This is a genomic window from Metabacillus indicus LMG 22858 (assembly GCF_000708755.2).
Classification (GTDB): domain Bacteria; phylum Bacillota; class Bacilli; order Bacillales; family Bacillaceae; genus Bacillus_P; species Bacillus_P indicus.
Genome location: NZ_JGVU02000002.1, coordinates 459,537 through 690,222 on the forward strand (window position 1 = coordinate 459,537; position 230,686 = coordinate 690,222).

Annotated in this window: 218 protein-coding genes, 2 pseudogenes, 2 riboswitches and 1 other annotated feature (2 of these 223 only partly in view); of the genes and pseudogenes, 37 read left to right on the forward strand and 183 right to left on the reverse strand. The window is 42.8% G+C overall.

Annotated elements, in window-relative coordinates; genetic code table 11:
• On the forward strand, positions 1–1,286 hold the 3' portion of the coding sequence (cydC, locus tag AZ46_RS05495; protein ID WP_029281069.1) for a thiol reductant ABC exporter subunit CydC. Its footprint begins 427 nt before the window's first position; only the last 1,286 of its 1,713 coding nucleotides appear in the window; its start codon lies beyond the left edge, outside the window; it ends in the stop codon at positions 1,284–1,286.
• Between the two features lie 42 nt (positions 1,287–1,328).
• Here the strand turns inward: cydC and AZ46_RS05500 are convergent, their stop codons facing one another.
• On the reverse strand, positions 1,329–2,318 hold the full coding sequence (locus tag AZ46_RS05500; protein ID WP_029281067.1) for a hypothetical protein: 990 nt from the start codon (positions 2,316–2,318) through the stop codon (positions 1,329–1,331).
• 208 nt (positions 2,319–2,526) lie between these two features.
• Here AZ46_RS05500 and AZ46_RS05505 point away from each other — a divergent pair, with 208 nt between their 5' ends.
• Positions 2,527–3,348 (forward strand): glycerophosphodiester phosphodiesterase, encoded by an 822-nt coding sequence (locus AZ46_RS05505; RefSeq protein WP_029281065.1) that lies wholly within the window; start codon positions 2,527–2,529, stop codon positions 3,346–3,348.
• A gap of 669 nt (positions 3,349–4,017) precedes the next feature.
• On the opposite strand, the gene AZ46_RS05510 is transcribed toward AZ46_RS05505, so the two are convergent.
• The 20 genes and pseudogenes from AZ46_RS05510 to AZ46_RS05605 all read right to left on the reverse strand — a co-directional run bounded on the left by AZ46_RS05510 (position 4,018) and on the right by AZ46_RS05605 (position 23,215).
• Positions 4,018–4,971: an LAGLIDADG family homing endonuclease gene (locus AZ46_RS05510; RefSeq protein ID WP_029281063.1), complete on the reverse strand. Its 954-nt coding sequence runs from the start codon at positions 4,969–4,971 to the stop codon at positions 4,018–4,020.
• A 356-nt stretch (positions 4,972–5,327) separates the two neighbouring features.
• Positions 5,328–5,960 carry a type 1 glutamine amidotransferase family protein gene (locus AZ46_RS05515; RefSeq protein ID WP_029281061.1) on the reverse strand — a complete coding sequence of 211 codons (633 nt, stop codon included), beginning with the start codon at positions 5,958–5,960 and terminating at the stop codon, positions 5,328–5,330.
• Positions 5,961–6,034: 74 nt separating this feature from the next.
• Positions 6,035–6,998, reverse strand: a pseudogene (locus AZ46_RS05520) (helix-turn-helix transcriptional regulator).
• Between the two features lie 130 nt (positions 6,999–7,128).
• Positions 7,129–7,917 carry a nucleotidyltransferase domain-containing protein gene (locus AZ46_RS05525; RefSeq protein WP_029281059.1) on the reverse strand — a complete coding sequence of 263 codons (789 nt, stop codon included), beginning with the start codon at positions 7,915–7,917 and terminating at the stop codon, positions 7,129–7,131.
• A 93-nt stretch (positions 7,918–8,010) separates the two neighbouring features.
• The gene (locus AZ46_RS05530; RefSeq protein ID WP_029281057.1) at positions 8,011–8,535 is read right to left on the reverse strand and encodes an SRPBCC domain-containing protein; all 525 of its coding nucleotides are present in this window, start codon (positions 8,533–8,535) and stop codon (positions 8,011–8,013) included.
• Between the two features lie 123 nt (positions 8,536–8,658).
• Entirely contained in the window at positions 8,659–9,936 is a 1,278-nt protein-coding gene (locus AZ46_RS05535; RefSeq protein WP_206539102.1) for an MFS transporter, read from the reverse strand.
• Between the two features lie 205 nt (positions 9,937–10,141).
• The gene (locus tag AZ46_RS05540; RefSeq protein WP_029281054.1) at positions 10,142–10,546 is read right to left on the reverse strand and encodes a bifunctional adenosylcobinamide kinase/adenosylcobinamide-phosphate guanylyltransferase; all 405 of its coding nucleotides are present in this window, start codon (positions 10,544–10,546) and stop codon (positions 10,142–10,144) included.
• A complete protein-coding gene (locus AZ46_RS05545) occupies positions 10,498–11,115 on the reverse strand; it encodes a histidine phosphatase family protein (protein WP_051865245.1) in 618 nt (205 codons plus the stop codon). Before AZ46_RS05545 ends, AZ46_RS05540 begins: the two co-directional genes overlap by 49 nt.
• On the reverse strand, positions 11,067–11,825 hold the full coding sequence (gene cobS, locus AZ46_RS05550) for an adenosylcobinamide-GDP ribazoletransferase (RefSeq protein ID WP_029281050.1): 759 nt from the start codon (positions 11,823–11,825) through the stop codon (positions 11,067–11,069). Before cobS ends, AZ46_RS05545 begins: the two co-directional genes overlap by 49 nt.
• On the reverse strand, positions 11,822–12,379 hold the full coding sequence (locus AZ46_RS05555; protein ID WP_051865246.1) for a bifunctional adenosylcobinamide kinase/adenosylcobinamide-phosphate guanylyltransferase: 558 nt from the start codon (positions 12,377–12,379) through the stop codon (positions 11,822–11,824). The genes cobS and AZ46_RS05555 overlap by 4 nt, the downstream gene beginning before the upstream one ends.
• Positions 12,373–13,437, reverse strand: a complete 1,065-nt coding sequence (locus AZ46_RS05560) for a threonine-phosphate decarboxylase (RefSeq protein WP_029281046.1) — start codon at positions 13,435–13,437, stop codon at positions 12,373–12,375. The genes AZ46_RS05555 and AZ46_RS05560 overlap by 7 nt, the downstream gene beginning before the upstream one ends.
• A gap of 1 nt (position 13,438) precedes the next feature.
• Positions 13,439–14,401: an adenosylcobinamide-phosphate synthase CbiB gene (cbiB, locus tag AZ46_RS05565; protein WP_029281044.1), complete on the reverse strand. Its 963-nt coding sequence runs from the start codon at positions 14,399–14,401 to the stop codon at positions 13,439–13,441.
• Positions 14,385–15,695, reverse strand: coding sequence for an ABC transporter ATP-binding protein (locus tag AZ46_RS05570; protein WP_051827101.1), 1,311 nt, complete (start codon positions 15,693–15,695; stop codon positions 14,385–14,387). Before AZ46_RS05570 ends, cbiB begins: the two co-directional genes overlap by 17 nt.
• Before the next feature lie 16 nt (positions 15,696–15,711).
• A complete protein-coding gene (locus tag AZ46_RS05575) occupies positions 15,712–16,722 on the reverse strand; it encodes a FecCD family ABC transporter permease (protein WP_081870185.1) in 1,011 nt (336 codons plus the stop codon).
• Positions 16,723–16,735: 13 nt separating this feature from the next.
• Positions 16,736–17,710: an ABC transporter substrate-binding protein gene (locus tag AZ46_RS05580; RefSeq protein WP_029281039.1), complete on the reverse strand. Its 975-nt coding sequence runs from the start codon at positions 17,708–17,710 to the stop codon at positions 16,736–16,738.
• A 26-nt stretch (positions 17,711–17,736) separates the two neighbouring features.
• Positions 17,737–18,786, reverse strand: a complete 1,050-nt coding sequence (gene cobT, locus AZ46_RS05585; protein ID WP_029281037.1) for a nicotinate-nucleotide--dimethylbenzimidazole phosphoribosyltransferase — start codon at positions 18,784–18,786, stop codon at positions 17,737–17,739.
• A gap of 5 nt (positions 18,787–18,791) precedes the next feature.
• Positions 18,792–20,309, reverse strand: coding sequence for a cobyric acid synthase (locus AZ46_RS05590; RefSeq protein WP_029281035.1), 1,518 nt, complete (start codon positions 20,307–20,309; stop codon positions 18,792–18,794).
• On the reverse strand, positions 20,293–20,841 hold the full coding sequence (locus tag AZ46_RS05595) for a cob(I)yrinic acid a,c-diamide adenosyltransferase (RefSeq protein WP_029281033.1): 549 nt from the start codon (positions 20,839–20,841) through the stop codon (positions 20,293–20,295). The genes AZ46_RS05590 and AZ46_RS05595 overlap by 17 nt, the downstream gene beginning before the upstream one ends.
• A gap of 122 nt (positions 20,842–20,963) precedes the next feature.
• Positions 20,964–21,147: riboswitch (cobalamin riboswitch) on the reverse strand.
• A 45-nt stretch (positions 21,148–21,192) separates the two neighbouring features.
• Positions 21,193–21,879, reverse strand: a complete 687-nt coding sequence (locus AZ46_RS05600; RefSeq protein WP_029281029.1) for a Dph6-related ATP pyrophosphatase — start codon at positions 21,877–21,879, stop codon at positions 21,193–21,195.
• 85 nt (positions 21,880–21,964) lie between these two features.
• Positions 21,965–23,215 (reverse strand): M20 family metallo-hydrolase, encoded by a 1,251-nt coding sequence (locus AZ46_RS05605; protein WP_029281027.1) that lies wholly within the window; start codon positions 23,213–23,215, stop codon positions 21,965–21,967.
• A gap of 200 nt (positions 23,216–23,415) precedes the next feature.
• Here AZ46_RS05605 and AZ46_RS05610 point away from each other — a divergent pair, with 200 nt between their 5' ends.
• Together AZ46_RS05610 and AZ46_RS05615 are read left to right on the forward strand one after the other, a co-directional pair.
• Positions 23,416–23,688, forward strand: a complete 273-nt coding sequence (locus AZ46_RS05610; RefSeq protein WP_029281025.1) for a hypothetical protein — start codon at positions 23,416–23,418, stop codon at positions 23,686–23,688.
• A gap of 110 nt (positions 23,689–23,798) precedes the next feature.
• Positions 23,799–24,248, forward strand: coding sequence for a cupredoxin domain-containing protein (locus AZ46_RS05615; protein ID WP_029281023.1), 450 nt, complete (start codon positions 23,799–23,801; stop codon positions 24,246–24,248).
• 541 nt (positions 24,249–24,789) lie between these two features.
• Here AZ46_RS05615 and AZ46_RS05620 read toward each other — a convergent pair.
• A complete protein-coding gene (locus AZ46_RS05620; RefSeq protein ID WP_152554720.1) occupies positions 24,790–25,743 on the reverse strand; it encodes a VCBS repeat-containing protein in 954 nt (317 codons plus the stop codon).
• 97 nt (positions 25,744–25,840) lie between these two features.
• Between AZ46_RS05620 and AZ46_RS05625 the strand changes: the two genes are divergently transcribed.
• Complete coding sequence (locus AZ46_RS05625; RefSeq protein ID WP_029281019.1) at positions 25,841–26,962, forward strand: NAD(P)/FAD-dependent oxidoreductase; 1,122 nt, start codon at positions 25,841–25,843, stop codon at positions 26,960–26,962.
• Positions 26,963–27,024: 62 nt separating this feature from the next.
• On the opposite strand, the gene AZ46_RS05630 is transcribed toward AZ46_RS05625, so the two are convergent.
• The 8 genes from AZ46_RS05630 to AZ46_RS05665 all read right to left on the reverse strand — a co-directional run bounded on the left by AZ46_RS05630 (position 27,025) and on the right by AZ46_RS05665 (position 33,902).
• Positions 27,025–27,810: a phosphatidate cytidylyltransferase gene (locus AZ46_RS05630; RefSeq protein ID WP_029281018.1), complete on the reverse strand. Its 786-nt coding sequence runs from the start codon at positions 27,808–27,810 to the stop codon at positions 27,025–27,027.
• A 161-nt stretch (positions 27,811–27,971) separates the two neighbouring features.
• Positions 27,972–29,171, reverse strand: a complete 1,200-nt coding sequence (locus AZ46_RS05635) for a hypothetical protein (RefSeq protein WP_029281016.1) — start codon at positions 29,169–29,171, stop codon at positions 27,972–27,974.
• Positions 29,172–30,311 (reverse strand): HesA/MoeB/ThiF family protein, encoded by a 1,140-nt coding sequence (locus AZ46_RS05640; RefSeq protein ID WP_029281014.1) that lies wholly within the window; start codon positions 30,309–30,311, stop codon positions 29,172–29,174.
• Between the two features lie 466 nt (positions 30,312–30,777).
• Positions 30,778–31,053: a DUF1292 domain-containing protein gene (locus AZ46_RS05645; RefSeq protein WP_029281012.1), complete on the reverse strand. Its 276-nt coding sequence runs from the start codon at positions 31,051–31,053 to the stop codon at positions 30,778–30,780.
• A gap of 73 nt (positions 31,054–31,126) precedes the next feature.
• On the reverse strand, positions 31,127–32,380 hold the full coding sequence (locus AZ46_RS05650) for an MFS transporter (RefSeq protein WP_029565705.1): 1,254 nt from the start codon (positions 32,378–32,380) through the stop codon (positions 31,127–31,129).
• 122 nt (positions 32,381–32,502) lie between these two features.
• Entirely contained in the window at positions 32,503–32,877 is a 375-nt protein-coding gene (locus tag AZ46_RS05655; protein ID WP_029281009.1) for a nucleotide excision repair endonuclease, read from the reverse strand.
• 78 nt (positions 32,878–32,955) lie between these two features.
• Complete coding sequence (locus AZ46_RS05660) at positions 32,956–33,273, reverse strand: hypothetical protein (RefSeq protein ID WP_029281007.1); 318 nt, start codon at positions 33,271–33,273, stop codon at positions 32,956–32,958.
• A 47-nt stretch (positions 33,274–33,320) separates the two neighbouring features.
• Positions 33,321–33,902, reverse strand: a complete 582-nt coding sequence (locus AZ46_RS05665; protein WP_152554721.1) for a cysteine dioxygenase — start codon at positions 33,900–33,902, stop codon at positions 33,321–33,323.
• A 105-nt stretch (positions 33,903–34,007) separates the two neighbouring features.
• On the opposite strand from AZ46_RS05665, the gene AZ46_RS05670 reads away from it, so the two are divergent.
• A complete protein-coding gene (locus AZ46_RS05670) occupies positions 34,008–34,310 on the forward strand; it encodes a hypothetical protein (RefSeq protein WP_029281004.1) in 303 nt (100 codons plus the stop codon).
• Between the two features lie 14 nt (positions 34,311–34,324).
• On the opposite strand, the gene AZ46_RS21860 is transcribed toward AZ46_RS05670, so the two are convergent.
• The 18 genes from AZ46_RS21860 to speD all read right to left on the reverse strand — a co-directional run bounded on the left by AZ46_RS21860 (position 34,325) and on the right by speD (position 50,367).
• Complete coding sequence (locus tag AZ46_RS21860; protein ID WP_161781197.1) at positions 34,325–34,486, reverse strand: hypothetical protein; 162 nt, start codon at positions 34,484–34,486, stop codon at positions 34,325–34,327.
• 118 nt (positions 34,487–34,604) lie between these two features.
• Entirely contained in the window at positions 34,605–35,672 is a 1,068-nt protein-coding gene (locus AZ46_RS05675; RefSeq protein ID WP_051865254.1) for a hypothetical protein, read from the reverse strand.
• A gap of 96 nt (positions 35,673–35,768) precedes the next feature.
• A complete protein-coding gene (locus tag AZ46_RS05680; protein WP_029281002.1) occupies positions 35,769–37,148 on the reverse strand; it encodes a sensor histidine kinase in 1,380 nt (459 codons plus the stop codon).
• A complete protein-coding gene (locus tag AZ46_RS05685; RefSeq protein WP_029281001.1) occupies positions 37,145–37,825 on the reverse strand; it encodes a response regulator transcription factor in 681 nt (226 codons plus the stop codon). The genes AZ46_RS05680 and AZ46_RS05685 overlap by 4 nt, the downstream gene beginning before the upstream one ends.
• A 150-nt stretch (positions 37,826–37,975) precedes the next feature.
• Positions 37,976–38,662 (reverse strand): ABC transporter ATP-binding protein, encoded by a 687-nt coding sequence (locus AZ46_RS05690; protein ID WP_029281000.1) that lies wholly within the window; start codon positions 38,660–38,662, stop codon positions 37,976–37,978.
• 1 nt (position 38,663) lies between these two features.
• Entirely contained in the window at positions 38,664–39,698 is a 1,035-nt protein-coding gene (locus AZ46_RS05695; RefSeq protein ID WP_029280999.1) for an ABC transporter permease, read from the reverse strand.
• Positions 39,699–39,845: 147 nt separating this feature from the next.
• Entirely contained in the window at positions 39,846–40,445 is a 600-nt protein-coding gene (locus AZ46_RS05700) for a hypothetical protein (RefSeq protein ID WP_029280998.1), read from the reverse strand.
• Between the two features lie 95 nt (positions 40,446–40,540).
• Complete coding sequence (locus AZ46_RS05705) at positions 40,541–40,909, reverse strand: helix-turn-helix transcriptional regulator (protein ID WP_029280996.1); 369 nt, start codon at positions 40,907–40,909, stop codon at positions 40,541–40,543.
• Positions 40,910–41,246: 337 nt separating this feature from the next.
• Positions 41,247–41,393: a hypothetical protein gene (locus AZ46_RS22145; protein ID WP_168713762.1), complete on the reverse strand. Its 147-nt coding sequence runs from the start codon at positions 41,391–41,393 to the stop codon at positions 41,247–41,249.
• Between the two features lie 177 nt (positions 41,394–41,570).
• Positions 41,571–42,110, reverse strand: a complete 540-nt coding sequence (locus tag AZ46_RS05710) for a helical membrane plugin domain-containing protein (protein WP_029280994.1) — start codon at positions 42,108–42,110, stop codon at positions 41,571–41,573.
• Complete coding sequence (fdhF, locus tag AZ46_RS05715; protein ID WP_029280992.1) at positions 42,094–45,060, reverse strand: formate dehydrogenase subunit alpha; 2,967 nt, start codon at positions 45,058–45,060, stop codon at positions 42,094–42,096. Before fdhF ends, AZ46_RS05710 begins: the two co-directional genes overlap by 17 nt.
• Before the next feature lie 125 nt (positions 45,061–45,185).
• Entirely contained in the window at positions 45,186–45,419 is a 234-nt protein-coding gene (moaD, locus tag AZ46_RS05720) for a molybdopterin converting factor subunit 1 (protein ID WP_029280990.1), read from the reverse strand.
• Entirely contained in the window at positions 45,416–45,886 is a 471-nt protein-coding gene (locus AZ46_RS05725) for a molybdenum cofactor biosynthesis protein MoaE (RefSeq protein WP_029280988.1), read from the reverse strand. The genes moaD and AZ46_RS05725 overlap by 4 nt, the downstream gene beginning before the upstream one ends.
• On the reverse strand, positions 45,867–46,397 hold the full coding sequence (mobB, locus tag AZ46_RS05730) for a molybdopterin-guanine dinucleotide biosynthesis protein B (protein ID WP_029280986.1): 531 nt from the start codon (positions 46,395–46,397) through the stop codon (positions 45,867–45,869). The genes AZ46_RS05725 and mobB overlap by 20 nt, the downstream gene beginning before the upstream one ends.
• Positions 46,367–47,644 carry a molybdopterin molybdotransferase MoeA gene (locus AZ46_RS05735; protein ID WP_035319245.1) on the reverse strand — a complete coding sequence of 426 codons (1,278 nt, stop codon included), beginning with the start codon at positions 47,642–47,644 and terminating at the stop codon, positions 46,367–46,369. Before AZ46_RS05735 ends, mobB begins: the two co-directional genes overlap by 31 nt.
• Positions 47,645–47,649: 5 nt before the next feature.
• Positions 47,650–48,651: a GTP 3',8-cyclase MoaA gene (gene moaA, locus AZ46_RS05740; protein ID WP_029280982.1), complete on the reverse strand. Its 1,002-nt coding sequence runs from the start codon at positions 48,649–48,651 to the stop codon at positions 47,650–47,652.
• A 15-nt stretch (positions 48,652–48,666) separates the two neighbouring features.
• The gene (fdhD, locus tag AZ46_RS05745; RefSeq protein WP_029280980.1) at positions 48,667–49,455 is read right to left on the reverse strand and encodes a formate dehydrogenase accessory sulfurtransferase FdhD; all 789 of its coding nucleotides are present in this window, start codon (positions 49,453–49,455) and stop codon (positions 48,667–48,669) included.
• A 102-nt stretch (positions 49,456–49,557) separates the two neighbouring features.
• Positions 49,558–50,367 carry an adenosylmethionine decarboxylase gene (gene speD / locus AZ46_RS05750; protein WP_029280978.1) on the reverse strand — a complete coding sequence of 270 codons (810 nt, stop codon included), beginning with the start codon at positions 50,365–50,367 and terminating at the stop codon, positions 49,558–49,560.
• A 184-nt stretch (positions 50,368–50,551) separates the two neighbouring features.
• On the opposite strand from speD, the gene AZ46_RS05755 reads away from it, so the two are divergent.
• The 3 genes from AZ46_RS05755 (at position 50,552) to AZ46_RS05765 (ending at position 51,765) form a co-directional block, all read left to right on the forward strand.
• On the forward strand, positions 50,552–50,836 hold the full coding sequence (locus AZ46_RS05755) for a phospholipase (RefSeq protein ID WP_081870144.1): 285 nt from the start codon (positions 50,552–50,554) through the stop codon (positions 50,834–50,836).
• Positions 50,837–50,904: 68 nt separating this feature from the next.
• Positions 50,905–51,468, forward strand: a complete 564-nt coding sequence (locus tag AZ46_RS05760; RefSeq protein WP_029280975.1) for a DUF6944 family repetitive protein — start codon at positions 50,905–50,907, stop codon at positions 51,466–51,468.
• Positions 51,469–51,579: 111 nt separating this feature from the next.
• A complete protein-coding gene (locus tag AZ46_RS05765) occupies positions 51,580–51,765 on the forward strand; it encodes a hypothetical protein (RefSeq protein ID WP_029280974.1) in 186 nt (61 codons plus the stop codon).
• 245 nt (positions 51,766–52,010) lie between these two features.
• Here AZ46_RS05765 and AZ46_RS05770 read toward each other — a convergent pair whose 3' ends face one another.
• Positions 52,011–53,930, reverse strand: coding sequence for an endonuclease MutS2 (locus AZ46_RS05770; protein WP_029280973.1), 1,920 nt, complete (start codon positions 53,928–53,930; stop codon positions 52,011–52,013).
• Positions 53,931–54,409: 479 nt separating this feature from the next.
• Between AZ46_RS05770 and pxpB the strand changes: the two genes are divergently transcribed.
• From pxpB to AZ46_RS05790, 4 genes are read left to right on the forward strand one after another with little or no spacing between them, the layout of a single operon-like run.
• Entirely contained in the window at positions 54,410–55,114 is a 705-nt protein-coding gene (gene pxpB, locus AZ46_RS05775) for a 5-oxoprolinase subunit PxpB (RefSeq protein WP_029280972.1), read from the forward strand.
• Entirely contained in the window at positions 55,111–56,115 is a 1,005-nt protein-coding gene (locus AZ46_RS05780; protein WP_029280971.1) for a 5-oxoprolinase subunit C family protein, read from the forward strand. Before pxpB ends, AZ46_RS05780 begins: the two co-directional genes overlap by 4 nt.
• A 4-nt stretch (positions 56,116–56,119) precedes the next feature.
• Positions 56,120–56,890 (forward strand): LamB/YcsF family protein, encoded by a 771-nt coding sequence (locus AZ46_RS05785; protein ID WP_029280970.1) that lies wholly within the window; start codon positions 56,120–56,122, stop codon positions 56,888–56,890.
• 18 nt (positions 56,891–56,908) lie between these two features.
• Positions 56,909–58,096: an NRAMP family divalent metal transporter gene (locus AZ46_RS05790; RefSeq protein ID WP_029280969.1), complete on the forward strand. Its 1,188-nt coding sequence runs from the start codon at positions 56,909–56,911 to the stop codon at positions 58,094–58,096.
• Positions 58,097–58,133: 37 nt separating this feature from the next.
• Here the strand turns inward: AZ46_RS05790 and AZ46_RS05795 are convergent, their stop codons facing one another.
• The 6 genes and pseudogenes from AZ46_RS05795 to AZ46_RS22315 all read right to left on the reverse strand — a co-directional run bounded on the left by AZ46_RS05795 (position 58,134) and on the right by AZ46_RS22315 (position 65,883).
• Positions 58,134–59,207 carry a glycosyltransferase gene (locus AZ46_RS05795; protein ID WP_029280968.1) on the reverse strand — a complete coding sequence of 358 codons (1,074 nt, stop codon included), beginning with the start codon at positions 59,205–59,207 and terminating at the stop codon, positions 58,134–58,136.
• A gap of 118 nt (positions 59,208–59,325) precedes the next feature.
• Positions 59,326–60,840: an NTTRR-F1 domain gene (locus AZ46_RS20945; RefSeq protein WP_051865259.1), complete on the reverse strand. Its 1,515-nt coding sequence runs from the start codon at positions 60,838–60,840 to the stop codon at positions 59,326–59,328.
• Positions 60,841–60,975: 135 nt separating this feature from the next.
• Entirely contained in the window at positions 60,976–61,563 is a 588-nt protein-coding gene (locus AZ46_RS22310; protein ID WP_051865261.1) for a BclA C-terminal domain-containing protein, read from the reverse strand.
• Between the two features lie 334 nt (positions 61,564–61,897).
• Positions 61,898–62,302 (reverse strand): annotated as a pseudogene (locus AZ46_RS22570) (NTTRR-F1 domain); the annotation flags it as partial.
• 145 nt (positions 62,303–62,447) lie between these two features.
• Entirely contained in the window at positions 62,448–63,656 is a 1,209-nt protein-coding gene (locus AZ46_RS05810; protein WP_029280966.1) for a hypothetical protein, read from the reverse strand.
• Between the two features lie 1,240 nt (positions 63,657–64,896).
• Positions 64,897–65,883 carry an NTTRR-F1 domain gene (locus tag AZ46_RS22315; protein WP_051865266.1) on the reverse strand — a complete coding sequence of 329 codons (987 nt, stop codon included), beginning with the start codon at positions 65,881–65,883 and terminating at the stop codon, positions 64,897–64,899.
• A 145-nt stretch (positions 65,884–66,028) separates the two neighbouring features.
• On the opposite strand from AZ46_RS22315, the gene AZ46_RS05825 reads away from it, so the two are divergent.
• Entirely contained in the window at positions 66,029–67,282 is a 1,254-nt protein-coding gene (locus tag AZ46_RS05825; protein WP_051865268.1) for a glycosyltransferase, read from the forward strand.
• Between the two features lie 52 nt (positions 67,283–67,334).
• Here AZ46_RS05825 and AZ46_RS05830 read toward each other — a convergent pair whose 3' ends face one another.
• From AZ46_RS05830 to AZ46_RS05840, 3 genes are read right to left on the reverse strand one after another with little or no spacing between them, the layout of a single operon-like run.
• On the reverse strand, positions 67,335–68,027 hold the full coding sequence (locus AZ46_RS05830; protein ID WP_029280964.1) for an acyltransferase: 693 nt from the start codon (positions 68,025–68,027) through the stop codon (positions 67,335–67,337).
• A gap of 12 nt (positions 68,028–68,039) precedes the next feature.
• On the reverse strand, positions 68,040–69,062 hold the full coding sequence (locus tag AZ46_RS05835; RefSeq protein ID WP_051865274.1) for a glycosyltransferase family protein: 1,023 nt from the start codon (positions 69,060–69,062) through the stop codon (positions 68,040–68,042).
• A gap of 13 nt (positions 69,063–69,075) precedes the next feature.
• Positions 69,076–70,059: a glycosyltransferase family protein gene (locus AZ46_RS05840; RefSeq protein ID WP_029280962.1), complete on the reverse strand. Its 984-nt coding sequence runs from the start codon at positions 70,057–70,059 to the stop codon at positions 69,076–69,078.
• A gap of 134 nt (positions 70,060–70,193) precedes the next feature.
• Between AZ46_RS05840 and AZ46_RS05845 the strand changes: the two genes are divergently transcribed.
• The gene (locus tag AZ46_RS05845; protein ID WP_029280961.1) at positions 70,194–71,189 is read left to right on the forward strand and encodes a DUF4855 domain-containing protein; all 996 of its coding nucleotides are present in this window, start codon (positions 70,194–70,196) and stop codon (positions 71,187–71,189) included.
• A 68-nt stretch (positions 71,190–71,257) separates the two neighbouring features.
• On the opposite strand, the gene AZ46_RS05850 is transcribed toward AZ46_RS05845, so the two are convergent.
• The 4 genes from AZ46_RS05850 to AZ46_RS05865 are packed head-to-tail and all read right to left on the reverse strand — an operon-like array spanning position 71,258 to position 75,370.
• Positions 71,258–72,241, reverse strand: a complete 984-nt coding sequence (locus AZ46_RS05850; protein WP_029280960.1) for a glycosyltransferase family 4 protein — start codon at positions 72,239–72,241, stop codon at positions 71,258–71,260.
• Between the two features lie 3 nt (positions 72,242–72,244).
• The gene (locus tag AZ46_RS05855) at positions 72,245–73,183 is read right to left on the reverse strand and encodes an NAD-dependent epimerase/dehydratase family protein (protein ID WP_029280959.1); all 939 of its coding nucleotides are present in this window, start codon (positions 73,181–73,183) and stop codon (positions 72,245–72,247) included.
• A 1-nt stretch (position 73,184) separates the two neighbouring features.
• On the reverse strand, positions 73,185–74,261 hold the full coding sequence (locus AZ46_RS05860; RefSeq protein ID WP_029280958.1) for a Gfo/Idh/MocA family protein: 1,077 nt from the start codon (positions 74,259–74,261) through the stop codon (positions 73,185–73,187).
• Positions 74,258–75,370 carry a DegT/DnrJ/EryC1/StrS family aminotransferase gene (locus tag AZ46_RS05865; RefSeq protein ID WP_029280957.1) on the reverse strand — a complete coding sequence of 371 codons (1,113 nt, stop codon included), beginning with the start codon at positions 75,368–75,370 and terminating at the stop codon, positions 74,258–74,260. The genes AZ46_RS05860 and AZ46_RS05865 overlap by 4 nt, the downstream gene beginning before the upstream one ends.
• Positions 75,371–75,603: 233 nt before the next feature.
• On the opposite strand from AZ46_RS05865, the gene AZ46_RS05870 reads away from it, so the two are divergent.
• Positions 75,604–76,890 carry a nucleotide sugar dehydrogenase gene (locus tag AZ46_RS05870; protein WP_235728204.1) on the forward strand — a complete coding sequence of 429 codons (1,287 nt, stop codon included), beginning with the start codon at positions 75,604–75,606 and terminating at the stop codon, positions 76,888–76,890.
• 45 nt (positions 76,891–76,935) lie between these two features.
• On the opposite strand, the gene AZ46_RS05875 is transcribed toward AZ46_RS05870, so the two are convergent.
• From AZ46_RS05875 to AZ46_RS05985, 24 genes are all read right to left on the reverse strand, one after another.
• Positions 76,936–77,649: a LutC/YkgG family protein gene (locus AZ46_RS05875; RefSeq protein WP_029280955.1), complete on the reverse strand. Its 714-nt coding sequence runs from the start codon at positions 77,647–77,649 to the stop codon at positions 76,936–76,938.
• Positions 77,630–79,069 (reverse strand): LutB/LldF family L-lactate oxidation iron-sulfur protein, encoded by a 1,440-nt coding sequence (locus tag AZ46_RS05880; protein WP_029280954.1) that lies wholly within the window; start codon positions 79,067–79,069, stop codon positions 77,630–77,632. The genes AZ46_RS05875 and AZ46_RS05880 overlap by 20 nt, the downstream gene beginning before the upstream one ends.
• Position 79,070: 1 nt before the next feature.
• Positions 79,071–79,793 carry a (Fe-S)-binding protein gene (locus tag AZ46_RS05885; protein WP_029280953.1) on the reverse strand — a complete coding sequence of 241 codons (723 nt, stop codon included), beginning with the start codon at positions 79,791–79,793 and terminating at the stop codon, positions 79,071–79,073.
• A 110-nt stretch (positions 79,794–79,903) separates the two neighbouring features.
• On the reverse strand, positions 79,904–81,682 hold the full coding sequence (locus tag AZ46_RS05890) for an L-lactate permease (RefSeq protein ID WP_029280952.1): 1,779 nt from the start codon (positions 81,680–81,682) through the stop codon (positions 79,904–79,906).
• A 231-nt stretch (positions 81,683–81,913) separates the two neighbouring features.
• Complete coding sequence (locus AZ46_RS21700; protein ID WP_029280951.1) at positions 81,914–82,681, reverse strand: IclR family transcriptional regulator; 768 nt, start codon at positions 82,679–82,681, stop codon at positions 81,914–81,916.
• 45 nt (positions 82,682–82,726) lie between these two features.
• Positions 82,727–83,503, reverse strand: coding sequence for a fumarylacetoacetate hydrolase family protein (locus AZ46_RS21705; RefSeq protein ID WP_029280950.1), 777 nt, complete (start codon positions 83,501–83,503; stop codon positions 82,727–82,729).
• A gap of 54 nt (positions 83,504–83,557) precedes the next feature.
• Complete coding sequence (locus tag AZ46_RS05905; protein ID WP_029280949.1) at positions 83,558–85,738, reverse strand: malate synthase G; 2,181 nt, start codon at positions 85,736–85,738, stop codon at positions 83,558–83,560.
• A 144-nt stretch (positions 85,739–85,882) separates the two neighbouring features.
• Entirely contained in the window at positions 85,883–87,346 is a 1,464-nt protein-coding gene (locus AZ46_RS05910; RefSeq protein WP_029280948.1) for an FAD-binding oxidoreductase, read from the reverse strand.
• A gap of 3 nt (positions 87,347–87,349) precedes the next feature.
• A complete protein-coding gene (locus tag AZ46_RS05915) occupies positions 87,350–88,708 on the reverse strand; it encodes a (Fe-S)-binding protein (protein ID WP_029280947.1) in 1,359 nt (452 codons plus the stop codon).
• 1 nt (position 88,709) lies between these two features.
• Complete coding sequence (locus tag AZ46_RS05920) at positions 88,710–90,011, reverse strand: FAD-binding oxidoreductase (protein WP_029280946.1); 1,302 nt, start codon at positions 90,009–90,011, stop codon at positions 88,710–88,712.
• A 70-nt stretch (positions 90,012–90,081) separates the two neighbouring features.
• Positions 90,082–90,780, reverse strand: coding sequence for a FadR/GntR family transcriptional regulator (locus AZ46_RS05925; RefSeq protein WP_029280945.1), 699 nt, complete (start codon positions 90,778–90,780; stop codon positions 90,082–90,084).
• 124 nt (positions 90,781–90,904) lie between these two features.
• Positions 90,905–91,924: a zinc-binding alcohol dehydrogenase family protein gene (locus tag AZ46_RS05930; protein ID WP_029280944.1), complete on the reverse strand. Its 1,020-nt coding sequence runs from the start codon at positions 91,922–91,924 to the stop codon at positions 90,905–90,907.
• A 112-nt stretch (positions 91,925–92,036) separates the two neighbouring features.
• On the reverse strand, positions 92,037–92,438 hold the full coding sequence (locus AZ46_RS21710) for a hypothetical protein (RefSeq protein WP_152554722.1): 402 nt from the start codon (positions 92,436–92,438) through the stop codon (positions 92,037–92,039).
• Between the two features lie 257 nt (positions 92,439–92,695).
• Entirely contained in the window at positions 92,696–93,781 is a 1,086-nt protein-coding gene (locus AZ46_RS05935; RefSeq protein ID WP_029280943.1) for a Gfo/Idh/MocA family protein, read from the reverse strand.
• Positions 93,768–94,685 carry a sugar phosphate isomerase/epimerase family protein gene (locus tag AZ46_RS05940; RefSeq protein ID WP_235728205.1) on the reverse strand — a complete coding sequence of 306 codons (918 nt, stop codon included), beginning with the start codon at positions 94,683–94,685 and terminating at the stop codon, positions 93,768–93,770. The genes AZ46_RS05935 and AZ46_RS05940 overlap by 14 nt, the downstream gene beginning before the upstream one ends.
• A 27-nt stretch (positions 94,686–94,712) precedes the next feature.
• Positions 94,713–95,540 carry a carbohydrate ABC transporter permease gene (locus AZ46_RS05945; RefSeq protein WP_029280941.1) on the reverse strand — a complete coding sequence of 276 codons (828 nt, stop codon included), beginning with the start codon at positions 95,538–95,540 and terminating at the stop codon, positions 94,713–94,715.
• 12 nt (positions 95,541–95,552) lie between these two features.
• Positions 95,553–96,497 carry a carbohydrate ABC transporter permease gene (locus tag AZ46_RS05950; RefSeq protein ID WP_029280940.1) on the reverse strand — a complete coding sequence of 315 codons (945 nt, stop codon included), beginning with the start codon at positions 96,495–96,497 and terminating at the stop codon, positions 95,553–95,555.
• Positions 96,498–96,553: 56 nt separating this feature from the next.
• A complete protein-coding gene (locus AZ46_RS05955) occupies positions 96,554–97,837 on the reverse strand; it encodes an ABC transporter substrate-binding protein (protein WP_029280939.1) in 1,284 nt (427 codons plus the stop codon).
• Positions 97,838–98,036: 199 nt separating this feature from the next.
• Positions 98,037–99,179 carry a GntR family transcriptional regulator gene (locus AZ46_RS05960; protein WP_051865276.1) on the reverse strand — a complete coding sequence of 381 codons (1,143 nt, stop codon included), beginning with the start codon at positions 99,177–99,179 and terminating at the stop codon, positions 98,037–98,039.
• A gap of 76 nt (positions 99,180–99,255) precedes the next feature.
• Entirely contained in the window at positions 99,256–100,410 is a 1,155-nt protein-coding gene (locus tag AZ46_RS05965; protein ID WP_035319255.1) for a Gfo/Idh/MocA family protein, read from the reverse strand.
• Positions 100,411–100,558: 148 nt separating this feature from the next.
• Positions 100,559–101,551, reverse strand: coding sequence for an L-glyceraldehyde 3-phosphate reductase (mgrA, locus tag AZ46_RS05970; protein ID WP_029280936.1), 993 nt, complete (start codon positions 101,549–101,551; stop codon positions 100,559–100,561).
• 130 nt (positions 101,552–101,681) lie between these two features.
• Positions 101,682–102,929 carry a YeeE/YedE family protein gene (locus tag AZ46_RS05975; RefSeq protein ID WP_029280935.1) on the reverse strand — a complete coding sequence of 416 codons (1,248 nt, stop codon included), beginning with the start codon at positions 102,927–102,929 and terminating at the stop codon, positions 101,682–101,684.
• Between the two features lie 167 nt (positions 102,930–103,096).
• Entirely contained in the window at positions 103,097–103,765 is a 669-nt protein-coding gene (locus AZ46_RS05980; RefSeq protein WP_029280934.1) for a GNAT family N-acetyltransferase, read from the reverse strand.
• Positions 103,766–103,777: 12 nt separating this feature from the next.
• On the reverse strand, positions 103,778–104,662 hold the full coding sequence (locus AZ46_RS05985) for a carbon-nitrogen hydrolase family protein (RefSeq protein ID WP_029280933.1): 885 nt from the start codon (positions 104,660–104,662) through the stop codon (positions 103,778–103,780).
• A gap of 160 nt (positions 104,663–104,822) precedes the next feature.
• Between AZ46_RS05985 and AZ46_RS05990 the strand changes: the two genes are divergently transcribed.
• Entirely contained in the window at positions 104,823–105,335 is a 513-nt protein-coding gene (locus AZ46_RS05990) for an ion channel (protein WP_051827124.1), read from the forward strand.
• Between the two features lie 21 nt (positions 105,336–105,356).
• On the opposite strand, the gene AZ46_RS05995 is transcribed toward AZ46_RS05990, so the two are convergent.
• The 6 genes from AZ46_RS05995 to AZ46_RS06020 form a co-directional block, all read right to left on the reverse strand.
• Positions 105,357–106,466, reverse strand: a complete 1,110-nt coding sequence (locus AZ46_RS05995; protein WP_029280931.1) for a sensor histidine kinase — start codon at positions 106,464–106,466, stop codon at positions 105,357–105,359.
• A 239-nt stretch (positions 106,467–106,705) separates the two neighbouring features.
• Positions 106,706–107,191: a CBO0543 family protein gene (locus AZ46_RS06000; RefSeq protein ID WP_029280930.1), complete on the reverse strand. Its 486-nt coding sequence runs from the start codon at positions 107,189–107,191 to the stop codon at positions 106,706–106,708.
• A gap of 87 nt (positions 107,192–107,278) precedes the next feature.
• A complete protein-coding gene (locus AZ46_RS06005) occupies positions 107,279–107,983 on the reverse strand; it encodes a Type 1 glutamine amidotransferase-like domain-containing protein (RefSeq protein ID WP_029280929.1) in 705 nt (234 codons plus the stop codon).
• 17 nt (positions 107,984–108,000) lie between these two features.
• Complete coding sequence (locus AZ46_RS21435; RefSeq protein ID WP_081870145.1) at positions 108,001–108,366, reverse strand: hypothetical protein; 366 nt, start codon at positions 108,364–108,366, stop codon at positions 108,001–108,003.
• A gap of 54 nt (positions 108,367–108,420) precedes the next feature.
• Positions 108,421–108,858 carry a DUF3307 domain-containing protein gene (locus tag AZ46_RS06015; RefSeq protein WP_029280927.1) on the reverse strand — a complete coding sequence of 146 codons (438 nt, stop codon included), beginning with the start codon at positions 108,856–108,858 and terminating at the stop codon, positions 108,421–108,423.
• Complete coding sequence (locus tag AZ46_RS06020; RefSeq protein ID WP_029280926.1) at positions 108,855–109,613, reverse strand: hypothetical protein; 759 nt, start codon at positions 109,611–109,613, stop codon at positions 108,855–108,857. Before AZ46_RS06020 ends, AZ46_RS06015 begins: the two co-directional genes overlap by 4 nt.
• A 253-nt stretch (positions 109,614–109,866) precedes the next feature.
• Between AZ46_RS06020 and AZ46_RS06025 the strand changes: the two genes are divergently transcribed.
• The 6 genes from AZ46_RS06025 to AZ46_RS06050 are packed head-to-tail and all read left to right on the forward strand — an operon-like array spanning position 109,867 to position 114,369.
• Positions 109,867–110,070 (forward strand): hypothetical protein, encoded by a 204-nt coding sequence (locus tag AZ46_RS06025; protein ID WP_029280925.1) that lies wholly within the window; start codon positions 109,867–109,869, stop codon positions 110,068–110,070.
• A 55-nt stretch (positions 110,071–110,125) separates the two neighbouring features.
• On the forward strand, positions 110,126–110,905 hold the full coding sequence (locus tag AZ46_RS06030; protein ID WP_029280924.1) for a hypothetical protein: 780 nt from the start codon (positions 110,126–110,128) through the stop codon (positions 110,903–110,905).
• Positions 110,902–111,165, forward strand: coding sequence for a PqqD family protein (locus tag AZ46_RS06035; protein ID WP_029280923.1), 264 nt, complete (start codon positions 110,902–110,904; stop codon positions 111,163–111,165). Before AZ46_RS06030 ends, AZ46_RS06035 begins: the two co-directional genes overlap by 4 nt.
• Positions 111,152–111,595, forward strand: coding sequence for a S24/S26 family peptidase (locus tag AZ46_RS06040; RefSeq protein ID WP_051865283.1), 444 nt, complete (start codon positions 111,152–111,154; stop codon positions 111,593–111,595). The genes AZ46_RS06035 and AZ46_RS06040 overlap by 14 nt, the downstream gene beginning before the upstream one ends.
• Entirely contained in the window at positions 111,579–113,378 is a 1,800-nt protein-coding gene (locus AZ46_RS06045; protein ID WP_051865288.1) for an ABC transporter ATP-binding protein, read from the forward strand. The genes AZ46_RS06040 and AZ46_RS06045 overlap by 17 nt, the downstream gene beginning before the upstream one ends.
• A gap of 13 nt (positions 113,379–113,391) precedes the next feature.
• Positions 113,392–114,369, forward strand: a complete 978-nt coding sequence (locus AZ46_RS06050) for a nucleotidyltransferase family protein (protein WP_051827130.1) — start codon at positions 113,392–113,394, stop codon at positions 114,367–114,369.
• Between the two features lie 16 nt (positions 114,370–114,385).
• Here the strand turns inward: AZ46_RS06050 and AZ46_RS06055 are convergent, their stop codons facing one another.
• From AZ46_RS06055 to AZ46_RS06185, 29 genes are all read right to left on the reverse strand, one after another.
• Complete coding sequence (locus tag AZ46_RS06055) at positions 114,386–116,725, reverse strand: right-handed parallel beta-helix repeat-containing protein (protein WP_139015477.1); 2,340 nt, start codon at positions 116,723–116,725, stop codon at positions 114,386–114,388.
• 125 nt (positions 116,726–116,850) lie between these two features.
• A complete protein-coding gene (locus AZ46_RS06060) occupies positions 116,851–118,650 on the reverse strand; it encodes an ABC transporter ATP-binding protein (protein WP_029280918.1) in 1,800 nt (599 codons plus the stop codon).
• An 18-nt stretch (positions 118,651–118,668) separates the two neighbouring features.
• Positions 118,669–119,850: a nucleotidyltransferase domain-containing protein gene (locus AZ46_RS06065; RefSeq protein WP_029280917.1), complete on the reverse strand. Its 1,182-nt coding sequence runs from the start codon at positions 119,848–119,850 to the stop codon at positions 118,669–118,671.
• A 4-nt stretch (positions 119,851–119,854) separates the two neighbouring features.
• Positions 119,855–120,274 carry a lasso peptide biosynthesis B2 protein gene (locus AZ46_RS06070; RefSeq protein WP_051827190.1) on the reverse strand — a complete coding sequence of 140 codons (420 nt, stop codon included), beginning with the start codon at positions 120,272–120,274 and terminating at the stop codon, positions 119,855–119,857.
• A gap of 55 nt (positions 120,275–120,329) precedes the next feature.
• A complete protein-coding gene (locus AZ46_RS06075) occupies positions 120,330–120,626 on the reverse strand; it encodes a lasso peptide biosynthesis PqqD family chaperone (RefSeq protein WP_029280915.1) in 297 nt (98 codons plus the stop codon).
• Positions 120,595–121,554, reverse strand: a complete 960-nt coding sequence (locus AZ46_RS06080; RefSeq protein WP_029280914.1) for a phosphoenolpyruvate carboxykinase (ATP) — start codon at positions 121,552–121,554, stop codon at positions 120,595–120,597. The genes AZ46_RS06075 and AZ46_RS06080 overlap by 32 nt, the downstream gene beginning before the upstream one ends.
• A gap of 85 nt (positions 121,555–121,639) precedes the next feature.
• Positions 121,640–121,780 (reverse strand): paeninodin family lasso peptide, encoded by a 141-nt coding sequence (locus AZ46_RS21715; RefSeq protein WP_139015478.1) that lies wholly within the window; start codon positions 121,778–121,780, stop codon positions 121,640–121,642.
• A gap of 15 nt (positions 121,781–121,795) precedes the next feature.
• Positions 121,796–123,724 (reverse strand): asparagine synthase-related protein, encoded by a 1,929-nt coding sequence (locus AZ46_RS06085; RefSeq protein WP_029280913.1) that lies wholly within the window; start codon positions 123,722–123,724, stop codon positions 121,796–121,798.
• Positions 123,725–123,912: 188 nt separating this feature from the next.
• The gene (gene galE, locus AZ46_RS06090; RefSeq protein ID WP_029280912.1) at positions 123,913–124,947 is read right to left on the reverse strand and encodes a UDP-glucose 4-epimerase GalE; all 1,035 of its coding nucleotides are present in this window, start codon (positions 124,945–124,947) and stop codon (positions 123,913–123,915) included.
• Between the two features lie 74 nt (positions 124,948–125,021).
• Positions 125,022–126,179, reverse strand: coding sequence for an aminotransferase class I/II-fold pyridoxal phosphate-dependent enzyme (locus AZ46_RS06095; RefSeq protein WP_029565757.1), 1,158 nt, complete (start codon positions 126,177–126,179; stop codon positions 125,022–125,024).
• Positions 126,133–126,834, reverse strand: coding sequence for an acetyltransferase (locus AZ46_RS06100; RefSeq protein ID WP_051827132.1), 702 nt, complete (start codon positions 126,832–126,834; stop codon positions 126,133–126,135). The genes AZ46_RS06095 and AZ46_RS06100 overlap by 47 nt, the downstream gene beginning before the upstream one ends.
• Positions 126,827–127,423: a sugar transferase gene (locus AZ46_RS06105; protein ID WP_029280909.1), complete on the reverse strand. Its 597-nt coding sequence runs from the start codon at positions 127,421–127,423 to the stop codon at positions 126,827–126,829. The genes AZ46_RS06100 and AZ46_RS06105 overlap by 8 nt, the downstream gene beginning before the upstream one ends.
• A gap of 13 nt (positions 127,424–127,436) precedes the next feature.
• A complete protein-coding gene (locus AZ46_RS06110; RefSeq protein ID WP_029565758.1) occupies positions 127,437–128,990 on the reverse strand; it encodes an oligosaccharide flippase family protein in 1,554 nt (517 codons plus the stop codon).
• A gap of 31 nt (positions 128,991–129,021) precedes the next feature.
• Positions 129,022–130,224, reverse strand: coding sequence for a glycosyltransferase (locus tag AZ46_RS06115; RefSeq protein WP_029280907.1), 1,203 nt, complete (start codon positions 130,222–130,224; stop codon positions 129,022–129,024).
• Between the two features lie 5 nt (positions 130,225–130,229).
• A complete protein-coding gene (locus AZ46_RS06120) occupies positions 130,230–131,429 on the reverse strand; it encodes a glycosyltransferase (protein ID WP_029280906.1) in 1,200 nt (399 codons plus the stop codon).
• Positions 131,430–131,437: 8 nt separating this feature from the next.
• Complete coding sequence (locus AZ46_RS06125; RefSeq protein ID WP_029280905.1) at positions 131,438–132,601, reverse strand: polysaccharide pyruvyl transferase family protein; 1,164 nt, start codon at positions 132,599–132,601, stop codon at positions 131,438–131,440.
• A 2-nt stretch (positions 132,602–132,603) separates the two neighbouring features.
• The gene (locus tag AZ46_RS06130) at positions 132,604–133,638 is read right to left on the reverse strand and encodes a glycosyltransferase (protein ID WP_029280904.1); all 1,035 of its coding nucleotides are present in this window, start codon (positions 133,636–133,638) and stop codon (positions 132,604–132,606) included.
• 18 nt (positions 133,639–133,656) lie between these two features.
• Complete coding sequence (locus AZ46_RS06135; protein ID WP_029280903.1) at positions 133,657–134,850, reverse strand: glycosyltransferase; 1,194 nt, start codon at positions 134,848–134,850, stop codon at positions 133,657–133,659.
• Between the two features lie 10 nt (positions 134,851–134,860).
• Positions 134,861–135,484, reverse strand: a complete 624-nt coding sequence (locus AZ46_RS06140; RefSeq protein ID WP_029280902.1) for an acyltransferase — start codon at positions 135,482–135,484, stop codon at positions 134,861–134,863.
• A 12-nt stretch (positions 135,485–135,496) separates the two neighbouring features.
• On the reverse strand, positions 135,497–136,273 hold the full coding sequence (locus tag AZ46_RS06145; RefSeq protein WP_324606981.1) for a glycosyltransferase family 32 protein: 777 nt from the start codon (positions 136,271–136,273) through the stop codon (positions 135,497–135,499).
• 15 nt (positions 136,274–136,288) lie between these two features.
• Positions 136,289–137,356: an EpsG family protein gene (locus AZ46_RS06150; protein ID WP_029280900.1), complete on the reverse strand. Its 1,068-nt coding sequence runs from the start codon at positions 137,354–137,356 to the stop codon at positions 136,289–136,291.
• 13 nt (positions 137,357–137,369) lie between these two features.
• Positions 137,370–138,281: a glycosyltransferase family 2 protein gene (locus AZ46_RS06155; RefSeq protein WP_029280899.1), complete on the reverse strand. Its 912-nt coding sequence runs from the start codon at positions 138,279–138,281 to the stop codon at positions 137,370–137,372.
• Position 138,282: 1 nt separating this feature from the next.
• Positions 138,283–139,404: a glycosyltransferase family 1 protein gene (locus tag AZ46_RS06160; protein ID WP_029280898.1), complete on the reverse strand. Its 1,122-nt coding sequence runs from the start codon at positions 139,402–139,404 to the stop codon at positions 138,283–138,285.
• A gap of 10 nt (positions 139,405–139,414) precedes the next feature.
• The gene (locus tag AZ46_RS06165) at positions 139,415–140,482 is read right to left on the reverse strand and encodes a glycosyltransferase family 2 protein (RefSeq protein ID WP_029280897.1); all 1,068 of its coding nucleotides are present in this window, start codon (positions 140,480–140,482) and stop codon (positions 139,415–139,417) included.
• The gene (locus AZ46_RS06170) at positions 140,445–141,611 is read right to left on the reverse strand and encodes a glycosyltransferase family 4 protein (protein ID WP_029280896.1); all 1,167 of its coding nucleotides are present in this window, start codon (positions 141,609–141,611) and stop codon (positions 140,445–140,447) included. Before AZ46_RS06170 ends, AZ46_RS06165 begins: the two co-directional genes overlap by 38 nt.
• Positions 141,612–141,671: 60 nt before the next feature.
• Positions 141,672–143,498 carry a nucleoside-diphosphate sugar epimerase/dehydratase gene (locus tag AZ46_RS06175; protein ID WP_029280895.1) on the reverse strand — a complete coding sequence of 609 codons (1,827 nt, stop codon included), beginning with the start codon at positions 143,496–143,498 and terminating at the stop codon, positions 141,672–141,674.
• A complete protein-coding gene (locus AZ46_RS22150; RefSeq protein WP_168713763.1) occupies positions 143,495–143,668 on the reverse strand; it encodes a hypothetical protein in 174 nt (57 codons plus the stop codon). The genes AZ46_RS06175 and AZ46_RS22150 overlap by 4 nt, the downstream gene beginning before the upstream one ends.
• A 219-nt stretch (positions 143,669–143,887) precedes the next feature.
• Positions 143,888–144,556: a CpsD/CapB family tyrosine-protein kinase gene (locus tag AZ46_RS06180; protein ID WP_081870146.1), complete on the reverse strand. Its 669-nt coding sequence runs from the start codon at positions 144,554–144,556 to the stop codon at positions 143,888–143,890.
• Positions 144,528–145,268 carry a YveK family protein gene (locus tag AZ46_RS06185; RefSeq protein ID WP_051827136.1) on the reverse strand — a complete coding sequence of 247 codons (741 nt, stop codon included), beginning with the start codon at positions 145,266–145,268 and terminating at the stop codon, positions 144,528–144,530. The genes AZ46_RS06180 and AZ46_RS06185 overlap by 29 nt, the downstream gene beginning before the upstream one ends.
• A gap of 385 nt (positions 145,269–145,653) precedes the next feature.
• On the opposite strand from AZ46_RS06185, the gene AZ46_RS06190 reads away from it, so the two are divergent.
• A complete protein-coding gene (locus AZ46_RS06190; RefSeq protein ID WP_029280892.1) occupies positions 145,654–146,022 on the forward strand; it encodes a helix-turn-helix domain-containing protein in 369 nt (122 codons plus the stop codon).
• 39 nt (positions 146,023–146,061) lie between these two features.
• Here the strand turns inward: AZ46_RS06190 and AZ46_RS06195 are convergent, their stop codons facing one another.
• The 8 genes from AZ46_RS06195 to AZ46_RS06230 all read right to left on the reverse strand — a co-directional run bounded on the left by AZ46_RS06195 (position 146,062) and on the right by AZ46_RS06230 (position 154,090).
• The gene (locus AZ46_RS06195) at positions 146,062–146,460 is read right to left on the reverse strand and encodes a MaoC/PaaZ C-terminal domain-containing protein (protein WP_029280891.1); all 399 of its coding nucleotides are present in this window, start codon (positions 146,458–146,460) and stop codon (positions 146,062–146,064) included.
• Positions 146,461–146,464: 4 nt separating this feature from the next.
• Entirely contained in the window at positions 146,465–146,905 is a 441-nt protein-coding gene (locus AZ46_RS06200; protein WP_029280890.1) for an FAS1-like dehydratase domain-containing protein, read from the reverse strand.
• Between the two features lie 13 nt (positions 146,906–146,918).
• Complete coding sequence (locus AZ46_RS06205) at positions 146,919–148,094, reverse strand: acyl-CoA dehydrogenase family protein (protein WP_029280889.1); 1,176 nt, start codon at positions 148,092–148,094, stop codon at positions 146,919–146,921.
• Between the two features lie 99 nt (positions 148,095–148,193).
• Complete coding sequence (locus tag AZ46_RS06210; protein ID WP_029280888.1) at positions 148,194–148,589, reverse strand: acyl-CoA thioesterase; 396 nt, start codon at positions 148,587–148,589, stop codon at positions 148,194–148,196.
• Entirely contained in the window at positions 148,570–149,772 is a 1,203-nt protein-coding gene (locus tag AZ46_RS06215; protein ID WP_051865289.1) for an iron-containing alcohol dehydrogenase, read from the reverse strand. Before AZ46_RS06215 ends, AZ46_RS06210 begins: the two co-directional genes overlap by 20 nt.
• Complete coding sequence (locus tag AZ46_RS06220; protein ID WP_029280886.1) at positions 149,769–150,260, reverse strand: GNAT family N-acetyltransferase; 492 nt, start codon at positions 150,258–150,260, stop codon at positions 149,769–149,771. The genes AZ46_RS06215 and AZ46_RS06220 overlap by 4 nt, the downstream gene beginning before the upstream one ends.
• A 51-nt stretch (positions 150,261–150,311) precedes the next feature.
• A complete protein-coding gene (locus AZ46_RS06225) occupies positions 150,312–152,525 on the reverse strand; it encodes an AAA domain-containing protein (RefSeq protein WP_035319134.1) in 2,214 nt (737 codons plus the stop codon).
• A gap of 203 nt (positions 152,526–152,728) precedes the next feature.
• The gene (locus AZ46_RS06230; protein ID WP_029280884.1) at positions 152,729–154,090 is read right to left on the reverse strand and encodes an aspartate kinase; all 1,362 of its coding nucleotides are present in this window, start codon (positions 154,088–154,090) and stop codon (positions 152,729–152,731) included.
• 212 nt (positions 154,091–154,302) lie between these two features.
• On the opposite strand from AZ46_RS06230, the gene AZ46_RS06235 reads away from it, so the two are divergent.
• On the forward strand, positions 154,303–155,529 hold the full coding sequence (locus AZ46_RS06235; RefSeq protein WP_029280883.1) for an MFS transporter: 1,227 nt from the start codon (positions 154,303–154,305) through the stop codon (positions 155,527–155,529).
• Between the two features lie 129 nt (positions 155,530–155,658).
• Positions 155,659–156,912 carry a 3D domain-containing protein gene (locus AZ46_RS22495; protein WP_029280882.1) on the forward strand — a complete coding sequence of 418 codons (1,254 nt, stop codon included), beginning with the start codon at positions 155,659–155,661 and terminating at the stop codon, positions 156,910–156,912.
• A 68-nt stretch (positions 156,913–156,980) separates the two neighbouring features.
• Here the strand turns inward: AZ46_RS22495 and AZ46_RS06245 are convergent, their stop codons facing one another.
• The gene (locus AZ46_RS06245) at positions 156,981–157,586 is read right to left on the reverse strand and encodes a TetR/AcrR family transcriptional regulator (RefSeq protein ID WP_051865293.1); all 606 of its coding nucleotides are present in this window, start codon (positions 157,584–157,586) and stop codon (positions 156,981–156,983) included.
• 164 nt (positions 157,587–157,750) lie between these two features.
• Between AZ46_RS06245 and AZ46_RS06250 the strand changes: the two genes are divergently transcribed.
• Together AZ46_RS06250 and AZ46_RS06255 are read left to right on the forward strand one after the other, a co-directional pair.
• Positions 157,751–158,401 (forward strand): peroxiredoxin-like family protein, encoded by a 651-nt coding sequence (locus tag AZ46_RS06250; protein ID WP_029280880.1) that lies wholly within the window; start codon positions 157,751–157,753, stop codon positions 158,399–158,401.
• A gap of 163 nt (positions 158,402–158,564) precedes the next feature.
• Positions 158,565–160,058 (forward strand): peptide MFS transporter, encoded by a 1,494-nt coding sequence (locus tag AZ46_RS06255; protein ID WP_029280879.1) that lies wholly within the window; start codon positions 158,565–158,567, stop codon positions 160,056–160,058.
• Between the two features lie 44 nt (positions 160,059–160,102).
• On the opposite strand, the gene metE is transcribed toward AZ46_RS06255, so the two are convergent.
• Entirely contained in the window at positions 160,103–162,367 is a 2,265-nt protein-coding gene (gene metE / locus AZ46_RS06260) for a 5-methyltetrahydropteroyltriglutamate--homocysteine S-methyltransferase (RefSeq protein WP_029280878.1), read from the reverse strand.
• A gap of 148 nt (positions 162,368–162,515) precedes the next feature.
• Positions 162,516–162,705, reverse strand: a riboswitch (cobalamin riboswitch).
• 70 nt (positions 162,706–162,775) lie between these two features.
• Complete coding sequence (locus tag AZ46_RS06265) at positions 162,776–163,555, reverse strand: GNAT family N-acetyltransferase (protein ID WP_029280877.1); 780 nt, start codon at positions 163,553–163,555, stop codon at positions 162,776–162,778.
• Positions 163,556–163,695: 140 nt separating this feature from the next.
• Here AZ46_RS06265 and AZ46_RS06270 point away from each other — a divergent pair, with 140 nt between their 5' ends.
• On the forward strand, positions 163,696–164,922 hold the full coding sequence (locus AZ46_RS06270; protein WP_161781199.1) for a sensor histidine kinase: 1,227 nt from the start codon (positions 163,696–163,698) through the stop codon (positions 164,920–164,922).
• A 63-nt stretch (positions 164,923–164,985) separates the two neighbouring features.
• On the opposite strand, the gene AZ46_RS06275 is transcribed toward AZ46_RS06270, so the two are convergent.
• The 8 genes from AZ46_RS06275 to AZ46_RS06310 form a co-directional block, all read right to left on the reverse strand.
• Positions 164,986–165,852, reverse strand: a complete 867-nt coding sequence (locus AZ46_RS06275; RefSeq protein ID WP_029280875.1) for a Cof-type HAD-IIB family hydrolase — start codon at positions 165,850–165,852, stop codon at positions 164,986–164,988.
• Positions 165,849–166,619 carry a DeoR/GlpR family DNA-binding transcription regulator gene (locus AZ46_RS06280; RefSeq protein WP_029280874.1) on the reverse strand — a complete coding sequence of 257 codons (771 nt, stop codon included), beginning with the start codon at positions 166,617–166,619 and terminating at the stop codon, positions 165,849–165,851. Before AZ46_RS06280 ends, AZ46_RS06275 begins: the two co-directional genes overlap by 4 nt.
• Before the next feature lie 215 nt (positions 166,620–166,834).
• Positions 166,835–168,619, reverse strand: a complete 1,785-nt coding sequence (locus AZ46_RS06285; protein ID WP_029280873.1) for an IucA/IucC family protein — start codon at positions 168,617–168,619, stop codon at positions 166,835–166,837.
• Positions 168,620–168,632: 13 nt separating this feature from the next.
• Complete coding sequence (locus AZ46_RS06290; protein WP_081870188.1) at positions 168,633–169,892, reverse strand: lysine N(6)-hydroxylase/L-ornithine N(5)-oxygenase family protein; 1,260 nt, start codon at positions 169,890–169,892, stop codon at positions 168,633–168,635.
• A 37-nt stretch (positions 169,893–169,929) separates the two neighbouring features.
• Positions 169,930–170,481, reverse strand: a complete 552-nt coding sequence (locus tag AZ46_RS06295) for a GNAT family N-acetyltransferase (RefSeq protein WP_029280871.1) — start codon at positions 170,479–170,481, stop codon at positions 169,930–169,932.
• Entirely contained in the window at positions 170,478–172,262 is a 1,785-nt protein-coding gene (locus tag AZ46_RS06300; protein ID WP_029280870.1) for an IucA/IucC family protein, read from the reverse strand. The genes AZ46_RS06295 and AZ46_RS06300 overlap by 4 nt, the downstream gene beginning before the upstream one ends.
• Positions 172,259–173,755 carry a pyridoxal phosphate-dependent decarboxylase family protein gene (locus tag AZ46_RS06305; RefSeq protein ID WP_029280869.1) on the reverse strand — a complete coding sequence of 499 codons (1,497 nt, stop codon included), beginning with the start codon at positions 173,753–173,755 and terminating at the stop codon, positions 172,259–172,261. Before AZ46_RS06305 ends, AZ46_RS06300 begins: the two co-directional genes overlap by 4 nt.
• Before the next feature lie 11 nt (positions 173,756–173,766).
• The gene (locus AZ46_RS06310) at positions 173,767–175,119 is read right to left on the reverse strand and encodes an aspartate aminotransferase family protein (RefSeq protein WP_029280868.1); all 1,353 of its coding nucleotides are present in this window, start codon (positions 175,117–175,119) and stop codon (positions 173,767–173,769) included.
• Positions 175,120–175,578: 459 nt separating this feature from the next.
• On the opposite strand from AZ46_RS06310, the gene AZ46_RS06320 reads away from it, so the two are divergent.
• The gene (locus tag AZ46_RS06320; protein WP_029280866.1) at positions 175,579–177,228 is read left to right on the forward strand and encodes an alkaline phosphatase; all 1,650 of its coding nucleotides are present in this window, start codon (positions 175,579–175,581) and stop codon (positions 177,226–177,228) included.
• Positions 177,229–177,269: 41 nt separating this feature from the next.
• Here the strand turns inward: AZ46_RS06320 and thiE are convergent, their stop codons facing one another.
• The 15 genes from thiE to AZ46_RS06395 form a co-directional block, all read right to left on the reverse strand.
• Entirely contained in the window at positions 177,270–177,911 is a 642-nt protein-coding gene (thiE, locus tag AZ46_RS06325) for a thiamine phosphate synthase (protein ID WP_029280865.1), read from the reverse strand.
• Complete coding sequence (gene thiD, locus AZ46_RS06330) at positions 177,892–178,719, reverse strand: bifunctional hydroxymethylpyrimidine kinase/phosphomethylpyrimidine kinase (RefSeq protein ID WP_029280864.1); 828 nt, start codon at positions 178,717–178,719, stop codon at positions 177,892–177,894. The genes thiE and thiD overlap by 20 nt, the downstream gene beginning before the upstream one ends.
• Positions 178,716–179,525 carry a hydroxyethylthiazole kinase gene (gene thiM / locus AZ46_RS06335; protein WP_029280863.1) on the reverse strand — a complete coding sequence of 270 codons (810 nt, stop codon included), beginning with the start codon at positions 179,523–179,525 and terminating at the stop codon, positions 178,716–178,718. Before thiM ends, thiD begins: the two co-directional genes overlap by 4 nt.
• Positions 179,526–179,727: 202 nt before the next feature.
• The gene (locus AZ46_RS06340; RefSeq protein ID WP_029280862.1) at positions 179,728–180,846 is read right to left on the reverse strand and encodes a GerAB/ArcD/ProY family transporter; all 1,119 of its coding nucleotides are present in this window, start codon (positions 180,844–180,846) and stop codon (positions 179,728–179,730) included.
• Between the two features lie 26 nt (positions 180,847–180,872).
• Positions 180,873–182,042, reverse strand: a complete 1,170-nt coding sequence (locus tag AZ46_RS06345; protein ID WP_029280861.1) for a Ger(x)C family spore germination protein — start codon at positions 182,040–182,042, stop codon at positions 180,873–180,875.
• Between the two features lie 10 nt (positions 182,043–182,052).
• Positions 182,053–183,531: a spore germination protein gene (locus AZ46_RS06350; protein ID WP_029280860.1), complete on the reverse strand. Its 1,479-nt coding sequence runs from the start codon at positions 183,529–183,531 to the stop codon at positions 182,053–182,055.
• A gap of 106 nt (positions 183,532–183,637) precedes the next feature.
• Complete coding sequence (locus AZ46_RS06355) at positions 183,638–184,990, reverse strand: sodium-dependent transporter (RefSeq protein WP_029280859.1); 1,353 nt, start codon at positions 184,988–184,990, stop codon at positions 183,638–183,640.
• A gap of 60 nt (positions 184,991–185,050) precedes the next feature.
• Positions 185,051–185,269, reverse strand: a binding site (T-box leader).
• 75 nt (positions 185,270–185,344) lie between these two features.
• Positions 185,345–185,611 (reverse strand): hypothetical protein, encoded by a 267-nt coding sequence (locus AZ46_RS06360; RefSeq protein WP_029280858.1) that lies wholly within the window; start codon positions 185,609–185,611, stop codon positions 185,345–185,347.
• 201 nt (positions 185,612–185,812) lie between these two features.
• A complete protein-coding gene (locus AZ46_RS06365) occupies positions 185,813–186,478 on the reverse strand; it encodes a carboxylesterase family protein (protein ID WP_029280857.1) in 666 nt (221 codons plus the stop codon).
• Positions 186,479–186,610: 132 nt separating this feature from the next.
• On the reverse strand, positions 186,611–187,441 hold the full coding sequence (yidC, locus tag AZ46_RS06370) for a membrane protein insertase YidC (protein WP_029280856.1): 831 nt from the start codon (positions 187,439–187,441) through the stop codon (positions 186,611–186,613).
• Positions 187,384–187,746 (reverse strand): hypothetical protein, encoded by a 363-nt coding sequence (locus AZ46_RS06375; protein ID WP_152554724.1) that lies wholly within the window; start codon positions 187,744–187,746, stop codon positions 187,384–187,386. Before AZ46_RS06375 ends, yidC begins: the two co-directional genes overlap by 58 nt.
• A 133-nt stretch (positions 187,747–187,879) precedes the next feature.
• Positions 187,880–188,338 carry a DinB family protein gene (locus AZ46_RS06380; protein WP_029280854.1) on the reverse strand — a complete coding sequence of 153 codons (459 nt, stop codon included), beginning with the start codon at positions 188,336–188,338 and terminating at the stop codon, positions 187,880–187,882.
• Between the two features lie 22 nt (positions 188,339–188,360).
• Positions 188,361–189,647: a helix-turn-helix domain-containing protein gene (locus AZ46_RS06385; protein ID WP_029280853.1), complete on the reverse strand. Its 1,287-nt coding sequence runs from the start codon at positions 189,645–189,647 to the stop codon at positions 188,361–188,363.
• A 141-nt stretch (positions 189,648–189,788) separates the two neighbouring features.
• On the reverse strand, positions 189,789–190,562 hold the full coding sequence (locus tag AZ46_RS06390; protein WP_029280852.1) for an SDR family NAD(P)-dependent oxidoreductase: 774 nt from the start codon (positions 190,560–190,562) through the stop codon (positions 189,789–189,791).
• 159 nt (positions 190,563–190,721) lie between these two features.
• Entirely contained in the window at positions 190,722–191,288 is a 567-nt protein-coding gene (locus tag AZ46_RS06395) for a YtxH domain-containing protein (protein ID WP_051865301.1), read from the reverse strand.
• Positions 191,289–191,459: 171 nt separating this feature from the next.
• Here AZ46_RS06395 and pepF point away from each other — a divergent pair, with 171 nt between their 5' ends.
• Positions 191,460–193,277 (forward strand): oligoendopeptidase F, encoded by a 1,818-nt coding sequence (gene pepF / locus AZ46_RS06400; RefSeq protein WP_029280850.1) that lies wholly within the window; start codon positions 191,460–191,462, stop codon positions 193,275–193,277.
• A gap of 41 nt (positions 193,278–193,318) precedes the next feature.
• Here pepF and recQ read toward each other — a convergent pair whose 3' ends face one another.
• The 5 genes from recQ to AZ46_RS06425 all read right to left on the reverse strand — a co-directional run bounded on the left by recQ (position 193,319) and on the right by AZ46_RS06425 (position 198,102).
• Positions 193,319–195,427: a DNA helicase RecQ gene (gene recQ / locus AZ46_RS06405; protein WP_029280849.1), complete on the reverse strand. Its 2,109-nt coding sequence runs from the start codon at positions 195,425–195,427 to the stop codon at positions 193,319–193,321.
• A gap of 119 nt (positions 195,428–195,546) precedes the next feature.
• Positions 195,547–195,744, reverse strand: a complete 198-nt coding sequence (locus tag AZ46_RS06410) for a cold-inducible protein YdjO-related protein (RefSeq protein WP_029280848.1) — start codon at positions 195,742–195,744, stop codon at positions 195,547–195,549.
• Between the two features lie 246 nt (positions 195,745–195,990).
• Positions 195,991–196,200, reverse strand: coding sequence for a cold-inducible protein YdjO-related protein (locus AZ46_RS06415; protein WP_029280847.1), 210 nt, complete (start codon positions 196,198–196,200; stop codon positions 195,991–195,993).
• A 125-nt stretch (positions 196,201–196,325) separates the two neighbouring features.
• Positions 196,326–197,435 carry an ATP-binding protein gene (locus tag AZ46_RS06420; protein WP_051865306.1) on the reverse strand — a complete coding sequence of 370 codons (1,110 nt, stop codon included), beginning with the start codon at positions 197,433–197,435 and terminating at the stop codon, positions 196,326–196,328.
• Positions 197,410–198,102 (reverse strand): cobalamin B12-binding domain-containing protein, encoded by a 693-nt coding sequence (locus AZ46_RS06425; protein ID WP_029280845.1) that lies wholly within the window; start codon positions 198,100–198,102, stop codon positions 197,410–197,412. The genes AZ46_RS06420 and AZ46_RS06425 overlap by 26 nt, the downstream gene beginning before the upstream one ends.
• A 224-nt stretch (positions 198,103–198,326) precedes the next feature.
• Here AZ46_RS06425 and AZ46_RS06430 point away from each other — a divergent pair, with 224 nt between their 5' ends.
• Positions 198,327–199,517 (forward strand): alanyl-tRNA editing protein, encoded by a 1,191-nt coding sequence (locus AZ46_RS06430; protein ID WP_029280844.1) that lies wholly within the window; start codon positions 198,327–198,329, stop codon positions 199,515–199,517.
• Here the strand turns inward: AZ46_RS06430 and AZ46_RS06435 are convergent.
• The 9 genes from AZ46_RS06435 to AZ46_RS06480 form a co-directional block, all read right to left on the reverse strand.
• Positions 199,514–200,251 carry an SDR family NAD(P)-dependent oxidoreductase gene (locus AZ46_RS06435; RefSeq protein ID WP_029280843.1) on the reverse strand — a complete coding sequence of 246 codons (738 nt, stop codon included), beginning with the start codon at positions 200,249–200,251 and terminating at the stop codon, positions 199,514–199,516. The genes AZ46_RS06430 and AZ46_RS06435 overlap by 4 nt on opposite strands.
• Before the next feature lie 163 nt (positions 200,252–200,414).
• Complete coding sequence (locus AZ46_RS06440) at positions 200,415–201,422, reverse strand: class I SAM-dependent methyltransferase (RefSeq protein WP_029280842.1); 1,008 nt, start codon at positions 201,420–201,422, stop codon at positions 200,415–200,417.
• Positions 201,422–202,747: an FAD-dependent oxidoreductase gene (locus tag AZ46_RS06445; protein WP_029280841.1), complete on the reverse strand. Its 1,326-nt coding sequence runs from the start codon at positions 202,745–202,747 to the stop codon at positions 201,422–201,424. The genes AZ46_RS06440 and AZ46_RS06445 overlap by 1 nt, the downstream gene beginning before the upstream one ends.
• A gap of 916 nt (positions 202,748–203,663) precedes the next feature.
• Positions 203,664–204,524 (reverse strand): GNAT family N-acetyltransferase, encoded by an 861-nt coding sequence (locus AZ46_RS06455; RefSeq protein WP_029280838.1) that lies wholly within the window; start codon positions 204,522–204,524, stop codon positions 203,664–203,666.
• Positions 204,525–204,621: 97 nt separating this feature from the next.
• Positions 204,622–206,061 (reverse strand): phospholipase D family protein, encoded by a 1,440-nt coding sequence (locus tag AZ46_RS06460; protein ID WP_029280837.1) that lies wholly within the window; start codon positions 206,059–206,061, stop codon positions 204,622–204,624.
• 112 nt (positions 206,062–206,173) lie between these two features.
• Positions 206,174–206,665, reverse strand: a complete 492-nt coding sequence (locus AZ46_RS06465; RefSeq protein ID WP_029280836.1) for a YhcN/YlaJ family sporulation lipoprotein — start codon at positions 206,663–206,665, stop codon at positions 206,174–206,176.
• A 121-nt stretch (positions 206,666–206,786) separates the two neighbouring features.
• The gene (locus AZ46_RS06470) at positions 206,787–207,578 is read right to left on the reverse strand and encodes an STAS domain-containing protein (protein WP_152554725.1); all 792 of its coding nucleotides are present in this window, start codon (positions 207,576–207,578) and stop codon (positions 206,787–206,789) included.
• Between the two features lie 150 nt (positions 207,579–207,728).
• Complete coding sequence (locus AZ46_RS06475) at positions 207,729–208,514, reverse strand: glucose-1-dehydrogenase (protein WP_029280834.1); 786 nt, start codon at positions 208,512–208,514, stop codon at positions 207,729–207,731.
• Positions 208,515–208,529: 15 nt separating this feature from the next.
• Complete coding sequence (locus tag AZ46_RS06480) at positions 208,530–209,381, reverse strand: GRP family sugar transporter (RefSeq protein WP_029280833.1); 852 nt, start codon at positions 209,379–209,381, stop codon at positions 208,530–208,532.
• Positions 209,382–209,562: 181 nt separating this feature from the next.
• Between AZ46_RS06480 and AZ46_RS06485 the strand changes: the two genes are divergently transcribed.
• Both AZ46_RS06485 and AZ46_RS06490 read left to right on the forward strand, forming a co-directional pair.
• Entirely contained in the window at positions 209,563–209,769 is a 207-nt protein-coding gene (locus AZ46_RS06485; RefSeq protein ID WP_029280832.1) for a hypothetical protein, read from the forward strand.
• A gap of 205 nt (positions 209,770–209,974) precedes the next feature.
• Positions 209,975–211,462 (forward strand): aldehyde dehydrogenase family protein, encoded by a 1,488-nt coding sequence (locus AZ46_RS06490; protein WP_029280831.1) that lies wholly within the window; start codon positions 209,975–209,977, stop codon positions 211,460–211,462.
• A gap of 118 nt (positions 211,463–211,580) precedes the next feature.
• Here the strand turns inward: AZ46_RS06490 and AZ46_RS06495 are convergent, their stop codons facing one another.
• Entirely contained in the window at positions 211,581–211,784 is a 204-nt protein-coding gene (locus tag AZ46_RS06495; protein ID WP_029280830.1) for a DUF6501 family protein, read from the reverse strand.
• A 118-nt stretch (positions 211,785–211,902) separates the two neighbouring features.
• On the opposite strand from AZ46_RS06495, the gene AZ46_RS06500 reads away from it, so the two are divergent.
• Positions 211,903–213,777, forward strand: a complete 1,875-nt coding sequence (locus AZ46_RS06500) for a terpene cyclase/mutase family protein (RefSeq protein WP_029280829.1) — start codon at positions 211,903–211,905, stop codon at positions 213,775–213,777.
• A gap of 83 nt (positions 213,778–213,860) precedes the next feature.
• Here AZ46_RS06500 and AZ46_RS06505 read toward each other — a convergent pair whose 3' ends face one another.
• From AZ46_RS06505 to AZ46_RS06530, 6 genes are all read right to left on the reverse strand, one after another.
• On the reverse strand, positions 213,861–214,160 hold the full coding sequence (locus AZ46_RS06505; RefSeq protein ID WP_029280827.1) for an RNA polymerase alpha subunit C-terminal domain-containing protein: 300 nt from the start codon (positions 214,158–214,160) through the stop codon (positions 213,861–213,863).
• 44 nt (positions 214,161–214,204) lie between these two features.
• The gene (locus tag AZ46_RS06510) at positions 214,205–215,356 is read right to left on the reverse strand and encodes a GNAT family N-acetyltransferase (RefSeq protein ID WP_029280826.1); all 1,152 of its coding nucleotides are present in this window, start codon (positions 215,354–215,356) and stop codon (positions 214,205–214,207) included.
• 17 nt (positions 215,357–215,373) lie between these two features.
• Positions 215,374–216,144: an SDR family oxidoreductase gene (locus AZ46_RS06515; protein WP_029280825.1), complete on the reverse strand. Its 771-nt coding sequence runs from the start codon at positions 216,142–216,144 to the stop codon at positions 215,374–215,376.
• A gap of 14 nt (positions 216,145–216,158) precedes the next feature.
• A complete protein-coding gene (locus AZ46_RS06520) occupies positions 216,159–217,946 on the reverse strand; it encodes a S9 family peptidase (RefSeq protein ID WP_029280824.1) in 1,788 nt (595 codons plus the stop codon).
• A gap of 130 nt (positions 217,947–218,076) precedes the next feature.
• Positions 218,077–218,832 carry an STAS domain-containing protein gene (locus AZ46_RS06525; RefSeq protein WP_051865310.1) on the reverse strand — a complete coding sequence of 252 codons (756 nt, stop codon included), beginning with the start codon at positions 218,830–218,832 and terminating at the stop codon, positions 218,077–218,079.
• A gap of 76 nt (positions 218,833–218,908) precedes the next feature.
• Positions 218,909–219,952, reverse strand: coding sequence for an acyl-CoA--6-aminopenicillanic acid acyl-transferase (locus AZ46_RS06530; protein WP_029280822.1), 1,044 nt, complete (start codon positions 219,950–219,952; stop codon positions 218,909–218,911).
• A 134-nt stretch (positions 219,953–220,086) separates the two neighbouring features.
• Between AZ46_RS06530 and AZ46_RS06535 the strand changes: the two genes are divergently transcribed.
• Positions 220,087–221,223: an NADH-dependent flavin oxidoreductase gene (locus tag AZ46_RS06535; RefSeq protein ID WP_029280820.1), complete on the forward strand. Its 1,137-nt coding sequence runs from the start codon at positions 220,087–220,089 to the stop codon at positions 221,221–221,223.
• A 90-nt stretch (positions 221,224–221,313) separates the two neighbouring features.
• Here AZ46_RS06535 and odhB read toward each other — a convergent pair whose 3' ends face one another.
• From odhB to AZ46_RS06560, 5 genes are all read right to left on the reverse strand, one after another.
• A complete protein-coding gene (gene odhB / locus AZ46_RS06540) occupies positions 221,314–222,579 on the reverse strand; it encodes a 2-oxoglutarate dehydrogenase complex dihydrolipoyllysine-residue succinyltransferase (protein ID WP_029280819.1) in 1,266 nt (421 codons plus the stop codon).
• A gap of 2 nt (positions 222,580–222,581) precedes the next feature.
• Positions 222,582–225,422, reverse strand: a complete 2,841-nt coding sequence (sucA, locus tag AZ46_RS06545; protein ID WP_029280817.1) for a 2-oxoglutarate dehydrogenase E1 component — start codon at positions 225,420–225,422, stop codon at positions 222,582–222,584.
• 108 nt (positions 225,423–225,530) lie between these two features.
• Positions 225,531–225,737 (reverse strand): hypothetical protein, encoded by a 207-nt coding sequence (locus AZ46_RS06550; protein WP_029280816.1) that lies wholly within the window; start codon positions 225,735–225,737, stop codon positions 225,531–225,533.
• A 139-nt stretch (positions 225,738–225,876) separates the two neighbouring features.
• A complete protein-coding gene (locus AZ46_RS06555) occupies positions 225,877–227,802 on the reverse strand; it encodes a vWA domain-containing protein (protein ID WP_029280815.1) in 1,926 nt (641 codons plus the stop codon).
• A gap of 12 nt (positions 227,803–227,814) precedes the next feature.
• Positions 227,815–228,705: an ATP-binding protein gene (locus AZ46_RS06560; RefSeq protein ID WP_029280813.1), complete on the reverse strand. Its 891-nt coding sequence runs from the start codon at positions 228,703–228,705 to the stop codon at positions 227,815–227,817.
• 170 nt (positions 228,706–228,875) lie between these two features.
• On the opposite strand from AZ46_RS06560, the gene AZ46_RS06565 reads away from it, so the two are divergent.
• Positions 228,876–229,475: a hypothetical protein gene (locus tag AZ46_RS06565; protein ID WP_029280812.1), complete on the forward strand. Its 600-nt coding sequence runs from the start codon at positions 228,876–228,878 to the stop codon at positions 229,473–229,475.
• A gap of 33 nt (positions 229,476–229,508) precedes the next feature.
• Here the strand turns inward: AZ46_RS06565 and AZ46_RS06570 are convergent, their stop codons facing one another.
• Entirely contained in the window at positions 229,509–230,507 is a 999-nt protein-coding gene (locus tag AZ46_RS06570) for an LLM class flavin-dependent oxidoreductase (protein ID WP_029280810.1), read from the reverse strand.
• Between the two features lie 121 nt (positions 230,508–230,628).
• Positions 230,629–230,686: the end of an LLM class flavin-dependent oxidoreductase gene (locus tag AZ46_RS06575; protein WP_029280809.1), read on the reverse strand. The gene runs 950 nt beyond the window's last position; the window shows 58 of its 1,008 coding nt (coding positions 951–1,008); the start codon falls outside the window, past its right edge; its stop codon occupies positions 230,629–230,631.

The window sequence follows — 230,686 nt, forward strand, 5'->3', positions numbered from 1 at the left end:
TCTTTTTAAGCACAATTGCTTTTGTATCGTTTTACTCCGTCCCGATTGCGATGATGCTTTTAGCGGGTATGGTGCTGACAGGAATGGCGATCCCGGCATACTTTGCTTATCGTCAAAAAAAATGGGATGACTCTGTCCGGGACATGAGAAGCCTGTTCTCATCAGAAGCGGCTGAATTTTACTATGGGTACAGAGATTTGAAGATCTATGGCCAGACGGCAGAAAAAGAGGAAAAGCTCCGCAGGCTTTCTGATTTGCTTGCAGATAAACAGGCGCAATTAGATAACAGGGTGAATCAGACACAATCGATTAACACTGCGATTACGGTCATTATAAACTGCGGAATTTTAGCACTCGGGGCTTACCAGGCAGCAGCGGGAGAGCTGAACGGTCTGTATCTTGCTATGCTTGTGATGATTTCACTCAATGTATTTGAGTTTGCTGTTCCGATGGCTGCCTTTCCAGTTTATTACGAGGAGAGCAGGCGCGCTTCTAAAAGATTGTACTCATTCCCGGAAGAGCCGGTCTTACAGGAAGAAAAGAAGCAGGATGACATCACACAGGATGGGTTCTCTATTCACGTAAAGAATGTTCATTATTCTTACGGCGCAGCGGGTTCCGGTCTAAAAGGTGTTACTGTCGCGTTTCCGCAAGGTTCAAAAACGGCCGTTGTCGGACCATCCGGTTCCGGAAAATCGACGCTGCTGATGCTGTTAATGAAAATGTACGAACCGGAATCTGGAGAAATTACTTTGAATGAAAAGCCGCTTGCTGACATCATCAGTGAGAGCCTCTGGGAAGGATGCAATATTGTTCTGCAGGACAATCACTTTTTTTACGGAACCATCCGTGAAAATCTGCTGATCGCTGTCAAAGAAGAAGCAGAGGACGCAGATCTGCTTCACGCATTGAAGGAGGCAGGCCTTGAGAACAAGCGGCTTGATGATCTTGTTCTTGAAAAAGGCGATAACCTGTCAGGCGGTGAAAAACAGAAGCTTGCCATCGCAAGAATCCTGCTGAAGAAAGCGGGTCTGTGGCTGCTTGATGAACCAACAGCTTCAATGGATCTACTGTCAGAGCAGAGTATTCATAACACATTGTTTGAGCATGCCCGGCATCAAACACTCATTCTCGTCAGTCACCGTCTGACAGGCCTTGAGAAGATGGACCAGATCATCGTTATGGATCAGGGGCGCATTCTTGAAAAGGGACCTTATGAAGAACTCATGAGGAGAAAAGGTTATTTTTACGGTTTGAAGCAAATTGAACAAGAAGTACTCGTATAAAAGATAAAATCCCTCTCGGTTATGAGAGGGATTTTTTGCGTCCTACTGTCCTTTCGACAGCAGGCTGTCTACATGGAACCTCTCTGGCGGCGTTTCAAAACCGACAGAGGTCTGTAAATCAAGTATTTCAAAAGTAACTTCAAAGATTGACGCAGCATCATTTAGCGGGATAGTAAACGTTTCAGCACCACTAGAGGCAATAAACAGCTTCTCATCTGATGCCAGTTTAACTCCATCCTGGAAATAAGTGATTTGTGCTTTGAAGGCAACCTGTGATTGATCGGAAGCAGCAAAGGTGATTTTATCTTTTTGAATCGTTTTTAATTCAGGCCCTGTAAGAATTCTGTCACGGTCAGCCTTTATGCCTGTTTCTTTTTCAAGATAAGCAATCAGCTTTTTGTTCTCAAGCACATTAGGAAGCTCCTTGTTTTCATGCTGTGTCATTTGATAGAAGGGCTCATTGCTTGATAGAACATCGCTTTTGCTCGTTTTTCTTCCTGAACCGTACAACAGCACATAGTCATCAGCCATAATTTCCTGCGGATACCACATATGATTTCCATCTGAATAATTCCAAAAAGCATCCCACCGTACAGGGGCATCTTCAAGACCTCTGAGTTTGCTCCACTCAGAGAAAGGAAAGTGATGGCTTTTTATATAGTGATAGGCAAAATGATGCCCGTATTCATGTGAGAGAGTATCTCTGTAGGAGGAGGCATCGGTTTGTTTGTCGCCATGATAGAGAGTAATCGTGTCTGTTAACGCGCTAAATCTTCCTTTTGCCGCTGAACCGTTTAAAGAACCACCTTGAATTCGCACTTCCTGGAGGAGAGAAATTTCTTTTCCGTGTTTATTTTGAATCAATTCTTTATATAGTTCTTTCAAATTTTCTTCATCCCATTTTTCGCTGTAGCTTACAAACATAATACCCTCCGGAGATTGATAGCTTGCATGATAGTCTGAATCATAAACAAGCGGGTCAAGGCTTAACAGAATAGGGAGGGATAAGAGCAAAAGCACATACTTCATCATTGTGTTCACTCCTCTCTGACATGAGTGTATCACGTTCATTGCGGCCAGGGGATTTCCAATACTTGTATGTAAAGAAAACCATGATAAATTTCCCAGAAATCTTTATCTGTTTGATAAGAATCTGACACAGCATGTTTATACGGCATACATAATCATCCAGTAAAGTAAAAGTTGTGAATATGAGACATAAGAAGAAGGAGACGATGGAATGATGAAAAAATGGGCAGCCGGAGCGGGAATGGCTATCATGTTGCTTGGAGGGCCGCTGCTGCAGCCGACAGCAGCAGATGCTTCAGCAGTAAAAGTTGAAAATGTTGCACACAGGGGTGCGTCTGGCTATGCTCCTGAAAACACGATTGCAGCTTTTGACAAAGCGGTAGAAATGAAAGCCGACTATATTGAGATTGACGTGCAGCAGTCTAAAGACGGTGAACTTGTCATTATTCACGACACTACAGTAGACCGGACGACAGACGGAAGCGGTAAAGTGAAGGATCTTACATACGATGAGCTCAGCAGGCTTGATGCAGGCAGCTGGAGGGGCGAAGAATTTACCGGAGAAAAAATCCCCACGTTTGATGAAATTCTTGAACGCTACAGAGGCAAAACCGGCATCTTAATTGAGCTCAAAGCACCTGAGCTTTATCCGGGAATGGAAGAAAAAGTAGCTGAAGAGCTTCAGGAACGCAACATGGACAAGCCCCAAAATGAAAAGATCATTGTTCAGTCGTTTAACTTTGACTCGATGAAAAAGATGGATGCCTTGCTGCCTAAAGTACCAATCGGCGTGCTGACATCATCCATACTTCATACAACTGATACGGCACTGAATGAATTCAGTACATATGCAGACTACTTTAACCCAAACTACGGCATCGTTTCGAAGGATTTAGTAGCAAATGTGCATGAAAAAGGCATGAAAATCCAGTCCTGGACCGTTCGTACACAGGAAACAGCCGATTTTCTGCTAGAGATGGGTGTAGACGGAATCATTACGGATTATCCTGACTATGTTGATCCAAGAAAGTAAGAAGATTAGCCGGCTCTCTAAAGAAAAGAGGCCGGTTTTTTGCTTTAGCAGAAAAAACAGCTGGAAAGGTGTGCAGATTATAAAAACTAATAAAACAGTGTTCTAAATAATCAGTTTAAATTAACTCTAGCCAAGAGAGATGAAAACCATTAGTTTAAAGGCGTCAGCAAGTTGTAAAAAGCACCAGAAGAAAAAATTCAATCATAAAAACGTTATGTAAACTGAGCTGGAATTAAAGAAGAGATACTTGGAATTAGCTCATTAAATAACGTGCATAATCAAGAGCTTAAATCCAACGAAAAAATAACATCAGCTGAAAATATGCGTAAAACATATTTAAATTGCTTTAATAGAAATATTGCAGTGATCTCCAGAAAGAATCATAAGAATCTATAGAGAATGCGTGCAGCAGATACAGTTTGTCAAAAACGTTATTTTTTCTTTTTGTCTCATTCACTTAAGTTTACTTGTTATTTGAGACTGGAAATAACACTTTATATGTAGCTGTCTATAATTTATATTATGTCTACTGTAAAAAAAGTAAGTGAAGTATTAGTCTTTAGACTCAAACCCTCCTGCCCCATGGGATAATCTTAATCCATGCTAGTTTAATTTTAAATGTAAAAAGAGCTGCCTCTAATTTAGATGGTAGCTCTGATCTTTTATGCTTTATAGTTGATCTTTGAAATTCTTGTCTTTTTTTATCCATCTAGTATAAGTTGCTTTGCTTATCCCGCAGAAATTGCAAGCTTCATCAAGTGAGTTTAGTCTTCTGTATGCTTCAATAAATTTTTGTTTTCTGTCTTGTACGGCTTTTTTGTTCACTTTTAATGGAGCATCGGTTAATTCAGCAGCATCAAGATTTTTGTCTGGGAAAAGATCAAACTTACGTTTAAGGTGAATGTCACTGCAATTGTAAATGTACTCATAAAATAGTTTGATCGTTTTTCTTCCACTTATATAAAGTCTTACATGTTTATCTTTTTGAACTAAGTAAGGATCAAATCCCACTTTGTTAAAAACTTCTTTTAATTTCTCCATAAAAGTAAGTGAACCCCCTACAAAACTAACCATATACCCTCTGGAATAGATGTTGCCGTCACCATCGAAATAACCTCTAATAAAATGCGCCATGTACTCTTCAGGAACGTCAGGAAAATCAATGGTTAATGACTTCTTTGAAGTTACTCCGTGAAGTTCAATTAAATCTTTTTTCAAGATTTTGCTGTTCAGGTTAAGAAGAAAAACTCCAGTTTTTTCATTTTTATATAGAGGTTGAACTGTCTTAAATTCATTTTTTATTCTTTCAAGTATTTCGGTTTCTTTTTGTGCGATGATAACGCTTTGTGTTCCCTTTGCAATCGTACCATCAGCCAGTATGAATCCGAGGATATAGGCCATATTAGGTGTCCACATTTTAAAATAATCTTCATTTAAACTGTACTTCCTCTTCCAGCTCCCCCTCGGACGCATTTCAACGTCATGTTTTGAAAGAATATTGCGTATGCTGCCTGCTGTAACACCTGCCAGTTCGGCGATTTCCGAGGTGCTCTTGCCATCTTTGTAAAGCCTGATCACTTCTTCGCTTTCAAGCAAACATTTCCTGTTTTTAGATGCTGACACGACATAACAGCCTCCAGTACAAATGGTTTTCGGTTCATTCTTATTATACCGAACATTTGTTCTTTGTGTCTATTTTTAGCATTTTTCTATGTAAACGACAGTTTTTTTATTATGGAAGTCGAACAAAACAGACGTGATTTGGATGCTGTCAAAAAATAATCAAATGAACCGCGATCAGCTTGAGTTAAGCAATTGGAGCAAATACGCCATTGTTGGACTCCCTTGTTTGAAATAATGCTCATTAAGATAAGAAATAGCATCAGGAAAATGCGGATTTACACCGATAAGGAAATTCCAAATTAAAAAGCCCAACTTCTCTACAATTCAAAACAGAGAAATTGAGCTTTTCATTACCTTCATTTATTTATCGAATTCATTAACTGGAAAAAGTATTCAGATTGATGAGTCTTATTTAGGTTATACCAAGACTGCAATGCATCTGGTGTTAATACATCTAATTTTGTCAGTACCTTCATTGCAAATTCCAGAGGAGCTATTCCTGATGCCGTAACTAAATTCTCATCAGATACCGCAGATCCCAATTCATAGAACTTTTCACCTTTATAGTTAGGACAAATCATTTTAGTATATTCCAAGTTATTACTTGTATGCTTTCTGGCATCTAAGTATCCCATGTTCGCAAGGCCCTCAACTGCACCGCAAATTGCAGCAACAATCGTTCCAAGCTTTAAAGCTACTCCAACTCTTTCCAAGATTGGCTGATGTATATCTTCACTCCAAGTAGTTCCTCCAGGCAAGATTAAAAGGTCATTACCCTCGAGTGTACATTCATCAAGGGAGATATCTGGTTTTATGCTCATTCCTCCCATTGTAGTAATCATTTCTTTATTAGCCCCTACTGTCATTATTTTTAAAGGTGCTGCATCTTTTTTGAAATATCTTCCTGAGTTTAATTCAGCGATTAAATAGCCATATTCCCAGTCCGACATGGTATTAAATACATAGAGAAAAGCTCTTTTTGTTTGCATTGAATAACACTCCAATCACAGTTGATAGTGCCAGTATAAAATAACTTCCCTGACAGGTAGCGTCAGGGAAGTTATTAAACTTGATGAAATTCGATTAATTCCGTCAGAACTTCAATCAGTCTTTCCTTAAGACTCCTTGGCTCTATAACTTGAATTGATTTATTGTACGGTAAAAGTAAATAAGGTACATATGTATGGAGCACATCTTTTTCAAGAAGAAAGACGGCTTGATTGGAAGTCCGTTCTTGTAAATAATGCTCTAAAAACCAATGCTGGCAAATATCAGCCAATACACTTTTTTTCCCTCTAATAACCAAGGAAATGATTTCTTCCTTACCTTCTATCGTTGGAAGAAGGCCTTTTGTGAAAACGTCCCGTGCTGAAAAATTTTCTGGCTGGTTAAATTTATTTTCGGACAGCATTAGACTTTCCATTCGATCTACTCTAAAACTGCGTAGATCATTTCTAAGATGACAGAATCCAATCACATACCATTTAGTATTCCAATAAATCATTTTGTACGGATCGATCAATCGATCATTTAATTGCTTTTCGCCACTTTTACAATAAAGAAATGTTACTGAGTACCCGTCAGCTATGGCCTGCTGCAGCTCCTTCAAAAAAGGTTCCATAGAGTGTGAACTTAATCGATTTATTACTTCTAGACTAGTTACATGCTGGTTTATCTTTGTTTCCTGCTCTTGATTTGAGTATTTCCTTAGTTTTGAAATGGCCCTATGTAGTGCCTCACCACCATAATATCCGGCTTCGTCTGCAAAAACACTAGCGTGAAAGAGTGATGTTTGTTCCTCAGAATCAAAAAAAAAGAGGAGCCTCAATAAAGTTGTTTAATAAAGTGTACCCACCGTTATGTCCTGGTTCTGAAATGACAGGTACGCCACTTGTTGAAATGGTATCCATATAACGATACACAGTCCTTATATTCATCTCTAACTTTTCTGAAATTTCTTTTGCAGTCACTTTTTTACCTGAGCGAAGCATCCATAGAATGGCTAACATATTGTCAGTTTTAGGCATGTGATTCCACCTCTATATGAAATTTTTTTCAATTATCGGTTCTTTTTAACAAAACGAACATTTGTTCTTACATTCTGTTTTTAGCACTTTTCTATCTAAACACAAGAAAAAAGCCCCTTCCAGGAGCTCTTTATCTCTTATCCCAAACCTCTTTCAGCATATCCCTGAAAAGTTCATTCAATTGGGGAGTTGGATCCTTCTTTACTGTTCTCCATTGCTCTGCAGCATGCTTCAGCCGGTTTATTTCTGCATCAAGGAACGAATTGATCACATCTATTCTAGGTTCTTTATCAAGTTCGTCTCCTTTTATTTTTCTTGCAAGCAGGATGAGTATCTCCTGCTTAAGCGGACCTTCAGGCAGCAATTCAAGTAGAGTCTGGAATTTTATCGGCGGAAATTCATTCTTTTCTTCAATCCATTTGGCTGCAAGCACCGGGCGAAGCACATAAAAGTATTTTTTGATTTTAACGGTGCTTCCCTGCAAATAATCCCTGTAGTTCCCGCTTGCCATATTCAAATAATGATACATCGCAGACTGCGGGGTAAAAACGCTGTCCTGTATCTCAGCCATCCGCTCAAGGGCTGTATAGGCACGATAGTAGATAATCGGCGACTTCATCCATTCCATGAGCGGCGGATTGGATTTTCTGAATAGCTTCAGCGCTTTTGTCAGATCCCAGCCAGACACATCAAGAAGATCATTGATAGGTCTTTCAATCACGTCACGGTTTGAACCGACTCCGACCGGATCAATGCTTAAATAATGCTCGGGCTTGTGTATGTAGAGAAAACGTACGTCATAATCACTGTCCTTTGAAGGGAATCCCCATGCTCTGCTGCCTGATTCACAGGCATAGAGGACTTTAACATCATTTGTTTCCTCTATATCAAGTAAAACCTCAAGAATTTGTTCTCTCATTGCTGTTTCTCCTTATGTGTTTGTTAATAGTATACACCTTAAAAGGAAAGAGATGGAAACAAAAAAAGCCGCAGCAGCAGCTTTTTACACTGTTTATTTTAAAGTTGCAAGCAATTCATCGAGGCACTCAAATTGAGACGACATCCCTTCAACAACGCCCATTTCAGCAACTTTCTTAAGCTCTTCCTCTGTAGCGAATTCTGACACAGCAATTAATTTTGTGAGATCGCCGTGATCTTCAAAAAGCATTGTGATGACCATTTCCGGCATTTGCTCTGAAACGGCGCCTGTTTCATCTGAAAATGCATCCACATAGACAATCTTCTCAGGGACCGAGATTTCTTTGTAGGTTGCAATTCCCCATGATTCCATACCGTAAAAGTCACCCTGCTCTTTGTCTTCGCAGCGCATGCAGTAATGCCAGACGCCTCCAGGTTCAAATTCAAACCGTTTGTTTGCAGTTCTCCACCCTTTAGGCCCCCACCAGGCTGCAAGCAGATCAGGTTCGGCGTATGCTCTGAAAACAAGTTCTCTTGGAGCATGAAACATTCTTTCAATAATCAGTTCTTTTCCCTCGACTCTTGAGACAACTGAAGCCGCACTCTTATTTACTGACATGGAAATTCCTCCTTTTTGTTGCATACCTTACTCACATTCGAGCTGCATAAACGAATTCCTGCACAAATATTTATGCGCAAAATAAAAAACCCTCCATGATCAGAGAGTTTTTGAAAAAATGAATCAGCTTTCTTTTACTTGAACGGACGGCTTTGCAATCACGTGCTCTTCTTTTAATTTGAACAGCGGCATGATCAGCATCGTGCCAAGCAGGAACAAAACGCCGGATACGGTATAAACGCCTGAAAGACTCAGCGGAGTTTTAAGGAGACCCGACAGCGACATGCCTGCAACCATCATCCCCATGAAGAGCGGGTTGAGCACTCCGTTCACGCGTCCTACAAATGCTTCGTCTGTATTTTTTAGAATCAGCGTATTTATGCCGATGTGGATGCACGGGAAGAAAAATCCGTTAAGCAGCTGAAGGCCAATTGTCAGCGGAAAGCTTGTGGACCAGCCGATGCTGATGGTGAAAATCATGCTTGAGAAAATACCTAAAGCAAGCAGCTTTTGAGGTGAAATTTTCTTTGAAAAGGCAATTACAATTCCCCCGCCGGCAAGCATCCCGATTCCATTGGCCATAATGAGCCACTGCAGATAGTCTTTCGTCAGACCGAGATTTTCAATTGTGATAAAAATCATCAGCGGTGAAATCAAGCCGACAGCAAGACCGCAAACCGCAAAAACTCCGCCCATTGTCGTCAGAACTTTTTTGCCGATGACATAACGGAATCCGTCTGCAAGTTCCTTTTTAAAGCTTGTTTCGTCCTCCGTTTTGACCTTTTCGAGATCGCGGGGCAAAAACGTCAGGACAGCAGCTGACAACAAAAACATGACGCCCATGACAATAATCGATGTGTAAATGCCGTATGACTGGTACACAATGGTGCCTATGACAGGGCCGATTACCATGAAAACAGCCATCAATGACTGGAAAATAGCCATCGCAGACTGCAGCTGGTCTTCAGGAACGTGCTGCTTCAGCAGTCTCATCGCTGAAGGCATCGAAAACTGTGACAGGATGGCGGAAACGAGCGTTGCAAAGAAAATGGCATGCCATGATCCGTATACAAGAGTCAATAAAACAACAAAGATAGATACAGCGGACAGCACGTCACACCAGACCATCGTCAGTTTCGGTTTCCATCTGTCGGCAAACGTACCGCCAATAATGGAGAAAATAAAAATTGGTGCAAACTCGGCAATGGAAATAAGCGACACATAGACAGGATCGTTATTTGTAAGCTCTGTTACATACAACAAAATAGCAAAATTTCGAATCCAGATTCCAAGCTGCAGCAGGAAATTTGAGCCCATGATTGCAAGAACGATCCGGTTTTTAAATAAATTTCCTGAAGGGGTGCCTTTTGCCGGCATTGCTTCAGTCAAACTGTTTTCCATACTTATCATGCCTTTCAAGCTTAATGTAAGTCTTTCACATGATTTCCGTTTCTGCAGAAGCTAAGACAAGTGACGTCGTACTTATTCGCTCTTTAGTCTTAATCTCCCTTCAGATTTTATAAAGAATAATCACAATGAAGATTATATACGAAACTCATAACGTTTAGATACTAAATTTTTCAAAATAAAAAAAGGGACAAAGCCCTTATTTTACCTTTTTTACAAGTCCATGCCACACGCTGTGAACATCGGTGCATATCGCAGCGGCATCCTGCTGGATCCATCCGTTCACGTCTCTCAGGCGTCTTTCATTTTCTGAGACCGGCACAATCCCTTTACCGATTTCAAGCATAATGATGATGGTTTCTTGTTTCCGTTGGAGCAGTTCATTTAATAGTCCGCTGTATTGTGTTCTTACTGCCTTTAAATCTGTCAAATCCTCTGTCCCAATCCATTGTTCAAACCCTTCAAGAACAAGAGGACCATCATCGGCCTCTTTCCAATCAAGAAAAGAATCCCCGCTGTAAGCTGTAATCCACGCTGCATGGGGCCATTTGCTTTTCACATAAGCTCTTTTCCCGCTGCAGGCTCCTCCGATAATGAGATGCACGTCCATCCCTCCTCCCTTTCTTCCGCCCTTAATGCGACAGCTTTTCCAAATGGTGCTGAGATGTGCCAGAATTCAGGCGTGTTCAGAAAAGACGAGACAATCTGTCTGATCACTCCTCCGTGTGTGACGATTGCTGCTGCATCCGGTTTTCCTGCAAGAAATTCTTTTAGAAAAGACGACACCCGATCCTGAAATGAAACGCCTGTTTCTCCGCCTGGAGGGCCGGTGCTTTCCCAGTTGTCGAGCCATGAGGAATACAAGCTGCAGTGTTTCAAGTCTTCATACGTCCTCCCTTCCCATTCCCCGAAATTAAGTTCTCTTAGGCGGGCATCATATGTAACCGGCTGATGGGGAAAAAGAAAGGCTGCTGTCTCCCGGCACCTGAGGAGGTCGCTTGAATACACGTTTACAGTGCTGTATTTATGAAGAAATGTTTTTAATTGACTATACTCCTCCAGAGAACCGCTGCTCACCGGGAGATCGCTGTGTCCTAAATACCTTCTCTCTGCATTCCACTGCGTCAAACCATGCCGAATAAGAAAAAGCTGAACAGTACGCCCAGATTCCAAATCTCTGCCCCCTCAATAGAGGCACCGGCCGTGTCTCCGTTTATTCCTTGAAACTGCTTTTCTGACCACCGGCCGAAAAGAAAACAAAAAAGAAGCTGCAGCAGAAACATCATGCAGACGATCCAATTGAAAGCCATAAATGGCAGGAGCCAGCATGCGGCAATGATCAGTTCTTTCATGGAGAGATGCTGTTTCCAAAAAGAAGCCATTCCGCCAGTCTGAAAAGCTATAAACCCATACAGATGCATTAATACCTGAAATCGTGACAGCATGGGAATGACAATCAAATAGATTCCTGAATGGTCAATGGCAAGCAAATTGTGTACAAACGCCATTTTCCAGCCTAATAAAAAAATCACGGCCAGAACGGCAAAACTGCCTGCACGTGAATCTTTTAAAATCTCTCTCTTCTTCTTCACATCTCCATTTGATCCCGCTGCATCTGCAACATCCATGACGCCATCAAGATGAAGGCCGCCTGATAAATAAACCCAGACACTGATCAGCAGAAGCGACAGCATGGAAGCCGGCAGGATATCGTTCAGCAGCTGGAAAAGCACAAACATGCTGGCTCCTATGACAAGCCCTGAAACGGGAAAGAAACGCAAAGCCCATTTTAGTGTTTTTTCATCCATGCCGTACTCGATCCTGAGGGGAATTCTTGTCAGAAACTGCAGAGCAAGAATTCCCCCATAAAAAACTTGTTTCATTGATTATTTCCTCCCCAGACCCCTTCAGGGTAATGACCATCTTTCTTCCAGACAACAGGCAGGCCGCATACGGCTTCATAAACATTATCCGCTGCATGGACGGCTAGTTTATGAACCGACTCAAGACATTGAATATAGTGGTCTGCAACTCTGTTTTTTAAAGGGATTCCTTCGTTTACATCATTTGATACTAAAAACAGATGAAGGTTTTTTCTTTTAGAGATGCTCAGCAGGTTTTTGAAACGGGCTGCTGTCTCCTGGGCAGACAATTGCTCTGAGAACATGACATTGCTTGTCCAGACCGTCAGACAGTCTATTAAAACAACTGCAGAATCGGGAATTCTTCCGGCTGCCACGTCTATGTGCAGCGGCTCTTCGATTGTTATCCACCTGTTTCCTCTGTCCTGTTGATGAATGGAAATACGTTCTGGCATTTCGCTTTTCCTTGCAGTGGCTATATAAAAAGGCTTCCTGTCCCCTGCGGCGTCCGCTGCCATTTGTTCTGCCAGTCTGCTTTTTCCTGAGCGCGCACCTCCTGAAATAAATGTCAGCACGACGCATTTCTCCATTTTCTTAACGCTTTAAGCAAAACCATGTTCTCCTCTCTCGTCCGGACAGCCAGCCTTATAGCGCTGCCTTCAATCAGCGGGAAATTAACGGTGTGCCGCACAAGTATTCCTTCTCCTGCTAGAAAAAGCAGAAGCTGTTCGTGATTCTGAAGGAGCGGATCACGCAGCAAATAGAAATTGACAGTTGTATCAGACACTTGGAACTTCATTTTCAGGAGTTCATTTCTTACGTACTGCCATTCTTCCGCGAGCCATTCTTTAGCTGCAATCAGGAAGTCCTTTGTATCCGGCAGCGCATGTATGACCGAAAGAGCCATAGCATTGACGCTCCAGGGGACTGAAAGGGACTCGAGCTTTCGTATGATTTGCTCGTGAGCAAGCACATAACCGAGCCTGATGCCAGGAACGGCAAAGATTTTGGTCAGTGACCTCAAGAGGATGAGGTTTGGAAATGCTCCCAGTAAATGAGCAAGGCTGGAGCCCGAAAAATGAACAAAAGCTTCATCAACGACTATATATTGACCCGCTTGTTTTGCTGTTTCAAGCAATCTGACAATCTTATCTTCAGGAAGCATTTCTCCTGTGGGATTATTAGGACGGCATAGAAATAATAAGTCGGTATCCTGTATGAAAGCTTCAGATTCTATTAGATCCTCATAGCTGAAGTGTTTTATGTGAAGCTGATGGATCCGGCATGCCCGCTCATACTCGCTGAAGGCCGGCTGAAAGATGCCGGCCCTCTTCCCTTTAAACATATGGGCAACTAAGAAAATAGCTTCTGCCCCGCCGTTTGCAAGCCAAATATTTTCCGTCTTTACGTCTTCAATAGAAGCAAGAATTCCCCGTTCCTCTATATAAGCAGGGTCAGGATATACTGAGCTTTTTTTAAGAAGGCTTTTCTGCATGGATTGCAGGACGGTGTCAGGGATGCCAAGCGGATTTAGATTGGCGCTGAAATCAAGCAAATCGCTGCCTTCGTCAATTCCTTTCATTGTCAGCAGATTCTGAATGGCAGTTGAATTCCCCCCATGCTGAGGCCACATATTATATCCTCCTTAACATGAACAAGCACAGATAGATTGCAAGAAACACAACCCATGCGCCGTTCATTATTTGTATTGATTGTTTGATGTGGACGGGCAAAAGACTTGTCTGCGCATCACCGAGCTTTGCACGATGTGAAACCGCTCCTGAATACGTATTCCTTCCTCCAAGCTGAATGCCCAGCAGTCCTGCAGTCATCGCCTCCGGCCAGCCACTGTTTGGACTTGGATGCTTTTTGGCATCCCTCCATGTGATATGCCAGCCGTTTCGTCTTTTCATTCCCCTGATAAAAAAACTGCCTGCCCACATGCAAAAGGCGCATAGTCTTGCTGGCAGAAGATTCATAAGATCATCAAGTCTTGCGGAACCAAACCCAAAATCACGGTATCTCTCATTTTTGTAGCCAACCATTGAATCGAGGGTATTAACCGCTCTGTAGGCAAGGGCAAGCGGTGCTCCGCCAACAATAGCGAATACAAGAGGACTTATGATCGCATCAACTGTGTTTTCGGCTACTGTTTCCGCCGCTCCTCTTGTGATTTCACCTGAAGGCAAATCGGCAGTATCTCTTCCCACGATTTCGCTCAGTTTTTTCCGAGCTTTTGAAAGATTGCCTTCTGCAAGAGGCTTATAAACCTCCAGTGCAGCTGTCTTCAGTCCTTTAATCGCCATAGTTGTAGAAATCAAATAAACCTCTGCACATAAGCCTGCTGCGCAGTGGATGGAATAAAGCCACTTCAGGAGAAACATGGCTGTGATAAATACCGCTGCAGGCAGACAAATGGCAAGCAACATTCCTTTTCCTTTTTTCCAGTAACCTTTGTTCAGGATCCTCTCTGCTTTGCGGATGATCTTTCCAAAAAGAACGACCGGATGAGGCAGCCATTTAGGATCTCCGATGATCAAATCCAGCAGCACGCTCCCTGCCACCAGTAATAGAGTATGTTCAGCAAATGGCTGCAAAGGAATTCTCCAGTCTTTTCAGAGCCTTCATGATCAGCGCATCAGCAGCCTCCATGACGGAAGGGTCATCCGGTTTGCTGCTGCTATAAGCTCCTGCCGCAAGCTCAGGCTCTGCATTCGGAAACAGTCTTGTCATCCCGGCATTCATCTTAAGGGTGAGATTTATTAGTCCGCTGTCGCTGACTGGAGCATCTGTTAAAAGGGCTGCACTCAGGATGCTGTCCGAATAGGAAAGGATGATGAAAAACGTGTTCATCGACTCATTTTTAATAAAATGATCAGGGATCCTGTTATGATTGCAGATGAAAATGTTGTTTCCAAGTGACCACAGGATAAGCTGTGCGGCTGTTTCTTTCTGTCCGCTGTTTACTTCCAGGCGGCTGGACCAGTGCAGGCCGCTGCCTTTTGGTCCTGTTGTCAGCATTCGAAATGGCTGTTCCATCGTGATGATTGGCGGAGTTCCCTGGTCAATATGCAGCGCCGAAAGCAAATCACTCCGTTTTCCTTGCAGGTAATCCGGCGATAAGGTAATATGCGGCTTTGGAGCAGCAGGATGGGACGAAAAGTGAAGAGAAAGGTCATAAACATCAGAGAATGTTTGCTCATTTTCTTTTTTCAGTCCGTCGTAGCATCCTGCAAGCACCCCCCGATTAAGCAAGGCAATTTGATCCGCATAAAGCGAGGCAAGATTCAAGTCGTGAAGGATGGCCAAAATGGTCAGGCTCATTTCCTTCTGCAGTGTTTTCAGCAGTTCAAGAAGCTCCTTTGTGTGTTTTATATCCAGATGATTTGTCGGCTCATCGAGCAGCAGAAGCTCAGGCTCCTGGGCGAGAGCTTTTGCGAGAAGCACCCGCTGTTTTTCTCCGCCGCTTAACGCATGAAAGGGTCTATTTCTGTACGGCCAGACAGCCGTCTGTCTCATCGCTTTTTCCGCCGCTTTCCTGTCTGCATCAGAATGTTCTTTAAAAAACATCCCTTTTTGATGTGGGTATCTTCCGAGCATCACGATTTCCTCTGCAGTGAAATCGAGCCCAGATTGATTTTCCTGCGTCATGACGGCCGTTTTTCTTGCAAGTTCCTTTTGCGAGTAGGAGGAAAGCTTTTTTCCATCTAAAAAGATGGCGCCATTTCTTACAGGCAGCGCTCCCATGATCAAGCGGATCACCGTCGTCTTTCCGCTGCCGTTTGGTCCTGCCAGCGCTAAGAAATCACCTTTCTTAATGGTGAAGGAAAGATCATGGATGACTGTTTTTTTAGCATCATAGCCCCCTGAAAGGTTTTTCACTTGCAGCATAGAGCCTCCTCCTTTCTCATCCGTGCTTTTGTCTCCGGTTCTTCACCAGCAAAAAGGTAAAGATGGGTGAGCCGATCAGGGCTGTGATCACACCGATCGGCAGCTCCTTCGGTGAAATGATGGATCTTGCAAGCAAATCCGCAAGCACCAGATATCCGCCGCCAATCAGCATAGACAGCGGGAGAACGTGCCGGTGGTTTGGCCCTGCAAGCAGTCTGACGAGATGAGGAATCACAAGACCGACAAAGCTGATGGCCCCGGAAACAGCAACGGCGCTCCCTGTAAGGATCGACGCGGCTATTAAAATAATCGTTTTTTTCGTTTTTACATTCATCCCGGCAAACTGCGCAGACTGCTCGCCAAGTGCCAGATTGTTCAGTTCCCTGTAATGATAGAGGATGATCAGTGCACCTATTATAAAAAAGGGGAAAATCAGCTGAACATGCCCCCATCCTCTCATTGAGACACTTCCCATGATCCAATAGAGAATTTGACTGATGTCCTCACGCGGAACAAGCGCGATTAGCAGCGAGATAAAGGCACTGATAAAGGAAGAAACAATAATGCCTGCAAGGATAATGGTTTCATTCGTCAGCTTTCCGCTTGCCAGCTGGGTGAGAGCAAAAACAATGAGCAGCGTGATCATTCCGAAAAGGACAGCTATGACCGGGAGCGTAAAATGGCCTAAAACCGTCAGCTGAATTTGGAAAAAGATAATGATGACTGCCCCGAGCGAAGCTCCTGACGAAACACCGATTGTATAAGGATCTGCAAGCGGGTTCTGCAGCAGCCCCTGGAAAGCCGCTCCCGCCAACGAAAGAGAGGCTCCAACAAAAAAGGCAAGAAGCACTCTTGAAAACCTGATTTCCCAGATAATCATTTCTGTGCTCTGCTCCCCGTTATAAAGAGGTACATGAAAGATCTTGCCGGCAAGAATGTTTAAAATATCAGGGACGGTCACTTGAACCGCCCCAGCCAAAACTCCTAAAAGGATGCTGCATGCTGCAAAGCAGACAGCGCCTATCATCAAGAGCCAATTTCTATTTCTTGAAGATGTCTGGATAGATAAGTCTGCCAAGCTCTTCAGCTCCATCCGCAAGACGAGGTCCCGGACGGGTGACCAGGTCACTGTTTACATCAAACACTTGTTTCGACTGAACGGCTTTAATGGAGTTCCACCCGCTTCTTGAAAGAACTTGCTCTGCTGGGTTTTCAACATAGTAGCCATACGTTGTGATGATGGTATCCGGATTGCTGCTGACGATCTTCTCTTCATCCATTTTGACCCAGCCTTCTTCAGAAGCCGCTACGTTCTCTGCGCCGATCATCTCAAGCATTTCGTTCATAAAGGTTCCTTTGCCTGTCGTGTAGATCTCAGGCTGAGGCGACACTTCAATCCAGACGCGTTTCGGATCTTTTACCTCTTTGGCTTTTTCTTTTATGGAAGCAACTTTCTTGTCCATATCATTTATGATGCTGTCTGCCTTATCCAGCGTGTCTGTTGCTTTTCCGATAGTTCTGATAGCCGTGTAAACTTGATCAAATGAAGTCTGTGAACCAACGATGAAAACCTTTATGCCCGCAGCTTCATACTGCTTGATGATTTCGCCGTGATTTTGTGCATGGTAATCCTGCAAAAATGCGATATCAGGCTGAAGGGCAATGATTTTTTCAGCATTCATGTCCTGGGCACCGACTTTTTCTTTTTGTGCAGCTGCTTCCGGATAATTGTCATAGTCGGATACTCCGACAATTTCATCCCCGAGTCCAAGAGCGAAAAGGATTTCCGTCGTGCTCGGAAGCAGGGACACGATTTTCTCCGGCTTTTCCTCTAAGGTTATTTCATTTCCTGCATCATCTGTGACCGTTACTGGAAAAGAAGCTTCACTTTTTTCAGCCTGCTCTTTCTTTGTGCCGGCAGGCTGTGTTTGGTCTCCTTGTGCACAGCCGGAAAGGATGCCTGCAAGAAGCATCAGGATCAGGGTTATTCGAGTAAAATATGTAGGTAATTTCATAGGTTTTTCCGCCTTTATTCAATTTTTTAAATATGTTCTTTTGAAACACCTGCAGAATCAAACGTGGCCATGTTCTTAACCATGTCTGATGCTGCCTGGACAAAAGGGAAAACAAGGGCAGCCCCGGTCCCTTCTCCAAGCCGCAGTCCCATTGAAACAAGCGGTTTTTTGCCCAGCCTGTCCAAAATTAAAAGGTGCCCAGGTTCAACCGACAGGTGTCCTGCAATCATATAATCCTTAGCATGTTCCGTTAAATGTGCTGCCAATAGAGCTGCAGTCGTGCAAATGAAGCCATCGAGCAGAACAGGAATCCTGCTGTAAGCTGCAAAGAGCATGGCTCCTGCCATTGCGCCGATTTCAAATCCGCCAACCTTTGAAAGAACATCCAGCGGGTCATTTGGATTCGGCCTGTGAAGCTCGAGCGCCCTGCGGATGATCTCTGATTTAAACGAAATTTGTTTCGAATCAATGCCTGTTCCTCTTCCAGTCAGATCTTCCGGTTTGATTCCGGTCAGGGCAGCTGAAATGGCGCTGCTCGAAGTTGTGTTGCCGATGCCCATTTCACCGGGAATCAGCAGCTTTGCGCCCCTTTCAATGGTTTCTTCCGCGAGCCTCATTCCCATTTGAATGCTCCTAAGTGCATCTTTTCGCGACATGGCAGGCTCAGCTGCGAAATTTTTTGTGCCGTATCCGATTTTCTCGGTTCTTACACCGGGTATGTCTGCTTTAACGCCTGCGTCCACGATTTCAAGGAGTCCGTTTACGCGCTTTGTGAACACATTAATTGCAGCTCCGCCTGCTAAAAAATTTCTGACCATTTGACCTGTCACTTCCTGCGGATAAGCAGAGATGCCTTCTTCAGCAATCCCATGGTCCGCTGCAAAGACAATCACGCCAGGAGGTGAAACATCGGGTTTTACTTCTCCTGTCATTTCTGCTAACTGTACGGCTAATCGTTCAATTTCACCGAGACTTTGTAAAGGTTTGGTCAGTGTGTTTATGTATGCTTCTGCCTCCTGTCCCTTTGCTTTGTCTAACGGTTTTATCGCATCAATAATCTGATAAACATCAATCATTTTTTTCACCTCCTTTTCATGATTTCATAGATTCTATCTAAATCCAATGCAGCTCTTACATGATCTGCAAGCCTGTCAAATTCTCTTTCTTTCAATTCGCGAAAGAAGAGCGAGCGCTCAATCGGCTGCAGCCCTTTTTTGCTCCGGAGCCTGTTCAAAAAGCGCCATCTGAATGCGTCGTTGTGAAACACATCGTGCAAATAAGTTCCCATTGCGTGACCTTTTGTGTACCCTTCACCGGTCCCTTTCTGGATTGAAAATGGTGAAGGAGCATCAGACAGCAAAGTTTGTCCCATGTGAATCTCGTAACCTGAAAGAGTAAGGTCTTCATATCCTGAGACGGCACAAGGTCCTTCCGTCCGAATGGTTTTCTTATCCGCATACAGGACAGTTGACACAGGGAAAATGGCAAGCCCGTCCTGTTCTATAATGCCGGATTCGACGCCTACTGGATCAGACAGTTTTTCTCCCATCATTTGATACCCGCCGCATATCCCGATGATATGGGTTCCATTTTTATAAGCAGACAGCACTTTGTCAAAAAGTCCGGTCTCTTTTAAAAAATGAAGGTCTTCAGCTGTGTTTTTACTGCCTGGCAGGACAATAAGATCAGGCCGGCCAAATGCAGAGGCTTTTCTGACAAAGCGGATATTCACATCAGGCTCCAGTCTAAGAGGATCGATATCTGTAAAATTAGACAGTCTTGGGTAGGCAAGAACTGCAACATCCAAATCTCCCTCAAGATTTGTGCCTTGGGAGTACTGATTGAGGACGAGAGAGTCTTCGCCATCAATTTCAAGGTCCGGTATAAACGGGAGAACACCAACAACGGGTATTCCTGTGTACTCCTCAAACCATTGGAGCCCCGGTTTAAGCAGGTCAAGATCTCCCCTGAATTTATTAATAACAACTCCGGCAACCCGTTTGCGGTCTTTTTCCGCAAGAAGCTGGAGCGTTCCGACAAGACTTGCAAATACCCCTCCTCTATCGATGTCTCCAACTAGTAAAACAGGGGCATCCGCAATCTCTGCAACGCGCATGTTGACAAGCTCACGGTCATTTAAATTGACTTCAGCAGGAGACCCCGCCCCTTCAATCACGACCGCGTCATACTTGCTTATCAGGTTGTGCAAAGAATTTTTTATCGCATTAAGACCAAGGTTGAAAAAATCCTGCCTGTATGCTCCGGCGTTCATGACTGCAAAGGGTCTGCCGTGAAAAACCACCTGGGATTCCATTTCACCTGAGGGTTTAATTAAGATCGGATTCATGTCAGTGTCAGCTTCTATTCCTGCTGCTTCTGCCTGAATACCCTGTGCTCTTCCGATCTCTTTGCCGTCTTTTGTTATGTATGAATTTAATGCCATGTTCTGTGATTTAAAGGGAGCCGTTTTATACCCGTCCTGACTTAAAATCCTGCACAGTGCGGTTGTCAGAATGCTTTTGCCTGCATCCGAATGAGTCCCCTGAATCATGAGTCGAAGCGCCTTTTTTTCCCCATTTTCATTAATATTCAATTCCATAAATGGCGTCGACACCTTCATCGTAATAATGCTTTTCAACGTCGATCACAGAGACGAGATCAGCTATTTCCCTGATTTCCTTTTTGGCGTTTCTGCCTGTCAGGACAAGGTGGACATGAGGGGGACGGTTTTGAATGGTCCAAATGACGTCTTCAAGAGGCAGAACATCGTCCACAGGAAAAGTCTGAATGGCAAGGGCATTATTGATTTCGTCAAGAATGACAACATCAGAGTCCCCGCTCAGAATGGATTCTTTTGCTTTTATCCAAGCCAGTTTTAAAGCTTCCCGGTGAATCTCGGGTGTTTTAGTCCAGGTAAACCCGGCCCCGAGCTGCTGAATACTGACTCCGGGCAGAGCATTCAGTATCGTTCTCTCGCCGTAAGTCCGCTCAGGTGATTTAATAAATTGCAGGATGGACACGTTCATTTGTCTTCCGGCAGCCCGCACGGCAAGACCAATTGCTGCTGTCGTTTTTCCTTTTCCATTGCCTGTATAGACCAGCACTCTTCCTTTTTCATTTTTTATCGCCATACATCCATCTCCCATCTTTTTTGCCAATATAAAAAGGCCCTGACTGAAGACAGTCAAGGCCTAAATAAGCATAGTGAACTAACGCATACAGGGGTCCTGACTCGTTCTTCCCACCGAAAAACAAGCAAAAATCAATTAAAGCAGGTCTCCTGGCTTTGCGCTTCATCTTGTTACTTGAGCCTTCCCGACATTAGAGTCAGTGGCGATTCAGTTCAATCTGCGCTTACAGTAGCGGGGGCTGCGCCGGATTTCCACCGGCTTCCCTATTATCCTGAGTATTCAGGCACTTTAAAAGAATCATATTTTTTGTTCATTGTAATCTATAAAACTGGAAAAGTCATCAAGATTTTTTCATGTTGTTGTTTTTTCTCTTAATTCGGCTTTCTCAATCTCCAGTCTTTTTGTCGTTTCCAGTTGAAGAACGTTACCGAATGCAATCTGGATTTCCTTTTTGAACAGCGGCCCGTCATAGACGAATGTATGGTATTCACCTGCCTCGCCCATAGGGCATATCTCTGTTTCTAAGGCGCGGTCAATAAATCGCTGATTAACCTCCATTCCGAGCCAGGATGGATCAAGCTTGTCATCTCTAACTCTGATTACAGCGGCTTTATATCCGCTTTCCGCAAATTGCTGAAGGGCATATATGGCGTTCTCTTTTTCCATCCATAAAGGGTAAAGCGGTTCAAGGCCCGCTGCTTCAGAGGCTTTTTCGCCCCACTCCCGGTGCTCCTCCAAGTAAAGGTCGCCGAAAGCAATACTTGTCAGGCCGTATTGTTCCTTCAACTCTTTCAGCGCACCGATAAAGTGATCCGTATAGCTATCATAGGTGCATGATATAAAATGCACCGGTATTTCAAGCGCAAGACTTTGCTGTTTGATCGCATCTATTTTCTCTCCGTGCCCGAATGTTCTTCCTGTTTCAGCCGGAACCGTCGTTATAAGGCATGCGATTTCATGCCCCTCGGCTGCAAGTTTATGAAGGGCCATGCATCCGTCTTTCCCTCCGCTCCAGGATACAGCTGTTTTCTTTTTCATTCACGTCCACCATCCCATCAAGAGTATAGCCTTGATTATGATGGGTTCAGAATGTTTAGTCAAAAAGAAAAATAGACAGCTTTGTCTATTTCACTGCCAATTTTAAGGCTGTCCTGTACAGCAGCTCTGTTCCAAGCGATATATCTCCCATCGTTGAAAACTCCTTTGGATTATGGCTGATGCCGTCTTTGCAGCGGACAAAAATCATCCCGTAATCACATTCATAAGACATCGCGAGTGCATCATGAAAAGGTCCGCTCATCAGTTCAGGCGCATCCAGACCAATCTCCTTGCTCGCTGCCCTCATAGTATTCATAATGTCCTCCGAGCAATAGCGCGGTTCACTGTTTGTGTCTTCAGAAACCGTATATGTCAGTCCGTGATCCTCGCAGATCAAATGCAGCCGTTTTCTCAACTGATTTTCTATGATATTTCTTCTTTCCATTTGAATATCCCTGAGATCTACCGTAAACATCACTTTTTCAGGTATGATGTTCCGTGAATCAGGAAAAACCTTCAGGCTCCCGACGGTCCCCACTGTGGGTGCAGATGGATCTTCTGAAGCGAGATCATTCAGGGCAACTATGACCTTTGCCGCTCCAACTAAAGCATCCTGTCTCATGTGCATTGGCACAGAACCGGCGTGGCCTGCAAAGCCTTCAAGCTCAACTGTCAGCCATAGCGGTCCCGAAATGCCTGTTACAATCCCGACTGGTGCATCCTTCGCTTCCAGAACCGGTCCCTGTTCAATGTGCAGCTCAAGGTAGGCTGAAATGCTTCCAGGAGAGTACTCTGACTCCTTAAATCGCTCGGGATCACATCCGAACGAAAGCAGCGCATCCCGCCGTGTTATGCCATCTTTATCCTTCCGGTCAAGTTCTCCCTCTTCCAGTTTGCCGAGAATCCCTCTTACACCAAATAATCCTTTATTAAATCGCGCTCCCTCTTCATCACAAAAAGCAGCAACTTCAATTGGCATATCCGGTTTCACTGAATTCTCCTGCAGCGTCTGAACTGCTTCGATTGCCCCTAGAACACCGATGACTCCATCAAATCTTCCGCCATAAGGCTGCGAATCAATATGGGACCCGAGCATAAGGACAGGTGCTTCAGCTCTTTTCCCCTCAAGCCTGCCAATCAGATTTCCAAAGTGATCAATCCGTGCGGCAAGGCCTGCTTCCTCCATCCAGCCTTTGACTGTTTCCATTGCCTGTTTATCTTCTTTTGACAATGCGAGCCTTGAAACTCCGGTTTCGCCAATTCTTCCTATTTCAGCGAGTTTATGAATTCTTTCTTCTAATCGGGTTTTATTGATGGTCAGTGTCTGTTCAGGCATGTATGACCCTCCTTTAAAAGTAATAGAATATTCTGTCTTTATACTATAGGAAAACGGAGCTCTTTTCATTTTTCTAAATGTAAAAGGATTCAACCTAAGTTCTTACACTTTGTCCATTTCTGCCGTTCTATTGTGCTTTTCCGGTGAAACCGATAAACTATAAGAGATAACGAATATCGGCCACTGGAGGTCTTCTTTTCATGAAAGCAAGGTATGAACTTGATAAAATGCAAATTACATTAAGCAATGTGACTCTGAGGCATTTTGCGGACAGTTATGTTCTGCTGAAAGCAGCAGATGAAAATAAGAATGAAGTCACGATAAAGCTCTCTCACGATCAGGCTGATTTCCTTGAAGCTGAATTCAGAGAACTGAACCGCAGGAGAAGAACATACTCTGAAGTTTATCGGGAGATTGATGAGGAAGAAGATTCTTATAACTTGTTTTCACCGGAATTTTTAACTGAAGAATAACAAAAAGGATGTCTGGGGCCGGACATCCTTTTTTTGCGCTTAAAAACAGCAGACAAGTTTCCCCCGGACGGGCATATAGTATGGTAATCAACTGCTCTGGGAGGGAAAATATGAGATTTGTAGTTATAAGAAAAAAATGGATTGTGATTGCTGCTGTTCTTTTTGCGGTTATTGGCTCCGGAAGCTGGTTTTATCTGAATCAGGATGCAGCTGAGGTCATTTCCGCCCAGCATGCAGATGAGAAGGCAGAAATCCATATGGTGACCGGAGAATTCACATCTAAAACGGATGACGGGCGAAAAATTGAGGCGTACCGTTTTGATCCCGGCTCAATTACAATTCAAAAAGGTGAAGCCGTTACGTTGACCATCCACGGAGTAAATGGCGCGGAGCATCCCTTCAGGATTGAAGGAACAGACATAAAAGGTGTGGTCAAAAAAGGTGAAAAAGCGGTCATACCTTTAAAATTTGATGAAGAAGGAACCTACCGCCTAATTTGCGATACGCATTCCAGCCATGGCCAGGGTGCGCCGATGATTGCTTATATTGTTGTGGATTAATACTTTAAAAGAGAGCTGATAAAAATTCAGCTCTCTTTTTTTTAGCTAAACGGCCGAGTCAGCTAAGTGCTGCGGTCATGCATGGCTGGTTTAGCAGCACAAATTACCTTGCAGGACGTAACGTTAGTGCTGTAAAGCTGGTTTAACAACACAAACTCCGGTGCAGGAAGTCACGTAAGTGTTGTAAACATCATTTAACAACAGAAACTCGGGTACAGAAGGTCATGTAAGTGGTGCAAGGCTTGTTTTACAACAGAAACTCTAGTACAGGAAGTCACGATAGTGCTGCAAACCGGGTTTAACAACACAAACTCCGGGCAGGAAGTCACGTAAGTGTTGCAAACATCGTTTAACAACAGAAACTCGGGTACAGAAAGTCACGTAAGTGCTGCAAACTAGGTTTAACAACAGAAATTCAGGTGGATGAAGTCAATATAGTGCTGCAAACCGCGTTTAACAACATAAACTTGGGTTCGGGAAGTCACGATAGTGCTGCAATATTTATCTAACTGTCGTATCTTTACAGCCTGTTCCGCTTTTCTTATGTTTCTTCCCCAAACACAGCAATACTCTGCCGGTCTGTTTTAAAAGATGTGCCATCCCATTTCAGAACATTCATCATGTACCCCAGACCATCAGCGCTGTATCTGCCTGCAATGTTCTGATAGGTGTCCAGTTCGAAAATGCCGTCGCGTTCAAAGTCAACCGGGTACAGTCCCGAAAGCGGCGCGACCCACCCTTCAACAGGCTCTTTCAGTGTCCCGTCGCTGTTATAGATTTCACTCAAATACTCTTTTCCTTTATACTGAAGATCAAGCAGGTATTTTTTCGGGGGATTTGCGCTTGTCACCCTTGCTTTAAATTGATCAAGGTAAGTAACGGTATAGGTGTTTGATTTGTTGAATGATTCATCATCAAATATCAGTTTATATTGTCCTTTTTCATAGGTGTATATATAAGCATAAATGAGGCCTCCGCTTCCTCCGGTATTAATGATGACGAGGATATCGTCTTTTTTATCTCCCGCAAAATCTCCTAAAAATACGGTCGGGTCATATCCTGCATTTTCTTTGAGCGGGATTTTCTCAACCTGCCCAGTTGCTCCGTTTCTAATCTGAAGAGTGATGTTCTGCAGAAATGGGCTGTCAGGAGTCTGTGATGCCGTCAAAAAAACGGTATCCTGTATGCCGTCTCCTGTGACATCCCCGACTGCCTCTGCAGCTACAAATCTTGCTTCTTCTTTGTAAAAGTCCATGAAATAGCGACTTTTTCCTTGAAAGTGTCCTGCTGGAAACCAGCCTTGTGCTCCATGTTTCAATATGAGCACATAATCATCGTTTTGGAATCTGTAGGCTGCTGCCACCTCCAGAGCATGATCGCCATCAAAATCAGCAGCGAGCACCGCCTTGCGCATCGCAGGTTCTGTTATTTCAAGCATATAAGCACCTGCAGGCAAAAATGGTGAAATAATCGCAGTATAGTCAGCTTGATACATGCTGCACCCCGCTTTCATCAGATTTGATACTTTATCCTATGCTCTTTTATAATGAGATAGGTGCATAAGTGGAATTGAAGCAAAGGATGAGATACATATGAAGAAAATTGCTGTGATCGGGGCCGGCATTTTGGGTGCTTCCGCAGCTTATCATTTATCAAAACTTGGAGCGCAGGTGACAGTGATTGACCGCAAAGATGCAGGTCAGGCGACAGATGCAGCGGCCGGCATTGTCTGCCCCTGGGTTTCACAAAGACGAAATAAAGCCTGGTATCAGCTTGTCAAAATGGGCGCCCGCTATTATCCCGAGATGATTAGTGCGCTCAAACAGGACGGTGAAACCAGAACTGGCTATAAGCGGGTGGGCGCTCTCATTCTTCAGCAGGACCCGGAGAAAATTGAAAAAATGATCGTGCGTACGGAAAAAAGAAAGCAGGATGCTCCAGAAATTGGAGACATTATCCCGCTGACGAAAGAAGAAACAAAAGAAATGTTCCCTCTCCTGTCAGATGAGTATTTATCTGTTCTTGTAGAAGGAGCCGCACGGGTAGATGGCAGAGCTCTGAGGGATGCGTTGATCCGTGCTGCCCGGAAAAATGGTGCAGAGCTGATTGAAGGCGAGGCGGCCCTTATTTTTCAGCGTGGCCGGGTTTCAGGTGCCAGTGTGAATGGAAAAGAAATTGAAGCGGATGAAGTCATTGTCTGTGCGGGTGCCTGGGCAAATGAGCTGCTTCAGCCTCTTGGCATCCATTTTCAGGTTACCTATCAGAAAGCACAGATTGCTCATTTTAAAATGGAAACCGAGCAGACTTCAGACTGGCCCGTTCTTATGCCCCCTGCCAATCATTATCTTCTGGCATTTGATGATGGAAGGATTGTGGCAGGCGCCACACATGAGGACGATGTGAACGGCTATGATACGCGAGTGACAGCGGGAGGAATGCTTGATGTTTTTTCAAAAGCCCTTAATGTCGCTCCAGGACTTGAAGAAGGCACATTTCTCGAAGCAAGAACCGGCTTCAGGCCGTTTACCCCCGGGTTCTTGCCTGTTATCGGGCGGATTCCTGAATGGTCCGGTCTCATTGCCGCAAATGGTTTAGGGGCATCAGGACTGACGATGGGTCCATACCTCGGGCTTGAGCTTGCAAGACTTGCTCTTGGTTTAGAACCTGAAATCGATTTAGCGGATTATCCAATTACGGGTGCATTGGAAGAGTGAAAAAAAATCCCCCAAAAAGTCATAATCGACTGCTTGGGGGATTCATTTTTTTATCGCTTTTTTTAGATCAGACCTACCAGCTTCAAACCGATGAAAACAAAGATCCAGCTGTCAAGACGATCAAGAATGCCGCCATGACCCGGAAGAAGCTTTCCGGAATCCTTCACTTTAAAGTGGCGCTTCAAAGCAGATTCGACAAGATCTCCTACCTGACCGGCAATGGAAACGATGAAAATCAGCAGAAGCGTTTCTCCGTAAGAAGCAAATGGATGGAAACTTGCCTGCATAACAAGACCAATGATAAGAGCAATGATAATTCCTCCGACAGACCCTTCGATGGTTTTATTCGGGCTCACGTTTGGCGCAAGTTTACGTTTGCCAAATTTTCTTCCGACAAAATAGGCGCCTGAATCCGTTGCCCAGATCGAAATCAGTACTGCAAGCGTCCAAATCAAGCCTTCATCAATTCTTGCCTCAGCTAAAAACACAAATCCAAATCCGATGTAGAGAACACCTATCAGGAGCGTGCCTGCTTTTTCAATGGAATATTCAATGTTAAAGATGGTTGAGGTTAAGAAAAACAAGACCAGTGCCAGCAGCACTTTAATCTGAATGATTTCAAATGTCACATTCAGAAACGGCAGCAGCGGCAGGAACAAAAGGACAATCCCGATAATCCCCACAAAATACTTCGTGCCGTACTTTCTGATTTTGATAATGGTCGTTAATTCATGAAAGGCGATAATGGCCAAAATCAGTGCCAAATAAGTAAACCAGAATGCCCCTACATAAAAGGGAATCATGAACAGAATTAAGATAATGATGCCTGTAATCACACGTTCTTTCATTCTTTGCTACACTTCCTTATCTTTTTTTCCATTAATTGATTGTACTATAAAGAAAGGAAAAACGAAAAACAATTCTTTGAAAAGGTCATATTAATTCGCTTTTCATTAATAATCATGCAGTCTGACCAATGAAAAAAACATGCAAGTGGATCTTTGCATGTTTAAGTCGCTTCATTTGAGCTTATAGGTAGAGTACCCGTTTTGCTTCCTTTATATTTACTTGCTGCACCGATGCTCCAAATTACAGCATTAACAGATAAGATTGCCAGGGTGATGATGCCGTCCCAAAATAGCCAGCTGTTTAACGAATAGACGGAAAGCTGCACCATTGTCTGCTTCAGAAGCACGTAAAGCCCCGGAAGACTGTACAAGAACAATAATCCTGCTGCTATGATGCCGCCTATAAGGTAACATGATGCAAAGCTTTTAACATAGGACATTTCTTTTACGGATAATTCTTCTTTCAGGCTTTCTCCACGATCTTTTTTCCTCATATACCCCGTCATTATTTCTTTTGCATAACCGTGGAGGCTTGGCATGTTCAGCTTGTTCATAATCAGGAAATAGATATCTGTCCGCAAAAAAATCAAAAGCTGCCAGGCAAATCTCATCACAAGAAGCAGCGTAATCATTTTCAGTAGCTTCAAGGCAAATCCTGCAGCTGCCATCTGACCGGCTAACGATAAAAAGAGAAGAAAGGAATCAACAGCCATTCCTGCAGCATAGGGCAAATACCTTTTCTGCTTGGAAACGGACCAGAGCCCCGTCATATCTGCTTCGACCACAAGCCAGTAAAATCTCAGGCTCAAATTAAATTTAACTGGTATGCCGAGTCTTAAAGCAGCTAAATAATGGCCCAGTTCATGAAGAATGGTCAGAGGCCAGGATATGAAAAATAATAACAATAGACTGAGCCCTGTTGCTTCTGCTGCCCAAAAATCTTTGTAGACAGGACGCAATTCGGGAATACCTGCAATCATACCTATACTGAGAAGAAAAAACAGGACATAACATACTTGACTGATCGGGTGAAAGATGACGGAGGCTGCAGCAAAAAGAGATTTGCTGACAGGTTTTTCATCTGGCGGTATTAAAAACACTTTCCCGTCAATCGAATAGATCAACTCAAGCTCATGAAGAGTTTCGACAAAATCTAAAACATCCGCATCCATTTGTTCGTTTCTCAGCTGTTCAGAGATTTCGTTCAGCGTTTTGACACCGTCCAGCATATGGATGATGTGCACAGCTTCATAAGGGACCCGGATAAATGTACCGCTGACTGGGTCTCCTACTGTAAATTCTTCTCCGTCTGCCTGAACAGAAAGTTTAGCCGTTACTTTAGAATCTAATGTTATATTCATTCAGACCCTGCTTTCTTTAGATAATTCCAGAATCATATTCAGGTCTGCAGGCTCATCTGAGTTCATATGGCCATTGCACGTCGGACAGCCCGATGCTTTCTTCCATAGAGTTTCAGATAATCGCTCAAATGAAAGACTGCTGATTTCAAGAGACGAAGATTGATGGTCGGCCCTTTCATATCCCGCAATTAATTTAGCCAGTTCATTTGTTACGAGACCTGTGATCATCGCGATATTAGGAGCAAATGCTGTGTTTCTCTTCTGAAAAGAAGCCCCATACACAGCTTTTAGCTGGTGGATAAATTCTGGCGCCTCCCGTAAACTGTTCAGCAAGTAGCAATCAAAGCACCCGTTACCTTCACCAGGAACATATTTTTGGAGAATAATACTCGTGTGTCCAATGCCTCCAAGAATGTAAGGCTTGCCTAATTTGACACAGGCAAAATTCACCCATCTTGTAGATAATATGCTTGGCTGATCGATCCCGTTTATGACAATATCCGATTCCCTTATGACTGGCAGCAAACTCTTTGCATCTTCAATTTTCACATTATGTACTTCAATATCAATTTCACTGTTAATCTTTTTTAAGCGATCACTTGAAGCCTCTGTTTTAAGTTTTCCAATGTCGTCTTCACAGTATAGAAACTGGCGGTTAAGGTTGCTGAGTTCAACCGAATCATAATCAAGCCCAATAATTCTGCCTGTTCCCATTCCTGCAAGGGCAGCTGCTGTTAAACTGAAGCCTCCGAGTCCAAGCAGGGCAACCGTTGTATGTTTAAATGTCTCCTGGTATGTGAATCTGCTTTTCTTTAGAGTTGAAAAATTGGAAAAGTAGTTAAGATTTGAACGATATCTTTCCCGTTCATTTTCATTTAGAGACGTGTATTTGACTGCAGAAGCATCTTCAACAAGTCCATATTCATCAAGGTCATTCAAAATTTCAAGCAAATCCGCATGATCTATGTTCATTTCATTTGCAAGCTCCACCGTATTTCGTGTTCCGTCCATCAGGTTCAGCAGATCCCGGACACTTCCATCAAGATCTTCAAGTTCAAGATTGCCATCCTCTTTGCCGATCTGGACTTTGCCGTCAAATACGATGATCGGGGTATATATTGTTTTTAAGACAGGGTTCATCTGCTTTTTCAGCTCCTTCATACTAAAAAAGGCTTTAGGGACTCTGATGCTTGTCCTAAAGCCTTTTATTCATTACGCGTGATGGTTTACAAGAGCAACCAGCTTTTCAACCTTTTTGATTTTAATTTTCTTCATCCTGACAGCCTCCCCTGTTTTTATTTAATCCATATTTATGTAAATATTGAATTATAATGTAATAGTAAAAAATAGTGGAAATTATGTCAATATTTGAATTATTTCATTTATTATGACTTTTTACCTGTTTGGAAAGCTTAAGAGAAAAGAAGAATAGAAAAAATTTTAATAATTACCATTTTCTTCTTGCGGGATGAATAGATCATGTCTAAATTAATTTATGTCAGTATAGTTGTTTTCTCATAAAAAATGATTCTTTTTTCCTGCGCCATTCCGACCTTTTTTGCATAAAAAAACCGCCTGCATTCAAGCAGACGGCTCCGGGTATGTATTAGTTTGACTCTTCTTCTTCCATCATCTGGTCAAATGCAGACGAAACTTTGTCGAATTCTTCGTCTGTTTCAATCGCAGAAAAATCGCCTTCTTCATCAACCTTCAAAAAGTAAATATCGATATCTTCATCTGTGTCTTCCTGAATTTCTTCAACAAACCCTACTGCCACGTACTCTGATCCTTCAACAGTCAGCACGCCAAGCACCTCTACCTCGTGCTCCTGATTGTTCTCGTCGCTAATTGTAAAGATTTCTCCAATTTCAATCGGTTCCATGTTTTTGAACCCCTTTCAAGCATTCTTCTTGCATTCATTTTATTATACCATTTGTTTCTTGCAGAAATACAGCTCAGACAGCCGCTCTTTTTTGAACCACAGTTGTTTTTTCTTCCTTAAACACGATGTAAAAGTAAATGGCGCCTGCTAGATAAATGATGCCGGTCAGGCTGAAAACATTGGCATATCCCCAATAGGAGCCATATTCAGCGACAACATAAGCAGACACAGGACCCATCGCCGCCCAGCCGAATGAAAAAGCCATCTGGCTTAAGGAATTTGCTATTCCTTTTTGATGATCCGGCACTTTTCTCATCATGAGGGAGGTTTGTATCGGATTGCCTGCGTTCATCAACGCCTGGCGGAATAGAAATCCGATGACGGCAAGATAAATGTTTGTTGTAAATCCAGTAATCAGCAAAAATGGCAGGGACAGCAGCTGCAGCAGGACAACCGCCTTTACTTCTCCCATTCTGCTGACAATCGCAGGTCCAATCAGCATTGCGACCGCGGTTGCGCCTTGACCGAGCGAGAGGATAATTCCAATGGCAGAAAAGGAAATGTCAAACCGGTCTGCAAAATACAGATTTAAATACGGGATGACAAGACCTGATCCAAGCCCGATGATGGCCTGTGCGCCAACAAAGAGGATGACCAGCTTCCAATTCTGATTGCCGTCCGCTGTTTCTTTTAGCTTTTTAGGTTTCTGCCGTTTTCTTTCTTCTTTCATCAGAAGAACAGGAAAAAGTCCTGCCAGGTAAACACCGCTTCCAATCAGCAGTGTCAGCCTCAAACTGTCTGTTGATTGCAATCCTGCAAACGTAAAGAGGTCAGTCAAAACTCCGCCGGCAAGATTGCCGATGACGCTTGCCGCCATCATCACCGCAAAGTGAAAACTGAAAAGCTTGCTTCTTTCCTTTTCAGTTGAATTTTCGGCAAGCCATGGAATCATGGACACCTGAATAAAAGACATGAAAATACCGCTGCCAAATGCGAATACAAGCAAAAGGAGCTCCCATTCTATTACTGACCTGCCTATCATCAGAACAGCAGAAAGAGCCGCTCCGACAGCCATCATATTTTTCCTTCCCTTTCGGTCACTTAAAAAACCTGCAGGAACAAGAAAAAACGTCTGAGCAAGAGCAGTCAGGGCAATGACGTTTCCATTGGTCTGTTCACTGTACCCAAGATCTTTCAAGTACAGGTTATAAAGGGTCATAAAAATACCCATTCCAATCTGAATGAGAATATTAGCCATAAAGGCCAATTTGACGTTGCTGCTGTAAGAGCCATAATCTGTTTTAAAACCCCGGAAATAAGTGATCATCAAGATATTTCGCCTCACTAAATAGTTCATCTTCTATTATCATAAGACAATCTCCTGAAATCGCCTATCTTTATTTTCTTAAAAATAAAAAAACATCCAGCCCAGCCGGATGTCTGTTTTTCTTATTTATAAAAAACCTTCTCAACATTATATTTCGCCTGAAGCTCATTGATCAGATACGTTTCGTAAATTTCGCGTTCCATCGGGCTTTCAACGATGCAAACGGCAATTTCGTGCACTTCATCGCGGTGATTTTTGATTGGAGAAACCTGATCCTCAAAATGCTTTTTAATGCGCTGTCTAAGCTTGCGAGCTTTTCCTACAAACAAAAGCTCATCGTTAATATTAAAGAACATAAAAATTCCGCCTTTATCGCGGGGAATTTTATTGTAATCTGTAAAGCCGTATTCGCTGCTGAGAGGAGCTTCTACAGGCTGTCCTTTTACAGGGTTTCTTGTCAGTACAACGTCTGATCTTGGTATATCGATTTTTATCATTAATTACACTTCCTATATTCTTGTTTTTAAAACAACTTATGTATTATCTCATATTGGCGCATAGGATTGCTACCGTTTTTAATAAATGATTTTGCGGCCGTCAATCAGGTAAAAATGCTTGTCTTTTTCAGCAAACTGCACATTTTCTCCTTTTTCAACCCTTTCAAAAACAGATGACGAAACGGCAAACACCTTCCCGGTCGATAACCTTACTCTATACACGGCCTTTTTTTGAACATTGATTCCTGTTTCTGCTATGGAATCTTCCCGGATTTTTTCCATGATCTCTCCGTTGAGCGTGTTAACCGTCAATTCTTTTTCTATAAAGCCTGTCCACGCCAGATACAGGCAAAATCCAGTCAGAAACAGAACAGCTGTATGGAAGAAAACTCGCATGTATAATCACCTCTTTATAGTTATACCCAAAAAGAAACGCTGCAGACTCAGTCCGCAGCGCTCTTAAGCTTTATTTCTTTCACTTGCTGCCGGAGGTCATCCGGCCACCATGCACCGCAGTCATCCGAAACCACACAGGCAGCGCACTTCTCTAAATCGTACACTTTCATGCCCGTGATAGGCGGTGCGTAAAGGTGAAGAGTTATCAGGCCGGTATTGCCGGCTTCAGCCATTTTGTGGACGCCGAATTTGGGTGCAAAAAAGGTCTTTCCTTCTCTTTTCAGTTCCGTGAAGAGTTCAGAAGGAAGTGCTTCGCCTTTTACCTTATACACCGTATTTCTGGACACACCGTTTATAACCTGTATCCATCCGAATGAATACCCGTGGTCATGAGGTGCACACTCAAGGTCAGACCAGTTCATGACAAGCAGTTCAAGGTGTTCATTTTTATAAAGAAGTTTTCTGTAATATGGTTTGCTCCTGTCCTCTTTTATGAGAGGCATCAGCTCCTCTTTTTGAATGTTTAATCCAATCAGCGCTTTATAAAGCTCTTCCTTTGAAGCTGTTTTTACGCCATCCAGGATAAAGGTGATTCTTTCTGAAAGATTCAGGTGGCATCCCTCCCGCATTTTTAAGCCTTACTCCATTCCTATGCTCAGAAAACTTATCCTTATGAGGCTTCTGCATGTGATATGATGAAGGATGCAGAATATTTAACAGTTAGGAGCATGAACGTGAATTCGAAAGAAACGCAAGAACAAATCATCCGCAACTATCAGCGGGATGAGCAAATGATGGTCCTTGTCTTTGCCCAGTGGTGCGTAAATAATGACCTGAACCCTAAAGAGCTGTATGCGCGTGCCTACCCTGCCCAACTTGAAAATGCCGAATTAAAACAAGCAATCGAGCTCACTGTCCCGAAAGAGGAAGCAGGAGAAATAGCGGATCATACCCTGCTTGGCGTCCTGTCCCTATTCGGAAATGATGATTTGGCCTTTGTCGTAACAGATGAAATCTCAAAAAGAAAAAAAGGCTAAAAAAAAGATCCCGATTATTTCATCAGGGATCTGAACGTTGCATCTGCTTGTTTCTTCACTTCAGTCTGCAGTTTCTTCCATTGAAGAAAGACTCTGAATTCATCCTTTGTTTTTTCTGAACGCGAGGCGGTTATAACGAGCTCCCTCACTTCTTCATCTTCATGATGTTTGCCCATATTCTGTCCCTCCTGAAGCATGTTTCTAAATGATTCGTTTTAAAGAACGGTTTTATGGGCATATTTTTTAATCGAATGCTAAAAACCTGGAGCTGACAAAAGGCTCCAGGTTTTTTGGTTATTCAGTGATTTCAGAAACAAGGATGCTGCAGACCCTCTGGAACTGTCCCTCTTCGGCACAGCCCTTCCCCCGCTCAAGCTCATCAAGCATACTTTTAGCTTTAGAAAGATACGTTATTCCATCTTTCATTTTCTCTTTATAGGCTTGAGTCGTTCGGTCAATTTCAGCAGAAAAGGCCTCATCCGTTCCTGGTGCAATGCACAAATCATACATATCGACAATTTCATCCGACTCTTTTTCCGGTTCATATTCATGCGGGGCCGTACTGTCAAAAATCGCAAGGCCAAGCTCCCGCAAAATGACCATATCAAGACTGTTCGGATCAAAACCGCAGTGATAAATTTCCACATCGAACCCTTTGTCTGCTCCTGCAGCGGCAATTTTTTTCAGCATTGTTGATTTACCTGACCCTGCTCTGCCTTTAATAAAATAGCGTTTTTTAATGTCTGCTGTAAGATTTGGGATAAAATCTGCAGCTCCATCCGGGGTGGCTGCTCCCAAAAATCGATGTTTGACCACAGCGGTTTTACCAGCAGTCTGTTCTCCGTAAAAAGTTTGTATCAAACGCTGTGCCAATTGATCTGCTTCTGAAAAGTCCATTTGTGAAATGTAAATATCCTCTATATCATCATGAGCTTTTAGCGAGGCAGAAAAAGCGGCATAAGCCTTTTCATATTCAGCAGCCACTCTTGCTGTAAGGACCCCTTTGCGATCTGCAGGCAGCAATTGGTTGTTTTCAGTCTCCATAACAATCACCTGGATGGCATCTGCAGAAACAAATTTTCTGATTTCTGACACGTCGCAATCTAAAAGAGCAATACCCTTATCTGTCAAAAGCAGCCCTTCCAGCCAATCCGGATGAAATGGACAGTGGAGGATATCAAGTGATTCCCCGTTCGCTCTCAGAGTTTCGCTGACAGACTGAATACATAAAGACCTGGCTCCTCTTGACCCGCCTTCTAATAAGAACACCTGGTTTATGCCCTCCAGTACGGATTCGTACAGACTGTAGTAGCCCTTCGCTGTATTGCCGCAGGGGAAGTAATGATGCGGTTTTCTGCTCATCCAATCATCCTCTCACCTTTTCTGTTAACATATGTAACAGATTGGGATGGGTGAACGCCTAAAAACAAAAGTGGAAGCGCCTGCGCTTAACGAAAACTAACTTAAAGGTAATTCTACAATAAAGGCAGTTCCTTCATTTTCCTTACTATTCACATGAATCAGTCCGCCATGCAGTTCAACAATAGCAGCAACAATTGATAGTCCTAGTCCTGTTCCCTCAACTGAACGCGTCCGGGCGGTATCTGCTCGATAAAAACGATCAAAAATTTTTTCTTTCTCTTCATCATTCAATCCGATCCCCGTATCTTCAAAAGTGACCAAAACAGATTTTTCTTTCTCTTCAATCGATATCTCAATACTGCCATGGGTTTTATTGTATTTGACGGCATTGGTTAACAGATTATCCCAAACCGTATAAAGTAAAGAAGGGTCCCCGACAATTTCAACATTTGGCAATGTAAAACCGAGGCTAATCCCTTTTTCACCCATTAGCCACTTATAGCTTCTCACCAGTTCCTTCATTTGCTCGCCAACATTAAAGGATTTTCTTTTCATGATATCCTGATCGCGATCTAACGAAGCAAGAAGTAATAATTGTTTCGTAAGTGTAGAGAGCCTTTTAATTTCCCCATTGATGATAGAAATGTAATTGCTTTTTTCTTTTGGACTTATTGATTCACTTTCCAATAGGTTTGTATACCCTTTTATATTGGATAGAGGTGACTGTATATCATGAGAAATATTCGAAATGAACTCTTTCCTCATATCATCCATTTGTTCCAGTTTACTTGCCATTTGCAAAAAACTTCGTGAAAGCTCTCCTAACTCATCATCACGAGTAATATCAATGTCAACATTAAAATTCCCATCAGCCAGTGACTTTGTGGCTGTTGTAAGTTTTGAGATTGGATTCACTAAATATTTTGCAGTAAAAAGAACCATAACGATACTCATAACAATCATCAATGCAAGCAGCCACGCAAATAAAATGTGCATTTCGTTAAAAAGGAGCTTAATATCCGGTCTAAGGAAAAGAGCATACTTTTCCTTATTATGTGTTAACGGTACACCAATCGTATTCTTCAATTCGTTTGCAAAAAAACCTGTGACGAATGTTCCCTGTGGAAAATTTAGAATACCGTGAAAAATATCACCGTTTAACACTTGTTCTTTAGCGGAATTAGACAGAGTATTTTCCCTAAATGGTGCACCGAAATAAGATTCCTTTCCAGAAATGTCAACCAAGAAAATTTGATACCCGGTCGAAGAGATATTATTCAAATAATCCTTAAGATTTATATCAGGATGGTTCTCGGCAAATTCAGCAATATTTAACGCGATTTTTGTGTTTTTTTGATCATTGTAAGGTTTTAATTTTTGCTGATAATACGTATTGGAGATTAAAAAAGCAACTATCCCGCTAAAAATCATAATGCCAATAGTAATGACAACAAACTTCACATAGAGAGATTTCATCTGCGATTTGCCTCCAGCGAATATCCAACTCCACGCACTGTCTTAATTTGAACATCATCCGTCAATTTAGAAAAACGTTCTCTTAACCTTTTTACATGAACATCAACAGTTCGTTCATCCCCTTCATAATCCAACCCCCAAATATGTTCTATTAGTTGATGACGAGAAAATACTTGCATGGGATTTAAAGCCAGAAAATACAGCAGTTCGAATTCCTTTAAGGGTAAAAGAATTGTTCGATTCCCAATTTGAACCTCATAGTTTTTTTTATTTATCGCTGTATTACCTAAGTAAATTATAGATTCTTCTGAGTGTTTGTCGTATCGTCGCAATAAAGCTTCTATTCTAAAGTGTAATTCTTTTGGCTCAAATGGCTTGACCAGATAATCATCCGTCCCGGATCTAAATCCTTCTTCTTTATCCTCAATTTGATTCTTTGCTGTTAAGAGGATTACTGGTATATCATATTCCCTTCGAATCTCCCTTGTTAATGCATACCCATCCATAAAAGGCATCATCACATCCACTACTGCTAAATCACATGCTTCTCTATTAAGAACTCCTAATGCTTCAGTACCGTCTTTTGCCTGAAATACTTTATATCCAGCTTCGGTTAAGTGAATATTTACTAGCTGTAAAATATTGATATCGTCATCTGCAATCAGAATAGTTGTCATTCTCTATTCTCCTATTTTATTTTGATTAAATATTATTGCTTCATTTAAAAGGACATTTAGTAAATAATAACAAATAAACAGCCCAGCAGAAATATGCAGGCTGTTCCTTTGCATTTTACTTGCATTAAAGATTCTCTAGCTTTCAGAATGTTAATTTCCGCTCTGCAAAACCATTCCATCACTCATTTTGATGACATGGTCAACATATGAAAGCAATTCTTCGTCATGGGTAACCATCAATACAGTAATGTTTAATGATTTAGTTAAATCTTGAATTAACGACATAATGTCTTGAGATCTTTTTGAATCTAAACTTGCAGTCGGTTCATCTGCAAAGAGAATATTAGGTTTATGGATCATCGCACGAGCGATTGCCACTCGTTGTTTTTCCCCGCCCGATAATGAAGATGGATAAGCCTTTTTCCGATGATCCATTTCAACTAGTTTTAGGATTTTATTAACTTCTCTTTTTTGTTCATATTTCTTTAATTTAGATTCAGAGACCTCAAGCATCAGCATTAGCTGTTCTTCAACTGTAAGAAAAGGAACAAGATGTGCAAACTGAAAGACAAAACCAAATTTGCTTGCCCGTATTTTTCGAACCTGTTCAGAACTCATAGAAGTCATATTCTTACCATCAAATACAACGTGCCCATTTGATGGAGGCTGCAGTCCTGCAGCGATTGTAAGGAGAGTACTTTTACCAGAGCCTGAGGCACCCACTAATGCTGTTACCTCTCCTTCTTTAAGAGAAAGGTTAATTCCTTTTAGGATTTCTTCCTCTATCTCACCAGTAGTAAATGTTTTTCTTACTTCATCAAGTGTAAAGATTGTCATATTAAGCCTCTCCTTGCTGTATTGCCTGCAATGGTTCGATCTTTTTGATTTGAATACCTGATAGTGTAGCTCCAATAAATCCTATCATCAGGAAAATGACAGATAATTGTGCTGTTGTTTCAAAAGTTAAATGGAATGGCATTCCTTCAGGCGCAGCCATACTGAAAACTTGACTAAGAGTTATAGACATAATAAGTGCAATTGATGTAATAAAAAACATTTGTGTCCACATCATTTTAAATAGTCTGCTTGTTTTTATACCAATTGCTTTTAAAATACCGTATAAACCGATTTTCTGAACGTTCATCATGTAGAAAAAGATAGCAAACAGCATTCCGCTAATGACAACTAAAAACCAGACAATCATATTTAAAGACATCTGTTCTGCATTATAACTTGGAATTGTCTGGAGGAAATCTTTGTTTGAAAATGATTGTAAACCAGTGAATTCTTGTGAAGAATCTCCTCCCGGTATGAAAATCAATTGCATCTCCGTCATTCGATACATTTCTTGATAATTCTTCATCTGTATATATGCAACAGGGGTATGACTATATTTCTTTTGATCAACAAAACCCTTTACGATAAATTCACCGCTAAATTGATTATTAGTCAAGGTATCTCCAACCTTTATACCTTTATTCTTCAATGAGCTATCTACTATAATTTCCCCATCTTTAACATCTTCAAATAACTTTGAATCAGTGGATGCAACAAAGGCGACACTTTGTTGTTTATCATCTTTGTCATTTAGAAAACCCATTTGAATAGAAAAGGCCACAGCATCTTTTTGTTTGTTTAGTATTTCTTTTTGTATATCACTGTCTATTCTAGATAGGTTATAAGTTTCCTCAGCGTCTTTATTCATATAAAATTGCCCTTTTGGTAAATCTTTAATGAGGGCAGCATTGTCTTGCGATAGTCCATTTGCCAAACCAGATATGATAAATGTTAATAAACTTACGAGAAAAACAATTGAACCTAAAATCAAAAATCTCACTTTATTTTTCTTGATTTCTTTCCATGCAATATTCATCTTTCATTTCCTCCCATCTCTTCTTGACATCCATAGTTTATTATTCGAATATGAACGGAAGATGAACAGTAAATTACATTTGAAATGAATATTAATGAATAATGAAAAGAAAAAACCTGCATGGCTGCAGGTTTTAACAAAGTGTATCTATTCCGTTTTTTCTAATGCTTCTGCCAGCTGAAAAAGGAAGCTGTAGAGCTTTTCAAACATTTCTTCGAGTGCATCCTCTTCGCTGAAGTCCGCGAGCAAGGCGCTGTCAAAATTGACATCCCACATTCCGTCCTTATCATTGAAAAGAACCTCAAATTTCTCAGAATCACCACCGGCTTTTTGCAGGAAGTATTCTTTTAGCGCTGTTCCTTTTGCCTTTTTATATTTTAAACCAAGCAGGAACTTATAGGTTGAAAACACGTCATCATGCTCAAATGAAATGTTTTCTGCCCCGACATAGTCAAACCAGTCAGATTCAATATAGATGAATTCCGATTTGTTTATTTTCACATATGTTGCTTTTTCCTTAAGGAAGGATTCCGGATTCTCAGCAGAGATCAGCTCTTCTGTTTCCTTGTTTACGCGCTCAAGATACGCTTTTGCAAAACGTGGAAAATCGGGTTCCTCAACTTTTACGTTCTCTGGCAGAAAACCGTTCTTCTCTGCATACATTTTTTCTGTGGTATAGATTCCAATCGCATCCGTTTTTTCCTCGATCAGATGCTGGATATACGTTTTCATTTTATTTTGCAGCATAGTTCATATCCTCCATTACTTCCAATTCACTTCTTATCATAACCCAACAGCAGACAAGATGAAACAAAGAGAGAATCCTACCCGCGGATTCTCTCTTATGTGTAATTATCCTGAAGCGCTTTTCCGAGCAGTTTCTGGCATCTGTCAAGCTCGGTTTTCAGCTGCTTTTTATATAGCTTTGCTTTTTCGTAATCCTCGAATTGATAATATACGACCTCCTGAAGCTTCATCCCCTCTTTTTTCCGCTTGACCTGTTTTAAAATGCCGTCTTCGATCAGTTCGTGCAGGGACTTGTAAACCTCTGAATGATTTGGCCTGTATCCGTAAATTCTGAACTCATCGCGCAGAACATCAAGAAGCTTCAGGCCGTAGAGTCTGTCCTGCTCTGTCATACGAATCATATAAAGCTTTAAAAAGGCTCTTTGCTTCAGCAAAAAACCGCTGGCACTTCTCTTCTCGCCCATTGAAGACATCTCCTTTTACAGTTTTACATGTTCTAACTATTCAATGTTTTATAAGAAATTCCTGCATCTTAAGGGAAAATAAGCCTTTTGACCCTTTTGAAACCTGGGCGAGGTTAAAATTATAGGGATATTGGAATTTTGGTACGTGTTTTTATTTATCATTGATTATTTGGAACATAGTTTTAGAAGAATGATAAAGTCGGTTTTCTTTTACTTATGGTCGTTTTTATCCTAGTAATTTCTGAAGTAAAATAACTGTTGATTATTTAGAACATGGTTCAATTAATAAACGCTTACAAAAGAAAAGGACCTGATTGAATCATCAAGTCCTTGGTGTCTATTCGTTTTTTTCAATAAAGTATGGATTAAATCCGAGATTTTTTCTCATTTCATCGGTAATTTGCAGATCCTCTGCAGCAGCTGCTGATGCATTTTCATTTTCTGCCTGAATGCTTCCATCGTAATGCATAGGTTTTTGTTCCATAAGAATGACCACTCCTGCCCTTTTTGTGTAAATTATACCATGTTAACCCAAAAATATCCTTATTAATAAGTAAATATTCCTGAAAATGAACAAGGTATTCAAATTACTGTTAGAGTGCCCTCAGTTCGTTGTATCAATCAAAAAAAGACAGGGAAAAATTCTCCTGTCTCCTGCTTCTTATTCCAATGTGTGATCTTTGAACCTTGCCTGATCCTCTTTGCTCCTAGTCCCTTTCTCTACATGCTGCGTTTCTTCTCCCATTCCCTTTAAAAAGGTAATGAGCAGGGTCACTGCCCGGTTCACTTCAGGATCTTTGAGAGATTTCGCGAGATCGAAATAGCCTGTTTTTTCGTTCGTTTCTTTGTTTTCAGCCACTCTTGCAATTCCGGAGTTCACCTTCATTAAAAATGGTTCAAGCTGTTTGACGTTTATCATGCCGAGAACGCCGGTCATCAGAAGCAGATTTTTTATAGTATTTGCTGTTTCTTTGTTGTCAGCGGTTTTTACAAGAATGTCCAATACTTTGTCACCTTGCCCAAAAAGGCCATTCATAAGCGAGAGTATGCCTTTATCCTGCATATGATGAAGGATTTCAAGTGTGTCCTTAATCACTTCTTTATGAGTGATCAGGGCATCTTCGATTTCTCTTAAATCCCTGCTTCTTTTTTCTTCGTCCGATAATTCCTGCCGGACAATGGTTTTAGTTGCTTTTGCCACCGTTTTTCCCCTCCTTTTGAACGAGATCTCCCGGAAATACGTAATCTTTCCGCCCCCACTTTCGTTCAACTTCAACGCCTCTCTGAGGATTTGGATGACCGAAGCGGAAGTTGGTCCGCGGCAGAGGATTCACTCCTTCTGTCTCAAGAACTTCCAGTTTAGCCTTTACCTCTTTGTAGGCAGGTGTGTCTGTATCTTTGTCCGCATAGCTGCTTGTGATCAGATTGATCGCCGACTCACCTGAGTCATTCATAGGCAAATAAACTTCTTTCCCCTTCACCCTGTCTGTAACAACGCACTGCACTTTCACCTTGCCATATGGCGAAATGAGCCTTACTAGAGAGCCGTCTTTGATTCCGCGCTCCGAAGCGAGTTCTGGTGAAACTTCAAGGAAGGTCCGAGGTGTTTTGGATGTGATTCCTTTGGATTTGTATGTCATATTCCCTTCATGGAAATGTTCCAGCAGACGGCCGTTATTGACATGGATGTCATATTCATCGTCAAATTCAACCGGTCTTGTCCATTCCACCGGATGGAGGCGCGCCTTTCCGTCGGGAAAAGGAAACTCATCCAAAAAGAGGACGGGTGTATCTGTACCGTCGGGCTTTACCGGCCAGACGAGACTGCTGTAGCCTTCAAGACGTTCGTATGTGACCCCTGCAAAAAGAGGAGCAAGCTGGGCTGCTTCAGCCATGATGTCTGAAGGGTGATCATAGGTCCACCCTGCGCCAAGCTGATTGGCCACATCCATAATGATTTTCCAGTCAGGTTTGGAATCTCCGAGAGGTTCCAGCACTTCGTAGAGTCTTTGAACTCTCCGTTCTGTGTTTGTGAAGGTCCCTTCTTTTTCAAGACTTGGACTTGCCGGCAGGACAACATCTGCATATTCGGCCGTTTTTGAAAGAAATAAATCCTGCACAACAAAAAAGTCGAGCTTTTCATAAGCGGCATGAACATAGTTCATATTGGAGTCCACTATACCCATTTCTTCCCCTTTTAAATACATCGCTTTCACACTGCCGTCATGTATGCCGGCAACCATCTCATGATTGTTGAGGCCAGGCTCGGCCGGAAGCTCCACTCCCCAGGCTCTCTCGTACTTTTCTCTGACAGAACCGTCCGTTATTTTTTCGTAGGACGGAAGCCGGTCAGGCATGCTTCCGAAGTCGCTTGCTCCCTGAACGTTATTATGGCCTCTCAGCGGATATGCTCCTGTATGCGGTCTGCCGTAATTCCCTGTTACAAGAAGCAGATTGGAAATAGCCGTGCTTGTATCACTTCCTCCTGAGTGCTGCGTCACGCCCATGGCCCACAGGACTACCGTGCTTTCCGCTTCATAAATCATCTTTGCGATTTGAATCATCTGCTCTTTCGGAATTCCTGAAAGCTTTTCTGCTTCATCAAGTGTGAATTTCTTGATGCTTGAGAGATAGTTTTCAAATCCGTTGACTCTATTACTCAGAAACTGGTGGTCTTCCCATCCCTGTTCAATGATGTAATTTGTTACAGCTGACAGCCAGACTAGATCCGTTCCGGAAGCAGGCTGGATAAACAGATCAGACCGCTCTGCCATTTCATGCTTTCTGAGATCCGCGACGATCAGCTTTTGGCTGTTCAGCTTGTTGGCACGCTTTACCCTCGTTGATAACACGGGATGAGATTCAGACGTGTTTGAGCCGATGATCAGGACCAGTTCTGCCGCTTCAATGTCTTTGATTGTCCCAGAGTCGCCTCCGTACCCGACTGTGCGGAAAAGGCCCATTGTTGCCGGAGTCTGACAGTACCTGGAACAGTTATCAATGTTATTCGTCCCGATGACTGCTCTTGCAAGCTTTTGCATCAAATATGATTCTTCATTCGTGCATTTGGAGGAGCTGATGAAGCTCAGGGAATCCGGCCCGTGCTCGTTTTTAATTTGAGTGAACTTTTGTGCAATCAGGGTAAGAGCTTCCTCCCATTCAGCTTCTCTGAAGTGGTTTCCTTCACGGATCAGGGGCTTTGTCAGCCGTTCTTCACTGTTTACAAAATCCCAGCCGAATTTTCCTTTGATGCACGTGGAGATTCCGTTTGCGGGAGCATCCGGATGAGGTTCCACTTTTAGGATCTTCCTGTCTTTTGTCCAAATGTCAAAGCTGCATCCGACTCCGCAATAGGTGCAAACCGTTTTGGTTTTTTTGATTTTTTCATCTCTCATGGCAGATTCCATGTCTGAAATGGCGAGGATCGAGCCGTAGCCTGTTTCCACATTTTTCGTCAGTTCAATCATGGGACGGAGAGTCTGTTTGCTGATTCCAGTCAGATATCCGGCTTCCCCGATCATGCCTTTTTCCATCATGGCATTGCACGGACACACGGTTGAGCAATGGCCGCATGAGACGCATGAAGATTCATTAATAGGCACATCACTGTCCCAAATGACGCGGGGCTTCTCGCGCTCCCAGTCAATGGAAAGCGTTTCTGTTACCTGAACGTTCTGGCACGCTTCAACACATCTTCCGCACAGTATGCATTGATCAGGATCATATCTGTAAAACGGGTTGGACGTATCTTCTTTGTATGGTTTCTTAGAAAAAGGAATGCTCTGATGATTAATTTTCATCGCTTTTACCGTATTATGTATGTCGCATCCGCCATTGTTGTAGTCGCAAACCGTGCAGTACAATTCATGATTGTGCAGGATTCTGTCCATCGCGATGAGCTGTGCCTCTTTCACCTCAGGAGATTCTGTGTCCAGTACATCTCCGGGATGTACCTCAGTGGAACAGGCTCTTTTAAATTCACCGTTCACCTTAATAAGGCATGTATCACACGTCTCGATCGGCCCCAGACTCTCGTGGTAGCAAACGGCTGGAACGTCTGTCCCGTGACTTTTTAACAGCTTGAGAGCTGTTTGATTTTCATCAGCATAAACCGCCCGTTCATTTACTCGGATAAACTGTTTTTCAGGCAAAAGAACCTCTCCTTTCAAAGAAACATCTCCCTGTAATTCTTTCTCCATCGATTGAATTCCTTTTCGGTAAATTTTGAAAGCGTTTACTTAACAAAGGTAAACAAAACCGGGGCATGTTCCCGGGTTTATCCGCCGCTCACAGGCGGTATAAAGGCCACCGTATCTCCGTCTTTCAGCACGGTGCTTTCATCTGCAAATTCTTCATTCACTGCGATCATCGCCGTATGAATGCCCTTAAGCTTGTAGGTTTCAGAGATAGACTCTTTCATTTCACCTGCCGTCATGCCGGCAGCCTGAATCTGAACGGTGCTTTTTCCGGCCTGGTCCCCAAGATGGGCGAAAAGAAGAATAGTAATCATGCGAGCTCTCCTTTCCCGGGTTTGCCTTCCGGATAGGATTCCGTTTGCAGCTGGTTCCCGATCCATTCCGTGCCGTCATCCCAATGCTCTTTTTTCCAAATAGGGACAATTTCTTTAATCCGTTCAATCGCGTATTCATTGGCTTCATAGGCGGCCTTTCGGTGAGGCGATGAAACGGCAATGACGACAGCTGCTTCGGAAATTTCAAGCCTGCCTGTTCTGTGGGTAATGGCAGCTGCCGTTCCCGGCCACTTTTCACTTATTTCTTTTCCGATTTGCATGAGCATTTTTTCCGCCATCGGCTTATATGCCTGGTATTCAAGATACAACGTTCTCTTTCCATTTGTCATTTCGCGAACCGTCCCGATAAAAATGGTGATTGCACCGGCATTTCGGTTTGCTACTTTGTTTGCTGTTTCTTCTGCTGATATCAGCTTTTCTGTCAGTTCAAATAGACTCTGATTCATATTGTTTTTTCACAACCTTCACTAAAAAATCCAAGTAGAGGTGTTCCTCATCATGAAAACTGAAAACAGGCACGCTGGTTTGAACCATTTCCTTCTTATCTGCAATAACGCAAACGATTCCATTCAGTTCAAGAAGACTTAGGTCTCGTTCGGTCCGTATGCAGACGGCTTTAGGATACGGTGCATGTTTATAGCCTTCAATTAAAATTAGATCCAAATCAAGCAGGCTGTAAATGTTCAGCAGTTCTTCAAGCGTCCATGATCCAGAACCTAGCGACAGCTGAAGAACGCCGCCTCCCTCAACTCCTGCAAGCTTTGAGCCTGCCTCTAAATGCTTTCCGCTGTCCTTTTCCATCAACGCCTTATCTGGCGCTCCGCCGTGGCCGTGATGCTTGATGGTGCCGGTTTTAAGAGATTCACGCTGCGCTCTCTTAATCAGCTTTTCCATCACAGCCGTCTTTCCCGAATTCTGAAAACCTGCTATCTGAAGGATGGCGCGGTGTTTTCCCACTGGCGTTCACTTCCTTTTTGATCGTCAAGTAAAAGAATGTCCGCCTTCATTCCTGCTTTGTACCCTCTCGTTCCGCCCGGAAGGACAATCAGGGCATTTGCATCTGCCAGCGAAGATACGGCGCTTGACTTGTCGAATCCTGATGGCACCGCTTTTATCACTCCGTCTTCATAGACGATGGTTCCGCGGACAAACCTTGTAAAGGGATTTGCCTTCTCAAAATCAGAGCCCAAAACGGCCTTTTCTTTTCTGATGTGGGGTCGGCTGCTGAAGCAGCAGAACCTGATCACAGGCCTTACAAACATTTCAAAACCGACGAAACAGGCTGAAGGATTTCCCGAAAGACCAAAGAGGAGCTTCCCGCGATGTTCAGCCACCGTCGTTACGCTTCCTGGTCTCATGGCGATTTTATTAAAGAGGACAGATGCGCCGATTCTTTTATATATATCAGGCAAATAATCATAGTCACCGACAGAAACTCCGCCTGTCGTCAGCAGCACATCTACTTTTGCGAGCGCGTGCTGAACGGCCTCTGTGCACTGATTAAGGTCATCGCTGAATTTGCCGAGGTAAAGAGGTACTCCTCCTGCCCGTTCAATTTGGGAGAGGAGCATATATGTATTGCTGTTGCGGATTTTCCCGTCCTCGAGGGGTTCATCAGGGTTCAGAAGCTCACTCCCTGTTGCAAGAACGCCTATAACCGGTTTTTTAGCAGCAGGAACCTCTGCATACCCGAACGCTGCCAGAAGGGCTGATAATCCAGGTGTAATAAAAGAGCCTTTTTCAGCTAGTACTGTACCGCTCCTGGTGTCTTCTCCCCGGAAGGAAATATTTTCGCCTGGTTTCATCTCTCTCTTTAATTCCACTTTTGACCCGGCAAGCGGTTTTGTCAGCTCAAGCATAACAACGGCATCAGCCCCTTCAGGGAGCTTTGCGCCAGTCATAATTCTTACTGCCTGCATGTATCCGATACTTCCTTCAAAGACAGATCCGGCACCGATTTCTCCGACAACTTGAAAGACTGCTCTCTTTTCTCCTGAGAGTCCTGCCGTATCAACAGATCTGACAGCATATCCATCATAGGGGGAACGGTCAAACGGCGGAACATCATGATCTGCAACGAGATCTTGTGCAAGAAATCGGCCATAAGACTCCTCAAGAGGAATATGCTCCGCGCTGCCGCAAACGGCATGTCCCATCACTAGATTTACAGCTTCCGAGACTGGGATCGGGGTTCTTATTTCAATCATGGCTACCCTCCTATATGGGACATTTCAACCTTTTGTCTGGCTTCTTTCGTATTCATCCGTTCATCTGAGTAACGGTCATGGCGGAGATTCCAAACGTTCGCAATCTCTGCTTTTAGCATTGCGTCATCCATATTAGAACGAAGCAATGATCTTAAGTCATGCCCTCTTGAAGCAAAGAGGCATGTGTAAAGAGTTCCCTCAGCTGAAATCCTGGCCCTCGAGCATGATGAACAAAAGGAATCCGTTACAGATGAAATGACGCCGATCTCACCGGAACCGTCCATGTATTCGTACCTTGAGGCAACCTCGCCCGGATATGCCGGCGGTACAGCCTTTAGAGGGAATTTTGCATCAATGATCTTGATTATTTCCTGCTTTGATGTCACGTGGGAGAGCTCCCACCCGTTTGCATTGCCGACATCCATATATTCGATGAACCTCAGCGTGTGTCCTTTTTCTTTAAAAAAAGAGGCCATGGGCAGAATCTCCGTCTCATTTACACCTTTTTGGACAACCATGTTTATTTTCACCGAAAGTCCGGTTTCTGCCGCAGCCTCAATTCCTCTTAGCACCTGGGCTGCTTCGCCTCTCTTGCCGTTCATGGAAAAAAAGAGCTCAGGATCCAGCGCGTCAAGACTCACGGTTACTCTCTTTAACCCGGCTTCAGCAAGCTCAGAGGCAAACGTTTTCAACAAAGATCCGTTTGTGGTCAGTCCGATGTCCTCTATTCCGTCGACATTTCTGAGCATGGCAATCAAGACCGGAAGTTCTCTCCTGAGCAGAGGCTCGCCTCCCGTAAGGCGGATTTTCTTCGTACCGAGAGAAGCAAAGATCTCAGCCAGTCTATGAATCTCTTCAAATGAGAGAATGCGGTCGGATGACAAAAAAGGATAATCACTTCCGAAAAGATGCTCCGGCATACAGTAGCTACAGCGGAAATTACATCTGTCTGTAACAGAAATGCGCAAATCTCTTAACGGCCTGTCCAATGAATCCAGGATCATCTCTTTTCCTCCTTTCTATGAAATCTTGATTCTATTGGAATGCGTATATATATTTAATGAACTGTTCCGGATAAACCCTACCGCTGTGATGCCAAGTTCCTCTGCCAGATTCAGTGCAAGCGTTGTCGGTGCTGATTTTGAAAGCACAATTTCACAGCCTATTTTTGCGGTTTTGAGAAGAATTTCAGAGGATATTCTTCCGCTGAAAACAAGAATTTTCCCTCTCGTGCTGATTGCGTTTTTTAAACAATAGCCGTAAAGCTTATCAAGGGCATTGTGCCTGCCGATATCCATTCTGCTTACGATTATGCCGTTTTCGTCGCAAAGCGCTGCATTATGAACGCCTCCTGTACTTTGAAATATGTCCGCAGTGCGCTGCAGTTCATTCATCAGGGAAAAGCACGCATCCGCATGAATCGCTGTAGTCTGTTTGAGAGGTTTTACGACTCTGGCATCGTTTACAAAAACAAAGCCCGGCCTGCTCATGCCGCAGCACGATGTAAGATAGCGTTTGTTCTGCATATGGATGAAGCTGTTCTCTTTTGAAAGGGTGACATGGGCAAATCCCTCTTTTTCCTGAATCCATATTTCCTTGATGTCTTCAAGCTTTGAAATAAAGCCTTCAGATGCCAAATAGCCAATCACCATATCTTCGAGATATTCTGGAGAGCTGACCATTGTGACAGCCTCTTCCCCGTTCAGTTTAACAGTGAGGGGATATTCCGTCACAATCTCATCTTCTACCTGAGCCGCATTGCCGCGGGCCAGTTTTATGATGCTTCTGGTTTCCGTTACTGGCTTCATGCTTGTCCCCCCATTCCCTGCCATACTTTGTCCTAATGATAATCCAACAGCCTGTAATTGAAAAGCAGAAAGGGGTCTCCTTTTTAGGAAACCCCTGAAAAATCAACCTTTAAACGGCTTCATATTTTTCCCGTAAAAGATTTCATCCATTTCAATTTTCAGTCTGTCCGTTATTTCGTTCCGTTCGTTTTTCGTCAGCTTGTCCTTCGTATAGCCGAACAAATAGTTGTTCAGGTCAAACTCCTTCAGTTTGCATTTCGTATGAAAAATATTCTGGGGATACACGTTCACGTCGATCATGTCGTACGCCTCTTTTACCGATTGGGGTATGTAGTTCTGAATGGAATTAATGTCATGGTCGATAAACAGCTTTTCTCCATTGATGTCGCGCGTGAACCCTCTGACCCGGTAATCCATTGTCATAATATCCGTATCAAACGAATGAATCAGGTAGTTCAGGGCTTTAAGCGGGGAAATTTCCCCGCATGTAGATACGTCAATGTCTGCTCTGAAGGTACTGATGCCTTCATTCGGATGATATTCAGGATACGTATGAACCGTTATGTGGCTTTTATCAAGCTGCATCACCACAGAATCAGGCAGCGGTCCCGGAGATTCGGCATAGGACTCTTCAGGCACTTCGACGACAGGTCCTTCAGATACAAGAATGGTCACACTTGCTCCCTGAGGCACATAATTCTGCTGGGCAATATTCAGTACATGAGCGCCGATAATATCTGTCACATTCTTTAGAATCTTCGTCAGCCGTTCTGCATTATACTGCTCGTCTATATAGTTTATGTAGGCTTCCCGTTCTTCTTTTGTTTTCGTATAGCAAATGTCATACATATTAAAGCTAAGCGATTTTGTCAGATTGTTGAATTCGTGGAGCTGTACTCTCTGCTCAGACATAGGTTTATTCCCCTTTCTTCGCTGAATCTCTGGTGTACATACGTTTTTATATTACCCACTTTGCCATTCAGCAAACAAACTCTTTTTTCTTTCATTTTTTAAAAGCGTGATAATCGCCAAGGCTTCCTGGTGCGGATTTTCATATGAATAGTAATAGAAACACTAGATTGGAGATGGTGATGACGTGTCTAACCAAAGAAAAAGACAAAGAAGACCGCGCTGTATTTTTCCTGAATACAGATGGTGCGGCCCTGGGTGCAGCGGACCGGGCATGCCGATCAACGATGTGGATGCATGCTGTCAGAAGCATGACCTGTGCCTCGACAGCGGGCGTTCATCCTGTGATTGTGATCTTGCTTTTGTTGAATGTCTCCGCCCAAAAATGAACCGGGAAACGGAAAAAGGCCGCAACGCTGCATTTATGTATAAAATCATGAAGCTGAAAATGATGTTTACGTGCGGAGGATAAATTCCGGACTCAACAACCGGGGATTTTTTCATAGAATACAGTAATTGTGTCCGGAATGAGGTGATGGCATGAATGAAGAAAAAAAGAGCCTTGATGTTTTCGGCGCCTGGCTGATTGTGGCCGGAACCATGGTGAATGCTTCAGGTGAAACCCTTGCGCTTACCGGTGCTGAGCAGGCTGCATTTAAAGCAACGGGAGCAGGAAACGCCATTGAAGCATCCGGCAACGCTCTTCAGGCAGCTGTCAGATCCGGTGATCCAGCCAATCGTATAGGTGCTCTTGGTGCATGGGTGCAGGCTGCAGGAAATTCCGCCAATGCCGCAGCGAGAATCCCCCTCCTGTCAGGTGACCTGCAGGAAGGGTATCAGCTTGATGTCATCGGAAATGCTGTTCAGTCAATCGGTGCCGCGACAGAAGCGATTGCCGCGTCGTCCGCCCGGGACCGCCTCTTTAGAGAACAGCTGACCGCAGGATATTTGCTGATAGCGGGAGGCGCGGTCATTGACGCCATAAGCGGCGTGTATTTTTTAAAAGAATTATCACAAAGAGGCCGGGCACTCGGCTGGTTCGGGGGATATCTGCAGGCAACGGGAGCTCTCCTTGCTGCCGATGCCCTGACAAATGAACCATAATGGAAACCGCTCTCTGGCATTCCATTATACATACTTCAATAAAAAGACTGTTTAGGAAATATCATCCAGGGTAAAAAGAGAGTACAAACAACAAATTGAGGAGGAACTCCAATGAACTGGAAGAAAAAAGGACTAGCTGCAGGAATGACTCTCGCCATCATGCTAAGCGGACTTGCCGCATGCAGCGAGAGCGAACAGGATGAAATGGATAATGAAATGGAAGAAGAAATGAATGAAGAAACCGACAGCGATGTCATCGATGAAGACAAAGAAGAAATGGAAGAAGAGGGGCAATGATGCCCCTCTTCTTTTTATTTGAAAGCTGCCGCGGCGTTCTGGGTGTATGACCGAGATTGCAGCACTTACGTGACTATATTGAACTGAGTTTGTGCTGCTAAACTGACTTTGCAGCACTAAGTCCACATCACTCACCTGAGTAGGTGCTGCTATCCAGAGTTTGCAGCACATATGTGACTCCATTGATCAGAGTTTGTGCTGTTAAACATTTTACAGCACTCCTCCTCTCCGCCGATCCGGCACTCTCACTCCTCCCTGAAAATAGTCACATCCGAATGCCGCTTTTTCATTTGCGCGGCTTTTTTCCGGTTTTCTGCACTTTCAAACAGGATGTCGAAATCATAATCTTCCGGATACAGCTCGCTTGCGGCAATGTGGAGCTGAATGCGTTTGTGGTTTATGGTTTGTTTTTCCCCCTTTACAAAGACGATGTAGTTACCGGCTTTATCAGGGCCGCTGTGAACGATTGCGTAGTCCCCTGTTGCTTTAATCTGTACGTTGTCTCCCTGACTGTAGGTTTCATGAACAGGTTCATCCGTTTTTATACGCTTCGGCCTGTGCTTCAGGACGGACATTTGCTTTTCAAGCTCTTTGCGTTCTAAAAGATCATAGCTTTCCTTTGCATACTTTTTCTCTTCCTTGTATGTGATCTGATGGGCTTTTTCAATCAGCTCAGGATGCATGCCGAGGCGGAGTGCGATGGAAAATGCCTGGCTTTCTCCCCCCTGGCCGATTTTCAAGCGGTAGGTGGGTTTAAGAGTCTCCAGATCAAATTCCATAGATCCATTCATAAATCCATCTGTACTGTCAGCAAATTCTTTTATTTCGCTGTAGTGCGTTGTCGCAAGCAATGTTGCGCCTTTTTGATGAATTTTCTCCAGGATGACCTGCGCAAGGCCCATTCCCTCTCCCGGGTCTGTACCTGAACCAAGCTCATCAAGCAGAACAAGTGTGTATTCGTTTGTCTGCTTTAAAATTGAAATGATATTGGTCATGTGGGAGCTGAATGTGCTCAAGTTCTGTTCTATGCTCTGCCCGTCCCCGATATCAAGCAGAATCTGTCTGCAGATTCCGACTGAACTGCCTTTTTCTGCAGGGATGTGAAAGCCCGACTGAGCCATTAAAACGAGCAGGCCAACGGTTTTAAGAACGACCGTTTTACCGCCCGTGTTCGGACCCGTGATTACGAGAGACTGGAATTCACTCCCTATTTCAATTGTAAGGGGAACAGCACCAGAGCCAAGCAGGGGATGTTTTGCACGAATTAGAGAAATCCCCTTTTCTTCATGAATAGTCGGAGATGCCCCGTCTATTGATCTGCTGTACTTTGCTTTGGCAAACAGAGAGTCATAATGCACCATGACTTCAATGGACTGCAGCAGCTCTTTTTCACTTGCTTCTGCAAGTCCTGTTAAGTAGCTCAGTACTTTTTCTGTTTCAACTTCTTCCTGGGATGCTAAAAAATCGATTTGATCCTGCAGGGCTCCTGCCTCTTCAGGTTCAAGGTAAATGGTTGATCCTGATGCAGATGTATCCAGAATCGCCCCCTTTATTTTTCCTTTGTATTCCCTTTTTACCGAAAGACACAGCCTCCCTCCGCGTTCACTGATCGTGCTGTCCTGCAAGTAGGTTTTGTATTTTGGCGATTTCACCATGCTGTTCAGTTTTTCTTTCAGTCTGTCAAGTGCGATTGATAGCTGCTTTCTTATTTTTAAAAGGTCTTTACTAGCAAGATCATCCACCATACCGTTTCGGATGCAGCGGGTAATCTCAGCAGCCAAATCCGGGAGTTCCTCAATTCCGTATACATAAGAAGCCACTCTAGGTGCGAGCGTTTCTTTATCTTTCATAAATCTTTTCATTTTCAGACAATCTTCAATAAAAGCAAGAAGCTGCGTCAAATGGTGAGGCCGGAAAGGTGTTCCTTTATGCAGCATGCCTGTGATTCCTTCTATCCCTTCAAGACCTGAAACCGGCACACTTGAGCTCTTTTCCAAAATGGCGCAGGCTTCATCCGTTTCCGCAAGCAGCGCGCGGATTTGCTTTGCATGAAACAGCGGCTGCAGACTCCTGATTCTTTTTCTCCCTGACTCTGTCATCGCAAAAGCAGCGGCTGTTTCCTTAATTGTTTCATAATTTAAAATGTCAAATGTTTGCTGATTCAATGGGTTAACCTCCAAATAGTAAATGAACACAAAAAAGCCGCAATGAACAAACCTGTTCATTGCGGCTGAAATGGTTAATGGAATGCTTTCATTTTCCATACTGCTCTCATCCTTTACTGGAAAAAAGAAAAAACTGTGCAAATAGACACAGCCCCTGAGCAGATCCCTCTCATATGCTATGATTTGTTCTTAACTTATCCTTCTTGCGCATACTTAAAGAAGCACAGCAAATTGTAAAAATTTGCGCGCCGGCGCATGAAAGACCGTATGAAATTACGGATTAGTTAAGAACGGTACCTAACATATAACAAAACCCCTTTTTGAGGATGATGGTATGGAAAATAAGAACAAAAGCTACTTATAATGTATGCCACAGAGCCACTTTTGTCAAACTCACTTACAACGGTACATTTGAAATGTTCCCTTTCTTATTATAAGATGAATGACATCTGCAAAAAAAGACTTCAGGAGGTGCAGAAATGGATTATACAGTGAATCATATGGGAGACAGTACGGTGGTCATTGAGTTTGGAAAAACGATTGATCAAAAAGTGCACGAGCACGTTCAGCAGGTGTTCTCATTCTTTGAAAAAAAATCGCCCGACTGGATGATTGAGTGCATTCCTGCTTTTACTACGGTTGCCATCCTTTATGACCCTGTCAAAGTGTTCAGCCATACGAAAAAAGCACTTCCCCATGAAACGGTAACAGACTACATAAAAGACGCATTAAGAAACATAAGCACGCTCCAGCCCGCTGAAGGAAGAAAGGTAGAAATCCCTGTTTGCTACGGCGGCGAGTTTGGCCCTGATCTGGCATTCGTTGCAGAACATAACAGCCTGACTGAGGATGAAGTCATCAGAATTCACTCAGGAACAGAATATTTAGTCTACATGATCGGCTTCGCACCTGGTTTTCCCTATATCGGAGGAATGTCAGAAAAAATTGCCGCACCGAGAAAAGATACGCCAAGAACGAAGATTCCTGCAGGATCAGTAGGAATTGCAGGAAATCAAACAGGCATTTATCCGATTGAAACGCCGGGAGGATGGCAGCTTATCGGACAGACTCCCCTCCCTCTATTTCAGCCTGAAAGTGAATCTCCGAGTCTACTAAAAGCAGGAGATGTGATCACATTCAAACCTATCACAGCTGACCAATTCAAGGAGGAGAAGAGACCATGACCATCCTTGTTAAAAAGCCGGGTCTTCTTACAACCGTGCAGGACATCGGACGCTATGGCTTTCAGAAATACGGAGTCATTGTAAGCGGATCTATGGATACCCTCTCCCACAGGATCGCTAATCTCCTCGTTGGAAATGATGAACATGAGGCTGTCATTGAAATGACGATGATCGGCGCGCGGTTTGAGTTTCAGGACGATGCACTGATCAGTATATGCGGCGGAGATTTTTCCCCGACCATTGACAGCAGGCCCGTAAAAATGTGGAGACCCGTTTTAATCAGAAAAGGAAGCATTCTCTCTTTTGGACATGTAAAAAAGGGCTGCAGAGCTTATCTTGCTGCTGCAGGCGGTTATCTTACACCAAAAATAATGGGAAGCAAATCAACCTATTTAAGAGCCGGAATCGGCGGTGTTGACGGCAGAGCACTGGAAACCGGGGATGTGATTGAAATCGGCGGAAGGTCACCGTTTGCTGACTTCTGGTTATCACAGCTTCAGAAAAAAGAGCCTTATACAGAACTTCACTGGTCCGTTTCTCCGGAATTTCATCCTTTCGTCAGAGAAGAAGAAAAAGTACATCTGCTGAAAGGAAGACAATACGGCGATTTTTCAGAAGAAAGCAAAAAAGCACTGTTTTCTGAACCGTTCAAAATCACGCCGCAGTCAGACAGGATGGGCTACCGACTGGAAGGTCCGAAACTCATCCTCCACAGAAAAGAAGAAATGATTTCTGAAGCCGTCAGCTTCGGTACCATCCAGGTTCCGTCAGACGGAAATCCGATTATCCTGCTTGCAGACAGGCAAACGACCGGAGGCTATGCGAAAATCGGCCAGGCAGCATCCATTGATCTTCCGTACCTCGCCCAGTTCAAGCCTGGAGATTCTATTCACTTTAAAGAAATTTCTATAGATGAAGCCCAGAAGCAATTGCTCGAAAGAGAAAAAATGCTTCATCATTTTAAAGAAGGACTGCATCTGAAATTACATGCCGGGAGATGAGACTATGCGGAAAGTAGATATTAACTGCGACATGGGAGAAAGCTTTGGTGCATACACCATCGGAAGCGATGAAGACATACTTGAATTTATCACTTCTGCTAACATAGCATGCGGTTTTCATGCAGGTGATCCCTCCACTATGAGAAAGACTGTGCAGCTTGCACTTAAAAAAAACGTGGCAATTGGAGCTCATCCCGGTTTTCAGGACCTTGCGGGTTTTGGAAGAAGAAACATGGATTTAACGCCGCAGGAAATTTATGATCTCGTCGTCTATCAAATCGGATCGCTTGCTGCTTTTACCGCTTCAGAAGGCGGAAGAATGCATCATGTTAAGCCCCACGGGGCACTTTATAACATGGCATCTGTAGACCGCCCTATTTCTGAGGCGATCGCTGAAGCTGTTTACAAAGTAAATCCTGAGCTTATCCTTTACGGACTTTCAGGAAGCGAGCTTGTAAAAGCCGGAGAAAGAATCGGGCTGAAGACGGCAAATGAAGTCTTCGCTGACAGGACCTATCAAGATGACGGCACTCTTACTTCTAGAAAAAATCCACAAGCACTTATAACAAATCATCAATCAGCTGCAGATCAGGTCATCCAAATGGTTCAGGACGGCACTGTGATTTCTGCTGCTGGAAATACCGTATCCCTGAAAGCTGATACAATCTGCATTCACGGTGACGGTACACATGCACTTGAATTTGCACGCTACATAAACGCAAGACTTTCTGAGTCGGGCATCAGGATTCTTTCCACATTAGACGTATTAACATAAGATTCTGGAGGTACAGCGATGAAACAACAATCGAATTTCAGCCTGCTTCTTGGAGCTGCATTCCTGATGGCGACATCTGCCATAGGACCAGGCTTTTTAACTCAGACCACCCATTTTACACAGGCCCTTGCCGCAAGCTTTGGTTTTGTCATTTTAATGTCCATCTTAATTGATATTGGGGCTCAGCTTAACATCTGGAGAATTATTGCGGTATCAGAAAAACCCGCACAGGAAATCGCGAATGCCGTCCTGCCCGGTCTTGGAACGTTTCTTGCCATTTTGATTGTTCTTGGCGGACTTGCTTTTAATATCGGGAATATCGGCGGTGCGGGACTTGGAACAAACGTCATCTTCGGCGTTTCGCCTGAACTCGGCGCCCTGCTCAGCGGAATTGTTGCCATTGGTATTTTTCTGGTTAAAGAAGCGGGGAAAGTGATGGACCGGTTCGCTCAGGCAATGGGCTTTATCATGATTGCCCTCACTGTATATGTGATGTTTTCTGCACAGCCGCCGGTCGGAGAAGCAGCCGTTAAAACGTTTGTGCCTGATGAAATCGATTTTCTAGCCATTGTAACACTTGTCGGCGGAACGGTCGGAGGGTACATTACATTTGCCGGGGGTCACCGCCTTTTGGAAGCAGGAATTAAAGGAAAGGCTGCTCTTCCTCAAGTAACGAAGAGCTCAATCTCTGCCATCGGCATTGCTTCTCTAATGAGAGTTTTCCTTTTCCTTGCGACACTTGGCATCGTTTCTCAGGGACTTCAGCTGGATCCTGCCAATCCGCCTGCCTCTGTCTTTAAGTATGCAGCGGGCAACGCAGGATACAAAATGTTTGGTGTCATCATGTGGGCAGCAGCCGTCACATCTGTTGTCGGCGCAGCTTATACATCCGTTTCCTTCATCCGGACATTCAGCCCAGTGATTGAAAAATACCACAAATGGTTTATTGTCGGTTTTATTGCCATTTCAACTGCCGTATTTGTCAGTATCGGCCAGCCGGTAAAAATCTTGATTTTAGCCGGTTCCCTGAACGGATTAATCCTGCCTCTCGCTCTTGGCGTCATGCTGATTGCGGCTCATAAAGTAAAGCTTGTCGGTGATTACAAACACCCTGTCTGGCTTACTGTTTTTGGAGCAGTGATCGTTGTTGCCATGGCCATAATGGGAGGGTATTCACTCTTCACAGGACTTCCTAAACTGTTCTAAACAAAGAAAAAAGCCCTCACAGGCTTTTTTTCTTTGTTCATTTTCCGAGTTTTTTTTCAAAATAAGCTTTATTGCTCAGCACACTTTTGTCTTCCGGCCTGTATTTTCTGGCTTCTTCATTATGCTGATACGCTTTTTCTGCCTCACCGAGCCTGTCATAGCAGACACACATCTGAAGATGCGGGTACCATGTTGAGTAGGCAGGATAGCTGAAACTCCACCTGTTTTCATCCGGCACTTCCTCTACCGCTCTTTCGTACCAGTAGATAGCTGATTTGTAGTCTTTTTTCCGCTGAAAATTGTAGCCAATCCGGCTGCACGTTTCGGACCTAGGTGTTTTTGAAAAAGCAAACGATGCAAAAAGAGACTTTAATTCCTGGTCCAGGTCTCCCAAAAACCGGTAGCAGTCGGCTCTGTTGATGCAGGCATAAACTTTATCCTCAACCCACCCTTCTTTCAAGTCAATATTTTTCGTATATGCTTCGATCGCTTCCTGATAATGACCGTTCTCGCGCAATTCATTGCCGTAGTAAAAGTAATCTCTTGCACCGAATACGTCTCCGCGTTCAATTTTCATCTTGTAAATATTCAAATTACGGCCGACCGCATGCCCTGTTTTTTTATGGGTAATGGCGATATCTGAATTAATAATGTTGCCTGTGACATTCAGATAATTATGAACATCTCCCTCCCACCTGTAGTTTTTCGACGTTTTCACAAGTCTGTTGCGTCTGTAGCGGAGAGTCACATTTCCGAATTCATCAGTTCCGGCATTGTAGAACATGGACACGGAATCAACTGCAGGATCGAGCGTTTCCTTTAATTTCTTTAATTTCTCCTGATCCTCTTCAGACAAAATATCGTCTGCATCCAGATAGAAAATATATTCCTTAGTCGCGTGTCTGAATGACTCATTTCTAGCCGGTGCAAAACCGGTCCATTCATGGTTAAAAATCCGGTCTGTGTACTGTTTGGCAATCTCAATTGTTTTGTCCGTTGAGCCTGTATCAACAATATTAATTTCATCCACGATATCTTTTACACAATCCAGACACCTGGCCAGAACCTCTTCTTCATTTTTAACAATCATGCACAAGCTTATGGTTACCATATCATCTCTCCTTTTCCTTCAATGAACGTCACCATTTTGATTTTATGACTGCAGGGGTTTGTACTTTAACCGGAATTAAAAAAAGATCCATCGAAATTGATGAATCTTTCCATTTCTTCTATGTGAGGCTGAACAGGAATGTTTTCGTTCCGGTCAAAGTTGATCCGCTGTTTACAAAATAGTAATTTGAAGAAGTGTCAAGGACGAGTGGCCCCGTCCATGTAATGGTTCCGAACTGGCTGCTGAAAATCCCTGCAGGAGGCACGTCAGATACAGAACTGCCCACGGTGAAATTCCCATTAATGAAAGAATTTGTAATTTCGGAATACACTGCAATATTTACAGTACTGTTAATTCTGCTGTCCAGCATTCTCTGAAGCCGGAGTCCGTCGTGGATCATTGTACTGATCTGGCTGTTGTACATATAAGTGTTTAGCTGGCCCTGATGTCCCGACTGGACAATTCCCCCGACGACATTCGCATTGTGCATCTGAAACTCAATCGTTGTAAACGGATCACCTAAAGAAACATTTTGAAAAATAACATTTCCGCTAATAATCGCTCCATCTGTGTAATTGGTATGCGTGCTGACAGATGTGCCGTTGTCAAATGTACCGACAACCGTTACGGGCCGCGCACTGAAGGCTGGACCCTGATTCAAGTAGAAATCTTCAGCTGCCTGACTTGTCTGAACCGTAATGTTCCTCGGAACGGAAGACGCAAAATTCGCCAGCGTCGAATCTCCAAGCTGCCATGGACCCAATCCAAGAAGCTGCACATGACGTGCAGGCGGGATAACCACGTCTTCATTGAAGGATGAATTCGCTGCTATCAAGATGATAAGCCTTGCTCTCATCCCCAGTGATACGGCAAACGGGCTGGAAGTGGCCGCTGTTATGGCAGCCTGTAATGATGTGTACGGATTGGACGGTGTTCCGTTTCCAGGCCCAGTTGCATTAGAATCCGCCCAGATGATTGATTCCTGTCCCCATTCAAATATACCAGGACCTGTTGAACCGGTTGGACCTGTTGCACCCGCCGGACCAGTTGCACCGGCTGGACCAGTTGCGCCTGCCGGACCCGTAGCACCCGCCGGACCCGTAGCACCTGCCGGACCTGTTGCGCCCGCTGGACCAGTTGCACCTGTTGGGCCATTTAAAGGCTGTATCGTTAATAGAGCTACATCATCCGCAAGGATTGGAGCACTGCCAGCCTGAGGAAGCTTGTTAATAATAACAAGCGCCTGAGCAGTACCTGCAGGTGCAGCTGAGGTTGTCTGATACACCTCAAGCCACGTTCCGGTCTGTACATTCGGAAGGCGGTTGGACGGAATTGATGTGATCAGGCCGTATCCAAGAAATGCAAATCCCGCCGTGTAATAGGCTACAGTGATAGAAACAGGCGGACTTGGCTGTGGTCCATTTTTAGCAAGTGACACTAAAAACTCGAATCGTTCGGTAGGTGCAGCCGGTACAAATTGTGAGATGAAAGCATTTACTGTACCTCCGGAAAAGCTCGCTGCAAATGAGCCGCTGTGTGAAAATAATCCAGTGATGGAAGCCCCGGTTGCACTCCAGGGAGGGAATGAACCCGTTTCAAATCCGCCGTTTATGATTTTGTTTTGAATACTCAATTGTTCCCCTCGATTCTTGATTGTAATCGTTTCTACATGATATAATATGTCGAATTATGGAAACGGATTGTATCATAGCCCTAATCTAAAAAAATCCGCATGCAATGGCATACGGACTAAATGTTTTTCCTGAAACTACTCTACGCGAATAATCGTTAAAGCTGCACCTGTTGAACCGTCTCCAAGCAGAGTCGCAGCTCCGAGCAATCCGAAGAATTGAAGGGAAATCAAATCTCCAGCCGTCAGGTCTACTATAGCAGAACTATTGTACTGATTCAGTCCAACGGCAGGTGAAATAATTGTACCCGGTACCGGAGTTCCGCTGTTTACAATTCTTGAGCTGGCAAGAAGTCCTGCAGTTGTGTTGATCTGATAGCTGATATAATATCTTCCTGTTTCAGGAACCGTAAATACTGAATCAGTTGCGTCTACAGCAAATCCATCCAGATTCTGAATGCTGCCAAGCGGAATATTCGTTCCTCCAAGTACAATGGCAATTATAGTTCCTTCTGTATTCGCTGCGTACATTGAGCTTGAAGTAATACTGGATCCAGTAGGTCCCGGAGCACCTGTTGCACCCGGAGCACCTGTTGCGCCTGGAGCACCTGTTACGCCCGGAGCACCCGTCACACCTGGAGCACCCGTCACACCCGGAGCGCCCGTTACGCCTGGAGCACCTGTCACGCCTGGAGTACCTGTTACGCCCGGAGCACCTGTTAGCACCTGTCACGCCTGGAGCACCTGTTGCACCCGGAGCACCTGTTGCGCCTGGAGCACCCGTCACGCCCCGAGCACCCGTTGCGCCCGGAGCACCCGTCACACCTGGAGCACCTGTTACGCCCGGAGCACCTGTTACGCCCGGAGCACCTGTTGCGCCCGGAGCACCTGTCACGCCTGGAGCACCTGTTGCACCCGGAGCACCTGTTGCGCCTGGAGCACCCGTCACGCCCGGTGATCCGGTTGCTCCTCTTCCAGTTGGTCCAAACAATCCGTCAACCGTTGTTAAGAGGATATCGTCCACAAGAACATCAGAGGATGATACTCTCGGCAGATTATCTACAAGGACTAGGGCCTGTTCAGTCCCGATTGGAGCCAGCTCGGTCAGCTGATAAATTTCATTCCAATTATCTGTATCTACAAACGGAATACTGTCTTGTTCAATAACCGTAATCAGTCCATATTCAATAAATGTAAACTCTGCATCGTAAAAGGCTACTGACAATGTAATCGGAGCACTGAATTCAAGTCCTGTTCTTGCTAAAGAAACCTTTAATTCAAAACGCTCACCGGGATTTGCCTCCACAATCTGATATACATATCCGTTTTGGAAATCGCCTGAAAGGCGTGCTGAGAAATAACCGCTGTGTGAAAATTCCCTTGTTATACTAGCATTGAATGGAATCCAGCTGCTGAAGCTTCCCGTTTCAAAGCTGCTGTTGGTAATTCTATTGACAAGCGTCACTTAGTTCCCTCCTGTAAAAATAGAGTCTTTTCTATCTCTTTATTCTATGAATCTTTCAGGAGAGTGATATAGTCGTGGGACTAAAAATATGAAAATGGGCAAAAAAAAATAACCTGCAGATGAAAATCCTGCAGATTATTCTTTTTTACCAGTTCTCTGTTACTCTGAACATGGCTGTAACAGTATTTGTTCCTGGTCCGCCAAGTGAAGCAACAGCAAGTGTAACAATTTCATTATCCGGCAGTTCTGTATCTAATAGAAGTTCTGTAGTCAGTACACGTGTTGAAGAAGAGCCTGATGCAGCTGCTAGCCCCTGAAAAACTACTTCTCCACCGGTTATCGTTGTAGACGTAGTGTTTACTAGAAGGGCTGTTTCGTTATTTGGGATATTGGTCGTAGCGGTTGGATAAGTTGTAAAACTGCCATTTAACGTACCACCTATAATGACTTGAAATGCCAAATCTACATTTGTAATGATTTCAGCTGATTCAAATAAAACCTGAACCGAATTTGGTCTGCCTGAACCAGCAGGAAAAACCGGTTTTCGCGTGAAGGAAATTAAGGGAGTCAGTGTTGTCGTAATATTTGAGACGGTTCTGCGCTCTGACGTGTTCCTGAAGACGGGTTCGAATTTTCCAATAATACTGTACTGCCTTCCGCCAACAAACAGGTTAAATGGTGCAGCTGTACCGTTATTCTCAACTTCAGCCCTAAGCGGCAGATTCGGGTCTGTGAAACTGGTCTGACCCGTTGGATCAAAACGGTGTACGGTAATGACATCCTGCGCAAGCGTTGCAGGATTAGGCACAACTACCCTGAATTCAATGACTCCGTATCCATACCAGGTGAAGACTATCAAAAAGATATTCCCGTCAGTCAAATCAAGGGTTGCTCCGCTTGGACCAGTTCCGTTTAGCGGATCTACATTCCAAGATGCCTGTGGGATAAGAGTATCTGTTCCCGCTCTTCTGATCCCCACAAATATACCGGTACTGCTGTTGCCGAAAAAAGCTCCATTTTGCGAGTCGTAAAGTCCCCACTGCGCGGTCTGGTTACCGACAGGAGCCGCAGGCTGCCTGACAGCAATCCCTGATTCACAAGCATACCCCGGCTCATATCTTCCTCTTTCTGCACTGTCCAGAATGGCTGAATCTGCAGCTCCTGCGGTTGTTAAGACAAATTCGGTAGCGTTATTCGTTACCGTACCTGTACCAGTGGTTGTTACAATATCCCTTAAATCGGATAAACCATAGGTGGAAGTTAGCTCAATAATGGCCGTTTTTTGGGCAGTCATCAGCTCACTGAACTGGGAACTGACATCAGGGCCAACATTGCTGATTCTAATATCAGCCATATGAAATCCCCCTTTTCACTTTATTTACATTGACTTTTACCATTCTTCTGTCACCCTGAATGTAGCGGTTACAGAATTGCTTCCACCAAGGAGATTCGCTACTGCAAGTGTTATTGTCGACGTATCAGGAAGCTCAAAATCCAGGAGAAGGGCTGAAGCAAGAACTCTGCTTGATCCGGAAACGCCTGCTGCAAGTCCCTGAAGAATAACCTGGCCACCAGTAATCGTGGTAAGGGTGTTATTAACAAGCAGTGCTGTTTCATTTAACGGGATGTTTGTAGTCGCTGTAGGAAAGTTAGTGAATGTTCCGTTAATCGAGCCATCTAAAATAATTTGATAGTAAATATCATCAGATGTCACAATGTCAATTCCTTCTAGTTTTACGCTTACAGAATTTGCCCGGGCTGATCCTGCAGGGAAAATCGGCTTTCTCTGGAAAGAAATAATTGGTGTGAGCGTTCCGGTTGCAGTCACCGTTCTTCTCTCTGATGTAATTCTGAATACAGGATCATAGCTGCCTAAAATACTGTATTGTCTTCCTCCTACAAAAAGCGTAAGGGCCGAAGCAGTACCGTTATTTGATACCTGACCTCTTAAAGGCAGATTAGGATCAGCAAGGCTGGTCTGGCCAACAGGAGTAAATCGATTTACCGTTATCACTTCCTGCGCTAAAGTTACAGGATCTGGAATAACCACTCTAAACTCAACAACACCGTACCCATACCAGGTATACACAATCTGGAATATATTTCCGTTAGCGAGATTAAGAGTTGCCCCGCTTGGTCCTGTTCCATCTAGAGGATCAACGTTCCAGCTCGTTTGCGGAATGAACGTATCAACACCAGCTCTTCTGATTGCCACAAAAATACCGTTTGTCGTATCCTGCCCAAAATAATAGCCATTTTGATTATCAAAGTAACCCCAGCTGACCCTTTGCGCCCCTGTAGGAGGTGCCGGAAGCCTTACACCGATGCCAGCTTCTCCGGCATATCCTGATTCATACCTTCCTCTTTCAGCACTGTCAAGAATGGCGCTGTCAGCACCATTGGCTGCTGTACTAACAAGGTATTCAGTAGCATTATTGGTTACAGTTCCAGTTCCGGTTGTCGTAACTGTATCCCTCAGAGTGGAAACCCCATACACAGAAGTTAATTCAATGATAGGTGTTCTCTCAGCTGTTCTAAGTTCGTCAAACTGCGAGCTGACATTTGGACCGACATCAACAATTGTTGCATCCGGATCAAATGTTCCTGTAGCTCCAGTGGCACCTGTCACTCCTGTAGCTCCAGTTGCGCCAGTAGCACCTGTTACGCCTGTAGCTCCCGTTACTCCGGTAACACCTGTAGCACCTGTTACGCCTGTAGCTCCAGTTGGTAACACCTGTTGCGCCTGTAGCACCTGTTACGCCAGTAGCTCCCGTTACTCCGGTAACACCGGTTACTCCTGTAACACCTGTTGCGCCTGTAGCACCTGTTACGCCAGTAGCTCCCGTTACTCCGGTAACACCTGTTGCGCCGGTTACTCCTGTAACACCTGTTGCGCCTGTAGCACCTGTTACGCCAGTAGCTCCCGTTACTCCGGTAACACCTGTTGCGCCGGTTACTCCTGTAACACCTGTTGCGCCTGTAGCACCTGTTACGCCAGTAGCTCCCGTTACTCCGGTAACACCTGTAACACCTGTTGCACCTGTTACTCCTGTAGCTCCTGTTACGCCAGTAGCTCCAGCAGGACCAGTGGCTCCAGTGGCTCCACCAGCAAGAGTTCCAATAAATGAGATGTCATCCGCATAAATATCAGCTGTACCTGCCAATGGGAGTTTGTTGACGAGCACCATAGCCTGAACCGCTCCAGCAGGTGCAGCGGATGTCGTCTGATATACTTCAATCCAGGTATCATTCTCTGAGAGAGGAATGGTGTTCGCTGCAATGTTGGTAATTAATCCATATCCGAGAAACGTAAACGATGCATCGTAATAGTTTACGGCCAGGGTCATGGGCGGCGAAGGCAGGCCTCCTGATTTTGTCAGAGATACAATCATTTCAAAGCTGTCGCCTTCAGCAACTGTTACCAGCTGATAAACAAACGCGTTTACGTTGCCGCCAAGAAGCCTGACGGATCTAAAACCGCTGTGGGGAAACGATGTAGAGACAGTCGCATTCAATCCTACCCACGGCGAAAGAGATCCGGTCTCAAATCCGCCGTTTACAATTAAATTTTCAATTGACACTACTAAACCTCCAATCTAATTTCATATCTATAAAGGAATATAGAACAGAATATTATATGTCCGCATAATTTATTTGAATAGTCACCGTCCTATTTCTTTGAAAATATAAGGTCAAATTTCAAATTTGTTTAATAAGGAGGATTCAATGAAAGAATTGATGGAGACATTATCAGTGCTTCTTAGATCTGGTGATTCAGCACTTTTAAAGGAAAACGAAAGGAACATAAATAAATACTTACACGAAGCTCAGCGAGAATTGACGAAAGGTGAATTTCAGCAAGCATGGCTATGGCTGGTGATGGGCAAGATTGAAACCGGTGAAAAAGAAATTATTCAGTCTCTTTTGAAAAAATATTTTAATTTTATTAAATTACAGAAGCCAATCAGGGTTCTGCACGGATCAATTGAAATTGCTAATCAAATGGCAACAATTTCAAAAGGACTCGAAACTGACCCGGATATTCTTTCGCACACTGTCAATTATTATCCCTATTACTTAAACTACAGTTCTACTTACACTTGGAATTTGTTGAATCAACGAAGCACAAAAACACTGAACAGAAAGTTAAGAGAGTTTTCAGATGAAATTTGCTGCAACTACAATGTACTTCATTTTCATTTCGGCACTACGCTGACATTTGACTATTCAGACCTTTCTGCCTATAAATCCAAAGGGATTCCTGCTCTCATGCATCACTGGGGAAGCGATGTACGGCAATTATCCCTGGCGTTGAAAACAAATCCCTATGCCCGTGTTAAAGATACTAACGAAGAAGGCATCAAACGCAAGCTGGAAGTTCTGGGATCCTTCATCTCTCACTGCATCATTCCTGATTGGGAGCTGTATCCTTATGTAAAGGATTATTATGGGAAAGTAGAAATTGTCCCTTCTGTTATTGATGTCTCAGCCTATCCTTGTAATACAGAAAATGAGATCAGCAAAAGACCTTTAATCGTTCATGCCCCGACTTCTCCTTATATTAAAGGCACTCCGTCCATTCTAAAAGCCGTTGAAGACCTTAAATTAACCCATGCTTTTGACTTTGAACTGGTGCAGGGACTTTCGCACAAACAGGCGGTAGAAACGTATAAAAAGGCGGATATAATAGTTGACCAGCTCCATATTGGCAGTTACGGACTTTTTGCTGTTGAATGTATGGCTCTCGGAAAACCTGTTGTATGCTGGATCACTGATGAGATGAAATCGCGCTATCCAAAAGATCTTCCTCTTATAACTGCCAATCCGGATACAATCAAAGAGACATTGAAGAAACTGCTTGATAACCGGGATTCATTAAAAGAGACAGGAAACCTCGGCCGAGCTTATATCGAACAGGTGCACGACTGCCACAAAGTAAAGGTGCCTTTAAAGAGGATGTACTCCGAACTTTTAAACTAACCAGAAAAAACAGGGGGATTAGATCCACCCTGTTTTTATAATGATGAATGTGTTATTTTATTACCCGTGCCGGATTGCCGACAGCTGTTTTCCCTGCCTCTACATCTTTGGTAACCGTTGCACCTGCACCTATTACGGCATTTTCATTAATCGTAATACCTGGAAGCAGCGTTGCATTGTTGCCGATTTTTGCTCCTTTTTTAATAATCGGACCCTGATAAGGATAATTACCCTCACCCATGTATTTGTCGTTGGATGTTGAAACACACGGACCAAGAAATACTTCATCTTCTATGATCATGTCTGCTGTCACATAGCACCCCGTCTGAACAGTGACTCTACTCCCGATCATCGTGTTTGTTTCTACAATCACATTTCTTCCAATAATAGAGTCCTCTCCCACCTCCACTTTCTCGCGGATGCTTGAAAGGTCACCGACAAAAGCCCCCTGCTTCAGCAGCAGGTTCCTGTACAGCACCGTGCTGCAGCCGATGCGCACATCATCATTAATGACAAGCGGAGTAAGAGCTGCTCCGGGCTTGCGGGCCATTTTTTTGTTTTTGGAGGTTGTTTTCCCAAGTACGGACAAGTCTCCAATTTGAACCCTGTTTCCAATCTTGGTGTCTTTTTTTATGATGACGTGATGGCCGATTTCGGCGTCATCGCCAATTTCAACATTTTCTTCTATGACAACATGCTCACCAAGGACGACATTGTTTCCGATTTTTGCTGAAGGATGAATCATACAGCCTCTCCTTTACGATGAAACTTCCTTATAAATATCCAGCAGAAACGGCATAACAACAGAAGCTTCATGATACCGTTCTACATATTTTCTGCCCGCCATGCCAAGTTCTTTAAAGCAATCTATGTTTTTAAGCAGACCTCTAAGTTCCTGGTAAAGCGTATCCGGATTGGCTGAAACAATCGGCAGAGTTTGAGGAAGGTTTGCCTTGATATCAGGGCGGATGTAGCAGACAACCGGCTTGCCGAGCGCCATGGCTTCCACACTCAGATTTCCATATGCCCCGCACAAAATCTGATCGATGACAATGTCCGCACGCTGGTATACAGCAACAGCCTCTTCGTGGCTCATTTTTTCTACACGGATATAATCCAAGGAAAATTTCGTCTTTAGCTTGTCAATCGTCTCCTCGATCTGCTCCGTTCCTTTGAACTTTGGAAGAGTCGGTGCATGGACAATCAGCGGTTTTTTTGTTTTGGCGGGATATGCCGGAACGTACTTATCGGTTTCAATCAGTCTTGGCAGAATATAGACTTTCTTTTTTCTGGCATGATAGTAATCTTTCACATACTCATATAATTCATGGTCCTGAACAATGGCTGCGTCAGCGACTTCTGCAAACAGCTGAAGGCTGTTATGAATCTTTTCGGCATCATGGGAAGCTTCTGTATTCACGTAAGGATTTTCGTAGTTTGCTCCCTTTCTCGCAAGCTTGGGAGCTCTGACATCATTTCCCCTGTGATGCATGATGATTTTCTTCCCTGCCTGCTTTAATAGTTCAAGATCCTTGTAGCTGTCCATAAAAGAATAGCCGTTGTGCAGGTGATAGATGTCATAATGCTCGAACGAATTTTCAAATATTTCCATAAGTTCAAAAGCATCGGTATTAAACGTTTGCTTGTAATTCAGATAACTGATAAAAAAATTGTACGCTCCAGATTGATACCCGTATTTTCTAAGCTGGGAGCTGATCAGGCCGACTTGCCCCGCAATCTCTACAGGAGCATGCATAATCTTAATGTTTTTATCGAGCAAACTGATCAGCTCCTTATAATGATTTGTAAATCTCGAGAAGGTAATCGGCTACTACGCTGCTTGCATGATACTTCTCAGCATATTTTCTGCTTGCTTTTCCAATTTCCGTCATTCGTTTCCGGTCTTTTAAAAGATCCGTAAGGACTTGATCGAGGTTATCAGGATTTGCGATGACGATTGGAAGATCACTTGGGAATTTCTCTTTCACATCATCCCTTACGAACGCAACGACAACCTTGCCCATTGCCATCCCTTCCACACTCAGCATGCCGTATGATCCGCACATGATCTGATCGATGATGATGTCAGATCCGCTGTACATGGCAAGAGCTTCTTTATGGCTTTTCTTTTCAACGATCTGATACTCAAACGGCACTTTTCCCTTTATTTTATCAATGGCAGCCTCAACGTGCTCTGAACCCTTGAATTCGCGGTTTGTCGGCGCATGAATGATGACCGGCACTTTGTTTTCTCCAGGGTATCTTGGTTTAAACTTATCAAGGTTGCAGGCGAGCGGCATAATATAAACTTTCTCGTAAAAATCAGCCACATGATTGATCATTTCCCCGTCCTGCACGATGGCTGTTTTAATGTATTTTGAGTTGAATGCAAGGTGCTCGTGAATTTTTTCATCCGAATAATAGCCGATCGGCAGCGGATATGGATTGTATTTTTTCACGTTGCCGACTGTACGCACATCAGAGCCCCAATGCTGCATGATCAATTTTTTTCCTGTTTCCGCAAGAGTCGGTAAATCATAATTTCCCGTGAGAAATGTATTGCCATTGTGAAAGTGGAGGACATCAGCATTTGCGACAATGTCGGATACAACATTTTTAAGCTCAAATAAATCGGTATTAACAACATGGGAATGATCATAGTTAATATAGCTGTGAAACCAGTTAAACCCTGCAGCATCATACCCTTTTCTTCTTAACTCATTGCACAGAGTACCCATCTGTCCGGCAATTTCAGTTGGGCAATGGACAATCTTCATTTGCAACACTCCTTCTCGCATATCTTATTCCGTCCGTGAAAGAAAGGTTATAAATTTGAGGTTTTCACACATAACCTTTTATAGTAAAGCGCCATATGCTGTACAGGAATGACAATTAAAGGAGTGATTGCACGTTGTCTGGATATTTAATGGCAAGTGAGCTTTCCATCCACAAATCGATTTGCATGCTCCCATGCGGGGGTCTTTCAAATCATGACAGAACAGACTGGACGGCGGATGAATTAGCCTTTTATCAGGTGAATCAGGAAAATCCTGCTACACCTCAATCTTTATTCAAAAGTTTTATCTTTAATCCTGTTTCTTTCAGAAAAGACCATTTTATTCACCCGATGTTCACAGGCTTCGGCGAGCAGGCGGATGTAAAGGACTGGACCCTTGCAATTGAGCACTTCTTTAAAAAGGATGCAAATCTTTATGCCCTGAATCAGACAGCTCTTGAACGGACTGAGGTATGGGCAGCCGTTCCTTACCCCGCTCACCATCAGAAAGAGTTCGGTTCTGTTAATGGAAAGAAACTTGACTTCTCTTCAAATGATGACCGACTGACCGCTGTAAAATGGTGGATTGATCAGTTCCTTTCAAGATGGGAAAAAGAAAAAGCCAGCCTGCCAAAGCTTGATTTTAAAGGATTCTTATGGCAGCGCGGTTCGATTCAGGAGAATGATGAGCCTGTTGTAACCGGCTTTACCAGCTACACGAAAGAAAAGAAGGTTTTCTCGTTTTGGCTGCCTTTTTTAGGCTCTTATGGCGCGATCAAATGCAAGGAGCTCGGGTTCGATGCATCGTGTGTTCATTCCAATTATTATGGAAATACACATCTTGATTACAACTGGATCATACATTCTACTAATTTTGCCCAGTTCTATCATACCGGGGTGCAGATTGTTTACGGTAAAGGCGTTACCTTTAACGACACCCACATCCTTGATTATTTAAATTGGGGCACTAAAGCTCTGTATATGACAAATGATGCGGTTGTCGTCTATCATTTCCCTAAGCAGACAATGAAAAGTATTTTCTTAGAAAACCGTTCCATATACGGGCAGATCGCCTCGTTTTTAAACAAAACATACAAATGGACTCCTTATCCCGGCATGCCATACAAATAAGGACAGAAGAAAAGCCGCTTTTTACAGCGGCTTTTTTTCATGTAAGAAACCGGCTTTTCAGGCCGCTCTTATAAATTTTTATAAATGCTTATCAGTTCATCCACAACAACATGCTTGCAGTGGTAGGATTCTGCGTACTGCCTGCCCTGTCTGCCGATGGTCTCCCTAAGCTCTGGATGCTTAAGCAGACGCTCGACTGCATCGTGTACGGTTTCCGGATTAGCATTTACGATAGGAAGCGTATCAGGAAATGTATGAACAAGGTCAGGTCTTACAAACGTCACCACCGGCTTGCCGAGCGCCATGGATTCAACACTTAACAGCCCGTATGAACCGCAGAGAATCTGGTCCACAATGATATCTGCTTCTTTGTAAAGGGAAATGACTTCAACATGATTCATTTTTTCAATGCGCCTGTAGGTAAATTCATAGCGGCCCCTGAGCTTTTCAATAGCCGCTTCAACATGCTCTGTCCCTTTAAAATCAGGATTTGTCGGTGCGTGAAGGATGAGCGGAACTTTTTTATCCTTTGACGGATATGACGGCTTGAACTGGGAAAGATCAATTGCAATCGGGAGGACATGCACTTTTTCATAATAATCCTTTACATACTCATACACTTCATAATCCTGGACAATCGCTTCTGGAATAAAAGCAGACACTTTGGTTAAGCGTTCATGCATAATCTCGTTTGGAGGAGAATCCCCTGTGTAGGCAAACGGGTTTTTCTCTTTTGCCATCTCATGAAAACGAACATCATTGCCCCAGTGATGCATGATCATCTTCTTTTGCTTCTCATAAATTTTTTTTAGATCACTGTATTGTTTGCACATCGTAGTATTGTAATGAAAATGAAAGAGATCATGCTCCTCAATCAGCCGGTCCTGATTTTTTTCCAGAAACTCTTCATCGGTGTTCACTAAATAGTCCTTGTACCCCAGATACGAGTGAAAGGTGTTGTAGCCAAGCGACTTATAGCCTTTTTTCTCAAGGGCAGAACTTAAAATGCCCATTTGCCCGGCGATCTCAGTCGTTCCATGAAAAATGTTCATCGTTCACGATCCTTTCAGCCATTCATGCGTTTTTGTAAGCCCTTCAAGAAGAGAGTGCCGGTTTTTCCATCCAAGCTCTCTTTCTATTTTCCCGGTATCAATACATCTCCTTTGCACCACATCAACACTTCTTTTAGGCGCAAATGCATTGCCGAGTGTCTCTTTTGCAGCAGCTTTTTTCACACTCGCTGCAAGCTGAAGGACACTCGTTTCTATACCCGTGCCGACATTGTATTTTTCACCAAGTGCAACGTCTGACACAGCAGCAAGAATTGTCGCATCCATAGCATCCTCAACATACGTAAAATCGCGGGTCTGCTTTCCGTCCCCGAAAATCTCAAAAGGCTGATCGCTCCCCGCTGCATCGAAAAATTTGGCGATGACTCCGCAATATGGATTGGAAATCAGCTGGCCGGGACCGTAAACATTTGAAAAACGAAGAGTGGTGACAGGCAGATGATACATATTAAAATAAACGTCGCAGTAATGCTCTGTTGTAAACTTGCTTGCTGAATAAGGCAGTTTTATATTGTAGTAGGTTTCAGGCGTCGGAAGGATTTCTGCATTCCCGTATACAGAAGCTGTTGACGCATATACAAACCGTTTCAGCTGCGGAGATAATTCTTTAGCCTTTCTTAAAAGCGTGAATCCTCCAAGAACGTTCGTGTGAAAGTCCGAATAAATGTTGTCTACTGACAAAACAAGGTTTTTACAGGCAAAATGAAAAATATAATCAACTTTCGGGAGAATGTCATCCAGAACTTTTTCATCCGTTATACAGGCTTTATAAAACGTGATTTTATCTGTCTCAGGAAGGGCTGCAAGCGTACCTGTCGAAAGATTGTCAATAATATAGAGATGGTCTGAGGTAGGAAGCAGCGTTTTTACGAGCTGTGACCCGAGAAAGCCTGCACCGCCTGTGACAAGGACATTTCCAAACATGTCAATCCCTCTTTTCTTTTAACATCGCTAAAGTGGAGAAATCGTTCATTGGCAGATGGACAGGCTGACCTGTAACGGAAGACTCGTAAAGGGCAAAAATGATTTCCATCGCTTTCTTCCCCTCAACTCCTGAAATGAGCGGTTCAGAGGACTCTTGACTGATTGATTCGATCAGGTTCTCATACATGGCAAGCTGCTCATCAAACGAACGGGAGTATGCCTCCAGTTCCTGAATATCCAGTTCACTTCCTTCTGCGTGCCATCTCGAGACTCTGCTCAATGAAGGCCCCTCTACAGAGAGCGTTCCTTTTTCGCCAAAAACAGATAGAGCATACCCGATATTAGCAGGCTGGGAGATCACGTTTGCCTCAATCACTCCTTTAGCTCCGTTTTCAAACGTAACGATTCCAAGAGCGGCATCTTCTGTTTCTTTGGTCATATTCTTTTGAAGTATTTCTCCTGTGACTTTCTCGGCATCTCCAAGAAACCATTGCATGAGATCAATCAAGTGAATTCCCTGATTAAGAAGCATACCGCCGTCATGCTTCCAAGTTCCTCTCCATGGTGCAGACTCATAATACTCCTTCGACCTGTTAATTCTGATGGAAGCAATCGCGTAGTATGGTGTTCCGATTTTTCCGTCTGCAATCACTTCTTTCATCTTGGCAAGAAGCGGCAGAAACCTGAGCTGGTGGCAGACCATCACCCTTTTTTTCCTTGCTGTACTGAGTTCATTAATTGCATCCGCTTCTTTTATAGATAATGCCATAGGTTTTTCTAATATGACGTGTTTATTTGCATTCAGTGCTTCCATGGCCATTTTGGCATGAAGACTTGAAATGACTGTAATCACGATGACATCAATATCCTGATTTGAAAGCATCTCCGTATAGTCTGTATACGGGATAACGTCCTTTTCATGACCTGCGGCTCTTTTGTAATCGGCAATGGCATCAGCCATCCGCTCCTCTTTTAAATCACTTACGGCTTCAAGAGAAGCCATGGAGCAATCCGCAATGGCTTTCACATGGCGTTTTGAAATAAATCCGCATCCAATCAGTCCGAATCTTACCGTCATTTTGCCTCTCCGCCAAACGCCAGCTTTAAGGTTTGAATGATTTTTTCCTGCTCTTCTTTATATAAGAAAGGATGCATCGGCACCGCAAACAAAGTGTCTGACAGCTTCTCCGCTGCAGGGAAATCCCCTTTGCTGTACCCGAGTGATTTGTAAACCTCCTGCAAATGAAGACACTGCGGGTAATAGACTCCTGAGGCGATGCTGTTTGCCTGCAGCAAGTGCAGACATTCATCTCTTTTTTCAGACTGCAGGCAATATAGATGGTAAATATGAGTTCTGTCTTTGGATACGGCAGGACATGATAGTCCTTTTAATGAGGCAAGTTCCCTTCCGTATTGGTCGGCAAATGCCTGACGCATGCCGTTCCACTCATCAATCCGTTCAAGAACGACAAGCAGAATGGCCGCATGAATTTCATCCAGCCGGCTGTTGTAGCCGATTGAATCGTGATAATACTTCTTCGACGTGCCGTGCATTCTGAGCTTTCTTAACTTCGCCGCGAGCTCAGCATTTGAGGTTGTAATGATGCCTCCATCGCCAATTGTGCCTAAATTTTTTGTAGGAAAAAAAGAGAAGCAGGCAACATCTGCGAGACTGCCGGCTCTTTTCCCCTTGTAGGATGCGCCAAAAGCCTGGCAGGCATCTTCAATGACTGTTAGGCCGTGCTTTTTTGCAAGAGCATTCATTTCCTCCATGTCTGCCGGCTGACCGAAGATATGAACGGGAATGATGGCTTTTGTTTTTTCTGTGATCGCTTTTTCCACTTTCACAGGATCGAGATTGAAACTCGACGGATCGACATCTGCAAATACAGGAGTGGCTCCGACCCTTGAAATGGCCTCTGCACTTGCAAAAAACGTAAATGGAGAAGTAATGACCTCATCGCCCGCCCCGATGCCAAGTGCATCCAGCACCATGACGAGTGCATCGGTTCCATTTCCGACAGCGACAGCATCCGTCACTCCGATCTTCTCTGCAATTTTTGTTTCCAGCTCAACCACTTTCGGGCCGAGAATGTACTGTCCGGAATCATACACCCCTTCTATTTCTCTGAACACTTCTTCCTTTATCGCTTGAAATTGTCTCTGTAAATCTACCAGATTGATCATAATCTGCTCCTTCTTAGATGAATTCAAGTTCGCATACACCACCATTAATGTATGAAAAAGGAAAGGCGGGTGCTACGGCATGTGACCAATTGCCGCAGCCAAACTTGTACTTTTTGGCGTTTCTTTGCACTCTGCCTATTTTCCATTTCTAGTTGATTGTCTATGGCGGATAAAAAGATTGTGCATAACATAACGAGACAAAACTACCAAGATAATGCGAGGAGATTTTGAAAGTGGCAGATAAATACAAAGGTAAACTTGCAGTCATAGGTTTAGGTTTCGTTGGCCTGCCCCTATCTGTTACATTGGCGGAAAAAGGATTTCAAGTGTATGGAATCGATGTGGACGGTAGAAAAATTACCTCTTTATTAAATAAAGTGAGTTATATTGATGATGTGAGTCATGAACGGCTGAAAGATGCGGTGGAAACACAGCATTTCATTCCAACCAGTGATTTCGGCATCATGGAACACGTACAATCAATCATCGTCTGCGTGCCAACGCCTCTAAAGGATAAGAACCCGGATTTGAAATACGTTGAGAGTGCAGGAAAAGAAATTGCCAAACACCTTCAAAAAGGGCAGCTGGTCATTTTAGAAAGCTCCACATTTCCTGGAACGACAAAGGACGTCCTGCTTCCAATGCTTGAACGGGACGATATGAAGGCGGGAATCGATTTTTATCTGGCAAATTCACCGGAGCGGATCGATCCAGGCAATAAGCAGTATGCTGTGACACAAATTCCAAAAGTTGTAGGAGGCATTACACCTGAGTGCAAAAAAGCGGCCTATGATCTTTATTCGCAAGTATATGATCAGGTCGTGCTTGTTTCCTCTGCTGAAGCAGCAGAATTAACGAAACTGCTGGAAAACACCTTCCGCTTCATTAATATTTCATTTATGAATGAAATGGCGGTTTTATGTGATGATCTTGGCATCAATATTTGGGAAGTCATTGATGCGGCTTCTACAAAACCATACGGGTATACCCCTTTCTATCCCGGGCCGGGCATTGGGGGACACTGTATTCCGGTAGACCCGCTTTACCTGCAGTGGAAGCTTCAGCAGTCACAAAAAAGCAGCGGATTTATTTCACTGTCTGATCACGTGAACGACAAAATGGTGACGTATGTGGCGGAGCGCACAAGAAAGCTACTCGGGGAAAAAACGGATCCGAAAATCTTTTTATACGGGGTAACGTACAAAAAAGACGTGGCGGACATAAGGGATTCTACTGCTGTTGAAGTGTTTGAAACAATAGCAGAGTCAGGAACCGATGTATCCTATCATGATCCGTTTATTCCGGTCATGACCATCCATGGTAATGAATACAAGAGCATCGATTTAACAGAAGAGGTTCTGAAGGAAGCGGACATTGTGGTTATTTTAACTGATCATACCCAGATCCCCCTTGACCTGATCGCACAGCACGCACCCATTATTTTTGATACGAGAAACGTGACCAAAAATTTGCCTGATGCAGAATCCTTATTCCGTCTTGGAGACGGCAGAAAAGTCTGATCTGCCAATGCAAAACCCCCGTCTTTACAGGACGGGGGTTCATTTTTACAGATCTGTGACGACAATATAGGATGCTTTAATGGGTCCGTGCACACCAACAATTAAATTGAGTTCAATATCCGCACTGTTGCTCGGACCGGTAATAAAGTCTGCGCATGATGCTAAATGCTCCCCGTTTTTCAGGAGGTTGCGTATATGTTCAGCGGCTTGAGTCAGTCTTGGTACAAGTGTGCTCAGGGGCACAATACATAAATAGGTCTTTGGCAGAAGATGAATCGACCTGCCTTTATCTCTGCTGCTGAACTGGACAACTGTTCCGGATTCAGCAAGCGTTAGATCGCTGAAAGCAATCCCGATGTCTGCGCGTTCGCACGCAGTGATGTTTTCGTCACCAAGTTCATGGTTCCATTCATGAACGCTGATTCCCTTCTCCTTCCACAAAGCCATGTAGTCGCCCAATGATCCAAAGCGAGAATCCTTCGGAATAACTGCCGACTTTGCACCGTAGTCATTAATGACATGCAGCACTTTTTCTGAAAGACCTGCTGCGTCCGTTTCAATATACTGCGTATGAATAAGCAAACATTGTTTTTTCAAAACGTCCGCAAGCTCTTCTTGGCTGCTGTTTCGATATACATCCCATTGGGGATTCGTCTGCCAGTCCGGTTTCGCAACTCCGGACGATCTTCTGCTTCTGCCAAGCTTTGCTGCAACATTTTCAAGGAAAGAGTCCCGATTTTCAATGGTGCCTGTTTTCATCACGTTTCTCCTCCCTCTTTTTCATCCAATCTCTGAATTTTTCTTTGCTCGGTGCCGGGAAATCTCTCACATCCGTCCACGGCTTGATTGGACCCGGGCCTTTTTTGACCATGCCCGAGCTTGTAAATGGAGACATAACAGCGGATGCGGATTTCGTACCCGCGCTGTAAATGCCCGGAGAACTTGCGGCTAGCTGATAGCCTTTCATCGCAAGTTTTTCGCCGAACGTGGATCTGCCGTCTTCTTCTACCATTTTTCTTCTATGTTTGATTAAAAGCTCATGCAGCGGTATTTTCACAGGACAGGCATCCGTGCAGGCTGCACAAAGCGAAGAAGCATATGGAAGTTCCTTATAATCGTCGTACCCTCCGAGCAGCGGCGACAGGACAGCTCCAATCGGGCCTGCATAAATCGATCCATACGAATGCCCTCCAATATGGCGGTAAACCGGGCATACATTGACACATGCCGCGCATCTTATGCAGTGAAGCGCACTCTGAAACTCGGTGCCGAGAATAGCAGATCTGCCGTTGTCGACAATCACAAGGTGAAACTCCTCAGGTCCGTCGGCATCACCGTCATCTCTTGGCCCTGTCAAATTCGTGATATAGCTCGTCAGTTTTTGACCGACAGCACTGCGGCAAAGGAGACTCACAAGCACATCCAGCTCCTCAAAAGTCGGGACAATCCGCTCCATTCCCATGACGGTAATCTGTGTTTTCGGCAGTGCCGTGACAAGGCCGGCATTTCCTTCGTTCGTGACAAGACAGATAGAGCCTGATTCCGCCACGGCGAAATTGCATCCTGTAATTCCAAGATCTGCGCTCAGGAAATCCTTCCGAAGCTGTTCTCTTGCAAACAGGGCAAGCTCTTCAGGAAGCTCGGTTTTGTCGTATCCCCGTTTTTCTTTAAAGGTATCACGGATTTGTTCCTTGTTTTTGTGCAGGGCAGGCACAACAATATGCGAAGGCGGATCATGATCATCAAGCTGCAGGATGTATTCTCCGAGGTCCGTCTCAATAACCTCGCACCCTGCTTTTTCAAGCGCTTCATTCAGATGGATTTCCTCTGTGACCATGGATTTGGACTTCACGATTTTTTTTGCCTTTTTTTCTCGGGCTATTTTAGTCACATATTCGTTTGCTTCTTCTTTCGTAGAAGCAAAAAATACGTGACCTCCCCTTTTTGATACATTCTCGCTCAATTGCTCTAAATAGAAGTCAAGATTTTGAAGAGTATGTGTGCGGATCTCTTCACCAAGTTTTCTCCATTCTTCCCAGTTGCCGAGCTCTTCGGTTGCCTGCAGCCTCCGCCCCTGCATCCTCTCCTGGGCAGAAGCGACCGCTTTTCTCATAAACGGATTATTGACGCCGCTTTCAACCCGATTGAAAAAGGAGTCATTGCCTATTTTCATCGGCATTTCACTTCACCCCGCTGTTCAGCACTTCAGCTATGTGCATGACTTTAATAGGAATGCCTTTTCGGTTGATTCTTCCGCCGATGTTCATCAGACAGCCGCAATCAGCTCCAATCAGAACATCAGCGCCGGTTTCCTGAATATGAGTGACTTTCTCATCCACCATCTGTTCTGAAATCGGAACCATTTTCACCGAAAATGCACCTCCAAATCCGCAGCAGTCCTGGCTGTTTGGAAGTGGCGTCACTTCAAGGCCGTCAACATGCTGCAGCAGCTTGTCCGGTGCGTCTTTCACGCCGAGAAGGCGGGTCATGTGACAGGATTTGTGATACGTCGCATGTGCAGGAAGGCTCGCTTTTACATCTTCTATTTTCAGAACCTCTATTAAAAACTGCGTCAGTTCATAGGATTTCTTAGATAATTGCCGGGCCCGGTCTCTCCAGAGAAGATCCTCCTTGAAAAGCTCCTCATACTCATGCAGCATCGCCACACATGAGCCTGATGGACCGACAACATAATCTGAGGCCTCAAATACCGAGATCATATGCTTGGCGACTTCACGCGTTTCTTTATGATAGCCGCTGTTATAAGCGGGCTGGCCGCAGCACGTTTGTGCAGCCGGAAAATCAACCTCGCACCCTTGCTTTTCAAGAAGTTCGACCGTGTTTTTTCCTACGTTTGAATAAAAGACATCTGCAAGGCATGTGATAAACAATGATACTTTCACTGGTTCCCCACCTCATTTGCAAGAATTTTCTTACTTTTAGTATACATGAACATCGAGGTCTTAACGAAGGAAAAGCGAAAGCTGCCTGAGAAGGGCAGCTTTCTGATTGTTTATAATTTCATCGTTTTGCTGTCTGACAGCTCTGCAGCGCGCTTTTGCCCTGTAGCCACGATGTAAATCGCTGCCATCGCGATGGCGACGGCCACATAGGACCCTAAATTAAAGATGCCTTTTTGCGAATACCAGACGATTGAATACCCAACCGCCCCTGATAAAAGCGCGTAATACGTAAACGGGAAGATTGTTTTTCTGATGACAAGACCTTCTTTTCCAAACAAGCCGACGACGGCAGATGCTGCTACAACGTTATGTACGCAGATCATGTTTCCAGCTGCTCCTCCGACTGCCTGAAGCGCCACGATCCAAGTAGGATCCACGCCGATTTTCGAACCTACATCATATTGGAAAAGACTGAACATCATGTTGCTGACTGTGTTGCTTCCAGCGATGAACGCCCCGATTCCTCCGATAAAAGTAGCAAAGAACGGCCAGAATTCCCCTGCAATGGCAGCTGCCCCATTTGCAAGTTCAATCGGCATTTTATCAAATCCTGCAGCCCCGCCGCCTGAATTGATAAATACCTGCACCATCGGAACTGTAAATATAAGCGCAGTAGATGCGGCGAGAGTCGTTTTGGCGGATTGTGACCACGCACTTTTGTATGCGCTTCCATTCATGCCGTGCAAAAAGTACGTGATGAGTGATACAAGGATAAAGATCGTGCCCGGAAGATAAAGCGGCTGAAAGCTCGCGCTGACTTCAGAGCCGAACATGTTCGGAAACGCAACGACCCATGACTGGAGCCAGCCCATGATAGGAAGCGTTTTCAATCTTGAAAGAACAAGGAAAAGCCCAACTAGAACATATGGAGCCCAGGCCATCATCATGCTCATGCTTCCGCTTTTGTGTGAAATATCCTTGATTTCAAGTGATCCGCTCCACTCAGGATCCCACTTTGATTTCGCCTCAAAATCCCATGCTTCTTCTTTTGGAGGCATAAGAAACCCTTTTTTTGCTGCAAATACCACGATGGCAAGACCGGTCAGGCCTCCGATCATGGAAGGAAACTCAGGACCGAGAGTATTGGCTGTAATGACATATGGAATGGTCATGGCAAACGCCGAGAAAAGGGCAAATTTCCAGACCTTTAACCCTTCAGCAAACGATTTGTTTTTTCCAAAATATCTCGTCATAAGGGCAACGACAAACAGCGGAATCAGCGTACCCGCTATCATATGAAGAATGGCAACCTGTCCTCCAATTGCGGTAACAAGAGCGAGAAAGTCCCCGGTTATGGATGTGTCTGCAGAAAGTCCAGTTTGCACACCTACAAGCATTGGCGTGCCGACTGCGCCAAATGAAACCGGTGTACTTTGGATCACCATGCCCGCAATAACGGCTGCCATTGCCGGAAATCCGAGACCGACCATGAGCGGCACTGCAACTGCTGCAGGCGTGCCAAATCCGGATGCTCCCTCGATAAAGGAACCGAACAGCCATGCGATGATAATCACCTGGATCCGTCTGTCAGCCGAAATATCTGTGAATCCCTGGCGGATCGTTTTTATTCCGCCGCTTTCCTGAAGTGTGTTCAAAAGCAGAATGGCACCGAAAATGATGTAAAGAAGTGTTCCTGCGACCACCAGTCCATTGACAGATGCCGCTGCAACTGATGCACCGGGCACCTTCCACACGAACAACGCAAGCGCAATCGCGGTTATGTACGAAATTGGCATTGCTTTGCTTGCCGGCCATCTTAACCCTACGAGAAAAATTCCTACTACTAAAATCGGCAAAAGTGATAATAGTCCCAACATACCCGTGCTCACTGACATTCCCCCTTTTTCTGTTTCGTATTGCGCAACACAATTTCACTTCGTTTGCGAGGATGCAACATGTTATATAACAATAATTAAAATTGTTGTATAACACAGGCCGCCTCACATCTATTATACAAACTGGACGCTTAATTACAATAATATTTAGAAAATTAACATAACTATTTTGATGCAAAAAAAGGGCCCGTTTTCGCTATAGTAAAAAAACGGGCAATCACATGCTTACTTCTCATAACCTAATCTGGCTGAAATCAGTTTTCCGGTCTCAAGCATTCTTGGCACAAGCGTTTTCAGCCTGTCGTGAGACATTCTTGTCGTTGGTCCGGAAATGCTGAATGCAGCGATGACCTGACCTGAATGGTCAAAAATCGGAGCTGCAATACAAGTGATGCCGGATTCATTTTCTTCCAGATCAAGAGCAATTCCCTTTTTCTTTACTCTGGAAAGCTCCTGAAGAAAATCATCCCTGTCAATGATTGTATTCGGCGTATGAACAGGCAGACCTTTCCGGTCGAGGATATCCTGGACCGTTTCTGCAGGAAGGTGGGCAAGAATGGCTTTTCCGACAGACGTGCAGTGCATCGGTGCACGCTTGCCGACCTTAGAGTGCATTCTCAGCGTTTCACTCCCGTCAAGCTTCTCAATATAGACCACTTCACCCTGATCATATACGACAAGGTGGATCACCTCATTTGTTTCCTGCTCGAGCTTCATGAGGTGAGTTTTCGCTTCTGCTCTTAAATCAATGGAATCAAGCAGCTTTGTGCTGATTTCGAGAAATTTATAGCCGAGCCTGTACTTGCCGGTCTCCTCGTTCTGTTCGGCATATCCGTATTGGACTAAGGTCGCAAGAATCCGGTAGACAGAGCTCTTGTTAATATCCATCTGCCCGGCGATTTCGGTTACGCCAAGACCGCTCTTTTTCATGCTTATAAGAGCGATAACGTCCAGTGCCCTGCCGACTGACTTCACCATGTTTTCCCTTTCCATACTGTTCACCCCGGGTGCGCGTTTTCATTACGAAGACAGGAAATGTTAGCTTTTTACACTCTCACGTGCTTCAGAAAATGAGTTTCTCAGTGTGCCGATCCCCTCAATGCTGCATTCAATGACGGATCCCGCTTTAACAAATTCTGCTCCGACCGGACTGCCGGTTAAAATCACATCCCCCTCTTTAAGCGTCATGACAGTGGAGAGGTACGAAATCATTCTTTTTATGGGAATGATCATTAAATCCAGCGGGCTGTCCTGCTTTAATTCCCCGTTCAGCCTGGCTTGTACATTCACTGTAAATGGATTCAGTTCCGTTTCAATGACAGGGCCAAGAGGTGTAAAAGTGTCAAACGATTTCCCGATTGTCCAGTGTCCATCCCCATGGAAAAAAGCAGGCGCTGTCACATCATTTCCGACTGTATAGCCGAAAACATGGTCGAGTACTTCATCTTCTGACAGATTCTTTGCTTCTTTTCCAATAACAACGGCAAGTTCAGATTCAAACTTCACTTCCTCTGTGCCGGCCGGAATCACAATTTTTTCATCGGGACCGATGACAGATGAAACCGGCTTGAAAAAGAAGACGGGAATGTCAGGGAGTACTTCAGGCAGATCCCGCTGATCGGCAACGAAATTCGCACCGATGCCGATGATTTGGTTTGGTCGAAGCGGTGCAAGCAGCTGTACTTCTGATACATTCAAAACACGCCCAGTATACTCCCACTCTGAAAATAGGTTCCCGTTTATTTCTTTTATTTCTGAATCCAGCAAAACTCCTTGGCAAACATCGGAGTCAGCCGTATAACGGACAAATTTCATGATGATGCTCCTTTCTGTGAGAGAAGCGGGACAGATGCTGCCCCGCTTCAATGATTAGTTTTTAACAGCAAATTTCGCTTTTGCTTCAAGACGGCGGCGGTGAAGAATCGGTTCTGTATAGCCATTCGGCTGATCATATCCTTCAAACACAAGGTCACAGGCGGCCTGGAAGGCAACAGAGTTCCGGTAATCCGGAGCCATCGGCATATACAGCGGATCACCCGCGTTTTGTTTGTCAACAACTTTTGCCATGCGCTCAAGCGTTTCCTGCACCTGCTCTTTTGAACAAATTCCGTGGTGCAGCCAGTTGGCAAGATGCTGGCTTGAAATCCGCAATGTTGCCCGGTCCTCCATTAATCCAACATTGTAGTAATCAGGCACTTTTGAACAGCCGACTCCCTGCTCTACCCAGCGCACAACATAGCCCAGAATTCCCTGTGCATTATTGTCGAGCTCCTGCTGGATCTGCTCTTTGCTCCAGTCAGCCTGTTCGGCGACAGGAACTCTCAGAATATCATCACGCAGATCCTTTGCTTCTGCCTTCATCTGATCTTGCACGTCGGTCACATTTACCTGGTGGTAATGAAGGGCATGCAGAGTGGCGGCAGTCGGTGAAGGAACCCATGCAGTATTGGCTCCTGCTTTCAGATGGCCGATTTTCTGGTCCAGCATATCTTTCATCAGATCAGGCATTGCCCACATGCCTTTCCCGATTTGTGCCCTTCCCTGAAAACCGCTCTCAAGTCCTGTGAAAACATTCGACTTTTCATAGCCGGTCAGCCAGACGGAAGACTTCATTTCATTTTTAGGAATCATTGCGCCTGCTTCCATCGATGTATGGATCTCGTCGCCCGTGCGGTCAAGGAATCCTGTATTAATGAAGGCAATGCGGTCCTTCACCTCGCGGATGGCCGCCTTAAGGTTAAGCGAGGTGCGTCTTTCTTCGTCCATCACGCCAATTTTAAGCGTATGGCGCTCCATTCCAAGAAGATCTTCGGTACGGTTAAACAGCTCGTTTGCAAACGCCACTTCTTTTGACCCGTGCATTTTCGGCTTTACGATATAAACAGACCCTTTTGAGGAGTTTTGGTAGTTTCCGGTTCCTAAAAGTGAATGCTTTGCAAGCAGACCTGTCATCACACAGTCAAGAATTCCTTCCTGAATTTCATTCCCGCCGGCGTCCAGGATTGCATTATTCGTCATGAGGTGTCCGACGTTTCGAACAAACATAAGTGATCTGCCAGGCAAAGTGAATTCTTCCCCGGTGACAGATGAATACGTGCGGTCAGGATTCAGGGTGCGCGTCATCGTTTTGCTGCCCTTTTTAAAGCTGGCAGAAAGATTGCCGGTCATCAGTCCGTGCCAGTTGCGGTAAACAAGGACTTTATCTTCTGCGTCAACTGCCGTGACGGAATCCTCGCAGTCCATAATCGTTGTGAGAGCAGCCTCAAGAAGAATATCTTTTACGCCAGCCATATCCGTTTTACCGATGGAATGGCTTCTGTCAATCTGGATTTCAAAATGCAGACCGTTATTTTTTAACAGAACAGCAGACGGTGAATCGGCATTCCCCTGATAGCCTGCAAGTTTTTCAGAATCAGCGAGCGACGTTTTTGTTCCATTGCTTAATGTGACCAGCAGCTTGCCGTCTGAAATGGCGTATTCCGCTGCGTCTCTATGGGAGCCGTCTGCAAGTGGCACGGTTTCATCAAGGAAATTCCGGCCGAACTCAATCACTTTTTCGCCGCGAACGGGATTATAGCCGCCTTCTTTGTGTGCGCCGCCTTCTTCGCTGATGGCATCTGTTCCGTAAAGAGCATCATACAGGCTTCCCCAGCGGGCATTTGCCGCATTAATGGCATACCTAGCGTTGTTTACAGGAACGACCAGCTGCGGCCCAGCCTGTGAAGCAATTTCATCATCCACATTTTCAGTAGCAATCTTAAAATCAGGTGCTTCAGGTTCCAGATAGCCGATCTCATGCAAAAACGCTTTATATGTCTCAAAGTCAGCTTCTTTGCCGTTCTCTCTGTGCCAGGCATTGATTTTGTGCTGAATCTCATCACGGACTTTAAGAAGCTCGCGGTTTTTCGGAATCAGCTCATCGATGATGTCTTCAAAGCCTTTCCAAAACGCCTCTTCTTCCACTCCTGTCTGAGGAAGTGCTTCTTTTTGAATGAATTCATACAACACCTCAGCGACCTTTAAATTCCCCTTTTGAACGTACCCTTTCATGATTTCTCCTCCTTTGATATCCATTTCATTGTTTCGTATTGCGCAACGATGTTTTCTATTATGCTAAAAAAAGCATAGCATGATTAGGACAGCGCTTTCAATAGTTGTTAGAACATTCTGTTAAATAATCAGTTTGCCTTTCTATTAAACTCCAGCTGTTTTCATCTCTTTCATCTCTTTTTTCACTTCCGCACACCTGCCCGGGCTCGGGAAAAGCTTTCCTGCATTTAAGAGATTCTCAGGATTAAAGACGGCACGGATGTCTGTCTGGGCGGCAATTTCTTCATCTGTAAAAACAAACCTCATTTCCTCCCGCTTTTCGATGCCGACGCCATGCTCTCCGGTTATGGTCCCCCCTGCATCTGCACAAACCTGAAGACAGGCGCTTCCCGCTTCAAGCGCAAGCTCTGTCTGGCCCGGAATTCTAGAATCAAACAAAACCAGGGGATGAAGGTTGCCGTCTCCCGCATGGAAGATGTTGGCGATCCGCAGACCGGAATCCCGGCTGATAGCATTAATCTTTTCCAGAACTTCGGGTAATTTGCTTCTCGGGATGACGCCATCCTGAACAAGATAATCCGGTGAGATCGCCCCCATTGCCCCAAACCCTGTCTTCCGGTTTGCCCACCAGCGTGCGCGCTCGGCTTCACTTTGTGCGGCCTTGACCTCGCGTACGTTCCACTTTGTGCATACGGCCAGAATTTGCGCAATCTGATCTTCAATTCCGGCAGATATACCGTCTACTTCTATTAATAATACCGTTTCAATATCTTTCGGGTGGCCTACTGGAAACGCAGCCGCCTCTACCCCTTCGATCGCTGTTTTGTCCATCATTTCAAGTGCTGCCGGCACGATGCCTGCGGAAATAATATCTGAAACGGCAGCGCTTCCGTCTTCCACCCTATCAAAATAGGCAAGAACCGTTTGTTTGGCTTCAGGATTTTTCAGAATTCTGACCGTTATTTTTGTCACAATTCCAAGCGTCCCTTCTGAGCCTGTCAGCAAACCTAGCAGGTCATAACCCGGCGTATCAGGAATACCGTTATTCCCAATCTCCGTAATGTCACCGTTTGGAAGGACCACTTGGAGGCCGAGGATGTGATTCGTTGTTACCCCGTACTTCAGGCAGTGGGCACCTCCGGCATTCTCCGCTACATTGCCGCCAATCGTGCAGCAGTACTGGCTGGATGGATCCGGTGCATAGTAGTAGCCTTTATCTGCAATTGAGTTTGTCAGTTTGAGATTTACAAAGCCCGGTTCAACGACTGCTCTTCTGTTTTCAAGATCAACGCTGATCAGCTTTTTCATTTTCACAAGGCTGATGATCACTTCGCCGTTAATCGGAATGGCGCCTCCGCTGAGACCTGTGCCCGCGCCTCTTGCTAAAAACGGAAGGTTGTTCATGGAGCAGTATTTGACAACAGCCGCAACTTCCTCCGTATTTTTTGGAAAGACAACTGCTTTCGGCAGATGCTTGTGGATTGTAAATCCGTCGCAGTCATAGGCAATCAAATCTTCCTTCTGATAGAGAATATTGCCGGGGCCAGAGACAAGAGCAGCGAGGCTGACAATGTGCTTGTCCTTTGTCCTGATTTTTTTGACGGCCATTGTTTACTCCCCCTCGAGTTTTTCTTTTTGATACGCCCAGTCAAGAAGCTGCACGGTGTGTACGACCTTTTGGCTTCTTCCGTGTTTCTGAACACCCATTGCCATTTGCAGCATGCAGCCCGGGTTGCCCATAGAAATCATTTCAACATCTTCAGGTACATGCTCCATTTTGCTTTCAAGGACCGCACCTGCCATTTCAGGGTTTGTTATATTGTAGATTCCGGCACTCCCGCAGCATCTGTCGGCATTCGGCATGTGGACCATCTCTACCCCAGGGATGTTTAAAAGCAAGTCCCGCGGCTCTTCACGCACTCCTTGTCCGTGAGCCAGGTGGCATGCATCGTGATACGTAATTCTCGTATTCAGCTCTGCTTTCGGCTTTTCATACCCCGAATCATGCAGGTATTTCGAAACATCCACTACTTTTTCAGCAAAAGCTTCTGCTTTCTCGTGCCATTCTGTGTCTACTTCCCTGAAAAGCTCCCCGTATTCCTTCAGCATGCAGCCGCAGCCTGCGGCATTCACAACAACGGTTTCGGCATCTTTAAACGCTTCAATGTTCTGTTTGGCAAGCTTTCTGCCCGTGTCCCTGTCGCCCGCATGCACATGAAGGGCTCCGCAGCACGTCTGATTCTGAGGAATCGCTACATTGTTTCCGTTTCGGGTTAACACATTAACCGTTGATTGATTGATGTCTCCAAACATCACGTCCATGACACAGCCTGTCAGAAGGGCGACATCGGCTTTTGGGGTTCCTTCAGCTTGGACAACCGGCTGTTTTTTATATTTCGACCGGACCGGCTGTTTGATTTCGGGCATGATCGCTTCCATTTCGGCAAGATGTTTTGGCATGACGTTCAGCATGCCCGTCTTCCGGACCGCTTTTTGCAGGCCGCTTTTCTGGTAAAACTTCAGAAGGCTGCCGACAGCATTAAGCCTGTTTTGGTGAGGGAACAGGCCTTTTAAGAAGAATTGGCTTACTGCTCCTTTCGCACCTTTAAGCGGCATCGCCTGGCGAATCTGTCCTCTTGCTTCTTCAATGAGACCGCCGACATCCACGTCTGCCGGACAGGCAGTTGTGCATGCCCGGCAGTCAAGGCACGCAAACACCGGATCCATAAACTGTTCATTGACTTCAAGCTTGCCGTCTGCCACTGATTTAATAAGGTGTACCCTGCCCCGCGGCGAGTGCTGCTCCTGGCCGGTAATTTCATAAGTAGGACATGATTCAAGACACATTCCGCAGTGCACGCAGTCTGCCCACTTGCTCTCATCCGGATGATCTTTCCATAGGTAGTTGCTGAGACTGGCATCTGCACATGAAGGAGCGCCCTGCTTCAGATCGCTTTCTCTAATACTCACGTCAGATTCCTCCCAAATAGCGTTTGTCGTTTAAAACTGAATGAGGATCAACCGCTTTTTTAATGCCTTCGATGAGGAAAAAATAATCCGGCTTGCTGCCCCATACTTCTGTTTTGTGGCGCATAGCATAAGGCAAATGGGTAACGATGGCATAGCCTCCGAGTTCCTCTGCACCAGCTCTGATCGCTTCAATGGACGCAAGCACATCCTGGCTGCTTCCTCTCAGATGAACTTTTGATAATCCGTGGCCAAGACCTCCATGCGCTTCAGGTGAAGTTCCGTCTGCTTTCCCGCAGATGGCCATCAGGTTAAAAACATCCATGTTTTTAAGACCGACCTTAAGAGAGGCTTCTGTTACCGAACCCGGTTTGCTCGAATAGGCATTGGGCGCGGACGTACAGAAGCGTTCCCAAAATTTCACTGCTTCAACTTCAGGAAGTACGGACACCTGCACATGCTCTGGAACAATGTTTTTAAGAACACGTTCCTGATAACGGACAGAAGGCTCGAAATCTTCAAAACTGATGGCAAGTGTGTACGTTTTCAGACCTGTCAGCCGTTTGGATATTGCCGGATTCATTAATTCCAGTGCAACAGGCTCAAGCGCTGAATCGAGCAGCTGCACGGAAAACTGTTTCATGGCGTCTTTCATCTCCTCAGGATAAGAAAGGAGGACAAGGCTCTGACAGGCTGGCAAAGGCCTGAGTTTTAATGTTACCTCTGTTAAAACACCAAGAGTTCCCATTGATCCTACGAACAGCTTGTTCATGTCATATCCTGCCACGTTTTTTACGACCCTTCCTCCAGAGCGGATGACTCTGCCGTCAGGATAGATGATGCGCAGCCCGATGACAGAATCACGTGCCGACCCGTATCCGAGTCTTTTCGGACCGCTTTCATTTACGGCGACAATTCCGCCGATCGTTGCCTGTTCCGGCCAGGATGGGTCAAGTGACACCATCTGTCCGAATTGTGCCAGAAAACGTTGCAGCTCTTTAAACGGCGTTCCCGCTCTGACTGTCACGGTCATATCTCCCGGTGTATGTTCTGTTATCCCCTTGTATTTAGATAAAGAGAGCTGTATGTCTGCCGAATCTGACAGTCCCCCAAATCCTCTCTTTGTTCCCCCGCCGATAATGGAGATCTTTTTTCCATGGTTACTTGCAAAACGGACGACTTCTGAAATTTCTTCCTCTGTTGTCGGGAAAACGGTGATGTCGCCGTTATTTCCAAGCAAGTGGTTCCATTCTGTTTTATGAAGCACTTTTTCATCTGGCAAGATGGCCGTTAAGTCTGCCGGCATGAACCTTCCTCCTTCGTTAAATAAGTAATTGCAGCAAACAGGAACGGAATAAGGTTATTCTGCTGTCAGTCTAGGAAGAATGGTTCTGGTGCAGACTCTTGTGAAGGATGGATTCTACGAATGTTAAATGTTCCAGCATGCAGGCTTTTGCCTGACTGGAGTGCCCTGAAGAAATGCTCTCGAAGATTTGCTCGTGGTGTTTGGAAATCGTTTTGACGGTTTCCGGGCTGCTCTGTATAAACCGGTGGAAATCAATCATTGAGTGTTTAATCGTTTCAGAAATGAATGTAACGAACTGCATCAGAAGCGGATTGCCCGTCGCTTTTGCAATCGCCGAATGGAAACGGTAATCGTCTTCCCAAGGGGAATCTCCTTGAGATTTCAATATATGCTTCATTTCAGCAAGGTCACGTTCGCTCCTGCTGCCAGCGGCCATCTCAGCCATTCCTGTCTCTACGATTTTTCGCACTTGGAAAAGCTCAGTCACCTTTTTGGGGTCGGAAAAATAGAGATTCTGATTAAAGATCCTGGAAGAATCAAAAGGGGTTACATAAGTGCCTTCCCCTTGCTTGACAGTAACTAAACCCTTTCCTTTCAGGACTGTAATGGCGTCACGGACTGCAGAGCGCCCAACGCCGAACTGGTCGCACAGCTCTCTGACAGAAGGAAGCTTCTCTCCGGGATTTATCACTCCTGATGCAATCATCTCTTCCAGCTGCTCGCTCACCGTTTCAGAAACCTTCTTTGTGACAATTTTTTCAATATGCACGTTTCGCCCCTCCTTCCTTTTCGGATATCACATATCAGACAAGTTATAAATCTATTAAAACACGCCATTCGACAAACTTCAATTATTTTTTGAATTTACTGAAAAAACAGCCCTAAGGCTGTTCTCAGAAATCTTGAAGAACGATTTTTCCAATTGTCTTTCCGGACTCAATCTTTTTATGGGCTTTTTTCAGGTTATCAGCATTAATAGGGCTTAATGTTTCGTTCACTGTTGTTTTTAATGCCCCTTCCTCAATCAGTTTGCTGATTCTGTTCAAGAGGACCTGCTGCTGATCCATATCTTCTGTTTCAAACATCGCTCTTGTGAACATAAACTCCCATACAAATGCAGCACTCTTGTTTTTAAGAAGATTCAAGTCAAGAGGCTCTTTATTTTCCACAATGGAGCAGACCGTTCCCTGGGGCTTAATGATTTCACTCATTCCTTCCCAGTGCAAGTCTGTATTGTTCAGGCAGAAAATATAGTCAGGATCAGCGATGCTGAGATCCTCAATCTGCTTTTTCATCGGACGATGGTGATTAATGACAGCATCTGCCCCAAGTTCCTTTACCCACTTCACGGTTTCATCGCGTGATGCGGTTGCAATGACATGAAGCCCTGCCCATTTGGCCAGCTGAACAGCTATTGAGCCGACACCGCCTGCACCGCCGATAATCAGCACGGATTTCTGCTGATTTCTGCTGCGGTCATCCGGATCTATGCCCATTCTGTCAAAAAGGCCTTCATAGGCTGTAATCGCAGTTAAAGGAAGAGCTGCCGCTTCCGGAAACGAAAGATTAGCGGGCTTTCTGCCAGTTATCCGTTCATCAACAAGCTGAAATTCACTGTAAGATCCCTGCCTCGTAATGCTTCCTGCATAATACACTTCATCTCCGGGTTTAAAATCCGTGCAGTCCGGACCGCATTCGACGACGATTCCGCTCGCATCCCATCCAAGAATTTTAGCCGCTTCTTCTTCCTGCTCCTTTGGCGCACGGACCTTAGTATCAACCGGGTTAACAGAAATAGCTTTAACCTCCACAAGCAAATCTCTGCCCTGCGGTTTTGGTTTTTCCATTTCCAGATCAATCAGGCTTTCCTCATGCTCAATCGGCAAATACTTATACAAACCTACTGCTTTCATGCCCCTCACTCCTTCGCATCATTTATGATTAAGTATGCTTGCCTTGAAAAAAATTATCAAATGATACGGTTTGTGAAGAGTTGTGGGATAAGTGCCTTCAGGAACATAAATGTCAGGTTTGATGGTTCTTTTCTTCTTGATAAGTGCCATCAAGAAGTAAGATTCCAGTTTTGATGGTTCCTTTCTGCTGGATAAGTGCCACCAATGACACAGATATCAGTTTTGGTGGTTCTAAACTGCTGGATAAGTGCCACCAAGAACAGAGATTACAGTTTTGATGGTTCCTTTCTGCTGGATAAGTGCCACCAAGAACAGTGATTACAGTTTTGATGGTTCCTTTCTGCTGGATAAGTGCCACCAAGAACAGTGATTCCAGTTTTGATGGTTCCTTTCTGCTGGATAAGTGCCACCAAGAACAGTGATTCCAGTTTTGATGGTTCCTTTCTGCTGGATAAGTGCCATCAAGAACAGTGATTCCAGTTTTGATGGTTCTAAACTGCTGGATAAGTGCCACCAATAACGCAGATTTCAGTTTTGGTGGTTCCTATCTGCGGGATAAGTGCCGCCAATAGCGCATATTACAGTTTTGGCGGTTCTAATCTGCTAGATAAGTGCTATCAAAATAGCAGATTTCGATTTTGGTGGTACTACACTGCTTGGATAAGTGCCACCAATAACTCAGATTCTAGTTTTAGTGGTTCTTCACTCTTGAATAGTGACATCAACAACACACCAAAAAACACCCCTCCGCATCGTGAGGGGTGCACCATATTAAGCAAAAACCGGAACCTTAATCTCCACTTCCCGCCCTTGTTCAGAGGAGCGCAGAATGCCGTCGATAATCGCCTGGTTAATTAAAATTTCCTCTGCAGGGATCGGGGCAGGACGCTGCTCAATAATTGCTGCTACAAAGTCTCTTACTTTTTCATGGAAAATATCAATCTTGTGGTCGATAACCGGGATTGTCGTCTCAGCATGCTGGCCGGCTATATCATGGAACATGGAAATGCTCCCTATTCCGCCGTCCCACACACCGCTCCACGGTCCCGTACCTGCAGGCGTAAGTTTGAGTCCAGCATCTTTGCCGAGAAACAGCGTCGGACCGAGTGAATCCATATGCATCGCCCAGGAAATTTTAAAATTCAGCACTTTTCCGCCTTCAAGTCTGACCATCGCGACACCAAAATCTTCTACTTCAAATCGATCTGCTTCATGATGATAAAGAGGATTTGTTCCGAAATGATTTGATGTGTAGGCTGAAACGGTCAGCGGCTTTGGATAATTCAGTGCATGCAAGGCAAGATCGAGTGAATAGCAGCCGATATCAGCCATGGCTCCTGCACCGGCAAGATCTTTGTTTATAAAGGTACCTCCAGGCATGCCTCTTCTTCTTCCGCCGCCAGTCTGTATATAGTAGACATCTCCGAGCTGCCCTGATTGAATGATCTCTTTAATATTTTTCATATTCGGATCATAGCGCGGCTGAAAGCCAACCGATAGCATTTTCCCCGTACGGCGTGCTGTTTCAACCATGTCAATCGATTGCTGGAGAGTGACTGCTAAAGGTTTTTCCACTAAAACATGTTTGCCGGCAAGCAGCGAATCAATGCTAGTTCGGTGATGTGTGACGTTCGGTGTGCAGACACTTACACCATCAAGATCAAGCTCCAATAGATCCAGGTGATTGTCAAACGCATGAGCACCTTCAATTCCAAGCATCTGGATAAATTCCTGCGCTTTTCCGGGAACAACATCAGCCACTGCTGCAATGGTTACATCTTTCATTTGCTGATAAGCTTTTGCGTGCAGGACGGCAATTCCCCCGCTTCCGATTATTCCAATTTTAATGGTTGACATTAGCGATTCCCCCCGTTTTTTCTTCTTGAAAAATTGTTTTTAAATAGTCTATGGCTGTTTTGATTCCCTCTTGTTCTTTTGCGAGCGACCCCCAGTAGTTGTGATCCTCGAGCTCTATGCTGATAGGACCCGTGTATCCAAGCTGTTCAAGTTTGGCAGCTGTTTTTTTCCAGTCAACTTCCCCTTCGCCTGGAATTGTGTATCGCCATGGCCCTTCTGAAAAATCATATTTAGCGCCAAAAACGGAAGGCAAGTGGCCGGAATCGTATTGCTCCTGCTGGAGAAGCAATGTATCTTTTCCATGACAGTAAAGCACCTTCGAGCCGAACTCTTCCAGGAACTTCAGAGGGTCAATTCCGAGCCTGACCAAATGCGAAGGGTCATAATTAATGCCGAAATGGTTTGAAGGAATTTCCTTAAACATATATCTGAGAACCTCAGGAGTTGCTCCAAGTGTCGGGAAAAGCGGTGCAGGTCCAGGCCATCCTTCAAGCGCGATGTATAAATCGTGTTCCTCCGCGAGCCTTACGACTTCAGGAAATGTCTGTTTCCAAATCTCAAGCGAGCGGCTGACAGGCTGGAGACTGTCTTCAGGGACTAGACACATAAATATGACTTTTCCGCCTAATGTCGAGATTTCCTGAAATTGATTCTTCAAGGCAATTACAGCTTGAGCGCGTTTTTCTTCATCTTCACTGAGCAAGGCTGTACCGCCTACTGCTCCTCTTCCGTCAATGGAACCTGCTTCGATACCATTATCGGACAGAATGGTTTGAACATCTTCATCTAAATAAGGCAGATCAAGAACGCCGATTCCGTTTTCTTTTGCCCATTTCACTGTGTACTCCAGTCCTTTTGTCCCGAAATGCGGAGGAATTCTCATGCCGATTTTATTCTTCATCATACTTCACCATCCCTTTATATTTGTGTTTTATCCTTTAATTCCGCTGAAGGTAATTCCTTTAATAAACGTTTTTTGCAGGAAGAAAAACAGCAGGATAATCGGCAGCGTCATGAGTGTCGATACAGCCATCATCAATCCCCACTCTGTTCCCCGCTGGCTTTGGAATTGCTGCAGACCAAGCGACAGGGTATAGGAAGCTTCATCTGTCAAATACAGAAGCGGACCGAGGAAATCTGTCCAGCTGCCCATGAACTGAAACAATCCGACTGCGAGAACCGCAGGTTTTGCAAGAGGCAGCATAATCTGCCAGTAGATTCTGAACTCGCCTGCTCCGTCAATTCTTGCTGCGTCCATAAGCGTATCAGGAAGACCGAGAAAGAACTGCCTGAGGAGGAATATGTAAAAAGGTACCCCGAAAAAGACCGGAACGATTAAAGGAAGCGGGCTCCCCACCCATCCAAGCTTTTCAAATAGGATAAACAATGGGATCATAGTCACCTGACCCGGAATCATCATCACCGCAATCGTGATAATAAACAGCACATTGCTGCCTTTAAACTTAAGCTTTGCAAATCCATAAGCAACAAGCGGACACGTAATCACTGCCCCGATCGTGCTGAACACTGTGATGACCACCGTATTTTTCAAATAAGTAAAAAACGGAATATATTTAATTGCATCCGCATAGTTGCTCCATTTAAGCGGTGATGGCAGCCATTCAGGAGGGAACGTGAAAATCTGCGTCTGATCTTTGAGAGAGGTCGACAGCATCCAGATGAACGGCACCAGGAAAAAGACAGACATGATAATCAGCACGGTATGCGCAAAAATACTTTTTGACGTTTTTTTCTTCATTTCATTCCCTCCTTATTTGCCCTGATAGTGAACCCAGCGTTTTGAGGTGGAAAAAATAACAGCTGTCAGAAGCATGATGATGGCAAACAAGATCCATGCCATGGCAGATGCATAGCCCATTTTGAAAAATTTAAACCCGTTGTCATAGAGATACATCACATAGAAGGTCAGCGAATTTGCAGGAGTTCCCTGCCCCCCGGTAAGAGCGTAAGGCAAAGCAAATTGCTGGAACGCACCGATGACACCCATCACAAGGTTAAAAAAGATAACAGGAGTCAAAAGCGGAAGCGTAATATGCACCGTTTTTTGAAACCAGTTTGCCCCGTCCACTTCTGCAGCATCATAATAGTCTTCTGAAATATCTGTCAGCCCTGCAAGATAAATGACGACCGCCTGACCAATGCCCCACAAGGACATGATCACGATGGAAGGTTTTGACCACGTTTCGCTTCCAAGCCATGCGGGGCCTTGAATGCCAAAAAGGTCAAGCATTCCGTTGACAAGTCCAAACTGCGGATTAAGCAGCCACATCCACAGAACAGCAAGCGCTACTTGAGGCACTAGAGTCGGGAGGAAAAAAATCGTTCTGTATACGGTCATGCCTCTGATCTTCAAATTCAGAACCATGGCAAGACAGACCCCGAAAATAATGCTTAACGGTACATATAAAGCGGCGAAATAAATCGTATTGGCTACAGATTTCCAAAATAAATCATCATTCATCAAATCCCTGTAATTCTGAAGGCCGACGAACTCGCCGGGCTGAAGAATGCTGTAAGTCGTAAAACTGAAATAGATGGAAGACAGTAAAGGAAAAGCGTAAAAAATAATAAGACCAAAAAGCCACGGGGTGACAAAGAGCCAGCCGTACAAGGATGTTTTGTTTCTCCATTTTTTCTTTTTTACAGCTGCTGCCTTATTAGCGGTAACCGATGTGCTCAGTTCGGGCTGCTGCATTCTTACTTCCCTCCTTAGCGGAGGGGATTCTTTTGAGCAAGAATCCCCCAGGCCAATTATTTTAATGCTTTCTCCACTTTCTCATTTACTTTTTCAAGAAGTTCATCAGGCTCTCCATTTCCCCGTGTCGCATTTTCCACGGCACTGGCTAATTCATTCCAGTAAAGAGTTCCCTGCGTCATGACCGGTCTGTGATTGCTTGATGGCAGGATTTCAACAAACTCATTTAGAATCGGGTCATCTTTATAGCCTAATTCTTCATTGACAGAATCTTTAATTGAGAAATCTTTGGCAATGCCGCTGAAGATTTTCTGCCCCTCTTCTCCGCTGAAAAACTTTAGGAATTCCCATGCTGCTTCTTTCTCTTTTGCTCCTTTCGGAATGACGACCGACCAGCCTCCTGACCAAGTCGAGAAGTTATCGCCTGTCGGAGTTGGTATCGGGAATACGCCGTATTCAAGATCAGGCTTGAATTTGTTAATAGCCGAAACTGTCCATGGTCCGCTGATTTTCATGCTGATCTGCTCTGTCAGGAACGGATCCATCGCGCCTGTCCCCTGTGAATTCGTAAAAGCAGTAATGTCTTCAATGTTGTATTTTTTTGCATAATCGGCAATCCATTGAAGCGCTTCAACATTTTTTGGATCGTCAGCTGTTACTTCTTTTGTTTCAGGATTGTAGAAATCTCCCCCGAAAGCCCAGCCCCATCCATAGAACCAGCCTTGATCAAGCCATGGAATGAAACCGATTTGGGAAAAGCGTTTTCCATCTTTAATCGTCAGTTTTTCAGCTGCATCTTCGAGTTCCGCAATTGTTTTTGGAGGATTATCCGGATCAAGCCCGGCTTTTTCAAAATGTTTTTTGTTGTAGTAGACAAGCCTTGAATCTGTAGTCGTCGGCAGTCCGTAAAGTTTATTTTCATATGACGCTTCTTCCCATGCAAAAGGGTAGAACTGGTCTTTTGTAATCTTATCTTTTTCAGCAAGATCACTTAAATCTTCAAGTGAACCCTGTGCGGCCCACGAAGCAATTTCAAAGCGGTCAAAATAAGCAACATCCGGGGGATTTCCACCTGCAATAGATGACAGGAGCTTCTCATTAGATCCTTCACCCTGGTTGGCAATGTAAACGGACTTGACTTTAATATCCGGATGTTTTTTTTCAAATGCTTTTACAACCTCATTTACAGCATCACCTGTAATATCTGTCATCGGATGCCAAAATGTGATTGTCGTTTTTCCGTCTTCGCTTTTACTCGAAGATGATTCAGAGCTGCATCCTGCTGCGACAAGCAAAAAACAAATCATTACTGCTGTAAGTAAACTTTTTACACACTTCATCAAAACTCCCCCTGTTTTAAATGAATGGAAAACGGTGAACATAACCTCCCTCCAAAGTTATAAAAGCGCTTACAAATAACATAATGACTTGTCATGTTGATATGTTTTATAGTTAATATATTAATTGGTTAAGATTTTATAAGTCAACCTATTTTTTCTGAATTTTTAAAAATAAAAAAATAGGCCTGCATATTCAGGCCTAGTACATATCGCGGTGCATAGTTTTTTCTGTTTCCCCTTCAACGATCTTATGAGGGACAAAGACATGCTGAACAGCAAACTTGTGATCAGACATCTTTTCCATCAGAAGATTTACCGCATTACGGGAAATTGTCCACTCATCCTGCTTAATATGAGTGAAATGAATTCGGCCGTTGCCGGGAGAATCAAAGCAGACGACTGAAATATCTTCAGGGACTTTCCTGCCTGATGCACGAAGTCTTTCAACCGCGAGTTCTGCGATCGAATGCTCGCACGCAGCCACCGCTGTAAGATTTTTATGCTTTGCAAAATAAGAATCAAGTTTCTGAATGTCTTCCTTAAAAATGTCAGGATTGCCTGCGCTGTGAATAGGCATGCTGTTTTTTATTTCAGTCAGAATATACTCTCTGTTAAGCTTGACTCCGAACTCAGAATGCGCAAGCTGAAATCCCATGATGCGTTCTTCAATGGCTGTCGTGCCATCAGGCGGCGGAGACAAAAAGCCGATTTCTTTATGGCCGAGATCAAAGAGATGTGCAGTGAGCTCCCCTGCTGCTTTTTGATGGTCCGTGCAGACAAATGAGGCGGGTATCCCTTTAATAAAGCGGTCAATGAGAACAACGGGAAAATTCCTTGAAACAAGCTCAAGCAATTTGTTGTTCACATGCTCTCCATGAACAGGAAAAACGATCAGGCCCTCTGCCCCGATGTCAAGAAATTCATTCACGGCACGTTCTTCTATTTCTTTTTTCCCGTAGCTCATTTTGAACAAAACCGTAAAACCATAGTCACTGCAATGTTTTTCAATCCCTTTTACAAGATTCATTCCGTAGCTTTCATCAAAGCCCGGGAGAATAAAACCGATCAATTTGCGGGCCTGACTTCTGCGTTCGGCATGAGGTGCAGCATCCGTCCCCGTGTGGGCATTCGTAACAAATGAACCCTTCCCTTGAATTCTTTCAATATAATGTTCTTCTGATAAGAGATCGAGTGCTTTTTTTGAAGTAATTCTGCTCACTTCAAATTGCTCTGCCAATTCTTTCTCAGAGGGAACTTTTTCACCATGTTTAAGGGTGCCGCTTTTTATTTGATTCAATAGAGATTGATACACCTTCAGATAAAGAGGGTTAAAAGTTGTCATATCTTCACCTTTCTATGGTTGTTATATTCAATATAACAACTTTCTTCGGGTAAGAAAAGAAATTTTTACCGAAAGATTACACCCGGATATGGTTAGCCCTCTGCGGGATGCTTACCCACTTTTTATCTATGGCAGATTGTTCGATTGCATCAAGAATGAGCTGATTTTGCAGGCCGTCAAAGAAATCAGGCTTTTGAGATTTCTTTTTTGAAATCGCTTCCATTAATTCGGATATTAAATTGACGAACGTATGCTCATAGCCAATAATATGACCTGCCGGCCAGTAAGCATCAGCAAACGGATGCACTTCCTCTGTGCAATTGATGACCCTGAAGCCCTGCAGACCTTCGTCATCTTCCGATAAATAAACATGAAGATTGTTCATATTTTCAAGGTCCCACTTAATCGATCCATACTCGCCATTAATTTCAAAACAATTGCGGTTTCTGCTGCCGGCTGCAAACCGAGTTGCTTCAAAAACCCCCATTGCCCCGTTTTCAAATCTTGCAATAAACGAGGCAGCATCGTCTACATCCACTACGCCCGTTTTTCCAGGCTCATTTTCAATAGGCCTTTCTTTTATAAAGGTTTCCATAGCCCCGACGACTTCTGTCATTTCTCCTACTAAAAACCTTGTAAGGTCAATGATGTGCGCTCCAATATCACCGAGGGCTCCAGACCCTGTTATTTCTTTTTTAAGCCTCCATGCAATCGGAAAGTCAGGATCCATGAGCCAGTCCTGCAAATAAGTAGCCCTGACATGATAGATCTTTCCGAGCCTGCCCTCTTCAATCAGCTTTTTGGCATATTGAACGGCAGGAGCAAAGCGGTAATTATGGGAAATCATATGAACAACACCGTTTTTTTCAGCGGCTGCAAGCATTCTCTCAGCTTCCTCCGCATTTAGAGGAAGAGGCTTCTCGCAAATGACATGTTTTCCAGCCTCTGCCGCAGCCATCGCAATTTCAGCGTGTGAGTGGTTTGGAGTTACTATATCAATTAAATCAATGTCATCACGCTTAATCAATTCTCTCCAGTCCGTTTCATAGCTCTCAAATCCAAGTTCTTTAGCGGCTTTCCTTACACCCTCTTCATTTCTTCCTGCGATTGCCTTCAGAACAGGTCTTGCTCTGTCAGGAAAGAAAAACGGCACATTTCGATATCCAAGACTGTGAGCCTTCCCCATAAACTTATACCCAACTAAACCTACTCTGATTTCCTTCAATACAATCACCAGCCTTCACTTATAGTTGATATAAAAAAACTGTCATTATATTGACTAATTAGTCTTCCGCATTGTAAATCCTTTTTTTAGACGTCGAAATTTTTAAAAAAACAGATAAAGGAAGCCCTGCAAGATATGCAAGGCTGTCTAAATACTATTCTGACAAAATGCTTTCAATCTGTGAAAGCTCTTCTTTTTCAAATTGGAGATGATTCAAGGCCGCTACATTTTCTTCAATCTGGCTGACTTTGCTTGCGCCAATCAAAGCTGAGGTTACACGTCCTTCCCGCAGGACCCATGCCAGTGCCATTTGCGCAAGATTCTGTCCGCGGTTTTCAGCAAGTTTGTGCAGCTTTTTAATTTTTCCGACAAGCTCTTCCGTTACGCGCTCTTGCGAAAGAGCTCCTGTTGCTTTTGCCGCGCGTGATTCCTGAGGAACGCCTCCGACGTATTTATTTGTGAGGAGGCCTTGCTCAAGCGGACAAAATGCAATCGAACCTACCTTATTTTCCTGCAGCACATCCTGCAATCCTTCTTCAATCCAGCGGTTCAGCATGGAATAGCTTGGCTGGTGAATCAATAGCGGCGTTCCGAGACGGTTCAGGATTTTCACCGCTTCTTCTGTCTGCTCTGCAGAATAACTTGATATTCCGACGTACAGGGCTTTTCCCTGACGGACAATCTGATCGAGTGCTCCCATTGTTTCTTCCAGCGGCGTATGAGGATCCGGCCGGTGAGAATAAAAAATATCTACGTAATCCAGTCCCATTCTTTTTAAGCTTTGATCAAGACTGGAAATCAAATATTTCTTTGAGCCCCATTCCCCGTAAGGCCCGTCCCACATCCGGTACCCGGCCTTAGATGAAATAACCAGCTCATCTCTGTATGGCGCGAAGTCCGTTTTAAGAAGCTGTCCGAACATTTCTTCTGCAGAACCAGGCGGCGGCCCGTAATTATTGGCAAGGTCAAAATGAGTAATCCCAAGGTCAAAAGCTCGTCGCAGCATGGCACGCCCATTTTCAAAAGAGTCAACCCCGCCGAAATTATGCCAAAGCCCAAGCGAGATTGCAGGCAGCATCAGCCCGGAATTCCCGCAGCGGTTATACGTCATCGATTCATAGCGATCGGAATTAGCAAGATATGTCATATGTATTTCCTCCTTTGTCGTCTTCTTTAGTAATCGTAATAGAAGAAAGCGGTTTCGTAAATGAAAAAGACTTCAGTCAAACCATATTCGATCGATTGAAATAAAAAAGAACTCTCAGAAATGAGAGTTCTCAGCAAATAGAATCTGTTGGTTTAGGGTTTTTCAGTCCGAAAATCGGCCTGATAAATAAGGCGAGGAATGTTCCAAGCATAGCCATGACCATCCAAACCCAGCCATGAAGACTGAATGAAGCAATGCCTCCAAAATAGGCACCGATATTGCATCCGAAAGCAAGACGGGCGCCATAGCCCATAAGCAGGCCGCCGATAATCGATGCACCGGCTACACCGGGTTTAATTTTACCCGGCTTGAACGTGCCTTGCGCGGCAGCAGATATGAATGCGCCAAGGATGATGCCGAAATTCATGACACTTGTTGAATCCGCAAGAACGGTTTTTGTTAATGCCGCTCCGTTTGCACCGGTGAAATAACCCCATGATGACACGTCAATTCCTGCTGTCATCAATGCTTTTCCTCCCCAAAGGGCAAAAGCTGACGTGATGCCCCAAGGGTTTCCCCTGATAGACAGCGTCAATGCATTCAAAAGCGCAAGAATGATCGCTGCTGCAAATAGAGGCCATGATCCGCGGAGAATCTTTTTCCATCCCTTTACAGTCGGAAGCTGTTTCATCATAGGCGGATTTTTCTTTTTGGCTATCTGTATGGTGATCCAGTAAATAAGAGCAAATAATGCGAGCTGGACGATAAGTGCACCGCCATAGCCGAGACCCGTGGATGTTGCTAGAGAGACCGGCGGAAGGGCTGGCATATCTTCCATCCAGAAAGTAAAATGGTAGGCTCCAATGACAGATCCCGCAATAAAGGATACAAGTGTCAGGATCATGGATGATGATCCGCCGCCCACTGAATAAAGCGTTCCTGAAGCGCAGCCGTTGCCCAGCTGCATGCCAATGCCGAACATAAATGCGCCTACAATGACGCTTACTCCCACAGGAGATACGTATCCTGCCGGAGCTGTTCCTGTGAAACTGAAACCTGTGCTTAATATGATGGCAAATAAGACGGATGCAATGGCGAGCATCAGCATATGAGCCTGAAGCCCCTGAACATTTCCTACAGACACGAGTCGTCTAAATGCCGAAGTAAAGCCGAATCGTGCATGAAGCAATGTGGCACCAAGAAGCAATCCGATGATATACAGAACGCTCTGTGTGCCTCCCGCTGCCAGTAAAATGGCTGCAAAAAGTAGAACTGCTGCAAGCAATCCTGCCGCAACAAGCGGTTTTTGAACAGGCTTCATTTCGGATACAACGGTTGTTTTAGCCCGTGAAGGTGAATGAATAGCTGTTTCAGCCATATTTAAAACTCCTTTTCATATAAATTTAGTCGGAATAACATGTGATATTACCTTAACGCGTCTTCAATCATTTGTAAACCGGATTGCTCATAGTCAGAACATTAAAATACCTGATTGTTTGAATGAAAAAATCCCAGGCATGAACCTGGGATTTTAAACAGCCCCGCCTACCTAATGAATGGATTTTTCCATTCCATCAGAGCGGCAAAGTTGCACGACTCATTATCTTCAAGATAGTCAGGGATGACAGACATCGGAGTTCTCCCGCATCGAAGCAGAAACGTCAGGACGGGGTCTTTCAGGTTCCCTTTCACTACTTCCTCTAAATACTCGTCCGGAGTGAGATGATCTGAGTGCTGCCTGTAACCCGGCATTCTTCCTCCGCCGACCAGCCTCTTCAGGTTAAGCTTCACAACCGTTTCATACATGGAAAACATAAGCCATTTCCCAAGGCCAAGCTTTCTGAACTTTGGCCTGACGCTAATATCAACAACATAGAGCGTATCCCCGTCCCGCTTGTGACTGCGGGTGATGTAGCCGCTGTCTGTTATGTCTTCCCACGTATGATGGGGCTTTGCAGGATCAAAATGCACGAGCAGAGCTGTCATTGATCCTGCGATTTCGCCATCTATTTCGATACAGAGAGCGCCTTCCGGAAACGAATGCACATGCTGCTCAAGCTGTTCCTTTTTCCACCATAGATCAGGCGGAAACGGCGGCGGAAAACTTTCCTTTTGAACCTGAATCAGTGAATCAAAGTCATTTTTCTCATAGTTTCTTACGACTGCTTTAACAGGAACACTGTCTTCGAAAACAAAAAATTCTTTTCTGTACAAGGATTCTCCTCCTTACAGCAGCGTACGGTCCCCCTGCTTTGCTTCCCAATCGGGATATAAATCGGTGCGGCGGTCGCGCCACGTTGTAACCGATCCGCTTGCACGCACTTTGTAAAGAAGTTCTAAATCAAGGTCAGCGGTTACGATCATCGGCTGATTAATTTCGCCTTCTGCAGCAAGCCCCTTTGGAGGAAAAGGAACATCATTCGGTGTAATGATGGCAGCCTGACCAAAATTCCCTCTCATGAAATCGACAGTCGGCAGTGAACCGACAGTCCCAGTCGTCACAACATACACCTGGTTTTCAATCGCGCGGGCATGGCTTGTGTAGCGGACGCGGTGAAATCCGTGGCGGTCGTCTGTACATGAAGGGCAGAAAATCACATCAGCACCCTTTGCTTTTGCGATCCGCACGATTTCAGGAAACTCAATGTCATAACAAGTCATCATGGCAATGGTCCCTTTGTCCGTTTCAAACACCCGGAGCTCATCACCCGGCGTCATATCCCATTCATGGACTTCTGTCGGAGTGATGTGGAGCTTTGCCTGCTCTGCCACCCGTCCGTCCGGATAAAACAGATGAGCAACATTATAAAGACGCCCTTCTTTTTTAATTACATGTGTCCCGCCGATGATGTGCATGCCTGTATTTGCTGCGAGACCTTTAAAAAGCTCCAGATACTGCTCTGTATAATCAGGAAGTTCATCAATTGACAGTGCCTGTCCCTCAGCATTCCCGATAGACATTAGCTGAGTAGTGAAAAATTCGGGAAAAAGAACAAAATCCGTTCCAAATTCCTCTGCGGTTTTAATATAGTGCTCAACCTGATCTGCAAATTCTTTGAAAGAGTGAATGGTGCGCAAATCATATTGAACGGCAGAAACTCTAAGCTGCATGGAGTTCATCTCCTTTTCCTAAGTGATGTCAAAAACAAAGATATAAATATTATTAAGCATGAGAGAAGAACTTACAAGAAGAATGTCCTGACAAACTGACTGCATCAGATGACAATGCGGAGGGGAAAATAATGAAAATGACGGAAAATAGAGGGATTTCATGTTTTCGAAATATGATTTTACTAAAAAAAAGCTCTTTCTTTATATGATCCTTAACGTCCTGATGATCAGCCTTCTGGTTATTGAGTCCATGTTTGAAATCACTGCTTCCAGTATAATCATGATCACTCTCATTACAGCTGTCCTTGCTGTCTGTTATTATTTTTTGTTTGAATTTATCGTGGCTGTACCAAAAACAGAAGAAAGGCTGCAGAGCATTTTTATTGGTTCAGGTCTTCTTCTGATGCTCATCATTACAGGATATGCGAACCTTTATTTTCAAATTTATGGATTTTATGGTGATAAAGCCTTTAAATTTTCAGGTGAACAATTATCGGGGAACGACTTTTTATATTACAGCATAACGACCTTTACAACCACTGGTTTTGGGGACATTACCTCTATAGGGGTAATCTCAAATGCTGCGGCAGCTTCAGAAATGCTGATGGGGTTTATCGTAAGCACCCTGTTTATGGCGGTCATTACTTCAAAGCTCGTCACAAACCTAAAATAAGCCTGAAGAGATTCAGGCCTTTTAAGAAGCACTTATAGGGAGAGCAATCGTAAAAGTTGTCGTCATTTCATCAGACTGACACGAAATGCTGCCGCCGTGGCTTTCGATGATTTTTCTGCAAATATACAGGCCAATGCCTGTGCCCAATTCTTTTGTTGTAAAAAAAGGCTCAAAAATCGTTTCAATCTGTTTTTGGGGAATCATCGGTCCGTTATTTGAAATATGTACGTATGCCCTGCTGCTGTCTTCTTTAAAATCAATGGTTATCGTTCTGTTGACGTTCATCTTCTGAAGAGCGTCAATTGAATTGAGCATCAGATTTAAAAACACCTGTCTCAGTTCATCTCTGCTTGCATAAACGGATGAATTTTTTTTAGGACCCTCCTGCACTTTGACGCTTCCGTCCAGCAGACTGGGGTACATAAAGGCGAGAACTTCATCAAGCAATTCTCCAAGCTTTAAATATTCGCGCTTGCTTTCAATCGTCTCTTTTTTGGAAGCATGCAGAAACTGCGACACGCGGAAGTTAAGCTGGTCAACTTCATGGCTGATGATGTCAAGGTATTTCAGATTCGGATGATCGCTTTGCATGAGTTTAATAAACCCTTTTACAGCCGTCAGCGGATTACGGAACTCATGAACAAAGCTAGAAGACATCTGCCCGAGAATCGTCAGGCGCTCTTTATGGCTCTGATCGATAAATGAGATCTTCTCCTGAAGAATATCTTCTTTTACCTCAGTGTACTTCTTTACGGCAAAATACGAAAACTGATCAAAAAGTATGTTGATTTCTTCAATAAAAGGCTGAAGTTCTTCCCTTGAGATGCCGGAACTCACAATGTAACGGATAACCTCGCGGCGGCCAAGGTTAACATTGTTGATAAAATCGCCGATATTAACATTAGCTTCCACTCTTTCAAGTGCGACCTTGCTGGCAAGAACATCAATTTCATCCGAACTCAGCGGCTGAACAATGGTCTTTTTCACAAGGTCGTACATTCTCATCCCGTTTTTTTCAACTTCTTCCTGATGCAAATCATCATCTGATATGGTAATTTTCTGCCGCCATGCAGAGATAAAAGTGGAGATGTTTTCATCTAGAAACCGGATTAATTCATCTGTAGCTGTCATGTGTAAAAGCACCCCTGATCATTGCAAGAAAATCGTATCTATTTTTCCTTTCTTTAGGCTGATGAATATACAGGTCTAAAGTTTGGAATATTTCTTCTATACTATACAATTTACATTCTATCATAAGATGAAATGATTAGGTTAATACGAATTTCACTTTTATATCACTGCGTGAAAAAAAAGACCGGTAACTAATTTGAAGAATTTCAGCTGGTGATCATAAAAAAAATGGCATCCGCTTAGGATCCCATTTCTTCATCTGGAGCTTTATGTTCCGCTTGTTTTACAAGTTCAATCAGTCCTCGAATTGCAAGCAGTGTAAACGTCACACAGCCGAACGTATGAAAAATCGTCCACTTTTTCCAGTGAAACAGGTTCGTCGTCCTTTCCAAATACCACTGCCCTATGGACATTGGCACACTCCAGGTAAGACTTTTCAGCAGAACCATCGGCAGTCTGTCTTTATAGCACTGTCTGATCCAAAAAACACTCAACAGCGGGAAAAAGAGAAAATCATATAAAATATTGGTTTTATAAATATGCGGTAATGGCCGGACAGGATAAGCAATCCGCTTTGTCCTGACATAAAACACATCCATCAGTGTCGAGATGACGCCTTTTCCGAGAAAGATAATCAGCACTTCTTTTAAAGCTGATCGTTTCATCGCAAAAGGAAATAATACCACACACAAACCAAAAAGGCCTTTCAGCATCTTTTTCTCCATTTAACGACCCTGCCCTTGCTCTTTTTGGTTAGTTTGAGCAAATCAGTAAAAAAGATGCATTTATTTCCTGCTAAAACTTAATAATCCTCATGACAGTCCGCCCAGGTACATCATTTGCAGAGGTTCCTCATGGATTCTGCCTGTGTTTTCAAATACAGAATAGACCTTCGCATTGGGCCTGGAACTGATGCATTTAAAAACTTGTCCGTCTTTAAAATGCACGGCTGCCCCATCTTCCATGCCGAATCCTGGCATCATGCTGCCAGAGCCCACGAGATCATGAAATGAGGGTCTTCTCTTTTCCTCGCCATCATAATGAGGACAAATACTTCCCTGAATAAATCCCAGTCCATTTATTTTGTACAGCGGAGCATTTAAAGGATCAGTCAAACCCTCTTCAAACCAGCAATTTGCTCCAGCACTTAGCCCTGCAAGGACTGTGCCGTTTTCATATGCTCTTTTAAATAGAAGATCGAGTCCCCATTCTTTCCATAAAACAAGCATATTCCGGGTACTTCCTCCGCCCACGTAGAAGATATCCTGGGACATGACGAAATCTTCAAGATCCTTAAAGTGCGGATCAAATAATGCAAGATGATCGGGTTTACAGGCCATTGAATGAAAAGTATGATAAAACCGTTGAATATACCCATCCTGATCTCCGCTTGCTGTAGAAACGAAACATATTCTCGGATTCGGTTTCAGTGATTGATTCAGAATATAGTGATCCAATAACAAATTATCAGGTTCCATTGAAAAACCCCCGCCGCCCATCGCAATAATCTGTTTCATCCTTTTCCTCCCTCTTTTTAAAGCAGCACTTCCCTCAAAAGCAGCCCCAAAGCTATGCCAACAAACATCGAAGTCAAAGTCCCAAGCAGGAAATACTCCGCCCAGTTCCGGTCATCCATCTGCTTAAAACGGGCAATTGATTTTGCCGTCACAATGAAACCAATGGCCGGATATGCACTGTAAAACGTCAAAATCAGCACAAGCAGCCTTTCAATATACCCGATCAGCTTTCCTCTGGACAAATCATGTTTATTGAATGTGAAATACGTATACTCCTCCGTCAATCCGCCTGCTGCATTCATCTTATCTTCTTTTCTCTCGTTCTTAAATGCGTAGCGCCCTTCAAACGACAAGAGCTGAGCAGGCAGCGTCCCGAGCACCATCCGGATGACATGACCGCTTACACTGGTAGTAACAATTAGGATAATGGCAATAAATTAAAGGGCGTTCGGTACACTCAGTGAAGATTTCTCCGTTATCAGCGTAATTCCTTTTTCGGCAATTGCGCTGAAGGATACATTTAAAAAGAACGAACATCCTAACACAATCATGGCAAGATGCAAAAACTGATCACCAAGAAAATAGAAAAGATTTTTCATATTTTGCTTGTCAGTCGTCCCGTCCAGCAGTTTCAGCTTAAGAAAATCTATGACACCATGAGTAGCGATAATAAAAACCAATGGCAGAACAACATTCTTCACCGGATTTGCCATCTCGAATTCGGTTAGCCAGAAACATAGCAAAACAGGCAGGAGAAGTAACGTATGGTGCAGCAAATGCTTCCTTAAATACTTCCTTTTTTCCCTGACCAGCGCATCAGTCTGCAGCAGAAAATCAGCCGTTAAATGGGCCAGAATAAGACTGAGTACAATCATACGCTTTCATCCCCCTCCCTTTTCGAAAACCATTCGGATGACGAACTCTGCAAGCTTGAGCGAATTGACGTTATCAGCTTGTCAGTTGACCAATCATCAAATGCCTTATGTTCGATAGAATCAAGAACAGCCGTGACATTTTTGAAAATCATCACCAGCTCCTCCCCTTTTCCCTTTTTAAAATGGCTGGAAATTGTCGATGGCGACTTGCTCAGCATCGAAGCAGCCTTCCGCTGCTGACGGTAAATTTCCACTAGAGTATACACTTTCTTCTGCAGGTCCGTCTGGTCCTTAACGAGCGTATGCCTGACTTCCAGAAGAGAATTTAAGAGCAGCTGTGTTTCATACAGATCATCACGTAAGCGGAACGCAAACTGGGCTTTTCCTGCACCTTCACGTTTCAGTTCATCATTCGCCTCTCTGGCCTGCTTCATCAGCGGATGTATCCACGTTTCTACATTAAGATCTGCAGCCCTGCTGTCAACCTCGCCAAACGAAAGACCAAAATACGGCGGGTGCTCCGCCTTCGTCCAGCAGACACTAAGAAAATGTGCAGCCGCGTACGCCGAAGCGTACCCCTCCGATATGAAAATCACCTCATCCCCCCTGCGATGCTTTACAATTGCCTGATTACCAGTCCACTCCGACAGCCAGGAAGTGATTTTATTCAAATAGGCAGATAGTTCTTTTCCTTTGCCTTCCAAAGAAGAATTTCTTATATCCATGATAAACACAGAGCACGGGTAACGATTCAAGGAACATGCCTCCAAAGATTCGATTATATGATCTAATGTAGCAGATGTTTGATTGAATGGTCAAACTTTTAGCGGATTCTATCATTCTGTAGAATTTTTTTAAAATTAAAATCTTTAATAGGACTTTATTTGTACGTTAAAAAGAACTATAATGATAGTTATAAAGAACTAAATGCTGGATGAAGCAGTCTTTGCTGAGATTACTCACCTCTTTTGTTCTTTATAAAGAAGATAACGGGAGAAGGTATGAATCATGAGCACATCTAATCGTCCAATGGTAGTAAGCCATCAGCCAATCGTGTTTGAAACAGCACAAAGCTGGAATAAGGGTCATGGAAATCTGAACCATCCAGGAACGGGCAATGGTGGGGTTAACTATCCAAATCCTCCATATACAGGACCTCACAATGGTGGTAATGGTGGAGGTAATGGAAAGGGAAAAGGCAAAGGAAAGTAATTGAGTTTAAGGAGAAGGTCAACTTGTTTGACCTTTTTCCCTAAGGAGAATCATAATGGTCCATTTAAATAAAGTTATTGGGGAACACATCTTTTCATTTCAATTTAATGATTATTCATTGATTGCATTTTTTCAAAAACAATTTAAAACATGCGCAGACGGAAAGTCAGCTGATACAAATGTGGTTATCTGCAAAGGATACGGAAGACCATTTCTCAATTATGACGTGAAAGTCATGAAAAATGAGAAACAAATTGTTTTTAAACGGGCAGATTACAAAATTACTGCAGACCCCTCCTACTCCTATGCGGAAATTTCAGTTTACGATGAACTTGCATTAAAGCATGCACTTATGAACTTATACAGTTCATATATCGTTCATAAAAACTGGGGTATACTTCTCCACTCTTCCTGTGTTTTGGAAAAAAATCACGCTCACATTTTCACGGGCCATTCCGGCGCCGGAAAATCTACGGCTGCCATGCTTTCCCATCCGCGTCCTCTCTTTTCGGATGAAGCGACTGTTCTGAAGATTGATGCCGCTCAAGTAACAGCTTTTGATTCTCCATTCAGAAGCGAGCTGCATGACTCTGCACTAGTTCCATTTGCTGAATTAAAAAGCATCAACCTGATTCATCAGTCTCTAGTTATTGAGCGGAATCAGATTTCAAAATCAGCTGCATTGATGGCACTTTTTGATAAAGTCTTTTACTGGCCAAGCGAAAAATCAGAAACAAAAAGAATACTAACCATGTTAAAGGACCTTGTTAATCAAACTGAAATTTTCGACCTCTATTTTCAAAAAAACGACCAATTTTGGGAGATGATATCATGACGATAACCTATAAGCAGACGCCTGACTGTGAAACAGTTGAAGTGGACGGAGAATGGATTATTTTACATACTGAAAACTTTACCGTTACTAAACTGAACGAAAGCGGCGGACTCTGCTGGTCACTCTTAAAGGAAGAGACTTCAGCAGATGTATTATTAGAATCTATTAGGACGCTATCCGCACACTACACAGAAACAGACATTCAACTATTTCTTGATGAATTAACTTCATGCGGACTGATTGAACATGCAAGTCAATGAAACAACGATTGTTTTATTAAAAAGGACCATTGAGAATCAAGGATGGATTGAGCTGCCATCTGAAGGATATAGTATGTATCCTTTTATACGGAGAGGCGATGTATGCAGATTTGGTGCATTTGAAACCGTCAGAAAAGGGGAAATCCTGCTTTTTCATACGGCGGAAGGAAGATTAGTTGCTCATCGCTATTATAAGAAAAAAAAAGATCACTATTTTTTAAAGGGCGACACAAACGAATGCATGGATTCGCCCGTGCAAAAAGGACACATCATCGGAAAATTGATCGCCATTAAGAAGAAAAAAATGATTGTCCATATGAATCAATTCTTTCCGAAATCTTATGGCTATGCCGTTTCATCCACACATTTAACTGCAAGGTTTTTTAGGTTTTTATTGAGGAGAAAGCTTGGAGATGGCTCGTATGTTTAATAGGCTTATAACTTTTAAAGAAATGTTCTTAATTGAAGACATCAAACGGACGTTTGCTCTTTTGGGCCCGTATCTTATAAAGTACAAAGCCTCTTATTTCGCACTCTTTACAATAACGATTTTACAAATTTTTTTAACGCTTGGATTTGCATGGTTTTTCGGAACAATGACCGATGCCGCTGTTCAAAACAGGATGGAATTATTTAAATGGCTTATTCCTTCAGGTATTGGATTATTAACTGCGAGTTTGACTCTTTCTTATTATTACACGATTTTAGAAAGCAAGACCATCAATATTATAAAATTAGAATTAAAGGACAAAGTCCTGACTCATATTCTCCATATGTCCCCATCAAAAATGAACAGTATGCGCACTGGCGACCTGATGACACATTTTACTAATGACATTCAAAGCACAGAAGGAGTCATTGGCAGCAACTTGCTTTACCTTCTTCAGCTGCCCTTAACTTTTATTGCTGTAACTGTTTATATGTTTCAAATTAACTGGCAAATGTCTTTAATTGGATTTGCCGTCATTCCTGCAGCCATTTTCGTTGGAGGATTTTTTGGGATTTTGCTTAGAAACAACAGCAGAACGATGTTTCATCAAATAAGCAGCATCAACAGCTCCCTGCACGATATTTTTCAAGGAATGCCGGTCATCCGTTCATTTCTTCTCGAGAAAAAAATGGCTCACAAGCAGCATCAATCTAATCGTGCTCTTTATCATCTGGAGATGAAAAATGCAAAATTACGGGGCTTGTTTTATATAGGAGGAGAGGCTATTACTTCTATTACCTATGTAACTGGCCTATGTCTTGGAGCATACTTCGTCTCTAAATCTATGATGACAGTTGGTTCGCTGCTGACATTCGTCACTCTTATGCAGCACTTAATCTCTCCTCTGACAGGTCTGGCAGGTACATGGGGAAACTTTCAAAGCTCTGCAACAGCCGTAGAAAGACTATCTGCCGTTTTAAGTGAGCTACTTGAAAGCCATGATACTGTCTTGGAGCAATCACGATTTAGTGGCGCTATCATGCTTAAAGACATTTGTTTTGCATATGAAAGAGAGGAAGTTATTAAAGACTTCTCACTAAACATCCAAGCGGGAAAAACAGTTGCAATAGTCGGGCCAAGCGGAGCGGGAAAAACCACTCTTTTTCAGCTCATACAAGGGTTTTACGAGCCACAGGGCGGAGAAATCCTGCTGGATGATATACCCTTCTGCAAACTGAATAAATCTGAGATTAGACAGGCATTTTCTTTTGTCGCTCAGGAAACCTTTCTCTTTTCGGGCACAATAAGAGACAATCTCCTTCTTGGCAGAAGTGGAATAACAGAACAAGAAATGATTGAAGCAGCAAATACTGCCAATATACACGAATTTATCATGTCACTGCCAGATCGATATGAAACGGAAGTCGGGGAAAGAGGAGTTCGCTTATCCGGGGGCCAAAAACAGAGGCTGTCTATTGCAAGAGCCATATTAAAAAATGCATCTATCCTGCTTCTCGATGAAGCTACCTCAGCCTTGGACACTGAGAGTGAGGAATATATAAAGCAAGCACTACTAGCCATGCCAAACAAAACAACTCTTATCATCGCCCATCGCCTTTCAACTATCCAGCATGCTGATTTAATCGTTGTGATGGAAAAAGGCAAAATTGTTCAGAGCGGAACACATCAAGAATTATCATCCATACCTGGGATGTATAAACGACTGCTGGGTACTCAGAATGCAGTGGAAGAGTATCCGCTGGCTAGGCAAATTATTTCATAAGGATGAAGTTCACATGATTATTCCATTTATAGAATCCATATACAACGACTCTTTATTGAGACAGAACGACTTCAATTACCACAAACTTAAGAACGATATTCAGCATTTTTCAATCGAGCCCCAAATCTATGCACTGTTAAATAGGAAGGAATACTTAGAGGATACACCCGCTTTTTTCGTGCAATTTTTGAAAAAAGGGAGTATTGCTGCATTTATTCAGAACCTTTTTCTAAAAAGTCAAATGGAAAAAATACTGTGCCGCTTTGAAGATCAGCAAATCGAAACCATTCCATTAAAAGGTGTCTACTTTTCAGAAACATACTTTGGCCATTTGGCAGCGAGATCAACATCTGATATCGATTTGCTGGTACGAAAAAAAGATTTAAAAAAAATTGACGGTATTCTAAGATTGTCCGGATTCACACTTGAATCGGGTGGACCTAAAAATCATTTCCATTGCAGCTATTTTAAACACCTACCTGGCTCCCCAATCCCGCTGCAAGTTGAAATCCATTGGGACATATTAAAAGAAAACACATCCAGTTTCGACATAAATACCTTTTGGGAGTCATCAATACCCATTTCTCCACATCGGTACATTAAGCATCTCTCCCATCAGCATACATTTTACCTAATGGTCCTGCACGCCTGGCGCCACAACCTTGACTCGTTAAGGCACTTTCTTGATATTCTGCAAATGACACAGTCCTTAGAGAATCAACTAAACGTAGCAGATCTCTACAGGCAGGCTAAAAAAGATGGAACTTTGAAAAGAGTTCAAAGAACATTAAACATTACCAGAAGACTATTTAACAAATGTTCATTGACTGATTCCTATGAGGTGAATAACAATTACGGTAAATGGTGGGAATATGAAAAAATCAGGGATCGTGACTACAGGAGTTTGAAGGTATATTTGGATTGGGTGGATTTTGTTTGGTTTGGGAGAGACAGGAGATATCAATACCTAAAAAAATGCACTCACAAATGATGTGAGTGTTTTTTCACTAAACTTTTTTAACCGTTATCGACAATGGTGTACTCGTATCAGATCTTACGAGAAACGAATTTTCCGATATCATTGTAATAACAGGGATTACTATTACATTCCCCTGCGACAAACATTGTATAAATAACTCTTTAGTTCTCAGATTATGATTAATAACTGCAGTATAACTATTGCCATCAGGAGTTAGAGCTGCAGTTGTCTTGAAAGTGTCATCAACATCATAATTAATTAGGACGCCCGAATCCCCTGCCGGCAAAGTAATGTTTGTAAACACGTTGTCTCCTAGAATAAAATTAATCATTGGTTTTACAAAGTTGTAATAGGAGATTGTTTTTGATCCTCCGCCTGTATATATCATTTCGGAATCTTTCAAAAACAAGGTGAAAACTGATGCAACGACTGGCTTATCGTGGTGAATAAAATAAGAGAATGAGGGATTTTTAATTGTAATTTGACTATTTGACACTTTTATTAATCCGCTTGGCTGGTTAAAGTCAGTGGCGAAAAGATAATTTAGGGAGTTTGAAACAATTTCACACTTTTCCAAGTAGGTTTTAGAAGGGAAACCGGCACTGTTTATATTTCCAGCCTTTATTATGGTGTCGGTAAGAAGGCAGTTTGAGAGGTACAGCTCTCTGTCCCTAGTTCCAAAAACCAGATTGATTAAAGAGCAGTTGTAGAACGCTGTATTATCAATCATAACTTTTTCACTGACAGTTGTTCCATTTACTGTTTGAACTGTTAATTTCAAATTATTAAAAGTACAATTTTCGAAATTATATACTCTTAATGTGAAATCTCTTGATACTGAAGAATCAAAAATGCAGCCTTCAATCTTGTTTGCAGTGATCGATGGTGCACCAGTCATACTCAAAAACTTTAATCGGTTATTTTTAAATACATTATTGGTTTTGTTTAGCCCCATGTTAATGTTTGAAATGTCTACAAGATTATTATCAGTAAAGTTTATTTGATAGGAAGAATTATTAAAAAATGAGAGATTTCCCCCAGTAAAGCTGTTCTCCTGAATGTTTACATAAGTATTTGAGAAATTTGAAGTCATTAATCCAATGTTGGTTGTACAATTGTAAATGATATTTCCTTTTACATTGGCAAATAATAAACTGTATAAGTTTATTCCGATTCCATCCATATTATAAATATGATTGTTTTCTATAAAAATAGAGTAACAGCCTGCTAAAATGCCATTATTGCTCCCATAGATTAAGTTGTTTCTAATTACACAATTATCTCCGTATGAATCTTCCTGGTTTATCCCATATCTCGTTGGATCACTGAAGATGGGTTTTCCATCCAGGAAACTGTTGCTTCCTTTTCCGTTATCGCGAATGGTATTATGCTGAACGACATTGTAACTCCCTCCGAGCGAAATGCCCCCTCTATGGCCGTTAAAGATTTCATTGTATTCGACAACGTTATGATGAGGAATTAAACCAAATTTGAGCGTGATTTGCATATTCTTCATCGGATTTGTTTCGTTAAAAAAGACGAATCTCATCTTAACTGCATTGTTTGGGATTGAAATGTCCTGATAAATCTTTCTTTTCTTTAGTACTCCAATAAAAGAATTGTCAGCCTTGTAAAAAAAGATATCCACATCTTTACTTGTTAAAGCCGTCAATCTTGAATAACCTGCCCCGGCAATTAGAAATGAAGAAAATTCTGCATCAGAAGGAATTCCAATAAACGAAGATGCTAGAGTATTAGTCGAGGTAATTGGCTGACCTGTTGTGTAATCCAGATTATTTAAAGTCAGTCCTAAGTTGAACTCTGCCAAATCCCTGACTGAAGTGCTGGAAAACGTAACATTGTCACCCATATAATCTCTGACTTTACAGTTTCTGATGGAAGAATACCTTGTACTTTTGGTAAAAACTACTCCATATGTGTGCTCCATCCTTCTTTCCTGAGCAGCATTGGCAAAGCTGCGGTCATCTCTGCATCCAATAATAGTTCCGCCCTTTAAATGGGCATCCTCTACATTATCAAATTCAATGCTGTTCCCTTTAAAATTATAATAGTCGGCCGTTGTTCTAGTATCAAATGGTGATTTCCTGTCAGAATCGTAAATGACTTTGAGTGTTGATCCATTTAGATCAAGTGTAAAGTTACTAAGCATTTTTATTACCCTCGGGTAGCAAATTGCATAGTTTCCCTTAGGCAAAACAGCTCCTGAATACCCGTTATTTTTTGCAAACTGCAACGCATTGTTGATTCCTTGAATATTCGCATCAGCTTTTATATAATCAGCATTTACATATGGTTTAACAGGAAATCCTTGAACGATATTCCACCTTGCAAGTTCTATTAAATACATACCGACTATCCTTTCATTAATAGTGTAGTTTGTATAAAATATGCCAAATTGCGCGAGCTGATTGGACTAACTACACTAAAAAACGTCAGTCGAACAGGTAAAAAGACACTCTTGTTAGGAGTGTCTTAAGAATGAACTTTTATCTGGTTTCCAAGCAGCTGATGGAACATACCTTTCCCTTCTTGAGACAGTTGCTTAAATCCTCCGTTTTGAATAAGCTGACCATTCTCTAAAACGACTACCTGATCAGCATTCTTAATAGTTGACATTCTATGTGCAATAACAATAATCGTCATCTTACCTTTTAATCTCATTAATGATTCCTGTATTTTGGCTTCATTCACAGTGTCTAAAGCACTAGTAGCTTCATCTAAGACTAAAATAGAAGGCTTTTTTAAAATAGCTCTTGCTAAAACCAGCCTTTGCCTTTCCCCTCCCGAGAGTCTGATTCCTCTGTCACCAATAACAGTGTCCAAGCCATTTGGGAGCTTTTTAACAAACTCTGCTGCTGAAGAAAATTCTAAAGCTTCCCACATTTGATCATCTTTTGCATCCTGTGAAATTAAAAGGAGATTCTCTCTAATGGTCGTATTAAATAAAAAAGGATCTTGAGGAACATAACTGATCGTTTGTCTAAAATTAATTAGATTTGATTCATTTAAAGGCTCTCCATCAATGGTTACCTCTCCTTCCTGAGGAGTCATAAGGCCCATTAATATATCTATGAGAGTGCTTTTTCCAGCACCGGAGCGGCCTACGATTGCTGTCATTTTGTTCGTTGGAATAAAAAGATTGATGTTCTTCAATGCATAATTTGAGGAATCGTTTTTATACTTAAAACTAACATCTGAACATCTTATGCCATCTTTAAGAAATAATCGTTTATCAACCCGTTCATTTAAGGAAATTACTTCTATTTCATTTTTGCATTTACCCTGAAAAAGCATTAATGCTTTAAAAGAGGGAATAGTAGCAGCAATTTGTTCAAGGTTTGACTGAATACCAGTAAACTTTGGCCATAACCTTGAAAAAATAAGTAGTATTAGCATTAATTCTGCAGTTTTAGAGAAAAATATGGTAATTGAAAAATACATAAAGAGAGCTATTAATACAGCTGAAGAAACTTTATAGATTAGTTGAGAGTTTGCACGTACTTTTGCAAGTTCATTAATATTTCTCTCCATCTTTCTTGAAATACTCTCTAACCAAATATAATGGACCCCTTCCAAATTATTACTTTTTATATCCTTAATTCCGTTAATTTGATCTGACACACCTGCAAAATATTTCTTAGATAGTTCAAATGTGTCAGAGCCTAGATTTTTAGATTCTTTTATTAATTTTTTTGAAAAGAAACTCAATATGAGACCAAAGAAAACCACTAGAAATGTCAACTGCGGAGAAATTAGAAATGCTATTATTACTTGTACAAAAGTAAACAAAGAAGATGCCATAAATTGAATAAAAAAATGTGTACCTCCGCTAACCTTACTAATTTCAGAAGTCATAATGTTTAAAATATCAGACTTTCGATAAGAGAGCAAAAATCTCCAGTTAGTATTGAGTAATCCCTTATAAGTTTCTTCTTTTAAATGTCTCAGAAAGCCTTGTTGGATCCTTGCACTTAATAATGTTTGATGCCTTTGGAAAATATTCTGTAAAGATATTATTAAGATGTATAATGCTAATAATATTATTATGCTATGTTCCAAAGGAAGAGATTTAATAAAGTTAAAGAAATTTGACAGAGGAACTATTTGATTGTCTATCTTATCAAAAAGTCCTGTCGCAATGAATAAAGGTATTATAAGTATAATTCCTAAGCTATCAAGTATGCTGATCATAATCATTCCAACAAAACAAACGTACAGTGACTTTCCCGCATTTTTATTCAGTTGCCTTAGAAAATGTGTTAAATATATCATTTTTCACACCTACTTAATTTAAACTATTTTTCTTCTCTTTCTGATCACCCACGTAACTGGCCTCAAAGGTATATATAGTAAGTCTAAACGAGAAGGCAATACAATTAATTCCTTATCTTTTGGATATGGAAATAAACAGCTAATTAAAAAATATATTTTGTGTTTTAACGTTTTGATTGAAAATAAATATGAAGAATGATATTTATTTACCTCTTCTGACAAAGGGGGCGAATGTAAATTTACTATATTTTCAAAATAAAACAAAGTTTTCTTGGAAAGTTCAAATGAATCTCTTGTAAGTAGAAATTTACACTTATCCGGTATAGGAGTGTTAAGGGTTTGATTTAGCAAAATTAATACTTTTCCTAGTAAATGTAAATACTGATACTCTTTCAATAATCTCAACAAATTTTCCCAATCTATATTTTGTTTCATAATTTTTTCAATGTCTAAAAGCCATCTCAATCTAGACCAACCATGTCTTGCGCCATGGGAAAGCAAGAACATGAATAAGTGTTCTCTTCCAAGACAATATATAGGGTAATCCAATACTTCACTTTTTCTTTTTGAAGACCATAGATGAAGGAAATCTGGCTCTTTTGCAGGTCCAGGGTTAAGGCGCCAATGCACTTCTATTTTAATTTTCTTTTCTTCATGTTGAAAGTTTATATGGTGGTGTCTCCACTTCCAATCATTTAAAATGGTTGGAAAATTCTCTGTTTGCAGATAACCATTAGATATTAATAACTCTTTTGCTTCTTGTAAGTTTTTAATGTCCACCAAAATATCAATATCACTTGAGGTTCTATATGAAATGTCTCCATATAAATCCTTCGCTAAAAACGGACCTTTAAGAAACAAAACTTTCAAATTATTAGAAATAAACAATTTGCTTATATCTCTCATTTCCGCACAATAACGAAGCATTAGTAACGTATTACTTTTATAATTATTTTCTATAATTCTTCTCACTTTGTTAGGAAAAATGGTTGGATTAGCAAAGATTACAGAGGATAAGTTGGGGTATATGCGATGATGCATACATAATTCTATGAAGTGATCCCATTTAATTTTTTTTAGCCTTTCACTACTTATGTCATATTTATTGTTATTGTTATTGTTTTCATTTTTAATTAGGTTAATAATTAGCATTAGCTCATCAGACAAATTTTTAAAATCTAACAGATAATCATTATTCATAAAGTCACCTAATATTTTTCTTTCTTATTTTTTTTGCAAATTTGACTATCATTGTATAATCTTTCATTTCATAGGCTCCAGTTACATAGTAATTACCTGTCCTAAGCCACGCATGCGCTGCTAGATTACCGTCGGAATCCTTGTTTGTCCCCAAATATAGAGTACTTTCAATATTTCTTCTCTCAAGCATTTTCATCGCTGCAATGGCTCTCACTAAGCATTTGCTTTCCCAAAAAGTATAGTTACTTGCAATATAAATAGCATTTGTTATATTTTTTACTTCCTCTAGGTTCTTTAAATCAATTTCATAATATGTTTCTTGCATTTTTTCACCTAACAAAGGAGCAACTTTGGAAAATGGCAATGATTTTAAGATTCTTGCACAGCCTAAAAAGATGAAGGATTCAATTAATAAAACTCGCATATTTCTATTCAAAGATAAAAATGAATTAACTTTCACGGATTAGTCATTCCCATCATTAGTGCTTAATTATTTCTACTAGATCCTCATTGTAAAGTTTGTTTAAAAAAACGATAACTTCTACTTCACATTTTTTCTTCGTTATTTCGTATATAGAAGTTAAATGAGAAACAACTTCTGATACATTGCATTCATGTTCTATTTTATTCCATATTTCTCCCCCGACTGTTCCCAAATTATAGTAGTTACCCTTATCTATGTTCATCATTACTATTTCATCATTCATTCTGCTGACAATATTGCCCTCTTTCTGCTTTACTTGGCTAGACATATTGATTTTCATAGTATTGATCATTGTTAATCTCCTTTGAAATAGTATTTATTATTAAAGATCTTAATTGCTCCGCGGAGAAACGATTTATTGGTCGAGATAATTTGTAAAGTTTAATAGTTGTTAGAAACGATGAACTTGTCTTAAAATGCCACTCATTTAAACACATTTTGCTAATAAATTCATTTCGATATGTATGTTGTGTCAAAGTTTTAAAGCATTCCAACCCTGACAACTTTGATAAAGAGATATTATCCGAACTTGTCTTAGTTAGTTCAAATACACCTCTAAGCGGAACATTTTTATAAGAAAAATTACTTACTGGTATAGAATATTTTTTTTCTCTATTATAGATAGGCTTGAACAGAGTAGCATCCATTCCTAAATCTCTAATACTGTTTTCCCACAATTTCTGAGAAGGGTATGATGGTATTACAACTGGAAGATCATTCTCAGAAAGAACAACTGGTATAACATCATCTGAAAGAAGTTTATAACCTTCTTTAATAAAACTTGCTGCCAAAGTTGATTTTCCAGCACCAGATTCTCCAACAATTGCATAAGCTGACCCATCAATTTCTATTGCACTACCATGCAAAGACAGTATTTTTCTTTGTAATAATACAGCTCCCATACACGTACCTAATACATATAATCTAATTTGATCTAAACTTGCATTTTTATCTGGTGAGACAAGAATTTGACGACCTCCTTTAATTAAAAAAATCCCTAGATCAGGTAGTCGGAACATTACATTATCTTTAGTAAATATATATCTATTAAAGATTTCCCCGTTTTCTGACCACTCTTGGAATAAATCAGCATATCTAATTTCAATATCAATCTGATTTCCTCCTAGAGAAACTAAGTCTCTCAACTCTGGAAATAATATATCACTTGAAAAACTAAAACCAAATGCTTTATATTTATTTGCTAAATTATTTTCATACATCCGCTACAACTCCTTATAAAGATTCTCAGAACCTCCATATAGCTGTTACATTATATAAAGGTTCTAAGCATTCTAAGAAATAATATTAAGAGCCATGATGAATTCCGATTTGACCTTGTTCGCCTAAATCTTCATTGTAGCCTTCATCATATTTTCCCCAGTTTTGGCTTGCTAATGTTTCTTGAACTGATAGAATTTCTAGTTTAGGTGTTTCCCATTTTTTCATTTATTTCACCTCCTTTCAAAAATGCCTTTTAATAAAATAAAATACATTCAAACTATTAATTAATACTTGAAAATCACGGTCATAAGAGTATTCTAGTCTTGGATTATTCTTAATTTTTTTAAATGCAGCATTAAATAAATTCATATTAATTAACTCAGACATTACACTATCATCGCTAATTTTATACAGCTCGTTTTCAAATTCTTTCCAATGTGGTTTTAAGCGATGTATATAATCTGCTCCTTGAATGCCTCTTACCTTTTGGTTTAGCCTAACTTCATCCGGCAAATATGATTTTGAAACATTTCGGACTAAGGCCCTACCCATACCCTCTCGAACAAACTGGTCAATTGGTGTTGATAAACAAAATTTAATGACTCTTAAATCATTTGTAGGGTCCCTTTTCCATAACGCATTTTCTAAAGATAGTTTAGTACCAAGTGTGCCAGTAGAGTTCCATGAGAATAATTGCTCAAAGTGTCTTATTCTTGAATTAGGAAAATCAAATATTTTATTGTTATTCAAAAATAATCCGTTTTCTTCCAATTTATTAAATACGAAAGTTTCCTTTGCAAATTGATCGTTTATTAAAGATTCTTCTTTTAAAGTGTTAGACTCATTAAAGTTTAATAAAGGGAAGCTAATTTTCCCTAAAACCGGTACAAGCCTTAAACGATTACCTCCAATATTTCTACTATATAAATTTAATTCTTTAAATAATTTTATCCATCTCATCCTTTTCAATAATAATGCATAGTATTCTAATGCTGGGCCCCACGAAATACTTAAATTCCCCCTGCCTCCATTTAAAAGAATACCAATATCATTGCTGCTTGATTTTTCAAAGATACCTCTTATCCAATTAGAATTTGCAAAGAATTTATATGGCATTTCCATGGTCTGATGCCACTGCTTTATTTCTAGTAAAGGGTGTTTTGGATACGAATCATAATCTGCAACAATATTTCCTACATGATTTATAGTGGATCTAATATACGTTGATTCATCTGCAAGTAGTGATTTGGGTGTCCAATCTTTAAAATCTTTTGGTGGAATATAACTATATGTAAAAAGTTGTTTATTCTGCTCTCGTAATTGATTTGCTGCAAAACTTACTACAGTACCTGAGTCAAGCCCTCCACTTAAGTGAGCACCAACATTACGATGAGTACGTAACCTGGATTTTATTGCATTATTAAAGACGTCTTCAAATGCTTCTACATATTCTTCACTTGATTTTAATCTGAGTTTTTGTGTGTTACTTAAATTGCTATACCTTTGTGTATTGACGCTTCCATTTTTGATAATGATGCTATGGGATGGAGGAAGTTGAAAAACACCTTTATATACAGTTAAATCCATACTAACTGCTTCATTCATTCCTGGGATTGCTAAGAATTCTGCCATCCAGTCAGTATTCATTTTTTTATTAGAACCATTAATTTTTAACAAAGGAGTAATTGTTGTGCAAAATAAAAAAGAATTTTCATTATTTGAATAATAGAAAGTTCTGCTTCCTGAAAAATCCCTTGCACCAAAGAGATGATCAGTTCTTTCATCCCAAATCAAAAAGGCAAACTCTCCAATTAAGTATTTTGGTGCATTCCCCCCCCATTTTTCATATGCAAGTAAAATTATTTCGCTATCAGTCATACTAATTCGATTTATTTTATCGACCATTAATAAATCAAATAGCTCCTGCCTATTATCAATAATGGCATCTGCAGTTATAGCCAGTTTCTTATCAGAATCATAGTAGGGCAAAACTTCCCCCACCGATTCAGGTGTAATCCATTGAGCATGGCAGCCCATAAAAAGATGATTTTTCACCAGGACCCTGCTTGAATTGGAGGGGAAGTGCTGGAATGCATTCATCATAAGATTTATCTGATCATTGTTTATTGAATTGTTATTAAAGTGATAAATCCCTGCAATTGCACTCATAAATACCCCTTAGACAAATATTTTATTCTTAATAAAGAACAAGAAGATTTTATAATACTTATTTTTTCACTATAAATTACTACTACTTTAATTTAATTAAATCAAATAACTCTTAATTCATTCTATATAGAGAACATTACTACACTTTTAAAAAGAACACAATATATTTTTGAGTAAATAAATGAAATTTAACTATGAATGGTTTTTACAGGATATTTATAGCCTTGAGGATTATTCACCTGCCATCTCCAAGTATCTTCAAGCATTTCTTTAAGGCTCTTCGAAGCTTTCCATTTTAATTCTATTTCTGCTTTTGCCGGATCTGCAAAACTGACGGCAATATCCCCTTTTCTCCGCTCAGTGATACTAAATGGAATTTGCTTTTTGGCTACTTCTTGGAACTGACTCACAACCTCTAATACACTGAATCCGTTTCCTGTCCCAAGATTATAGCAATGTACTCCATGAGCTGCGAGTGTCTTTTGAAGTGCCTTAACATGTCCCTGAGCAAGGTCTACTACATGGATGTAGTCACGAATACCAGTACCATCATGTGTATGATAATCATTTCCGAATATCTTAACCTCCTGGAGTTTTCCTATGGCTACCTGAGATATATACGGGACCAGGTTATTTGGCATTCCATTTGGATCTTCTCCTATCAGCCCGCTGCTGTGAGCCCCCACCGGATTGAAATAGCGGAGAATGGATATGCTCCATTTTTCATTGGAAGCTTGAAGATCTTTAAGAATTTCTTCTGCCATTAATTTGGTTCTTCCATATGGATTAGTCGCCTGCAGCGGCAGTTCTTCAGTAAGCGGTGCATTTTCATTTGCTCCGTACACAGTTGCAGATGAACTAAAAACCAGACTACAGACATTGTAAGTATTCATTACTTCACATAGATTTAGTGTGCTTATTAAATTATTTTGGTAATATTTCAACGGGACAGTAACTGATTCTCCAACAGCTTTTAATCCTGCTAAGTGAATAACGGCATTTATAGATTGCTCAGAAAAAACAAGTTCCAGCTCACTTTTAATAGTCAAGTCACAGTTATACACGGGAAAATATTTGCCAGTAATCTTTTGAACACGATCTAATGCTTCAGGATGACTGTTAGAAAAATTGTCAGCAACTACGATTTCGAAACCTTCCTGCAATAACTCTACACAAATATGAGAACCGATATAACCAGCCCCGCCAGTAATCAGAATTTTCATCTTATGCATCTCCTTTTACAAACGCAAATAAACATCTCACATTAAATAAGATGTTTGAGTTCGTTTTATTTTTTTCAACCTGCTGCCTTTCCTGAAACCGCTGCCGATACTATGCAGTCTATGATAAACATCTGTTCATCAATCGTCATTGCAGAACCAGAAGGAAGACATATTCCCCTGTTGAATAGATCTTCAGATACAACTTCCTCAACATGATGAGAATAAAACGCAGCATGTTTAAACAAAGGCTGCATGTGTAGCGGTTTCCACACGTGTCTTGCTTCAATGTTCTCTTTTTCCAGCAAACCTATTAATTCACCTGCACCCAAACCAAATTTTTGTTTGTCTATCGTCATAGCTGTAAGCCATCTGTTTGACCTCGTACTGGTCAGTTCTGGCATAAGCTCAATACCTGGGAGATTACATAGGGCATCTTCATATCTCAAAAAAATCTCTCTTCTTGTTTGAACCCGGTCTTCTAACACCTCTAGCTGTGCACGGCCAACACCTGCCAGCAGATTGCTCAAGCGATAGTTGTACCCCGTCTGGCTATGTTCATAATAAGGTGCTGCATCTCTGGCCTGAGTTGCAAGAAATCTTGCTTTTTCAAGGAGGTCAATGTGATCTGAAACGAGCATTCCCCCACCTGAAGTGCTGATAATTTTATTTCCATTAAATGAATAAATACCAAAATGCCCGAAGGTTCCGCTTTTCTTCCCTTTATAGCTTGAACCAAGTGACTCTGCGGCATCTTCTATGATTGGAACGTTATAATGCTCGCAAATAGTACTGATTTCATCCATTCTTGCACTTTGGCCATATAAGTTGACTACTATGACTGCTTTAGGTAATTGGTTGTTTGTTTCTGCGTCGTTAAAAGCGCTCTTTAATGCCTCTGGCGACATATTCCAGGTTTCAGGTTCTGAATCAATGAATATTGGGTTGGCCCCTTCATATACTATTGGATTGGCACTTGCCACGAATGTAAGAGACGAACAAAAGACATAATCGTTTCTTTTAATTCCCAATAACTTTAGTGCCAGATGGATAGCTGCTGTGCCAGAGCTCAATGCTACTGCGCCTCCAGAACCAGTATAGCTTGCCATTTCCTGTTCGAACGAATCTACATTAGGTCCAAGAGGGGCAATCCAGTTGCTTTCAAATGCTTCATTGATGTACTTTTGTTCATTTCCGCTCATGTGCGGAGGAGACAAATATATTCTTTTTCTCATTGAATTTCTCCTTCCTATCACTAATAAGATACCTTGCGGGATTTCCTACTGCTGTTCTGTGGTTTGAAATATCATTAATCACCACAGATCCCGCACCAATAATGGCCCACTCTCCTATTGTTTTATTAGGAATAACAGTGGCAGATGCTCCGATGTGTGAACCGGTTCTTACTGACACTCCGCCAGTTAATGTTGCATTAGGCGAGATATGCACATAATCCTGAAGACTATTGTCATGCTCAACGATAGAACCCGTATTAATAATTGCATGGTTGCCAATCTTCGTATTAGCATTAATGATACTGCCGGGCATCACTACTGATCCTGGACCTACTTCAGATGAGGAACTTATAATGGCGGAAGGATGAAGGAGTGTTGCATACTGATTTTCATCTATACTTAATTGTTTAACAATCCTTGCGCGTACGCCATTGTCTCCTAAAGCCACAAAAAACGATATGGAAGGATATCTTCTCATTAAATATTCATATTCAAAAATCTTCCCATAGAAAATTCCATCCTTTTCTTCCGCTTCATCGAACTTATCGTCCAATATCGCGGCAAACTGATATTTGTTTTGTTCTTTAATAATATCCCTTACAACTCTGCTGTGACCTCCGTCACCAATTAATGCCAGCTTGATTAAATTACTCATTAGCTGCTCCTTTAAACTTTTGAACCGTTGCAAAACCTGTCTGATTAATTCCTTCTGACTTAATTACTTTCTTAAAAGTAAGAAATAAGATTTTCATGTCCAGCAGAAGAGTTCGATTTTTCACATACCATACGTCCAGTTCAAATTTTTCTTCCCATGAAATAGCATTTCTGCCATTAACCTGAGCCCATCCTGTTATACCGGGTTTAACTTGATGCCTCATTGCCTGTTCCTCTGTATAAAGCGGCAGATACTCCATAAGCAATGGCCTTGGACCAACTAAGCTTAGTTCACCTTTTAACACATTAAAAAGCTGAGGCAATTCATCCAAACTGTATTTTCTTAAAAATTTCCCAAATGATGTTAATCTCACTTCGTCAGACAGCAAAAAACCATTTTCATCCTTTTCATCCGTCATTGTACGGAATTTATAAAGAGAAAATGGTTTATGATTTAGACCTGGTCTAACTTGTACATAAAGTATAGGTGATCCGAGTTTAATTCTTACTAAAATTGAAATAATAATTATGAATATAAATAGGATTGTTATAAGAATTAGTACAATTAAAATATCAAGAAAATATTTAATAATAAACACTTCCCTACAATTCTTTATTAAAGTAAAGTTCCTTTTTATTAAAATTTATAATTATATTAAATAGTTTTCTAAACGGGCTTGATAATAATTCTTGCTCATATTTTTTCAACCCCCAAAAATATACACTTGTACAATAAAGTGATATAAATAATAGAATCTTTATTATTAAACACAAAATTCCTACTGGTAATATTGAGTTTAATAATATTCCAAATAACAGCACTGGTAACATGGGTACACACATAGATCCTATCTCATACCAAAATTTCGGTATATTTATCTTCAATTTTATATGATAGTAAAAGTTCATTATAAATATATTACCAATAATCATTGAAATTGCTGTTGCAGTTGCAGCACCAATTCCACCAAACCCTTTAATAAGAGGTATACTTATAATTAAATTACCTATAGCAATTAATAAAAGTATGCTGGATCTAAACTTATGTAAATTTTTTGCTTGTAGTATAGAAAGGCCTATATTTTGGATAAGAGGAATTGTATATGGCCCAATCAAAATTAAAGCAATTACATAAGCATCTGTATATTGAATTCCAGCCCAAACTCCAATAAATTCCTTACCAAATAGTAAAAATAATAAGAATACCAATGCTATAATTGAAAATTGTATTCTTCCTACTTTTATAAAGATGTCAGTTAAATTTACGGAATCCGTCTTATTAGTAACCATAGTTGTCAATCTTGGTAAAAACATTCCTGATATTGCAGTTGAAAATTGCATGTAGTACATATTAAATTGAGAGGCTATTGCGTATATAGATACGATTAGTGTACCCGAATAAACTCCTAATACAATTTGGCCGGTAGACCAATAAATTTTATCAACAATAATACCTATGAAAATAAAAAGAGAGTAGATAGAGATTTCTTTAATCAACTTCTTATTAAAACTCTTAAACATAAAGGCTGTTTTCAAATAAATTACACAATAATATACGTTAAATAGGTTGAAGAATAAGTTTAAAATACTATGCGCAATTACCATTTCTACTGCCCCATAGTCAAATGATAAAATACACAAAATAATTATCGGATTTAACAAGGTTCTAATTATCAAGAGAATTTTCGGGAAAATGAATCTTTCATAGGAAGTAATTATTGAACTGAAAATAGATAAGGGAAAGCTTAAAGATAAATTTATGATTAAAATAATAAACATGATTTTAAAACTTTGTAACTCACTAATAGTTAATGAGTTGCTAAAAATATTTTCAATGTAAGTGAAAAAAATTAAACCTACAAAAATCGTAATAATTGAGAGAATAATATTAATTATTAAAAATAAACCGTTGAGGTTAAATTCCTCATACTTATTCCCTAGAGCTCTATATTTTGATACATAACGAATACAAGCATTTCCAAATCCTAAATCGATCAAACTAAATGTTACTATAATAGAACCTACAAGTGAATATAGGCCATATTCAGCCTGACCCAGCATTCTTAACATTATAGGAGTGTAAATAATCCCTATAATGTTTCCTAAAAAAATCAAAGTGTAAGATAAAATTGCTCCATATTTATATTCTTTATTCATAGCTCACCCTAAATAAATTTAATTAAATACATTAATTTTCTAAGCATAAATTATAAAATTTCTCTATTTCCGACTCTGTTCCAAAATTATTTTTTGAAAGGTTATTCATTAATTTATTCTTTAATTCTGCATTATCTATTATTAACTTAATTGCTTGAGCAAGTGATTTTGGTGACATTTCAGCTATTAGACCATTTTCTTTATGGTCAATGTGATCACTCGCCGATGAAAAATTTGTAATCACTATGGGCTTTGCTAAAATTTTGGCTTCTTCTATTGCAATTGATTTACCCTCGTAACGAGAAGGTTGGACATAAATATCTGAGTTTTTGATAAAAGGATATGGATTAGTTTTCACTCCAATTAACTCGAATTTTCCTATTAAGTTTCTCTGTTCTATAATTTTGTTAAATTTCAATAATTCTTCATCAGTTCCATAACCAATAATTTTCCAATTAATTTCATAGCCAGTTTCAACCAATATGGAACACGATTCTATAGCTAAGTCAATTCCTTTCTCATGCGCTAATCTCCCAACAGTTACTATCTTGTTAGTTCCTGTTAATAATTTATTCTTATGAGTGGCTTCTATATTCGATAAAAATCTTATAGTATTAGGCGAAACTATATTATGAATCACTTGAACCTTATCTTGAAAATCATTAAATGTATTTCTTAGAGAATTAGCACATTCCTTTGAAACTGCAATAAGTTTATCTAATTTATCGAAATAAAGTTTATCAAATTTGGGGTCCATCCCTGAATTAGTATAATGAGTATGAATCCACCCTATCTTTTTCTTCGCATTTACATAATCTACCACGTAATAGATTGAAGTCTTTTCCAAATATCCAATTGCTACATCATATTCATTCTCAAGAGCGTTAAATGTGGGACCGATGTATTTCCACGCGCGCTGTTCACACCTCGCTCTATTTTTCTCCAATTTAAATATGACACTCGCCTTTATCCTGGCTACTATCAAATTAAGTCTCCCACGTTTAATATTGTTTACCACAGCAGTTTTAAATGACATGTCAAAGTATTTATAATTTTCCGGTGCTTGTAGAATTTTAATTTTTTCAGGAAGGTTTTGAAAGTATATACCGTCATCTCTAAATAAGAGCAAATCCACTTCAAATTTAGAATAATCGATGGAACTTAGTAAGGAACTTAGTGATTTTTCTGCTCCTCCTGAACTTAAATTATTCATTACAAATAAAATTTTCTTCATTTCATTCACGTCCCTATTAATCTATAAAACTTACTAATTTCATCTTCAGTTCCCAGATTTTTCTCTGAAAGATTATGAATAAGCATGTTTCTTAGTTCTTTGTCATGAATCAGTTTTTCAATTCCTGCTGCAATTGACTTTGCATCCATATCTACAATCATCCCATCTACACCGTCAATTATTTGATCTTTGGCAGTGCTAAAATCAGTTACTATTATGGGTTTTCTTAATATCTTCGCCTCGTCTATTGCAATGGATTTCCCTTCAAATTTAGATGTTTGTACATATATATCTGCTCTCTTTATAAAAGGATAAGGATTTGGTTCCAGGCCATGTAAAATGAAATTATCTTGAAGTTTTTTATTCTTAATCATTTTTACTAGCTTTTTTCTTTCTTCTCCTTCACCAATAACATGCCATTTTACATTAATTCTTTTTTTACATAGCAGCTGGCATGCTTCAATGGCTAAATCATACCCCTTTTGGGGATGGAGTCTGCCTATTGTTAAAATTGAAATTTCTTTATTGTTTGATCCTAATGTTGTTTTCTCGGTGTTTTGAACGGCCATATTGTAAATCACTCGAGGAGAAACTATATTATAAATAACATCTATCTTATCTTTATGACTTGGAAAGTTTTCTTTTAGGATCACAGAACATTCTTCTGAAACAGTTACGATATGATCGAGTTTGTTAAAGTATTCCATATCATACTCCGGATCCATGCCTAGTTTATTGTAATCAATGTGTACCCATCCTATTTTTTTGTTGGCGTTTACCTTTTCCACACAGAAATAAGTAGAGGTTTTCTCCAGAAACCCTATGGCTGAATCATATTCTTTATCCAATACCTGAAAAGACTTTGAAACATATTTCCAGCTATACTGCTCATTTTTTGAAACGTTTCCAGAGAGTTTGTTTCTAAAAGCAAATAGAATCCTGTTATATACCATATCGAATTCTCTCTTAAACATAAATTTGATAATTGACTTATGAGCTGGAAGCGCAAAAACCCTAAATGTTTCAGGTAAAGGCAAGACATTTACTTGATTTGGAAGATACCTCATAAATATGCCATCATGATTGAATAATAATAAATCTACATTAACTTTTTCATAGTCAATCAAAGTTAATAAGTTAATCAGGCTTTTTTCACCGCCGCCTGCATCGAGTCCAGGAATGACGAATAATAGATTTTTTTTCATATGAACTCCTATTTACCAACAATTTGTGCCAGATAGTCTACCGCTTTGAAGGACATTCTTTTTGTTCTTGGAATAGCCTCTTCCAGTTCAGCAATTATTTTTTTTTCAGATGCTTTCATTTCCTCAAAAGTTTCTATTAGCTTTTTGGAATTGGAGAGTTCGTTTATATTGAGCACCAGCTTTTCTTCACCGAATAAATCTTTTGCAATTCCTTTTGATTTTACAGAATATCCCAAAACCATTGTAGGCACGCAATTTGAATAAGCAGCGATTGTAGCATGCGTTCTCGCTCCAATAAAAAATCGCATTCTTGCAATATATCCTTTATATTGAACGGCGTTTAAATGATCTGGTAAAAGGATGACTCTTCGAGTTTGTTTATAATCGTTGTAAAAACTGGATAAAATCTCATAGTCATTATTTCCTTCATCAATTACATGTGGAGTTAATGCAATTGTCATGTCTGTATTGACAAGAATATGTTCAATTAAGGATTTTATTGCTTTTTGTGAACCTTTGTTTCTCCTCCATACGAGAGGGCTAAAGTTAACTCCAATCGTATTTCCTTCCTGCCAGCCATTAGGAAGTGGCAACTCTTCTTTCTCCATTGTGAAAGCTGGGTCTGCCACTAATTTCACATTGCTCAATCCTTTATCTGTCAAGATATTGTAGGTTAATGATTCTCTCGCCAATATAAGATCAAATAACTTTAAATCTTCTAATTTTCTTTTGGACAGATCTTCTTCCCCAATTGAACAGCCCCATAAAACTAATTTTTTTCCTTTAGCTTTGACTCTCTTATTTACTTCATACCAGCCAGGCTGTTCTCCATAACAATAATTATCTCCCCCAATTGAAAGACAAACATCCTTTCCTTTAATTTGTTTAATTATTTTTTTGTGAATTTTTCCAAGTGCGTATGAGTCATCTTTGAATAATTTAAATTGAATCGATGAAATCAGCCATTCTCTTGAAAATTTTCTTATCTCTGAATTCGATCCATCAAAAATTCCATCCAGGTTGTTGATCATTTGATCTGTTTCAGGTTTGAAAGATGAAAGGAAGACTTTTGATCCTTTAATATTTTCTTTTATAATTGTTGTAGTTGAACGAACTATTGCTTCACAACCTCTATTTGGACTTCCTGAATGAGCATATAAAAAAATATTCACTTTTAACACCTCTTATTATTTTTATAGTAACTATATAGGACCAAAAAATTTAATCCCGATATTAATTTATATTTAATTGCAAATATTAATAGTTTCTCATATCTGTTCAACTCGTTGGAGTAAATCAATAAATATTGAGATAATGCATCAATGAAATCCGTATTCCTAATAATTTTTTTAACGAACCTATACCTCTTATATAAATTCATTTTGTTATTTGGAGAAAAATATTCATGTATAAGTGATATTGAATTTCTAACTAGTTTTTTGGATTTTAATAATTTTATTGTTTTTTTATCTATATTTAGTTCATTAACTAAAACATTATTATAAATGTCTAATTCTCTTTTGAAATAGTCTTTAGTTATAATATTTCGAGTCGCACTTCCTTCAACATTCCTATAGTAATAGCCACTATAATTAATATACTTAAGTGAGTTTGCATGATTTAAGTAAAGTATATTAAATATACCATCTTCACCAAGACTCAAATTGTTTGGAAATAATATGTTATTGTGTTGAATAATGTCTCTTTTATATACCTTGTTCCAAATGGAATTTAATTGATCAGACTCAATTAAATAGGGTAAAATTTCATTTAGTATATCTTTCTTTTGATAAATGGTATCTAATTTTAATGGATTACAAATTACCTTTTCTTCACCTTTTCTATAACTAATATAATTTGAAATAATTATATCGCTTTGATTAATAATGGCTTGTTTATATAATGTTTCGTAGAATTCTTCTTCTATAAAATCATCCGCATCAACAAAACCCACATATTCACCTTTAGCAATTTCTAATCCATTGTTTCTTGCTGAACTGACACCGTTATTTTTTTGATTGATCAGTTTAATTTGTTTAGAAGTCTTTAATTTTTCTTCAATAATTTTTCTGCTTCTGTCAGTTGAACCGTCATTTACAAATATAAATTCACATTCTTTTAGTGTTTGATTGAGTAAAGATTCAATACATGCTTCGAGATATTTTTCTGCATTATATACTGGAATAATCACGCTAATTTTCAATGACATTCTTTATCACCTTCACACTTAAACAATTTCATATAATTTATCTAGTTCATTTGAGTTCAAGTATTCTTGGCCTTCAAGATGAGTAACAAATGTTGCTCTTAACTGAGGATCCAAATATAATGTTTCAATTGCATCTGCAAGCCCTTGAGGACTCATATCACAAATCATTCCGTCTACATTATGATTTATTTGGCTGCTTGCTGTCGGATAGGAAGTGATAATTATTGGTTTGCCTAAAATCTTCGCCTCAGTGACAGTTACTGCTTTTCCTTCATACCTTGATGGCTGCACGTAAATGTCACTTGAGCGGATATATGGATAAGGATTTTCTTTTTTTCCGAGCAAGATAAAACTTTTTTCAAGTTTATTCTCAATGATTAACTCTTTGAGTTCTTCTTCTTGACCCCCATAGCCGACAACATACCATTTGATTTCCGGGTACCCTTTATCATGAAGGATTTTCAGAGCTTTAATGGCCATATCAAATCCTTTAACATATGAGTATCTTCCAACTGAAATTAAATTAAAATCAGAATCCTTAATTACATTTGCTTGTTCAGATTTTGACATTCTAGAAATAAATTCTGGTGACGTAATATTTTCAATTAATCTGACTTTTTCATTTAATGATGGATAGACCGATAAGAAAGATCTCGAACATTCTTCAGAGACTGAAGCAATATAATCAAACTTTTTCCAGGCAGCAAGATCGACTTTGCGATCCACTTCTAAACTGCCGTAGTCCGTGTGAATCCAAGCCATTTTTTTATGTGCAGAAATATTATTTGCAACGATATCATGCGGCCAGGCATAACTTATGGCTAGGTCATATTCTTTTTTTAGCTTCGGCAAAACATAAGAAGAATATTTCACAGCAAGCTGCATTTGTATATAAGCGGAGCCTTCTTTAAGTTTATTCTTCTTAGCTTTAACAAAGGATGCATATTTGACCATAATTCTTATTAATGATGTCGCTGTATGACCTTCTTTTATACATTGAGTGATGGGTTTTCTGAATACAGTGTATGGAGCAATTTCCGGAAGAATATTTACTGGTTTTGGAATGAGATTCATAAATTCGCCTTTATGTTCAAAAATAAGCAGTTCTACATGATATTTTTCATAATCAAATTTTTCCAGCATATTTATTAAGCTTCTTTCAATTCCGCCAATTTCCATGTCATATAAACAAAATAAAATGTTTTTTCTCATGGCACCCTCTTTATGTTGCTATCGTTTTTTGTTTAATATTTTTCAGCTTATTTGTTCTATCATTCATGAATAAGGTATTTTCGGGAACAAGGCCTTTTACAACACTTCCAGCAGCAATGACTGAATGATCACCAATCCATGTATCCTTTAAAATAACAGCATTAGCACCTATCCATACATTCTTTCCTATATGAACTTCACCTTTAATTAAGTGCTGGTCACTTTCATTCTTAAAATTATGATCGTGGTCATTAATGCATACATTAGGGCCAATCTTTGTTTTGCTGCCGATTGTAATCTTATTTACACAATTGATTATGCAATTGTCATTAATAAAGACTTTTTCTTCAATGACTAATTCAGCGTTAAAATCTAGCCTAACGCTCGCGTTTTTCCTTATAAAAACATATTTCCCAATATTTAAACTAGAGTTCTTGTTGAAGATTTCTATCTTACTGTTTTGCTGCATGGAATAAATTGTAGATTTAATATTCTTTGGATAAATGATTTTGTAAAAAAGACCTCTTGTGATCCCCTTTAAGTGGGACAGGTTCATAATAAAAGCTATTTTCAAACCTCTATTCTTAGATTGTGTAACTACTTCCCTGCAGATTTTGTATGCTATATTAAACATATTTGCAACTCCTTAAGAAAGTAATTTACGAAGCTTAGCAATGTTGTTTCCGCCGATCAGTTTTGCAAGGCTGAATTTTATATAGCCCTTCACTTTTGTCCTATAAGGAAGCCAACTTTTGTAAAAATAGTGAATAGCATATGTGTTTTCTGTGATGAATTTCCTGCCATTAATATAATCATAAGGTGAAAAATAAGTTTGAGGATAGAAGGCGCCTATTCCTTCAATAACTTGGTATTCACCATTCAGCAGGAGCTTCTTGCTTTCCAATAGCCTTGTGACTACCGCAACATTAGTTAGACTGTCAAAGGAACCGTCCTCTTTATAGAAGCGCTTAGTTTCATAAGTATCTAAGAAGTCTTTAATAAATCTGTTTCCTTTCATAGCTCCAATTGTACTGGTAGCTATATAGTTTTCTTGTTCAAATCCCCAAAATGATTCGTGCATGTGCATGGATGCACTAAACGGTTTGAAAATTTCAACATCTGTGTCCAAATAAATTCCTCCATGGTGATATAGTGCGTAAACTCTCACATAATCACTTACAAAAGCAAATTTGCCTGCTTCGTATGCTTCTCTCACATAGGAAAAAGAGTTAACATCAAAGTTTTCTTCATTCCATTCGATTATTTCATAGCCTACTAGATTTCTTTTCCAGCTTTGAATACATTTCTTTATGATCGCCGGTTTTTCTTTTTTTCCAAACCAGCAATAATGAATTAATTTGGGAATCAAAATCGCTTTTTTAATCTTTGTATCTTTGGCCATTTTCAGGATCCTTTCCGTCAAAGCGTTCTTTATAATTTATAGTTTCAGATAGTCACTTTCGTAAATTAAGCCATAACCAATTACGTGCTCATAATAAAAATACAAAAAATAGCAAATGAGAATTCCGTAGTAAATTATTTTTTCATGTTTTTTCTTAAAGAGTTTTACAACCCATGAAAGAAGAATTAAGTTATATAAACCAAAATAAATATTAAATCTGGCAAATATCCAATTTTGCGAAGCGATAACCATAAAGAGGACACTGATAATTGACATATTGACAATGTAGTCGCTCTTTGGCCAAAGCTTTCTCAGTTTATCCCTGCCTAAAAAAGCAATTATGACTGGAACGGCATTAACAAAAACCCGGATTTTGCTTGCTCCACCTTCTTCAAAATGACTGTATTGGCCATATTGGGTGTTACTTATTACAGAAAACAAGAGATTAGAAAACTCATTAAACCCAACAACGATTAATACAGCAATACCAAGCAACGCAAAAGTTACTTGTGTCCAGGATTCTCTTCTCACAATAAAATAAATGGGCAGCAAAACAAGCGCGCTTTTGTGAATGGTAGATGCTAAAAGTATGACTACTAGATATTTTTTGAATTGACCATTTAGGATATATTTTGTGCCCGTAAAAACAATAGCAGCAGCAAAGTACTGCCTGATTCCGTTCATAGATGTCGTAAACATGCCAGACGCAATATATACATAAACGCTCAGTTCAATAATCCTTGAATATTTTAAAAGGACGATAATAATCAATAAGTTTGTAATAAGTGCCGTTGTAAATACTAGAATTTGTGGATCTGAAGATATCTGCTGCAGGAGCAGCTGATAAATGTTAAACCCGAAATCACTTGTATAATTAATTGCTTGCCATGATAATTCATTTGTCTTATATGAGTGCATGTAAAAGTAGGTATCCCCAATATTCTTCTGAAGACCAGCTACTGCAATTAAACAAACTGCAGCCAATCCAACAAATATCCTGTTTGGTTTAACGAAATTGTAGTGTATAGATGGCTGCATACTAAAATACCGCGCGAAAAATGAAAATAAATAAACTATTCCGAGATTCAACCACATAACAATCATTCTTGTATTCCTTTCAGTTTTGCCTATTCGTTAACACAGCATTTCTCCGATCAGTGTTCCTCAGAAATAAAAATAAACCTATACCAAATGGTATGGCTGCCAAAGTTGTCAGCTTTCTTGGTGAATCATGAAGAAACTTTTTATTTTTTATCATCAGACTGCTAGATACATAATGAACAGATTCCCTAAATCTGTCCTTTAAGGAAGGTGAATATTCCATGCCGACTTTCCGAAAGAATGCAAATCCATTTGGATTTTTCTTATATTGATTGATCATGTTCAAACTGGAGCCATCAGGCAAATATTCCACATGGCATAAAACTTCGTTCATTATCAGCAGCGGATGCATTTGATCAATGAGCACATATTTGTAACTGAGCGGACAATATTTTTCTCCGGGAAAGATGGGATAAGGCGGTGTTTTCCTAATTAAATCTGTTCTGTATACAAGTTTCTTGTCGCCTTTTACTTTATACTTTGAGTAAAGGGTGGTTAATGTGGAATGATGCAGCCCATTAGGCATGCTTGTTCCAATTATTTCTCCAGAGGGTGCTGCGTCCAAACCGACAATTCCTGCAAAGCGACTGCTACCATGTTCTTTCCAAAAAGAAACAATCTTTTCCACAGCATCATCAGACATATAGTCATCAGAGTCTATGCAGACATTTAATTCTGTCTCTATTCTTTCGTATGCAGTATTATGCGCACCATGCATGCCCTGGTTTTTCTGAAAGTGATAAGTAATTGAAACTAAATCCTCTTTCATCCAAGTATTCACCAGATCTCTTGTTCCGTCTGTTGATCCGTCATCAATGATCATCCAGAAAAAATCTTTACATGTTTGCCTTTTTAGACTTTCATAACACTTGTGAAGGGTATATGCTCTGTTATAGGCAGGAGTAAACACTGTTAATACAACTGTCATTTTATACCCTCTCCATTTCTAATGAATTTTCCAGGTAATAACCCTCAAGCCCTTTTGCAACAGAAACCGAATCAAATCCTTTTTCTTTTAATATAGTAAACGTATCATGGCGCTCATTATTGGATGTAAGTATATCTTTAGCTAAAGTTGTAGCCTTTATTTTTATATTAAAGAAAGAAATAGTTCCAGTAATATTAGTATCTCTTGTAATAGTATTTGAAGCGAAAATAGGCAACCCTGCCGCCTGAGCCTCCACTAATACAACGGGTAATCCTTCAAAAAAAGATGGAAAAAGAAATATGTCCATAGCTTGCATTAATCTAGGTATGTCTGTTCTCACACCAAGAAATTTAACATTATTTGTTAGTCCGAGCTTCTTTACTTTCTGTTCAATCTTCAATCTTGTGGGACCCTCCCCAGCAAGTAGCAGGACAGTATCAGGATTTTCGTTGTAAATCTCCCTAAATATCTCAATCAAAAAAGAATGATTTTTCGAAGAATGAAATCTGCCAACGTGACCGATAACTAATTTATTCTCTATTTTCAAGTCACTTCTCACACTATTTCTAATCTCTTGATTAAATTTATATTCATTCAAGTTTACAGCATTATTAATTATTTTTACCTTTCCAGACTTATTTACTTTGTTTCCAAACAGCCAAGATGCAGCTCTAGATGAGCAAGCATAATAATTTGTAGGAATATCTTTCATTATAAATCTTCCATATAACCGAAACGGAAATTTATAATCTATTCCCAAATCACTAGTATGACTATGAGCTATTCTACAAGGTACATTAGCATATTTTGCTGCTCTCAAAACAAAGCCGCTATTCTCATTGATATGAGCATGTACAACCTTATACGTATTATTCACTTTAAAAAAATCATCTAGTGACCTAATGTACTCTCTATATCTTCCTGGTCTAATAGCCGGCATTCTGAAAATCTGACCGCCAAGCTCTTCGATCTCATCATCATAGTGTCCTCTATCCATCCGGTGCACCATGAAATCAAACTGAATTTTACTGCGGTCTATTTTTCTGTAATAATTCATCAGCATGGTCTCAAGTCCGCCTCGATTCATGATAGTTACTACTTGAAGCACTCTCATCGGTTTCATACTCTTCCTCCTAACGCACCGCTTTTCTTAAATATTCAATAGATGTAAGCATGATGAATAAGCCCAGTACGGATTGATTTTTGGCAAAGAAAAAAAACGTCTTCCAGGCCACCGAACAATGCGTTGTATTGAACTGGCTGAGTGAACGTTTCATATGATCACTGCTTATTATTTTTTTCAGTTGTCTTAATCTATCAACAAAAGAACTTTTGTTGGATTTACTGATGGTGTTTAAACCTAACCCAAGCGTATTGAGACTGATGCGATTTTTTAGAACTGCCTTGTATTCGCTTCCCAGATTTTTTTTTTCGATGAAATTTTCCATTAGTTGATAGAGAGTAAAAAACTGATCAGTCAAATGACAGTTGTATTTTGTGGTAACCGATGATTCATTTGATCGCCAGTAATGATAAAGCGGCTTATTTATGAAGATGAATGATTCAGCATGATAGACAGCGTGTATGTTAAATAGGGTATCTTCATTGCTGCCGATCAATTTTAGATCTGTAAAGAAAAGCTCCTGTTTTTTAATCAGATCGGCTTTGTATAACTTAGACCACACGGTTCCCCATGAATCAAGATTTTCCGGGGAGGCAGCCTCTTTATCTGTCGGCCCAATAAGCCTTTTAAGCAACACAGATTTCAGTTCAGAACCTTTATAAGCGATGGAAGGTGGCCCATCGAATCTTTTAACATTGGAATGTGTTCCAAATTCACGAACGTACGAACACATGACAATATCTGCATTCTCTCTTACCGCCGTTTGATAAAGTTCATCATACATAAAAGGATGAATCCAGTCATCTGGATCAACGAACCCAATATAATCTCCTTGAGCAATTCTTAATCCATCGTTACGTGCATCTGAAACACCATTATTATGTTTATGCACAACTATAATTTCAGGGTGTTTATTTTTGTAATCATTTAAGATGCTGCCGCTTTCGTCAGTTGACCCATCGTTAATACAAATGATTTCAACCTCTTTAAATTTCTGATTAAGCAAACTTTCCAGGCATCTTGATAAATAGTTTTCCACATTAAATATAGGCACGATTATACTGATTTTCGGCTTCATTTTCTTCCCTCTGCATGTATTTGTTATAGATTGATTCAAGTTCATGGATTACAGATGCCGTCTCATATTTAATAAGCCTCAATCTGCTCATATCTCCAAACTGTTCTCTCAGCGCATTAAATGTAGTTATCTCAGCGACTTTTTCAGAAAAAGCAATCGAGTTTTGATCATGTATAATGAACCCATTCACCCCATCTCCCACAAGCTCACGATGCCCCCTGTTGTCAGTCGCGACTATTGGGAGGCCGCATGCCATTGCCTCCATAATATTGACAGGAAGCCCTTCACGTAAACTGGAAGCGACGGCCAAGTCGCACATGGGAAGGATGTTTGCGATGTCGTTTCTGAATCCAAGGAAATGGACCGTGTCTTTCAGGCCATTTGCTTCTGCAAACCGTTTACATTCAGTTAGAAGAGTTCCCTCTCCTGCCAGCAGCAGCTTAGCGTTTGGCAACTTAGTTCTCAGATGTATCATCGCCTTTAGGAGCAGCATTTGATTTTTGTTTTTGTTGAATTCTGCTGCATAGAACATAAGCAAGTCATCTTTTTGGTAACCGTATAATTTTCTTCTTTGTACTTTATCTTCTTTAGGAATTGGGCAGAATTTTTCAGTGTCTACCCCAACTCCGTGAATGTGTTCAATAGATCCGGCTTTGAACCGGTGCTTTAAGGCGAGATGATAGTCTTCATTGTTAATTGTAAGCAGGCAGTCAGTATAAGAAGAAAGCCATTTTTCAACTGGATAATACGTTAGCCAGTTTTGAAGAGAGGCTCCTTTGCAGAAATGAAAACCGTGTGCTGTGTAAAGGACTTTCGTGCCTTTTTTGCGTGCATCCCGTGCTGCAAGTCTTGTGAGAACCCCTCCAACAGGAGTGTGGCAATGGATAATGCTATAATGATTGTGATCAATAATCTCTTTCAGCTGCCTGTATGCATCCGTGTTTCTTCTATTAAATGGTGATCTTTTGATGGGCAAATTGAATTTAAAGTCAGTATAAGGCAGATCAATGGTTCCATGGGCAGCTACATGAACTTCCCAGCCATTTTCCTGAAACCATTTAAGTACTGGAAGATGAAAACTTTTGAAATGGTAATCCACTGTTGCTGTAAATAGTATTTTCGGCTTCATTTTTTCATCACCTGCTCAAAACAAAAAACCCGCTGGAGGCGAGTTCTATGCTGATTTTAGTTAACTTGAAATTGACAGAAGTTTTTCCGTTTTAACACGCTGATTGGCAAGGTCTAAAAGCCGCATTCGCAGTTCATCTTTCTTCATTTCAGAAAATGAGCTGATGATATCGTGAATTTCTTCGATATAAAGTGTGGCTGTTTTTCCTACATATATTTTGGGATACACTTGCTTATCGTGAACTTCATCTTCTTTTAAGAGCTCCTCAAAAAGTTTTTCTCCCGGCCTCATTCCAGTTACCTCAATATCTATGTCGTCCAGCGTATGACCTGACATTTTGATTAAGTTTTTAGCGAGATCAATAATTTTGACTGGCTCTCCCATATCGAGAACAAATATTTCTCCGCCTTCTGCCAGCGCACCTGCTTGAAGAACCAGCCTTGAAGCTTCAGGGATTGTCATGAAGTATCGGACCATGTCAGGGTGAGTGATGGTAACAGGACCGCCTTTTTCGATCTGTTTTTTAAATAGGGGAATGACACTTCCCCTGCTTCCCAGGACATTTCCAAACCTCACGGCTACAAATTTCGTCTTGCTGATTGTGTCAAAATGCTGCACCAGCATTTCAGCCAATTTTTTTGTAGCTCCCATTACACTCGTAGGATTAACTGCTTTATCAGTTGAGACCATGACGAAAGTGTCAACGTTTGCCCATCTGGCTGCACTGGCCGCATTTCTTGTTCCAATAACGTTATTTTTTACTGCTTCCTCCGGATTACGTTCCATAAGAGGAACATGCTTATGTGCGGCGGCATGGTACACAATGTTAGGTTTGTGAAAATCCATAATCTCGAACATTTTCTTCTCATCTTGCAGATCCGCAATTTCAGTAACAATCTGGAATCCGTTTTCGTCTGCTTCTCCTTTTAACTCCATCTCGATTGAATAAATCGAGTTTTCTCCATGTCCTAAGAGAATAAGTTTCTCTGGCTGAAACGGTATAATCTGTCTGCAGATTTCAGAGCCGATTGATCCGCCTGCTCCTGTCACCAGTACGGTTTTTCCTGTAACATTTTCAGATATACTTTTAAGATCAAGTTCCACCGGCTTTCTTCCTAAAAGGTCTTCCACTCTCACTTCCCGAATCTGATTCACTGATACTTTTCCTGAAATTAGATCTTCAAGCATCGGGATAATTTGCGTTTTGGCCGATGTTTTTAAACATTCATTAAAAATATTCCTAAGACCCTTTTTACTTAAAGAAGGAATGGCAATGATGATGTTTTCAGCTTGAAGTTCCCTGACTTTTTGTTCAATGGACTTTACGTTACCCACAACAGGTATGCCAAGGATGTCAAGCTTGTGCTTTGCAGCATTGTCATCTATAAATGCTACCGGACAAAGGTCTGTATCCGCGCTTTTCAAAAGCTGTCTTGCTACCATTGTTCCTGCAGATCCTGCTCCTATGATGATTGTCCGATTCTTGGTGATTGGTTTAGATATGTATGTATCACGAAGCATTCGCCATAAAAATCTCGATCCGCCTATAAGAAGCATGTGAATCATCCATGTTACAGCAAGCAGTCTGAAATGAACTTCCATTTCAATGATCTGTTGCATGACTCCCGTTACAATAATTGAAAAAGTAATCGCCTTAAAGATAATGATCAGTTCTCCTACACTTGCGTACTCCCAGGCTTTGTTGTACAGCTTATAAATAAAGGAAAAAAAATGATGACTGATTAATAAAGTTAGTGAACTTATAACAAGCGGGACTGTCAGGACGTGTATATCTGCTTCTAAGAGAAACCGGCTGAAAAAAATCGCAGACAAAACAATGATTGAATCAATGAAAACCAAGAGCGATACTCTCTTATGGTAGGTCATTTAACGTGCCTCCTGCCGATTTCTTTTTTCTGGGCAAGCGTCATTGTTCTGCTGCTGATGGACGAATTTAATAATTTCTGGATTTGCTTCAGCTGTTCAAGGCTTGCGTCCTGGCGGATGTATCTGATTGCTTTCTTAATTGACTTTGGAAAGTGCTCATCCGATTTCAAAAGAAAATCTCCTTTCTCTATATAAATTTAAACGGATCGCTATCTTTATAACGAACCGTTTAAATTTATATAATTGGGGCATTTAACCCCTCCTCACGCCACACCAGCGACGACTTGCGTCTAAGGTTTTTACACCCACAGCATGACCGAGTGCCTCCATTGATAACGGCAAGGAGACATCGCCTAATTCTTAATAAAGAACAAGTGTTGCAAAAAATATCATTTGAATTCGTTAAGGACAATTCCAAGAAGAGACGCTCTTGCTGCTGTCAGGATTTTGTTAGCCTCTAAGGCTTTTTCTTTGTCTGTTTTTCCATTATTTACAACAATCACAACGCCATCACATTCGTTAGCGAGGATCTTCGTATCTACTGCATTTAGAACAGGCGGACAGTCAAAAAGGATATAATCATACTGTTTTTGCATGTTCAACATTAAATCTCTCATCGCCTGTGATGCAATTAGTTCTGAAGGATTATGCGGAATTGATCCGCTCGTTAAAACCGCAAGTCTGCCGATTTCTGTCTGATGAACAGCATCGCTTAAAACAGCGTTTCCTATTAATACATTTGTAAGGCCGATGTTGTTCTCTAATTTAAATGAATCATGAATAGAAGGCTTTCTTAAATCACCGTCTATCAGAAGTACTTTCTCCCCCTGCAGTGCGAGTGATACAGCCAAATTGGCTACGGTTGTCGTCTTTCCTTCCCCATATCCAGGAGAGGTGACAAGAAGAGATCTGTAGGACTGTTCAATAGATGCAAACTGCAGGTTTGTAATAATTGTCCTGTATTGATCAGAGAGAATGCTGTTTGGATTTAAATAGGTGATCAGACTTTTTTTCCTTTGCGGGACGTTGTTAAAAAGATTTCGAACCAAAGGTTTCACTCCTTACATGCTGCTTCTTCTTGAAAGTTCCTTTTGTTGTATTCCGTTTAGTCATTCTTGAAACAGTCCCTAGAATCGGTGCATCAAAGATCTCTTCAACGTCTCTCTTGCTGCGGATGCTGTCATCTAATGAATCAAGAAGAAAAACAAGTCCAATGCCAATGATGATTCCTGCAATTGCTCCCATCATGACATAGCGGGAATGATTTTCATTGATTGGATAATAATTTGGTTTGGCTTCTGCCATGACTTTCATTCCGTCGATGACTAGAAAATCCGGAATTTCATCTTTGAAAGTAGCGGCTGTTGTATTGGCAATTTCTGCAGCCAGGACTGGATCAGCATCTATCACTGAAATATTAATGACCTGTGAAGCTCCAATCGTCTCTACATTGATCTGGCCGCTCAGCGCTTCACCTGACCGGTTCAGTTTCAGCTCAGATGAGACCTTTTCGAGAACCGCAGGATCACGGATGATAACATTGAGAGTATTAAGTGTGTCTGCTGTTGTATTGACAGCAATTCTTGTTGAGGTTGCATAAAGCGGGCTAGTATAGAAGTAACTGTAAAATGCACCGAGGAATGTCGTCAGCACTGTAATAACGGCGATGATCCAAAACCTTCTTTTTATGATTGTGAAAATTTCCTTTAAATCGATTTCCTTTTCTTTGCCTGCTATAAGAGGTTCGTCGTGGAAATTGGGATTTTTCATATGCTCCACCTTTCAGTTTGTGCAGTTCTACATTAAGAACAGTTTATGTACTTAACCGTTTTCCATATTCTATGATTCTCATCATAGTTCTTTATAAAGAACGTGTCAAGCGAATAGTACAATATTATTATGAATTTTTCGTAAATATTAATCAATCATTCAGATTGTCTTTTTTATGCTTTAAATTTACTATAAGTGATTAGCCCTATTCATGAAAACTAGGAAAATATCCATATTTCGCTAAAAAGAACAAAAAACGCTTGATTTCTAACCTGTTCTCATTTTATCATAGAAATAAGATATTTTATAAAGAACAAACAGTTCCTTATAATGAAACAGTCTGTGCTACTATACTATCAGGATGATCTGATTAAGGAGACAGGAAATGGTTGGTGATCAAATAAGAGAATTGAGACTCGAAAAAGGATATTCTATTAGTGAATTAGCTGATCTTGCAGGGGTCTCAAAGTCGTATTTAAGTTATATCGAACGGAATATTCAAAAAAACCCCTCTCTACAGTTCTTAAAAAAGATTGCTTTTACTCTCGAAGTAGACCTTGATACCCTGATTGATGAGAAAGATCAGGAGACAATTCCAATTGATGATGAGTGGAAAGAGCTTCTCGGGCAAGCCATTGCAGAAGGCTTAAGCAAAGAACAATTCAAGGATTTCCAGGAGTATGTGAAATTCCAAAAATGGAAGCATGGAAAGAAACAGATAATTGAGTTTATGGATGACAATAAACCACAATAAGAAAGGCCTCTTATCTAAACCTGATAAGAGGCCTTCTATTTACATTCGTTTCATCCTCACCTTCCCGCTAACAACTTCCTCCCCTTTCTCATTCCTCGCACTTACTAAAAATGAAGAAGTATCTCCATTCATTTCTTCTGCAGCTGCTTCCAGTGTAAGCACATCGCCTAAAAAAACCATTCCTTTAAAACGGACAGAATAGTCCCTGATGAACCATTCGTCTAAATAAGGAGAGAACAGCTTCCCGAGGCTGCCCATTGTCCACATACCGTGAGCGATAACCCCCGGGAGTCCTGCTTTTTCTGCCTCTTCGTCTATGGTGTGAATGGGATTGTAGTCACCCGAGGAGCCGGCATATTTTATGAGAGTGAGTCTGTCGACGGGAGGAAGTGTGATGCTTCCTAGTTTTGTGCCCGACCGGAGATCAGCGATTGTCATACGGTTACCCCTTTCTTGCGGCTTCCGTCATGATGACAGACTGCGTCATTGTGAAGATGACTTCTCCTTTTTCCGTTTCTCCCATTCTTTCAATTGTAAGGATGACCATGCTTCCGCCACTGCCAGTCCGTTCTTTACAGTTTGATAGTCTGGAAGAGCACCAGATTATTTCGCCTGCGTAAAGAGGGCGCTCGTAGTGGAAGGTCTGTTCGCCGTGGATTAAACCTTTGGACGGCAAGTTCAGGCCTCCTATTGTGCCGTAGTTCAGAGTGACGGGAAAGGTTACCGGTGCGATATTCCGTTTGAAAGCTGACGTTTCACCTGCATCTGTGTCAGTATATAGCGGATTGTCATCGCCGATTGCGAGGGCAAATCTGCGTATGGCTCCCGGTTCAACCGTGTTTTCCACTTTTTCGGAAGCGCTTCCAATTAAGTGTTTATACATTTGACCGTCTCCCTTAAATGAATTGTCCGATTTTTACGTTTCCTTTGATCAGGTTCCTTGAGAGGATCAGGCGCTGGATTTCATCTGTTCCGTCATAGATTCTCCACAGACGGGCTTCACGGTACCAGCGTTCGATCGGCAGTTCCCGTGTGTAGCCCATTCCTCCGTGGATCTGAAGGACGCGGTCAACTACTCTGTTGCCCATGTTGGAGCCGTAAAGTTTTGCCATGGATGCAAGATGCCTGTTGTCTTCTCCCTGGTCCAGTGTGAACGCGGCATTGAGCACGAGCCATTTCGCTGCTTCGATTTCAGTTGCAGAGTCTGCGATTTGCCACTGGATAGCCTGGCGGTCTGCGATTGGTCGTCCAAAGGTTTCGCGCTCTTTTGAATAATCGATGGCCATTTGCAAGAGACGTTCTGCTGCGCCCACTGCCGTTGCGCCTACGATCCATCTTGCAAATCCTATCCATTCGAGGCCGAGCTTATAGCCCCCATGAAGCTCTCCCAGAATGTTTTCTTCCGGAACACGCACGTTGTCAAAGATCAGGGCTGCAGGGCCCCATTCGCCCATTGTGTGAATGTATTCAGACTTCCACCCCATATCTCTGTCAACTATAAAGCAGGTCACCCCGTCACGGCCTGTTGCACGGTGTTTTTCTTTGTCGGTAATCGCAATGACCATAACGAAATCTGCTTCATTTCCACCTGTGATGAACGTTTTCTCGCCGTTCAACACCCATTCGTTTCCGTCTTTGACAGCGGTCATGCGGATATTGCGGGTGTCAGAGCCTGCTGCAGGCTCGGTCATTGCAAAACATGATTTTTTATCGCCATTAATCGTGGGAAGCAAGTATTTCTCTTTTTGCTCCTCGTTTGCGTAGTAAAGAATATTATCGGCCGATCCTCCAAACCTGAAAGGGACGAACGTTTTTGAAACTTCCATGTGAACGATGGCAAGCATCATTTGGCCGAGGTTAACACCGCCGTACTCTTCCGGTGTGTTGATTCCCCAGAAACCTGCCTTTTTGGCTTTTTGCTGAAGTTCTTCCAGTTTCTCTTTGGATAAGCTCGGACGTCCTTCCAGTTCATTTCTGAGGACTGTATTCTCAAGAGGCATTAATTCATTCTCTACAAATTTTCTGATTGTTTTCTGAACCATTCGCTGCTCTTCTGTTAAACGCAAATGCATGCCATTCACTCCGTTTCTTAAAAATACTAACCAGTTGGTATGTTTCTAGTTTATTTTGAAATTTCAGAAAAAACAAGTCTGAATTCAAAAAAAAGCCCTCTAATTTTCATAGAGGTGCTTTTCAAGAACATATCTGATGTCATCTGGAATGGATTCGGACTGTTTTTCATGTACATTGTAGTGGACATAAACAGCGGTCCCTTTTGCGCAAAGGGTACCCTCCTGGTGGATCTCTTCATATAATTCAAGGCTTGAATTACCGATCCGTTTAATCCAGCAGTATACGTCTGCCTTTTTTCCAAAATAAAGCTGACTTTTAAATTCAACATTCATGCTGAGTATAATCATTTTCCAGTCACTGAAAGAATGATCTGGATTAAATAACTGAAACAGGCCGTTTCGCCCCGCTTCAAACCAAACCGGTATGACGGTATTGTTGATATGCCCAACACCGTCGGTTTCTGATACTCTCGGTTCAATCACTGTATGAAACATGCTCTGACACCCCTTCTGCTTTCAAATTTCCATGAAAGGCAGCGGTATAAATCCGCTTTATGTCATCACGTAATAATGGCTTGGGACTTCTTGCAAGCAGTCTCGTCTGTTTTGCCCCATTGTCTGCAAGTCTGTCAAGATCCTCTTCTTTTATTCCATATTCTTTTAAGCTCAGAGGAAGCCCTGTATCGTGAATCAGGTGCTTCATTTCAAGAACAGCAAGGCGGGCAAGTTCTTCATCTGTCCGTCCGTTGTTTTCAATTCCCAGTTTCCCTGCTAAAACGGCCATTTTTCCGCTGCAGGAGTCTCTGATCTCATCCATCACATAGGGCAGAAGGACGGCATTTGACTCGCCGTGGGGAATGCTGAAAAGCCCGCCTAAAGGATAAGCTAACGCGTGCACTCCAGCTACACCTGCATTAAAAAAGCTTAATCCGGCAAGCATGCTTCCCCAGGACATGCTGTTTCTTGCTTCTTGATCTGAGCCATTCAGCACTGCAGTGCGAAGACTTGAAACAATTTTACCTGCAGCCTCCAGCGCGAGAGTATCTGTAAGAACTGTCGCATGAACGGACAGATACGATTCTATGGCATGTGTAAGGGCATCAATCCCGCTTGAAGCCGTTGCTCTTTTCGGAAGAGTATAAGTCAGTTCGGGATCAATGATGACCGCATCTGCAAGGAGATAAGGATGAGTGATGACATCCTTTGAATCCTCGAGGGAGAAAACGGCAATGTCCGTCATTTCCGCCCCGGTTCCTGAAGTCGTAGGAATTAATAGTTTAGGCAGCCCTTTATTTGACAGTGATTTTGTTCCCGTCAGATTCAAGTAATCCTCGACGGCACCTTCATGGCATGATAAAACAGCAGCCGCTTTGGCAAGATCAAGACAGCTGCCCCCTCCTATTCCGATAACCAGGTCAGCGCCTGACGCAACAAGCGCTGCTTTTGCCCGGTTTCCGGCTTCAGAAGTCGGTTCAGGCTGGATATCAGAAAAGATTTCAAGTTCAATCTTTTCTTCTTCAAATGCCTGCAAGAGCGGTTTCAGCACGTTTAATCCAATCAGCACCGGATCTGCAAAGAGATGCACTTTCTTCGCCTGATGCTGTTGAACCAGTTCAAGGACCTTCTGAAAGGATCCTTCACCTGTAATAATGATTGAAGGAGATCTGAACGTACTCACAATACCCCCTCCTTATTGCCGGAGAAAAAGGTTTGAATCTGCAGTCCATCTGATGAGATGTTTGTATATTCTCCGTCCGCAAACATGGAAATGGTCTTTTCCCAAAATCTCCTGGCCGGCACGTTTCTTTCTATCTGAGTAACTTCCCATTTTCCGGGATGAAGCCTGAACAGATCATGTGCAGCAGTCGTACCCAGGGAATTTCTTCTGAACTTTTTCAAAATGAAAAATTCCGCTATCGAAAACACGTTTTCGGACAAATCAAATCTTACGAGGGCAAATCCGGCATACTCGCCGTTATGCACGATCAAATACGGAAACCTTCCTTCTTCAACCCAGTATTTATCCAAATAAGCATACGGATCAAACAGACCTTTCACATTAACTGCCGCATCATTAAACTCGCTGAAATCATATAAATAGAACTGCATCAGATTTTCGAATACTGGTTTTTTCGAAACATCTGCCAATGATAGTTGATAAGACATAGATTCACCCCTTGTTAGGTGAAATTCTATTTAAACTGCGTTGTTCCTGCTTCAAAGCGGCAATTGGGCCAGTATTTGCCTGACTGTTTTCTCAGATTGAAGTCTTGCAGCTACATATGGCGGCTTTATGCGGCCTGCCCCTTCAAAAGGCTGTCCAATCCACATAACCGTGTCATCGATGGCTATGAACGGAAACGGGAGGTCTTCCTGAACCCATTCCCCTTTTATCGGCTGTTTTACAGAAGAAATAAATGTGACAGCTGCATCGGTCTTGTTCAGCTGATCTGCCCAGTCTTCGTTTAACCTTACTGATTCAGGAAGGCAAAGGACAATTTTTCTCCGGGCATTCTTAATGTCCTCAAAAACAGGCTCAAGCTTCAGAGCGTGCACCCATCTGAGCATGGGGTGCTGGTTTTTAATCCATGTCCCGATTTGCTGATGGGCAACAGTCTGCCCCTCTCTTATTTGATGATCCAAAAGCTGCCTGATTGCTTTTCCTGTGTAAACTTTCTCGCGAATGAATTGGGCATCACATACATGAATAAACTTACCTCTTGTCCTTGTAATGGCAACGTTTATCAGTCTCGAGCTGTCTTTGCCTGTCAGCAGCATGCCGGCTTTCTTTTCAGGAAAGCTGTCGACACTGTCAAAAATCATCACATCCCGCTCGCTCCCCTGAAATTTATGAACGGTAGCGGCCAAAATATCCGCATGCTGCGCCTCGGCCTTATAAAGATCATCAAGAAGCAGCTGCATCAAGTGGGTCTGGGCTCTGTAAGGAGCTGCGTAACCGATCGATTTTGCTCCCGAGAGGACGGCTTCATGAATGCTTTGAAAAGAAAGCAAAAGGTGCCATAGGTTAAATTTTGAGTGAGATGTCCGTTCTTTTAAACAATATTGCCCTGTGAAGCTGGCATCAAGAAGGATTGATGCTCTTCCCGGGAACGGAGCAAGTTCTGAAAGACTGCTCCGCCTGTTTAGTACTTCTGAGTGGTCTCCTACTTTATTCTGATAGATATACCGGTTTGTAAACGAGGATATTTCCGGATGCATCCTTCTCTGTTCGTTCAAGAGGAGCATATGGGGATGAAGGCCTCCGCTTATGTCTGAAACACCGGATCTTACAAAGATATCTTCCTTTAGCCATTTTTCAGTCAGTTCGTGACGCGATGAAGCGATTGGCGGAAGCTGTTTAAAGTCTCCGCACAGAATTATCCTTTTTCCAAGCGACGCAGCAAATGCTGCCTGCGGAACATAGGCCATACTCGCTTCATCCACAAATACTGCATCATAGTCGGCTTCATAAATGGCAGGATCACTTGCTGCTTTGGCAAACGTGGTTCCGATAATATTGGCTTCTTTCGCAAACTCGGTTTCCTGTCTGCGGATCTTCTCAAGCACTCGGCTGATTTTTGTTTCCAGATCAAGAAGCGCATTTGAATCTCTTTTACTGAAAGAATGGGACAAATCCGTTTTTAAAAGCTTCCTTTCGCTGAGAAGATTCTGTCTTTCTGCCGCAATGGCCGGAGATTGTTCTGCAAGCAGGTCACTCACTGTAAGAGGGACTTTAAATGAATAGCCGCTTCCGGAACCGTAGCGGACAATTTCACCCGTCTTAAATTTTTCCCGTTTCAGCACGAATTGGGCAAGCTCATTCATCAGAACATCAACTGCATTATTGCTGTGGGACAAGATCAGTACTCGTTTGCCTTTAAAATAGAGATTCGCCGCGGTTCTTGCAAGCGTATAGGTTTTCCCTGTTCCTGGAGGCCCCCACACAAACGTGATGGGGTTGCAGATCGCTCTTTGCAGCAGCTCATGAACAGCATTTTTAGCTTTTTCAGGATGTTTTGCAGGCATAGAAGGGTCCATAAGCTTTTTTATTCTAGCGCGCTTTTGTTTGCTTTTTTTCATTTCGTCAACTCTTGCTGCGAGTTCTTCAAGCAGCTCCCATGGATCGTGAAAGAGAAAAGCTTCCGGAATCAGGTCGCCAAATGTCCGTTCAAATGAAAGAATGATGCTTGTTCCTTCAGAAGACAGTACGCGGCCATTATGTTTCAAGCCGTCCCATTCAAGTTTTACCGACGAACCGACGGGAGCATTGATTTTCCCTGTGGCTTCAAAATAATAAGTAAAAGCATCTCCGGAAGAAAGCAGATGCCCGTTTATGACCCTGTATTTTGTACTGCCGTATTTTTTCAGGTAGCTGATTTCAATCCCGATGGCCTGAAGCCATTCTTTTATGTACTGTTTTGTTGTCATCATGTTTGTTTCTCTCCGTTCATGCAAAGAAGCAGGACTCTATTTTGAGCCTGCCTGTGTGAACCATTAACTATACATGATTTTTCATTCTTCGTCATGGTGAGGGTCGTATTTCCAGAAATTCATCAGGAAGATGCATGGTGTTTTTGAAAGATGCCAGGCGCACAGTGAAAAGCACTGCCCGTAACTGTGCAGTGCTTTCTTTGCTAAGCTAAAACCCTTGCAAAAAATTCTTCATACAGAGCCTGAACAGCCCTTTTTTCCTGAGTTTCTTTTACGCCAAACATCATGCTGACTTCAGACGAACCCTGATTGATCATTTCGATATTAACGCCCGCATCAGCAAGCGCCTTTGAAGCTCGTGCCGCAGTGCCGATATTGTGGCGCATACCTTCCCCTACCATCATAATCAGGGACAGATTGTGTTCAACCTTCACTTCATCCGGCAGCAGATCTGCCTCAATACGTGCAATAATTTGTTTTTCAGTATACGGAGTCATTTGCTTTTGCCTCAGGATAATACTTAAATCATCAATGCCGGACGGACTGTGTTCATAGGTAAGGCCAAAGTCTTCCAGGATTGAGAGCAGTTTTCGGCCAAAACCGATTTCCTTGTTCATTAAATACTTGTTCACATAAATACTGCAAAAATCATCATCGCTTGCTATGCCGATGACCGGCCCGTTCGTGTTTTTGCGCTCATTTACGATGCGCGTGCCGGGAGCAGCTGGATTGTTTGTATTTTTAATTTGAACCGGAATGCCGGCTTCAAAGGCTGGAATTAATGCTTCGTCATGAAACACGGAAAATCCCGCATAGGACAGTTCACGCATCTCCCTGTATGTCAGCTCGCGGATCTCCTTTGGGTTAGGAACGGTATTTGGGTTAACAGAGTAAACCGCATCTACATCTGTGAAATTTTCATACAAGGCTGCTCCGGTCCCATTTGCGAGGATAGAACCTGTTATATCCGACCCGCTGCGGGAAAAAGTTACAACTTCGCCTGCCTCGTTGTAGCCGAAAAATCCCGGGAAAATAAGAATGCCGGGCCATTCAGAAAGCGACCTGAGATTTGTGTACGCCTCTTTTAAAACAAGAGCAGTTCCATTAGTTTCTTCGACAAGAAGACCCGCAGCTTTTGGATCTACATATGCTGCCTGCACTCCCCTGCTCTGAAAATAAGCAGCAATCAGCCTGGCGTTGCAGTCTTCTCCGCTTGCTTTGATGGCATCTATGTATCTTGCTTCATTTGAGCTGTCCTTGTGAAGAAGCTGCAGCAGATGATCTTTGATGCTGGAAACGATTTCACTAGGGAGTCTCAGTTCTTCTGCAATCTGAGCATATCTTAGGACAACGGCTGCCAGAATTTCTGCTGTTTCAAGTCCCTTCAACTGTCTGTCTCCAAGCTCAATCAATAGATCCGTTACTTTGCGGTCATCTGCAAAACGTTTTCCCGGAGCAGATACAACAACAATTTTTCTGTCTGCATCTGACACCACAATGTCAAAAACCTTTTTCACCTGCTCGCCTGTTGCAAGCGAGCTGCCTCCAAACTTCACTACTTTCACGCGAACATCCCCTATAGTTTTATAGTTCAGCTGTGCTGATCATTCTTAAATAGAATCCATAACTGCCTGAATTTTAAATCTATTTTACTCCTTTTAAGCGAACAATCAAGGATTTCTTTTGATTCTTTTAAATTTTTTGATTTCAAGTGCCGTATGATATGGTAAAATACATTTCGTCTATCGAAATATCACACAAAGAAGGGACTTGTCACATGCAAAGCGCTGCAGCTGTAAATAAACACGTACCTAAACCTTCAACGACTGTCTACAACATTTTATTCATCATCGGCTTATGTCATTTGCTGAATGACGCCATTCAGTCTGTTATTCCCGCCATGTTCCCGGTGCTTGAAAAATCAATGGGCCTCACCTTTACCCAGCTTGGCCTGATTGCGTTCACCCTGAACATGGTTTCTTCTGTTCTGCAGCCTGTCGTCGGCTGGTATACAGATAAAAAGCCGATGCCTTATGCCCTGCCGGCAGGATTAACATGCAGTTTGCTCGGAATTCTGGGCCTTGCATTTGCTCCTTCTTTTCCGCTTATTCTGCTCAGCGTTTTCTTTATTGGACTCGGTTCTGCTGTCTTCCATCCTGAAGGCTCGAGAGTTGCTTATTTAGCAGCAGGAGAGCGCAGAGGTCTTGCCCAGTCGATTTATCAGGTTGGAGGCAACACAGGCTCTTCTGCTGCACCGCTTATTACCGCTTTGATTCTGGTTCCCTTAGGCCAGTTTGGGGCCATCTGGTTTACCATTGCTGCTGCTCTTGCCGTCTTGTTTCTTCTTTATATTGCACGCTGGTATTCAGCAAAGCTTGCCTTCATTCGAAAAACTGATAAGAAAAAAGGAATGGCGAAAAACAATGGCCGCCTGTCAAAGGGCGTCCTCTCGGCTCTGGCCGTTATCGTTTTCCTTGTTTTTGCAAGATCCTGGTATGGAAGTGCCCTATCAAACTTCTATACGTTCTATGCTATTGAAAAATACCATCTTAGTATTGCAGAATCACAGGTTTATATTTTTGTTTTTCTTGTGATGGGAGCACTTGGAACATTTGCAGGGGGACCTCTCGCTGACAGGTTCGGCAAACGGAACATTATCCTTTGCTCACTGATCGCCTCTGCTCCGTTTGCTTTGCTGCTGCCATTTGCTGGACCAAAAACAGCCTATGTGCTCATTGCGCTTGTCGGGTTTATACTCAGCTCTAGTTTTTCAGTTACGGTTGTTTATGCCCAGGAGCTTGTGCCCGGCAAGATCGGTACGATGTCAGGGCTGACTGTAGGTCTAGCCTTTGGAATGGGTGCCATTGGGTCAGTGGCTTTAGGCTCATTAATCGATGCCATTTCGTTAGCCGCTGTCATGACAGGCACCGCAGCCCTGCCTCTTTTGGGGATTCTCGCTTTCCTTCTTCCAAAGGATCAGACTCTTCTTGATTGGCAGCAATAATCGACAGCCTTTGGCGTTTTCGCCGGAGGTTTTTTTCTTGTTTTTGTCGCATTATGAATGATTTAACAGATTTGTAATCTAAAAGGCCCCGATTTTATGATATAACTATAGACAGAAAGGGGTTGTTTTATGAAAGTCTCGATGCGTATGATTGCCGCGCTTTCTGCAGGATTTGTCGCTTTATCATCCTATAGCCCTGCCTTTGCGCAAACAAGCGGGGATTCACTTAAACAGGCTGAAAAACAGCTGAATGACAACAGTGAAGCTCTTGACAGGAAAGAGAAACAAAAGCAAGCAGTACATACCGCTGTACAGAAAATGGAACACGAACTTGCAAATACGGAAGCTCTAATCAAAAAAAATGAGAACGATTACGCTTCCATCCAGAAAAAAATCCAGGAAACAAATGAATTAATTGAGGAAAAGAAAATAGAAATTGTCGCACTTCAGGATAAAGTAATAAACCGCGAAGAAATTATGTACGCCAGGCTTACTGCTCTTCAGGAAAATGATCATGCCGATATCGTTATACATACGCTTGTTAATGCCGAAAGTTTTTCAAACCTTTTCGAGCGCATCGGTGCTGTTGCAACACTATTAAATGCAGACAATGATATTCTTGAACAGCAGGAAGCCGACCTGAAGCAAATTGAGGAAGACAAAAAAGAGATCGACAAGCAGGAAGCCCTCCTGAAAGAACAGCAGTTGGCGCTATCATCAAGCGGCGCCAAGCTTGAGGAAGCTCTCCTTCAAAGACAGACGCAAATGGCTTCACTTAAAAGCGAATATGAAAAGGTCTCAGCCGAGGTAACCCTTGCTGAGAAAGAAAAAAGCGTCCTGCAGTCACAGGTGAAAGCGATTGAAACAAGCATTAAAAAAGAACAGGATGCAGCAAAAGCACGCGCAGCTAAAGCTCTTGCAGAACGGAAAAAAGAAGAGGCTGCACGGGCAGCTGAAGCAAGTGCGCGTGCGGAAGCCGAGAAAGCACGCAAAGCTGCACAGGCTGCTCCGGCAAAGAAGAAGCAGACCGCAGCAGTCCCGGCAGTGTCAAAGCCTGCTGAAAAACCTGTGCAGGAAAAGCCTGTTCAGGATGAAAGCAAGGTTTTCTATGTCACAGCTACTGCCTACAGTCATGAAGATACAGCAAGCGACTTCACGGCAATCGGCATTAACATTAAGGAAAATGCCAATATGAAGCTGATTGCAGTTGATCCGAAAATCATTCCGCTTGGCAGCAAAGTCTGGGTGGAAGGATACGGGGTTGCCATTGCAGGCGATACAGGCGGCGCCATCAAGAATCATAAAATTGACGTACTGATGCCTAACAGTGCTGAAGCGCGAAAATGGGGCCGGAAAACGGTAAAAATTGAAATCCTTGATTAAAAAAGAGAACCCGCGGGTTCTCTTTTTATTTGCTTCTTGTTCTATTGTAATAGCAATTAATTATTCTGCTAAATCTTTTCAGAGAAGACGGGCTTTATGAGAAGATCTTTAATATAATCAGCCATTTCTTCATTGCCAGTATGGGACTTGCTGTATAGCCTCCTCATTCTGAAGCCTGATGCCATAAGAACAAGAAATTCCGCTGTTTTTAATGCATCTACTTCGTCAGATATGACCCCGTTTTTCTGACCGGAAAGTATCCAGAACTTAGCGAATTCAACCATATAGTGATCAAAGTCCCTGAGTGCGTTTCTGGCTGTCTTATGATCATAGCGTCCGATAAAATAGACTAGGATCCTGTTAACAACACCCTCGGGATCGTTCATCGCAGCAAAGCTCATAGAAATTACCTCAGCAGGATCCTTCATTTCCTCTTTGCTTTTCCCCATCTTCTCAAAAAAAGCTTCATTGATTTCCTGAATTTTTTCATCTAGGACCATTGCAAGCAAGTCATCCTTGCTTTTTATATAGTGATAGATGGCACCTTTTGATAATCCGGTTTTCTTCATAATCATTGCAAGCGTCGTTTTTGAACATCCTGCCTCATTTACGAGCTCTGCCGCGGCATGAAGCAGAGCTTTTTCAGAACGGACTCTCCTTTCAAACTGCTTCATTTCTCGACACCTCCTTTCTACATAATAAAAACAGACCGTTGGTTTGTAAAGTGGTTTATTGTCAGTTTCTGAGTTATTTTGCCGAGATTGATTGAGCATATCCTTTTCCTTTTTGGACAAACATTCTTAAAATGAAGTGGACATTCTAAAAAGGAGATGAGCGTATGACCGCACTGCTTGAACAAATCAAAGAGTACAAAGAACAGTTTAAGAAGAAAGCACCTGCCGAAAAACAGGAATTAATGAAAAGAGCAACAGAAGAGCTTCGAGCTTCAGGTACTGCTCAAGGCTTGAAAGTGGGAGAAAAAGCGCCTGATTTTACCTTGCCTGATGCTACAGGGAAAAAAGTAACCTTATCAGAGGAACTTAAAAACGGACCGGTTATCCTTACTTTTTACAGAGGCGGATGGTGCCCGTACTGCAATCTTGAACTGAAGGCATATCAAAGAGAGCTGGATGCGATTAATGAAGCCTCTGCAAACCTGATCGCGGTAAGCCCTGAAACACCGGATGCATCCCTGTCCACGAAAGAGAAAAACGAGCTGGACTTCCTTGTTTTAAGTGACGAAGGCGGGAATGCAGGAAAAGCATACGACCTGGTGTTTGACATGCCTGATTATTTAATTGAAGTTTATAAGGACTCTGGCCTGGATGTTGCCGCTCATAATGGAAATGATGATTGGCGGCTTCCTAAACCTGCAACCTTTGTCATCGGACAGGACGGAGTCATTCTATTTGCCGAAGTGGATTCTGATTACACAAAACGGACAGACCCGAAAAAGGTTATCTCCGTTGTGCAGAATTTAAATAAATAAATAATGAAAAAGGGCAGAATTTTCTGCCCTTTTTTCGTCTCTTTTTCTTTACGTATAATTATTTTTATAAAGCAATAAAAATAGCAATTTTGCCGATTTTTTTTGACAATTCAATTTTAATAGTAGTATTATTATACATGGTAAAAAGGAGGCTTCTTGTAACATGTCATCACTTGACAAAGACAAAATTGTACAAAGTGTACCGCAAAAAGGTTTTTTCGGTCATCCTAAAGGATTATTCACCCTGTTCTTCACAGAATTCTGGGAGCGTTTTTCCTACTACGGGATGAGAGCAATTCTTCTGTATTATATGTACTACTCGATGAAAGACGGCGGACTGGGCCTTGATCAGCCGACTGCCCTTTCGATCATGTCCATTTATGGATCATTGGTTTATATGTCAGGAATCATCGGAGGATGGATTTCCGACCGATTGCTCGGCAATACGAGAACCGTTTTTTACGGCGGCGTTCTCATTATGCTCGGCCATATTATTCTTGCGCTGCCAGGAAGCATTCCGGCATTTTTTGTTTCCATGTTCTTTATCGTAATCGGTACAGGTTTGCTTAAACCGAATATTTCGAATATTGTGGGTGATCTCTACAGCAAAGAAGATAACCGCCGTGATTCCGGTTTCAGTATTTTCTACATGGGGATCAACCTTGGCGGTCTGCTTGCACCGCTTATCGTTGGTACTCTCGGGCAGAAATACAATTTCCACCTAGGATTCGGAGTAGCAGCTGTAGGTATGTTCCTTGGACTTGTTGTGTTCATGCTCACTAAAAAGAAAAACCTTGGACTTGCTGGAACGAGCGTTCCAAATCCGCTTACTCCTGCTGAAAGAAAAAGTGTTTTCGGCAGATTGGCGATTGGCCTTGCCGTCATTCTTGTTTTAGGTGCTGTATCCATTTCTACCGGATTCCTGACAATTGACCGCTTTACATTCATGATCAGTATTCTTGGTATTTTGATTCCAGCAGCATACTTTATCGTGATGTACCGCAGCCCGAAATCAACCGATGTTGAGCGTTCACGCCTGATCGCTTATATTCCGCTGTTTATCGCGGCCATGATGTTCTGGGCAATTCAGGAACAGGGTGCGACCATTCTTGGCGCTTATGCAGATAAACGCACACAGCTGACGTTCGGAAACTTTGAAATTCAGTCGTCATGGTTCCAGTCGCTGAATCCGCTGTTTGTTGTTCTTTTGGCTCCGCTTTTTGCGTGGCTTTGGATTAAGCTTGGAAACCGTCAGCCATCGACATCCAAAAAGTTTGCTTTTGGACTTTTCTTCGCCGGGTTATCATTCTTAGTCATGATTATTCCTGCATATACAAACGGCACAGATACTCTTGTTCATCCAATGTGGCTTGTGCTCAGCTTCTTCCTTGTTGTTCTTGGAGAGCTTTGCCTGTCCCCTGTCGGATTATCGGCAACGACCAAGCTTGCTCCGGCTGCTTTCTCAGCCCAGACCATGAGTTTATGGTTCCTGACGAATGCATCGGCTCAGGCAATCAACGCACAAATCGTAAAGTATTACACACCTGAAACCGAAATTGCCTACTTCGGAATTATCGGCGGACTCGCCATTCTTTTAGGGGCAATCATGATGATTCTTTCACCGAAGATTCAAGCGTACATGAAAGGTGTAAGATAATACAAAAAAGCCTGTCCTCACAATGGACAGGCTTTTTTTGCGTATTAAACAGTAGTCTCTTGAACGGCTTTCTCTCTGCATATCTTCGCTGCTCTCACCATAATCTTCAATGCCTCAACGGCCTCTTTTTCCCCTCTGGTTTTTAGTCCGCAATCAGGGTTTACCCAAAATTGGCCAGCATCCAGCACCTGCAGCGCCCTTTCAATATTACGGATCATTTCCGTTTCTGAAGGGATCCGCGGACTGTGAATATCATATACTCCAAGGCCTATTCCCTTGCTGTAAGAGTATGTTTCAAACGAATGAATCAATTCCCCGTGGCTTCTTGAAGTTTCAATGGAGATGACATCTGCATCAAGCGCATCAATTGCTTCAATCATGTCTTCAAAGCTTGAATAGCACATATGTGTATGAATTTGCGTCTCAGGTTTCACAGAAGCTGTTGACCGTTTAAAAGCAGTGACGGCCTCTTCCAAGTATTGTTCCCTCATCTTTTCTTTAAGCGGAAGGCCTTCTCTAAGCGCAGGCTCATCTACTTGAATCATGCCTATGCCAGCGTTCTCTAACGCTTCAACTTCTGCTCTTATTGCAAGAGAAAGCTGATTTAACACGGCTGCTCTTGGGACGTCGGATCTGACAAATGACCAATTTACTATCGTAACCGGCCCGGTCAGCATGCCTTTTACCGGCTTGTCAGTCAGCCTTTGGGCAAACAGGGTTTCTTTTAATGTCATCGGCTTCTCAAAAAACACATCCCCGTAGATAACAGGCGGCCTTACGCAGCGTGAACCATATGACTGCACCCACCCATTTGAAGTGATGGCCATTCCTTCAAGTTTTTCTCCGAAATATTCGACCATGTCTGTCCGTTCGAACTCACCGTGAACAAGGACATCCAGCCCCAGGTTTTCCTGGATATCAATCCACTTTTTTATTTCTCCTTCAATAAACTGAGAATAGTCCGATTCCGAGAGAGTTCCTTTTTTGTACTTCAGCCTTGCAGCACGCACTTCTTTCGTTTGCGGAAAACTTCCGATTGTTGTAGTCGGAAGCACCGGAAGGCTGAATTTTCTTTGCTGAGCCTCTTTTCTTTGATCTGCGCTCACTCTGTCAGTGCTGTACTCATCAAAAGAATCATCTACAGATTGCCGGTTTCTTAAGTCTGAAGCTGCAAGTTCTGATATCCCCTGATCATAAGCTGAAAGAGTCTCTTCTTCAAAATTCATAAATTTTGTCAGCAGGGTGATTTCTTGCAGCTTTTCATCCCCGAATGCCAGCGCGTTTTTAACAAGAGGGTGTAAATTCGTTTCGTTCTCTGCAGTTACAGGCACATGAATCAGGCTGCATGAAGGCTGAAGAATCAGCCGGTCTCTTCCGACCTTCTCCAGAATTCGGTTTACCAATTTGGCTGTTTTCTGAAGCTCTGCCTTCCAAATATTGCGGCCGTCGATGACGCCTGCCGCAAGCACCATGTCCTTTGGAAAACCGAATGCATTCAAATGCTCCAGTGTTTTGCCGCTGTCATGAACAAAATCAAGGCCAAGGCCGTCAACAGGCAGCTGAATGAGCTGTTCATATTGCTCTGGACATTCAAAGTAAGTTTGCAGAAGAAGTTTTGCGCTGCCTAACCCTTTTTTTATTGTTTCATAGATTTTTTTCGTTTTTTTCATAAAGGCTGCATCCGCTGCAGATGTAACGAATATCGGCTCATCTATTTGTATCCACTCTGCTCCCTCTTCTTCCAGCTCCTTGAAAACTTGAACATATAATGGGACGAGTTTTTCGAGAATTTCTACTTTCTTTTCCCCTTTTGAGAGGGCAGTGAGAGTCAGCGGGCCGACAAGTACCGGTTTCCCTATAATCCCGGCCTCATCCCTTGCTTCTTTATATAGCTCAAGCAAACGGTTACGGATAAGGCGGGGCTCTGTTCCGTCAAGCTCAGGAACAATATAATGGTAGTTTGTATTGAACCATTTTGTCATTTCTGATGCGACTTTGTCTTTGCTGCCCCTGGCAATCGAAAAATACGTTTGGAGTGATGACGGGTCCTGGTCCCTGAATCTTTCCGGAATCAGTCCGAACATAACGGCCGTATCAAGTACATGATCGTAATAGCTGAAGTCGCCTACCGGGACAAGGTCAATCCCCGCCTCGCGCTGTTTGACCAAATGAGAGAGCCTGATTTTCTTCATATCCAAATGAAACTCCCGCTCCGTCAGATCTCCTCTCCAAAACGCCTCAAGAAGCTTTTTCCATTCTCTTTTTTCTCCAATTCTCGGATATCCAAGGTTTGAATTTCTCATTTTCATTGCGGTTCCCCCGTTTTCATAGTTTCTCAGCTCTAAACATGAAAAAACTCTCCTTTTTTAAAAGAGAGTTTAATGGACACAGCTAACTAGAGTTGAGACACAACAAAGGTTTCAACATACCGCATCACCCTCCCTATTTCGCGTAGGCTTAAAGTGCATACGACAGGCAGGTCTCCTGGCTCTGGTTCGTTGCATGCTGCTGCCTTCCCATTCCATTGCAGAACAGTGGCTTCGTGCAGAATGCTCCCCATTACAGTGGCGCGACCGCACCGGATTTTCACCGGCTTCCCTTTTAAGCTTCCGCGTATAGCGTCAGCACCCATCGCTTGTCAACATATTATGAATATTTTTGTGATTGTTTTTAACAATAGCTGATGTTTTTCAATCTTGCAAGACATTTCTTATTATTCAGAAAGAAATTCCGATTACTTTCCATTTGGCAGCCTCATAAAATCCAAGCTTTTTATACAGTTCTCCTGCATCTGGATTGTTGTAGAATAAATAGAGTTCTTTTTCATCTCCATAATCCCTGCATATTCTCGCAATGACTTTTGAGGCATATCCTTTTCTTCTGTATTTGGGAGGAGTTGCAACGCCGGCAATAACAGCAGTCTTCTCGTGATCTGTATAAATTCCTGCAGTTGCTGCCATCGTGCCGTTTTCCTCAAAGTAATAGACACTGAGTTTTCCGGAGAGGATGCTTTCATACTGTTCATCCGCAAAAATTTCTTCACTCGGACCAGCCATTTTATATTCTTCTACCTGAATAAATAAGCGGTAAAGCCTGCGGCAATCCTCAAGACTTGTGATTTTGCAGACTTCGCCGGATATGCTGCCGGCTGCTCTATTATCGTATTTCATCATGACTGAGTCACTTTCAATCTCGGTTTTCACAATCCTTTTAATTGACTCAATAAGCTCCTGTTTCCCGAAAATTCTCCTGATGCCTGTTTCCTGAATGACAGGAATAAAAGCCTCTACATCAGCAGGCATTACAGAACTGCAGCAATACATTTTATCAGGATAATTGATAAGCAAAGCCGTCAATTCAGCATCTTGATACTGACCGAAAACCCTGACCTGTTCATCTTTCAGGTCTTCTGCAATCAAAGCGTTTACATCATGGTTTTTATCTAAAAAAGCGACTGCCTGAGGATATTGATCTTGTTTAAGCAATTTTATCGCCATTTCGCATCTCCCGGGAAAAATTTTGGCCAATCTATAGAATATTCTAACATTCTCCGTCCATTTGATATATATTTTAATAGAGAAGAAATTTCACTATTTGGAGAATTAGGTGTGTGCCCATGGAAATGAAGGATGTACTGTTGAATTTATTGCTCGTTTTGTCACCGCTTCTCATCATCCAGTTATTGTATATGAGAAAAGAAACGAACAAAAAAATGAACAAATGGCTGTTTGCCCTTCTTCCTGCGCTTGCCATTGTCTTCAGCATGCTGTATCCCTTTATGATTGATGGAGAGTTTTTCTTTGATTTCAGACGGATTCCATATGTTATGGGGCTTTTGTACGGAGGATATCCGCTTGGAATCTTTTTATTTATCGTCACAGTCGGAACAAGGGTGCTTATTGGCGGCAGCGGCATTTATCCGACAATTGTCATGGCAGGAATACTCGTTTTGTTTGTCCCGATGCTGTCTTCGTATTATTTGAAAAGCAGGCTGAGAATGAAGCTCTCTCTTGTGACTGCATTTGTTCTGGGTTCTCTGCTGTTATCGATTATCCAGATTGAAATGATGTATAAAACGGCTTTTCATCCATCGCATTATTTGGAGCTGATTATCTTTCACATTTTTGCAGCGGTCATCGGCACGATTTTGTTTGAAACAATCATTCAAAATTTTTATTTGCTGAAAAGGGTTATAAAAGCGGAAAAGCTTGAAGTTGTCAGCCATCTTGCAGCAAGTATTTCACATGAAGTGCGCAATCCCCTGACAACAACAAAAGGTTTTCTTCAGCTGCTCAGAGATGATGAAATAAGCAGGGAGAAACGGGACGAATATATCAAAATCTCATTAGATGAATTGGACCGCGCTACGAATATCATTAAAGATTACTTAACCTTTGCAAGACCAGAGGCTGAACATCAAAATCCGATTTCCATACACAGCGAGCTGAAAAACTGCATGAACGTTCTGACACCGCTCGCCCAAATGGAAAATGTCCAGTTTAAAGAGGATTTCTGCGAGGAAGAGCTCTTTGTGCTTGGTGATTCGCTTAAATTCAAGCAATCCATCATCAATATTTTAAAAAATGGCATAGAGTCCTATCATGCCGGTGGCCTGATCCAGCTTTCTGCTGAAAAAGAAGATACATATGTAAAGATCACTATTTCTGATTTTGGAAAAGGCATGACGGAGGATCAGGTGCTGCGGCTTGGAGAGCCATATTTTTCTACGAAATCAAACGGTACTGGACTTGGGATGATGGTCACCTACAGCATTATCCATTCGATGAACGGGCATATTTATGTAAACAGCGCACCTGGTCAGGGCACTGTTTTCCGGATTTTTCTGCCCCTTCATGTAAAGTAAGTCGTTCTGACATTGAGTTGCAAGCGTAAGGCCGGCCTCCCGCTTGGGTGACCGGCCTTTTGATTATACTGTCTGCTTTGCATCCATTAATCGCTTAATCGCAAGCTCTACTCCATCCTGATCATTCGTGAGGGTGATATCTGAACAAATCGCCTTAATTTCCGGACGCGCATTGCCCATGGCAATGCTTTTTCCTGCTGCCTCAAGCATGGATTGATCATTCATGCTGTCCCCAATTGCAGCGGTATCTGCAAGATCTATCCCTAAATGGCCGGCGAGTTTCTTCAAAGCAATGCCCTTTGAGGCCAGTTTATGTTCAAGTTCAAAGTTATGGTCTGCCGACGTAACCAAGGTAAGATTTTCACGGTCTTTAAACTTCTCCCATCCTGCGTCCAGCTTTTCCTGGTGGAATGAAAAGGCAAGAATATTATAAATATCCTCGTTTAAGATTTCCTTGAAGCTCTCAATAAAGACAAATCCTGACTGGCTGTACTGTTTGCTGGCAGCATGAAGGAGCTTTGAGCGGTCGGCTTCCCGATTTGCACTTTTGATCCGGTCTATTTCAATCGACAGAAGCTCTCTTCCGTGCTGCGGGGTGAAGATTGCATTTTGTCCGAAAACTTCATAGTAGTAGTCGTTTTCTTCAAGAAACTGCAATGCTTCTGCAGCCATTTCTTTTTCCATAGGCTGCGAATGAAACAGCGTTCCGTCAGGCTGGTGGATTGTCGCGCCGTTCGCAGCGATCACCCAGGTTTTCACATTCGCATTCCTGAAAATTTCCATCACATCAAAATGAGCTCTCCCTGTTGCAATGACCACTTCGATCCCTTTTTCCTGCGCAATTTTCAGGGCATTCAGGTTTTCCGCGCTCACTTTGTTTTCACTGTTCAAAAGTGTACCGTCAAGGTCAATCGCGATTAATTTTGTCATGTTGTTTCCTCCTCGGCTACAAGCAGCTCTACATTGTTTTTATCAAGCAGATCTCTAAATGATTTATCAGGCTCTTTGTCTGTAATTAACAGGTCGATCTCATGCAGATCGGCATAGAGAAAAAAATCGGTCACTCCAAGCTTTGAATGATCGGCAAGTGCAATTACCTGACTAGCCTGGCTGATCATCTTCCTCTTTACCATCCCGTCCTCCTCGTGTGCTATAGATAATCCCCTTTCAGAGATGCCGACAACTCCAATAAATACTTTGTCCACATGATATTTAGAAAGTTTTTCAACGACAGATGATCCGTAGAGAAAGCGGTGCTCCTTCTGCAGTTCTCCTCCAAGGAGATGAATCTGAATCCCGGGCTTTGATGAAAGAATATCTGCCTGATTGATTGAGTTTGTAATGACAGCTGCATTCGTGACATTCATAAATTCGGCGCATGCCTGAACTGTAGTGGAGGCATCAAGGATTATCCGGTCTCCTTCACGGATGAGACTTGCTGCTTTTCTGCCGATCAGCTCTTTTTCATAAGAAACGGTTTCAAGGCGGTTCTGATAATCTTTTATCTCTGTATGAGAGCTCGGCAGGATCGCTCCGCCCCGCGTCCGGATAATGAGCTTTTGCTCCTCAAGCTTTACGAGATCGCGCCTTGCCGTGTCCTTTGAAACATCATAATGCGAACAAATTTGATCAGCCGTAATTCGCTTATGTTCTTTTAAATAATCCAATATCGAAATCAAGCGTTCTTCCTGGTACAAATGACCCGCCTCACTTTTCAGAAATGTTTGTAAAATAACACCGGGTTCAAACCTTATATAAGTGATTATAAGTATTATACATCAACAATTCAAGTATTTATAAGTTTATACAATTTATTTTATGTGATTGTAAGGGATATGCAAGTTTTAAGAGGGCGTTCCGGCAGGTATACAAAAAGACGGCAAAATCATTTGCCGATTTTGCCGTCTTTCTATTAGATTATGATCGAAGCAGGCCTGACTGCAGAAAGCGGATTATTCACGCTGCCAAATTCAGAAGCGTGAGGTCTGTCGTCACCGTCACCATACCCATAGTCAATCATGCGGTTCCGGTTCAGACAAAGCTTTTTAAAAGTTGGCCTCAGGAGATCGAACAGTTCAAACCGGTCGTTCAGTTCAGGGAATTTTGCCTGATACGAGAGAATGGCATCCCTGAGCATGTTCCAGAAAACAGCTTCATCCAGTTCGCCGCTGCGGTGAAGAATGTCTGCAAAATATCTGAAGTGGCAAACGAACAAACCTGTAAAGATAAATTGACAGAGACCTTCCGGCGCTTCGCTTCTTAACACACTTCTCAGTTCCTCTGACAGGTGCTGAAGTTCAGGAAGCTTCTGGTCACTGATGTTTACATCGTCTACAAAATCTTTCACGGCCAGACGGTTCGGTTTACTGTCTTTCAGGATGAGCACTGTATTCTGTCCGTGCGGCGAAAAGACCGTTCCGTACTGATACAAATAATGAAGCAGCGGCGGAAGGATCACATCAAACATCTGTTTTATCCACTCTTCTGCTGTGAGGCCGGCCTTTTTCGCAAGTTCAAGAGCATAGGACTTACCGTCTTCACCGACATATAAAAGGGCCGCAAGAGTGATGGCCTCCTCCCCTTCCTCAAGAAATGAACAGAGGTTTTCTCTCCAGATAACCCCGAGCATCTCAAGAAATTGATATGGTGCCCCGTTCAGATTCGAATAATCCGGATGGTCGTAATTCATGCTTGCGATCTCACCGGGCAGAACGACTTTGCACACATCCCGAAGAAAAGGGTCATTGTCCCTTATTCCCTGAATATGCCTGGTGATCTCAGGAGCCAGCACCACTCTCTCCGACGGGAGTCCTCTGTATACGAGAGTATTTAATATACTCATTGGAAGCTTAACGTGGTGTTTCTTTTCGTCATCCATGTTGACAAAGGTGCGGATTGATTGCTGAGGCAGGTATTCGTCCTCCCCTTTTCCCAGATACAAGATGTTCTGTTCAGCCAGCTCTTCAGCAAACTGCGGGACGAGCACATTGTCCCACTGCCATTCGTGCACTGGCATGAAGAAATAATCTTCAGGTTCAACACCAGCCTCGCTCAGTCTCCGGTTGAACATTTCCCAAGCATTCAAACCAATTTCATCTTTTATTAAATGCTCATATTCAACTTCTTCAATAGAATGAAACGTGCCTTTGCCTTTGGAAACAGCAATCCAGTCCAGGCGCACAGCCTTTTTTTGTTCCGGGGCATAATGAAGGTAATCAGAATAGGAAAATCCGATTCGCCCTTTGTTGTATGTGATCCATGGATGCCCTGTCATCTCCCCTTCCAGCTCGGCATATCCCAGTTCAAGCAGGGATTCTGTCTGTCTGTGTTCCTCTTTTGCCATAATGTGAACATCTGCAAGGAGTGTCCGTTTGTATTCTTCAATCAAATAAGCTGCTGTAAACGGCTTAATTCCAAGATCCTGCTGGATCATGATCAAGAATTCGACCGCGCTTACCGTTTCCACCCATTGATTACCAGATTGGACTTGTATAGATTCTGGATTCACCCAATAGCTGTCCATCAATCTTTCTTCAGCTTTGAACCTCATTTTCTTCCCGCCTGAACATTCAAGATAATAATAGTCTTCCGATTTAACAGCAGCAATCATATCTTCATACAAAAACTCTGCAATCATTTTGGCGGTCAGCCGTTTATTTGCTATTTCCCAATGTTTCTTATTGATGTTCGCTTCCATATCTCTCACTCTCCTAAACCAGTTGTTTCTTTCCGGCAACATGTTTTGTTCCAAAGTGCTGAAACACATTTTTGTCAGACAGATCAAAAACCGCTTTTCCAGCAATGGTATTAATGATATGTGCATTTCTGTAAGCTCCGAGGCCGAGGTCAGGCGCTCCTACTCCGTGCGTGTGAAGCTCTCCGTTTTGAATAAATACACTGTGCAGAGCCCGGGGCGTGTTCATCTCAGCCTGATAGTCCCTTGAAATGACCGGGCGCCCTGCCTTGTCCCATTTCATAGCTCCGGCAAGCCTTTTAAATGCTTTAGGCCAGACGGTCTTGTAGCCCGTTGCTGCAATAACGGTATCTGCTGAAAGAACAAACGATTCAGCCTGCTCGCGCTGACAGCAGGCAAGGACGAGTTCCTCCCCGCTGTATGAAATATCTGTTACAGCCGTTTTAGCGAGGAGCTGAACTTCAGGCTTGCTTCCGGCAATTGTTCTTTCATACAGCAGGTTATATATTTCTGCAATCGTATCAGCGCTTATCCCTTTATAAAGAGAATCCTGCGCCGGCACAATTTGATCCTTGAGATTCTGAGGCAGCTGATAAAAATAATCCGTGTAGTCGGGAGAAAAATGTTCAAGACCGAGTTTCGAATACTCCATTGGGAAAAAACCATCCGTTCTCGTCAACCAGTTCAGTTTATATCCGCCGGTCTCCTGACCTCTCAGAAGCTCAAGAAAAATCTCTGCAGCGCTTTGGCCAGATCCAATAACGGCAACAGATGATCCCATGTCTTCTTTTCTTCTGTCCATAAATTCAGAAGAATGATAAAGGTTCCTGCTTCCAGAAGCTGTCCAATCCGGCATAGAGGGGGCACTTCCCATTCCAAGCACTACATGTTTTGTTAAAAATGTTTCTGTTTCACCAGTTAAAACATCCTCAACAATCACTTCAAAGCCAGCAGGATGTTCAGCTGCATCGATCACTTTTTTTCCGAACCGGCACGATGAAAGCTGTTCCGACACCCACTTGAGGTAATGGCTGTATTCTCTGCGCGGAATGTGAAATGACTCCAGAAAGTAAAAATGATACAAGCGTTTCTGCTCATGCAGGTAATTCAGAAAACTGTATTTGCTTGCAGGATTCGCCATCGTCACGGCATCTGCCATGAACGGGACCTGCAGAGTCGTCCCTTCAATTAACATGCCTTCATGCCATGAAAATTCGGGTTTTTGATCAAAAAACAGCGCTTCAATACCCTCTGTTTCATCAAGCAGGGCTGCCATCCCAAGATTGAACGGACCGAGCCCTGCGCCAATTACGTCATAAATCACCGTTCATCCTCCGTTCAAATTCTTCTCTTGTACATACCATAAACAGCGCCTGTTTATCAGGGAGAGCAAGCTTTTTTTGAGGTGAAAAACCGCACTTTTTGAATATATGAATCATTTTTTCATTGCGGATGTCAGGCTCTGCGACAATACGCGCCGTTCTGCTGTCTGAAAACATTTGCTGCATGATGGTCACGAGCATTGGCGCTGCCAGCCCCTTTCCAAGGTAGGACGGGTCACCAAACAGCAGATGCACGCCCTGGTCAAAGGAAGCTGCCTCATAATACCGGCCGATTGGATCTTCCATTGCCCAGTATGTTTCAAAGTAGCTCATTTCGTTCCCGTTCACTGCGCCAATCCACAGTGTTTGATGTTCATCAGCAAGCAGCGACTTTAGATGTTTTGCATACAGACTGAAGGGGAAATTCTGCTTCCAGTAAGGGATCACGTGCAGCTCATGATGCCATTTGTGCAGCATGACGGCGTCTGTTTCAAAATCGGCCTTGCGGAAAGTGATATTTGTCTTTTCTGAATGCTGAATCATGATGATGCAACTGCCTCCTTTTTTAAAAGTGGATTTGCTACATTGACGTAGACAGACTGCGTTTCAAGCGGGCCGACAAGTTCATCCAAATCGTGATAGCCAGTCATGAGATTCGCCTTGCAGGGCAGATTTTCTTTTTCAAGAAAGTTCTTGATCAGCTGCGATGGATGGTCCTCGGAAACCTCCCAACCTTCCATTTCCTCCCGAATGATCTGCAGCAGGCTTCGTTCGTCTGCGAGACCCGCCGTTCCAAATGCATTGACCAGACCAAACAAATGATTGAAAAAGAAATAATAGCTCAGTCTCTCATCTGCAACAGCATCTGAACAGAGTGTTTCACTCTTCTTACCTGCTCCGGCAAGATAGGATTCAAGGAGGGTCTTTCTAGATTCAGTGAAGTAAAAACCTTGATTATCCCTGTAATAGAATCGCTCTGGATATCCTCCCTTCAGCTGAACAATGCTGTTTTGCTGATGAGCTTCAAGCGCAATTCCCTTCTCAAGATACAGCCAGAGGACAGGCTTCATGGAGATAGCGAGGTACTTTTTCAGCCATTTTTCACTCACTTCATTTGCAGAGCGCTTTTCTGCAGCGGCAAGATTCCTGATTACACTAGAAAGTCTTGAAGAGCCTCTTTTCAGCCCGTCCTGGCATAAGGAAACAACGGCAGCTGCCTGATTTGCGTTCTCACCGTAAAAAGGATTTTCCCGAAGAATGACCTCAAAGCCGGTTTCGTTTCTGTCCGGCAATTTTAATGTTAAAAAGGCAGGATCATGCACAAAGCTGAAATTTGGAAACTTATCGGCCATTTCCTGCCCGAGGCGTGTCTCCATCAGTGCTTTCACTTCTGCCCCCCGTTCCAGTTCCTTCATTAAATTAGTCCGGACAGAATTCGTAATTTTGATGTTCAGTGAAAATTTCAGCATGAACGGGACATCCGGATGGTAAACCGTTCTTAATGAGGAGGTTGCATAGTAAGCACGTCCATGCTGCCCAAGGTTTTCTAAAATGCCCTGATCTGCAAGCTTTCTAATTTCAGCATCCTGCAGAACATAGTGAGCCTGCCATGGATGAAGCGGAAGTAATGCATACCCGTCCTCCTGTGCGTACTTGCTTTTAAACGCCTCTGAAATTTCAGGATCATCATTTACCATCTTCTTTATTTGCTGAATGGCTGAATGCGTAAGCAGGGATCTTGAGTAGGCTAAATTGGCAGGAGCCCTGAAATAGTGGAGCGGAAATGCCCCCTTCAGTTCAGGTGAATAGGTCCTGATATCCTCATCGCTCATTCCTTCCCTGCTTTTTGGCGCAGGGTGCAGGAGGTGTCCGAAAAGCAGTGCCTGCTCGGCCTCAAGAAATTGAAAATCAGTCCTGTACAACTCCTCTTCATCCGCTGATCTTTCGTAAATAAATTCCGCCATCAGCTTGCAGCTCTGTGAAATACGCTCAAGCAGATCGTTCTTTTTCCCGTCCTGCTCGCCTGTGTTCAATTCATCCAGCGTTTTCTCTGCAAAAGCTAAAAAGTCCATTTTTTCAGATTGATCATAAACAGCATGATTAAATAGATGTCTGCCAGTCTCTGAAACATAATCAACGGGAATGTAAAGCTCCTCCTGCTTCTTTTTAAGAGTCAGATGAAGCCATAATCCGGAATGGACGCTTGCAAGTTCTGATGGCGCATCCCCTGTGAATTTTCCCGTTCCGGTTTCTCTTATGTAGCAATTCAAATAGCTTTGCAGTGCAGCTTGTTCTGCAGCTTTCCTAGCTTCTTCTCTGTTCATCCGTTAATCCTCCCTGATTCAATTCTTCCAATTTCTTTTATTCGCTGCAGTATATGTGAGAGATCATCTGTTTTTACTAGAGGGTTTAACAGCGTAAATTTGAGACAGACGCGGTTATTCACTTTTGTCCGGGCAATAACCGCTTCGCCGTCATTAAGCAGCCTGTCCCTGATTCGGCTGTTAAGAAAATCCTCTGTTTCACTTGAAAACCTGCCCTCACCCGTATATCTGAAAACAATTGTGCTCAGCTCAGGTTTATGCATTGGAGTAAACGCTCCATCACTCTTAAGCATCGTGTATGCCTCTTCTGCAAGGTAAAGTGTGCGGCAAATGATATCTGACCACTCTTTTTTACCGATAAGCTGAAACGATAAAAATGGTTTTAGGGCGTCAAACCTTCTTGTCGTCTGAAGAGATTTCCCGACCAGATTCGGCACTTCGTCTTCCTCTGGATTTAAGTAATCTGCATGGCGTTTCATATACGCAAATGAGCTTCGTTCTTTGACGAGAAACGCGCCGCAGCTGATTGGCTGATAGAACATCTTATGAAAATCGACCGTTATGGAGTCTGCCTCCTCAATACCGTTTAATTTATGTTTATGAAGCTCTGTCATGATGAGGCCTCCCCCATATGCTGCATCTACATGAAACCATAGGCCGTATTGTTTCGCGGCACGGCTCATTTCCATTAGAGGATCGATTGCTCCAAAATCCGTTGTTCCCGCTGTTGCGAATAAGGCAAATGGAAACTCCCCTGCGGTCCTCAGTTCCTTGAGCTTTTTGATTAAATCCTTCATGCACATTCTGTGGGCATGATCCGTTCTAACCGGAACGACCGCATCCTCTCCGAGTCCCAATACGGCAGCTGACTGCTGCACAGAGAAATGAGCCGCATCCGAACAGAGAATTTTCAGCCGGTTCTGTTCCGGAGGGAGACCATGCTTTTTGACATCCCAATTCCACAGCTTCATGCAGGCATGCTCTCTTGCAAGCATCAGTCCCATCAGATTGGATTGTGTTCCCCCGCTTGTCATGACCCCGTCACCTTCTGGGAGTCCAAAAAGGCGGCACAGCCCATCCATCATCATTTGCTCCACCATCGTTGCCGCCCCGCTTTGATCCCAGGAATCCATCGAAACATTTAACCCTGAGATCAGCGCTTCTGCTGCAAGGCCCGGCAGCATGGGCGGACAGTGAAGGTGGGCGGCACATGACGGATGATGAACCGAAATGCTGTGCCTCCCGACAGCTGCGTTCAGCTTCTGAAACAGCAGTTCAGTGTTCATTGCCTCGTCAGGATGCACATTGGGGAAGTGAGATTGGATTGTTTCTTTTATATGCTGCGGCTCTGCCCCGCTAAAAGGTGTTTGTTCGAGAACAACAGATTTCAGTGTTTCCATTGCGTGATTCATGACTGACTGATATTCTTCAAGACTCTCCTTTGAGCTGGTCAGGAAATATCGGTCAAATGCCGTTTGTAAGCTCGTTGTCATTGGTGTACTCCTTATACGAAACTTGGAATAAGTTCTTTTTCTGCTGCCACAGCTGCTTCATAGAAAAGCCCGCAAACCGTTTCAAGCTGTTCTTTTGTAATAATGAGCGGAGGAAGAAATCGGACAGTGCTGCCATGCCGTCCGCCAAGCTCGAGGATCAGGCCGCGTTTGAAACATTCCTGCTGAATTCTTTTAGCAAGTTCAGGATGAGCAGGGTAGCTTCCCAAAGCGTCAGCATCAGCCGTTTTATCCACGATTTCTGCACCAACCATGAGTCCAAGACCGCGCACGTCGCCAATACTTGATAGCTCCTGTTTCATTTGCTTTAACCGGAGCATCAGATAGTCTCCGAGGAGGGCTGCCTGTTCATCAAGTTTTTCCTGTTTAATAAACTTCATCGTTGCGGTTCCTGCTGCAATCGCCAGCTGATTTCCGCGGAATGTGCCCGAATGAGCGCCAGGGCCCCATTGATCCAGATCTTTATGATAGACGACAACTGCCAAAGGAAGCGTTCCGCCAATCGCTTTTGACAGGACCACCGCATCTGGTGTAATGCCCGAATGCTCAAAAGCAAACATTTTCCCGGTTCTTCCAAAGCCTGTCTGAACTTCATCCACAATAAGCGGAATATACTGTTCAGCAGTAATCCTCCGCACTTCTCTTACCCATTCATCAGGAGCAGGTATGGCCCCGCCTTCCCCCTGGACAATCTCCATGACCATGCCGGCCGGCTTAACGATTCCAGATTCAGGATCATTCAGTGTCCGGTCAATAAAGGTTGAACCGACTGCAGCTCCTTCATCTCCGCCAATGCCAAACGGGCAGCGGTAAGAATATGGATACGGCAGGAAGTGCACATCAGACATTAAATTTTGAATGCTGGACTTGGGTCCAAGATTCCCCATCAGGCTGAGAGATCCATTTGTCATGCCGTGGTATCCGCCCTGAAAAGAAAGCATGCCTCCTCTGCCTGTTGCCGTTTTAACCAGCTTCATCGCAGCTTCAACAGCATCTGATCCTGAAGGTCCGCAAAACTGAATCTTTGCATTTTCTGCAAATGAAGGCGGCAATGCATTGTAAAGCTCTTCAACAAATTCCTCTTTCATGGGAGTTGTCAGATCCAGCGTATGCAATGGACGCTTCCCTTTTATCACATTCTCGAGTGCTTGGATCACAACCGGATGATTATGGCCAAGGGCAAGCGTTCCAGCCCCTGCCAGGCAGTCTATGTAGGTTTTATTTTCAACATCTTTGACAAAAATGCCCTCTGCCTCACTGATGGCGATCGGTAATCTGCGAGGATAGGATCTTGCATTTGATTCTCTTTTGTTTTGACTGTTTAAATAGAATTCATTTGTCAGCATGATAATCACCCTTTTTCATTTGATAATAATTCTCATTCTCATTTAAAAAGAAAAACGGCACTTTCGCCGCTTCAAATATCTGAATACACTTGAATATTAATTGAAAATGATTATCAATGTCAATGGAGTTTGGATGATTCAGTTCATCCTGCCCAGATTTCAGGATTTGCTGTCTCCCTGAAATGGAGCCTTTTTCCTGCTTATTATCTGGCTTATACCTTCTATTAGGGTCATATAGCCCCCTTGGCTGAAAGATTTGCACAGAATTCAAGAACGGTTTATATAGTTAACATAATAATATTATTATCCTTTTCTTTTATCATGTGAAATTCCTCCCGCTCCTTATGAATCATCTTAATATTCCGGTAATCATGTATTAAATTTTAATTTACATACCTATCATACTCGGTTAACGTTTAGCCGATATTCTTTACTTATACCAATTATTCGGGAGGCTAAATGATGACTTTAAACAAAAAAATCCTCGGCATTACCCTTGCCGGCACACTGGTAGCTGGATCCCTTGGATTCACGGCAGCCAACGAAAAAGCAGAAGCGAAGAAAGCAAAACCACAAGCTCAGAATGTAATTGTCCTTGTCATGGATGGCGTGAGTTCATCGACTACTACTCTTGCAAGATGGTATAAAGGCGGTCCACTTGCAATGGATGAAATCCTGACTGGCGGCGTTCGTACATACTCAGCTGAATCTGCCATTACTGACTCAGCTCCTGCAGGCACTGCAATGGCGACAGGAAACAAAACGAATGATAAGTTTGTCGGCGTACTGCCTGAAACCATTTCATCACCTGGCCTTGACAGTTCACTTGCTGATCAGCCGCACAAGCCTGTTGCGAATGTTCTTGAAGGTGCCAAATTAAGCGGCAAAGCAACCGGCATCATCTCTACCTCTGAAATTCAGCACGCTACACCTGCTGCTTTTTCATCTCATGCTTCACACCGTGGTGAGTATGACAACATCGCAGAACAGCAAATCTATCAGGATATTGATGTTGTTTTAGGAGGAGGAAAAGATTCTCTGACAACAGGCATGGCTAAAAACAGCCGGAAAGATGGTGAAAATCTGGTTGAGGTTGCTGAAGACAGAGGCTATGACATCGTTGAATCCCGGGAGGAGCTTTTAAATTCGAGATCAAGCAAGCTTTGGGGGGCGTTCGCACCGGCTGCTCTTGCCTATGACATGGACCGTGAAACGACAAACCCGAATGAGCCGACACTTGCAGAAATGACGAAAAAGGGAATTTCAGCCCTTTCTAAAGATAAAGACGGATTCTTCCTGATGGTAGAAGGAAGCAAACCGGACTGGGCTGCCCATGCCAATGATCCAATCGGCATGATCAGCGATACACTTGCTTTTGATGCAGCAGTTAAAGAAGCTCTTGATTTTGCAAAGAAAGATAAAAACACAATGGTTATCGCACTTTCTGATCACGGAAACAGCGGTATTTCAATCGGCAACCAGAATACAAGTGCAGACTACCCTTCCATCCCAGTCTCTGAGTACATTGATCCTCTGAAAGAAGCAGAACTGACTCTTGAAGGAGCAATGAAGCAGCTAAAGCCGGATCAATCAAACAAATTGGAAGTGGCAGCACTTTACGGTATTAAGAACCCGACTGCGGAAGAAACACAAGCGATTAACGACAGCAAGAATCTTGCGAAAACGCTGGTTGAGCTCCTTGCTGAGCGTGCCAACATCGGCTTTACGTCTGGGGGACATACAGGAGAAGACTTATTCATGTACTCGTATGGACCAGGTAAACCGGTTGGCTTTGTTGAGAACACTGACATTGCCCATATTACAGCTTCAGCCATGGGCTTTGATTTAAAAGAGCTCGACAAAAAACTGTTTGTTGACGCAAAAACGGCATTTGAAGCTATGAGTGCAAAAGTATCTGTAAACGCTGAAGATAAAAACAACCCAATTCTAGTTGTGAAAAAAGGGAAGACTACAGCTGAATTTCCAGTGAATAAAGATCTTGCCATTGTAAACGGCAAAGAAATCGAACTGGACAGTGTAACGGTTCAAACGAAAGACAGATTCTATCTTTCCAAGGACGCTGTCCAACTCGTTAAAAAGTCCAAATAAGCAAACAGCGGGCACATCAAATTGAATGTGCCCGCTGTTTTTTATTGAACAGATTTCAGTAATTCCTCCGCGGCTCTGTATGGGTCCCCAGACAGGCTGATGGCTGAAATCACGGAAACTCCATCCCCTCCTGCTTCTATAACAGCACGGGCGTTGAATGAGGTTATTCCGCCGATGCCGACAACCGGGATGGTTACCCCAGCCGTTCTTATTTCTTCAATCAAAAGTGTCCCTTTTACAGGTTCAGCATCTTCCTTCGTTGCAGTTGGAAATATGGGCCCTGCCCCAATGTAATCCGCACCATCTTTCATTGCCTTTTTCACCTCTGCCATCGTATGGGCAGAAACACCCAGTATCTTGTTTCCGATTCTTTCTCGCACCTCGCCCGCATCAGTGTCATCCTGTCCAATATGAACACCGTCTGCATCAAGTTCGACTGCAAGGTCAATATCGTCATTGACAATAAAGGGAACGGCATGCATTGCGCATATTTTTTGAAGGCTGCGCGCGAGCTCTCGTTTATCCATACCTGTAAGTGCATTCTTTCCTTTTTCACGGTATTGAAACATCGTGATGCCGCCTTTAACAGCATGGAGAAGCACCTCTTCAGGTTTGTTCAGGCAATTGGTGCTCCCCATAATAAAATACAGATTCAGTTTCTGCCTAAGTATGCTGCTTTCCATATCGTCCCGTCCTTCTTTCCTGATACGCCCAATGATTCGTTGGACCGTGACCGTTTCCAAGCTTAAGATCTTCTTTTATCGCGGCATGAATAAAATCGGCTGCAAGCTGAACGGCATGTTGAACACTGCTTCCCTTAGCAAGCTCAGCAGTAATCGCAGCGGCAAACGTACAACCTGTTCCATGTGTATTTTCAGTTGCAATACGATCATTTTCAAAAAAGAAGAATTCACTGCCGTCATAGAGCATGTCGATCAACTGCTCTGTCTCATCTGCATGCCCGCCTTTGATCACCACATATCCTGCTCCAAATGCATGCAGCTTTTCTGCCGCACGTTTCCGGTCTTCAATTGTTTCGATTTTTATTCCTGAGAGAGCCTCTGCCTCAGGGATGTTAGGGGTAATAACAAGTGCGAGAGGCAAAAGATGAGTGATCAATGAGTCAATCGCTTCCTGCTGCAGGAGTGATGCCCCTCCTTTTGCGATCATAACAGGATCGACCACAACCTTTTCCCAGCCGAATCGTTTAATTTGGACGGAAACAGCTTCAATGATTTCACTGCTGAAAAGCATGCCTGTTTTCAGTGCATCTGTTCCAAGATCTGTCCCTATCGCTTCTATTTGTTTCATAACCGCCTCTGCCGAAAGCGGGTACACGCCGTGCACGCCAAGCGTATTTTGAGCTGTCACTGCTGTTATAGCTGACATGCCAAATGCACGGAGCTCCTGAAATGTTTTTAAATCAGCCTGTATTCCTGCGCCTCCCCCGCTGTCAGAACCTGCTATTGTTAATGCTCTTGCAACACTCATGCAAGCACCTCCTCAAGCTTTATGCGTTCTCTCAAATCTTTCGGTTCAAGATGATACAGTTCATTTAAAAACTCGATTTGAAAGCTGCCCGGTTCGAGTCTGTACAGCCTTTCTACTGCTGCTTCAGCAGCGCATCCATAGACAGCTGCAGCGGCAGCGGCGGCAAAAACATAGTCTTTTTCAATTGCACAAAACGCTCCGACAACTGAGCTTAACAAGCACCCTGTCCCAGTCACTTTTGTCTGAAGCTGGTGTCCGTTTTTGCAGCTGAATAGCCGTTCACCATCTGAAATATAGTCCGTTTTTCCTGTAATCACAACAACCGTCCTCAACTGCTTTGCAGCTTTAACGGCAAGCGCTGCAGCATCCCCTTCTCCTGCACCAGAATCGACCCCTTTTATTGCCCAGTTTTCACCTGCAAGACTTGCAACCTCTGCAGCATTGCCCCGGATTACGGCAATGTCCAGCTTTTCTGCAAGCATTTTAGCCGTCTCCGTTCTGTAAGGTGTTGCCCCTGAACCAACCGGATCTAAGATAACAGGAACATTGTGCTTATTGGCAGAAGCTCCGGCAATCAGCATCGACTCTACTATTCTTTCATCTAATGTACCGATATTCAGTACGACTGCACCCGCTATTTTTGCCATATCCGCGACTTCTTCTTTCGCATAGGCCATGACGGGAGAAGCCCCAAGAGCAAGAAGCCCGTTTGCCGTAAAATTTGTCACGACCGTATTCGTTATGTTGTGCACTAGCGGGTTTTGTTCTCTTACATTCTCCAATACTAATTCTGCTTGAATGGACATGATCGTTTCCCCTCCAATTATAAATAAGCACTTTGCCGCGGCAAAGTGCTTACAGGTATCCCTATAATCTCCCTGCGCTGGCATTATCCAACAGGTTCATCCGGTCTGCAGCAGTTAGCCGCACTCTCAGCCTGATTCCACAAGCTCCCGTTTTGTTATGTACTTTGTTTCAAAGTCTACCCGTACAAGGGAGATTTTGCAACTATTTATCTTGGACAGCTGCTTTCTTTTTCTTAAGCTGGTTTTTTAGCAGAAGAATAAAAAGGAGCAGCAGCGGAATTCCGAATTGAAATGGGAGATGAATATATTTAGGAACGATTTCAAGACCGGTTTTCGTATGCTCTACTATGCTTTTATCCATAAAAAAGGTGGATGCGAATCCAGCTGAAAGGACCCCGTATACGAGGTGATTATTTTTTACCCTGGGCATAATCTCAGACAGGCTTTTTATAGCGGCATAGCAGAGAAGCACCACTTTTATAAACCCTACAAAGAAAAAAACAATGACAGAAAGGATTTCGATATGCTGAAAAAAATCCAGCAAATCAATCGTTTCGATTGATTTAATGAGGGGATAGGAAAAATAGACCGCAATTTTCGCCCCTAGCATGCCGATGATGGATTCTGTTATGACAATAATAATGAGACCGCTGAATACAACAGCCATCCATCCTCTTTTAAGCAAATAGGACTGATTATTCACAGCGGGAAAAATCATGAGGAATGCAATCAGTTCTCCGAACGGAAACGTTATTTTTGCCGGAAAAACAGATCCTATCACGGACCTCCAGTCAGGCTTTATAAGAGGTAGAACATTTGTCCATTCGAACATTGGGTTCAAAATGGTTATGAGAGTGGTCACAGCAATCATCATAATACTTCCGAAAAAGAGCAATTCCGATACTCTTGCAATCGCCTCTAATCCTAATATGCACGCATAACCTGCCAGCAGAATGAAAACAAAACCAATGACCCAGGTTTCAATGTTGTAAAAAAGGACCGTGCTGATGAAAAACTCAAAATCTTTCACTACTCTCATACCGATATAAAGAAAATAGACTGCGTAAAGGCAAATGAAACAAGTCCCTATGCACTTGCCGAAACTTGTCTTCAAAAGCTCTGTAAAGGTTTTTCTCCTGGGATCGATGCTGAGAATCCATATATACAAAAAATAAATGACTATACCTGCCGCCATGGCTATCATATTTACAAGCCAGGCTTCTTCCTCAGCATCTAAACTGAGGCCTACTACCACTGTGCTGCCTAAAAGAAAAAGAACCATTAAGGAAAAAACCTGATAGGGAGTAATCTGCTGATTCATCATTCATCATCCTTTGCATGAAAGGGTTACGGTATCCTGTTCACATCTCCAATATCTTCAATCTTCAAATCCACTTCTACTTCTACCGGTACCTCAGGATATAGTTCTTTCCACTTCTTGTTGATTTCCTGAAATTTATATGGGTTTCTCAAGTAGACTTCTTTTAGAAAGCCAATAAAGTCATTATTTTCTTCCTGACTTCTGGCAATCAGTCCTGCCATCTCACTCTTTAAGAATGCTTCAGTCTTTGATTCTAAATAAGGAAGATCATTCTTGTTGCAAGTGCTTTCAAACAATTCACCCTTCATCTTCCGTTTGACTTGAAATGAGACCATTCCGTTATTGTATACTGGTTTTACGCTGGTTTTTGACTTTTTAATGTGTACGGTAAAAAAACCAGCTCCGCATTTAGTCTCAATCGTCGCTTTTTTTGTATTGTTGGTAAAACCAAGAAAAATCTTGCTCTCATCCCTGCTTAAATAACCAGCAAGCTTGTCTTTTTTAAAATAAGCCATTCCGTTCAGGATCAAAAGTACCTCCGGCTCAGGTGAAGAAACGTTCTCTTGTGAGGAGCCTATCTCCTGATCACTGCTCAGAGTAACATAAGGAAGCGCTGTTGCTTTTATATTTCTGAGAAGATCGTTCATCACTTTAACAGGATATACACTTGCCGCAGATCCAAGATTTAATTCATTGCTATGGACAACGTCGTTGATTCTTTTAGAAGAGACTTTTTCTGCCGGGGTAATGGTCTTTAAAATTTTGCTTGCCGGATAATCTTTTGTGACCATAATTTTTATGCTTGAGGAAATCTCAGATTCTGTCAGAAACAAGGCCAGTATCTCATGAATACCTTTTTCTCTTGCTGTTTGTTCTCCAATGACAATCAATTCGGCGCTGTCGAGAAAAATTTTCTTTGGATTGCGGTTTAGAATGTTTTTAACTGCCTGAGAAATGGTTCTGCCTGATTGCTGGTAGATAATTGAACCAGGAACTTCTCCTGCTGAATCAGGTTTAGCTGCAGTATTGATCATCTGAAGTGTTACCTCATACCCTTCATCACTGGTATCAATTCCTATCGCACTGACGATAGAGATCGATTTAATCAAAGTGTCCTCTACATTCTTTGAAATAACCACACTTGAACCAAGAGTAAGAATGACGAAAAATATAAGTCCCCATGCTTTTCTCTTCATCGCGTCCTCCTTACTTGTTTTTCAGCTGGTCTTTTTCTTCTTTAGTAAAGGTCTTCTTATTATTCAGCTGTTCATACATGGGTACCCTGAATGCAGCGTCCTTTTGATCTCCAGGCTTAAAAGGAGCAAACGGAGCAAGATAAGGCACCCCGAATGATCTTGATGAAGATAGCTGAAGCAGATAATACATGATTCCTGCAATAATGCCGAAAAACCCTAAAACAGACGCCAGAAACATAAATACAACAGTCAACTTTTGAGAAACAGTCGCAAGAGAATAGACCGGAATGATGCTTGAAAAGATGTAAGAGGCACTTAATACAACAAGCGTAAAAGGCTGAACAAGATAAGCTTCAACCGCAGATTGCCCAAGGACAATGGCCGCAAAAACAGTGACCGTAAACACAACGGATTGCGGAAGTCTAAGCGAACTTTCCGTAATAATCAGGATCAGAAAATAAAAGACGATGGTCTCAACTACTGTCGGAGCAGGCACAAGTTCCCTCTGTGTGACAATTCCAACGAGCAGATTAGTCGGAATCAGACCTGGATGATAAATCGTAAACGCAATATACAGGGCTGGAAGCAGGATGGCTAAACAATAAATCAACATCCGTGAGAACCTTTTTGCCATAATCTTTTTCGTCAAAAAATAATAATCATCCGGCGACTGAAAAAGCTGTACAAACACAGTCGGCAGCGTGACTACAAACGGCGTCCCGTCAACGATGAGAGCAATCCTCCCTTCCATAAGTTCACTGCAGACAACGTCCGGTCTGTCCGTTGAAAGAGTCAGGGGGAAAATGGAGTTTGAAGATTTTTGCAGCGTTTCTTCAAGATAATTCGAGTCAAGAATCACGTCCATTTTTATAGAGGAAAGCTCCTCTTTCAGCTCTTTTATGATTTCCTTGTCGGCTTTTCCTTCCATATAAATGATGCAGATTTTAGTTGTAGAATTGATTTCCGGTGACTCTATTCTTAGTGAAGGATTTCTGATCACCTTTCTGATTAATGCCGTATTTGAAGAAATATCTTCGTTAAATCCGATGTCGGGTCCTTTCAGAGTCCGCTGAGCTTTCGGGTTTGAAATACTCCTCTCAGGAAACTTGTCCGTTCCGGCTGTAATACAGCTCGACTGACCTTCTAAAAGAATGACAGTATTGCCAAAAAGCAGCTCATTTACTGCATCATTCATGTCTGTTGTTATCCTGGTGTCCTTCAGAGCTATAACATGATCCAGGAGGAAATCGACGGTATCATCTGCTGCCTGGGCCTTTTCTGCATCAAAGGAAGCAAGTGATGGAAGAATCAGCTCCTCCAGCTGTTTGTTTTCAACAATCGTGCTGATATATACGATTAAAAAAGTAAATCCGTTATTTTTCATTTCTTTAAATTTTAAATCCGAACTGTTACCCAGCTTCTCACAAATCAGCAATTTGCCGGCATGCAGGGATTGGGGTATCTTTTCAGGAGCAACCATTTTTGACATGCGCAGTCCCTCAATTTCAATTTAGTATGGATTAATATTCCTTAAATTCCCCTTGAGTATACGCAAAAAGGACCCCGCAGCATGCGGAGTCCTTCCTTCCCATTACTTATAACAGCTTCCAAACACCCAATACATCAAGCAATACAAGGAAAATGGCAATTGGCGCCACGTACCTCATAAGCAGGAACCACACATTGAACAGTCCTTTGGATAACGAAGATCCTTTAGAGAGCTCTTCATAAAGAGCTGATTTTTTCATTTTCAGCGGAACAAATATAGATATAAGCAGGGCTCCCACAGGCATCAGGATGTTACTGACCAGATAATCCGCCGCATCAAAAATGGATTTGCCGAAAATGCTTACTTCACTCCAGACCCCAAATGATAGGGCAGACGGTATACCTACTGCAAAGATAAGAAGCCCGATTGTCCATGACCATTTTGTCCGTTTCTCAGCGTCTCCCTTTGATAACACAGATACAATGATTTCAAGCATAGAAAAAGCCGAAGTTAAGGATGCAAACAGGAAAAGCAGGAGGAATGCCGCAAAGAATACCATTCCAAATGCCATTTGATTAAATACGGTCGGCAGTACGTTAAAGAGCAGCACCGGACCGGCATCAGGCTTCAGGCCGAAGGAAAAGACGGCCGGGAAGATCGCAAGCCCTGCAAGAACAACAATAAAGATGTTCATTCCGACAATCGAAAACGCAGATTGAGGCAGATTGGACTCTTTTGATAAATAAGAGCTGTACGTTACCATAACGGACACACCTACACTTAGGGTGAAAAAGGATTGCCCCAGTGCTGCCAGAATGGTTTCCGACGTTAATTTTGAAAAATCAGGCTGAAACAAAAAGCGGACTCCCTCCATCGCACCGTCTAAAGTAAGCGAACGGAAAATCAGTACGATAAACAAAAGAAATAAAACCGGCATCATAACTTTACTAGTGCGCTCAATTCCTTTTTGGACCCCTTTTGCAACAACCGCAATGGTTATTGCCATGAAGACAAAGTGCGCTCCGACGCTTAGTACGGGATCAGTGATCGTTTCCCCGAACAGCTGCCCATACTGCTCCTGACTGAGTCCGTTTAAATCTCCTGTCAGTGTTTTTACGAGGTAGAGAATAATCCATCCTCCAATGACACTATAAAATGACAGCAGAATAAAACAGGTTATCATTCCTAAATAACCGACAGAAAACCATTTTGTTCCCGGCGCGATTGCTTTATATGACTGGATCGCATCTTTCTGAGTGCTTCTTCCGACCGCAAATTCTGCCAGGAGCAATGGCAAGCCAAGCAATAATGTGAAGAGAAGGAATATAAAAAAGAAGGCTCCCCCTCCGCTGACTCCGGCTATATACGGGAATTTCCATATTGCCCCAAGTCCGATTGCTGATCCTGCTGCAGCTAAAATAAAACCCAGTTTTGAAGACCACTGCTGTTGTTCTCTCATTATGCACCTCTCATGATTGTGTCTTATATTAATGAAAACGCAAAAAAGCCGCCCCCTGTGTGTAGGGGCGACTGTTCATCGCGGTACCACCCTAGTTGAGAATACTTCTTCTCCGGCTCTTAAGTCGATATCGGGACAACCCGCTCATTCCTTCCGTCAGGTCGAAACAAAAACTCAGGGACCGAAATTCATACGCATTGTGTGTACTGACTTTCACCTAGCGTCAGCTCTCTATAACAGGGACAATGCGATTACTGTGTTTCCCATCAACGTTACGCTCCATTAATTTATAGATAATTTAAACATCTCATGACTGCTGATGTCAACCTGTTTTTTTAAAAATGGAACCTGTCCTCACTCATCATATAGGTCAGGCTCATTAAAGACAGTCAGCACTTTTGATGCGCAGTTCAGCTTGCAGTCGAGGTTCCAGACGGTTTTTTTGAAGCATATTACTTCCGGGCTCTCAAGGTAAAACTTTAAGAGGACGTCGGCTTCGGCATCGATAATTGCATAATTTTCCCTGCTTTTGAACAGCTCAAAATCCTTGTGCATCACAAGCTTCCAGCCGTCGCTCAGCGGAAATTCCTTAAAATCCTTAGTGAACTTTTTCAAATTCATGAAGCCCTGCCTCCCCTGCAATGATGTCATTTTAAAAATCATCCTTGTTTCTTTTCTTCATGCATGGTATATTACTAGAGCGATGAGCTGAATTGTGTAAGTCGAAGAACATGCGGAACTTCCGCACACATGATGTGGCATGTGGTTCTTCGCCTCAATACGCAAGGAGACGACTGGTTTACCAGCGTCTCCTTTTCTATTTTATTCCCCCTTGCTCTTGCTCAGCATCCATTTGTACAGCTCAGGATCATTGTATGCCTGGACCCATGAATCATGCTTGACCCCAGGATATGAGGTGAATGCTGCGGTTCCGCCCGCATGCCGGATAGCATTGACCATATCAACACTTTCTTTTATTGGAATCACGTCATCGTCTTCTCCGTGAAAAATCCAGACAGGGAGATCTTTCAGAAGGCCTGCTTTCTCAGGGCAGCCGCCTCCGCATACTGCAGCCAGCGCTGCGAATGTTTCCGGCATTCTTCCTGCTAGTTCAAAAGCTCCATATGCCCCCATGCTCATGCCCGTCAAATAGATGCGGCTCTTATCGACTCTGTAAGTCTCCACAACCTCTTCCAGCAAAGCTTGCGCCCCGTCGAGTTCCATAATCCAGTTCGACCTTCTCGCCGTGGATACCGGACATTGAGGAGCGAGCAGGATGAAGGGAAAATCTTCTCTGTCTGCCACCTCCGGAAGCCCTATTTTTCTGACGTCTTCAGGATTTGTGCCCCGTTCGCCCGCGCCATGCAGAAACAGAACTAGCGGCACTTCATCGGTCCCTTCTTCATATCCTTCAGGAAGCTTCAGTAAATATGATAGCTTTGCCTCAATTTTTTTCGTGATTGTTTTTTCAAATACTCCGGATTTCATCTGCTATAACCCCTTTTTTAATCATCTTCTACATACATTCTTCTTTTCATGGCCAAATCCTTTTTTGAACAGATGAAAAAAGACCGGAGATCAAAGTCTCCGGTCTTATCTTGAAGAATATTCGTTTTAGTATTAAACGGGTGCTTCTGCTTTCCTGTTTCTGCTGCTGTCTGCATGAAACAATTTTTTCGTCAGGAGAGTCTGCAAAATGACAAACATCCCTCCGATGGTCCAGTAAAGCGGAAGAGCTGCCGGTGCTGTCAGCGAGAACATGCCGATCATGACAGGCGACAAATAGCTGAACATGGCCATTTGTTTTTTCTGCGCTTCTTCAAGACCGACGAGCGATACTCTTGCCTGAAGAAAATAGATGCCTGCTGCGAGAAGTGTCAGGACAAGGTTCGGACTGCCGAGGTTAAACCATAAAAAGGAATGCTGGGCAATTTCAGGCGTTCTCTGAATGGCATAATAAAACCCGGTTAAGAACGGAAGCTGAATGAGAAGCGGCAGACATCCGCCAAGTGCAGCAAGCGGATTGATCTGGTGCTTCTGATACACTTTCATCGTTTCCTGCTGCAGTTTCGTCTTTGTTTCTGCATCTTTTGCTTTTTTCATTTTCTCCTGAATAACTGAAAGCTCAGGCTGCGCCTTTGCCATCTTCCCCTTCATGTGCATTTGGTCTTTCGACTGTTTAAGGGCAAATGGAAGAAGAACGAACCGGATCATCAACGTTACGAGAATGATTGAAAGCCCGTAGCTTCCCTGAAACCATTCGGCAAACGTTTTTAAAAGCAGTGAAAACGGATAAACAAAATAGTGATTAAAAAAGCCCGGGGTAACGCTCGTTATTTCCTGAATGCCACCGGTGCCTGCCTGCTGGCAGCCGCTCAAAAGAATAAGCAGGCCTATTCCAAGCAGTGCAAGGAATACGTTCCGAGAGGTGAATGCAGATTTCTTTTCCATGTAGATCCTCCTTGTTTTTCATTGAGTATGAAAGATTCAAGAAGGAAGCCGGACGGAGTATCATCTCCTGCATCATACCGTCTCATCTGCCTGATGATCCAGACAATGACCGCATTTGTTTCATTTTGTCTCCGCTGTGAAATCAGTCTGTCTTTATGCTCATGCCTTACTGCCATTTTCATAGACGGGTGTTTTTTAAAGGACTGATCCAGCAGATAGCCGCAGGCAAAGATCGCCGCTACAGTAAAGAAAAGGCTGATCAGAGTCAGATACGGTGTAAGTTCGTGTGAAAACTCCATCATCATGTGCTGCATTCACCTCCTTTTATTACACTAAGTATAAACCTCATAAATAGAAAAAGAAAGCGGATGTCACTTCCATTGCATGGATGGGCAATAAAAAAGCCCGCCGGCTGGAAATTTGGCCGGCAGGCTCTGGTTATCCTTTTTTTACATACAGCGGCAGTTCAGTATGCCCGAGGAGACGGGCATATACAAACAAGTTGCCTTTGTGGTTTACTTCGTGCTCAATTCCCATCTTCACAAGAGATGCACCGGTAGTCTTGAATCCAAAGACGTTTGTCAGATCAATCTCGCGTGAAAGCTCATCATCAGTGAGTGATTCCAGCAGCTGAACGGTTTTTTCCGTATAGAGTTCAACAGCTTTTAAAGGATCTGATTCCCGGACATCCTCTTTTTCCATCAGCGGTCCCGGGCTTCCTGCTTTGGCAACAGCCGTAAATTTGTACATGGAAGTTGCCATATGAACAGCCAGTTTCGAAGTCGACATAGACGATTCGGCAGGCTTAAAATCCGGATCATTGTTTCTCATAATGGAAAGCAGTTCAAGCGTAACAGCTCTGTGCGACAAAAAATGATTGATTAATTTCGTGTTCATCGTTATCCTCCGCAGGTTAAGGTTATTTAGCAAATCCCATAAACTGCTTCAGCATGGAAAGGCCGTATTTGCGGTCTGCACGTTCCTCTTTTTCTTTTTGCTGCTGTACGAACGCAAGAAATTTTTGTTCTCTCTGTTCAATATACTGTTTGGCTAGCTCACGTTCATACTTGACCTCATCATAGAACATTTCCCGTTCACTGTTTGCAGATTCATGGATTACGTTCAGTTTATCATGAAGAGATGCATAATGTCCTTCCGCAGCATTCATGTGTGCTTCCTTCATTTCGCCAAGCTTTTCCTTCAATGCGGAAAACTGGCTTTTCGACATCGTCAGCTGCGTTTTTGCATGTTCGTTTACTTTGTTTTGAAGGCCGGAGAATTGGCCCAACTGCACTTTCGTCTGTTCATCCATTTTTGACTGAAGTGAAGCATATTGTTCTTTTGCTGCCTGCAGCTGTGTTTTGGCCTGTTCATTAAGCTTAGTGTTCAAAGCAGCAAACTGGCCTTTTACGGCATTGAACTGAGCTTCCTTCTGTTCGTCAAGCTTTGTCTGAAGCGCTGCAAACTGGCCTTTTGATGTCTGTTGCTGGGATTTTGCCTGATCATTCAATTTGCTCTGGAGTGCTGTGAAATGGGTTTTGGCCGTTTTCATTTGGGCTTTTGACTGCTCATTCAGCTTATGATGAATCGCCGTAAACTGGTTTTTAGCGGCATTCAGCTGCAGATCCGTCTGTTCTTCGAGCTTTTGCTGAAGCTCTTCCATCTGCTCTTTAGCGGCACTCAGCTGGGCTTTTGACTGTTCATTCAATCTGTGATGCAGGGCGGCAAACTGGCCTTTTGACGTTTGAAACTGTGTTTTGGTCTGCTCGCCAAACTCCTGCTTGACCGTTTTCTTCAGCTGTTCGATTAACGACAGCTCCAGCTGGTCCATTTTCAGCTCAAGTATATTTATGTCCTGTTTTCCTTTTTCTTCAATCAAACTGAAAATCTCTTCAAGCGCCACTTTAATATTTTTCTTTGCAGAAAGTTCTGCATCCGGATCCAAAACGGCAGCTGAGGCTGCAGCGGCTTCACCTTTTCCGTTCATAGCAAGCATTTGGACAATTGTCTCATGATCGAGCTGGCTGTCCTTCATATGTTTAATTTTTCTCAGCATTTCAATATTTTCGGGCGAGTACACCCGGGCATTTTTATGATCCCGTTCGATTTCAAGAATGGCTGTGAACTCTTCTTCCCACATTTTTAAAATGTAGGAGGACTCCCCAAGCATGGAAGCTACCTTTGAAATACTTACCTTTTTAGACATCTAAAACCCCGCCTTTTCTCATTTTTTTGTTGCCTACGTTTTCGAGGCGGGGATAAGGAAAATCCTGCAAGTCGACAAAGGTTCCAAAATAAAGTCAACATTTCATGAATTGGGTTGAATTTCGGCATTTTCCGCGAATAATTAAAATCCGTGAATCGTCATGCCTCCATCTACGAATAATGTCTGGCCTGTTATGTAGCTTGCTGCATCGGAGCCGAGGAACACGGCAGGTCCCACAAGTTCAGGCAGCTGCCCGATCCGCTTCAGCGGTGTTACGGCAAGAATATCAGAAACATACGCTTCATCCTGCAGGATTTTTTCAGTCAGTGGCGTTTCAAAATACCATGGCCCGATGGCGTTCACCTGTATGTTATCCTGACCCCATTCAAATGCAAGCACCTTTGTCATCTGAATCATGGCTGCTTTTGTCTGGGCATACACAACACCTGTTCTCAGGGCGGTCTTGCCTGCGACGGATGAAATATTAATAATTCTTCCGCCTTTCCCGTTTTTCTTCATCCACTCAGCTGCTTTTTGAGACATAAAAAAAGCAGATTTCATATTTGTACTTACAATCGTTTCCCACTCATACTCTGTCACATCAAGTGCTTTTGAACGGATATTCATTCCGGCATTATTTATCAGAATGTCGACATTCATCTGCTGCGCCTCAAGCTCAGCAAATACACTCTTAATGCTTTCTGTACTCGTCACATCTGCAGGGAACGGGTAGGCTTTTCGGCCTTTTGCCCTGATTTCTTCTGCAGCTGCCTGCAGCTCTTCTTCTGTTCTGGAGAGGAGAATCACATCAGCCCCCGCCTCGGCATACCCAAGGGCAAGTGCGCGGCCAATTCCCCTCCCTGCACCGGTAATAAGTGCTGTTTTATTTTTCAGATCAAATGATGGCAGATTCATAATTGATGCCTTCTTTCTCTTTTTCTTTCATTTTATCATAGAAGTTTGAGTTTTCAGGAAATGATGCTGAAGGAGTAGACGCATGTGAAATTTCTTTGCATGCAGAGCCTTTTCACACCAAAAAAAAGAGCTGCCTGATCTCAGGCAGCTCCCGTTTATTTAGAATTTCCCTGCATTTGTGCCGGGGATTGACGTTTGATTTTGCGGTGTTTCCGGAGCTTTTTCTGTTTCAGACTCATTCCCGCCTGTCAGTTCAGCTCCTGCTTCCTTTACCTTGGAGCCGATGGCTGCAAGATCCTGCTGAGCATCCTTGGCCGTTGCCAGAGTTTCATTCGAAGCTTGAATGACATCGCTGACGTTGCCCTTTACATCTTCATTTAGGCGGTCATACAGTCGTTTCGCCTCGTTAATCGCATCTTTAAGTGAATCTGCTGCGGATTTAAACTGCGTGACAACCTGATTTTTAACTTCGCCTGGATTTTCTTTCACTTGAGTGAAAACCTCTGCAGAGGAATCTTTAATGCCCGCCGCTGACTTTTTCACTTGATTCCGCGTATTTTTATCAAACAATGTGACCAATCCGCCGATTACTGCTCCAGCGAGAATACCCGCAGCAAGTTTGCTGCCTTTCGACTTTGTTTTCACTTCCGGTGCTGCTGTTACAGCCGGTTGAACTGCTGTGTTTGTTGTTTGAAGCGTGTTTTCGTTCGTGCTTTGAATCGTCATCATGATTCCTCCCTGTAGATTAATGTCATATTGCGTACATACCCTTAATGATTTCTTTACGAAACATCATTTTTCCTTCTGTTTATTCAGAATAATCTGTTCATTTTTAAAAATTATCAGTATACTTATTTAGAAGCACGAAACAAGTTGATGTAAATGGGAGGAACACATATGGAAAAAGTAATCGAAAAGAGATTATCCAGAACAGAGGTGCCGGAAGCACTGACTTGGAATCTGGAAGATTTATATGATTCTCACGCTGACTGGGAAAAGGAACTCGCCGCAATCGAACATGATGCAGCTGAACTTGCAGCATATAAGGGCACTCTGGGAAATTCAGCCTCCTCCCTTCTTGCCTGCCTTGAAGCAGAGGAACATCTGTCTAAAAAGCTTGTCAGAGCGGGAACCTACATCAGCCTTCTTCAATCGGCAGATGGAACATGCCCTGATAACCAGGCGAACTCCTCACTGTTTGCAGCCCTGCTGTCAGGCGTTCAGGGAAAAACATCGTTCATTGAGTCAGAACTGCTCAGCCTTCCGGAGGAAACAATGGAAGCTTTTATAAGAGAAGAAAGCAGGCTCGAGCCATTTTCAAGAAAACTGCAGGAATTAGGAGAATTAAGACCGCACCGTCTTTCAGAAGAATCAGAGCGAGTTCTGGCTTCACTCGGCGAGATTCACGGGGCACCTTACAAAATTTATCAGAACGCAAAGCTTGCAGATATGACATTTGAATCCGTCGAAGATGAAGACGGCAATCTTCTCTCGAATTCATTTGCACTCTATGAAGACAGATATGAATTTTCGTCAAATACATACGTTAGAAGAAAGGCCTACGACTCGTTTGTTTCTACTCTTAAAAACTACAAAAATACAGTCGCATCCGCCTATGCTGCAGAAGTAAAGAAACAGGTGGCCCTATCACGTCTCAGAAACTATCCGTCTGTAACTGACATGCTCCTTAAACCTCAGCATGTCACTAAAGAGATGTACAGCAATCAGCTTGATATTATTCAGGCAGAACTTGCTCCTCACATGAGGAAATTTGCTGCACTTAAAAAGCGTGTTCTGAAACTTGACGAACTGCGTTATTGCGATTTAAAAGCTCCGCTTGACACAGAATTCAATCCAAAAACAACGTATCAGGAGGCAAGCGACATCATCCTTGAAGCACTGGATGTAATGGGGCCTGAGTACACTCAGATCATGAAAAAAGCGCTGTCTGACAGATGGGTCGATCTTGCTGATAACGTTGGGAAATCAACCGGCGCGTTCTGTTCAAGTCCATATGGCGTACACCCGTATATTTTGATGACATGGCAGGATACGATGAGGGGTGCTTTTGTCCTTGCCCATGAGCTTGGCCACGCAGGGCATTTCTATCTGGCCAACAAGCATCAGCGGATCATGAATACACGCCCTTCCACGTATTTCGTTGAGGCGCCGTCAACTCTTAACGAAATGCTGCTTGGAAGACACCTGCTGAAAAAGACACAGGATAAGCGGATGAGACGATGGGTAATCCTGCAGCTTCTCGGGACTTACTATCATAATTTTGTGACTCACCTGCTTGAAGGCGAATTTCAGCGCCGGGTTTATGAATCCGCTGAAAACGGACAGCCAATTACGGCGAACATGCTTTCAAACCATAAAAGAGATGTCCTTTCATCATTCTGGGGAGAGGCAGTTACACTTGATGAGGGAGCATCGCTTACATGGATGAGGCAGCCTCATTATTACATGGGCTTATATCCGTACACGTATTCAGCAGGATTGACAGCCTCAACACTAGTCTCTCAATTCATTGAAGATGAAGGAAAGCCTGCAGTTGACAGGTGGATAAATGTACTGAAATCCGGCGGAAGCAAAAAACCGGTCGAGCTCCTTAAAGAAGCTGGCGTTGATATGACCAGCCCTGACTCGATCAGACAGGCAGTCGCTTATGCAGGTTCACTGATTGAAGAACTGGAAGAAAGTTTTCTCTCTTAAAGAAATCCAAAAAAGCTGACTGCGCGTCAGCTTTTTTTTGGTCAGTGAATGAATTCCCTTTTCACAATAGCAGCTTTAATCATAAAATAGGTGACGTCACTTGGCAGACTTTCTTTTATAGGTTTCAGCACAGCTGTTCCGTGTTCGTCAATCGCCGCTTCTATCTCCCCGGCATATTCATCCGGAACCCAGCTGTCCGTGTCGATATTCAGGCCTTCTTTTGCGCAGCGCAGCAGATGATTTTCAACTGTGACAGGAGACAAATCTCTCTTTCCGGCTATTTCTTTAACAGATAAACCTTCCTGATAAAGCTTTAGCGTATCAAGATGCGAAGATTCTTTTCGCTCTTTTTTTACGCGTCCGGGCTCTTCTTTTTCTGGAAGATCCTTTAAAAAGGCTGAAATCGCATCTGCAAAAATGCGGCCGTATTTTTGGTGTTTTACTTCTCCTACTCCCTGGACAGAGAGGAATGCTTCTTTCGTCTCAGGTTTCTGAAGACTCATATCCTTCAGCGTTTTATCCGAGAAGATAACAAACGGAGGAACATTTTCTTCTTCGGCCAGCTGTTTCCTTACAGCCTTAAGCACAAGGAAAAGCTCGTCATCAGGAGCCTTTTGCACAATCCGTGTTTGCTCTTTTCTAGTAACAGTTTCCAAGCCTTTTAAAACCTGCAGCCCCTTCTCCTCGATGATAAGCACCGGAAACTGTCCGCCTGTTATCGAAATAAACTGTTCTGAGGTCAGAAAATCAATAAATTCACTGACTTCTTTTGCTGTTTTATGTTTCAGGATCCCGTAAGTAGACAGCTCATGAAAGTTAAAATCCTTGATTTTTTTGCTGGATGAACCAGTCAGCACCTGGCTGATCATTGTCTTGCCAAATTTCTGCCCCATGCGGATCATACATGACAAGACCATTTGGGCTTCTTTTGAGACATCCTCGCTAGTCCGCTCATCTTTGCAGTTGCTGCATTTTCCGCATGGCTCAGCTGCTTCGTCCCCAAAATAGGACAGGATGTAGGATTGAAGGCAGCCTTCTGTGTAGCAAAAATCACGCATTTGATGCAGTTTAACGAGCTCTGAATGCTGTCTCTCCTTATGAAAGGATGATTGGTCGATCAAATACCGCTGAACCTGAACATCTTGTGCAGAGAACAAAAGGATGCATTCACTTTCAAGCCCGTCTCGGCCTGCCCTTCCCGCTTCCTGGTAGTAGCTTTCCATATTTTTTGGCATTTGAAAGTGGATGACATAACGCACATTTGATTTATTAATGCCCATTCCGAATGCATTTGTTGCAATCATGACCTGAACGTCGTCATTTAGAAATAGATCCTGGGCACTGGTCCTATCTGCATCGCTCATACCACCATGATATTTCCCCGCCCTGATCCCCTTCTTTGAGAGACGTTCATACAGCTGATCTGCAACTTTTCGAGTGGCTGTATAAATAATACCTGTATCTTCACTGCGGCCGGCAATGTACTTCTCTAAAAAGGGAATCCTGTCCCCGTCTCTGCTTACGCGAAACGAAAGGTTTTCTCTTTCAAACCCAGTTACAGTAGTATGCTCACCCAATATGCCGAGAGTGCTGCAGATGTCTTTCCTTACCTGGGGTGTGGCGGTTGCAGTCAGCGCAAGAAAAACAGGGTTTGAAGGAAGGGCTGTTTTCAAATCCGTTATTTTTAAATAACTTGGACGGAAATCATGGCCCCACTGCGAAATACAATGAGCTTCGTCTACAGCGACAAGCGAAACGTCCATCGACGTGAGCTGCTCCATAAAAACCGGGGATTCGAGTCTTTCAGGAGCAATATAAAGAATGGTATAAAGACCATTCCTTAAGTCTGCAAGCCTTGATGTTGTTTCCGAATGGGAAAGGGTGCTGTTCAGGAAGGTCGCTTTAATGCCTGCTTGGTCAAGAGAATCTACTTGATCTTTCATTAAGGAGATGAGCGGAGAAATGACGAGGGTAATTCCCGGCAGGATCAGAGCCGGAATCTGGTAGCAGATCGACTTTCCCCCTCCGGTGGGCATAATGCCTGCTGCATGCTTTCTATTAAGGACATTTGTAATGATTTCTTCCTGTCCCGGCCTGAAAGCTGAATAGCCGAAATAATGCTTCAAATGTTCTTTTGCCTGATCTAGCACCTTAAAATCACTCCAGTAAACGTTTTTTCTTATTATTTTACATGGGATCATTCTTTCTGGCTATGAAATTGGCGAAAATCAACTTTTGCTGAAATAAAAAAAACTCCGTTATGGAGTTCTTAATATTTTTTATGGTTATTAATGACTTCAAGTTCTTTTGTGCTTGATTTCATTTCGCTCTTGCAAAGCGGACAGACAGGAATCTCGCTTTCGCTGCTTTTGAAGTTGTCTCTGACCCAGCCTTTACAGCTGTCTGATGTGCAGATCCACACCTTCGTTTCTTCAGTAATAATTTCTTCAGGCTTTTTCCTGTACATTCATGACTCTCCTCTCTGATCTTATCAATGTTTACAGAAAATCATAAACGTGATGACAAAAAAAATTCACTGCTTATAAAAAGTACCCTTGACGTGATGACTCTTTATACCCAGTGAATAGCGTCTTTTCATTATAACAAATTTTTGCAGTTTTCGTCAACAGACCCTCTTGCTGCAGCTCTGCTTTCGTCCAGCATGCCTGACCTTAACTAAAAGGAATAGGCTGCCGTTATAGGCAGCCTGCACTTATTTACTGAAAGGATTATAATCCATTTTAATTTGGGGAAGTTCACGCACTTCTTCTGCCATAGTGCTTCCGCACATCGGACATGACAGATCTTCCGTTGAAAAATCTTTTCTCATCCAGCCGTTGCAGGACTCGGATTCGCAAGCGTATACAGTTGTATCTTCGATGATAGTAACGGGCTCTTCAGCACCCTTTTTAGCAAAGTACATGCGCATAACTCCTTTTTTTAACTAGTATACGCTTAAAATAGAATTTTATTTCTTTTTTTGACTGATCATGCACTTTGTTTTAGTATGTGCGAAAAAACCGGATTGCGGCACAATCCGGTTTTTTCTTATTTAACAGGGAGGGTAATGCTGAAAGCAGATCCATACCCTTCCTCACTGATGACATCAATATTCCCGTTATTGGCTTTAACGATTTCCATGCAGACAGAGAGTCCGATGCCGGTTCCCTGTTCTTTTGTTGTGAAAAAAGGCTTAAACAGAGAATTCAGGGTATCCTGGCTCATTCCGATTCCGTTATCTTTCACCTGAATTACGATTTTGCCGCTGTCAAGCCTAGTCGTAATGGATATGTTTCCGTTTTTTTTCTGCTTGCTGATCTGAATAGCTTCCATTGCATTTCGCATCATGTTCAGGAGTACTTGCTTCATCTGTTTAATATCAACATTCAGATAGACTTCCTCATCAATGATGCTGCACGTTAATTCGCAATTTGTCAGGATGGCTTCGCTTTTGCAGATCAGGACAATATCATTCAGAAGTTTGCTTAAAAGCACAGGCTGTTTCGTTTCAATCGGCGTTTTTGAATTATTGAGAAATTCGTAAATGATTTCATTAGCGCGGTTCAGCTCTTCAAGCGCAACATCGGCATAGTGCCCTTTTCCAATCTCAATTAAATGTGGCTTCAGGAGCTGCAGAAAACCTTTAACGCTTGTCAGCGGATTGCGTATTTCATGTGCGATGCTTGCAGCAATCTGACCTACGGTTGCCAGACTGTCCTGCTTAATGGCTATTTCTTTCATCTGCTGAAGAGACTTTTCGAGCTGTTCCTGTTTTTCCAGGAGATTTAAATTAGCATACAGCAAATCACCTTCAAGCGTTTTTACTGCCTGATAAATCTGATCGACACTTTCCTCTTTGTCTATGCAGAATATATGGATGAAATTTTTCCCCTCATATTGAATATAGACATCAAAAAGCGTCATCGGGTTTGACTTTGTTTTTAAATTCAGCTCTATTTTTGTAATCGACGGCGTGTCGAGAATAAATTTTGCCGCTTTTTTCTTGCTACCGATTCCTACAACATCAAGAAAGTTTAATTCTTCATCGAAAATAGTAAACGTACATCTTGATACTGAAACAATATTCAGCTTTCTGTCCACCAGAAAGTAAGGAAATGGGATTTTATCATATTTACTTGCGATTAATTGCATTTCCATGGCGTTCAGTCCTTGAATTAGAATTTTGAAGCCAGCTTGTCAGCTGGACTATGTTTTGAATCACCACGGTGTTTGGAGGGCAGTAATAATCGACATCAAAATCACTTGTCTGTTTTCCGCCAAGCATAACAGTTGGGGAAAATGACAGATTCTGCAATTGCGAGACGTATTCAATAACAGCTGGAATATTTGAAACAAGACTGGTTGTGAATCCAATCACATCAGGCTTCCAGCGTTCGGCGTACTGACAAATGTAATCCATCGAAACATTTGATTCAATGCAGCATGCTTCCCAGCCAAATTCTCTAAACAAGAAAGAAGTCATAATGCCTCCGACCGCATGATCTTCATTTCTCATAGAAAGCAGCATAACGCGCGGTTTAACTGCTGCAGGCAGTGATAAATTGGAGTGTGTATGTATTTTTTCAACTTTTTGGTAGTAATAGGTTGCAATCATCGATTTGCAGACAGCCGCTGCAACATATTCATCCGCTACTGTTGCGCGATTCATTTCCCAGAGTTCCAGTACATTGTCCATAGTATCTGATAAAAAGCCATACACCTCAGTGCTTGTCGTATCCGTTTCTAGCAGACTGTTCAATAAGCTCCACGAAAGGCCAAGTTCCCCATCAATAAACAATTGACTCATTTCTTCTACGGGATTCATAAAAATCACCTACCAATCGTTTGTATGTTTTTATCAGCCTGAGGACAACGGAAAAAGGATTGCGCAATATAAGATTGTTAGATTAAGCGTAACACATAACGTGTTAAGTAGATACAACAATTCCTTCGTATTGCTAATTTTTCTGAAATCTTAACAATCTTTACGCAAATTCACTCCGTTTTTGATAGAATGTAAGACATTCCACGACGAAAGGACTAACCTTTATGACTGAAAAGCTCTATTATACTTCCCCAAAAACGTTTGAATGGCAGACGGAGATTGTCCGCTGTACAGTTATAGATGGGAGAAAAGCTGTTGTTCTCAAAGAGAGCGCCTTTTATCCTGAAGGCGGCGGCCAGCCATCTGATATCGGGACGATCGCAGCGGTTCCAGTTCTTGATTTAATAGAAGATGAGAATGAACTTTACCATATTGTGTCTGAATATCCTGCAGGGATGTCTGCAAACTGCTTTCTCGACAGCCGCCGCAGAATAGATCACATGCAGCATCACTCAGGACAGCACCTTCTGTCGGCGGTGTGCCTTGAACTGTACGGTTATGAAACTGAAAGCTTTCATCTTGGATCAGAGACCGTCACGATCGATCTGAATACTCCGCACTTATCTGAAGATCAAATGACCGAAATTGAAAACAAAGCCAATCACTATATCTTTGAAAATCGAAAAATCCGTACCTTTTTTGCCGGTTCAGATGATCTTAAAAACCTGCCGCTGCGAAAGGTTCCAGAAGTGGATGGACCCCTTCGCATTGTTCAAATTGATGGGATCGATACCTCAGCATGCTGCGGTACACACACAGCAGGAACAGGTGAAATTGGCCTTGTGAAGCTCTTGAAAACGGAAAAACAAAAAGGAAGGATCAGGCTTCATTTTATATGCGGCTTTCGGGCTCTGTCAGAGTTTCAGGAAGCACATAGACTTGTTAAACATACAGCGCGCTTTTTTCAATCCTCACAGACAGAGATCCCTGAGCGGCTCTGTTCAATAGAACAGGAAATGAAACAGCTGCACAAAGAATTGGAATTTCTAAAAGCTGAGAATGCTTTATTGCTAGCAGAAAAAATGAACAATGACCAGCCTGGAAAAATGGCAGCAGTCCTCAAAGAAAGATCATCGCTGAAAGACCTTCAGTTCCTGGCGGCAGCATTTCATGAAAGCGGAAAGGATATTGTCCTGCTGGGTTCGAAGAGTGAACACGCAGTTCTGTTCAGTCAAAAAAACAGCATTCATGCCGGCCATACAATTAGAGAGTGCCTGAAAGCGTTCAGCGGCAAAGGCGGCGGAAGCGAAAATCAGGCACAGGCTAAATTAGCAGACAGCAATGAAACGGAATCATTCTTTCGAGCTATGAAAGAGCAGATCATACAAGCATCTGAGGATCGTCCGCTGAACTAAATGCCAAATGTGTGACCGCCATTCACTGTAATCGTTTGTCCTGTTATATAAGCTGACTCATCTGACGCCAGAAAGGCAACCGTCTTGGCTAGCTCCTCAGGTGTTCCCATTCTATTAAGTGGAACGCCTGATTTATAGGCGGCAAGGTCATCTGCCCCAACATCACGATGACGCTCTACCGGAATAAAGCCCGGATTGACTAAATTAACCCGGATGCCGTATTCTCCGAGTTCACTTGCCCATGACCTGGTCATTCCTAGCATGGCTGATTTTGCCGTTACATAACTTGAAAAATGAGAGTTTCCCAGAGTTATGACTTCACTGCCGATATGTATAACTGAACCGTTTCTTTTTTGCTTCATTCCAGGCAGAACTTCTTTCAGCAGAAGCAGCGGAGCTTTTACGAAAAAGACAAGCTGGTCTTCGTAGTCTTTCCATGTTGCCTCTTCCAATGACAGCTCCGGCTGAGGACCTGTGGCATTATTAACAAGTATGTCATACGTCCTTCCCCCGGCTGCCTGTCTGATTCCTTCCTCGGAAGTAAGATCTCCCTGGGCAAGATACGCTTTTCCCCCCTGCTCTCTTATCTGTGAAAGCACGTTCAGCGCCTGCTGCTCTGACGCAGCGTAATTCAAGTAAACTTCTGCTCCCTGGCGAGCGAGCTCCAAAGCAATAGCTTTTCCCAGTCCCCGGGAAGCTCCTGTCACCAGGGCAGATTTATTTGCTAAATTCATGATATCCTCCAAAGCGGTCATATAGTATGTATTTCAAATGGTAAACACATCCAGTTTCAAGTATAATCTCAAAATCCGTAAGATTCAATTAATATAGCTTGCACCCCGAGGTTCGATTAAAAAGGCCAACTTTAAAGCAGTTGGCCTTTTTAATCGAACATATTCAATCGGCTTTTGTGCCCCCATTGTTGACAAGAATGGCAAAATACCAGCCGCCTTCACGTATGATTGGTTTCAGGCTTTGAAGCCTCATGCCGGACTGTTTTGCAAGAGCATCCAGTTCTCTTTTAGTAGGAAGGGCGTACAAATTATCAAAAGCAGTAAAAAAACTATTAAAGACACTTGAAAACTGCTTTCCATGCTTCGGCTTTCGAATTGGCGTAATAATGGTAATCATTCCATTTGGAGAAAGAGAGCTGCTTAATCTGCTGATGACCTTCGGACGTTTTTCGGGAGAGAGATAGTGCAGCAGATTATTCATCATGATCAGGTCTGCTTTATTTTCCGGCGACCATTCTTCAATATCCATACAATCAATTGAAATGTTTTTAAGCTCGCTGCAGCGATGGGCGGCTTCTTCTGCCACGTCCTTATTAACCTCAACACCTGTTAATATTAAATCCGGAAAAGACTTGGACAGCTTCTGCATGTAGCCCCCGTGTCCGCAGCCTACATCCACAACCGTATGGATGCTGTTTTTCTTCAGGATCTGCACAAGCTTAGGATAAGCCAGCTGTTCCAGCATAGCAGAGGTTTCTGCAACCGTTGCACCGTGCTGCTTATGATCAAAGGTCTGGCGTTCATCTGTTTTCATAATGGAAGGGTAAGTCAACAGTGCGGGGATGTGCAGCTCCATCATTTCTTTCAGCAAAATGCCGACAGACTTTGGATCGCGCTTGCTGTCAGGCAGCATAAAGCTTCTGGAGGTTTTAAATTTATTTCTAGGAACCTTTTTTAGATATTTAATAGAAACCCCCACTTCCACCCAGCGTTCGAGAATCTCTGTTTCTAGTGAATGACTTGCTGCAACCTCTTCAATCGTTTTTGGTGATTTGAATATTTCAAATAGATCAAGTTCATACCCGACATATGCGTGCCAGCTGTATAAAAACGGCAAGTTCTTCTTCATCCAGCTCCTCGCTTTGAAAAGCCTTACATATTCAGCAATCATCAACGGCTGTACCTCCCTTTCGCTTCCCAAGGATAATCATTTTCATACGTGAACATGTAGCGGGTATGCAAAAATTCAATATTCTGGATTGATCTCGCCGGCATCAGGCCGATCTGAATCAGCCTGTCCACAAACGATTCCTTCCAAATTCCAAGCCCCGAAATGTTAAGCATTTGCTTTGTATGAAGCTTTTCATCATCTGTCATCTGTTTGAGGCTTCTGTTTCTGAGTGAACCAAAGTACCTGAATGGCTTTGAATAAGCGAGAGCTGACAGGTGGCTGAGGCTTAAAATGAAATCCACCCTTGATTTGCGAACTTTCTCATACCACTTTAAGTTATCCTGACTGTGTTCATTATGCCTGTACATCCAGCAAAGCAGCTCACCGAGGACATCTCCGTCCTGTATGGCAAGATTCATGCCTTCCCCTGCCATTGGATGCACGCTGTGCGCAGAATCTCCGAGAATCGCCATGTTCCCCGACACATATGAATCTGCGTGGAAGTGTACGGGAATCATCAGCTGTATTTTTTTCCACTCCCTTAGTTCGGTCACATAGCCATTAAGCTCAGGACACAACTCAATATACTTGCTGTGAAGATGTTCAATGCCCTTTGACTTGAGGGACTGATAGGCACCTGATTGGATGAGGTAAACCGTTCTGACTTCATTGTCGGGAAGGGGAAAGAGTCCGAGGAAAGCATGCGGCGTAGAGATGATCTTTCCTTCCGTCATATCTGCAGGCCTTTTGAACGTAACAGTTAAAAAGTGATGGTCATATGCATGCTCATTCAGGCTGACGTTCATCGCCTTTCTGACGTTGGATTTTCTTCCTTCAGCACCGATAAAATAATCAGCCTGAATTTCCGTTTCCTCTTTTCCTATTGATACAATCGCTGCGGAATTATCATTGAATGCCTTGAATCGTGCAGGCTGTATGTAATGGAAAGAAGGAAACTTTTTGGCTTCTTCAAGCAGCAGTTCCTTTAATTTTTCATGGGGGATCATCAAAGCAAAATTGTACTTGCTCTCAATGATTCCGTAACGCATGACAGCTGAACCAAGCAATCTATATGAACCTTTCTTCCGTTTCATTTCATTCATTTCAATTTCATTGATTCGGTGTCCTGATCTGAGAACAGGCTCTGCTAATCCGAGAGCATCAAAGATTTCAAGACTTTTTGGCTGAAGCAGCTCACCTTTATATAAATGCGGGGAGCCCTTTGTCTGTTCTACCACGCAAACATCTATCCCGCACTTGGCAAGCTTCAGAGCAGCGGTCAGCCCTCCAACCCCCCCGCCAATGACTAAAACCTGTGTTTTCATCCTCCCACCGCCTTTCACCTTTCATTTCCACAATTGGGAAACATTGAAACCGGTAAACTCTCTAGAAAAGCGGAATCAGCCGTTTAGCTCCGACAGGCAGAAAAGAAATTGACCAGAAAGGCCGGGTTTGCCTTTTTGGGCAATTTTGTTCTGACGGAGGAGTTGGCTGATGGAGCTGGACAATGCGAAAAGCGGAGCCGACTGTTCAGGCCTGGCAGGCAGATAAGAAATCACCGGAAAAGTCCGGGTTTGACTTTTTCGGTGATTTTGTTCTGACAGAAGGACTAGGAGGCGGAGCTGGACAATGTGAAAAGCGGAGCCGACTGTTCAACCCTTTCAGTCAGATAAAAAATCGCGTTATTCGCGCTTTTTATGAGGATGCGTGTTGCCAGAATGGTACCCTTTATTCAGCCGTGACCAATTTATAGGGTTGCATTTCGCATGAATGGTAACCTATATTTCTGCGACAGCGTTTTATAGGGATGCATTTTGACAATATGGTACCTTCTATTCAGCCGCAACCAATTTATAGGGTTGCATTTCGCCACTATGGTACCCTCTATTCAGCCGCAACCAATTTATAGGGTTGCATTTCGCCAGTATGGTACCCTCTATTCAGCCGCAATCAATTTATAGGGTTGCATTTCGCAAGAATGGTGACCTCTATTCAGCCGTGACCGATTTATAGGGCTGCATTTCGCCAGTATGGTATCCTCTATTCAGCCGCAACCAATTTATAGGGTTGCATTTCGCCAATATGGTACCCTATGCTCACCCTCGAGCAATTTTTAAGGTTCCATTTTCCGCAAGAGCGTTGAATCACCAGCAATTCATGAAGTCAATGCTCCATCCAAACACAAAAAAACCCAAGACTGCTGTTAATAGCAATCTTGAGTCAAAAAGTTGAACGGCGCTTTCACACTGCCCCTTGATCTGTAAATGAAATCATCACAGAATCCTGTATCGGCTTATAGCCTATCTTCTGATAGATGCTGTTCGATGTTGGATTCGACAGGTCTGTATAGAGAGTGCAGAATGAATAATCCTTCAATAGCTCACTGCTAAGTGCGGCAACGCAGCTGCTCGCATATCCTCTACCCCTGAATTTTTCCGGTGTGTATACAAGGGATACCGTTATGCCGTTTTTAGTTGCCCGTGATTTTTTTGCCATGGAAACAGGCACTCCGTCAACAGACCAGATGTAAACAGAGTCCTCCGCGAGAAATTTCTTCATTCTTTCTGCTGACTGGAGCGTCGTAATCGGAGGCTCGTTTGTAAACGTCATAAAGTCCGCCATCCACTCTGTTAAGAGCGGGAGGTGTTCAAGTTTTGCTTTTTGAAAGCTTCCTTCACTGCCTGCAGCAGGCTGCACCTCATGAAGCTGATAAATTTTTTGTTCCATCACAATGTCGGCTCTACCCCCGGTCTGCACAGCCCACTCTTTGGCAAATCTCTCTGTCCAGTACCTTTCTCCGACAGCACCCGGTACAGAAACCCCTGCAGAGATCAGCTGACTGACCATTTCAGCAATCAATCTTTCACTCATTACATCGTGATTATATGTAAGGATTAAATTATGAGGGGGTGTCATAAGAAGCGCTGACGCAACTGCCCCTTCTGTTTCCATCAGAGCCGTATATACCTCTGATGGCGGAACCGTCTTTTTGAAAACAGACAGAAGTCCGAGTGCCAAGTTATTCTCTGCTTCCTGTCTCATAAGCAGCGGTTCTGATTTTTCAATGTACTTGCGGCGGTCTTTGTATTCTTTAAGCATCATCCATTATCACCTCTAATCTTTTTATTAGATTCACCCCCCCGTATTTCCTTTAAAATTTATTTTTTTTATAAAAAAACCCCGAGGCAAATCCCGGAGTTTAGAAGGTTGTAAACCTGAAGAATTTCTGCAGAGCATAAATACCCCTTTTGAATAGCGGCATGTCATCTCTGTATTTTTCAACATTCAGCGTATATTCTGCTCCGTCATTCGTCCAGAGTTTTGTGAAATACGCTTCCACTTCTTTCATAACATCCTCATTCTGAGGGGCGGAAATTTTCAAGTCATTCTCAAGATTAAGATCATCAAGATTTCGTTTTGTGAAATTCGCCGAACCGCTGATGATCGTGGATTTCTTTTTCCCTTTAATATAAAGAAGCTTTGGATGATACTGTTCATTTGTTGTGTTATACCATCTGATACTCGCTTTGTTTTTCGTATCTTCCATCAGTTCTTCAGCAACAGGCCGGTTAGGCAGTCCGATTTTCTCCTGGCCGAAGGCATTTTGATTCGGATCAAGGATCATGTTCACCTTAACGCCGCGGTTAGATGCCTCAACGAGCGAGTTGATCACTTTTCTGTCAGCTAAATAAAACATACCCATCCAAATGACATCATTTTTTTCTGCAGCTCTGATTGACGACAGCAAATGCTCATATATTTTCCCTTCAGTCAGCACCTGCACATCTATATTCCCTTTTTCATTACCTGACTCAGTGTACTCAGGAAGCTTGGGCCCTCCGGAATAGTCCGATACAGCCTGTTCAGATTCGAGTACATCTGCAATGACATTTCCGCTTACCTGAAAAGCTGTATTGGAATGAAACCCGCTGGCATCGTGAGGATTTGCGGACGAGACTATTGCTATTTTCTCCGTTGCGACCGCCTTTCTGTGATTTGCCTTTACATTAAAGAGCTTTAAATAAGACCTTACCGTCATATCAGGAGCTGTATCTCCAAACGGATTAGTCACCCAGCCTTTTCCTGACTGGCCGAACCATTGAAAAAACGTTCTCCAGACACTGGAATACAGCGGATTTGAATCGCGGAGAGGCTCCATATCCGACAGAACGACATCTATGCCTGCATCCTTAAATGCTTCAAGCTCCTTTGATTTGTGTGACCCGTATGAGGTATTGATTTCATCTGTAATAAAGACAATCGGCATGTCGGGATTTTCTTTCTTTTTTTGAAGCAGCTTTTCTGTCAGCTGAGCACTGATATCGGGATATGATTCTCCCTTATTGTAATAGCCGTTAAACAAAAATAAATCAATCACAACAAATTCTTCAGCATCATCAATCGCTTTAAGCACAGCATCAAATATCATCCGGTCTGATTTGACCCTGTTTTCTTTCTGATACGTCAGGTCATATAAAAAATCGACGTCCTCCACCTTGCGGACTTTCCCTTCATACGAAAGACCGTCTGGAAGAGGCTTATAGCTTTGATACATAACAGTACCTGTTAAAACAATAAAAATAAGCAGAATGACCAACAGGCGTTTCTTTTTATAGCCTGCAAATTTAGACCTTGACAATAAAACTCCCCCTACAACAAAATAATGGCTTTCTTTATATCCCCTTTTTCATTGATACAAAAACCTTTAACAAGAAAATAGACCGCAGACTGGCTGCGGCCCGTTCAATCAGTTATTTAGACTGGGGAAACATACGCTTCACCATTTCACCGAATTCATCTGCCAATCCTGAAACCGGCTCGCCGTTGCGGATTTTATCGCCGTAGTCTTTTACACGGTCAAAAAAGTCCGGATTCTCCGAAACAAATACATTGTCCAGGTTGCGGTCAGTTGATCTGACCTGATCAGCCACTTTGTTTTTCAGATCATCTGACAGCTTGCCTTTAGGATTTCCTTCCAGCATGACAGCGGCATAGGCCGTGTTATCAAGAACAATCACATTCGCGTATTTGATTTCTTCCAGATCTGCCACTTTCTTTGCTGCATCGTCGGCAACATTCATGCGGTTTTCGCGGTTGTCATTGGTTTGTTCGTCATAAGTGACGTTCTTAAGCTCATTGTTCATGATGTTGTCGTTTTCACGAGCATTGTTATCCATTCCGCAGCCTGATGCAATCAGGACAGAAAAAAAGATAGCTGCTCCAGTAAGGATCATATTTTTCATTCAGCATGCCTCCCATTTTTTTCTTCATTTTATTTTCTGCAGTTGCCGACCGATTATGCAGGAAGACCAAAAATACTTAGACAAATCGTTTTTATGGGAGACAAAATGAAAACCAGCCCCATCAAGAAGGCTGGCCGGTGATTTTATGGAGTGCATACCCTTTTTCTTTCCAGATATAAAAAATCCCCTGTTTAAAGGATTGAAACGTTTTTACATTCAGTGTATATCCCTGATGAATGATATGCTGCACAAGCTTTGGGTTCATCCCCGCAAAGATGGATTCGGTCCCAATAAGCCGCAGGCCTTCTGCAATTTGGTTAAGATGAAACGCAATGGTTTCATCGAACGTCTCGCTAATGCCTGTAAAGTCGAAGATCATGTATTCAGCTCTCCGCTCGGCGGCTTCCCTCAGGATCTTCTCTTTCATTTTTTCCATTCTTTCTTCAGTCAGTGTTCCAGTCAGAGCGATCAAAAGAGCGGAGTCGAGTGCAGTCCCGATGATGGGCGTATACATTTCCTCAAGCAGCGCTTTTCCCTCTTCTATCACATTTTCATATTCTGTGACATCACGCCATGTCAGGACAAATCCTGTCTGTTCTCCTTGAAGATTGGTCAGTTTGTCCACAACGATATTAGCTGTGAACCGGTTAAACAGCCTGATCTGGGCACTGTGAGGAAACGGACCGTTTTTAAGAATGTCATTTTGCTTTTTCCCATGAAAGTGCCGGATATCAAATCCGATGAATGCTTCAGGATCAGCCATTCCGGCAAGCGGCCCCACTTTTGAAAGAATCTCTTTTGCCGCATGATTTATCCAGATAATGCGGTACTCATCATCTGCAAAAATTAGCCCTTCCCCTATCCGGTCCAGCAGAGAATAAACATTCATATCCTCTAAAATCGATGAACTCATTTTCACTTGCCTCTTCCCCCTAGAAGACTATTTTTCTGTATGTATTCACAATTATATCCTTTTCCACCATTTTGAAAAGAATAAACGTGCCGAGGGGTCAGTCCCGCTGTGCGTTAACACACAGCGGGACTGACCCCTCTTTCACCTTTTTTATCCTTTTCCAGCCTGGAAGCTCGGGTATTTTGTCATTCCGCCGTCTGCATAAAGGGTGATTCCTGTTACGTAGCTTGCCTCTGATGAAGCAAGGAAAGCTACACAGGCAGCGATTTCTTCCGGTTTGCCGATGTATCCCATTGGGATGAGGTCAATGACATCTTTTTTAATCTCAGGATCCGCAAATTTTTCGGCATTGATTGGTGTATCTATTGCTCCCGGCGCGATATTGTTGACGCGGATGCCGGATGAAGCGTATTCGAGTGCAAGGGTTTCAGTCAGAAGTTTAATTCCGCCTTTGCTTGCTGCATAGTGGGCAAAATGAGGCCAGGGAATCTGCTGATGCACAGATGACATATTGATGACCGATCCTTTAATATTGTGATCAAGCATATGCCTGATTGCTTCTCTGCTTCCTAAAAAACAGCCTGTCAGGTTTGTCTGTATGACTTTATTCCAGTTTTCAAGGCTCAGTTCTTCAGTGGGAATCTCAGCTTGTATTCCTGCATTATTGACCATAATATCAAGTGTGCCGTAAGTATCGACTGCAAACTGGACAATACGCTTCACATCATGCTCCTGTGAGACATCACCCTGAATTTTTGAAGCCTCGCCGCCGTTTGCCTTGATCTCTTCAATGACAAGGTCGGGCTTATCATCCTCTGTTAAGTAGTTGACAACGACTTTTACGCCCTCTTTTGCAAAGCGCTGCGCAATGGCTTTTCCAAGTCCGGATGATGCCCCGGTAACAGCAGCCACTTTTCCTTTTAAGCTTTCATACATTCTGCATTCCTCCATTTACCTTTTTGTATAGCCAAGCAGCACTCCGCCTCCGATAATCAGCACGCAACCGATAATAACAAGCACAATCTGCTTTTTTGTCTTTTTTTCACCAAGCAGAAAGATTCCGCCAAGTGTGGAAATGATGATCCCTGTCTGGGATAAAGAAAAGCTTGTGGCAACTCCGATTTTCGGAAGCGAGAGCAGCAGTCCCAGGTTTCCTGCTGCCCACATTAATCCTGTCAAAATGTTCCGCAGCGCATATTTATCAAACGGCTTGTGTCTCGCTGTTAGAATAATGGCTGCGAGCACCATCCCGATCGCCTGCGGCAAAATGGCTGCCCAGCCGTCAATCTCAAAATAACGGATGATGATGACGTAGCCAATATACCCGATTGACGAAATGAACAAAATGAATAGTCCCCGCTTCAGACTCTTGCCGGCCCCTTCTTCATCCTTCTGTCCAATGGAGGTAAATACTACTCCCGTAATGATCAGGAGGATAGCAAGGCTTCCAAGGATAACCGTCATTTTAGTGTCCCATTCTTTAAAGAGCAGAACGCCGAACAGTGTCGTCCCCAGGAGCTGCATGCCTGTTGAGATCGGCACGGTTTTGGATACGCCGATATGCTTGACACTGGCAAGCTGATTCAGCTGCCCGACCGTCCAGAAAATACCCGAGACAATTCCAATCGACCAGACAACCGGAGTGAGATCAGGAGTTGAAAAAAAGAACATAACAATGGAAAATAAAAACGCTCCTATTGTAATACCAAGTGTTTGGCTGTATGCATTACCGCCGAGCTTGACACTCACAAGGACAAGACTTCCCCACGCAACAGCGGGAATTAAAGCAAGCAATATTCCAATCATGATGATAATCCTTTCTACTATGTAGTCGTGCTGCTATTTGGACATTTGAAAGTATTATTTCCCCTTATGCGGAAAATAACACCGCCTGCCTTAGTTCATTCCACTAATAAGAAAAAATGAAACAGCAGGTTTATAGATCACGCCGTTTTTTTATACTGGATAAAAAGGAGGGTCAAATGTGGAAGATGTTTTTGCTGAATATGGTGTGTGGGACCTCTATCTTAGAGACAGATACCCTCTTGAAGAATCAGGGATTTTCAAGGATGCTGATGCAGATGAGCTCAGAGGTTTTTTTGAAACGTTTGAGTACGATTCATATGAACAGTTTTCAACCCTCTTTCCGCTCTATTTATTTCTCAAAAAGAAGAACCGGCACTTTTGGTAAGATGCCGGTTCTTCTTTTTATATTTATCAAACCTAAAAAAATTTGCATACAAAACCCTTATTTATTGTAAATTTTGAATTTTTGATATATTATTCTATTTGTAACCGCTTACATAATGGCAGGAAATGACCTGCATCTTGTCGGCGGGTCTTCAGCACGATTTTCTACATAGGTTTTCACCACAAATATTTAGGAGGCTGATGAAATGAGTCAAGCTACACTGAAGGCTGGAGAAAAACTGGAGAAATTTCTGCAGGGAAAGAAAAAACTGTTTATTAACGGGGAATTTGTAGAAAGCATTTCTAAAAAGACATTTAATACACCTAACCCTGCGACCGGAGAAACGCTCGCTTCCGTGTACGAAGGGGATAAAGCCGACATTGATCTTGCTGTAAAAGCCGCAAGAAGAGCGTTTGACAGCGGTCCATGGTCAAAAATGAGCGCGGCTGAGCGCAGCAGATTGATGTACAAGCTTGCAGACCTGATGGAAGCCAATAAAGAAGAACTGGCACAGCTTGAAACATTAGATAACGGAAAACCGATTAATGAAACAACTAACGCTGATGTTCCGCTAGCGATTGAGCATATGCGCTATTATGCCGGCTGGTCAACAAAAATTGTCGGACAGACGATTCCTGTCAGCGGACAATATTTCAACTATACAAGACATGAAGCATTAGGGGTTGTCGGACAGATCATCCCGTGGAATTTCCCGCTGCTCATGGCGATGTGGAAGCTTGGTGCTGCTCTTGCAACGGGCTGTACAGTGGTCCTGAAGCCTGCTGAACAAACACCTCTTTCTGCCCTGTATCTGGCAGAGCTCATAGCAGAAGCCGGTTTCCCTGAAGGTGTTGTGAATATTGTACCTGGATTCGGCGAGACGGCAGGAGATGCCCTTGTCATGCATCCTGATGTTGACAAGATTGCTTTCACAGGATCAACACCTGTCGGAAAAATGATTATGGAAAAAGCGGCAAAATCGTTAAAGCGCGTTACACTTGAGCTTGGAGGGAAATCTCCAAACATCATTCTTCCGGATGCTGACCTGTCAGCAGCAGTCCCAGGTGCGCTTACTGGAGTCATGTTTAACCAGGGGCAAGTCTGCTGCGCAGGCTCCCGCGTCTTCATTCAGAAAAAGCATTATGATAATGTCGTGGCAGACATGGTGTCGCACGCTAAAAACATCCGTCAGGGAGCAGGAATTGAGCCGGAAACACAAATCGGGCCGCTCGTTTCCGACGAACAGCAAAACCGCGTGCTGAACTACATCCAGCGCGGAGTCGAAGAAGGAGCCGAAATTCTGACTGGCGGAAGCTCACCATCCGAAAATGGATACTTTGTATCCCCAACGATTTTCTCTGCTGTGAAAGATGAAATGACGATTGCAAGAGAAGAGATCTTCGGACCGGTTATCGCCGCTATGCCTTATGATGATCTTGATGAAGTGATCAACCGCGCCAACCAGAGCGAATACGGCCTGGCCGCAGGACTCTGGACCCGCGACATTGCAAACGCGCATTATGTGGCAGGCAAACTGAAAGCCGGAACGGTCTGGGTTAACTGCTACAACGCATTTGATGCCGCTTCTCCATTTGGAGGCTACAAACAATCCGGTCTTGGACGGGAAATGGGCTCGTATGCGCTCGATAACTATACAGAAGTAAAAAGTGTCTGGATCAATTTGCAGCGTTAAATGCTGGTATCCTCCCCTGCCCGCTTGAGGTCTTATTGCCTCATCGGGCATTTTTTTTGCAAGCATGCTAAAAGCCAATAAAAAAACACCGCCTGATCAATCCAGACGATGCCGCTTCTTACTTTTCCTCGAAATAATCTTTGTAAAAACCGCTTACTTTCCCATTATTGTCGATAACAAAGTAAAATTCTTCTGTTTCATTTTTCACTTCATATGTATTTCCCGCCGTTAACACCCTGTTGACCATATACTTCTCGGCGTTTGTATGTTTGCAGGTAACCGTTTTGATTGTTTCTCTGTTAAGCCAGTCCTGATGAATCATCCGTGATTCTCCTTTGCGCATTTTGACCTCATTATACTATAGAAATGTAAGTGCCGCCACCCGCTGAGTCATAACCTTCGCTCTCCGCGAATAGGCTGATGAAGATGAGGTGAAACATATGAACCTATTAAAACGGACTGAAGATGCAGTGCAAAAGCGGATATCAGAGCTCAGAGGCGTTCAAAGGCCGGATGGTTCCTTTCGCTTCTGCTTTGAGGGCGGACCTATGACTGATGCGTTTATGATCATTACGCTCAGATCCCTTGGAAATCAGGATGAACAACTGATTGAAAAACTTGTCCGGAGGCTGTTAAGAATCCAGTCTGATGACGGCATGTGGAGACTGTATGAGGATGAACAGGACGGAAATCTGACAGCAACTGTTCAGGCCTATACGGCGCTGATTATTTCAGGACACTTCACCGCTGCAAGCCCTCAACTTCAGCGTGCAGAAGCATTTATTCTCGCAAATGGCGGACTGTCTGACGTACATTTTATGACAAAATGGATGCTTGCCGTTAACGGACTTTATCCATGGCCGAAACATTTCAGATTTCCATTGTCTTACTTGCTGCTCCCGGCATCTTCCCCCTTAAGTATGTATCAGCTAAGTTCCTACGCAAGAATCCATTTTATGCCGATGATACTCGCCATGAATAAAAAGTATATCCATAAGGGACTTGGAACAGCTGACTTTTCACACCTTTATGCATCTAAACCCAAATCAATCGACTGGCTGTCCCTGCACCGTGATGTGCGATCAGGCCCAAACCTTTTCTTGCAGACGATACGCTCCCTTGCAGCCTTTCCTGCCTATCTTCATAAATCTGGATATCAGGCAGCAGAAAGATACATCCTCGACCGGGTTGAAGCAGACGGAACACTTTTCAGCTATGCAAGCGCCACGTTTTTTATGATCTACGGATTACTCGCTTTGGATTATAGTGAACAATCATCGCAAATCCAGCGTGCCCTATCAGGATTAAAATCGCTAATCTATAAAAAGGACGATCTTGCCACTCTTGAAAACTCGACATCCACTCTGTGGGACACAGCCCTTCTGAACTACAGCCTTCAATCAGCAGGTCTCAGCTGTCATGACCCGATAATTGCGGCGGCTTCTGCCTATTTGCTGAAAAGGCAGCACATCAAAAAAGCTGACTGGGCGGTTCATAATCCCAGCAAAGAAGCTGGCGGCTGGGGATTTTCAGACATCAACACAAATCATCCGGATAATGATGATACAGCTGCAGCTCTTCGGGCGTTAACACCTGCAGCAATGTATGATCCCCTCATTTTTTCCAGTTGGAACAGAGGGACCTCCTGGCTGCTTTCCATGCAAAACCGTGACGGCGGTTTTGCTGCATTTGAAAAGAATACGGACAGTGCTTTGGCTGCAATGCTTCCTCTTGAAAATGCAGGAGATGCTGCAGCCGATCCTTCTACAGCAGACCTCACAGGGCGCGTGCTTGAATATTTTGGATCGTTTGCCGGACTAAAGAAGTATCATCCTTCTGCAAAAGCTGCAATCAACTGGCTCAAAAGCAATCAGGAAGAAAACGGTTCCTGGTATGGACGCTGGGGAGTCTGCTACATTTACGGGACGTGGGCAGCCATTACAGGAATGAGAGCTGCAGGTGTATCTCCTAACAACGCATCCATTCAGAATGCCGTAAACTGGCTGCTGAGCATCCAAAACAGAGATGGCGGATTTGGTGAATCCTGCAGAAGCTGCGAGGTAAAATCCTATGTGCCTCTTGGATACAGCACACCGTCTCAAACAGCGTGGGCGCTTGATGCCCTTCTCACCGTTCTTGATAAAGAGCATGAGGCTGTTCAGCTTGCCGTTAACCGGCTGCTGCAGCCATTTGATCAAAAATGCGATGAATATCCTACCGGCATCGGTCTGCCAAAACAATTTTACATTCGCTATCACAGCTATGGCAGAATTTTTCCGCTGCTTGCTTTAAGTCGTTACCTGAAAATGAAGTAAAAAAGGAGCCTTTTCCTCAAGGCTCCCAATTTCTATATTCAATATAGGCTGGTGACGCTGTAAGACTTCACTTAATTGCTGGATTAATCCGTTTTCTTAAATGATAAACCGGCCTCTTTCAATGCGCCGCTTAACTTTGGGATTGAACTGGGACCGACTCCATGCAGCTTCAAGATATCCGGTTCACTATACTCTGACAGGCGCTCAAGTGAAGTAATACTGTTGCGTTCAAGAGCTCTCCTGGCAGGTGCACTTATCTTTGAAAGAAAATCACTTTCAATCTCTCTTTCTGATTCACATTTAGGGCAAGTTGGACAATCCGAGCTTTTAAAATAATTGTGGCCCTTTTTACAAGTCCTCAATGTTTTATCCGCCATCGTCATTGACCTCCATTTCACGAGAATCCTTTATTACCGGTTCAATCCTGTTAAAAGAAATCATTAAAAAACGCTTTTCTGTCCGGAATCAGCCGTTCGAGACGGGCTATTGCCTCTTCACTGCCTTCCATTTCCCCAATTTCATAAAGATCCGACGGCCGCATATATCCAAATAAGGCTGCTGTCAGCGCATTAATGGAAAGGCTGATTTCGCCCTTATCAGCGTCTGTTTTCGTCACGTTTCCATCAGTAATCTCATACGTCCCATTGTTCCAGGGAGCATATTCATCCTTGATCGTGAGGACCGTTCGTTCTTGTGATGCAAATTCATAGTTTCTTAAAAAGGCTGCTGCATCTACAATTCTCGCCATAAAGTAAGGAGTCACTTCTGCTTTAATTCTTGGCTCTTTAAGTGAATAGAAAAGAGGATCACTTTCAAACGTAGTGATTTCAAGGTCTTTGATCATCGAATCATGCTGGCAGATGAAATTCCATAACCCTGTTCTCGCTGAAGGTGTCAGCGGAACAAATTCTTCCACAGTCATCTTGGAATCTTTCACTGCATATAGGAGATACCCTTCTGCCGCACCGTTTTCATTGTAATAGACTGCTGCATAGGTATCGTCGCTGTATATGGATTGCTGCCACCATCTTGTCTCCCTTTTCAGCATGCCAGTAAATCTCGAGGCGAACTGATCATAAACCTTCTCAATTTCTTCGGAATGGCCATCCTTTCCGGCATGACGCTTTACAGTTCCAAGATCCTGTTTTTTCATGACAAGACTCTCGGATTTTAAAGATGCTTTTAAATAGCTGCTGAAAAGTTCCCACCCGTATTTCCGGTAAAAAGGAACGGAAAAGGGATGAAGCATGGAAATCGTATAGCCTTCATTTTTCATCGTCTCCAATAGGTCCGTCAGCATTTCCCGGACAAACCCGCTTCTGCGGTATTCAGGATATGTCGCTACACCGGCGACTCCGCCCATTTTTACTGTCCGTCCTCCGATATACACCTCTAAAGGCAGCAAATGAAGCTTTGCTGCAAGCTCTTCTCCTGAAAAAACACCATACAGCTGATGATGTTTATCCATCAAATCCAGCCGTTCTTCCACCTTCTCCTCAGGTACTTTGTACTGAAAAGCATATTCTGATAATTTCATTGCTTCTTTGTAATGCTCTTTTGTCAGCTTCACGACTGTCATCTTGATAGTCCCCTCTTTCATGATCGGATAAATCCGCCTTCTGAATGGATCGTCTGGCCGGTGACCCACTCGCTTTGCTCACTTGCCAAAAAGGCAATAAGCCTTGCAGCATCCTGTGGCTTACCAATTCTCCCTGCCGGGAATTTCAAAAGCAGAGAAGCCTTTATTTCATCAGTCATCCACCCTGTATCTGTCGGACCGGGATTCACGGCATTGACTGTAATCCCCTTATGGCCGATTTCAGCCGCCAGCGTTTTTGTCATGTCAGGTATACACGCTTTTGTTGCAGCATAAGCAAGCTCACCCGGCATCGGGCCAAGCGACTGTCCGGAAGTGAGGGTGATCACTCTTCCTCCCCGTCCCCTTGTAAATCGCCGCGCAAACTCGGTGCTAAGCATGATTGGGGCCCGCACATTTAGGAGATAGTGACGATCCAGAATAGCTGATGTAAGTGTTTCTGCATCGCTGAAGACAGAGTATGCTGCATTATTAATAAGAATGGCTGCCTCGCCAAGCGTTCTCTCCGCCTCGTCAAACAGCATGGAAAAAGAAGCTGCATCTGTTAAATCAAGCTCCATGCTGGCGCAGCGGACTCCCTTTTGAAAAATGCTCTCTTCCAGTTTTTCTATGTCTTCCTTTAATGAGCCCCATGGCTGCTCGGAATCATAAGGTCTGTAATAAGTAAAAAAGATATCAATGCCTGCCTCAGCAAGCTCCAGGCATATGGCTGCCCCGATTCCTGATTGTCTGCTTGCTCCGGTCACAATCGCCATTTTTCTGCTAGTCATTCATTCACCTGCTTTTAGAGATGCTGATTCAAGAAATCAGCAATTGCTTTGTATACAAGAATCTCATTTTCTTTTTTTGAAAATCCATGCCCCTCGTCTTCAAGCACGATATAGTCTGTTTTTCTTCCTTTTTGCCGCAATGCTTCTACAATCTTATCAGACTCTGCTTTGACAACACGGGGATCGTTTGCCCCTTGGATCACAAGCATCGGCTTTGTCATGCCGTCAATATGGGTAATCGGTGAAAAATCAATCAGTTTTTCACGGTCGCGAACAGGATTGCCTACCCACTGATCCATTGCAGGCTTCCAGAATTCCGGTACACTCTCAATAAACGAAAAGAGGTCGCTTGGCCCGAAAATATCCACCACCGCTTTGAAGTAGTCAGAGTGACGCCCGTGCAGCAGCAGAGCCATATATCCGCCATAGCTTCCGCCCATCAGAAAGATTTTTTCATTATCAGCAAGCCCTTCCCCGATCAGCCAGTCAATTCCGGCTGTCATGTCAAATCGCGGCCCATTCCCCCAGTCTCCTTCGACCAGTTTTGAAAATGACAGTCCGTATCGTGTTGATCCTCTGAAATTGGGAGCAAAAATGCTGTAGCCGCTTTTCAGAAGATATTGAAATAAAGCCCTGAACGCATTGGTCTCAGCAGATTGAGGACCGCCATGAGGCCAGATAATCATATGGTGGTTGCTTACATCCGCATGTGCCCTATAAAGAGAGGCTTCAATCGTCATGCCGTCAAAGGAGGAATAGGTAACCGTTTCCGGGTTCACCAAATCCTCCGGCGAGAGTCCGGGAACACCATGATTTGTTATTTGGTGCCATGAGTGGGACGGCGTTCTGCTGAAGATATTCAGCGGCATAATAGCAGACTGTCCAAGGAGGAACAGCTTGCCTTCCTTTGTAATTTGCAGTTTGCTGATGCGGTCGGCAGGCACGTCAAGCTGCTCATAGGACTGATCTGACAAATCAAAACAATAGAGCTCATCTTTGACGCCTTTTTCTGCAATGATATAAAACTTGCCTGTAAAAGAATCATATTTCAGAGTACTGCAGTCTTTCCCTTCAAGCTGCAGAACCTTTTCAAAACTCTTTGACGGAAGATGGAATTTTGCCAGATAGGAAAAGTCTGATTCATAGTTCGTCAGAAAATAGAATTCATCCTCAGATATGTAGACAGCATCACTCTGCGTATAAGAGACTTCACTTTCCGGTGCAGCGAGTATGTCTTCTCCGTCTTTTCTAACATAGAGGAGAGATGACGTATTGCTGAAATTCTTTATAAAGACAAAGCTTGTTTCTTGCGGTGATACAGCAAGCAAATAAATTGGCGCATCTGTGCCCTTATGCATCAGTTCCTCTTTTTCACTTTCGATTTCATAGCGGTATACTGCAAGGTTTGTTTCATGGCCATTTTTAGTTGAAGTGTAATACAGCGATGTTTGGTCCTTTGAAAAAAACGGCTGCATATGCCGTTCTCCTTCGGCAATGCGCAGCGGAATCTGCGCACCTCCCTTTTTTGACAAGGCATAAAGCTGCGTATTTTCGTCCCCGTCCCTGTCAAAGCCTGCAAGGATAAATTCCGCCCGGCTGTTATAAGCAAGGCTCCCGCATGCCTGGTTCACAGTTGTAAGAGGATATGGATAGTGGTTTGGAAGATCCATCGCCCACAGATTGTAATGGCCTCCGATATTTGTACTGAACACAAGCTGATTGCCATCTGGCGAAACGATGAAATCCTGAATGGACAGCACGTTCAAAAATTGCTCAACATCCGGCTGTTTAAAAGTAATCATTATGTACACCCCTTAAAAAATCATTTCATGTTCTTATTCGACAAAAAGGAATAAATTCCTCCATCACATTAGTAAACGATAATTTTGTTATGTAAACCTTTAGACAGACTAAAAGGCCCTTTCCAGGACCTTATTTTTCCTTCGTTTGAATAAATCGTAACCCAGTCTGCAAATTGGAAAATGTTTGGATGCTGTCCATTGAAACACCGAGATTGATGAGAGTCTGGGCGATCTCAGGCCTGATCCCGACAATCATGCACTGTGCACCGAGGAGTTTTACCGCTTCAGCTGCCTGAATCAGATGATTCGCCACATATGTATCAACAACGGGAACCCCTGTTATTTCCATAATGACGTAACGGCATTGATAGGTTTTCACACTGTGGAGCAGATTTTCGATAATAACAGCAGCGCGTTCATCATGAACCGCACCGATTAACGGAAGGATGCAAACGTCTTTTGAAATAGGGATAATTGGTGCCGAAAGCTCATTAATCATGCTGTCCTGTTTTCTGTATGCTTCATGCCAGCAGTCCGTGCAAATATTCACGAGGTCGGCAATCATCGGATCAAACCAGCTGTCCGTTTTCTCATAGAGCTCATCTGCGATGGCCGAATCTTCCATTGCCTCAATAATTGTGCGTTTAAATTGCTGAATGGACGCGACCAAATACTTTAAGCACTCTTCTTCCCTGAAGTGCCTGTCAATCCACTCTTTAAAGAACTGAACAGCTTCGTTTTCCGATTGGCTGATTTGACTGAAGATGATCTGGAACGTTTTCCGCTTATCCTCTTCCGTTAAAAAATTCGGGCTCGCTACTTCACCTTCCCATTTCTGAAAAAGCAGCTCCTCGTTCCGGTTCATCATGTCAATTACTTGCTGCATATACATTCCCCCAACTTTCTTTGCTCTTGTACCGTACCCTTTGCAGCCTCTCTCTCAAACGCTATGTACAAGCTTTTTAGTAAGGAAATACTAAATCTGTCTCGATTGTTCCTTTTATTTTCTTCAGGAAGCTGTCCCTTCCGTTCAGCCAATCTTTGAAGTCAATGGTAACAGGCTTCCTGTCTCCCCCTGCACCTATAAGGACCTGGAGTGTTTCAGGTACATATACTGCTGTATGAAGAGTTCCAGCCCAGTTGCCGTACTCTTTTTTGAATATTGCACCATCTGTACGGTTGAAAAAATCAAAAGCTTCTCTCGGGGTCAGCGCTCTATGAAATTGCCCCTCGATTCTCTTCTTTCTTTGAATCGTTTCTTCAAGACGATGCCTGTTTTCAGAACGTTTATCACCCAGTTCAAAATGATTGGTGCAGGCAAGCTTATGTCCTTTTTTAATCTCAACGCCTTTGCTTGAAGCTTCAGCAATAGCCGCATGTCCTGACGAGTCATAGAGGGAGTAATTAAATGCGTGCCGGTGAGGTATTTCTTTCAGCAGCCAAATGGCTTCTTCGGTTGATTTGCACGTATCGAGCACCATTCTTGCAATGCTGCAGCAAATAAACCCGTCTCCAGGCTTCAGACGGTTCACAAAATGATAGCCGACCGCAAGACCTTTTTCATTCATACCGTCCATGCGTCCGATCATCCGTGTCGCAAACCCTATGCTTGCATAGGCGGTTTCCGGATGCCAGATTAAAAACCTGCCTTCGTATGTTTTCGGATGATAATCGTAATTTCTCGCATATATTCCATCCTGCATCAGTGCGCTGCACCCTGACTTTTTCCAGTCTCCCTGATAGCCGCTGTATTCATGGATGACATCTGCAAGAGGCCACTCCATCCCCTCAGATAGTCCTTCAAGCTCCAGCCACAAACCTGGAGCAAAAGATTCCATAAGGCGCTTTGCCTCGCTTAATTCTGTGCTGTAGGACTTTGCAGATTTCACGCGTCTCTTTTTATGATTTTCTGAAAGTTTTGATCCCCTGTGTATCTTTCCCTGTTTCATGCCAAGGTCAAAATAAGTGCCTCTTCCCTGGATGATATCCACTTCAATTTTTGTCATATCGATCACTCTCCGTTTCTCTATCATGAATGATTTTAAAAGGAGAAACAAATTCTAATGAGCAGATTTAATGAAATTGTGCTCCACCGCAAGTATCATGATAGATGTACGAAAACATACGGAGGTCGAGAATAATGAATTCAAAGTATAAGCAGCTCCTTCAGCCATTTCAATTTGAGAATGGCGTTCAGTTAAAGAACCGGATTGTGATGGCTCCCATGACAAACTTTTCCTCAAACGAAGACGGCACTGTGACAAAAGCAGAAACGGATTACTATAGCCGCCGTTCAGGCGGACCCGGAATGGTCATTACTGCATGCGCATATGTGACTCCAAGCGGAAAGGGCTTCCCAGGAGAATTCGGCAGTGACATTGACGACATGATTCCTTCTTTAAAACAGCTTGCTGAATCCATTAAAGAAAAAGGCGCAAAAGCCATCATGCAAATCTTCCACGGAGGACGAATGGTCCCCGCTGAACTGGTTCCAGGAGGAAATGTTGTGAGCGCAAGCGATGTGCCGGCCGAGCAGGGCCACCCATCGGGCGAGGCGCCTGTGCCCCGTGCTTTAACAATAGATGAGATCCACTCCATCATCGATGACTTTGGAGAATCAACGCGCCGCGCCATCCAGGCAGGATTTGACGGCGTTGAAATCCACGGCGCAAATGGTTACCTGATTCAGCAGTTCGTATCGCCGCACAGCAATCGTCGCGAAGACGAATTCGGAGGTTCACTTGAGAAGAGACTTGCCTTTCCTCTTGCTGTAGTTGATTCCGTTAAAAAGGCAGCCGCCGAATTTGGAGATGAGAACTTTCTTGTAGGGTACAGATTTTCTCCGGAAGAACCTGAAACGCCTGGGATTACGATGGAAGATACGCTCGCACTTGTTGATGCCCTGAAAGAGAAGAATCTTGATTATCTTCATATTTCATTAATGGAATACTGGTCAGCTCCAAGAAGAGGAATTGATGATACCCGCTCACGTCTTGAAATTATTCAGGAACGGGTTGGTGACAAACTTCCACTAATAGGTGTCGGGTCCATTTACACTCCAGAAGATGCAGTTAAAGCAATGAATACAGGGGTACCCCTTATTGCACTAGGCAGAGAACTGATTATCGACCCTGACTGGGTACAAAAGATTGAAGAAGGCCGTGAAGATAAAATTGAAACCCGTCTTGATAAACAGGCACAAGATCGTCTTGTTGTTCCTGATCCGCTGTGGCAGGCGATAATAAACACACCGGGCTGGTTTCCTGTGAAAGAATAGAATGAACACAAAAAGAGCATCTTTTGCAGATGCTCTTTTTTGTGAAGTCTATATGGCTTTTCAGTGTTCAGGCTGATTCCGCTTTTCTTCTTAACCTTCAATCAGCAGCGACTCTGGATCTTCTAGAAGGTCTTTAATTGTAGCAAGGAAACTTACGGCTTCTTTTCCGTCAACGATTCTGTGATCGTAAGAAAGTGCAATGTACATCATTGGGCGGTTTTCCATTGTATCCTTATCGATCGCAACAGGGCGAAGCTGAATTTTATGCATGCCCAAAATTCCAACTTGCGGTCCGTTAAGAATTGGTGTTGACATCAGGGAGCCGAAAACGCCTCCGTTAGTAATCGTAAATGTACCGCCTGAAAGGTCAGCAATTGTCAGCTTGTTTTTCTGTGCTTTACCGGCAAGATCACTGATATCCCCTTCAATTTGGGCGAATGACTTGCGGTCAGCGTCGCGGACAACCGGCACGACAAGGCCTTCAGGTGCAGAGACTGCAATGCCGATATCATAGAATTTTTTAAGGATCAGCTGATCTCCCTGAATCTCAGCGTTGAGAAGCGGGTATTTTTTAAGAGCTGCGATTACTGCCTTTGTAAAGAATGACATAAATCCAAGACGCACATCGTGCTGTTCGAAGAATTTGTCTTTACGGCGCTTGCGGATGTCCATCACAGCGGTCATGTCCACTTCATTAAATGTTGTCAGCATGGCTGCTGTCTGCTGAACTTCCACAAGGCGTTTTGCGATTGTTTGTCTGCGTCTTGACATGCGCTCAACTTCTACCGGCTTGTCAAAAGAATCTGCTGTAACTGCCGGTTTAGCTTCAGGTTTAGGAGCAGCTGGAGCCTGTGGCTTAGCTTCAGGTGAATATGCTTCTACATCATGCTTGCGCAATCTTCCAAGCGGATCTCCTGATGGAACCTGGGAAAGGTCAATTCCTTTTTCCCGGGCAAGCTTGCGGGCAGACGGACTAGCAATCGGGCGCTGTGACTTCGCTTCCTGCTGTTCTTGCTTTACAGGTGCAGAAGGTTTCGGCTGCTCTTCCGTTTTCGCTTCTTGTTTAGGCTCTTCAGGTTTTGCCTCAGGAGCTTTTTGCTCATCACTTGCAGAAGCACCGCCGTTTTCATCAATCTCAGCGATCACTTCACCCACTTGAACAGTGTCTCCTGAATCTTTAACAACATCTTTCAGCACACCAGAATAATCAGCTGTCAGTTCAACGTTTACTTTATCGGTTTCAAGTTCAACCAGATATTCCCCTTTTTCAACGTAGTCTCCCGGCTGTTTCAGCCATTGTGCGATTGTTCCTTCTGAGATGGATTCAGCTAATTCTGGTACGATTACTTGTGCCATGATCAAATTCTCCCTTCGTTTTTCCACGTCAATGCTTCAGTCACGATGCGTTCCTGATCTTTTTTATGAACGTTTGGATCTCCCTCTGCTGTTGAAGATCTTCTCTTTCTGCCGATATATTTCACTTTTGTCTGTACTGGCGCCACTTCTCTGAGTTCCGGTTCAATGTATGTCCATGCACCCATGTTCATAGGCTCTTCCTGTACCCATACAATCTCTTCTAGAGCTTCATATCTGCCCAAGATGGCTGATATTTCTTTTTTCGGGAAAGGATACAGTTCTTCCACTCTTACAAGGTGAATACTGTCAGCTTTGTTTTCCATTGCGTTCAGTTTGTCCGTTAAGTCTGTCGCAATTTTTCCGCTGCACAGGACAATGCGCTTCACTTCTGAATGGTTCAGGCCGAGTCCTGGCTGTTCAATAACAGAACGGAATCCCCCGCCGCTCATCTCATCTATAGATGAAACAGTCTGTGCGTTACGCAGCAGGCTCTTTGGCGTCATGATCACAAGCGGACGCACTTCCTCGCGTTTGAGCAAAGCTGCCTGTCTTCTTAAAATATGGAAATATTGAGCTGCGCTTGTCAGGTTGGCAACTGTCCAGTTGTTTTCAGCCGCAAGCTGCAGATAGCGCTCAAGTCTGGCACTTGAATGCTCTGGCCCTTGTCCTTCGTACCCGTGAGGAAGAAGCATCACAAGACCTGATTTTTGTCCCCATTTAGCTCTGCCTGCAGAGATAAACTGGTCAAAGAAGACCTGGGCTGCATTGGCAAAATCTCCGTACTGTGCTTCCCATAGCACAAGTGTCTCAGGAGCAAAAACATTGTAGCCGTATTCAAATCCGAGAACAGATCCCTCAGAAAGCGGACTATTATGAACGGCAAATGATACGTTTGATTTACTTAGTTTATGCAGCGGTGCATAAACATTGCCTGTCTCGCTGTCATGCAGGACAAGATGTCTTTGGGAGAATGTGCCGCGCTCGGAATCCTGACCTGAAAGGCGGATCGGTGTACCATCTTCAAGGATTGTTGCAAAAGCAAGCGTTTCAGCAAGTGCCCAGTCAGCCTTTTGCTCACCTGCAAAGATGTTTGCCCGGCGTTCTAAAATGCGCTTAAGTTTATCAAACACATGAAAATCTTCCGGCCATTTTACAAGTTCATCATTAATTCTGAGCAAAGCTTCTTTCTCGACAGCCGTTTCAATAGCCGGCAGCCCGTTGATAACGATTTCAGGAAGTTCTATATCATGTACCTGAGTGACTTTTTTAGAAGGCACTTTTTGGTACGCTGCATCGAATTTATCCAGTACTTGCTGATCAATTTCTTCTATTTTTTCTTTCGTTGCATATCCTGCTTCTTCAAGCTTCTTCGCATAAAGAGCCCGCGCAGTAGGATGCTTTCGGATTTTTTCGTAAAGCTGCGGCTGCGTCGTCATCGGCTCATCCATCTCGTTGTGGCCGAAGCGGCGGTAGCCGATCAGGTCGATCAGGAAGTCGCGGTTAAACAGTTTGCGGTATTCGATCGCCATTAAAACAGCTGCAAGACACGCCTCCGGATCATCTGCATTAACGTGAACGATTGGAATTTCATATCCTTTGGCAAGATCACTTGCATACTTGGTGGACCTGGAATCCATGCTTTCTGTCGTAAAGCCGATCATGTTATTTGCAATAATGTGAATGGATCCGCCTGTCTGATAGCCTTTCAGAGAGTTCAGATTCAGTGTTTCCGCAACAATTCCTTCTCCAGGAAACGCTGCATCCCCGTGAATGATAATCGCCATAGACTCTTTTTCGTCCTGTACAGGGTAGCCTGCTGTCTTGCGGTTATCCTGTGCGGCACGCGTATATCCCATGACAATAGGATCTACATACTCCAGATGGCTTGGGTTGTTTGCAAGAGTCAGTCTCGCTCTCTTCGTGCTTTCATCTGTAATCTGTCTGTCAGCGCCCAGATGATATTTCACATCTCCGCTCCAGCCATAGTTAATGCCTACAGAACCTTCTGACGGCACAAGCTCCTTGTTCGGAGAATGCTGAAATTCAGAGAAAATAATTTCATACGGTTTTTTAAGAACATGGGCAAGAACGTTTAGACGTCCTCTGTGCGCCATCCCGATGTTTACATTGTGCGTGCCTGCGTGAACAGCACCCGAAATGAGTTCATCAAGCATTGGAACAAGCATATCAAGCCCTTCAATTGAGAACCGCTTCTGTCCGACAAACGTGCGGTGAAGGAATTTTTCAAATCCTTCAACTTCAGAGAGCCGGCGAAGAATGGAAAGGCGCTTTTCATTCGTGTGGCTTTTGAAGATTTCTCCTGATTCAACCATTTTTTTCAGCCAGTATTTCTCTTCAAAACGGTGAACATGGGAAAATTCAAACGCAATGGTTTTTGTATAAACTTCTTTTAAGTAAGTAATTGCCTGAAGTCCGTTCGTCACATCCTGCGGTGCATCCGCACACAGAATCGACGCTGGAATTTCTTCAAGATCTGCTTCTGTAAGCCCGTAATCCTTCAGCTTAAGAAACTCTTTTCCAGGGTTTTCAAAAGGATAAATAGAAGCGTTCAAGTGTCCGTATGTGCGGATATCATCAGCGAGCTTGACTGCATAGGCAATCTTCTTCATCTTGTCCGCACTAGGCACGCTCCCTTCAGCCTGAACAGCAACTGATGCTGTCTGCTGCGGTGATTCATCCCAGCCGTTAAACATTTCTCGCAATTCGGCGTCAACCGATTCCGGATCCTGTTTATACTGATCAAACAGTTCCAGGACATAGCCAAGGTTCGGGCCATGAAAATCTTCAAGTCGAATCTTGCGCTTTGTTGTAGTTCCTGACATCTTACATTACCCCCAGCAATGGTAGTGAATCTGCTTGTTTTTCACGCAGACTCAAATGGATATTATTGTAATATACTATCCTTTCATTCAAAGAATGATAGGTTTGGATTAAAACGCTTCCATTTCCATTTTAACACTCCCTGGCTGTTTTATCAAAGGAGTATCATAAGAAAATTTAAAATAATAGTGAAAAACAAAAATTAATAATGATTCTTCATGAGAATGCAGCCCTAAAATTCGACTCAGGGCAAAAAAATAATCTGTAATCCGACAATAACCCCCATATCTTTTCCAATTTTCTTTTCTTTCAGCCAATTGCACCCTCATATTTAAACCGTTCTCTCTTTTATATGCTTTCCCTTCATAACAGATCCTCTATACAAGGATGAAAATTGTTTAGATTTGAGTATTTCATAATAATGTTTTAAAAAGCGCCTCATGACGAGACGCTTTTTCAGGCATGAATACTTTTTTGAAGCAATTTTTTCAAAACAGGGAACAAGACTTCAGGAAGCGTGTCAATATCAGGAACAACAATGCTGAACTTTCCGTATATGTTCTGTATTGTTTTCTGCTGTCCCTCATCAATTTCGCCGTTCGAAAGGAAAATATTTATTACTTCAATTCCGCGCTTTCTGGCTTGGAGCACCGCTTCATGTGTGTCGATGATCCCGTTCTGTTCATATCCTGAAGCTGCTGGTTCACCGTCTGAAAAGACAAGCATGAATTTTTGGTTCTCACTTCTTTGCATCAGCTGTTTTGTCATATGGCGAATGGCATAGCCGTCGCGGTTATCCTCTTCCGGCTGCAGCTGGAGGATCTCCGGCCCCCTCTTTTTTTGAAGAGACGAACCAAAATCAATGACCGTCTTAAAGTGGTTTGGCTGACTTGTTTCCGTGGCTTCATTTGTATCTTCCCAAAAACCGGTAACTTGATGAACAACAGAGACCGATTTCAGTGCTTCATGAAAAAGAGTAATGCCAAGCTTCGTCTGCTCCATTTTGTCAAACATAGAAGCAGAGCAGTCGACGAGCAGGCAAAAGGCAGCATCAATCTGTGCTGAAGGCTGATTTTTCTTATAGAACAGACGTGGATTATCATCGGTCAGGAGCTTCAGCAGTTTCTTGCTCAATCTCCCTGTATGCAAATCGCTTCTTGGGGAGATTTTTTTATGTTCCAGTGTTTTTTCAATCATTTGCTTTAATTTTTTTTGATAAGGAGCGATGATTTTCTTTTTCTCGCGGTAGGAGACCTGTTCATCAGCAGAAGGCAAGTCCGGGACTGTAAAAACAGGAAAGGCATATTTGTTTTCTTTGCCGAATGCTTCAATTCCGCCTTTTTCCTCTCTGTTTTCTGCATTCTCCAGGGCTTCGAGCTTGGAATAATCGTTTCGGGACGTCTTTTTGGATGACCCCTGGACCATTCCAAGTGCCTGATCTCCGTCATCCCCTTCCCTTACACCTTCGCCAAGCAGGTCTGTTTTCGTTCCCTGCTCAAGATCGAACTGCAGGAAACTTTTCGTTGCTTCGCTTGTTTCGCGGTGCCAGGTTGGAAGCTTGTCTTCATGGACATCTTCATCATCTTCTTCTTTTTCCTGCTTTAGGATATCATCGTTTTTGAGCTTGGATTTTCTCTTCATCTCATCAAATGTCAGCACGGCATCAGCTTCGGCATAATCAAGAACCGGCAGATGAAAGTACATATTAAGCATATCAGCCTCAAGAAGATCCTCGAGCACCTCTGTGACAGAGAGAACGATTTTGCTGATGTCTGCTGTTTCTTTTGCCTCGTAAAAAGAAAGGATCTCTCTTTCTAAAAAGGGAACGGCAAGGTCAATGGACTCGCTTAGAGACGGAAAAACCTCCAGCGGAGAACCTGACGTAGCCTTTAAATAAAATGCGCTGTAAAGAGCATCTGTTAAAATGGTCCGTTCCTGATTTATAATCAGCTGGCTTTTAAAAAACCGCCTGTACATTTCCCTTCTTGCCGCAAAGACACGCACAGTGCCGGGTCTTTCCTTTTTGCATGATTCCTCGAGTCGCAAATCCTCAAGCATGACGAAAAGCTGCTTGGCAAAGCTTGAAAGCGAAAGGTTCTGTGCAGCTTTTACAAAAGTATCTACTGCTTGATAATCCGTATGCCTGCTGCTGCCGATGCTCCGGAGAAATACATCGCTTTTCAGTCCGTTCACCATATCCTTGCGGGGACGGTTGTCCCAGAAATGGCTGATATGAACTTTTTTTGTAAAGGGATCAAAATAGGACTGCACAGCAAATTCAACTTCTGTCTCATCGCTGCGTGTCAGTGTTTTAGCAAGATCCGACAGCTCCATAAAAAGAAAGGAATCTACCCGTTTATCGTTGAATTTAATGTATTTCATGACAAATCCCCTTTATGCAAACAGCGTTTCTGCAATATTACGGATCGCTGCCTTTTCCCTGTCATCTTCAAGTTTTTCGGTAATTCCGCGTGAGATCGCACGCAAAGGCGGAAGATAGACGGCAAGGTCGCATGTATCAATCAAGGCCCGTACTGAAGCGGCTTCTTCTGAAATTTGGCCGTTTTGCACCTGGGACAGTAAATCAGCTGACAAAGTAACAAATTGGGACAGAAGCTTTTCATCAGTCAGCTTCGACTGTGTGCGAAGAACGGATTTCAGCTGTTCTCCCTGAATGTATGGAACTTCTATCACGACAAAACGGTTTTTCAGCGCTTCATTCAGAGGAACCGTGCCGACGTATCCTTCATTGATGGCAGCAACTGTTCCAAAGCCCCCTTCGGCCCGGATGACTTCCCCCGTAAACGGATTCGTGATCATTTTGCGGTAATCAAGCACCCCGTTTAAAATAGGAAGCGTTTCAGGCTTCGCCATATTGATTTCATCTATATAAAGAAGGTGGCCTTTTTTCATCGCATGAATGACTGGCCCCTCTATAAATTCAATCGATGTTTTCGCGCCCTCCTGCGAAATGGTTTTATAGCCAAGAAGTGCCTCGGCATCAAGGTCGACACTGCAGTTGATGCTGTGCATCGGCTGTCCGAACAAATTGGAGAGGGTTTCGGCAAGCTTGGTTTTTCCTGAGCCGGTAGGCCCTTTTAATAATACGTTTTTCCCAAGTGCCAGGGCAATCATCGCATCAAACAGGACCGCATCCTCTGAAGGCAAATAGCCTCCTGTTCCGATCAAGTATGAGTCTCCGCTGTTTTTATAGGATTCTGCTCGCTTCCTGATATCTTCCAAAAGCTGCGGCGGAAGGTTCATGGCTTCTAATTGTAAGGTCATTGTAGGTTGTTCCCTTCTCTCGTTCAAATTTCTCTGCCCCAGTATACTAGAAAAAAACGCATGACTCAAAGGGATTGCCTTTTGCAAGCGCGTTCAAAGAAAAAACAGATTATAACTGGTGGATTGATGATCGGAAGTGCTACATTAAACTGTAAAGAAGAGGTGAATCTATGTTTAGTTTGTGGGCAGCCCTTATTGCTTATGCTGTATTTTTTGCGCCGGGAAAGAGCGGCGTGGAAGATGACATCATGAGAAACCTTTTGTCTGGTTCTTTTGAACAGGCAGATCCGCTGGTGGTTACGGTGTTTTCATTTTTGGGGATTTTCCCAATGATCTTTGCTTTATTGCTCTTGCCGAATGATACGCGGAAGCTTCCTGCATGGCCGTTTGTTATCGGTTCATTTGCCCTTGGAGCTTTTTCGCTGCTCCCTTACTTCTTTTTGAGAAAAGAGCGTAAACATATGGAAAGGAAATTCTCAGAAAAAGCGAAAATGCTTCGTGATTCAAAATGGGTGATTTTGTTTCTTGCCGTGCTTACTGCCGGTCTATACCTTTTTGGCATCATTATGGGGTCAGTAGAGAGATATTCAGAGGCGTTTCAATCTTCGCAGCTTGTCAGTGTGATGACCGCTGACCTGTTTGTTTTAACATGGCTTTCGTGGTATGTGCTTAAGCATGAATACAAAATGGGCAGGAGATCCTTCTATTGTTTTATTCCCGTTCTGGGTCCGCTTTGTTTGCTGCTTGCAAAAGCAAAAAAACAAGAGTGAAGATATTCCTTCACCCTTGTTGTAATTACTGATTTAACGGAGCAGTCCTGATACGATCTCGAATGAACGAAGACGTTCATGATGGTCGTAAATAGAAGCATTGACCATAATTTCGTTTGCGCCGGTTTCTTCTATGAATTTTTCCAGTTTCTCTTTTACCGTTCTTTCATTGCCGACAATAGATGAACCAAGCTGCTGATGAATGGCAGCTTTTTCATATGGCGTCCACAGCTCTTCCATATTTTCAACCGGAGGCTGCATTTTTCCTGGACGATTGCGGACAAGATTCAAAAACTGCTGCTGCATGGAAGTCGCAAGAAAAGCTGCTCTCTCATCTGTATCAGCAGCGATAACGTTGGCGCCAACCATTGCGTAAGGTTCGTCAAGTACCTCTGACGGTCTGAAGCTGCTTCTGTACAAATTCATTGCGGGCACCGTATGCTCTGGGGAAAAATGACTGGCAAAAGCAAATGGCAGGCCAAGTCTTCCTGCGAGCTGCGCGCTGAAGCCGCTTGAACCCAAAAGCCAAATTGGCACATTCAGACCTTTTCCGGGCACAGCTTTGACATGTGCTGCCTCTGTCGGGTTAAAGTATTCTCTTAATTCATCAAGCTGTTCAGGGAAGTCTTCCCCATTGCTCATGTTTTCTCGCCGCAGTGCACGGGCAGTGAGCTGGTCTGTTCCTGGAGCCCGTCCAAGTCCAAGATCAATTCTTCCGGGGTAAAGCGATTCAAGTGTTCCAAATTGCTCTGCGATCACAAGCGGAGAATGATTTGGAAGCATAATCCCGCCTGAACCCACACGTATGGTCGAGGTTCCTCCGGCAACATGGCCGATCAGCACAGCAGTTGCAGAGCTCGCGATTCCTTCCATATTATGATGCTCTGCCAGCCAGAAACGGTTATATCCCCATTTTTCGGCATGCCGGGCAAGATCCAGTGTGTTCTTAAATGCATCTGATGGAGTGCTCCCTTCTACAACGGGAGCAAGATCCAGAATAGAAAGCTTTACATCTTTTTTTGCATTGGACATAAAAAGTCCTCCTCCTGAGTACATCTTAAAGACGAATTTATAGAAACTTACAAAAAGTAAGCTTGTGATTGGCTTTTATTTTAACAAGGAAGAAGGATAAAAGAAACTAATTCGACTCCATTCAGCTATCCCCAATTTGAAAAGCTTCTGCAAGTAGCCTGTACGACTCAAGTTTTTCT

Excerpts from the sequence above, each read along its gene's own strand:
- AZ46_RS05500 (WP_029281067.1), bottom strand. The coding sequence starts at position 2,318 with ATGATGAAGTATGTGCTTTTGCTCTTATCCCTCCCTATTCTGTTAAGC.
- AZ46_RS05505 (WP_029281065.1), top strand. The coding sequence starts at position 2,527 with ATGATGAAAAAATGGGCAGCCGGAGCGGGAATGGCTATCATGTTGCTT.
- AZ46_RS05515 (WP_029281061.1), bottom strand. The coding sequence starts at position 5,960 with ATGCAAACAAAAAGAGCTTTTCTCTATGTATTTAATACCATGTCGGAC.
- AZ46_RS05525 (WP_029281059.1), bottom strand. The coding sequence starts at position 7,917 with ATGAGAGAACAAATTCTTGAGGTTTTACTTGATATAGAGGAAACAAAT.
- AZ46_RS05530 (WP_029281057.1), bottom strand. The coding sequence starts at position 8,535 with ATGTCAGTAAATAAGAGTGCGGCTTCAGTTGTCTCAAGAGTCGAGGGA.
- AZ46_RS05535 (WP_206539102.1), bottom strand. The coding sequence starts at position 9,936 with ATGGAAAACAGTTTGACTGAAGCAATGCCGGCAAAAGGCACCCCTTCA.
- cobS (WP_029281050.1), bottom strand. The coding sequence starts at position 11,825 with ATGAAACAAGTTTTTTATGGGGGAATTCTTGCTCTGCAGTTTCTGACA.
- AZ46_RS05560 (WP_029281046.1), bottom strand. The coding sequence starts at position 13,437 with ATGTGGCCTCAGCATGGGGGGAATTCAACTGCCATTCAGAATCTGCTG.
- AZ46_RS05570 (WP_051827101.1), bottom strand. The coding sequence starts at position 15,695 with ATGCTGCAAGTGAAAAACCTTTCAGGGGGCTATGATGCTAAAAAAACA.
- AZ46_RS05575 (WP_081870185.1), bottom strand. The coding sequence starts at position 16,722 with ATGATAGGCGCTGTCTGCTTTGCAGCATGCAGCATCCTTTTAGGAGTT.
- AZ46_RS05580 (WP_029281039.1), bottom strand. The coding sequence starts at position 17,710 with ATGAAATTACCTACATATTTTACTCGAATAACCCTGATCCTGATGCTT.
- cobT (WP_029281037.1), bottom strand. The coding sequence starts at position 18,786 with ATGATTGATGTTTATCAGATTATTGATGCGATAAAACCGTTAGACAAA.
- AZ46_RS05590 (WP_029281035.1), bottom strand. The coding sequence starts at position 20,309 with ATGGAATTGAATATTAATGAAAATGGGGAAAAAAAGGCGCTTCGACTC.
- AZ46_RS05595 (WP_029281033.1), bottom strand. The coding sequence starts at position 20,841 with ATGGCGATAAAAAATGAAAAAGGAAGAGTGCTGGTCTATACAGGCAAT.
- AZ46_RS05600 (WP_029281029.1), bottom strand. The coding sequence starts at position 21,879 with ATGAAAAAGAAAACAGCTGTATCCTGGAGCGGAGGGAAAGACGGATGC.
- AZ46_RS05605 (WP_029281027.1), bottom strand. The coding sequence starts at position 23,215 with ATGCCTGAACAGACACTGACCATCAATAAAACCCGATTAGAAGAAAGA.
- AZ46_RS05610 (WP_029281025.1), top strand. The coding sequence starts at position 23,416 with ATGAAAGCAAGGTATGAACTTGATAAAATGCAAATTACATTAAGCAAT.
- AZ46_RS05615 (WP_029281023.1), top strand. The coding sequence starts at position 23,799 with ATGAGATTTGTAGTTATAAGAAAAAAATGGATTGTGATTGCTGCTGTT.
- AZ46_RS05620 (WP_152554720.1), bottom strand. The coding sequence starts at position 25,743 with ATGTATCAAGCTGACTATACTGCGATTATTTCACCATTTTTGCCTGCA.
- AZ46_RS05625 (WP_029281019.1), top strand. The coding sequence starts at position 25,841 with ATGAAGAAAATTGCTGTGATCGGGGCCGGCATTTTGGGTGCTTCCGCA.
- AZ46_RS05630 (WP_029281018.1), bottom strand. The coding sequence starts at position 27,810 with ATGAAAGAACGTGTGATTACAGGCATCATTATCTTAATTCTGTTCATG.
- AZ46_RS05635 (WP_029281016.1), bottom strand. The coding sequence starts at position 29,171 with ATGAATATAACATTAGATTCTAAAGTAACGGCTAAACTTTCTGTTCAG.
- AZ46_RS05640 (WP_029281014.1), bottom strand. The coding sequence starts at position 30,311 with ATGAACCCTGTCTTAAAAACAATATATACCCCGATCATCGTATTTGAC.
- AZ46_RS05645 (WP_029281012.1), bottom strand. The coding sequence starts at position 31,053 with ATGGAACCGATTGAAATTGGAGAAATCTTTACAATTAGCGACGAGAAC.
- AZ46_RS05650 (WP_029565705.1), bottom strand. The coding sequence starts at position 32,380 with ATGATCACTTATTTCCGGGGTTTTAAAACAGATTATGGCTCTTACAGC.
- AZ46_RS05655 (WP_029281009.1), bottom strand. The coding sequence starts at position 32,877 with ATGATAAAAATCGATATACCAAGATCAGACGTTGTACTGACAAGAAAC.
- AZ46_RS05660 (WP_029281007.1), bottom strand. The coding sequence starts at position 33,273 with ATGCGAGTTTTCTTCCATACAGCTGTTCTGTTTCTGACTGGATTTTGC.
- AZ46_RS05665 (WP_152554721.1), bottom strand. The coding sequence starts at position 33,902 with ATGCGGGAGGGATGCCACCTGAATCTTTCAGAAAGAATCACCTTTATC.
- AZ46_RS21860 (WP_161781197.1), bottom strand. The coding sequence starts at position 34,486 with ATGGGCAAACATCATGAAGATGAAGAAGTGAGGGAGCTCGTTATAACC.
- AZ46_RS05675 (WP_051865254.1), bottom strand. The coding sequence starts at position 35,672 with ATGAGCAGAAAACCGCATCATTACTTCCCCTGCGGCAATACAGCGAAG.
- AZ46_RS05680 (WP_029281002.1), bottom strand. The coding sequence starts at position 37,148 with ATGAAATCTCTCTATGTGAAGTTTGTTGTCATTACTATTGGCATTATG.
- AZ46_RS05685 (WP_029281001.1), bottom strand. The coding sequence starts at position 37,825 with ATGACAACTATTCTGATTGCAGATGACGATATCAATATTTTACAGCTA.
- AZ46_RS05690 (WP_029281000.1), bottom strand. The coding sequence starts at position 38,662 with ATGACAATCTTTACACTTGATGAAGTAAGAAAAACATTTACTACTGGT.
- AZ46_RS05695 (WP_029280999.1), bottom strand. The coding sequence starts at position 39,698 with ATGAATATTGCATGGAAAGAAATCAAGAAAAATAAAGTGAGATTTTTG.
- AZ46_RS05700 (WP_029280998.1), bottom strand. The coding sequence starts at position 40,445 with ATGCTGCAAAATAAAATGAAAACGTATATCCAGCATCTGATCGAGGAA.
- AZ46_RS05705 (WP_029280996.1), bottom strand. The coding sequence starts at position 40,909 with ATGGGCGAGAAGAGAAGTGCCAGCGGTTTTTTGCTGAAGCAAAGAGCC.
- AZ46_RS22145 (WP_168713762.1), bottom strand. The coding sequence starts at position 41,393 with ATGGAACAAAAACCTATGCATTACGATGGAAGCATTCAGGCAGAAAAT.
- moaD (WP_029280990.1), bottom strand. The coding sequence starts at position 45,419 with ATGATTACTATTCTTCTTTTCGCCCATCTTGGGGACCAGGCCGGAAAA.
- AZ46_RS05725 (WP_029280988.1), bottom strand. The coding sequence starts at position 45,886 with ATGAATCAGAGTCTATTTGAACTGACAGAAAAGCTGATATCAGCAGAA.
- moaA (WP_029280982.1), bottom strand. The coding sequence starts at position 48,651 with ATGATCCTGGATTCATTGGACAGGCCGTTAAGAGATTTGCGCATTTCT.
- fdhD (WP_029280980.1), bottom strand. The coding sequence starts at position 49,455 with ATGAAGCCAGTAACGGAAACCAGAAGCATCATAAAACTGGCCCGCGGC.
- speD (WP_029280978.1), bottom strand. The coding sequence starts at position 50,367 with ATGTCTGAGCAGAGAGTACAGCTCCACGAATTCAACAATCTGACAAAA.
- AZ46_RS05760 (WP_029280975.1), top strand. The coding sequence starts at position 50,905 with ATGAATGAAGAAAAAAAGAGCCTTGATGTTTTCGGCGCCTGGCTGATT.
- AZ46_RS05765 (WP_029280974.1), top strand. The coding sequence starts at position 51,580 with ATGAACTGGAAGAAAAAAGGACTAGCTGCAGGAATGACTCTCGCCATC.
- pxpB (WP_029280972.1), top strand. The coding sequence starts at position 54,410 with ATGGATTATACAGTGAATCATATGGGAGACAGTACGGTGGTCATTGAG.
- AZ46_RS05780 (WP_029280971.1), top strand. The coding sequence starts at position 55,111 with ATGACCATCCTTGTTAAAAAGCCGGGTCTTCTTACAACCGTGCAGGAC.
- AZ46_RS05785 (WP_029280970.1), top strand. The coding sequence starts at position 56,120 with ATGCGGAAAGTAGATATTAACTGCGACATGGGAGAAAGCTTTGGTGCA.
- AZ46_RS05790 (WP_029280969.1), top strand. The coding sequence starts at position 56,909 with ATGAAACAACAATCGAATTTCAGCCTGCTTCTTGGAGCTGCATTCCTG.
- AZ46_RS05795 (WP_029280968.1), bottom strand. The coding sequence starts at position 59,207 with ATGGTAACCATAAGCTTGTGCATGATTGTTAAAAATGAAGAAGAGGTT.
- AZ46_RS05810 (WP_029280966.1), bottom strand. The coding sequence starts at position 63,656 with ATGGCTGATATTAGAATCAGCAATGTTGGCCCTGATGTCAGTTCCCAG.
- AZ46_RS05825 (WP_051865268.1), top strand. The coding sequence starts at position 66,029 with ATGAAAGAATTGATGGAGACATTATCAGTGCTTCTTAGATCTGGTGAT.
- AZ46_RS05830 (WP_029280964.1), bottom strand. The coding sequence starts at position 68,027 with ATGATTCATCCTTCAGCAAAAATCGGAAACAATGTCGTCCTTGGTGAG.
- AZ46_RS05840 (WP_029280962.1), bottom strand. The coding sequence starts at position 70,059 with ATGAAGATTGTCCATTGCCCAACTGAAATTGCCGGACAGATGGGTACT.
- AZ46_RS05850 (WP_029280960.1), bottom strand. The coding sequence starts at position 72,241 with ATGAACATTTTTCATGGAACGACTGAGATCGCCGGGCAAATGGGCATT.
- AZ46_RS05855 (WP_029280959.1), bottom strand. The coding sequence starts at position 73,183 with ATGTTTGGAAATGTCCTTGTCACAGGCGGTGCAGGCTTTCTCGGGTCA.
- AZ46_RS05860 (WP_029280958.1), bottom strand. The coding sequence starts at position 74,261 with ATGACGGTAAGATTCGGACTGATTGGATGCGGATTTATTTCAAAACGC.
- AZ46_RS05865 (WP_029280957.1), bottom strand. The coding sequence starts at position 75,370 with ATGATCAATCTGGTAGATTTACAGAGACAATTTCAAGCGATAAAGGAA.
- AZ46_RS05875 (WP_029280955.1), bottom strand. The coding sequence starts at position 77,649 with ATGAAAACAGGCACCATTGAAAATCGGGACTCTTTCCTTGAAAATGTT.
- AZ46_RS05880 (WP_029280954.1), bottom strand. The coding sequence starts at position 79,069 with ATGCCGATGAAAATAGGCAATGACTCCTTTTTCAATCGGGTTGAAAGC.
- AZ46_RS21700 (WP_029280951.1), bottom strand. The coding sequence starts at position 82,681 with ATGGAAAGGGAAAACATGGTGAAGTCAGTCGGCAGGGCACTGGACGTT.
- AZ46_RS21705 (WP_029280950.1), bottom strand. The coding sequence starts at position 83,503 with ATGAAATTTGTCCGTTATACGGCTGACTCCGATGTTTGCCAAGGAGTT.
- AZ46_RS05905 (WP_029280949.1), bottom strand. The coding sequence starts at position 85,738 with ATGAAAGGGTACGTTCAAAAGGGGAATTTAAAGGTCGCTGAGGTGTTG.
- AZ46_RS05910 (WP_029280948.1), bottom strand. The coding sequence starts at position 87,346 with ATGGCCGTCAAAAAAATCAGGACAAAGGACAAGCACATTGTCAGCCTC.
- AZ46_RS05920 (WP_029280946.1), bottom strand. The coding sequence starts at position 90,011 with ATGCCGGCAGACTTAACGGCCATCTTGCCAGATGAAAAAGTGCTTCAT.
- AZ46_RS05930 (WP_029280944.1), bottom strand. The coding sequence starts at position 91,924 with ATGAAAGCAGTAGGTTTGTATAAGTATTTGCCGATTGAGCATGAGGAA.
- AZ46_RS05935 (WP_029280943.1), bottom strand. The coding sequence starts at position 93,781 with ATGTCAACCATTAAAATTGGAATAATCGGAAGCGGGGGAATTGCCGTC.
- AZ46_RS05940 (WP_235728205.1), bottom strand. The coding sequence starts at position 94,685 with ATGATGAAGAATAAAATCGGCATGAGAATTCCTCCGCATTTCGGGACA.
- AZ46_RS05945 (WP_029280941.1), bottom strand. The coding sequence starts at position 95,540 with ATGAAGAAAAAAACGTCAAAAAGTATTTTTGCGCATACCGTGCTGATT.
- AZ46_RS05950 (WP_029280940.1), bottom strand. The coding sequence starts at position 96,497 with ATGCAGCAGCCCGAACTGAGCACATCGGTTACCGCTAATAAGGCAGCA.
- AZ46_RS05955 (WP_029280939.1), bottom strand. The coding sequence starts at position 97,837 with ATGAAGTGTGTAAAAAGTTTACTTACAGCAGTAATGATTTGTTTTTTG.
- AZ46_RS05960 (WP_051865276.1), bottom strand. The coding sequence starts at position 99,179 with ATGACAACTTTTAACCCTCTTTATCTGAAGGTGTATCAATCTCTATTG.
- mgrA (WP_029280936.1), bottom strand. The coding sequence starts at position 101,551 with ATGACATATCTTGCTAATTCCGATCGCTATGAATCGATGACGTATAAC.
- AZ46_RS05975 (WP_029280935.1), bottom strand. The coding sequence starts at position 102,929 with ATGGCTGAAACAGCTATTCATTCACCTTCACGGGCTAAAACAACCGTT.
- AZ46_RS05985 (WP_029280933.1), bottom strand. The coding sequence starts at position 104,662 with ATGCAGCTTAGAGTTTCTGCCGTTCAATATGATTTGCGCACCATTCAC.
- AZ46_RS05990 (WP_051827124.1), top strand. The coding sequence starts at position 104,823 with ATGTTTTCGAAATATGATTTTACTAAAAAAAAGCTCTTTCTTTATATG.
- AZ46_RS05995 (WP_029280931.1), bottom strand. The coding sequence starts at position 106,466 with ATGACAGCTACAGATGAATTAATCCGGTTTCTAGATGAAAACATCTCC.
- AZ46_RS06000 (WP_029280930.1), bottom strand. The coding sequence starts at position 107,191 with ATGGAGAAAAAGATGCTGAAAGGCCTTTTTGGTTTGTGTGTGGTATTA.
- AZ46_RS06005 (WP_029280929.1), bottom strand. The coding sequence starts at position 107,983 with ATGAAACAGATTATTGCGATGGGCGGCGGGGGTTTTTCAATGGAACCT.
- AZ46_RS21435 (WP_081870145.1), bottom strand. The coding sequence starts at position 108,366 with ATGGTGCTCGGGACGCTGCCTGCTCAGCTCTTGTCGTTTGAAGGGCGC.
- AZ46_RS06015 (WP_029280927.1), bottom strand. The coding sequence starts at position 108,858 with ATGATTGTACTCAGTCTTATTCTGGCCCATTTAACGGCTGATTTTCTG.
- AZ46_RS06025 (WP_029280925.1), top strand. The coding sequence starts at position 109,867 with ATGAGCACATCTAATCGTCCAATGGTAGTAAGCCATCAGCCAATCGTG.
- AZ46_RS06030 (WP_029280924.1), top strand. The coding sequence starts at position 110,126 with ATGGTCCATTTAAATAAAGTTATTGGGGAACACATCTTTTCATTTCAA.
- AZ46_RS06035 (WP_029280923.1), top strand. The coding sequence starts at position 110,902 with ATGACGATAACCTATAAGCAGACGCCTGACTGTGAAACAGTTGAAGTG.
- AZ46_RS06040 (WP_051865283.1), top strand. The coding sequence starts at position 111,152 with ATGCAAGTCAATGAAACAACGATTGTTTTATTAAAAAGGACCATTGAG.
- AZ46_RS06045 (WP_051865288.1), top strand. The coding sequence starts at position 111,579 with ATGGCTCGTATGTTTAATAGGCTTATAACTTTTAAAGAAATGTTCTTA.
- AZ46_RS06050 (WP_051827130.1), top strand. The coding sequence starts at position 113,392 with ATGATTATTCCATTTATAGAATCCATATACAACGACTCTTTATTGAGA.
- AZ46_RS06055 (WP_139015477.1), bottom strand. The coding sequence starts at position 116,725 with ATGTATTTAATAGAACTTGCAAGGTGGAATATCGTTCAAGGATTTCCT.
- AZ46_RS06060 (WP_029280918.1), bottom strand. The coding sequence starts at position 118,650 with ATGATATATTTAACACATTTTCTAAGGCAACTGAATAAAAATGCGGGA.
- AZ46_RS06065 (WP_029280917.1), bottom strand. The coding sequence starts at position 119,850 with ATGAATAATGATTATCTGTTAGATTTTAAAAATTTGTCTGATGAGCTA.
- AZ46_RS06070 (WP_051827190.1), bottom strand. The coding sequence starts at position 120,274 with ATGCGAGTTTTATTAATTGAATCCTTCATCTTTTTAGGCTGTGCAAGA.
- AZ46_RS06075 (WP_029280915.1), bottom strand. The coding sequence starts at position 120,626 with ATGATCAATACTATGAAAATCAATATGTCTAGCCAAGTAAAGCAGAAA.
- AZ46_RS06080 (WP_029280914.1), bottom strand. The coding sequence starts at position 121,554 with ATGTATGAAAATAATTTAGCAAATAAATATAAAGCATTTGGTTTTAGT.
- AZ46_RS21715 (WP_139015478.1), bottom strand. The coding sequence starts at position 121,780 with ATGAAAAAATGGGAAACACCTAAACTAGAAATTCTATCAGTTCAAGAA.
- AZ46_RS06085 (WP_029280913.1), bottom strand. The coding sequence starts at position 123,724 with ATGAGTGCAATTGCAGGGATTTATCACTTTAATAACAATTCAATAAAC.
- galE (WP_029280912.1), bottom strand. The coding sequence starts at position 124,947 with ATGAAAATTCTGATTACTGGCGGGGCTGGTTATATCGGTTCTCATATT.
- AZ46_RS06095 (WP_029565757.1), bottom strand. The coding sequence starts at position 126,179 with ATGAGAAAAAGAATATATTTGTCTCCTCCGCACATGAGCGGAAATGAA.
- AZ46_RS06100 (WP_051827132.1), bottom strand. The coding sequence starts at position 126,834 with ATGAGTAATTTAATCAAGCTGGCATTAATTGGTGACGGAGGTCACAGC.
- AZ46_RS06110 (WP_029565758.1), bottom strand. The coding sequence starts at position 128,990 with ATGAATAAAGAATATAAATATGGAGCAATTTTATCTTACACTTTGATT.
- AZ46_RS06115 (WP_029280907.1), bottom strand. The coding sequence starts at position 130,224 with ATGAAGAAAATTTTATTTGTAATGAATAATTTAAGTTCAGGAGGAGCA.
- AZ46_RS06120 (WP_029280906.1), bottom strand. The coding sequence starts at position 131,429 with ATGAAAAAAAATCTATTATTCGTCATTCCTGGACTCGATGCAGGCGGC.
- AZ46_RS06130 (WP_029280904.1), bottom strand. The coding sequence starts at position 133,638 with ATGTCATTGAAAATTAGCGTGATTATTCCAGTATATAATGCAGAAAAA.
- AZ46_RS06135 (WP_029280903.1), bottom strand. The coding sequence starts at position 134,850 with ATGAGAAAAAACATTTTATTTTGTTTATATGACATGGAAATTGGCGGA.
- AZ46_RS06140 (WP_029280902.1), bottom strand. The coding sequence starts at position 135,484 with ATGTTTAATATAGCATACAAAATCTGCAGGGAAGTAGTTACACAATCT.
- AZ46_RS06150 (WP_029280900.1), bottom strand. The coding sequence starts at position 137,356 with ATGATTGTTATGTGGTTGAATCTCGGAATAGTTTATTTATTTTCATTT.
- AZ46_RS06155 (WP_029280899.1), bottom strand. The coding sequence starts at position 138,281 with ATGACAGTTGTATTAACAGTGTTTACTCCTGCCTATAACAGAGCATAT.
- AZ46_RS06160 (WP_029280898.1), bottom strand. The coding sequence starts at position 139,404 with ATGAAACCGATGAGAGTGCTTCAAGTAGTAACTATCATGAATCGAGGC.
- AZ46_RS06165 (WP_029280897.1), bottom strand. The coding sequence starts at position 140,482 with ATGAAGCCGAAAATCAGTATAATCGTGCCTATATTTAATGTGGAAAAC.
- AZ46_RS06170 (WP_029280896.1), bottom strand. The coding sequence starts at position 141,611 with ATGAAGCCGAAAATACTATTTACAGCAACAGTGGATTACCATTTCAAA.
- AZ46_RS06175 (WP_029280895.1), bottom strand. The coding sequence starts at position 143,498 with ATGACCTACCATAAGAGAGTATCGCTCTTGGTTTTCATTGATTCAATC.
- AZ46_RS06185 (WP_051827136.1), bottom strand. The coding sequence starts at position 145,268 with ATGAAAAATCCCAATTTCCACGACGAACCTCTTATAGCAGGCAAAGAA.
- AZ46_RS06190 (WP_029280892.1), top strand. The coding sequence starts at position 145,654 with ATGGTTGGTGATCAAATAAGAGAATTGAGACTCGAAAAAGGATATTCT.
- AZ46_RS06195 (WP_029280891.1), bottom strand. The coding sequence starts at position 146,460 with ATGACAATCGCTGATCTCCGGTCGGGCACAAAACTAGGAAGCATCACA.
- AZ46_RS06200 (WP_029280890.1), bottom strand. The coding sequence starts at position 146,905 with ATGTATAAACACTTAATTGGAAGCGCTTCCGAAAAAGTGGAAAACACG.
- AZ46_RS06205 (WP_029280889.1), bottom strand. The coding sequence starts at position 148,094 with ATGCATTTGCGTTTAACAGAAGAGCAGCGAATGGTTCAGAAAACAATC.
- AZ46_RS06210 (WP_029280888.1), bottom strand. The coding sequence starts at position 148,589 with ATGTTTCATACAGTGATTGAACCGAGAGTATCAGAAACCGACGGTGTT.
- AZ46_RS06220 (WP_029280886.1), bottom strand. The coding sequence starts at position 150,260 with ATGTCTTATCAACTATCATTGGCAGATGTTTCGAAAAAACCAGTATTC.
- AZ46_RS06225 (WP_035319134.1), bottom strand. The coding sequence starts at position 152,525 with ATGATGACAACAAAACAGTACATAAAAGAATGGCTTCAGGCCATCGGG.
- AZ46_RS06235 (WP_029280883.1), top strand. The coding sequence starts at position 154,303 with ATGCAAAGCGCTGCAGCTGTAAATAAACACGTACCTAAACCTTCAACG.
- AZ46_RS22495 (WP_029280882.1), top strand. The coding sequence starts at position 155,659 with ATGAAAGTCTCGATGCGTATGATTGCCGCGCTTTCTGCAGGATTTGTC.
- AZ46_RS06245 (WP_051865293.1), bottom strand. The coding sequence starts at position 157,586 with ATGAAGCAGTTTGAAAGGAGAGTCCGTTCTGAAAAAGCTCTGCTTCAT.
- AZ46_RS06250 (WP_029280880.1), top strand. The coding sequence starts at position 157,751 with ATGACCGCACTGCTTGAACAAATCAAAGAGTACAAAGAACAGTTTAAG.
- AZ46_RS06255 (WP_029280879.1), top strand. The coding sequence starts at position 158,565 with ATGTCATCACTTGACAAAGACAAAATTGTACAAAGTGTACCGCAAAAA.
- metE (WP_029280878.1), bottom strand. The coding sequence starts at position 162,367 with ATGAAAATGAGAAATTCAAACCTTGGATATCCGAGAATTGGAGAAAAA.
- AZ46_RS06265 (WP_029280877.1), bottom strand. The coding sequence starts at position 163,555 with ATGGCGATAAAATTGCTTAAACAAGATCAATATCCTCAGGCAGTCGCT.
- AZ46_RS06275 (WP_029280875.1), bottom strand. The coding sequence starts at position 165,852 with ATGACAAAATTAATCGCGATTGACCTTGACGGTACACTTTTGAACAGT.
- AZ46_RS06285 (WP_029280873.1), bottom strand. The coding sequence starts at position 168,619 with ATGGAAGCGAACATCAATAAGAAACATTGGGAAATAGCAAATAAACGG.
- AZ46_RS06290 (WP_081870188.1), bottom strand. The coding sequence starts at position 169,892 with ATGGCAGCCCTGCTTGATGAAACAGAGGGTATTGAAGCGCTGTTTTTT.
- AZ46_RS06295 (WP_029280871.1), bottom strand. The coding sequence starts at position 170,481 with ATGATTCAGCATTCAGAAAAGACAAATATCACTTTCCGCAAGGCCGAT.
- AZ46_RS06300 (WP_029280870.1), bottom strand. The coding sequence starts at position 172,262 with ATGAACAGAGAAGAAGCTAGGAAAGCTGCAGAACAAGCTGCACTGCAA.
- AZ46_RS06305 (WP_029280869.1), bottom strand. The coding sequence starts at position 173,755 with ATGACAACGAGCTTACAAACGGCATTTGACCGATATTTCCTGACCAGC.
- AZ46_RS06310 (WP_029280868.1), bottom strand. The coding sequence starts at position 175,119 with ATGCTGACAAATGAATTCTATTTAAACAGTCAAAACAAAAGAGAATCA.
- AZ46_RS06320 (WP_029280866.1), top strand. The coding sequence starts at position 175,579 with ATGATGACTTTAAACAAAAAAATCCTCGGCATTACCCTTGCCGGCACA.
- thiE (WP_029280865.1), bottom strand. The coding sequence starts at position 177,911 with ATGGAAAGCAGCATACTTAGGCAGAAACTGAATCTGTATTTTATTATG.
- thiD (WP_029280864.1), bottom strand. The coding sequence starts at position 178,719 with ATGAGTGTTGCAAGAGCATTAACAATAGCAGGTTCTGACAGCGGGGGA.
- thiM (WP_029280863.1), bottom strand. The coding sequence starts at position 179,525 with ATGTCCATTCAAGCAGAATTAGTATTGGAGAATGTAAGAGAACAAAAC.
- AZ46_RS06340 (WP_029280862.1), bottom strand. The coding sequence starts at position 180,846 with ATGAATCAGCAGATTACTCCCTATCAGGTTTTTTCCTTAATGGTTCTT.
- AZ46_RS06345 (WP_029280861.1), bottom strand. The coding sequence starts at position 182,042 with ATGAAGAGAAAAGCATGGGGACTTATATTTTTCGTCATTCTTACTCTT.
- AZ46_RS06350 (WP_029280860.1), bottom strand. The coding sequence starts at position 183,531 with ATGTCAAAAATGGTTGCTCCTGAAAAGATACCCCAATCCCTGCATGCC.
- AZ46_RS06355 (WP_029280859.1), bottom strand. The coding sequence starts at position 184,990 with ATGAGAGAACAACAGCAGTGGTCTTCAAAACTGGGTTTTATTTTAGCT.
- AZ46_RS06360 (WP_029280858.1), bottom strand. The coding sequence starts at position 185,611 with ATGAATTTGAAAAAGTTCACTAAGGATTTTAAGGAATTTCCGCTGAGC.
- AZ46_RS06365 (WP_029280857.1), bottom strand. The coding sequence starts at position 186,478 with ATGAAATCCGGAGTATTTGAAAAAACAATCACGAAAAAAATTGAGGCA.
- yidC (WP_029280856.1), bottom strand. The coding sequence starts at position 187,441 with ATGGAAAAGAAATCTGCATTCACCTCTCGGAACGTATTCCTTGCACTG.
- AZ46_RS06375 (WP_152554724.1), bottom strand. The coding sequence starts at position 187,746 with ATGATGATGGAGTTTTCACACGAACTTACACCGTATCTGACTCTGATC.
- AZ46_RS06380 (WP_029280854.1), bottom strand. The coding sequence starts at position 188,338 with ATGAACACGAAATTAATCAATCATTTTTTGTCGCACAGAGCTGTTACG.
- AZ46_RS06385 (WP_029280853.1), bottom strand. The coding sequence starts at position 189,647 with ATGTCTAAAAAGGTAAGTATTTCAAAGGTAGCTTCCATGCTTGGGGAG.
- AZ46_RS06390 (WP_029280852.1), bottom strand. The coding sequence starts at position 190,562 with ATGAATCTGCCATCATTTGATCTGAAAAATAAAACAGCACTTATTACC.
- AZ46_RS06395 (WP_051865301.1), bottom strand. The coding sequence starts at position 191,288 with ATGACGATTCAAAGCACGAACGAAAACACGCTTCAAACAACAAACACA.
- pepF (WP_029280850.1), top strand. The coding sequence starts at position 191,460 with ATGGAAAAAGTAATCGAAAAGAGATTATCCAGAACAGAGGTGCCGGAA.
- AZ46_RS06410 (WP_029280848.1), bottom strand. The coding sequence starts at position 195,744 with ATGTACAGGAAAAAGCCTGAAGAAATTATTACTGAAGAAACGAAGGTG.
- AZ46_RS06415 (WP_029280847.1), bottom strand. The coding sequence starts at position 196,200 with ATGTACTTTGCTAAAAAGGGTGCTGAAGAGCCCGTTACTATCATCGAA.
- AZ46_RS06420 (WP_051865306.1), bottom strand. The coding sequence starts at position 197,435 with ATGGAAATGCAATTAATCGCAAGTAAATATGATAAAATCCCATTTCCT.
- AZ46_RS06425 (WP_029280845.1), bottom strand. The coding sequence starts at position 198,102 with ATGAATCCCGTAGAAGAAATGAGTCAATTGTTTATTGATGGGGAACTT.
- AZ46_RS06430 (WP_029280844.1), top strand. The coding sequence starts at position 198,327 with ATGACTGAAAAGCTCTATTATACTTCCCCAAAAACGTTTGAATGGCAG.
- AZ46_RS06435 (WP_029280843.1), bottom strand. The coding sequence starts at position 200,251 with ATGAATTTAGCAAATAAATCTGCCCTGGTGACAGGAGCTTCCCGGGGA.
- AZ46_RS06440 (WP_029280842.1), bottom strand. The coding sequence starts at position 201,422 with ATGATTGCTGAATATGTAAGGCTTTTCAAAGCGAGGAGCTGGATGAAG.
- AZ46_RS06445 (WP_029280841.1), bottom strand. The coding sequence starts at position 202,747 with ATGAAAACACAGGTTTTAGTCATTGGCGGGGGGGTTGGAGGGCTGACC.
- AZ46_RS06455 (WP_029280838.1), bottom strand. The coding sequence starts at position 204,524 with ATGATGCTTAAAGAATACAAAGACCGCCGCAAGTACATTGAAAAATCA.
- AZ46_RS06465 (WP_029280836.1), bottom strand. The coding sequence starts at position 206,665 with ATGAAAAATATGATCCTTACTGGAGCAGCTATCTTTTTTTCTGTCCTG.
- AZ46_RS06470 (WP_152554725.1), bottom strand. The coding sequence starts at position 207,578 with ATGAGTTCATCGATTTTAGAGGATATGAATGTTTATTCTCTGCTGGAC.
- AZ46_RS06475 (WP_029280834.1), bottom strand. The coding sequence starts at position 208,514 with ATGTATGAAAGCTTAAAAGGAAAAGTGGCTGCTGTTACCGGGGCATCA.
- AZ46_RS06490 (WP_029280831.1), top strand. The coding sequence starts at position 209,975 with ATGAGTCAAGCTACACTGAAGGCTGGAGAAAAACTGGAGAAATTTCTG.
- AZ46_RS06495 (WP_029280830.1), bottom strand. The coding sequence starts at position 211,784 with ATGATTCATCAGGACTGGCTTAACAGAGAAACAATCAAAACGGTTACC.
- AZ46_RS06500 (WP_029280829.1), top strand. The coding sequence starts at position 211,903 with ATGAACCTATTAAAACGGACTGAAGATGCAGTGCAAAAGCGGATATCA.
- AZ46_RS06505 (WP_029280827.1), bottom strand. The coding sequence starts at position 214,160 with ATGACGATGGCGGATAAAACATTGAGGACTTGTAAAAAGGGCCACAAT.
- AZ46_RS06510 (WP_029280826.1), bottom strand. The coding sequence starts at position 215,356 with ATGACAGTCGTGAAGCTGACAAAAGAGCATTACAAAGAAGCAATGAAA.
- AZ46_RS06515 (WP_029280825.1), bottom strand. The coding sequence starts at position 216,144 with ATGACTAGCAGAAAAATGGCGATTGTGACCGGAGCAAGCAGACAATCA.
- AZ46_RS06520 (WP_029280824.1), bottom strand. The coding sequence starts at position 217,946 with ATGATTACTTTTAAACAGCCGGATGTTGAGCAATTTTTGAACGTGCTG.
- AZ46_RS06525 (WP_051865310.1), bottom strand. The coding sequence starts at position 218,832 with ATGCAGCAAGTAATTGACATGATGAACCGGAACGAGGAGCTGCTTTTT.
- AZ46_RS06530 (WP_029280822.1), bottom strand. The coding sequence starts at position 219,952 with ATGACAAAAATTGAAGTGGATATCATCCAGGGAAGAGGCACTTATTTT.
- AZ46_RS06535 (WP_029280820.1), top strand. The coding sequence starts at position 220,087 with ATGAATTCAAAGTATAAGCAGCTCCTTCAGCCATTTCAATTTGAGAAT.
- odhB (WP_029280819.1), bottom strand. The coding sequence starts at position 222,579 with ATGGCACAAGTAATCGTACCAGAATTAGCTGAATCCATCTCAGAAGGA.
- sucA (WP_029280817.1), bottom strand. The coding sequence starts at position 225,422 with ATGTCAGGAACTACAACAAAGCGCAAGATTCGACTTGAAGATTTTCAT.
- AZ46_RS06555 (WP_029280815.1), bottom strand. The coding sequence starts at position 227,802 with ATGAAATACATTAAATTCAACGATAAACGGGTAGATTCCTTTCTTTTT.
- AZ46_RS06560 (WP_029280813.1), bottom strand. The coding sequence starts at position 228,705 with ATGACCTTACAATTAGAAGCCATGAACCTTCCGCCGCAGCTTTTGGAA.
- AZ46_RS06565 (WP_029280812.1), top strand. The coding sequence starts at position 228,876 with ATGTTTAGTTTGTGGGCAGCCCTTATTGCTTATGCTGTATTTTTTGCG.
- AZ46_RS06570 (WP_029280810.1), bottom strand. The coding sequence starts at position 230,507 with ATGTCCAATGCAAAAAAAGATGTAAAGCTTTCTATTCTGGATCTTGCT.